This is a genomic window from Flavobacteriaceae bacterium HL-DH10, assembly GCA_031826515.1.
Taxonomy (GTDB): domain Bacteria; phylum Bacteroidota; class Bacteroidia; order Flavobacteriales; family Flavobacteriaceae; genus Thalassobellus; species Thalassobellus suaedae.
The window spans coordinates 548,357-779,042 of the sequence record CP134536.1; the positions used below are offsets into that span (position 1 = coordinate 548,357).

211 protein-coding genes and 1 riboswitch (2 of these 212 cut by a window edge) are annotated in these 230,686 nt (G+C 31.5%); of the genes, 130 read left to right on the top strand and 81 right to left on the bottom strand.

Annotated features, from left to right (window positions below):
• Positions 1-327, top strand: the final stretch of a protein-coding gene (gene ppsA / locus RHP49_02350) for a phosphoenolpyruvate synthase (protein WNH13102.1). 1,305 nt of this gene lie to the left of the window's left edge; only the last 327 of its 1,632 coding nucleotides appear in the window; the start codon falls outside the window, past its left edge; the stop codon is at positions 325-327.
• 184 nt (positions 328-511) lie between these two features.
• The gene (locus RHP49_02355; protein WNH13103.1) at positions 512-961 is read left to right on the top strand and encodes a DUF2267 domain-containing protein; all 450 of its coding nucleotides are present in this window, start codon (positions 512-514) and stop codon (positions 959-961) included.
• 1,331 nt (positions 962-2,292) lie between these two features.
• Here RHP49_02355 and RHP49_02360 read toward each other — a convergent pair.
• The 4 genes from RHP49_02360 to RHP49_02375 all read right to left on the bottom strand — a co-directional run bounded on the left by RHP49_02360 (position 2,293) and on the right by RHP49_02375 (position 8,164).
• A complete protein-coding gene (locus RHP49_02360) occupies positions 2,293-2,790 on the bottom strand; it encodes a hypothetical protein (GenBank protein ID WNH13104.1) in 498 nt (165 codons plus the stop codon).
• A 433-nt stretch (positions 2,791-3,223) separates the two neighbouring features.
• Positions 3,224-4,294 (bottom strand): response regulator, encoded by a 1,071-nt coding sequence (locus RHP49_02365; GenBank protein WNH13105.1) that lies wholly within the window; start codon positions 4,292-4,294, stop codon positions 3,224-3,226.
• 111 nt (positions 4,295-4,405) lie between these two features.
• A complete protein-coding gene (locus RHP49_02370; GenBank protein WNH13106.1) occupies positions 4,406-7,735 on the bottom strand; it encodes a PAS domain S-box protein in 3,330 nt (1,109 codons plus the stop codon).
• A 39-nt stretch (positions 7,736-7,774) separates the two neighbouring features.
• On the bottom strand, positions 7,775-8,164 hold the full coding sequence (locus RHP49_02375) for a hypothetical protein (protein ID WNH13107.1): 390 nt from the start codon (positions 8,162-8,164) through the stop codon (positions 7,775-7,777).
• 281 nt (positions 8,165-8,445) lie between these two features.
• Here RHP49_02375 and RHP49_02380 point away from each other — a divergent pair, with 281 nt between their 5' ends.
• From RHP49_02380 to RHP49_02395, 4 genes are all read left to right on the top strand, one after another.
• Entirely contained in the window at positions 8,446-9,237 is a 792-nt protein-coding gene (locus tag RHP49_02380; GenBank protein ID WNH13108.1) for a patatin-like phospholipase family protein, read from the top strand.
• Positions 9,234-9,458, top strand: coding sequence for a heavy-metal-associated domain-containing protein (locus RHP49_02385; protein ID WNH13109.1), 225 nt, complete (start codon positions 9,234-9,236; stop codon positions 9,456-9,458). Before RHP49_02380 ends, RHP49_02385 begins: the two co-directional genes overlap by 4 nt.
• A 231-nt stretch (positions 9,459-9,689) precedes the next feature.
• Positions 9,690-10,325 (top strand): dienelactone hydrolase family protein, encoded by a 636-nt coding sequence (locus tag RHP49_02390; GenBank protein WNH13110.1) that lies wholly within the window; start codon positions 9,690-9,692, stop codon positions 10,323-10,325.
• A 5-nt stretch (positions 10,326-10,330) separates the two neighbouring features.
• Positions 10,331-10,963 (top strand): phosphoribosyltransferase family protein, encoded by a 633-nt coding sequence (locus RHP49_02395; GenBank protein WNH13111.1) that lies wholly within the window; start codon positions 10,331-10,333, stop codon positions 10,961-10,963.
• A 7-nt stretch (positions 10,964-10,970) separates the two neighbouring features.
• Here the strand turns inward: RHP49_02395 and RHP49_02400 are convergent, their stop codons facing one another.
• On the bottom strand, positions 10,971-12,071 hold the full coding sequence (locus RHP49_02400; protein WNH14367.1) for an erythromycin esterase family protein: 1,101 nt from the start codon (positions 12,069-12,071) through the stop codon (positions 10,971-10,973).
• Entirely contained in the window at positions 12,017-12,913 is an 897-nt protein-coding gene (locus RHP49_02405; GenBank protein ID WNH13112.1) for a hypothetical protein, read from the bottom strand. The genes RHP49_02400 and RHP49_02405 overlap by 55 nt, the downstream gene beginning before the upstream one ends.
• 122 nt (positions 12,914-13,035) lie before the next feature.
• Here RHP49_02405 and RHP49_02410 point away from each other — a divergent pair, with 122 nt between their 5' ends.
• Both RHP49_02410 and RHP49_02415 read left to right on the top strand, forming a co-directional pair.
• Positions 13,036-14,067: a pesticidal protein Cry7Aa gene (locus RHP49_02410; GenBank protein WNH13113.1), complete on the top strand. Its 1,032-nt coding sequence runs from the start codon at positions 13,036-13,038 to the stop codon at positions 14,065-14,067.
• 4 nt (positions 14,068-14,071) lie between these two features.
• Positions 14,072-16,372, top strand: coding sequence for a glycosyltransferase (locus RHP49_02415; GenBank protein WNH13114.1), 2,301 nt, complete (start codon positions 14,072-14,074; stop codon positions 16,370-16,372).
• A 175-nt stretch (positions 16,373-16,547) separates the two neighbouring features.
• Here RHP49_02415 and RHP49_02420 read toward each other — a convergent pair whose 3' ends face one another.
• The 4 genes from RHP49_02420 to RHP49_02435 all read right to left on the bottom strand — a co-directional run bounded on the left by RHP49_02420 (position 16,548) and on the right by RHP49_02435 (position 21,308).
• Positions 16,548-19,196: a cation-transporting P-type ATPase gene (locus RHP49_02420; GenBank protein ID WNH13115.1), complete on the bottom strand. Its 2,649-nt coding sequence runs from the start codon at positions 19,194-19,196 to the stop codon at positions 16,548-16,550.
• 157 nt (positions 19,197-19,353) lie between these two features.
• Positions 19,354-19,824 (bottom strand): Hsp20/alpha crystallin family protein, encoded by a 471-nt coding sequence (locus tag RHP49_02425; protein ID WNH13116.1) that lies wholly within the window; start codon positions 19,822-19,824, stop codon positions 19,354-19,356.
• Positions 19,825-19,996: 172 nt separating this feature from the next.
• Positions 19,997-20,500: a hypothetical protein gene (locus RHP49_02430; GenBank protein ID WNH13117.1), complete on the bottom strand. Its 504-nt coding sequence runs from the start codon at positions 20,498-20,500 to the stop codon at positions 19,997-19,999.
• Positions 20,460-21,308, bottom strand: a complete 849-nt coding sequence (locus RHP49_02435) for a hypothetical protein (protein WNH13118.1) — start codon at positions 21,306-21,308, stop codon at positions 20,460-20,462. The genes RHP49_02430 and RHP49_02435 overlap by 41 nt, the downstream gene beginning before the upstream one ends.
• A 276-nt stretch (positions 21,309-21,584) precedes the next feature.
• On the opposite strand from RHP49_02435, the gene RHP49_02440 reads away from it, so the two are divergent.
• A complete protein-coding gene (locus tag RHP49_02440) occupies positions 21,585-21,944 on the top strand; it encodes a hypothetical protein (protein WNH13119.1) in 360 nt (119 codons plus the stop codon).
• 68 nt (positions 21,945-22,012) lie between these two features.
• Here RHP49_02440 and xylA read toward each other — a convergent pair whose 3' ends face one another.
• The 8 genes from xylA to RHP49_02480 all read right to left on the bottom strand — a co-directional run bounded on the left by xylA (position 22,013) and on the right by RHP49_02480 (position 28,649).
• Entirely contained in the window at positions 22,013-23,338 is a 1,326-nt protein-coding gene (gene xylA / locus RHP49_02445; GenBank protein WNH13120.1) for a xylose isomerase, read from the bottom strand.
• Positions 23,339-23,448: 110 nt separating this feature from the next.
• On the bottom strand, positions 23,449-24,933 hold the full coding sequence (locus RHP49_02450) for an FGGY family carbohydrate kinase (protein WNH13121.1): 1,485 nt from the start codon (positions 24,931-24,933) through the stop codon (positions 23,449-23,451).
• A gap of 3 nt (positions 24,934-24,936) precedes the next feature.
• Positions 24,937-25,929, bottom strand: coding sequence for a GntR family transcriptional regulator (locus tag RHP49_02455; GenBank protein WNH13122.1), 993 nt, complete (start codon positions 25,927-25,929; stop codon positions 24,937-24,939).
• Positions 25,930-26,091: 162 nt separating this feature from the next.
• Positions 26,092-26,361 carry a hypothetical protein gene (locus tag RHP49_02460; GenBank protein ID WNH13123.1) on the bottom strand — a complete coding sequence of 90 codons (270 nt, stop codon included), beginning with the start codon at positions 26,359-26,361 and terminating at the stop codon, positions 26,092-26,094.
• Positions 26,362-26,540: 179 nt separating this feature from the next.
• A complete protein-coding gene (locus tag RHP49_02465; GenBank protein WNH13124.1) occupies positions 26,541-26,936 on the bottom strand; it encodes a rhodanese-like domain-containing protein in 396 nt (131 codons plus the stop codon).
• A gap of 101 nt (positions 26,937-27,037) precedes the next feature.
• Complete coding sequence (locus tag RHP49_02470) at positions 27,038-27,355, bottom strand: rhodanese-like domain-containing protein (GenBank protein WNH13125.1); 318 nt, start codon at positions 27,353-27,355, stop codon at positions 27,038-27,040.
• A 108-nt stretch (positions 27,356-27,463) separates the two neighbouring features.
• On the bottom strand, positions 27,464-28,084 hold the full coding sequence (locus RHP49_02475) for a thioredoxin family protein (GenBank protein WNH13126.1): 621 nt from the start codon (positions 28,082-28,084) through the stop codon (positions 27,464-27,466).
• 10 nt (positions 28,085-28,094) lie between these two features.
• Positions 28,095-28,649, bottom strand: a complete 555-nt coding sequence (locus tag RHP49_02480) for a TlpA disulfide reductase family protein (GenBank protein ID WNH13127.1) — start codon at positions 28,647-28,649, stop codon at positions 28,095-28,097.
• Between the two features lie 304 nt (positions 28,650-28,953).
• On the opposite strand from RHP49_02480, the gene RHP49_02485 reads away from it, so the two are divergent.
• The 12 genes from RHP49_02485 to RHP49_02540 all read left to right on the top strand — a co-directional run bounded on the left by RHP49_02485 (position 28,954) and on the right by RHP49_02540 (position 38,948).
• The gene (locus tag RHP49_02485) at positions 28,954-30,360 is read left to right on the top strand and encodes an anthranilate synthase component I family protein (GenBank protein ID WNH13128.1); all 1,407 of its coding nucleotides are present in this window, start codon (positions 28,954-28,956) and stop codon (positions 30,358-30,360) included.
• 281 nt (positions 30,361-30,641) lie between these two features.
• The gene (locus RHP49_02490; GenBank protein ID WNH13129.1) at positions 30,642-31,208 is read left to right on the top strand and encodes an aminodeoxychorismate/anthranilate synthase component II; all 567 of its coding nucleotides are present in this window, start codon (positions 30,642-30,644) and stop codon (positions 31,206-31,208) included.
• 7 nt (positions 31,209-31,215) lie between these two features.
• Complete coding sequence (trpD, locus tag RHP49_02495; GenBank protein WNH13130.1) at positions 31,216-32,208, top strand: anthranilate phosphoribosyltransferase; 993 nt, start codon at positions 31,216-31,218, stop codon at positions 32,206-32,208.
• Positions 32,209-32,479: 271 nt separating this feature from the next.
• On the top strand, positions 32,480-33,265 hold the full coding sequence (gene trpC / locus RHP49_02500; protein ID WNH13131.1) for an indole-3-glycerol phosphate synthase TrpC: 786 nt from the start codon (positions 32,480-32,482) through the stop codon (positions 33,263-33,265).
• Positions 33,266-33,374: 109 nt separating this feature from the next.
• Positions 33,375-33,980 carry a phosphoribosylanthranilate isomerase gene (locus RHP49_02505; protein ID WNH13132.1) on the top strand — a complete coding sequence of 202 codons (606 nt, stop codon included), beginning with the start codon at positions 33,375-33,377 and terminating at the stop codon, positions 33,978-33,980.
• A 67-nt stretch (positions 33,981-34,047) separates the two neighbouring features.
• Complete coding sequence (trpB, locus tag RHP49_02510; GenBank protein ID WNH13133.1) at positions 34,048-35,229, top strand: tryptophan synthase subunit beta; 1,182 nt, start codon at positions 34,048-34,050, stop codon at positions 35,227-35,229.
• A gap of 50 nt (positions 35,230-35,279) precedes the next feature.
• Entirely contained in the window at positions 35,280-35,564 is a 285-nt protein-coding gene (locus RHP49_02515) for a GIY-YIG nuclease family protein (GenBank protein WNH13134.1), read from the top strand.
• Between the two features lie 54 nt (positions 35,565-35,618).
• Positions 35,619-36,383 carry a tryptophan synthase subunit alpha gene (gene trpA, locus RHP49_02520; protein WNH13135.1) on the top strand — a complete coding sequence of 255 codons (765 nt, stop codon included), beginning with the start codon at positions 35,619-35,621 and terminating at the stop codon, positions 36,381-36,383.
• Between the two features lie 36 nt (positions 36,384-36,419).
• A complete protein-coding gene (locus RHP49_02525; protein WNH13136.1) occupies positions 36,420-36,833 on the top strand; it encodes a DUF805 domain-containing protein in 414 nt (137 codons plus the stop codon).
• Positions 36,834-36,912: 79 nt separating this feature from the next.
• Positions 36,913-37,137: a hypothetical protein gene (locus RHP49_02530; GenBank protein ID WNH13137.1), complete on the top strand. Its 225-nt coding sequence runs from the start codon at positions 36,913-36,915 to the stop codon at positions 37,135-37,137.
• Entirely contained in the window at positions 37,127-37,579 is a 453-nt protein-coding gene (locus RHP49_02535) for a tRNA (cytidine(34)-2'-O)-methyltransferase (protein WNH13138.1), read from the top strand. The genes RHP49_02530 and RHP49_02535 overlap by 11 nt, the downstream gene beginning before the upstream one ends.
• A gap of 232 nt (positions 37,580-37,811) precedes the next feature.
• The gene (locus RHP49_02540; GenBank protein ID WNH13139.1) at positions 37,812-38,948 is read left to right on the top strand and encodes a WG repeat-containing protein; all 1,137 of its coding nucleotides are present in this window, start codon (positions 37,812-37,814) and stop codon (positions 38,946-38,948) included.
• A 63-nt stretch (positions 38,949-39,011) separates the two neighbouring features.
• Here RHP49_02540 and RHP49_02545 read toward each other — a convergent pair whose 3' ends face one another.
• Positions 39,012-40,472 carry an aminoacyl-histidine dipeptidase gene (locus RHP49_02545; protein ID WNH13140.1) on the bottom strand — a complete coding sequence of 487 codons (1,461 nt, stop codon included), beginning with the start codon at positions 40,470-40,472 and terminating at the stop codon, positions 39,012-39,014.
• Between the two features lie 72 nt (positions 40,473-40,544).
• On the opposite strand from RHP49_02545, the gene RHP49_02550 reads away from it, so the two are divergent.
• Complete coding sequence (locus RHP49_02550) at positions 40,545-41,612, top strand: DUF3810 domain-containing protein (GenBank protein WNH13141.1); 1,068 nt, start codon at positions 40,545-40,547, stop codon at positions 41,610-41,612.
• Here RHP49_02550 and RHP49_02555 read toward each other — a convergent pair.
• Complete coding sequence (locus tag RHP49_02555; protein ID WNH13142.1) at positions 41,609-44,218, bottom strand: T9SS type A sorting domain-containing protein; 2,610 nt, start codon at positions 44,216-44,218, stop codon at positions 41,609-41,611. The genes RHP49_02550 and RHP49_02555 overlap by 4 nt on opposite strands.
• Positions 44,219-44,341: 123 nt before the next feature.
• Between RHP49_02555 and RHP49_02560 the strand changes: the two genes are divergently transcribed.
• Complete coding sequence (locus RHP49_02560; protein ID WNH13143.1) at positions 44,342-45,142, top strand: RNA methyltransferase; 801 nt, start codon at positions 44,342-44,344, stop codon at positions 45,140-45,142.
• Positions 45,143-45,201: 59 nt separating this feature from the next.
• Entirely contained in the window at positions 45,202-46,434 is a 1,233-nt protein-coding gene (locus tag RHP49_02565; protein WNH13144.1) for a M48 family metallopeptidase, read from the top strand.
• 394 nt (positions 46,435-46,828) lie between these two features.
• On the opposite strand, the gene hutI is transcribed toward RHP49_02565, so the two are convergent.
• From hutI to hutH, 3 genes are read right to left on the bottom strand one after another with little or no spacing between them, the layout of a single operon-like run.
• Positions 46,829-48,067, bottom strand: coding sequence for an imidazolonepropionase (gene hutI / locus RHP49_02570; protein WNH13145.1), 1,239 nt, complete (start codon positions 48,065-48,067; stop codon positions 46,829-46,831).
• The gene (locus tag RHP49_02575; protein WNH13146.1) at positions 48,067-50,064 is read right to left on the bottom strand and encodes a urocanate hydratase; all 1,998 of its coding nucleotides are present in this window, start codon (positions 50,062-50,064) and stop codon (positions 48,067-48,069) included. The genes hutI and RHP49_02575 overlap by 1 nt, the downstream gene beginning before the upstream one ends.
• An 8-nt stretch (positions 50,065-50,072) precedes the next feature.
• On the bottom strand, positions 50,073-51,563 hold the full coding sequence (gene hutH / locus RHP49_02580) for a histidine ammonia-lyase (protein ID WNH13147.1): 1,491 nt from the start codon (positions 51,561-51,563) through the stop codon (positions 50,073-50,075).
• A gap of 97 nt (positions 51,564-51,660) precedes the next feature.
• Between hutH and RHP49_02585 the strand changes: the two genes are divergently transcribed.
• On the top strand, positions 51,661-52,539 hold the full coding sequence (locus RHP49_02585; GenBank protein ID WNH13148.1) for a LysR family transcriptional regulator: 879 nt from the start codon (positions 51,661-51,663) through the stop codon (positions 52,537-52,539).
• A 455-nt stretch (positions 52,540-52,994) separates the two neighbouring features.
• Here the strand turns inward: RHP49_02585 and RHP49_02590 are convergent, their stop codons facing one another.
• The gene (locus RHP49_02590; protein ID WNH13149.1) at positions 52,995-53,624 is read right to left on the bottom strand and encodes an NAD(P)H-dependent oxidoreductase; all 630 of its coding nucleotides are present in this window, start codon (positions 53,622-53,624) and stop codon (positions 52,995-52,997) included.
• A gap of 107 nt (positions 53,625-53,731) precedes the next feature.
• Between RHP49_02590 and RHP49_02595 the strand changes: the two genes are divergently transcribed.
• From RHP49_02595 to RHP49_02610, 4 genes are all read left to right on the top strand, one after another.
• Positions 53,732-54,082: a helix-turn-helix domain-containing protein gene (locus tag RHP49_02595; GenBank protein ID WNH13150.1), complete on the top strand. Its 351-nt coding sequence runs from the start codon at positions 53,732-53,734 to the stop codon at positions 54,080-54,082.
• Between the two features lie 527 nt (positions 54,083-54,609).
• The gene (locus RHP49_02600) at positions 54,610-56,451 is read left to right on the top strand and encodes a DEAD/DEAH box helicase (GenBank protein ID WNH13151.1); all 1,842 of its coding nucleotides are present in this window, start codon (positions 54,610-54,612) and stop codon (positions 56,449-56,451) included.
• Between the two features lie 107 nt (positions 56,452-56,558).
• Positions 56,559-57,332 (top strand): carboxypeptidase-like regulatory domain-containing protein, encoded by a 774-nt coding sequence (locus RHP49_02605; GenBank protein ID WNH13152.1) that lies wholly within the window; start codon positions 56,559-56,561, stop codon positions 57,330-57,332.
• Positions 57,333-57,569: 237 nt separating this feature from the next.
• Positions 57,570-58,328 (top strand): carboxypeptidase-like regulatory domain-containing protein, encoded by a 759-nt coding sequence (locus RHP49_02610; GenBank protein WNH13153.1) that lies wholly within the window; start codon positions 57,570-57,572, stop codon positions 58,326-58,328.
• Between the two features lie 15 nt (positions 58,329-58,343).
• On the opposite strand, the gene RHP49_02615 is transcribed toward RHP49_02610, so the two are convergent.
• Entirely contained in the window at positions 58,344-58,997 is a 654-nt protein-coding gene (locus RHP49_02615; GenBank protein WNH13154.1) for an RNA methyltransferase, read from the bottom strand.
• Positions 58,998-59,139: 142 nt separating this feature from the next.
• Between RHP49_02615 and RHP49_02620 the strand changes: the two genes are divergently transcribed.
• Positions 59,140-59,811, top strand: a complete 672-nt coding sequence (locus RHP49_02620) for an NAD-dependent deacylase (GenBank protein ID WNH13155.1) — start codon at positions 59,140-59,142, stop codon at positions 59,809-59,811.
• Positions 59,812-60,238: 427 nt separating this feature from the next.
• A complete protein-coding gene (locus RHP49_02625) occupies positions 60,239-61,390 on the top strand; it encodes a N(5)-(carboxyethyl)ornithine synthase (protein WNH13156.1) in 1,152 nt (383 codons plus the stop codon).
• Between the two features lie 302 nt (positions 61,391-61,692).
• Here RHP49_02625 and RHP49_02630 read toward each other — a convergent pair whose 3' ends face one another.
• The gene (locus RHP49_02630) at positions 61,693-63,381 is read right to left on the bottom strand and encodes a response regulator (GenBank protein ID WNH13157.1); all 1,689 of its coding nucleotides are present in this window, start codon (positions 63,379-63,381) and stop codon (positions 61,693-61,695) included.
• Between the two features lie 372 nt (positions 63,382-63,753).
• Here RHP49_02630 and RHP49_02635 point away from each other — a divergent pair, with 372 nt between their 5' ends.
• Positions 63,754-64,548, top strand: a complete 795-nt coding sequence (locus tag RHP49_02635; protein ID WNH13158.1) for a transglutaminase family protein — start codon at positions 63,754-63,756, stop codon at positions 64,546-64,548.
• 345 nt (positions 64,549-64,893) lie between these two features.
• Here the strand turns inward: RHP49_02635 and RHP49_02640 are convergent, their stop codons facing one another.
• Complete coding sequence (locus tag RHP49_02640) at positions 64,894-65,964, bottom strand: DUF3667 domain-containing protein (protein ID WNH13159.1); 1,071 nt, start codon at positions 65,962-65,964, stop codon at positions 64,894-64,896.
• Positions 65,965-66,496: 532 nt separating this feature from the next.
• Positions 66,497-68,134, bottom strand: coding sequence for an ABC-F family ATP-binding cassette domain-containing protein (locus RHP49_02645; protein ID WNH13160.1), 1,638 nt, complete (start codon positions 68,132-68,134; stop codon positions 66,497-66,499).
• A 134-nt stretch (positions 68,135-68,268) separates the two neighbouring features.
• Here RHP49_02645 and RHP49_02650 point away from each other — a divergent pair, with 134 nt between their 5' ends.
• Entirely contained in the window at positions 68,269-68,715 is a 447-nt protein-coding gene (locus RHP49_02650) for a KTSC domain-containing protein (GenBank protein WNH13161.1), read from the top strand.
• On the opposite strand, the gene RHP49_02655 is transcribed toward RHP49_02650, so the two are convergent.
• Positions 68,716-69,951 carry a glycosyltransferase family 4 protein gene (locus tag RHP49_02655; protein WNH13162.1) on the bottom strand — a complete coding sequence of 412 codons (1,236 nt, stop codon included), beginning with the start codon at positions 69,949-69,951 and terminating at the stop codon, positions 68,716-68,718.
• A 25-nt stretch (positions 69,952-69,976) separates the two neighbouring features.
• Complete coding sequence (locus RHP49_02660) at positions 69,977-70,450, bottom strand: heme-binding domain-containing protein (GenBank protein WNH13163.1); 474 nt, start codon at positions 70,448-70,450, stop codon at positions 69,977-69,979.
• A 37-nt stretch (positions 70,451-70,487) separates the two neighbouring features.
• Here RHP49_02660 and RHP49_02665 point away from each other — a divergent pair, with 37 nt between their 5' ends.
• The 3 genes from RHP49_02665 to RHP49_02675 all read left to right on the top strand — a co-directional run bounded on the left by RHP49_02665 (position 70,488) and on the right by RHP49_02675 (position 72,770).
• The gene (locus tag RHP49_02665) at positions 70,488-71,066 is read left to right on the top strand and encodes an adenylosuccinate lyase (protein WNH13164.1); all 579 of its coding nucleotides are present in this window, start codon (positions 70,488-70,490) and stop codon (positions 71,064-71,066) included.
• Between the two features lie 159 nt (positions 71,067-71,225).
• The gene (gene purB, locus RHP49_02670) at positions 71,226-72,569 is read left to right on the top strand and encodes an adenylosuccinate lyase (GenBank protein ID WNH13165.1); all 1,344 of its coding nucleotides are present in this window, start codon (positions 71,226-71,228) and stop codon (positions 72,567-72,569) included.
• A gap of 6 nt (positions 72,570-72,575) precedes the next feature.
• Positions 72,576-72,770 (top strand): hypothetical protein, encoded by a 195-nt coding sequence (locus RHP49_02675; protein WNH13166.1) that lies wholly within the window; start codon positions 72,576-72,578, stop codon positions 72,768-72,770.
• A gap of 53 nt (positions 72,771-72,823) precedes the next feature.
• Here the strand turns inward: RHP49_02675 and RHP49_02680 are convergent, their stop codons facing one another.
• The 4 genes from RHP49_02680 to RHP49_02695 are packed head-to-tail and all read right to left on the bottom strand — an operon-like array spanning position 72,824 to position 74,961.
• Entirely contained in the window at positions 72,824-73,366 is a 543-nt protein-coding gene (locus tag RHP49_02680) for a DUF4252 domain-containing protein (protein WNH13167.1), read from the bottom strand.
• 19 nt (positions 73,367-73,385) lie between these two features.
• The gene (locus RHP49_02685) at positions 73,386-73,949 is read right to left on the bottom strand and encodes a DUF4252 domain-containing protein (GenBank protein ID WNH13168.1); all 564 of its coding nucleotides are present in this window, start codon (positions 73,947-73,949) and stop codon (positions 73,386-73,388) included.
• Positions 73,950-73,976: 27 nt separating this feature from the next.
• Entirely contained in the window at positions 73,977-74,465 is a 489-nt protein-coding gene (locus RHP49_02690; GenBank protein WNH13169.1) for a hypothetical protein, read from the bottom strand.
• Complete coding sequence (locus RHP49_02695; protein WNH13170.1) at positions 74,452-74,961, bottom strand: RNA polymerase sigma factor; 510 nt, start codon at positions 74,959-74,961, stop codon at positions 74,452-74,454. Before RHP49_02695 ends, RHP49_02690 begins: the two co-directional genes overlap by 14 nt.
• A 141-nt stretch (positions 74,962-75,102) precedes the next feature.
• On the opposite strand from RHP49_02695, the gene RHP49_02700 reads away from it, so the two are divergent.
• From RHP49_02700 to RHP49_02710, 3 genes are read left to right on the top strand one after another with little or no spacing between them, the layout of a single operon-like run.
• A complete protein-coding gene (locus tag RHP49_02700; GenBank protein WNH13171.1) occupies positions 75,103-76,620 on the top strand; it encodes a S41 family peptidase in 1,518 nt (505 codons plus the stop codon).
• A complete protein-coding gene (locus tag RHP49_02705; GenBank protein WNH13172.1) occupies positions 76,621-78,096 on the top strand; it encodes a S41 family peptidase in 1,476 nt (491 codons plus the stop codon).
• Positions 78,097-78,119: 23 nt separating this feature from the next.
• Positions 78,120-78,842, top strand: coding sequence for an ATP-binding protein (locus RHP49_02710; GenBank protein ID WNH13173.1), 723 nt, complete (start codon positions 78,120-78,122; stop codon positions 78,840-78,842).
• A gap of 53 nt (positions 78,843-78,895) precedes the next feature.
• Here the strand turns inward: RHP49_02710 and RHP49_02715 are convergent, their stop codons facing one another.
• Positions 78,896-80,758 carry a TonB-dependent receptor gene (locus RHP49_02715; protein WNH13174.1) on the bottom strand — a complete coding sequence of 621 codons (1,863 nt, stop codon included), beginning with the start codon at positions 80,756-80,758 and terminating at the stop codon, positions 78,896-78,898.
• Positions 80,759-80,823: 65 nt separating this feature from the next.
• Positions 80,824-81,031, bottom strand: a riboswitch (cobalamin riboswitch).
• A gap of 398 nt (positions 81,032-81,429) precedes the next feature.
• Here RHP49_02715 and RHP49_02720 point away from each other — a divergent pair.
• The 5 genes from RHP49_02720 to cobC are packed head-to-tail and all read left to right on the top strand — an operon-like array spanning position 81,430 to position 84,299.
• On the top strand, positions 81,430-81,933 hold the full coding sequence (locus tag RHP49_02720) for a bifunctional adenosylcobinamide kinase/adenosylcobinamide-phosphate guanylyltransferase (GenBank protein ID WNH13175.1): 504 nt from the start codon (positions 81,430-81,432) through the stop codon (positions 81,931-81,933).
• Positions 81,934-81,938: 5 nt separating this feature from the next.
• Complete coding sequence (gene cobT, locus RHP49_02725) at positions 81,939-82,979, top strand: nicotinate-nucleotide--dimethylbenzimidazole phosphoribosyltransferase (protein ID WNH13176.1); 1,041 nt, start codon at positions 81,939-81,941, stop codon at positions 82,977-82,979.
• 6 nt (positions 82,980-82,985) lie between these two features.
• Positions 82,986-83,576 (top strand): adenosylcobinamide-GDP ribazoletransferase, encoded by a 591-nt coding sequence (locus RHP49_02730; GenBank protein WNH13177.1) that lies wholly within the window; start codon positions 82,986-82,988, stop codon positions 83,574-83,576.
• Positions 83,577-83,601: 25 nt separating this feature from the next.
• Positions 83,602-83,748: an adenosylcobinamide-GDP ribazoletransferase gene (locus RHP49_02735; GenBank protein ID WNH14368.1), complete on the top strand. Its 147-nt coding sequence runs from the start codon at positions 83,602-83,604 to the stop codon at positions 83,746-83,748.
• A complete protein-coding gene (cobC, locus tag RHP49_02740) occupies positions 83,733-84,299 on the top strand; it encodes an alpha-ribazole phosphatase (protein ID WNH13178.1) in 567 nt (188 codons plus the stop codon). Before RHP49_02735 ends, cobC begins: the two co-directional genes overlap by 16 nt.
• Here the strand turns inward: cobC and RHP49_02745 are convergent.
• Positions 84,289-84,939, bottom strand: coding sequence for a diphthine--ammonia ligase (locus RHP49_02745; GenBank protein WNH13179.1), 651 nt, complete (start codon positions 84,937-84,939; stop codon positions 84,289-84,291). The genes cobC and RHP49_02745 overlap by 11 nt on opposite strands.
• Before the next feature lie 119 nt (positions 84,940-85,058).
• Here RHP49_02745 and RHP49_02750 point away from each other — a divergent pair, with 119 nt between their 5' ends.
• From RHP49_02750 to RHP49_02800, 11 genes are all read left to right on the top strand, one after another.
• Positions 85,059-86,168 carry an ABC transporter substrate-binding protein gene (locus RHP49_02750; protein ID WNH13180.1) on the top strand — a complete coding sequence of 370 codons (1,110 nt, stop codon included), beginning with the start codon at positions 85,059-85,061 and terminating at the stop codon, positions 86,166-86,168.
• The gene (locus tag RHP49_02755) at positions 86,169-87,197 is read left to right on the top strand and encodes an iron ABC transporter permease (protein ID WNH13181.1); all 1,029 of its coding nucleotides are present in this window, start codon (positions 86,169-86,171) and stop codon (positions 87,195-87,197) included. It begins immediately after the preceding gene.
• Positions 87,197-87,991, top strand: a complete 795-nt coding sequence (locus tag RHP49_02760) for an ABC transporter ATP-binding protein (GenBank protein WNH13182.1) — start codon at positions 87,197-87,199, stop codon at positions 87,989-87,991. The genes RHP49_02755 and RHP49_02760 overlap by 1 nt, the downstream gene beginning before the upstream one ends.
• Before the next feature lie 76 nt (positions 87,992-88,067).
• Complete coding sequence (rmuC, locus tag RHP49_02765) at positions 88,068-89,384, top strand: DNA recombination protein RmuC (GenBank protein ID WNH13183.1); 1,317 nt, start codon at positions 88,068-88,070, stop codon at positions 89,382-89,384.
• A 183-nt stretch (positions 89,385-89,567) separates the two neighbouring features.
• On the top strand, positions 89,568-90,107 hold the full coding sequence (locus RHP49_02770) for an acyl-CoA thioesterase (protein WNH13184.1): 540 nt from the start codon (positions 89,568-89,570) through the stop codon (positions 90,105-90,107).
• 51 nt (positions 90,108-90,158) lie between these two features.
• The gene (locus RHP49_02775; protein WNH13185.1) at positions 90,159-90,539 is read left to right on the top strand and encodes a hypothetical protein; all 381 of its coding nucleotides are present in this window, start codon (positions 90,159-90,161) and stop codon (positions 90,537-90,539) included.
• Entirely contained in the window at positions 90,536-91,051 is a 516-nt protein-coding gene (locus RHP49_02780) for an ankyrin repeat domain-containing protein (GenBank protein ID WNH13186.1), read from the top strand. The genes RHP49_02775 and RHP49_02780 overlap by 4 nt, the downstream gene beginning before the upstream one ends.
• Before the next feature lie 4 nt (positions 91,052-91,055).
• Positions 91,056-91,826: a T9SS type A sorting domain-containing protein gene (locus RHP49_02785; protein WNH13187.1), complete on the top strand. Its 771-nt coding sequence runs from the start codon at positions 91,056-91,058 to the stop codon at positions 91,824-91,826.
• 46 nt (positions 91,827-91,872) lie between these two features.
• Complete coding sequence (locus RHP49_02790; protein ID WNH13188.1) at positions 91,873-92,721, top strand: DUF5777 family beta-barrel protein; 849 nt, start codon at positions 91,873-91,875, stop codon at positions 92,719-92,721.
• Positions 92,722-92,755: 34 nt separating this feature from the next.
• The gene (locus tag RHP49_02795) at positions 92,756-93,118 is read left to right on the top strand and encodes a hypothetical protein (protein ID WNH13189.1); all 363 of its coding nucleotides are present in this window, start codon (positions 92,756-92,758) and stop codon (positions 93,116-93,118) included.
• 46 nt (positions 93,119-93,164) lie between these two features.
• A complete protein-coding gene (locus tag RHP49_02800; protein WNH13190.1) occupies positions 93,165-93,710 on the top strand; it encodes a YceI family protein in 546 nt (181 codons plus the stop codon).
• A gap of 57 nt (positions 93,711-93,767) precedes the next feature.
• Here the strand turns inward: RHP49_02800 and carB are convergent, their stop codons facing one another.
• Together carB and rpmH are read right to left on the bottom strand one after the other, a co-directional pair.
• Positions 93,768-96,620 (bottom strand): carbamoyl-phosphate synthase large subunit, encoded by a 2,853-nt coding sequence (carB, locus tag RHP49_02805; GenBank protein ID WNH13191.1) that lies wholly within the window; start codon positions 96,618-96,620, stop codon positions 93,768-93,770.
• A gap of 113 nt (positions 96,621-96,733) precedes the next feature.
• Positions 96,734-96,895, bottom strand: coding sequence for a 50S ribosomal protein L34 (gene rpmH, locus RHP49_02810; GenBank protein WNH13192.1), 162 nt, complete (start codon positions 96,893-96,895; stop codon positions 96,734-96,736).
• Between the two features lie 301 nt (positions 96,896-97,196).
• Between rpmH and RHP49_02815 the strand changes: the two genes are divergently transcribed.
• Positions 97,197-97,772 (top strand): DUF2892 domain-containing protein, encoded by a 576-nt coding sequence (locus tag RHP49_02815; GenBank protein ID WNH13193.1) that lies wholly within the window; start codon positions 97,197-97,199, stop codon positions 97,770-97,772.
• Here the strand turns inward: RHP49_02815 and cls are convergent.
• From cls to RHP49_02830, 3 genes are read right to left on the bottom strand one after another with little or no spacing between them, the layout of a single operon-like run.
• Positions 97,769-99,223 (bottom strand): cardiolipin synthase, encoded by a 1,455-nt coding sequence (gene cls / locus RHP49_02820; GenBank protein WNH13194.1) that lies wholly within the window; start codon positions 99,221-99,223, stop codon positions 97,769-97,771. The genes RHP49_02815 and cls overlap by 4 nt on opposite strands.
• Positions 99,224-99,231: 8 nt before the next feature.
• Complete coding sequence (locus tag RHP49_02825; GenBank protein WNH13195.1) at positions 99,232-100,152, bottom strand: lytic transglycosylase domain-containing protein; 921 nt, start codon at positions 100,150-100,152, stop codon at positions 99,232-99,234.
• Between the two features lie 50 nt (positions 100,153-100,202).
• Entirely contained in the window at positions 100,203-100,868 is a 666-nt protein-coding gene (locus RHP49_02830) for an alpha/beta hydrolase (GenBank protein WNH13196.1), read from the bottom strand.
• Between the two features lie 117 nt (positions 100,869-100,985).
• On the opposite strand from RHP49_02830, the gene RHP49_02835 reads away from it, so the two are divergent.
• Complete coding sequence (locus tag RHP49_02835) at positions 100,986-101,282, top strand: N-acetyltransferase (protein WNH13197.1); 297 nt, start codon at positions 100,986-100,988, stop codon at positions 101,280-101,282.
• 66 nt (positions 101,283-101,348) lie between these two features.
• Here the strand turns inward: RHP49_02835 and RHP49_02840 are convergent, their stop codons facing one another.
• Both RHP49_02840 and mtaB read right to left on the bottom strand, forming a co-directional pair.
• Positions 101,349-101,735: a hypothetical protein gene (locus tag RHP49_02840; protein WNH13198.1), complete on the bottom strand. Its 387-nt coding sequence runs from the start codon at positions 101,733-101,735 to the stop codon at positions 101,349-101,351.
• Between the two features lie 119 nt (positions 101,736-101,854).
• On the bottom strand, positions 101,855-103,195 hold the full coding sequence (gene mtaB, locus RHP49_02845) for a tRNA (N(6)-L-threonylcarbamoyladenosine(37)-C(2))-methylthiotransferase MtaB (GenBank protein ID WNH13199.1): 1,341 nt from the start codon (positions 103,193-103,195) through the stop codon (positions 101,855-101,857).
• Between the two features lie 246 nt (positions 103,196-103,441).
• On the opposite strand from mtaB, the gene RHP49_02850 reads away from it, so the two are divergent.
• Entirely contained in the window at positions 103,442-105,064 is a 1,623-nt protein-coding gene (locus RHP49_02850; GenBank protein WNH13200.1) for an ABC transporter substrate-binding protein, read from the top strand.
• A 97-nt stretch (positions 105,065-105,161) separates the two neighbouring features.
• Here the strand turns inward: RHP49_02850 and RHP49_02855 are convergent, their stop codons facing one another.
• Complete coding sequence (locus tag RHP49_02855; protein WNH13201.1) at positions 105,162-106,337, bottom strand: GlmU family protein; 1,176 nt, start codon at positions 106,335-106,337, stop codon at positions 105,162-105,164.
• A 147-nt stretch (positions 106,338-106,484) separates the two neighbouring features.
• Positions 106,485-106,736, bottom strand: coding sequence for a type B 50S ribosomal protein L31 (locus RHP49_02860; GenBank protein WNH13202.1), 252 nt, complete (start codon positions 106,734-106,736; stop codon positions 106,485-106,487).
• A gap of 158 nt (positions 106,737-106,894) precedes the next feature.
• Here RHP49_02860 and RHP49_02865 point away from each other — a divergent pair, with 158 nt between their 5' ends.
• From RHP49_02865 to RHP49_02895, 7 genes are all read left to right on the top strand, one after another.
• Complete coding sequence (locus tag RHP49_02865) at positions 106,895-107,428, top strand: DUF4199 domain-containing protein (protein ID WNH13203.1); 534 nt, start codon at positions 106,895-106,897, stop codon at positions 107,426-107,428.
• A 36-nt stretch (positions 107,429-107,464) separates the two neighbouring features.
• The gene (locus RHP49_02870) at positions 107,465-108,415 is read left to right on the top strand and encodes a glycosyltransferase family 2 protein (GenBank protein ID WNH13204.1); all 951 of its coding nucleotides are present in this window, start codon (positions 107,465-107,467) and stop codon (positions 108,413-108,415) included.
• Between the two features lie 98 nt (positions 108,416-108,513).
• The gene (locus RHP49_02875; GenBank protein WNH13205.1) at positions 108,514-110,244 is read left to right on the top strand and encodes a phospho-sugar mutase; all 1,731 of its coding nucleotides are present in this window, start codon (positions 108,514-108,516) and stop codon (positions 110,242-110,244) included.
• A complete protein-coding gene (locus RHP49_02880) occupies positions 110,244-112,088 on the top strand; it encodes an ABC transporter ATP-binding protein (protein WNH13206.1) in 1,845 nt (614 codons plus the stop codon). The genes RHP49_02875 and RHP49_02880 overlap by 1 nt, the downstream gene beginning before the upstream one ends.
• 294 nt (positions 112,089-112,382) lie before the next feature.
• Positions 112,383-112,925: an RNA polymerase sigma factor gene (locus RHP49_02885; GenBank protein ID WNH13207.1), complete on the top strand. Its 543-nt coding sequence runs from the start codon at positions 112,383-112,385 to the stop codon at positions 112,923-112,925.
• A 33-nt stretch (positions 112,926-112,958) separates the two neighbouring features.
• On the top strand, positions 112,959-113,459 hold the full coding sequence (locus RHP49_02890; protein WNH13208.1) for a hypothetical protein: 501 nt from the start codon (positions 112,959-112,961) through the stop codon (positions 113,457-113,459).
• An 18-nt stretch (positions 113,460-113,477) separates the two neighbouring features.
• Positions 113,478-113,927 (top strand): hypothetical protein, encoded by a 450-nt coding sequence (locus tag RHP49_02895; protein ID WNH13209.1) that lies wholly within the window; start codon positions 113,478-113,480, stop codon positions 113,925-113,927.
• Between the two features lie 27 nt (positions 113,928-113,954).
• Here the strand turns inward: RHP49_02895 and RHP49_02900 are convergent, their stop codons facing one another.
• The gene (locus tag RHP49_02900; protein WNH13210.1) at positions 113,955-114,998 is read right to left on the bottom strand and encodes an oxidoreductase; all 1,044 of its coding nucleotides are present in this window, start codon (positions 114,996-114,998) and stop codon (positions 113,955-113,957) included.
• Between the two features lie 104 nt (positions 114,999-115,102).
• On the opposite strand from RHP49_02900, the gene RHP49_02905 reads away from it, so the two are divergent.
• Complete coding sequence (locus RHP49_02905; protein WNH13211.1) at positions 115,103-116,317, top strand: RsmB/NOP family class I SAM-dependent RNA methyltransferase; 1,215 nt, start codon at positions 115,103-115,105, stop codon at positions 116,315-116,317.
• 270 nt (positions 116,318-116,587) lie between these two features.
• Entirely contained in the window at positions 116,588-117,331 is a 744-nt protein-coding gene (locus tag RHP49_02910) for a DUF6090 family protein (protein WNH13212.1), read from the top strand.
• 243 nt (positions 117,332-117,574) lie between these two features.
• Here the strand turns inward: RHP49_02910 and RHP49_02915 are convergent, their stop codons facing one another.
• Both RHP49_02915 and RHP49_02920 read right to left on the bottom strand, forming a co-directional pair.
• A complete protein-coding gene (locus RHP49_02915) occupies positions 117,575-118,300 on the bottom strand; it encodes a hypothetical protein (GenBank protein ID WNH13213.1) in 726 nt (241 codons plus the stop codon).
• A gap of 73 nt (positions 118,301-118,373) precedes the next feature.
• Positions 118,374-118,595, bottom strand: a complete 222-nt coding sequence (locus RHP49_02920; GenBank protein WNH13214.1) for a hypothetical protein — start codon at positions 118,593-118,595, stop codon at positions 118,374-118,376.
• Positions 118,596-119,345: 750 nt separating this feature from the next.
• On the opposite strand from RHP49_02920, the gene purL reads away from it, so the two are divergent.
• Complete coding sequence (gene purL / locus RHP49_02925) at positions 119,346-123,020, top strand: phosphoribosylformylglycinamidine synthase (GenBank protein WNH13215.1); 3,675 nt, start codon at positions 119,346-119,348, stop codon at positions 123,018-123,020.
• 76 nt (positions 123,021-123,096) lie between these two features.
• Here purL and ppdK read toward each other — a convergent pair whose 3' ends face one another.
• From ppdK to pflB, 4 genes are all read right to left on the bottom strand, one after another.
• Positions 123,097-125,826 carry a pyruvate, phosphate dikinase gene (gene ppdK / locus RHP49_02930; GenBank protein WNH13216.1) on the bottom strand — a complete coding sequence of 910 codons (2,730 nt, stop codon included), beginning with the start codon at positions 125,824-125,826 and terminating at the stop codon, positions 123,097-123,099.
• A 285-nt stretch (positions 125,827-126,111) separates the two neighbouring features.
• Positions 126,112-127,614: a DUF3360 family protein gene (locus RHP49_02935; protein ID WNH13217.1), complete on the bottom strand. Its 1,503-nt coding sequence runs from the start codon at positions 127,612-127,614 to the stop codon at positions 126,112-126,114.
• 157 nt (positions 127,615-127,771) lie between these two features.
• Positions 127,772-128,521 carry a pyruvate formate-lyase-activating protein gene (gene pflA / locus RHP49_02940; GenBank protein ID WNH14369.1) on the bottom strand — a complete coding sequence of 250 codons (750 nt, stop codon included), beginning with the start codon at positions 128,519-128,521 and terminating at the stop codon, positions 127,772-127,774.
• 84 nt (positions 128,522-128,605) lie between these two features.
• The gene (gene pflB, locus RHP49_02945) at positions 128,606-130,831 is read right to left on the bottom strand and encodes a formate C-acetyltransferase (GenBank protein ID WNH13218.1); all 2,226 of its coding nucleotides are present in this window, start codon (positions 130,829-130,831) and stop codon (positions 128,606-128,608) included.
• A gap of 410 nt (positions 130,832-131,241) precedes the next feature.
• On the opposite strand from pflB, the gene RHP49_02950 reads away from it, so the two are divergent.
• The 6 genes from RHP49_02950 (at position 131,242) to RHP49_02975 (ending at position 141,058) form a co-directional block, all read left to right on the top strand.
• Positions 131,242-133,008, top strand: a complete 1,767-nt coding sequence (locus RHP49_02950; protein ID WNH13219.1) for an AMP-dependent synthetase/ligase — start codon at positions 131,242-131,244, stop codon at positions 133,006-133,008.
• 123 nt (positions 133,009-133,131) lie between these two features.
• Positions 133,132-133,575: a MarR family transcriptional regulator gene (locus RHP49_02955; protein WNH13220.1), complete on the top strand. Its 444-nt coding sequence runs from the start codon at positions 133,132-133,134 to the stop codon at positions 133,573-133,575.
• 15 nt (positions 133,576-133,590) lie between these two features.
• Positions 133,591-135,999 carry a 3-hydroxyacyl-CoA dehydrogenase/enoyl-CoA hydratase family protein gene (locus RHP49_02960; GenBank protein ID WNH13221.1) on the top strand — a complete coding sequence of 803 codons (2,409 nt, stop codon included), beginning with the start codon at positions 133,591-133,593 and terminating at the stop codon, positions 135,997-135,999.
• 5 nt (positions 136,000-136,004) lie between these two features.
• Positions 136,005-137,195, top strand: coding sequence for an acetyl-CoA C-acyltransferase (locus tag RHP49_02965; protein ID WNH13222.1), 1,191 nt, complete (start codon positions 136,005-136,007; stop codon positions 137,193-137,195).
• Positions 137,196-137,321: 126 nt separating this feature from the next.
• A complete protein-coding gene (locus tag RHP49_02970) occupies positions 137,322-139,124 on the top strand; it encodes an acyl-CoA dehydrogenase family protein (protein ID WNH13223.1) in 1,803 nt (600 codons plus the stop codon).
• Positions 139,125-139,411: 287 nt separating this feature from the next.
• Entirely contained in the window at positions 139,412-141,058 is a 1,647-nt protein-coding gene (locus RHP49_02975) for a M1 family metallopeptidase (GenBank protein ID WNH13224.1), read from the top strand.
• 43 nt (positions 141,059-141,101) lie between these two features.
• On the opposite strand, the gene RHP49_02980 is transcribed toward RHP49_02975, so the two are convergent.
• From RHP49_02980 to RHP49_03020, 9 genes are all read right to left on the bottom strand, one after another.
• Positions 141,102-141,983 carry a carbohydrate kinase gene (locus RHP49_02980; GenBank protein ID WNH13225.1) on the bottom strand — a complete coding sequence of 294 codons (882 nt, stop codon included), beginning with the start codon at positions 141,981-141,983 and terminating at the stop codon, positions 141,102-141,104.
• Between the two features lie 38 nt (positions 141,984-142,021).
• Complete coding sequence (locus RHP49_02985) at positions 142,022-143,302, bottom strand: glycosyltransferase (GenBank protein ID WNH13226.1); 1,281 nt, start codon at positions 143,300-143,302, stop codon at positions 142,022-142,024.
• Positions 143,303-143,396: 94 nt separating this feature from the next.
• A complete protein-coding gene (locus RHP49_02990; GenBank protein ID WNH13227.1) occupies positions 143,397-145,496 on the bottom strand; it encodes an HAD-IIB family hydrolase in 2,100 nt (699 codons plus the stop codon).
• Between the two features lie 288 nt (positions 145,497-145,784).
• Complete coding sequence (locus RHP49_02995; GenBank protein ID WNH13228.1) at positions 145,785-147,251, bottom strand: magnesium chelatase; 1,467 nt, start codon at positions 147,249-147,251, stop codon at positions 145,785-145,787.
• Between the two features lie 73 nt (positions 147,252-147,324).
• Complete coding sequence (locus tag RHP49_03000; GenBank protein WNH13229.1) at positions 147,325-148,461, bottom strand: VWA domain-containing protein; 1,137 nt, start codon at positions 148,459-148,461, stop codon at positions 147,325-147,327.
• Between the two features lie 88 nt (positions 148,462-148,549).
• A complete protein-coding gene (locus tag RHP49_03005) occupies positions 148,550-149,227 on the bottom strand; it encodes a Crp/Fnr family transcriptional regulator (protein WNH13230.1) in 678 nt (225 codons plus the stop codon).
• Positions 149,228-149,281: 54 nt separating this feature from the next.
• Positions 149,282-150,121: a universal stress protein gene (locus tag RHP49_03010; GenBank protein ID WNH13231.1), complete on the bottom strand. Its 840-nt coding sequence runs from the start codon at positions 150,119-150,121 to the stop codon at positions 149,282-149,284.
• A gap of 86 nt (positions 150,122-150,207) precedes the next feature.
• Positions 150,208-151,257, bottom strand: coding sequence for a response regulator (locus tag RHP49_03015; GenBank protein ID WNH13232.1), 1,050 nt, complete (start codon positions 151,255-151,257; stop codon positions 150,208-150,210).
• 93 nt (positions 151,258-151,350) lie between these two features.
• On the bottom strand, positions 151,351-152,589 hold the full coding sequence (locus RHP49_03020) for a PAS domain-containing sensor histidine kinase (protein WNH13233.1): 1,239 nt from the start codon (positions 152,587-152,589) through the stop codon (positions 151,351-151,353).
• Between the two features lie 221 nt (positions 152,590-152,810).
• On the opposite strand from RHP49_03020, the gene RHP49_03025 reads away from it, so the two are divergent.
• From RHP49_03025 to RHP49_03080, 12 genes are all read left to right on the top strand, one after another.
• A complete protein-coding gene (locus tag RHP49_03025) occupies positions 152,811-155,186 on the top strand; it encodes a heavy metal translocating P-type ATPase metal-binding domain-containing protein (protein WNH13234.1) in 2,376 nt (791 codons plus the stop codon).
• Positions 155,187-155,260: 74 nt separating this feature from the next.
• Complete coding sequence (gene ccoS / locus RHP49_03030) at positions 155,261-155,449, top strand: cbb3-type cytochrome oxidase assembly protein CcoS (protein WNH13235.1); 189 nt, start codon at positions 155,261-155,263, stop codon at positions 155,447-155,449.
• An 8-nt stretch (positions 155,450-155,457) separates the two neighbouring features.
• Positions 155,458-157,641 carry a cytochrome-c oxidase, cbb3-type subunit I gene (ccoN, locus tag RHP49_03035; protein WNH13236.1) on the top strand — a complete coding sequence of 728 codons (2,184 nt, stop codon included), beginning with the start codon at positions 155,458-155,460 and terminating at the stop codon, positions 157,639-157,641.
• Between the two features lie 22 nt (positions 157,642-157,663).
• Positions 157,664-157,849: a CcoQ/FixQ family Cbb3-type cytochrome c oxidase assembly chaperone gene (locus RHP49_03040; protein WNH13237.1), complete on the top strand. Its 186-nt coding sequence runs from the start codon at positions 157,664-157,666 to the stop codon at positions 157,847-157,849.
• Positions 157,846-158,784, top strand: coding sequence for a cbb3-type cytochrome c oxidase N-terminal domain-containing protein (locus RHP49_03045; GenBank protein WNH13238.1), 939 nt, complete (start codon positions 157,846-157,848; stop codon positions 158,782-158,784). The genes RHP49_03040 and RHP49_03045 overlap by 4 nt, the downstream gene beginning before the upstream one ends.
• 94 nt (positions 158,785-158,878) lie before the next feature.
• A complete protein-coding gene (gene ccoG, locus RHP49_03050; protein ID WNH13239.1) occupies positions 158,879-160,303 on the top strand; it encodes a cytochrome c oxidase accessory protein CcoG in 1,425 nt (474 codons plus the stop codon).
• 99 nt (positions 160,304-160,402) lie between these two features.
• Complete coding sequence (locus tag RHP49_03055) at positions 160,403-160,849, top strand: FixH family protein (protein WNH13240.1); 447 nt, start codon at positions 160,403-160,405, stop codon at positions 160,847-160,849.
• 1 nt (position 160,850) lies between these two features.
• The gene (locus tag RHP49_03060) at positions 160,851-161,552 is read left to right on the top strand and encodes a sulfite exporter TauE/SafE family protein (protein ID WNH13241.1); all 702 of its coding nucleotides are present in this window, start codon (positions 160,851-160,853) and stop codon (positions 161,550-161,552) included.
• Positions 161,553-161,689: 137 nt separating this feature from the next.
• Positions 161,690-162,361: a TetR/AcrR family transcriptional regulator gene (locus tag RHP49_03065; GenBank protein WNH13242.1), complete on the top strand. Its 672-nt coding sequence runs from the start codon at positions 161,690-161,692 to the stop codon at positions 162,359-162,361.
• A 5-nt stretch (positions 162,362-162,366) separates the two neighbouring features.
• Entirely contained in the window at positions 162,367-164,037 is a 1,671-nt protein-coding gene (locus tag RHP49_03070) for an ATP-binding cassette domain-containing protein (protein ID WNH13243.1), read from the top strand.
• Entirely contained in the window at positions 164,030-165,391 is a 1,362-nt protein-coding gene (locus RHP49_03075) for a biotin/lipoyl-binding protein (protein WNH13244.1), read from the top strand. Before RHP49_03070 ends, RHP49_03075 begins: the two co-directional genes overlap by 8 nt.
• Positions 165,388-166,782 carry a TolC family protein gene (locus tag RHP49_03080; GenBank protein ID WNH13245.1) on the top strand — a complete coding sequence of 465 codons (1,395 nt, stop codon included), beginning with the start codon at positions 165,388-165,390 and terminating at the stop codon, positions 166,780-166,782. Before RHP49_03075 ends, RHP49_03080 begins: the two co-directional genes overlap by 4 nt.
• 68 nt (positions 166,783-166,850) lie before the next feature.
• On the opposite strand, the gene RHP49_03085 is transcribed toward RHP49_03080, so the two are convergent.
• Together RHP49_03085 and hemN are read right to left on the bottom strand one after the other, a co-directional pair.
• Positions 166,851-167,684: a universal stress protein gene (locus tag RHP49_03085; GenBank protein WNH13246.1), complete on the bottom strand. Its 834-nt coding sequence runs from the start codon at positions 167,682-167,684 to the stop codon at positions 166,851-166,853.
• 86 nt (positions 167,685-167,770) lie between these two features.
• Entirely contained in the window at positions 167,771-169,135 is a 1,365-nt protein-coding gene (gene hemN / locus RHP49_03090; protein WNH13247.1) for an oxygen-independent coproporphyrinogen III oxidase, read from the bottom strand.
• Between the two features lie 121 nt (positions 169,136-169,256).
• On the opposite strand from hemN, the gene RHP49_03095 reads away from it, so the two are divergent.
• Genes RHP49_03095 through RHP49_03105 form a run of 3 tightly spaced genes read left to right on the top strand, consistent with a single transcriptional unit; the run spans position 169,257 to position 171,264 of the window.
• On the top strand, positions 169,257-169,886 hold the full coding sequence (locus tag RHP49_03095; protein ID WNH13248.1) for a YceI family protein: 630 nt from the start codon (positions 169,257-169,259) through the stop codon (positions 169,884-169,886).
• A 50-nt stretch (positions 169,887-169,936) separates the two neighbouring features.
• Positions 169,937-170,467 carry an RNA polymerase sigma factor gene (locus RHP49_03100; GenBank protein ID WNH13249.1) on the top strand — a complete coding sequence of 177 codons (531 nt, stop codon included), beginning with the start codon at positions 169,937-169,939 and terminating at the stop codon, positions 170,465-170,467.
• Between the two features lie 2 nt (positions 170,468-170,469).
• Positions 170,470-171,264, top strand: coding sequence for an anti-sigma factor (locus RHP49_03105; GenBank protein ID WNH13250.1), 795 nt, complete (start codon positions 170,470-170,472; stop codon positions 171,262-171,264).
• Positions 171,265-171,624: 360 nt separating this feature from the next.
• Here RHP49_03105 and RHP49_03110 read toward each other — a convergent pair whose 3' ends face one another.
• From RHP49_03110 to RHP49_03125, 4 genes are all read right to left on the bottom strand, one after another.
• On the bottom strand, positions 171,625-173,859 hold the full coding sequence (locus RHP49_03110) for a TonB-dependent receptor plug domain-containing protein (GenBank protein WNH13251.1): 2,235 nt from the start codon (positions 173,857-173,859) through the stop codon (positions 171,625-171,627).
• 20 nt (positions 173,860-173,879) lie between these two features.
• Positions 173,880-175,172 (bottom strand): cell surface protein, encoded by a 1,293-nt coding sequence (locus tag RHP49_03115; protein WNH13252.1) that lies wholly within the window; start codon positions 175,170-175,172, stop codon positions 173,880-173,882.
• An 85-nt stretch (positions 175,173-175,257) separates the two neighbouring features.
• Positions 175,258-175,812, bottom strand: a complete 555-nt coding sequence (locus RHP49_03120; protein ID WNH13253.1) for a DUF4331 family protein — start codon at positions 175,810-175,812, stop codon at positions 175,258-175,260.
• A gap of 27 nt (positions 175,813-175,839) precedes the next feature.
• On the bottom strand, positions 175,840-176,490 hold the full coding sequence (locus tag RHP49_03125; protein ID WNH13254.1) for a DUF4331 family protein: 651 nt from the start codon (positions 176,488-176,490) through the stop codon (positions 175,840-175,842).
• A 151-nt stretch (positions 176,491-176,641) separates the two neighbouring features.
• Between RHP49_03125 and RHP49_03130 the strand changes: the two genes are divergently transcribed.
• From RHP49_03130 to RHP49_03140, 3 genes are all read left to right on the top strand, one after another.
• Entirely contained in the window at positions 176,642-177,814 is a 1,173-nt protein-coding gene (locus tag RHP49_03130) for an LETM1-related biofilm-associated protein (GenBank protein ID WNH13255.1), read from the top strand.
• A gap of 67 nt (positions 177,815-177,881) precedes the next feature.
• On the top strand, positions 177,882-178,877 hold the full coding sequence (gene lpxD, locus RHP49_03135) for a UDP-3-O-(3-hydroxymyristoyl)glucosamine N-acyltransferase (protein ID WNH13256.1): 996 nt from the start codon (positions 177,882-177,884) through the stop codon (positions 178,875-178,877).
• A gap of 239 nt (positions 178,878-179,116) precedes the next feature.
• The gene (locus tag RHP49_03140) at positions 179,117-180,673 is read left to right on the top strand and encodes a sulfatase (protein ID WNH13257.1); all 1,557 of its coding nucleotides are present in this window, start codon (positions 179,117-179,119) and stop codon (positions 180,671-180,673) included.
• 203 nt (positions 180,674-180,876) lie between these two features.
• Here the strand turns inward: RHP49_03140 and RHP49_03145 are convergent, their stop codons facing one another.
• From RHP49_03145 to RHP49_03160, 4 genes are all read right to left on the bottom strand, one after another.
• Complete coding sequence (locus RHP49_03145; GenBank protein ID WNH13258.1) at positions 180,877-181,104, bottom strand: VF530 family protein; 228 nt, start codon at positions 181,102-181,104, stop codon at positions 180,877-180,879.
• Positions 181,085-181,309 (bottom strand): DUF6500 family protein, encoded by a 225-nt coding sequence (locus RHP49_03150; GenBank protein WNH13259.1) that lies wholly within the window; start codon positions 181,307-181,309, stop codon positions 181,085-181,087. The genes RHP49_03145 and RHP49_03150 overlap by 20 nt, the downstream gene beginning before the upstream one ends.
• Before the next feature lie 5 nt (positions 181,310-181,314).
• On the bottom strand, positions 181,315-182,598 hold the full coding sequence (locus RHP49_03155) for a DEAD/DEAH box helicase (protein WNH13260.1): 1,284 nt from the start codon (positions 182,596-182,598) through the stop codon (positions 181,315-181,317).
• 140 nt (positions 182,599-182,738) lie between these two features.
• Positions 182,739-183,320, bottom strand: a complete 582-nt coding sequence (locus RHP49_03160; GenBank protein ID WNH13261.1) for an NUDIX domain-containing protein — start codon at positions 183,318-183,320, stop codon at positions 182,739-182,741.
• Between the two features lie 131 nt (positions 183,321-183,451).
• Between RHP49_03160 and pyrE the strand changes: the two genes are divergently transcribed.
• Positions 183,452-184,096 (top strand): orotate phosphoribosyltransferase, encoded by a 645-nt coding sequence (gene pyrE, locus RHP49_03165; GenBank protein WNH13262.1) that lies wholly within the window; start codon positions 183,452-183,454, stop codon positions 184,094-184,096.
• Between the two features lie 59 nt (positions 184,097-184,155).
• On the top strand, positions 184,156-184,551 hold the full coding sequence (locus RHP49_03170; GenBank protein ID WNH13263.1) for an SRPBCC family protein: 396 nt from the start codon (positions 184,156-184,158) through the stop codon (positions 184,549-184,551).
• Here the strand turns inward: RHP49_03170 and RHP49_03175 are convergent.
• Complete coding sequence (locus RHP49_03175) at positions 184,548-185,276, bottom strand: biotin--[acetyl-CoA-carboxylase] ligase (protein ID WNH13264.1); 729 nt, start codon at positions 185,274-185,276, stop codon at positions 184,548-184,550. The two genes, RHP49_03170 and RHP49_03175, sit on opposite strands and share 4 nt — an antisense overlap.
• A 93-nt stretch (positions 185,277-185,369) precedes the next feature.
• On the opposite strand from RHP49_03175, the gene rsfS reads away from it, so the two are divergent.
• The 8 genes from rsfS (at position 185,370) to RHP49_03215 (ending at position 193,185) form a co-directional block, all read left to right on the top strand.
• Complete coding sequence (gene rsfS, locus RHP49_03180; protein ID WNH13265.1) at positions 185,370-185,741, top strand: ribosome silencing factor; 372 nt, start codon at positions 185,370-185,372, stop codon at positions 185,739-185,741.
• A 9-nt stretch (positions 185,742-185,750) separates the two neighbouring features.
• A complete protein-coding gene (gene ftsH / locus RHP49_03185) occupies positions 185,751-187,712 on the top strand; it encodes an ATP-dependent zinc metalloprotease FtsH (protein ID WNH13266.1) in 1,962 nt (653 codons plus the stop codon).
• 117 nt (positions 187,713-187,829) lie between these two features.
• A complete protein-coding gene (locus RHP49_03190; protein WNH13267.1) occupies positions 187,830-188,438 on the top strand; it encodes an LUD domain-containing protein in 609 nt (202 codons plus the stop codon).
• Position 188,439: 1 nt separating this feature from the next.
• Positions 188,440-189,261: a phosphatidate cytidylyltransferase gene (locus tag RHP49_03195; protein ID WNH13268.1), complete on the top strand. Its 822-nt coding sequence runs from the start codon at positions 188,440-188,442 to the stop codon at positions 189,259-189,261.
• Positions 189,251-189,907 carry a phosphatidylserine decarboxylase family protein gene (locus RHP49_03200; GenBank protein WNH13269.1) on the top strand — a complete coding sequence of 219 codons (657 nt, stop codon included), beginning with the start codon at positions 189,251-189,253 and terminating at the stop codon, positions 189,905-189,907. Before RHP49_03195 ends, RHP49_03200 begins: the two co-directional genes overlap by 11 nt.
• Complete coding sequence (locus RHP49_03205) at positions 189,900-190,166, top strand: acyl-CoA-binding protein (protein WNH13270.1); 267 nt, start codon at positions 189,900-189,902, stop codon at positions 190,164-190,166. The genes RHP49_03200 and RHP49_03205 overlap by 8 nt, the downstream gene beginning before the upstream one ends.
• Positions 190,167-190,393: 227 nt before the next feature.
• Positions 190,394-191,782, top strand: a complete 1,389-nt coding sequence (locus tag RHP49_03210; GenBank protein ID WNH13271.1) for a pitrilysin family protein — start codon at positions 190,394-190,396, stop codon at positions 191,780-191,782.
• An 11-nt stretch (positions 191,783-191,793) separates the two neighbouring features.
• Positions 191,794-193,185, top strand: a complete 1,392-nt coding sequence (locus tag RHP49_03215) for a pitrilysin family protein (GenBank protein WNH13272.1) — start codon at positions 191,794-191,796, stop codon at positions 193,183-193,185.
• A 213-nt stretch (positions 193,186-193,398) separates the two neighbouring features.
• On the opposite strand, the gene RHP49_03220 is transcribed toward RHP49_03215, so the two are convergent.
• Entirely contained in the window at positions 193,399-196,035 is a 2,637-nt protein-coding gene (locus tag RHP49_03220; protein WNH13273.1) for a valine--tRNA ligase, read from the bottom strand.
• 329 nt (positions 196,036-196,364) lie between these two features.
• Between RHP49_03220 and RHP49_03225 the strand changes: the two genes are divergently transcribed.
• A complete protein-coding gene (locus RHP49_03225) occupies positions 196,365-196,790 on the top strand; it encodes a DUF1573 domain-containing protein (protein WNH13274.1) in 426 nt (141 codons plus the stop codon).
• Between the two features lie 51 nt (positions 196,791-196,841).
• Here the strand turns inward: RHP49_03225 and RHP49_03230 are convergent, their stop codons facing one another.
• Positions 196,842-198,176, bottom strand: coding sequence for an aspartyl protease family protein (locus RHP49_03230; GenBank protein WNH13275.1), 1,335 nt, complete (start codon positions 198,174-198,176; stop codon positions 196,842-196,844).
• Between the two features lie 121 nt (positions 198,177-198,297).
• On the opposite strand from RHP49_03230, the gene RHP49_03235 reads away from it, so the two are divergent.
• From RHP49_03235 to RHP49_03250, 4 genes are all read left to right on the top strand, one after another.
• Positions 198,298-199,488, top strand: a complete 1,191-nt coding sequence (locus RHP49_03235; protein WNH13276.1) for a pyridoxal phosphate-dependent aminotransferase — start codon at positions 198,298-198,300, stop codon at positions 199,486-199,488.
• Positions 199,488-200,501: a UDP-N-acetylmuramate dehydrogenase gene (gene murB / locus RHP49_03240; GenBank protein ID WNH13277.1), complete on the top strand. Its 1,014-nt coding sequence runs from the start codon at positions 199,488-199,490 to the stop codon at positions 200,499-200,501. The genes RHP49_03235 and murB overlap by 1 nt, the downstream gene beginning before the upstream one ends.
• Before the next feature lie 68 nt (positions 200,502-200,569).
• Positions 200,570-201,100: an RNA polymerase sigma factor gene (locus tag RHP49_03245; protein ID WNH13278.1), complete on the top strand. Its 531-nt coding sequence runs from the start codon at positions 200,570-200,572 to the stop codon at positions 201,098-201,100.
• An 11-nt stretch (positions 201,101-201,111) separates the two neighbouring features.
• Complete coding sequence (locus RHP49_03250; protein ID WNH13279.1) at positions 201,112-201,900, top strand: anti-sigma factor; 789 nt, start codon at positions 201,112-201,114, stop codon at positions 201,898-201,900.
• Between the two features lie 76 nt (positions 201,901-201,976).
• Here the strand turns inward: RHP49_03250 and aqpZ are convergent, their stop codons facing one another.
• Positions 201,977-202,663 carry an aquaporin Z gene (gene aqpZ, locus RHP49_03255; GenBank protein ID WNH13280.1) on the bottom strand — a complete coding sequence of 229 codons (687 nt, stop codon included), beginning with the start codon at positions 202,661-202,663 and terminating at the stop codon, positions 201,977-201,979.
• Positions 202,664-202,894: 231 nt separating this feature from the next.
• Here aqpZ and RHP49_03260 point away from each other — a divergent pair, with 231 nt between their 5' ends.
• Genes RHP49_03260 through RHP49_03290 form a run of 7 tightly spaced genes read left to right on the top strand, consistent with a single transcriptional unit; the run spans position 202,895 to position 210,165 of the window.
• Positions 202,895-203,098 (top strand): membrane or secreted protein, encoded by a 204-nt coding sequence (locus RHP49_03260; GenBank protein ID WNH13281.1) that lies wholly within the window; start codon positions 202,895-202,897, stop codon positions 203,096-203,098.
• A gap of 6 nt (positions 203,099-203,104) precedes the next feature.
• Positions 203,105-204,217, top strand: a complete 1,113-nt coding sequence (locus RHP49_03265) for a glycosyltransferase (GenBank protein WNH13282.1) — start codon at positions 203,105-203,107, stop codon at positions 204,215-204,217.
• Positions 204,208-204,753: a sigma-70 family RNA polymerase sigma factor gene (locus RHP49_03270; GenBank protein ID WNH13283.1), complete on the top strand. Its 546-nt coding sequence runs from the start codon at positions 204,208-204,210 to the stop codon at positions 204,751-204,753. The genes RHP49_03265 and RHP49_03270 overlap by 10 nt, the downstream gene beginning before the upstream one ends.
• A gap of 1 nt (position 204,754) precedes the next feature.
• Positions 204,755-205,969 (top strand): Nramp family divalent metal transporter, encoded by a 1,215-nt coding sequence (locus tag RHP49_03275; GenBank protein ID WNH13284.1) that lies wholly within the window; start codon positions 204,755-204,757, stop codon positions 205,967-205,969.
• Between the two features lie 47 nt (positions 205,970-206,016).
• A complete protein-coding gene (gene lipA / locus RHP49_03280; GenBank protein ID WNH13285.1) occupies positions 206,017-206,895 on the top strand; it encodes a lipoyl synthase in 879 nt (292 codons plus the stop codon).
• Positions 206,896-206,897: 2 nt separating this feature from the next.
• Positions 206,898-207,914, top strand: a complete 1,017-nt coding sequence (gene gap, locus RHP49_03285; protein WNH13286.1) for a type I glyceraldehyde-3-phosphate dehydrogenase — start codon at positions 206,898-206,900, stop codon at positions 207,912-207,914.
• A gap of 28 nt (positions 207,915-207,942) precedes the next feature.
• Entirely contained in the window at positions 207,943-210,165 is a 2,223-nt protein-coding gene (locus RHP49_03290) for an ATP-binding protein (protein WNH13287.1), read from the top strand.
• Here the strand turns inward: RHP49_03290 and lpxK are convergent.
• Positions 210,162-211,163, bottom strand: coding sequence for a tetraacyldisaccharide 4'-kinase (lpxK, locus tag RHP49_03295; protein WNH13288.1), 1,002 nt, complete (start codon positions 211,161-211,163; stop codon positions 210,162-210,164). The two genes, RHP49_03290 and lpxK, sit on opposite strands and share 4 nt — an antisense overlap.
• 145 nt (positions 211,164-211,308) lie before the next feature.
• On the opposite strand from lpxK, the gene RHP49_03300 reads away from it, so the two are divergent.
• From RHP49_03300 to RHP49_03345, 10 genes are all read left to right on the top strand, one after another.
• The gene (locus RHP49_03300) at positions 211,309-212,403 is read left to right on the top strand and encodes a Nif3-like dinuclear metal center hexameric protein (GenBank protein ID WNH13289.1); all 1,095 of its coding nucleotides are present in this window, start codon (positions 211,309-211,311) and stop codon (positions 212,401-212,403) included.
• Between the two features lie 3 nt (positions 212,404-212,406).
• A complete protein-coding gene (locus RHP49_03305; protein ID WNH13290.1) occupies positions 212,407-213,186 on the top strand; it encodes a hypothetical protein in 780 nt (259 codons plus the stop codon).
• Positions 213,187-213,445: 259 nt separating this feature from the next.
• The gene (msrA, locus tag RHP49_03310) at positions 213,446-214,105 is read left to right on the top strand and encodes a peptide-methionine (S)-S-oxide reductase MsrA (GenBank protein WNH13291.1); all 660 of its coding nucleotides are present in this window, start codon (positions 213,446-213,448) and stop codon (positions 214,103-214,105) included.
• A 130-nt stretch (positions 214,106-214,235) separates the two neighbouring features.
• Positions 214,236-214,799: a Crp/Fnr family transcriptional regulator gene (locus RHP49_03315; protein WNH13292.1), complete on the top strand. Its 564-nt coding sequence runs from the start codon at positions 214,236-214,238 to the stop codon at positions 214,797-214,799.
• 120 nt (positions 214,800-214,919) lie between these two features.
• Entirely contained in the window at positions 214,920-215,114 is a 195-nt protein-coding gene (locus RHP49_03320; GenBank protein ID WNH13293.1) for a 4-oxalocrotonate tautomerase family protein, read from the top strand.
• A 5-nt stretch (positions 215,115-215,119) separates the two neighbouring features.
• Entirely contained in the window at positions 215,120-215,863 is a 744-nt protein-coding gene (locus tag RHP49_03325; protein ID WNH13294.1) for an SDR family oxidoreductase, read from the top strand.
• A gap of 10 nt (positions 215,864-215,873) precedes the next feature.
• Positions 215,874-216,242 (top strand): nuclear transport factor 2 family protein, encoded by a 369-nt coding sequence (locus RHP49_03330; GenBank protein ID WNH13295.1) that lies wholly within the window; start codon positions 215,874-215,876, stop codon positions 216,240-216,242.
• Between the two features lie 161 nt (positions 216,243-216,403).
• Positions 216,404-216,922 carry a hypothetical protein gene (locus RHP49_03335; GenBank protein ID WNH13296.1) on the top strand — a complete coding sequence of 173 codons (519 nt, stop codon included), beginning with the start codon at positions 216,404-216,406 and terminating at the stop codon, positions 216,920-216,922.
• 173 nt (positions 216,923-217,095) lie between these two features.
• Positions 217,096-217,845: a DUF6090 family protein gene (locus RHP49_03340; GenBank protein WNH13297.1), complete on the top strand. Its 750-nt coding sequence runs from the start codon at positions 217,096-217,098 to the stop codon at positions 217,843-217,845.
• Between the two features lie 151 nt (positions 217,846-217,996).
• Entirely contained in the window at positions 217,997-218,530 is a 534-nt protein-coding gene (locus RHP49_03345) for a peptide-methionine (S)-S-oxide reductase (protein ID WNH13298.1), read from the top strand.
• Between the two features lie 72 nt (positions 218,531-218,602).
• Here the strand turns inward: RHP49_03345 and RHP49_03350 are convergent, their stop codons facing one another.
• Both RHP49_03350 and RHP49_03355 read right to left on the bottom strand, forming a co-directional pair.
• Positions 218,603-219,508: an EamA family transporter gene (locus tag RHP49_03350; GenBank protein WNH13299.1), complete on the bottom strand. Its 906-nt coding sequence runs from the start codon at positions 219,506-219,508 to the stop codon at positions 218,603-218,605.
• A 651-nt stretch (positions 219,509-220,159) separates the two neighbouring features.
• Positions 220,160-220,960 carry a class I SAM-dependent methyltransferase gene (locus RHP49_03355; GenBank protein WNH13300.1) on the bottom strand — a complete coding sequence of 267 codons (801 nt, stop codon included), beginning with the start codon at positions 220,958-220,960 and terminating at the stop codon, positions 220,160-220,162.
• A gap of 34 nt (positions 220,961-220,994) precedes the next feature.
• Between RHP49_03355 and RHP49_03360 the strand changes: the two genes are divergently transcribed.
• The gene (locus RHP49_03360; protein WNH13301.1) at positions 220,995-221,642 is read left to right on the top strand and encodes a hypothetical protein; all 648 of its coding nucleotides are present in this window, start codon (positions 220,995-220,997) and stop codon (positions 221,640-221,642) included.
• A 193-nt stretch (positions 221,643-221,835) separates the two neighbouring features.
• Here the strand turns inward: RHP49_03360 and RHP49_03365 are convergent, their stop codons facing one another.
• Positions 221,836-222,255 (bottom strand): (4Fe-4S)-binding protein, encoded by a 420-nt coding sequence (locus tag RHP49_03365; GenBank protein WNH13302.1) that lies wholly within the window; start codon positions 222,253-222,255, stop codon positions 221,836-221,838.
• A 116-nt stretch (positions 222,256-222,371) separates the two neighbouring features.
• Here RHP49_03365 and kynU point away from each other — a divergent pair, with 116 nt between their 5' ends.
• From kynU to RHP49_03390, 5 genes are all read left to right on the top strand, one after another.
• The gene (gene kynU, locus RHP49_03370; protein WNH14370.1) at positions 222,372-223,646 is read left to right on the top strand and encodes a kynureninase; all 1,275 of its coding nucleotides are present in this window, start codon (positions 222,372-222,374) and stop codon (positions 223,644-223,646) included.
• A 45-nt stretch (positions 223,647-223,691) separates the two neighbouring features.
• On the top strand, positions 223,692-225,134 hold the full coding sequence (locus RHP49_03375) for an NAD(P)/FAD-dependent oxidoreductase (GenBank protein WNH13303.1): 1,443 nt from the start codon (positions 223,692-223,694) through the stop codon (positions 225,132-225,134).
• Positions 225,135-225,551: 417 nt separating this feature from the next.
• Positions 225,552-226,088, top strand: a complete 537-nt coding sequence (locus RHP49_03380) for a 3-hydroxyanthranilate 3,4-dioxygenase (GenBank protein WNH13304.1) — start codon at positions 225,552-225,554, stop codon at positions 226,086-226,088.
• A gap of 155 nt (positions 226,089-226,243) precedes the next feature.
• Complete coding sequence (locus RHP49_03385) at positions 226,244-227,326, top strand: amidohydrolase family protein (GenBank protein WNH13305.1); 1,083 nt, start codon at positions 226,244-226,246, stop codon at positions 227,324-227,326.
• Positions 227,326-227,967, top strand: coding sequence for an O-methyltransferase (locus RHP49_03390; GenBank protein WNH13306.1), 642 nt, complete (start codon positions 227,326-227,328; stop codon positions 227,965-227,967). The genes RHP49_03385 and RHP49_03390 overlap by 1 nt, the downstream gene beginning before the upstream one ends.
• 72 nt (positions 227,968-228,039) lie before the next feature.
• Here RHP49_03390 and RHP49_03395 read toward each other — a convergent pair whose 3' ends face one another.
• Both RHP49_03395 and RHP49_03400 read right to left on the bottom strand, forming a co-directional pair.
• Positions 228,040-228,327 carry a twin-arginine translocase TatA/TatE family subunit gene (locus tag RHP49_03395; GenBank protein ID WNH13307.1) on the bottom strand — a complete coding sequence of 96 codons (288 nt, stop codon included), beginning with the start codon at positions 228,325-228,327 and terminating at the stop codon, positions 228,040-228,042.
• A gap of 115 nt (positions 228,328-228,442) precedes the next feature.
• Positions 228,443-230,686: the 3' portion of a M1 family metallopeptidase gene (locus RHP49_03400; GenBank protein WNH13308.1), read on the bottom strand. Its footprint extends 21 nt past the window's final position; only the last 2,244 of its 2,265 coding nucleotides appear in the window; its start codon lies beyond the right edge, outside the window; it ends in the stop codon at positions 228,443-228,445.

Below are 230,686 nucleotides of genomic sequence, written 5' to 3' on the forward strand. Positions count from 1 at the left end.
ATTGGTTCAAATGACCTTACCCAACTTACATTAGGCATCGATAGAGATTCAGAATTAATGGGAAAACTATTTGATGAAAACAATGAAGCCGCAAAAAAAATGATTAAAATGGCCATACAATCTGCCAGAAAAACACAAACTAAAATAGGCTTATGTGGACAAGCACCAAGCGATTTTCCAGAATTTGCCGCCTTTTTAGTTAATGAAGGCATTGATAGCATTTCATTTAATCCAGATGCTTTATTACAAGGTATTGAGAATATTAATAAAGCAGAAAATAGTTTAAAAATTGAGAACGAAGCTAATGACTTTATTTTTTATAAGTAAAGAATAGGAGCTGACGTGTATCATTTTGAAATTGTAAAGGTTTTGGTTCCTTTAAAGGGAATTTAAATTTCGTTTTAAAAGGTATTTATTAATCATCATTAACCTATTTACTAAAAAATGATTTAAGACAATACTAATTGAAAATAACAAATTAGACTATACGAATAACCTAAAAACAGATGCTATGTCACTAAATTTTAATCAATACGCAGTAGAAGGAAACACCTTTATTAAGCAATATGCTAAAGAGTTATGTATTCCCGAAGATCCAGAAAGAGCAGGTCGAATACTTAGCTCTATTTTACATGGCTTACGCTCGATTATTTCAGTTGAAGAATCATTACAGTTTATTGCACAGCTTCCTATGTTTTTGAAAGCTGTTTATGTAAATGGATGGTCAATTAAAACAAATAAGAAAAGAGTAAAAGATATGGAAGAATTTATAGATCTCATTAGGTCGATAGATGGCAAAACATTCTTGTATGATTTTGAGTCGGACGAAATTACCGAGGATTATATATACTCTACATTCTTGATTTTAAGAAAGTATGTTTCCAGCGGAGAGATGGATGATATAAGAGGAGGATTACCTAAACGATTAAAAGGCCTTATTTTCGATCACATATTCGTTTAGAAACTATAAAAATTTCAAACAATTCTTCTAGACAAATCTGAAACCTTTGAAAAACACTCAAAAAAGCAAATAATATTAGTGCAAATTTATAAATTAATTTAAAAAAAATACTCAGACTGAGCTAGATCAGTTCCTATAGTAAAAATGGGTTGTAAATTAGCTATATATCTAATAAGATAGTTCTTTGAAAATATAAAAATGAAAATATAGGTTTTTGGTGTAGTAATACATCAATAACCTTAGGTTCTAAAATGTACTTGAACGCTTTAAGCTTATTGTTTTTACTTTGTAAAAAGTGAAAATAATATCAGATTAAGTCTGCAAAGCGCATTTTTGAGCTGGTAATCTGGGACATTAAAATGTCCCAGATTATTTTAAAGCATTGGTTATCAATTACTGCAAAGTAATTATAACCAGTATGAAATGATTAAATTTGGTTTTACCATAATTGATTTATTCTAATGTTAGAAAAAGAATATTTTAATTGGAAGTAGGATTAAAATTAGTCACTTCATTAGGAAACTGGAAGTTTCGACTTCCAGTTTCTGTTTTAAAAAACTAAATTAATATAATTGATTTGAGTCATTTCTACCCAATAGACTCTGTAAATTGGTCATACAATTAATAGTTGCAATGTTCTTTGAAAACAAAAAAATATAATAACGTATTTACAAAACATAATTATACCTATGATGTTTTAGTTTACTTAATATAATATTAAAAAAACGGTTAAGAAAATTTTGCTATTAATCAATCTTAACCATATAAAGTGATTAACATTGTTTTACCAAAAATTAAACTTGATTAGTTTTTTAGAAATAGAATACTAAACATCTAATTTAAAGGTAAAAAAAATTAATCTCTTTTTAATAAACTGGAAGTCTCGGCTTCCAGTTTTTATTAAAAAAATCATCTAAAAAATAGTGCAACTGACTTGGATCAATTTCCAAATTATAAATTATTGCAATTTAGTAGCATTATTAAATAGTTCTTTAAAAAATATAGGTTTTTGGCGCAGCAATGCAACAATAACCTTAGGTGTTAAAATGTACTTGAAAGCTTTAAGCTTATTGTTTTGACTTTGAAAAAGGTGGATACAGAATCAGATTAAGCCCGCTAAATACATTTTAGACCAGTAATCTGGGACATTTAGTTGTCCCAGGTTATTTTTTAAAATCATTTCTTTATAAAAATTTATTACTACCATTTACAAATTGGATTAATTCCAATTGTATTACAATAAAAATACTATTTCTAATTCTGTATACTCCATATCGTGAGAGGTCTGCGCTATGCAATAGGTGTTTTTAACGCTTAAATAAGATTTTTTTTTAAAAGGTTATCTCGTTGTATAAACGATCTAAGGCATTAATTTCATTATCAGCACCTCTTAAAATCAACAAATAATTACCACTATTTAACAATTTTAAATACGTTGTTGCTTGAGTTTCACTCGCCCCTATTCCTCTAAAAATACCATAAGTTCCTGATGATAGCGTAGCCAAAGGTTTCCCATTTATTTGATGAAGAAATATAGAAACTAATGCTCCTACTATAAAAACAAATCCGCTTTCTGTATTATAAAAAGTTCCGAAATTTACGGACTTTCCTAATTGGTCTTTCCAATACGCTTTTGTAATGGTGCTATCATTTGAAATTTCAATACCTTTATCGCTAGAAAATTGAGCTACTTTTCCTAGTATAGAAACCTGAAAGAAAGACTTATTTTCTTCTTTTAAATATTTTAAAGCGCTTTCTAATTTTGAAGGCTCTTTATAGGCTTTAAAATAAACTTGTTTCTGCTTTGGGATATAGTTACCTGTCGTCATTATCAAAAAAAATGGTATAATAACCAAATATATATTGAAGATAAGCCGATAAATAAACTTTATAAATGATACAGGTCAATTACATAAAAACACTTTGAAAGTTATAATCATCTTATATAAGAGAAGAACCTATCATTAATGTTAGAAGCGCCTCATGAACGTCTTCATTTACACTAAGACACCACCTTTTTCATTAGATTTCTTAGTAAAACCCATTGTGTATTTTGATTCCTTACACATTATTTGATGTCTATTCAACTGATTTTCGATAGAAAATTATATCGAGAACTTTTCTTTTGAACAAAAAATTTGATTCTCGATACTAATGTCACTCATTTACAATCGTGACATTCACTCGAATTGACAAATTTTAATCAAAAGGCACAACGGGTTATTTATAAGTTACTTGTTATCAATATTTAACAATCAAATTTCACCCAAATAGTGCTATATCTTCAAGGGCTTCTTTGTCTTCTATTATTATTTTTCTGGCATTACCAATAGTTATGAAGCCTTGGTCTTTAAATTCGGTTAGCATACGTATGGCTGTTTCTGTAGCAGTTCCAATAAGACCTGCAAAATCCTCTCTAGCTATACTTATACCATAATGTTCGTTATTACATAAAATATGCTTGTTATGTATATCTAATAATGCTTTTGCTACACGTTGTCTTACCGTTGCATAAGCCACATTTACCATCTGTTCTTGCACATCTACCAAATTATTAGAAATTAAGCTCACAAACTTATTAGCAATATCTTTATTAGAATGTATCAGGTTTATAAAATCTGATTTAGGTATTTCGTAAAGTTCTGCATCTTCAAGTATTGCCGCAGATTCTATATAGCTTCCATGATCTGATAACAACGATAACTGCCCCACAAAATGACCAGCACTACACAAGCCTGTTACAAATTCTTTTCCTTTTTCGGTAGTTTTAAAAGTCTTCACAGCACCACTTTTTATATAATACAGTGAATTAGCCTTGTTGCCTTCCCTATAGAGCACATCTCTTTTATTATATTTTTGTGGCGAATAATCTCTGGATAAATGGTCTAAATCCAAATAGTTTGAAGCTGCTTCAATAAATTGAGAAACACCTTCAATGGTTTGTGCAAATTGCTGTTTTAAAAAATCGTGTTTTTTCAGTCGGCATTCTATAGCTTCTAGTAATTCATTTTCGCTAAAAGGTTTGGTTAAATAATCATCTGCACCTAAATTCATCCCCTTTCTAACATCTGTTTTATCTGATTTTGAAGTAAGAAATATAAAAGGAATACTTGCTGTTTTACTGTTTTTGTTTAAATTTTGTAATACTTCATAACCATCAAATTCTGGCATCATAATATCACATATAATAACATCTGGAAGCCATTGTTTTGCTTTTTTAATTCCAATTTTACCATTTTCAGCAGTATTTACACTATAATTTGAAAGCTTGAGTATTTCGGCTGTATTTTCGCGAACATCTTCATTGTCCTCTATAATTAGTATTTTTTTCATCTGGTTATGTTTATTATTATCTTACTACTTAATAAAATTCGCCAATAAACTTCTGGATTTATATAAAGAAATGTTATGACTCATTTCATACATTTAAATTTTAATATATTTCTAAATATTCTTTTCATTAAAAAACTTTACTTTTTGTTTTTCGATAAAAGGGAATCTCATTATTCTATTCTCTATGGGTAATTCAATCCAAAACGTTGTACCTACATTTAGCCTACTTTTATAGCCAATGGTTCCTCCCATTAGCTCTGTATAATGCTTAGCTATATTTAAGCCCAATCCTGTGCCTTCAATATTATTAGCATTTTTCGCTCTAAAGAAGCGTTCAAATAATCGCCCTTGTTCTTCTTCGGGAATGCCAATACCTTGGTCTGTAATTTGTATTAATACTTTATCTTGATTGTGAACTATATTAAAGCCTATGGTAGTATTTCCCTCAGAATATTTTGATGCGTTAGATAAAAGATTGATAATTATATGACGTAATAATTTAATATCTAAATGCACAAAAAGAGACTTAATTGTTGTGCTAAAACAAATTTTATGACCTTTTTTTAAACCAATTTTATTTTCCTCAATTATGGTTTTAGTAAAATAAACAATATCAAAATCTTCTTTTAGGACTCTTATTTTACCTTCTTCTAGTTTGCTTAGTGAGAGAAAATCGTTCAAAATCGTTACGAGGTGATTTACATTCTTTTCAATACGTAATACATATTTTTTACGTTTCTCTTCTAATCCTAATTCATTTAACTTGCCTATTAAAATGGCAGATGTCTGTATAGCACTTAACGGTGTTCTAAATTCATGAGATGCCATGGATACAAAACGGGACTTTAATTCATTTAATTCTTTTTCTTTATTTAAGGCCTTCTGAATACTAAACTCAATTTCTTTTTGCTCTGAAATATCATTATAGACCATTAATGCATTAGTTATTTGATTGTTTTCATCAAACAAAGGCGCAGTGTTTACAGAGAAATATCTATTTTTATATTCAATTTCAAAAGAGAGATGCTTTCCAGAAAGTGTTTTAGATATGTCTTCTTTTATTATTGTTTTTCGTTCTTCAGAAAAAATTAGAATATCATCTAGAGTCATAGATTCAAAAACAAATGGTTTTAAACCTAGTTGTTCTAACGCTTCACCTTCAGCTAAAACCAATTCTAAATCATTATTTACAACAACAATAAAACCTTTAGGGAAATTTTTTGCAATTGCAGTAGTTAGTGCTTTGCTTTTTAAAGCATTTTTCTCAGCTTCTTCGGTTATTAGTATTTGGTCTTCAAGATTTAAATTAGTTTTTACCAATTTCTGAACTGTAGCCATCACTTCTTGAGTTCGCTCTTGTACTTTATCTTCTAATATTCCTGCATATTTCTCTAATTGGTTTTTACTTTGCTTTAATGCATTAATATTGTAATGTTTTTCTATGGCCACACTACACAAATATGTCATATCTAAAACTATCTCTCGTTCTTTCTCTGATGGACTTTTTTTGTTTTTACTATAGATAACAAAAACACCTAAAACTTGATTTAATGCAGATAAAATAGGAAATGACCAGCAAGACTTTATACCATTATTTAAAGCTATTGTTTTATAACCTTCCCAAAGATCATGACATGCAATATTAGAAACAATGCCTTTTTTATTTAAAAACGCAGTATTAGTTTCATATGACACTACTTTTGGATTAATAGCAACACCATCAATAAAATTACTAAATGTTTCAGGTAAATGTGGTGCCGCTAATTTATGTAAGGTTTTAGCTTCTTTATTTAGTAATAGTATAGAAACCATGCTATCCTCAATATATGCTTCAACAGTTTCTACAATACTATTAGCTATGATTTGTAAAGATTTATCATGGGTTATTAACTCTAATATATCTCTAATTTTATTTTTAAGGTGTTCTCCTTTTATTCTATCAGACACATCATTTTGAACACCAATAAAATGAGTTAATTCCTTGTTTTGGTTGTGTATAGGTGTAATGGCTACTTCATTCCAAAATAGTGTCCCATCTTTTTTATAATTTCGTAGTATGACTTTGCAAGATTCTCCATTTGCAATGGCGTTTTTCATAATGCCAATTTCGTTTTGATTACGATCATCACCCTGCAAGAAATTACAATTTTTACCATAAACTTCTTCTTTTTTATAACCCGTTATTTTCTCGAATGCGGTATTACAATAAATAATAGGCGTATTTGGTTGTATTGCATCTGAAATTAAAATACCGTTATCTGCAGATGCTAATGCTTTATTTCTAATTTTTAGCGAAGCTTCTTGACCTTTAGCTTCGGTAATATTCCTAACAATAGAAAGAATACTATGATTATTTAACGGTACAATTCGGGCTTCATAATAATTTGTTTTACGCTTTGTTTTTATTTTGTATTCTATCAATTGCATTTGCTTAGTTGCAATAGTTTTTTCTTGTGCTTTTTTTATTTTTTTGTACGTTGATGGTGGTAATACATCTGCCATGTTTTTACCTATAATACCTTCTACTGGTGTTAGCTTTTGATTTTGTGGTGCATAAAAATCAAGATAATTACCATTATAATCTTGAATAATTATCATATCTGGTATGGCTTCTAATAATGCCTTAATCTTAGCTTCACCAGCTTTTATAATGAACTCCGTTTCTTTTTGCAAAGTAACATCTAACATAAAACCCTCTATCGCTTCTAAATTTCCATTTTTATCAAATACACCTTGTCCAAGCTCTTGCAGATATTTAACCTTTCCGTTCTTGTCTCTAATACGAAAGTTTATCGTAAAGGGCTTTTTGTTTTTGATTGCCTTTTGAGTATCGTTCCAAACTTGTTTATGATCTTCTTGAAAAATGATGTGCGAGAAATGAACAGTCCCATTTAAAAACGCTTCAGCATGATAACCTGTAATCTGTTCGCAACCTTCGCTAATGTATTCCATCGTTAAATCCCTATCATTTTTACAACGAAATACAATACCTCGAAGATTATTGATTAAGGCATCAAATTTCCGGTTACTTTCTATAAGGAATTTATTTGTTTGCTGAATTTTCAGTAAATTTTCAGTAAGATTACTTGTGTCTTTTAGAAAAGCAATACTTCCTTTTTTGCCATTAACTACTGTAGAATTCAACCTAATCTCTAAACTAAAATCAGTTCCATTATTTTTAATACCAACGACATCCATGCTTATATTAAAAGCTGTCTTTTCTATATTTATTAGCTGATCTTTAAGCTGTTTTCTATATTTTTTCGCAATAAGAGTCTTAATATTTCTGCCTAATAAGGCATCAGAATCGCAATCAAACAGGTTTTTACAAGCAGGGTTTGCCATTAAAATAGTACCATTGTTATTAACTACCAAAATACCCTCCGTAGTAGATTGAAATATATTTTGGAAAAGACCTTCATTTTGCAGATTATCTATCATTTAATTGCTATAATTAGTTGTATTAAAAACGTTATTAGTTCAAAACAGGCTTTCATCGTAATTTTGGTACGATTCTAGAAATTGCTCTTCCATAAATGCTATTTGAACACCAGTAACAAAAGATACAATAGATTTTTGAGCAGCAAGAGCGGCAAGAACTCCAGTAGATATGAGTATGGCATCGCCAATGGTTTTTATTGTTGAGATAACCCTTAAAATAATAGAAATAGGCAACAGCATTATGGCTGGTATTTCAAGGTGTTTCAACCATTGTTTTTTTAAAACCGTTGGTTTTTTCGTATTGAATATTTTTATAATAAAAAAGGCAAACCACTGAACAACTAAACCGATAATGATACAGATGGTAAAGGGTATTAAAACCACAAACCATAGACCTACAATACCTAATTTTGAAAATATAATATCCATCTATCAAAATTAGTTGAGTTATGTATAATCTAAAATGATATCCATCAGTTCACTGACCTAGATCAGTTTACAGGTAAGTTCTATTACAATTCCTCAATTTAATCGAAACGATAATTAGACTTCAATACTAAATAAAATCATCGTGAGTTATAAAAATTAACATGGGTTAATCCTATTTTTTATCAAATGACGTGGATCATTTCAAGATTACTTACTAAACCATAATTTTAATAATTATTAACATTAAAACAGTTTTTTTATTCAGTATAACTATAAACAAAATGAATATAGGTTTAGTACTTTCTGGTGGTGGTATGCGTGGTGCAGCACATGTTGGTGCCATAAAAGCCCTAGAAGAGCATAACATTTTCCCAACACATATTGCAGGAGCAAGTGCTGGTGCAATAGTAGGTGGATTATATGCGCATGGATATAACTGTGATGAAATGTTACATTTTTTTAAAACCGTACAATTATTGGACTATAAAAAATATGCTCTCAACAAACCTGGCTTTATAGATACCAATAAGTATTACGACTTCTTCAAGAAAAAATTCCCAGAAGATAGTTTTAGTGTTCTTAAAAAAAAACTATTCATTACTACTACCAATATTACTGATGGCGTACTTCAAATTTTTAATGATGGTGAAATTATTAAACCCATGTTAGCCTCTTCTGCTTTTCCTGGTTTGTTTTCACCTGTAAAAATTAAGGAAAAGCTATATATAGATGGAGGTGTACTTAATAACTTTCCTATAGAACTTATAAAAAAAGATTGTGACACTTTAATTGGTGTGTATTTAAACCATTTTGAAACTGCTGTTAATAGCAATTTAAAGCACTTTTATAACGTAATTGAACGTGCTATAAACATAAGAATAGCCAAAAGTGATGAAGAAAAATTTACAGATTTTGATATCGTAATTGCTCCAAAAAACTTGACACAATATAGCTTATTCGATAAAAAAAATATTGATGCTATTTATAAAATAGGATATGATAATATGAATAGAACATTAAAAAACAACACTTTAATCATTAAAAAAGAAAACCTTTCAACATTACAACTATGAGAACAACAGTACATATACAAAATCTTGTCTGTGATTCTTGCGCAAAAATCATAGCAAACAAACTTACAGAATTACATAATATTAGTGATGTAGATGTTAATTTAAAAAATAAAACTGTAGGCTTTAACTTTTTTACAAAACATGATTTTGAACATGCTAAACATGTCTTGGAAATGTTAGGTTATCCCATACTTGGACATGATAATATATTAAGCCAATAGCATAAAATAAATAATCCTTTTAAAATGAAACGTCTTTTAAAATATCTTATGGATCCGATTGTAGTTTATGGAGTAATCTCTTGTAATAATTCCGATAAAAATTGTTGAATGTGGGTTATAACCAAAACCAATTTTCTAAACAACAGCAGTACACTATGGATACACCTGGAATTTCCATTTTATGGTTATATGCAGATGTAATTATTAAAACACTAAAAACATATTAAAATCATGAACTATAAAGACGTAAATATCCCAATAAAAAACATAACCTTAAAGGGGCGGCTACGCCTAGCAGAAAACCAAAAAGGGCTAATTGTTTTTTCCCATGGAAGTGGTAGTAGTAGAATGAGCAGTAGAAACAATTATGTTGCAGATTTGCTTTTAAACGAAGGCTTTTCTTCGTTATTGTTTGATTTATTGACGGAAGCTGAAGACACTATTCATGAAAACAGATTTAACATCGATTTACTTGCTGAACGATTGGTAGAAGTCACACAATGGATAAGTAAACAAAAGGACATGCAAAATGTACCTATTGGTTTTTTTGGCGCAAGCACTGGAGCTGCTTCAGCATTAAAAGCTACATCTTTTTTAGGAACAAGCATAAAAGCCATTGTTTCTAGAGGTGGCAGACCAGATTTGGCTCTACCCATTTTAGATAAAATAAAAAGTCCAACTCTTTTAATTGTTGGTGGTAAGGATGGTGTTGTTATTGATTTAAACAAAAAAGCCTACGATAAACTTTCAAGCATTAAAAAAATTGAAATTATAGAAGGTGCAACCCATTTATTTTCTGAACCAGGAAAGCTTGAAGCTGTAGCAAAATTAACTTCTAATTGGTTTAATAAATATTTAAAAAAATAAACATTATGGTATTTAAAGATAGAATTGAAGCTGCTCATTTATTAGCAGACAAACTGGAAACTTACAAGGAAAAGAACGCTATAATTTTGGCTATCCCAAGAGGTGCTGTTCCTATGGGATATGTAATCTCAAAACAACTACATTTACCTTTAGAGGTCGTGCTTTCAAAAAAAATTGGACATCCATTGCATAAGGAATTTGCTATTGGTGCAGTAACTCAAAAAAGCCAAGTTTTAAGTGAAGCAGCTTCCGATGTATCTAAAAGTTATATTGAGGAAGAAATTAAAAAAATTAGAACTTTACTTTCCAAACGGTATCAGGATTATTATGGAAATAAAAAACCACAAGAACTAAAAGATAAAATCTTAATCATTGTAGATGATGGCATTGCTACTGGAAACACCATCATATCTACCATAGAAATGTTACATGAAGAACAACCAAAAAAAATTGTGGTTGCTATTCCTGTGTCTTCACAAAGTGCCCTACAAAAGTTAAAAAACACCCCTTTTATAGATGAAATTGTATGTCTTTCAGCTCCTGAAAACTTTAGAGCTGTAGGTCAATTTTATAAAAACTTTGACCAAGTTGATGATACCGAAGTTAAAACCTACTTAAACAAGGTTGCCGTAAATTAATGTTCACCTATTTGTCTATTAAGCCAAAGGGATGCAAATCCGAAATTTCAGTTTTTTCTGTTTTGGTGTCAAGTGGGGTAATGGCTTTTGTTTTATTGAACCAAATATACTCATCAAATTGAGACGGTAATACGGTTTTAAAATAATGGCTCCACAATTCTGTTTTTGGTCTATAAACAACACCAATAGCACGTTCTAGCCTAGGTGTGTTTAAAAATTCTCTCAATTTTTTTTCTGAATATGCTTCACGTAAAGGCAAGGTGAAATTAGTGACGTTTGTTTTATGACACAAATGCTCATAGCTTTCTGCAACAGAATCATTAACAGACATCACTTGCATAGCTTCTCCCCAATTTTTGGCAGCTGCAACGGTGCCTGTATGTGTTCCAAACCCAATGTTATACGATTTTGAACCAAAATGTTCTTTACACAAGTGACCTATATTTATTTCACCTCTAGCATACATTTCTGTTGCCAAAGCATTCCCAATATGAGAATTATGAGCCCAAACAACGGCTTTTGACTCTTTACCGTAATACGATAGTAATGATTTTAAGGTATAAAACATGTGAAAATCGCGTAAGTTCCAAGATTCTGCGCTACCATAATACATCGCTTTGTAGTAGCGTTCTGCATCAACCACAACCGTAGCATTTTGGTAGGCATAAAAATAGGCTTGAGAATGGTTGAGTTTATTTTTATTTTTCAACAAGTCAAACAACATTTTTAGAACCTCTTTCTCACAGCTCTGCAGTTTTTCATTTTTCACTAATTTTCCATAGACAGAAGGATTCGACATATATGGCATAATACAAGAATAGCGGACTTTAGCAAGTGCAGCCAAATCTGCATCAATACCTTTTAAATAATTAATAACCAAATCGATAGAATTCTCTAACCCATACAAATCGAGCCCATAAAACCCAATGGTATTATTGTGCTTGGCATTATATTTTTTATGCCATTCCATAAAATCGAACACTTCTTTGTTTTTCCACATCCATTCTGGAAAACGTAAAAAAGGCATCCAATCTTGTGATTTATATTGGTTTCTTACATAATTATTAATTTGTTCGGCATCAGACCAATCTGCTTCTGTACAAACAATATTAAACCCTTTTTTTCTATAAGTACTTTTGTAATTTCTTGCCTTGTGGTATAAAACTCTGAAGTTCCATGCGAAGCCTCACCCAATAATACAACTTTGGCATCTCCAATACGTTCTAACAACCCATCAATTGGAAACTTTTTAATTGTTTTAAAAGGAATAGAACTAATCCCTATTTCATCTATAATTTCATTCTCAGGATAAACCTCAGTTCCTATTTTAGGAATTAGTTTTGGTTTTGGAATAAAATAATTATCACGTAATGCTTTTGTAACATATTCAGTTTCAGAAACACGCTCTATAGTTTCTAACATAACGTGAGCCCAATCTGGACCAACTGGTGCTAATAATTTAGCTCCGATTTTTAACTGTTTCTTAATGGTTTCTGGAATTTCTTTAAATTCTGAAGCACTTAAAACAGCATTAAAAGGGGCTTTATCATTCCATCCCTTTTCAAGTTGCCCTGTTTTTATGTATACATTGTTAATATCTATATTTTTTAAAACTTCTAATGCCCATTTTGAATATGTTTCAGTAGTTTCAACCGCATAAACTTCTTTATATATTTTTGAAAGTACCGCCAAAACATAAACTGAATCTGCCCCTGTAATAAGAATTTTATCGTCCTCTTTTACTTCCAATTCCTCTAACATTCTGGCAACCACAATAACCCTAGGCTCTGTTTTTTCGATAGCTTTTTCAATTCTTACATCTTCATAAAAATAGGGATGCAAGTTTTCTGACAAAAAAAAAGCTTCTGGAACATTTTGGAAGGCTTCTAAAAGCAATGTATTGCTAATGCCTTTATCTTTTAATTGTTCTTTAATACTAATATCTTTCATCGTTATGCGTAATTAAAAATAGGTATCTAAATATATTACCGATCAATTAATTATGGAATGACTTAGGTCATTTTGGTGGTTATTAAATAAAGTTAATTTCATCTAAAATTAGCTACTTTAAAATGGCATTAATTACCAAACATGGTATTATTCTCGAAAAAACAAATAACAGTTTTGAAAATCTAGGTGTTTTTAATCCTGCTATCATGCAAGAAGATGATACCGTTCATGTCTTTTATCGTGCGGTTAGAAATGGTAATTTTTCTACCATAGGCTACTGTAAATTAGAAGGCCCTTTAAAAGTCGTTGAGCGTTGTAAAGAACCTTTGCTTTTTCCGGAAACCCCAGAAGAATTCCAAGGTATCGAAGACCCTCGTATTGTTAAAATTGACCAAACATATTACCTGTCTTATTCTGCTTATGATGGGATTAATGTTTTTGGAGCCTATGCCACTTCAAAAGATTTAAAAACATTTGAACGACAAGGCATTATTACACCCAAATTCACCTTTAAAGAATATTCAGAACTTATTAAAAATAATTTTGAAAAAATAAGTATCGTTCATTCTCTTTTCTATGATTTATTTGGTCGGTACAAACTTGAACGATTAATGAAAGGAAAAATATACGTCTGGGATAAAAATATTATATTTTTTCCTAAGAAAATAAATGGAAAATTTGCAGTATTTCATAGACTCTTTCCTTCAATTCAAATTATCTATTTTAACGATCCTTCAGAGTTGACAACAGAATTTTGGAAAACTTATATTTCAAATTTAAGAAAACATATTGTATTACAACCAGAATACAAACATGAGAGCAGTCATATTGGTGGTGGTTGTCCCCCAATTGAAACTGATAGTGGATGGCTGTTTATCTACCATAGTGTAGAGAGTAAATCCAATAAATTAATATATCACGCTTCAGCTGTTTTATTGGATTTACAAAATCCTAAAAAAGTAATTGGCAGACTTAAAAAACCATTGTTTTCTCCTACTGAAAGCTATGAAAAAAAAGGTGAGGTAGATAATGTTGTATTCCCAACCGGAACGGCGCTTTTTAACGACAAGCTTTATATTTATTATGGTGCTGCTGATAGCCGGGTAGCAGTAGCATCAGTAAACATTAACTCACTATTAAACGAACTTAAATAATAATATGAAAATAAATACACCATCCAAAATACTATTTTTATCTACATTTCCGCCAACGCAATGTGGTATTGCAACTTATACTAAAGATACTATTACTGCTATAACTGATTTGTTTGGTAAAACCTTGTCTTGCGAAATTTGTGATATTTCAGATAAAACTACTGTAAATAAAAATGTGCAGTATTCGATACATCCAAAAATAAAAGCAGATTATAGTAGGGTTGCAGGAGAAATAAATTGTGACAACTCCATAAAATTGGTACATATACAACATGAATTTGGCTTATTTGGTGGTACGTTTGGAAACTATCTGTTGGATTTTCTAGATGTACTAAAAAGACCAGTAACCTTTACTTTTCATAGCGTTATCCCAAATCCTGACAAAAACCTAATGGCATTTGTTAAACTCTTAATTTCATATAGCAATTCTGTTATTGTAATGACGCAGCAATCTAAAAAGATATTAATACACGATTATAGCATCGATAAAAACATAATAGAGTGCGTACCACACGGCACACATAGTGTTAATTACGAAAAGGCAAGTTTTGCTAAACGTAAATTTAATTTAGAGCATCGCACTGTTTTATCAACCTTTGGACTTTTAAGTTCTGGTAAAAGTATAGAAACAGCTATTAAAGCATTACCTGAAATTATTAAACATACACCTAATGTTTTGTATTTAATTTTAGGAAAAACACACCCTAATACCATAACAAACAACAAAGATGAGTATAGAGATTATTTAGATAGTCTCGTTAAAGAACTTAAGCTTGAAAATCACGTTAACTTTATAAATCGTTATTTAGAAATAGATGAGCTTTTAAATTATTTGAAGGCAACCGATATTTACTTATTTACCTCAAAAGACCCAAATCAGGCTGTTAGCGGCACATTTGCTTATGCTATGAGTTGTGCTTGCCCTATTGTAGCAACATCAATTTCTCATACTAATGAAGTACTTACATCTAAAGAAGGTCTGTTAGTACCAATTGAAAACTCAAAGGAAATGGCAAAAGAAACTATAAAATTACTTTCTGATGGGAAACTTCGGGAGTCTATGGCGCTAGCTGCCTTTGAAAAAACAAGAGCATCTTCATGGGAAAATGTGACTTTGAAACAAGTTAATATCTATAAAAAAAGTATAGATAAGTTACTTGAAATACCACACAACTATCCAGCAATTAAGCTAGATCATTTAAAAAACATGACTACAGGTTTGGGCATTATACAGTTTAGTAAAATTTCAAAACCAGATATTACTTCTGGCTATACTTTAGATGATAATGCACGTGCACTAATTACTATGTGTATGCATTATAAGTGTTTTAAAAAATCTTCAGACTTATTATATATAAATACATATCTAGCGTTTATTGAGCGTTGCCAGACAGATTCTGGTGCTTTTATCAATTATGTAGACGAACACAATAATAACCATATAAAGAATGACTACGTCAACCTAGAAGACTCTAATGCGCGTGCTATTTGGGCTTTAGGAACGGTTATTTCATTTAAAGAACATCTGCCAGAAACTATAGTAAATAAAGCGGCATTATGCTTTTTAAAAAGCACTGAATGGATAAAGAATATTTTATCACCCAGAGCTATTGCTTTTACAATTAAAGGCTTGTATTTGTATTATACTGCAGAACAAGATAAAAACGCTGTTTTAATTATTGAAAATCTATCAAAAAACCTCATCACAAATTACGATGTTAATTCTATAAAAAGCTGGAACTGGTTCGAAAACTATTTAACCTATGCCAATAGTATTTTGCCAGAAGCCATGCTATATAGTTATTTGATAACAGGTAAAGATTCCCATAAAAGAATAGCTTTAGAATCTTTTGATTTTCTATTATCAAAAATGTTTGTAAATGGTCATTTTAAAGTGATTTCTAACAAAGGGTGGTATCAAAAAGATGTCATACCAAATGAATATGGAGAACAGCCCATCGATGTTTCATATACCATACAGACTTTACAACTTTTTTATAAAACTTTTAAAGATTCAATGTACAAAACAATGATGCAAAAAGCTTTTAACTGGTTTTTAGGCGAAAATCATTTGAATCAAATTATGTATGATCCTATAACTGGTGGTTGCTATGATGGCTTAGAGAAAGCAAACGTAAATTTAAACCAAGGTGCCGAATCTACTATTTGTTATTTGATGGCGTGTATAATTATGGAAGAACACAAGGCATTTTCATCTGGAAAAGTGATTCATCTATTAGAACCAAAAGTGAATACGTATTTAAATTTATCTAAAAACCAGTATTTAAATAAAGAATGTAACTGATATAAATACATTGAATAACGACACTATAATTGGTTGTTGAATTATAAGGTGTCTAAAAAAAGAATATTAAATATGTAAACGTTAAATGTTCTTTTCTTATGTTTAATTGTGACATATTGTATAAACTAAAAGTGTTTTTCCATTAAAACCAACTGTATAAGCTTTTAAAATACTACTAAAACGTAAATCCTAATCGCTTAAAAATTTGAGACAAAGCCAATGAACTAAATGCAAAAACAATTACCAAAACTATTTGTTCTAGTGATAAATTGGTTAATAAAAGTGTTTTTGCCACTGGCTTAATATAATAGGCGCTTATTGTAATTAGTAACGATATTACAATAGCATACCATATCCAAGGATTTTTTACAATTTCATTATTAAAAAATGGCACCTTGCTTTCTGCCATATTAAATACATTTAATAATTGTGCTAAAACTAAAGTATAGAATGCCATATTATTTATGATTTTAGCAGATAGTTCTAATATAAAATGAGAATATGCGGTAATACCAATAACTGCTCCAGTAACACAAAGTCCATAGATAATGGTCGAAGACCATAGTTTTGGAGTCATAATGGATTCACTAGCCTTTCGAGGTGGTCGTTTCATGATATCAACTTCACCTTTTCCCATTCCTAATGCTAGAGCAGGAAATATATCTGTAATGAGATTTAGAAATAGAATTTGTAATGGCAGTAATGGTGATGGCAAATTGAGTAAAGCTGCCAAACCAACTGAAACTACTTCTGCCAGATTACAGGATAACAAATACACTACAAACTGTCTTATATGATCAAAAATGGCTCGTCCTTGATTGATGGCCAATTCCATAGTAATGAATTTATCATTTTTGAGAATAACATCTGCTACTTCTCTTGCTGCTTGAGTACCTCTAATTCCCATTGCAATCCCAATATCTGCTTTACGTAATGCCGGAATGTCGTTTATACCATCACCAAACATACCAACAACATTATCGTTGTTTTGATAGAGTGTTATTAGTTTTAATTTCTGCTCTGGTGTCACTCTTGCAAAAACTGAAGCGTCTAGTAATTTTGTTTTAACAGTATTGTTTAACTGAGTTTCAAACTGCAACTCTTTTCCATGTATGATAGTATTTGAAGCTGCATTTTTAGGTAACAAGCCAATTTCTACAGCAATTTTTTTTGCAGTCTCAGGATGGTCTCCCGTCATCATAACCACCTTTATTCCAGCTTCTTTATAAACCTTTATGGTTTCTTTTACATCGTCTCTAGCTGGATCTAAAAATGCAATAACTCCAATAAAATTTAATTGTGACAATAAATTTTCTTTCTCTGGTTTTGTTTCGTGGTGTTTATAAGCAAAAGCTAATACTCTTAATCCTTGAGATGCCAAATCATTTACACGATTCATCCATTCTTTTTTATTCTTAAATTCTTGTAGTTTGTTATCCTTAAAAATGACATCACAATGATTAATAACACTTTCAAAAGCACCTTTTACATAAACATTATACCCATTTTTATTTGTATTTAATGTTGCCATCAACTTACTAGATGTATTAAAGGGAATCTCTAATTCTTCTGGATTAGTTTCTTTAATTTTTCTTGGGTTAAAATGCATTTTTTTAGCAAATTGAATGAGTGCCAATTCAATACTATCTCCTCTCATATCTTCAGCATTTAAAACAACATTGTTACACAAAATACTGGTCATCATCATTACATTAAAAGCTTCTAATTTCTCTACATTGTGAAAGTAAGCACTGTCTTTATTCTGTATTTGACTTAAAATTTCATCTTCTAAAACCAGTGTATGTACTTGCATTTTATCTTCAGTAAGTGTTCCTGTTTTATCTGTACATATAATATTTGTTGCACCCAAGGTTTCAACTGCTTCCATTTTTTTTATAATAACTTTTCGCTTAGATAGTTTTAGCATCCCTCTTGCCAAAGCAATAGTTGCTACAACAGGAAGTCCTTCTGGTATTGCCGCAACAGCTAATGCTACTGCTGTTTCTATAATTAAAAGCATGTCTAAACCTCTTAAATAGCCAGTAAAAACAATGAGAATTGCGAAAATTAAAGTGAGCCATATAAGCCATTTACTTAATCCATTTAGTTTTTTTTCTAATGGAGTTCGCTGTTCTTCTATAGTACCTCCCAGTTGCTGAATCTTACCAAGTTCTGTGTTTTGTCCTGTGTGAACCACAATTGCTTTTGCAGAACCTTGTTCTACAGTTGTTCCTTTAAACACCATATTTTTCCTATCTGATAATATGGTGTTTTTAGATAGCGAATTTATATGCTTATATATAGTCCTACTTTCACCTGTTAACGGCGCTTCTTTAATCGCTAAATTTTCAACAGTAATGAGGCGCGCATCTGCTGAAACGACGTCTCCTGCTTCTATTAAAATAATATCGCCAGGAACTAATACTGATGATTTTATAGTTTTAATTTTTCCGTCTCGTAAAACCCTACTCTCTGTAAATCCCATTCGGCGAAGCGCTTCAAGAGACCGTACACCTTGAAATTCCATTATAAAACCAATAATTACTGTAATTACTATAACTATAATAATAGCTATAGTCTCAAGCCAATCATCATTAAAAAGGAAAGTAAAACCTGCTGCAATGGCAAGAATAAAAATAATTGGATCATTACACTGATCAATAAGAATTTTCCATTTCGATTTAGGTTCTTTAGCAACTGTCTCATTTTTGCCATATTTCTTAATACGCTGTTTTACTTCACTTTCAGTTAAACCATAATTAGTATTACTGTTTAAGTTCTCAACAACAGAATGTATTGAAAGACAAAATGGTTCTAACATCATAGTTGGTATTTTAATTTTACCTAAGAACTGGTGATTTATTAAAATTTAAAAACCCTCTTGCCAAATCTTTTAGTTTAAGGATTTGGTAAAAGGGTAGTTTTAATTCGCTCTATGTATAGATTTGGTTAAAGAAACCTAAAACAAAATCAATCACACCTTATGCAATCTCAATTTTCTTTGGCTTGTTCTGTTTAGCCTCTTCTTTTTTAGTAAGATTGAAACGAAGGATACCGTCTTTATATTTTGCTTTAACGTCTTCCTCTTTTACAGAGTCTGGAAGTAGCAATCTTTTTTCAAAGGAATTATAACTAAATTCTTTGCGTGTATAGTTATCTTCTTTTTCTTTTTTAGAATCTGTCTTCTCTGCAGAAATATTAAGATATCCATTATCGACAGTTACTTCAAAATCATTCTTAGAAAATCCTGGAGCTGAAAGTTCGATTTCAAATTTATCATCTTCTTCTATAATATTTAAAGCAGGTTCATTTGATTTTCCATTCCAAAAATCATCTAAAAAAAGTGAACTATTCCAAAATCGATTCCCAAGGAAATCATCAGCATTAAAAAAATCTCTTGTAGTTAGAGTTTCTAATGGTCTTCTTTTGTTTCTAAATTTTACTAGTGACATAATTTTAATATTTATACGTTAAACAATTTATATGTTACTAAATTATGATGAAACTAGAACTTTAGAAATGATCTAGGTCAGACGACTAAATGTTTTTAATTCTGGAAGTTTAATTTGATTTTATCTAAATATTCATAACTTTTTTTATTTTTTAAAATCTACTTAAAAACAGTTACTCAATACATTTCAACTTATCCATAAAAAATTCATTATATGCAATATTTAAAATATCTATAGAATGCTTTGTCCCTTTTAGGCTTATTGATTTAATTGGAGATGTTTTTAATCTATTTATTTGTGAACTTGACAACCTGCCTTTAAAACTAAAGTCTCCACAATACATATCCCAAGAATGATAAAAAGTAATTATTTGATTATTTTCTAAGGTTACTTTTACACTAGACCTATTACTTGGCAAATAACTAGCACACCCTAAATCTTGCTTTAAATTAAAAAAAACACATACTTTTTGTCCATATTTATATAACTCAACAGATAGATTTTCATTAAGTAAATAAGGTACTGTTCTAATGTATATTTTTTTATAAAACTCATCGTATTCGTCTATTGCATAATGACATTTTAAACGAAATTCATTCTCTTCTAATTTTGATTTTTCTTCATTAACATTTGCATCAACTTGCTGTACTTCTATATGCTTTTTTTTTAACTTCATTAGTATTAACTAATGAATCTTGCCTTCTCTGCCCATTGAATGTAATTTCTAACTTTCTATCTTTCCCCTGTGCTTCTTGTTGTCTTTCCTCTATTGCTTTAACATGAGCTAGGGAGTCTTGTAATTTCTGTTCTCTTAAAGCAACTTCTAACTTTCTACCTTTCTCCTGTACTTTTTGTAGCCTCTGCTCTATTGTTTTAACATGAGCCAGGGAATCTTGTAATTTCTGTTCTCTTAAAGCAACTTCTAACTTTCTACCTTTCTCCTGTACTTCTTGTTGTCTTTCCTCTATTGCTTTAACATGAGCTAGGGAATCTTGTCGCTTCTGTTCTCTTAAAGCAACTTTTAACTTTCTACCTTTCTCCTGTGCTTCTTGTTGTCTTTCCTCTATTGCTTTAACATGAGCTAGGGAATCTTTTTTCTTTTGTTCTAGCTCCTGTGAATTTTCATTATTTATTGTTTCCAGTATCTTTCTCTTTCTCTCTTCCTCTTCTGCAATAACTCTTCCCCGTTCTTTATCTTGATAATCATAGAACAGATTCAACATATCCTCGTTAACTAATAAATCATCAATAGTAACTATACCTTCCCAATCTTTAAACTTTATTTTATAATTATCTCTGCCTAAATAATCAATAACTATACATTTTTGGTTTTTATTAAATTCAGTTATAGGTTGAATTAATTGATTAGTTATTATATTCAAGTTTTTATATAGAATTCCATCTTGTAAAAATTGAGTAGGTATACTTATATCTTGCGAAAACAAGCTTAAAGAAAATAAAAGAAAACAAAAATATTTAGTCATAATATATCTTTATAAAGAAATCTGAGCAACTTATTCTATTATGAAGTATCAAATTTAAAAATTCCCTTAGGGTTTTCATATTCGAATTATATCTTTTAATAATACTCTATTTTGCATAAATAATCATTTTAACCTTATGATAGATTAATAACTCCACAAACTAACTATTATATTAGTTATCATTCTAATTCTAGAATTAAATTCAGCAACGATTATTCTTTTTACTAAAATTCTCATTTCTTTTTTAATTACTTTTGATTTAACTGATTTTAAACTATGACCATTCAAGATTTAGTTGGAAAATACAATATCACAGGAAGCAATCAAGATGCTTTAGAATACACATACAAAGGTTCTCTTGATTTAACACTTGATGAAAATGACAGAATAAAAGCGAAGTGGCTAATAAATAATGAGCAAATACAGCGAGGAACTGGCTTTTTTAAAAATAATATTCTTGTTATTAATTTTAATTATAAAGACGAAAATAATAACACGTACAAAGGTGTTGTTGTGTACCAATGTATTTCTAAAGATATATTAGAAGGTTTTTGGTCTGAAAAACATGGAAACCCACTTTACCTTGGAGAAGAACGTTGCTTTCGCGTTAATAATCAAGAGCAACTACTTGATTAAAACCAATTTCAACAAAAAAACCTCAACTATTAACTAATTGAGGTTTTTTTTATTGAAATTACTAGTGTTTAAATATATTGATTGATAATATTTTCAAACAATTCTTGTTTTCCACTTTTTAGTGATAATTCGCCGTTATCTTGAGCTATTTTATATAAGTCTTCCAACCCTAATTCACCTGCTTCAAAGGCTTTTCCTTTACCAGAATCAAAAGAAGCATAACGCTCTGTTCTTAATTTTTCATAAGGAGACGATGTTATAATCTTATCTGCAATTAGTAAAGCACGAGCAAAGGTATCGGCTCCACCAATATGAGCATGGAATACATCTTCTAAATCGGTTGAATTTCTTCTAATTTTAGCATCAAAATTAACACCACCACCTTGTAAGCCACCTGCTTTTAGGAATACTAACATCGCTTCGGTTGTTTCTTGTATATTGTTTGGAAACTGATCTGTATCCCATCCGTTTTGGTAATCGCCACGGTTAGCATCTAAACTTCCTAACATACCTGCTTTTGCAGCGACTTCAATTTCGTGTTGAAAGGTGTGTTGTGCTAAAGTCGCGTGATTGACTTCTATATTTATTTTAAAATCTTTATCTAAACCATATTCTTTTAAGAAACCGATAGCTGTAGCCGAATCAAAATCATACTGATGCTTTGAAGGTTCCATAGGTTTTGGCTCGATAAAGAAATTTCCTTTAAATCCATTTGCTCTAGCATAATCTCTAGCCATGGTTAAAAATTGTGCCATATGGTCTAACTCACGACCCATATCTGTATTTAATAAAGACATGTAGCCCTCACGACCACCCCAGAACACATAGTTTTCACCATTTAATGCCATGGTAGCATCTAAAGCTAATTTTACTTGTCCGCCTGCTCTAGCAACCACATCAAACTCTGGATTTGTAGAAGCACCGTTCATATAACGCGGGTTAGAAAAACAGTTTGCAGTTCCCCATAGTAATTTCACACCTGAAGCCGCTTGCTTTTGCTTTAAATACTCTGTAATAGTTGCTAATCTGCTTTCTGATTCTCCAAACGTTGCACCTTCTCTAATTAAATCGAAATCGTGAAAACAGTAATAACCAAATCCCATTTTAGTTATAAACTCAAAAGCAGCATCTGCTTTATCTTTTGCTGCTTGAATGGCATCAGAAGATTTGTCCCACTCAAAACTCTGTGTTCCCGGACCAAATGGATCTGACCCTTGTCCGCAGAATGTATGCCAGTATGCAACCGAAAATTTAAAATGTTCACGCATGGTTTTTCCTGCGACTACTTGGTCGGGATTGTAATACTTGAATGCTAATGGATTGTCTGATTCTTTTCCTTCAAACTTAATATCTCCTATGCCTTTGTAATACTCTTTGTTTCCTATAATTGCCATTTTGTTTATGTATTAAATTATTTATCTATTTTTTGTTTGTTTTGTTTATTGCTACTACATGCGTTAAGGATTAAGTCCCGATAGCTATCGGGAGTAGTAACGCCCTAATGTTATTTATTTAAAATGAGTTCTAATTCTTTTTTCCAGTTATTATACGCTTTTAAGTATGGTTCTTTATCTTTAAACGGCATGAATGTCATAACGTGATCGTTGTCTATAATAGCCTTTCCAAAAGTTTCAAAATCGCCTTTATGTAAATGTGCCGCTCTTGCTGCACCAATAGCACCAGTGGTATTATAAATTTCTATTTCTTGCTCTATTAGAGTCGCCACCGTATTTGCAAAAATTTCGGAGCGGAATAAATTATCATTTCCTGCTCTAATAACTTTGGTTTTTATACCATCAGATTTTAAAATCTCCATACCGTATACAAATGAAAATGCAATACCTTCTAATGCTGCCCGACATACGTGACCTTTATGATGGTTATTCAAGTTAATATTTACAAGACGTGTACCTATTTCTTTATTATTCAGCATACGCTCAGCACCGTTTCCAAAAGGAATTAAGCAAACACCATCTGATCCTACAGAAATATCTGTTGCCAAATTATTCATCTCTTCATAAGAACTTACAGCTAAATTATTTAATAACCAACGGTACTGTATTCCTGCACCATTAATACAAAGTAATTTTCCTATTCGTGCAGCAGCTCCTTTTTTATAATTAACATGTGCAAAATTGTTAACGCGTGCGCTTTCTTTTACAGATAAACTATCGGTAACTGCATATACCACACCTGATGTACCTCCTGTTGCAGCGACCTCTCCTGGATTAAAAACATTTAAGGATAACGCATTATTAGGCTGATCGCCAGCTCTATAATAAATAGGGGTTCCTGCAGCAATTCCTGATGCTTCTTCTCCTTTTTCATCGACCACCGATTGTACTCCAAAAGTTTCAACAATATCTGGAACAAGTGATTTATCTATTCCATAATGTTCTAAAAGAAAATCGGCTACTTCATCTTTTTTGAAATCCCAAAAAATGCCTTCAGACAATCCTGAAATGGTTGTATTTATGGTGTTTGAAAACTTATAGGCAATGTAATCGCCAGGTAACATAAATTTATAAATATTTTCATAAACCTCTGGTTCATTATCTTTTACCCATTTTAATTTAGAAGCGGTAAAATTTGCTGGTGAGTTTAATAAGCTTTCTGAACAAGTATCTTCGCCTATCGATTGAAAGGCTTTATTACCAATCTCTACGGCACGACTATCGCACCAAATAATACTCTTACGAAGCGGATTCCCTTCCTTATCTACCAATACCAAACCGTGCATTTGATACGAAATACCGATCCCTTTTATTTGAGTTCTACTTACGTTATATTGTTTCTTTAAACTGGTTATGGCAGTACAAATATGTTGCCACCAATCGTTTGGTTTTTGTTCCGCCCAACCATTTTTTTGAGCAAACATGCTCATTTCTTCTTTTGGTTCCTGTACAACGCCTATACTTTTACCTGTAGCAATTTCTACTAAAGCAGCTTTAATAGACGAGCTTCCTATATCTAATCCTAAATAATACATAGTTTATAATGATTCTCTTAATATTAGTTTGGTTGGAATGTAACACTGCATCGTTTCATCGTTGCTAATAAACTCTGCAGTTTTATTTCCTATTTCTTTAAAATCTGTTGAAATAACAGATATACCTTTATATATAAATTTTTTCATGGGTGTTTCGTTGTAAGACAAAAAACCTACATCTGTTCCTGGTTCTAAATTTAGCTCTCGACTTTGTTCTAAAAACACACCTAATATTCTATCGCTTACACTTATATACGCTTCTCCTTTTTTAATATTAAAGTTGTTTGTTTCTGTAACAACCTTAAACTTTAAATGATGCGTTTCACAAAACTTTTTAAAATAAGCTATAGTTTCTATGGGATGATAAGTAAAGTCTGGATATACAAAAACTATCTTTTTATATTTTTTAAAGACTGTTTTAGCGTCTTCTAAACATTTGTAAAATGACATTCCAAAATCTTGAAACACAAAATTATTAGTAGGTTTAGAATGTATGTTCCAATCTATTAAGAGTAACTTACTATCATCAATCTCAGATAATACATTAAAAACTTCTTTATTATCGAAACTCATAACAACATACTTATAATACTTCCCCTTACTATTATTTATAATAGTTTTAAAATTATTAATATTATAATGATGAAATTGCACATCAACAATAACTTTCTTTGGTAAATTATTGACAAATGAATGATACAAAACTTCTTTATATGCTTTAAAAGTATCTAAAACCAAAAGCACCTTCCTAGTATCATTTGCAACATAATACCCTTTATTTGGCACAGACTCAATAATATTTTGCTCTTTTAAAATAGAATATGATTTAAAAACCGTATCTCTAGACAAGCTATAGGTATTACAAATTGCATTAACAGAAGGTAAAGCGTCACCACTTGATAATGTATTATTAGCAAGAGCATTATTTATAGCGTTTACCAATTGCTGATACTTTGGAATCTCACTATTAATATTTATATCAAAATTAATTTTCATGACAACCGTTCTGTTCTGTTCTGGTTGTCAAAAATATAAAATAATTTGCAAAATAAAACGATTATTATTTTATTAATCTGAATTTTTAATATTAAGCATAAAAAAAACCATCTAAACATATATGTTTAGATGGTTTTTAAATGTATTTAAAAAACGAAAGTATTAACTAACCTTCTGTTTATTTTTCATTTTTTCTAAAAGCATTAACTCATGATGAATTTCTTCTTTACGATCATTAAATTTCTTAACCTTCTCATCAATTATTTTTTGCTTTTCAAGTCTTTCTTGTTTTCTTAATTCTTCTTTTGCGACTAATCTTTTAGCCTCTCTTTTTTGCCTAATCTTTTCAATAGAAACTGAAAAATAAGCATATCCATACATACTTAAAAATAACAAGGCAATTATTCCTAATATTACATAACCGTTTTCCATATCTTCTTTTAAATTAAATAATTATAATTCTATTAATTAGGCTAAAACATTTGCTTAATAAAACTTATGTAAAATTAAAAAAAAGAAACTTTCAATTATAATATAAAAGGTGAATTACTTAAAAAAAAGATAAAAGTTTAAAAAACATTAAAAATAACATTAATTTATTAACAACTTATCTATTTTACAGTTCTAAGTCCTTGAGATTTCCAATTTAAAAAACCACCTTCTAAGTCATATATTTTAGTAAAACCAGCATCCAAAAACACATTCACACTTTTACCACTACGTCCTCCAGATTTACAATAAACAAATACTGGTTTCGATTTATTTAGTTTACTTATTTCTTCCTTAAACGTAGGAGAAAAAAAATCTATATTTTGAGCATTATCAATAAAACCTTCGCTAAACTCTTTAGGCGTTCTAACATCTATTAGCTGAACTGAATCAACTTCTAAAAAAACTTGCATCTCTTTAGGCGAAATAACTTTTACGAATTCTTGGTTTGAAACCTTTTTGCAGCCTGAACCTAAACTAATTATTACAATCCAAAAATAGAGAACTAAATATTTCATGTGTTTATAATTATTGTTTTTTTATCGGTCACATGTAACATTCATTTAATCATTTCCTTGGGTATAGAAAATTTAGTTATGAATATTTCATGAGATTTGTTTTAATCTAAATCGACAACATCTCCAGTCCATTCTAACATGCCACCTTCAAGGTTGTATGCGTTTTCAAAACCTAGTTCCTCCATAATATTACATGCTTGTCCGCTTCTGTTTCCTGAACGACAATACACATAATAGTTTTTACTTTTATCTAACTCTTCTATTTCATTTATAAAATCTTGACCTTTATAAATGTCTATATGAATAGCATTTGGTATAATACCATCTGCTACCTCTGCATCTGTTCTAACATCCAATACAACCGCATTATCATCGTTTGCTAGTTGTTCTGACCATTCTTCCTGTGTTAAATCTTCCATATTGTTTTTAAATAATTTTGTATTATACAAAATTAATACTTCTTAAACTATAGACGAAAAAAAAACCGAAGTATTACTCTTCAGTTTTTTTTATAAAATTTCAAATAATTAGGCCTTAATTGAGCATCCAATTGCTTTTGTTTCTTTCTCTTTCACTTCATTACCTTCAAGTAAAGCATCTACTGCTGCTTCTACATATTTAGTTGTTACTGCTGAAGCATCTTTATAGTTATCATCAATAGCTCCTATATATTTTACGACATTTCCTTTATCTGATTTTTGAAGTACAAACATATGTGGGGTTTTAGTTGCGCCATATTTAGGATAAACGGTTTGCTCTTCATCTATTAAATAAGGAAACGTAAAACCTTTACTTTCTGCTCTATCCTTCATGGCTTCTAAATTATCTCCTGGCTTTATATCTGTATTATTAGGCATTATTGCAATTACAGGATAGCCTTTACTGGCGTACTTTTTATCTAAAGCAACAATTCTATTTTCATAAGCCACCGCAAAAGGGCAAGTATTACAAGTGAAAGTTACAATAAACCCTTTAGCATCATTATAATCTGATAAAGACACCATATTTCCATCTACATTTTTAAGTGAGAAATCCGCAGCTACATCTCCTATTTTATAACCATCGTTAGGAGTTGGTTTGTTGATTGTAAAAGCACTAACACATAATAGAATTGCAAAAGCAGATAATAGTTTAATTGTTTTTTTCATCTTTTTATATTTAATTGTTTTTATCTAAAAATAATTTTAATTCGGTGTCTAATTCCTCAAATGAAAATGACTGCTCAAAGAATTTTCTTGTATCGTTTTTATAAATAATAGTGGCAGGAATAGAGCCAGACCACGAAGCATCGACCTGAGGAATCCAGGTATTCATATCAGCATCATCTAAAGCAATCACTTTAGATTTTAATTTATTATCTATAATGAAAGGTTTTAATTTCTTTTCATATAAATGCGGAAAATCTAAACTTACTAAAATTACCTTAACATTTTTATTAGCATATTTTGCATTTAATTTTTCGAATGAAGGCAACTCTTTTACACAAGGCGCACACCAAGTTGCCCAGAAATTAATCACATAAATAGTATCATCACTCTTGTTTAAAAACTTTTTAAAACCATTAAAATCATAAACTTCTAAATCAGTATTACCTACATTAGCATTATCAATTACTGACTCTACATTCGTTTTAACAGCAACATCCTGATTTGTTTTTTTGTCTATACAACTAACCATTATAAGAATGGCAACAAATAATATCTTTAGTTTCATAATCATAAAAATAACCTATAGTGTATTGCATAAAAAACACTTTAACAAACTTTTAGATAAAAAACACATCAAAGTATTGTGTAATTATATTTTCATTTCTATATTTGAACCAGTAAAAAAACAAAAAATGAATACAATTTTAAATAATACTTGGTGGTGGTGCTTTCGAAACTAATGTTCGTGAAGTAAAATCCTAGTATATTTAAAACTTAAAATATCCAAAAGGCTTGTCATTCACGACAAGCCTTTTTTTATATTAAAATAATTTTCATTTTCGCTTAAGCGAAAATATTAAAAACATTAAATGGAAAAATTCAGTCTTTATACGCATCACAAAAAAATTTTAACAGATACCATTACACCTGTTTCTGTTTATTATAAAATACGTGATAAATACCCCAATAGTATTCTTTTAGAAAGTGGAGATTACCACAGAAGTCATAAAAACTTCTCATACATCTGTTTCAATCCTATTGCTACCATAAAGATTGAAAATGAGGTTATTTCTCAAACCTTTCCAGATGGAAGTTCAACAACTTTAAACATCACAGAAGATATTAATGTTGCTAATGAAATCCATAAATTCACAAAAAAATTTGATGTCAATTCTGACGAAAATTTTAAATTCATTAACAATGGTATTTTTGGTTATACCGCTTATGATGCTGTTAGATATTTTGAAGACGTAGAAATTAGCAAAAAAGACGATTCTGTTATCATTCCAGATGTATATTACGCCGTCTACAAAAACATAATTGCTATTAATCATTTTAAAAATGAAGCCTATATTTTTGCGCACTGTTACGAAGACACCGAAAATAATATTCATGACATTGATAAACTTATAAACATTCAAAATTTCGCTTCATATAACTTTAATTCAAAAGGAGCGATTAACTCAAATTTAACCGATGATGAATTTAGAGTGCAAGTTGAATTGGCTAGAAAGCACTGCCAACGTGGAGATGTTTTTCAATTGGTATTATCAAGACGTTTTTCTCAAGAATTTACAGGAGACGATTTTAATGTATATCGTGCATTAAGAAGTGTAAATCCATCTCCTTACTTATTTTATTTTGATTATGGCGATTTTAAAATTTTTGGAAGTTCTCCAGAAGCACAACTTATCGTAGATGATGGTTTAGCCGAAATCCACCCTATTGCAGGAACATTTAAAAGAACTGGAGACGATCATAAAGATGAAATTTTAGCAGAAAAACTTAAAAATGACGATAAAGAAAATGCTGAACACGTCATGCTAGTCGATTTAGCTAGAAACGACTTAAGTCGCCATGGTAGTCAGGTAAAAGTTGTCACCTATCGCGAAGTTCAATTTTTCTCGCATGTCATCCACTTAGTAAGTAAAGTTACAGGGCAAAAACATAAAGAAACCTCAACCATGCAAGTGGTGGCAGATACATTTCCTGCAGGTACTTTAAGCGGTGCTCCTAAACACCGTGCTATGCAACTTATCGAACAATACGAAAAAACAAGCCGTGGCTATTATGGCGGTGCTATTGGTTTTATGGATTTCGATGGTAATTTTAATCACGCCATCATGATTCGTACTTTTTTAAGTAAAAATCATAAACTAAATTGGCAAGCAGGTGCTGGAATGGTTTCAAAATCTAATCAAGAAAATGAATTACAAGAAGTTTATAATAAGTTAGGAGCATTAACCAAAGCAATTAAAGTAGCCGAAGATATTTAAACTTATGAAGCTAAGATAGCAAGTCCGCAGTTGGCAGTAATCAGTTCTCTGTCAGTACTGACAGTTAAGAAAATTAAAAGAACAATTTGAGGACCAAAAATAAAATAGAAGAAAGTCAAATTCCGAAAGCAAATGTTACTCAGGAATTTCATCAGATTGATTTGATTTTTTAACTTGGTAATCCTGAGCGTAGTTAAAGGGTTTTGTGTTAAGGCAAAATGAACAGAATTATAAAAGATTAACTAAAAACAGATTCCTGCCCACGCAGGAATGACAAAAAAATGAAAAAAATATTAGTTATAGACAATTACGATAGCTTCACTTACAATCTTGTACATTACCTAGAAGATTTAAATTGTGATGTTACCGTTGTAAGAAATGATAAATTAGCTTTGGAAGACGTAGAACCTTTTGAAAAAATTGTATTATCACCAGGTCCTGGTATTCCAGATGAAGCAGGTTTATTAAAAGCAATTATTAAAAAATATGCGCCAACAAAAAGCATTTTAGGTGTATGCTTAGGACAACAAGCTATTGGTGAAGTATTTGGTGGATCGCTTGTTAACTTAGACGATGTTTATCATGGCGTAGCAACCAATGTAACCATATGTGTCGATGACGAAGCTTTATTTAATGGTTTAGGAAAAACCATTGAAGTAGGTCGTTATCATTCTTGGGTAGTAAATACTAATTTACCAGATAGTTTAGAAGCTACATCTTTTGATGCAAACGGACAAATCATGTCATTACGACATAAAGAATATGATGTAAAAGGCGTGCAATATCACCCAGAATCGGTATTAACACCAGATGGTAAGAAAATTTTAGAAAACTGGATTAACAGTTAATTTATCTATGAAAGACGTATTAAACAGATTAATAAATCACGAAACCATTTCTAGCGAAGAAGCAAAACAAGTTATTGTTAACATATCAAATGATATGTATAACCAAAGTCAAATTGCATGTTTTCTTTCAGTTTATATGATGCGAAGCATTACTATTGAAGAATTACAAGGATTTAGAGATGCGCTTTTAGAATTGTGTATTCCTATAAACCTAAGCGATTATAACACCATTGATATCGTAGGAACGGGAGGAGATGGTAAAAATACATTCAATATTTCTACACTGTCATCTTTTATTACAGCAGGTGCCGGTGTTCATGTTTCTAAACATGGAAATTACGGGGTATCATCTACATCTGGCTCATCCAATGTCATGGAATCTTTAGGTGTTAAATTCTCTAATAACGAAGATTTTTTAAAGCTGTGTTTAGATAAAGCAGGAATCTGTATTTTACATGCACCACTTTTTCATCCAGCTATGAAAAATGTTGCTCCTATTCGTAAAGAATTAGGTGTTAAAACTTTTTTTAATATGCTAGGTCCTATGGTAAATCCTTCATTCCCTAAAAATCAAATGTTGGGCGTTTATAATTTAGAGCTGTTACGTCTTTATAGCTTTATGTATCAAAATACAGATAAGAATTATAATATTGTTTACGCTTTAGATGGTTATGATGAAATTTCATTAACAGGAAAGGCTAAAATTGTATCTAATCAGTCAGAAATTATTTTTTCACCAGAAGATTTAGGGGTATCACAAATAAAACAAGAGGCTATTTTCGGAGGGAATTCGGTTAAAGAGGCAGCTAATATTTTTGTAAATATTATTAGCGGAAAAGGCACAGAAGCACAAAGCAATGTCGTATGTGCAAATGCAGGACTAGCCATAGCAACCACCAAACAAATTAGTCATAAAGAAGGTTTCGAAATGGCTAAAGAATCTTTGTTTTCAGGAAAAGCAAAAGCAAGTTTAGATAAATTAATTGAATTAAGTCAATAAAGTTGACAGTCACGGTTTTCAGTTAACAGTAACTTAGTCGTGAAAATTAAACAGAAAATAATAATTTGGGATTAACAAAAGCAATAGCAAAAATAGAAGTCCTAAATTCCGATGAAATCGGAAACATCAATCTGCAGAAATAATGAGCGGAGAAATGAAGCTTTAAGCACGAAATTTCATGAACGAATGTTCCGCAGGGATTTCATCAGATTGATTTGATTTTTTGGTTCGTTTTGTATCAAGACAAAATGAACAGAAATAAATTAAAAACATGAATATTTTAGACAAAATAACATTAGATAAAAGAAATGAAGTAGCCCTAAGAAAGCAACTCATTCCAACATCTCAATTAGAACAATCTGTTTTATTTGAAAGACAAACCGTGTCTCTTGCTAAAAACTTACGAAACAGCAAATCTGGAATTATAGCAGAGCATAAAAGACGTTCACCTTCAAAATCTGTAATTAATAACACTTTAAACGTTCAAGATGTTGCAAAAGGTTATGAAAACGCAGGTGTTTGTGGGATGTCTGTTTTAACAGATGGAAAATATTTTGGAGGTTCTTTAGACGATTTACTAACGGCAAGAGCAAGTTGTAGTTTACCATTATTACGTAAAGAGTTCATCATAGACGAGTACCAACTTTTAGAAGCCAAAGCATACGGTGCCGATGTTATTTTGCTAATAGCGGCCATTCTAACTAGAGATGAAATAAAACAATTTTCAGAATTTGCAAAAAGCTTACATCTAGATGTACTTTTAGAAGTACATAACGAAGAAGAATTACACAAATCTATCATGCCTAGTTTAGATATGTTGGGCGTAAACAACAGGAACTTAAAAACGTTTGATGTCAGTTTAGAAACTAGTAAAACATTAAGTACATTAATCCCTAATGACTTTGTGAAAGTTTCTGAAAGCGGCATTAGTAACATTGAAGCCATAAAAGAATTACAACCTTACGGATACCAAGGGTTTTTAATAGGTGAAAATTTCATGAAAACGGATAATCCTGGAGCTAGTGCAACAGAATTTATAAACAAATTAGAAGAATAAGTTTGTCTTTCCGCACTTGTTGCGGAATCCATTATAAATATAAACTAAAATTAAATAGATTCCTGCCTTCGCAGGAATGACAGAAAAGATGAAACTAAAGGTTTGCGGCATGAAATATCAAGATAACATCAAACACGTTGCAGCTTTGCAACCAGATTATCTTGGTTTTATATTTTATGAAAAATCTGCAAGGAATTTTGACACTGTAATTCCTGAATTACCAAAATCAATAAAAAAAACGGGCGTTTTCGTTAATGCAGATTTAGAGTTTGTTCTCGATAAAATAAAAAAGCACAATTTACAAGCTGTTCAATTACACGGAGAAGAATCGCCTGAATATTGTAAAGAACTACAATCCAAAAATATTGAAATCTTTAAAGTATTTTCAATAAAAGATGAATTCGATTTCAGTGTTTTAAAACCCTATGAAGGCATTGTTCATTACTTCCTTTTTGACACCAAAGGAAAACTTCCAGGAGGCAACGGATACACATTCGATTGGACTGTTTTAAATAACTACCCGTCCACTACTCCTTTCTTTTTAAGCGGCGGTATTGGACTAAATCAAATTGAAGATATTAAAAAATTTCAACAGAGCGAAGCTTCAAAGCATTGCTATGCTTTAGATGTAAATAGCAAATTTGAAATAGAACCCGGATTAAAAAACATAGAAGATTTAAAAGAATTTAAACAAAACTTGTCATTCCGCACTTGATACGGAATCGATTATAAATAAAACATAAATTAAACAGATTTCTGCCTCTGCAGAAATGATAGAAATTATGAATTACAACGTAAACGAAAAAGGATACTACGGCGAATTTGGAGGTGCATTCATACCAGAAATGCTCTATCCAAACGTAGAAGAATTACGCCAAAACTATCTAAAAGTTATGGCAGAACCTGATTTTAAAAAGGAGTTCGATCAACTTTTAAAAGATTATGTGGGACGCCCTTCTCCACTCTATTTTGCTAAACGTCTTTCAGAAAAGTATAATACCAAAATTTATTTAAAGCGCGAAGATTTAAATCATACAGGAGCTCACAAAATAAATAATACTATTGGTCAAATTCTAATGGCTAAACGTTTAGGGAAACACCGTATTATTGCTGAAACGGGAGCAGGACAACATGGTGTTGCTACTGCAACGGTTTGTGCTTTAATGGGCTTAGAGTGTATTGTTTATATGGGAGAAATTGATATTGCACGTCAAGCACCAAATGTGGCACGTATGAAAATGCTTGGAGCAACGGTTGTACCAGCATTATCAGGAAGTAGAACTTTAAAAGATGCTACTAATGAAGCCATTCGCGATTGGATTAACAACCCTGTAAACACACATTATATTATTGGTTCTGCTATTGGGCCTCATCCTTATCCTGATATGGTTACACGTTTCCAATCGGTTATTTCAGAAGAAATAAAATGGCAATTAAAGGAACAAGAAGGTAGAGAAAATCCTGATTATGTTGTAGCTTGTATTGGCGGTGGTAGTAACGCTGCAGGTACTTATTACCATTATTTACACGAAGAAGATGTTAAAATTATTGCCGTAGAAGCAGCTGGTTTAGGAGTAGATTCTGGCGAAAGTGCAGCAACTTCTGTTTTAGGAAAAGAAGGCATTATTCACGGTTGTAAAACCATGTTGATGCAAACTAACGACGGACAAATTACTGAACCCTATTCTATTTCAGCTGGCTTAGATTACCCAGGTGTTGGTCCTATGCATGCCCATTTATGCAAAACAGGTCGTGCCGAATTTATGGCCGTTACAGATGACGATGCTATGAATGCTGGTTTAGAGTTATGTAAACTAGAAGGTATTATCCCTGCTATTGAAAGCTCACATGCTTTAGCCATTTTTGAACAAAAAACCTTTAAACCTGAAGATGTTGTTGTAGTGAGTTTATCGGGGCGTGGTGATAAGGATTTGAACAACTATATAGAATATTTTAAAATTTAAGGTTTTTATTTTTTTCATTTCCGCGAAGGCGGAAATATCATAATAAAATAATGGATGTTCATTACGTTTACATATTAACAAATAAAAACCATACAGTATTATATGTTGGTCGAACAAAACAATTAAAAACTAGATTAGTTCAACATAAAAACAATAATTTAAAAACATTTACTGGAAAATACAATGTTGATAAATTGGTCTATTTTGAAACAACCAAATACGTTAATAATTCTATCAAAAGAGAACGACAAATAAAAAAGTGGAATCGAGAATGGAAGATTAATTTAATTAATGGATTAAATCCTGATTGGAAAGATCTTTCAGAATATATATAACAAAAAAGATAAAAAATTCCCTCCTTCGAGGGAATGAAAAAATATTCATTTACAATGAACAGAATAAACACCAAATTACAAGAAGACAAAAAGTTACTGTCTATATATTTTACAGCTGGTTATCCAAGTATGAATGATACCGTTTCCATCATTCAAAATTTAGAAAAAAATGGTGTCGATATGATTGAAATTGGCTTACCATTTAGCGACCCTTTAGCAGATGGCCCAACCATTCAAGCAAGTTCCACTCAAGCTTTAAAAAACGGCATGACATCTGAAGTGCTTTTTAATCAATTAAAAGATATTCGTAAGAACGTATCAATTCCTTTAATCATCATGGGATACTTTAACCCTATGTTTCAATACGGTGTTGAAGCTTTCTGTAAAAAATGTCAGGAAATTGGTATTGATGGGTTAATTATACCCGATTTACCAGTAGATGTATATCATGAAGAATATCAAGCTATTTTTGAAAAATACGGACTCATTAATGTGTTTTTAATCACACCACAAACAAGTGATGAACGCATCAGGTATATCGATTCTATTTCAAACGGATTTATATATATGGTAAGTAGCGCAAGTACAACAGGAACTCAATCTGGTTTTGGAGACGAGCAAACGCAATACTTTGAACGTATTGCAAATATGAACCTGAAAAACCCTCAAGTTATTGGTTTTGGTATTAGTAACAACGAAACATTTACCCAAGCTACAAAATATGCAAAAGGCGCTATAATTGGAAGTGCTTTTGTAAAGCATGTCACAAATGAAGGCATAAATAATATTAATAAATTTGTAAATAATATCTTAAATTAAATATATTTGATTTATAATAATCACTAATCAAAATTTATGAAATGGTATTTAAAAGTAGTAAGAGACAACTACGCTAATTTTAACGGAAGGGCAAGACGCCAAGAGTATTGGATGTTTGTATTATTTAATGCAATATTTATTATAGCAATTGCAACAATTTCTGGCGGTATTGCAAGTGCAACAGATACTCCTGCCTTATTCGGCTTATATGCTATTTATACTTTAGGTGTATTCATTCCAAGTTTAGCTGTAGGTGTTAGAAGACTTCATGATGTTGGTAAAAGTGGATGGTTTTATTTAATAGGATTAATTCCATTTATAGGTGGAATATGGCTTTTTGTATTATTTGTAACCGAAGGTGATAAAGGTCCAAATCAATATGGACCAGACCCAAAAATTGAAAACTCATTAGAAATTGACGAAATAGGAAAGCCTCAAGTTGAAGCATAATATTTCAACTAATATAAAACAAAACCTATTCTGTTTAGAATAGGTTTTTGATTTTATAACTCCTTTGTATTATATGAATATGGCACTAATAAAAAACTGGAAACTCATTGTTTTACTTTGTTTATCTTTAGGCTTAGCTCCTTTTACCCCAGAACCTCATATTGTTGGCAAACTACGCTGGATTATTGGTGGAGCAAAAGACATGCAACTAATGGATTGGTTTGACACATTACTCCATGGCTTCCCTTTTGTATTATTAATACTCATTATTTTTCTAAAAATATTCAAAAAAAATGACGCTTAATATCGTTTTAATAGAACCCGAAATACCTAACAATACTGGTAACATTGGCAGATTAGCTTTGGCTTCTGGTTCTCATTTACACCTTGTAAAACCTTTTGGTTTTGAAATTAATGACACACGTTTAAAACGTGCTGGTTTAGATTATTGGCAACATTTACCTGTTACTTATTACGATAATATTGATGACTTCTTTAATAAAAACAAAGACAAAAAAATGGCATTTCTTTCCAGTCATGGAAATAAATGCCATTGGGATATTCCTTTTGAAGATGACATGTTTTTAATTTTCGGAAAAGAATCGGTTGGCTTACCTAAATCTATTAACGAAACTTATAAGAATTCACTATTCAAAATCCCTTTATATAGCGACCATGTTAGAAGTTTAAATTTAGCAAATGCCGTAAGCATTGTAATTTATGAAGGGTTGAAACAACTTAGGTAAAGCTATTTCATTTAATTAAAATTACAACTATCTTCGTTAAACAACGAATAGATAACGATTTCATATCAGCTAATCGATAATGATTGGAAGTTATTACAGCATACATTTTTCAACAAAAACCCAGTATTAACAATACTTATAATCAAGTGTCGTGTAAATGTCGTGCATAAAACAACATTGATTTTTGGATTGCTTATTGATTGCAGATAATTTTACTTAAAATTCATTTTGAATGGAAACACTAGATTTTGGAAAACAACTAATTAAAATCAGAAAAGCTAGAGGTCTTACACAAACAGATGTTGCAGAAAAATGTAATATTACTACACGCACAATCCAGCGTATTGAGTCTGGAAATGTAAAACCAAGAAGCTCTACTATTAAAATTATTTCTAAAACTTTAGGAGTTGACTTTTTCGAAACTGAAAATCAAAATTCAAAATTGAAAAGCCATACTATTTTATGGTATGTAAAAGATCTCTTTAATTTTAAAACAAATGCAATGAAAAAAATTTCAATCTTATCTACTTCTATTTTAATATTAACGTTTATATGCATCAACATATTTAGTATTGATGCACAATCTAAAACACCTAAAAAAGAAGAGGAAACCGTATTAAAAAGTCAAGACAAAAACCCTAAAAAAGAACAGAATACTAAATTAGAAAATCAACACAGAAAAGTTAATTACACCAAGGACTTCGACGAATTTAAAATCGAAGGAAATTATGTGTTTGTTACAAAAAACAATAAGCATGGTTTGGTTACTCTTGGTGGTAAAATATTAGTTCCCTGCGAATATGATAGGTTTGAAGTTGGAGAAGGTTTTATCGTAACATTAAACGGAAATAAAAAAGGATTAATGAATCTTGATGGAGAAACAATTATTCCTTGCGAATATAATAGATTTGAAATTGAAGGAAGTTTCATTTTTGTTTCTAAATACAACAAGTATGGAATAATAAATCTAGATGGAAAAACAATCATTCCATGTATATATGATAAATTTGAAATTGAAGAAGGCTTTGTTGTTACATTAAATGGAAATAAAAAAGGATTGATGAATCTAGACGGAGAAACGATCATTCCTTGCGAATACCACAGATTTGAAATCGAAGGAAGTTTTGTCTTTGTTTCTAAATACAATGAGCATGGATTAATGAATCTGGATGGAAAAACAATAATTCCTTGCGAGTATGACAAATTTAAAGTTGAAAATAATCTTGTATTTGTCTCAAAACACAATAAACATGGATTGATGAATCTAGATGGAAAAACTATAATCCCTTGCGAGTATGATACTATGACAATTGAAGGAAGTTTTGCCATTATTACAAAAAACGGAAAAACAAAAAGTATACAAATTTAAAAACAACTGATAATCAAAGTTATCAGTTGTTTTTTATTCTTGCTTATTCTAAAAACTCTAATTCTATTTAACAGGAATCTGTTTCAAAATCTCTAAAACAAACTTCCAATATTTTTGAGCAGAAGAAATTTGAGCACGTTCATCTGGTGAGTGTGCACCTTTTATGTTTGGTCCAAAACTAATCATATCCATCTCTGGATAATTGGTTCCAAGAATACCACATTCTAAACCTGCATGACAAGCTGCAACGTGAGCCTCCTCCCCGTTCATATCTTTATAAATCTTTGATAACACTTTTAAAATAGGAGAATCCATATTGGGTGTCCACCCTGGATAATCACCAGAAGCATCGACTTCACAACCTGTAAGCTCGAACGTTGCACGAAGTGTATTTACTAAATCCCATTTAGCACTTTCAACCGAGGAACGTGTTAAGCATCCTATTTTAATATTTCCATCTTTAACAATTACTCGTGCCACATTATTAGATGTTTCTACCAAATCTGGAATATCTGCACTCATTCTGTATACACCATTACACGCAGCATAAATGGCTCTTGTTAAACCTTCTTGAACACCTAAATCCATTATTTTTTCAGGGGTCTCACATTTAGAAACAACAATTTCTAAATTTGGTTCCATGGTTTTTAACTCCGTTTTTATAATAGCTTCTTGTTGCTTCATTTCTAACAAAAAGGCAGCTTCATGAATCGCATCAATAGCCACAATTGCATGACTTTCTCGCGGAATCGCATTACGCAAACTACCACCATCAATTTCTGAAATTCGCAATCCAAAATTTTCAAAACCATCAAATAATACACGATTCATAATTTTATTAGCGTTCCCTAAACCTTCATGAATTTGCATGCCTGAGTGTCCTCCTTGTAAACCTTTAACCGTAATAGTAAATCCAATTTTAAACTCAGGTGTTTCTTCTTCTTCATAACTTCTGGTTGCAGTTACATCTATGCCTCCTGCACAACCAACACCAATTTCATTATCTTCTTCTGTATCTAAATTCAATAAAATCCCACCAGATAACAAACCACCTTTTAAGCCCATAGCACCTGTCATCCCCGTTTCTTCATCAATAGTAAATAAGGCTTCTATAGCTGGATGTTCTATATCAGTACTTTCTAAAATTGCCATAATGGTAGCCACGCCTAAACCGTTATCGGCTCCAAGTGTGGTGCCTTTTGCTTTTACCCAATCGCCATCAACATACATAGCGATACCTTGAGTATCAAAATCAAAATTAGTATCGTTATTTTTTTGATGAACCATATCTAAATGCGATTGCAATACAACAGTGGTTCTATCCTCCATACCTACCGTTGCTGGCTTTTTTATAATAACATTTCCAACTTCATCTACAATGGTTTCAAGGTTTAAACTTTTACCAAAATCTTTCATAAAAGCAATGACGCGTTCTTCTTTTTTTGAAGGTCGCGGAACAGCATTTAAATCTGCAAATTTATTCCAAAGTTCTTGCGGTTGAAGTTGTCTTATTTCTGAGCTCATGAGTTATTTTTTAGGTTCTACAAAGGTAACATATCTAATCAGGATTAATAAACATTTTATTACTTTTGAAATATGTTGAAAAAGAAAAAAACCATTATTGCTTTACTGTTAATTCCGCAATATTTAATAGTCAGGTTACTATCGAATTACCCGGAATTTATTGAGAATTATTACAGTAATGGTTTATATCCTTTTATTTCGAAAATATTTCGATATGTTTTAGGCTGGATGCCTTTTTCGTTTGGCGATTTAATTTATACGCTTGCTATTATTTATTGCGTAAGATGGTTTTTTATAAATAGAAAAAGACTGCGCAAAGACACAAAATTTTGGTTTATTGATGTGTTTTCTGCTTTATCAATTATTTATTTTGCCTTTCATTTATTTTGGGGCTTAAATTATTACCGATTACCGCTTCATAAAAATTTAAATTTAAACAAAAATTACACCACTGAAAAACTGATTGGTGCTACCGAAAAATTATTAGAATCTTCGAATAAAATTCATTTAGAAATCACAAAAAATGACACCGTTAAAGTTAAGATCCCTTTTAGTAAAAGAACGACTTTTAAACTTGCTCTAGAAGGCTATGAAAATTTAAAACAAGTATTTCCTGATTTAGAATATAAACCAAGAAGCATTAAAAAATCGCTATTTAGTTATCCGCTAACCTATATGGGGTTTAGTGGTTATTTAAATCCATTAACTAACGAAGCTCAGGTAAACGCCTTAATTCCTGATTATAAATTCCCCACCACAACAACTCATGAAATGGCGCATCAATTGGGTTATGCTGCCGAAAACGAAGCTAATTTTATTGGATGTTTAGCAGCTATAAACCATGACAATGTTTTTTTTAAATATGCGGGCTACACCTTTGCTTTACGCTTTTGTTTGAACGAAATTTACAGACGAGATTCGTGTTTATATGAGGATCTGATTGCAGATGTTAACATAGGTATTTTAAAAAACTATAAAGAATCGCGTGACTTTTGGGAAGCACATCAAAACCCTACCGAGCCATTTTTTAAACTATTTTATGGTAACTTTTTAAAAGCGAATCAACAGAATAAAGGCATGGAAAGTTATAGTTATGTAGTAGCTTTATTGACTAATTATTTTGATAATAAAACACTCTAGTTTATTATAAGTTTTTTTGTTGTTACTGAAATACCATCACTAACTTTTATAAAATAAAGTCCGCTTTTTAATTTAGAAACATCCAAAATCACAGATTTATTTTGAAGTGTTTTAGATGCTTTTAAAATCTGTTTTCCTTGAATATTATAGATCTTAACGTTTATGCTGCTTATATTCACTTTACCAAAACTCAATTCTACTGAATTATTTGCTGGGTTTGGAGAAATTGAAAATTCTGAATCACTAATCTTTTTATTGGAAAGTGTTGCCACAAATTCTGTTTTATAAGTATTAGTTATAACGGCTGGGTTGAAATCAAAATAAATTTCAGCAGTGTTAGGTATTACATCCCCAATTTTGTAACCAGCTAATGGTTTGATTTTATAATATACATAACCATGACTTGCTGGTTCATCCATATCTTCACTTGGCAGGTGAATATTATCAAACTTCCAATTTAATAGATTATTCGTTCTTCTAAACACATAGTCATGACTAGCATTTAGCATTTGAATGGTTGATTTATCTAACTTAGCATCCAATGCATTATCAATTGATACATTTATGGCGCTTGCAGTTCCTACGTTTTGAAATCTGATGGTGTAATAGAGATAATCATCGGTTGTAAAATCATCATAGAGAATTTCTGGTCCGTTAGATTCTGCAATATCGTTTGGATCGTATGAACCTATAACTACTTCTGAAAGCGTTGATTTATTATTTTCAATATTTAAATCGGAAACAGAATAAGCAACCGTATTAGTTAACACCGTCCCTAAACTTGTTGGAACAGGAACATTCATAATTACATTTACATATTCACTTTGGTTTGGTTGCAAATTGACAAAGTCAAGTCTAAATCCTGTTGATGTATTTGTTACAGAATTCCCAGAATCAATACCCAAAACATTTTTGAAAGTCACTGAGGAATCATTCGTAAATTCAACAGAACCAGAAGTTACAGTTTCTAAACCTTTATTTACAATTACTAGCCGATTGAAATAATCAAACCCAGGTCTTGGTGATGCGTAAGACGTTAAATAAAGTGCAATATCTCCACAATCTTTTACTTTATTAATTGGAAAGTTATAATTTACTGTACTACCATTTATTACACTTATATCATCATAAGATGTAGTTGTAATATTATAACAAGAATCATATTCATTATTTATATCATAACTAATATCATAAGTATTAGTGTCATCATCACTTATAATATTAAAAATGCCATTTGACGAATATAAATTATGTTGTACGCCATCATTATTTTCCTCATAAGTAAGTGTTCCGTTTAAAAAATTGATTTCGTTAGCCTCAAAACCATCATTAGTATTGGCATCATAAAAAGCATTTATTTCAATCACACCTTTTGTTGAACAATCTTGAACAACTAATTCTAATGGCAAAATAGTAAAACAATCAAAACGACCTCCCCAATCTTGAACACTAAAGTAAATGGTTTGTGGATTTGTTATATTAATATAACTATCCTGATCTGAGATAAAAATTTCATTTCTAGCATCTAAATAAATCGCAATATCGAAATAGTTATAATTAGCATCTTGGATAATTTTATTTCTAATCGAAGCCAAATCAAAAGTTGCTTTACCATCTCCATCATCGTCACAAACTTCATATGCTTCTAAAGGAGCTATAAATGAGGTTTTAGAAATATAGAAACTAAAAGATGTTATAGCATAACTTCTTTTAGTATTTTCCTCAACTCGACAAAAAATAGTTACATCTACTAAAGTTTCAAAAATATTTGACAAAACATTTGTTTTGTCTTCAGCATTAGCATTAGATAAATAATATGAAATTGTGAAGTCATTAGGATTTTGATTCCCTAAAACTGTATTATCTAAACTAGTCAAATCAAAACTATCTATACTATCGCATACATAAACATCAGAAATAGGATTAGCAACAGCAAACAAAGCTTTTACTATAAAATTTGTTGTTTCAATATTACCTTTAGTATTATGTACTGCTCTTACATAAATATATTGAGGGTTAGTAGTATTTTTAAAAGTTGAAGGATTTACAATAGGATTAGCTCCAGAATTAGCATCTGTATAAGTTAAATGATAACTAACCGAATAATTATTTTTATCATTTGAATTACAAAACACATCAACAGAAGTTAAATCAAAAATTGATAATCCATCAGAATCATTATCATAATTCGATAGAAGAGATTCTGGCGGTACTAATAATGATGTTTCAATTATATTTTCAGCAGTTAGAAATTCAAAAATCCCACTTATATTAAAAGCATTTGCTCTATAAAAAATAGTTTGTGGGTTTGATATGTTTATATAATCTTCAGGATTGGCAATCGGATTAATTTCATTATTCATATCCTCTCTACTTTCATAATATACAATAGAATGATAATCTTCTTCTACGACATCTCCTGTACTATAAGGGCAAAAAGTATTGAAAGGAAATAATTCAATTAAATTAAATGACGTAAAACCGTCATTATTATCATCACAGGCATATTTTGTAAAATATCCACAAGGTGCTGGCGGCCCTTGAGCTTGAGCAAAAGCTGTTAATAACAAATATGCAATAAATATAAACGTAATTTTTATTTTCATCAGTATATCATTATTTTTTCAATCGTTTATATGTATATCTAAATATTTTTTTTAATCCATTTTCGGCTTATGTTCTTGATATATCAGAATACCGTAAATTTGCAAAACAAAACTAGTAAATAATTGACTACAAAATTAATATCCAGCATACAAAATCCTTTTATTCGGCAATTGGTTCAATTAAAAGACAAATCGCGCGAGCGTAAAAAAAGTGGCACATTTTTAATTGAAGGCGAACGAGAAGTTTCGCTAGCATTCAAAGGAAACTATGAAATAGAAACTGTTTTATTTTATCCTGAATTGTTTTCTTTAGAACAACTTAACAACTTAATAACTCTTCAAACAAACCTCATTGAAATATCAAAAGAGGTTTACGAAAAACTCGCTTATAGAGATACAACCGAAGGAGTTTTAGCTATTGCTAAAAGTAAAGAACACATTATATCTAATTTAAAATTTAACACTAAAAACCCTTTAATTTTAGTTGCCGAAGCTCCAGAAAAACCAGGAAATATTGGTGCGCTTTTAAGAACTGCCGATGCAGCTAATGCAGATGCCGTTATTATTGCCAACCCAAAAACCGATTTATACAATCCAAATATTATTCGCTCTAGTGTAGGTTGTGTATTTACTAATCAAATTGCTACAGGAACTACTACAGAAATTATTAGCTTTTTAAAATCGAAAAATATAAATATTTATGCTGCTATTTTACAGGAATCTGTTGCATATCACACGCAAGATTACACAAAACCAACGGCTATTGTTGTTGGTACAGAAGCGACTGGTTTAAGTGAGGAGTGGCGTATAAACGCTACCCAAAATATTATTATTCCCATGCAGGGAGAAATAGACTCTATGAATGTATCGGTTGCAGCAGGAATTCTTATTTTTGAAGCGAAAAGACAACGGGATTTTAAATAAAATTTCTCGTGATTACAATGTCAGTCTGAGTGCAGTCGAAGACCTATAAAAACTATAACATGACAGCAAACACTATTTTTTACATCATAATCACCATAATCATCATCAATTTTATCGTTGATAAAGTTTTAGATGCCTTAAACGCGAAACATTACAACGATACACTCCCAAAAGAGTTACAGGATGTTTATGATGAAACCGAGTATAAAAAATCTCAAAACTATAAAGCTACAAAATATAAATTCGGAATTATAACCTCTACATTTTCACTTGTATTAACCTTAGGATTTCTATTTTTTGATGGTTTCGAATTTGTAGACAATATAGCTAGAGGTTATTCTGAGAACCCCATTCTAATCGCTTTAATTTTCTTTGGAATTATTATGATTGGCAGCGATATTCTAACCACGCCTTTCTCGTATTACAGCACCTTTGTCATTGAAGAAAAATTTGGATTTAATAAAACAACCATTAAAACGTTCTTTTTAGACAAAATAAAAGGCTGGCTCATGATGACCATTGTTGGTGGCGGAATTTTAGCACTCATTATTTGGTTTTACCAAGTTACAGGAACCAATTTTTGGCTATATGCTTGGGCTTTAGTTGCTGTTTTTACTTTGTTTATGAATATGTTTTATTCCAAACTTATTGTCCCTTTATTTAACAAACAAACACCTTTAGAAGCTGGAACCTTGCGCGATAAAATAGCCTCATATGCTAAAACTGTGGGCTTTAAATTAGATAAGATTTTTGTAATTGACGGCTCTAAACGTAGCACCAAAGCCAATGCTTATTTTTCTGGCTTTGGAAGTGAAAAACGAGTAACGCTTTATGACACTCTAATTAATGATTTAGATGAGGATGAAATTGTTGCTGTTTTAGCGCATGAAGTAGGACATTATAAAAAGAAACATATTATTTTCAATCTATTTGCTTCTATTTTATTAACGGGATTAACCTTATTTGTTTTATCATTGTTTATTTCAAATCCGTTATTATCAAATGCTTTAGGTGTTGAAATTCCTAGTTTTCATATTGGATTGATTGCTTTCGGATTACTTTACTCGCCTATTTCGGAAATTACGGGGTTGATTATGAATCTGTTTTCTAGAAAGTTCGAATACCAAGCCGATGATTATGCTAAAAACACCTTTAAATCAGAACCATTAATTACATCGCTTAAAAAATTATCAAAAAATAGTTTGAGTAATTTAACACCGCATAAAGCGTATGTATTTATGCATTATTCACATCCAACACTTTTAGAACGAATTAGGAATTTGAGGAAATAATCATATTGAATCCCTCTGTCATTTCGACACAAGGAGAAATCACATAACAATATAGCACGTAAAGATGCTAAGTTTTGAAAACCATCTAATAATTAACGAATATTTTAACACTGAGATTCACTAAGATTTCACAGAGACTCTCGGAGTTTTATTTTAATCTTTGTGTCATTTCGACATAAGGAGCAATCACATAATACTTGTCACGCAAAGACGCTAAGGCACAAAGTAAAGTGATTTTTTATTTTAATAATTCGGAAATCGTGAATGCTTCGTATTTGACAGCGGCATCCTTTTTATTGTGGGATTCCTGCCATAATTTATCTTGAGCGTAGTCGAAAGGCAGGAATGACAGAATAAAAAGATATAGCGAAAAGCGCTTTAAAACACCCAAAAACTAAATAATTTCTTTTCCTTTTATAAAGACGCTTTCTATTTGATTATTCCCAAAAGCATAGGGAATAAATCCATAAGAATTAATGGGTTTAGTTAAAATTAAATTGGCTTGTTTTCCTTTAGTTATAGAACCTAATTTATTTTCTAAGCCCATTGCATAAGCACCATTAATAGTGGCTGCGTTTATGGCTTCTTCGGGTGTCATTTTCATTTTTATACACGCCGTAGATATTACAAAATTCATATTTCCTGAAGGTGCAGAACCAGGATTATAATCGGTTGCTAATGCCAAAGGCAATCCTGCATCAATCATTTGTCTTACAGGCGTATACGGAATACTTAAAAAATACGAACAGCTTGGTAAAGCTACTGGCATGGTTGTCGTGTTTTTTAAAGCATTGATATCTTCATCTCGCATAATTTCTAAATGATCTACCGAAAGCGCATTGAATTTTACCCCAGCTTGTATGCCTCCAATAGCTGTAAACTGATTGACATGAATTTTAGGAGTAAGTCCGTACTTTTTTCCTGCTTTTAAAATACGCTCGGTATCTGCAACTGTGAAATACCCTGTTTCACAAAAAACATCGATGTATTGGGCTAAGTTTTCTTTGGCTACTTTAGGTAGCACCTTATCAATTAGTAATGACAAGTAACCTGACTTATCGTTTTTATAAGTTGCAGGAACAGCGTGAGCTCCTAAAAAAGTAGCTTTAACTTCTATGGGATAATTCTCTTGCAAACACTTGATGACACGCAACATTTTTAACTCAGACTCTAAGGTTAGTCCGTAACCTGATTTAATTTCGACTGCACCTGTACCTAGATGCATCACTTCTTCTAATCGTGCTTTACTTTGATCGTACAAATCAGGTTCCGAAGTCTCTTGAAGTTTTTTAGCCGAATTTAAAATACCGCCACCATTATTAGCAATTTCTTCATAAGAAAGCCCCTTAATACGATCTACAAATTCGCCTTCACGATTACCAGCATACACAATATGGGTATGCGAATCGCACCAAGCAGGTAAAATCATTTTTCCTGTGGCATCAATGACTTCATAAAAATCATTGCTTGGACAATTTTCCATCGTTCCGAAATCTGTAATCAATCCATCTTCAACCACTAAAAAGGCACCTTTAATAGTAGGTAGCACATTCATATCTTTTCCTGAAACAAAAGCTATCGATGCTTCATGAACCTGAATTAATTCTTTAATATTTTTAAAAAGTGTTGCCATTAAAATAAGTTATTTAAAATGTCGTCTTCAACAAGATTAGGTAAAGTTACTTTTAAATTTGGTGTACGTTCCATTTCGCGTTTAATTGCAAAAATAGCTTCATCATTTCTAGCCCAACTACGGCGGGCAATCCCATTATTCACATCGTAAAATAGCATACTTTTTAATCTAGACTCAGCTTCTTTTGTACCATCTAAGAGCATCCCAAAACCACCATTCATAACTTCACCCCAACCAACGCCACCACCGTTGTGAATAGACACCCATGTGGCGCCTCTAAAACTATCGCCAATAACATTATGAATAGCCATATCTGCTGTAAATTTACTCCCATCGTAAATATTAGAAGTTTCTCTGTATGGCGAATCGGTACCGCTAACATCATGATGATCGCGCCCTAAAACTACAGGACCAATTTCACCTTCAGCAATCGCATTATTAAATGCTTCGGCTATTTTAGAACGTCCTTCGGCATCAGCATACAAAATACGAGCTTGTGAACCTACCACCATCTTATTCTTTTTAGCATCTTTAATCCAAGTGATATTATCTTGCATTTGCAACTTGATTTCATCAGGAGCGCTTTCCATAATATCCTGTAACACAGTTGCGGCAATATCATCTGTAATATCTAAATCTTCTGATTTTCCTGAAGCACAAACCCAACGGAATGGACCAAAACCATAATCGAAACACATAGGTCCTAAAATATCTTGCACATAAGATGCGTATTTAAAATCGATATTATTCTCTGCCATAACATTGGCTCCTGCTCTTGAAGCTTCCAATAGAAAGGCATTTCCATAATCAAAGAAATACGTTCCTTTTGCGGTGTGTTTGTTAATTGCTGCTGCATGTCTTCGCAACGATTCTTGTACTTTTTCTTTGAAAATCTCTGGTTCTTCACGAATTAAACGCTTGGATTCTTCATAAGAAATACCAATAGGATAATAACCACCAGTCCAAGGAATATGCAATGATGTTTGATCTGATCCAAGGTGAATATGAATATTTTCTTCATCAAAACGTTCCCAAATTTCAACCACGTTTCCAATGTAAGCGATTGAAACTATTTCGTTAGTTGCTTGTGCATGCTTTACTCTAGTGATTAAATCATCCATCCTGTCAATTAACACATCCACCCAACCTTGCTCATATCGTTTTGTAGCTGCTTTAGCATTTACTTCGGCACAAATAGTTATACAACCAGCAATGTTTCCTGCTTTTGGCTGAGCGCCACTCATACCTCCTAAGCCTGCGGTTAAAAATATTTTTCCATTCGGATTTTCTCCTTTTGGTAATATTTTTCTAAACGCATTCATTACCGTAATGGTGGTTCCGTGTACAATTCCCTGAGGACCAATATACATAAAGGAACCCGCCGTCATTTGTCCGTATTGCGTAACCCCTAAAGCATTAAATTTCTCCCAATCGTCTGGTTTAGAATAATTAGGAATCATCATCCCGTTGGTAACAATAACACGAGGTGCATTTTTAGACGATGGAAATAACCCCATAGGATGCCCTGAATATAAATGCAGTGTTTGCTCATCAGTCATAGTTGCTAAATATTGCATCACTAAAAGATACTGCGCCCAGTTTTGAAAAACGGCACCGTTACCTCCATAAGTTATTAATTCTTCAGGATGTTGTGCCACTGCTGGATTCAAATTATTCTGAATCATGAGCATAATAGCAGCAGCTTGCATCGATTTTGCAGGATATTCTGAAATAGATCTTGCATAAATATCATAATCGGGTTTGAATCTATACATATAAATTCTACCAAATGCTTTCAACTCTTCTGAAAATTCTTGTGCTAATTCTTGATGCCAGGTTTTAGGAAAATAACGCAACGCATTTATAATAGCTAATTGTTTTTCTTCTATAGATAAAATATCTTTTCGTTTTGGAGCTCTATTAACATCTAACGGATATATATATTTAGCTGATAATTTACTTGGAATACCTTGTAAAATTTGTTCTTTAAATGTCATAACTAATTTTATTTTACAATGAATACTTGATTTTTAACCATCATAATCAATGCATTAATATCATCTTTAAGAATGCGATCTTCTTCTAACTTATCAATTTTATCTCTTATAATCTTAAAGTTATTTTCTATAATTTCAGAAAACGTATTCGGTCTTCTAAACTCCATGGCTTGCGCCGCATACATAAGTTCGATGGCTAGGATTTTTTCAATATTCCCTAAAATCTGATTGAATTTACGCCCAGAAATACTTCCCATAGACACATGGTCTTCTTGTCCTAATGAGGTAGGAACACTATCTGCCGAAGGCGGGAAACACAACGATTTATTTTCAGTTACTAAAGCTGCTGTAGTGTATTGCGGAATCATAAATCCTGAATTTAAACCGCCACTTGCTGTTAACAAGCGTGGTAAACCATACTTACCTTCTAGCAACAAATAACAACGCCTGTCGGCAATGTTTCCTAATTCTGAAGCTGCTATTGAGCAATAATCTAATGCCATAGCTAAAGGTTGTCCATGAAAATTCCCTCCAGAAATAGCCTCCGTTTCACTTAAAACAATAGGATTATCGGTTACCGAATTCATTTCAATTTCTGCTAATTCATATAAATGATAATAAGCATTTCTTGAAGCGCCATGTACTTGCGGAATGCAACGCATAGAATACGGATCTTGAACACGCGCACAGTTTTCGTGCGATTTAATATTCTTAGAATTTTTAAACAACATACGCATACGCTTGGCAACTTTTAAATTGCCTTTAAATGGGCGAATACTATGCAGTAACTCTTTAAAAGGTGATTCGCTTCCTTGGTAACCTTCCAAACTCATGGCACCGGCAACATCGGCTAAATCTAATAAATAAGCCATTTTATTTAAACCTGTTATAGCATGAGCTAATATAAACTGCGTACCATTTATTAACGCTAAGCCTTCTTTAGCTTCTAATTGTATAGGCTCTAAATCATGAGATTTTAAAACGTCTTTAGCTGAAACAATATCATTTCCTTTCCAAAACTCCCCCTCGCCTATCAATGGTAAAAACAGATGTGATAATGGTGCCAAATCGCCCGAAGCTCCTACCGATCCTTGCTCTGGAACCACAGGCAACAAATCATGTTCAATAAAATAAATGATACGCTCTACAACCTTTAATCGAATACCAGAAAACCCACGACTTAAAGCGTGCACTTTACAAATCATCATAATTTTAGATAATGCTTTAGCTATAGGATTCCCTACTCCAACAGCATGTGTAATGAGCAAGTTTCTTTGAAGTGTACTTGTTTCATCTGGAGTAATTTGCACATCACACAAAGGACCAAACCCCGTATTAATTCCGTAAACAGCTTTATTACCATTGGCTATAATTTCAACTTTTGATCTACAATCATTAATTTTTGATTTTGCGTAATCAGACAGTGATGCCTTTAATGAGCCATTAGCAATTGCCATGACTTTATTCACTGTTAATATATCAATTCCGTATGTAAACATTTTTAATTTATAATAAGTTGAGTACTATTCCGTTTTAAACAAAATTATCGATAAATTTGATGCTTAACAAGACCATTAATTAAAACTATTAATAACTATGAGTTATCAAATAGAGTTTAGACATATTAAATATTTTTTAGCTGTAGCAGACACATTACACTTTAGAAAAGCCGCAGAAACCCTTTTTATTTCTCAACCTGGATTGAGTAGACAAATAAAAGAAATGGAAGATCAATTGGGTATGAAGTTATTTGAACGCCATAACCGACAAGTAAAACTGACGCATACTGGATTATACTTAAAAGAAGAACTCTCTAAAAACTTAAAAAACTTAGAAACCATTTTAAATCATGCTAAACTACTTGAAACTGGTAAAGATGGTCAGCTAAACTTTGGTTATGTAGGATCTGCTATGCAGCAAATCATTCCTGATTTATTATTACAATTCACTAAAAACCATCCAGATGTGCTATTTAGTTTGAAAGAAATGGATAACCAAAAACAAATTGAAGGTTTGCTTTCTCAAGATATCGATATTGGTTTTGTTCGTTTAGAACGCATTCCTAGAGGTTTAAAGAGCTATCCTGTTTTAAAAGAATCGTTTTGTTTGGTATTACCTAAAGATCATCCCATTGATGCTTCTAATTTTAAAAACATGGGACAACTAAAAAATGAACATTTTATACTATTCGATCCCGAATACAGCGCTTCCTATTATGAAAAAGTGATGGGTATTTTTGACGATAGTGGATTCAGCCCATTAGTATCTCATAATACCATTCACGCCGGTTCTATTTATAAATTAGTTGAAAACAATTTCGGAATTTCTATTGTGCCTAAATCATTAAAAACCGAAAATAATTCAAACATAAAATTTATAGAACTTACTAAAATTCGCCAAAAAACGGTACTATCTGCTGTTTGGAATCCAGACAATAGGAATCCTATATTAGATAAAGTGATTAGGTTATTATAAAAAGCCTCTATGTCATTTCGACACTAGGAGAAATCTCATGATGCTTGTTGCTCAAAGGTGTTAGGTATTTCTTTATGTGATGTCTCAATCGTACCTCATTTCGACATGACAAACAGAACTACTTTTTGTTTGTATCAATAACCTTGGCAGATGATTCCGTTATTGTGCAAAAAAAATCTAATATCATAGTTTTAATAATTTGAGTCTCTGAGTGATTTCGACGCTAGGAGAAATCGCATAATACGTGTTGTACAAAGCAAAAAATGGTATTGTTTTGGTTGAATTTGACTTTGTAATAATTTTCATCTACATTCGCTTAACATCTGATATAAAACATTAAAACGATTTCATATACAGGAAACAGTTGGACGTAATGCAAAGCTGCTCGCAAACTTGGTGTAAATGATTGAAAAAGCTACCTGATTTTGTTCAAGTAGCTTATCCCTTATTTATAATTAACTAACCTTTGTCGAAAAATCTTCTATTGGTAATCTAACCTTTTTCAGATTGGCTAAATAATCATTCTCTTCATCACGATACCCTAATGCGAGGGTAACAACACTTTTGAGATTTTTTTCTTTCAAACCTAATAATTCATCAAATTTTCCTGCATCAAAACCTTCCATTGGAGTAGAATCTATTTTTAATGTTGCTGCAGCAATGAGTCCCGTCCCTAGACCTATGTATGCTTGTTTCGCTGACCAATTGAAATTATCAGCGTCAGTTTGTGCTAAAAGGTAAGTACTTATGGAATTTTTGAAATCAGCTAATTCTTCAATTCGTGTTTCTCTTACTTTAGCAACTAACTTAATATATTGATCTATATGTTCCTGCTTAATGGATGTAAATGCAGAGAACACCAAAAGATGTGAAGCTTCGGCTATTTGAGAATTAAATGAATTCTTTCCCAAATCTTTTTTCAAACTTGAATCTTCTATAACTGTAAGTCGATATGGTTGTATTCCTACTGAAGATGCAGAAAGATTGATCGCTTCAACTATTTTTTCCAAATCTTCATCTGCAACTCTTTTGGGACTGAATTTTTTTGTGGCATACCGCCAATTTAAATCATCTATTAATTTCATTACTATTTTCTTTTAAAATTATAGGTCAAAAGTAAGTATCTAAGGTTACTTTTTGTAACTTACAGCCAAAAAGTAATAGTAACATTCGAGTAACCAAGTGACTTATTATGGAAACAGAAATAAAAGCAATAAAAGAATGTAGCCAAACCATTTTAGCAATTCACGACGTAATGGATATCCTCAATGGCAAATGGAAAGTATCTATTATCGCATGCCTTTGCTATAAAAAAATGCGTTATTCTGAATTATTAAGAGAGGTAAAAGGAATATCGGGCAGAATGTTGAGTCGAGAATTAAAAGAATTGGAGATGAATCAACTCATTATAAGAAACGTATTAGACACTCAACCTGTAACTGTAGAATACGAAATAACGGAGTACGGCTCAACACTTAAAAATTTGACTAGTACTATTGCCGAATGGGGTATGGAACATAGAAGGAGGATAATTGGCAAATAGATATAACTGCTGGGAATAAACACTACCGCCAACAAAGTATAAAATTAATTGCTAGTTCGAGCTTGTTTACGAAAATCCGCGTGGATTTTCTATTTAGTTTGCATTTGCTAAATTAGGTGCTTAGACACGCAACTATTCTTATACACAAACGTTAAACAAACCTCTCCAAAAAGAAAAACACCTCTAATTACTACTATTAACTAGCGGATAAGTGCGTTAACAATTACTCATGTATTTTATTTTAATAATTCGGAAATCGTGAATACTTCGTATTTGACAGCGGCATCCTTTTTATTGTGGGATTCCTGCGAAAGCAGGAATCCCACAATAAAAAGATACAGCAGAACGCGTGTTAAAACGCCAAAAAATTGTTTATTCAAATAAAAGCTTATCTTTGCCGCTTGAAACTCAGCAAATGGGTTTAAATTCCTCAGAGTGAGGATGTGTTACTAGAAGTTTAATGTTTAAGTATGTCGATTCGCTTCTTTATGTAACACCACATAACATAATCGAATACTTATACAAGAATGAGCACATTCCAAGAACTAGGTCTAAATGATGACCTTTTACGCGCTATCACTGATTTAGGATTTATTAAACCAAGTGAAGTACAAGAAAAAGCAATCCCAATTTTATTAGAATCGGAAACCGATTTAGTAGCATTAGCACAAACAGGAACTGGTAAAACAGCAGCCTTTGGTTTTCCTATGTTAGAAAAAATTGATATTGATAGCCGAACAACTCAAGGTCTTATTTTATCGCCTACACGTGAGCTTTGTTTACAAATAACCAATGAAATTAAAGCTTACGGCAAGTACTGTAAAGGCTTAAATGTAGTTGCTATTTATGGTGGATCGAGCATTTCAGATCAAGCAAGAGACGTTAAAAGAGGCGCACAAATTATTGTAGCAACGCCTGGTCGTATGAAAGATATGATTAGCAGACGTATGGTTGATATTTCTAAAATACAATACAGTGTTTTAGATGAAGCTGATGAAATGCTAAACATGGGTTTTAAAGAAGATATTACTGATATTCTTTCTCACACACCAAAAGAAAAAAATACCTGGTTATTTTCTGCAACCATGCCAAGAGAAGTAGCAACTATTGCTAAAAAATTCATGGTTAACCCACAGGAAATTACTGTTGGAAATAAAAATGAAAGTACAAGCAACGTTTCTCATGAATACTATTTAGTTAATTCTAGAGACCGTTACCAAGCTTTAAAACGTTTATCGGATGCTAATCCTGATATATTTTCTGTTATTTTCTGTAGAACAAAACGTGATACTCAAAAAGTAGCTGAGAACTTAATTGAAGATGGTTATAGCGCTGGCGCTTTACACGGCGATTTAAGTCAGAATCAACGTGATATGGTTATGAAATCGTTTAGAAATCAACAAATACAAATGCTTGTAGCGACTGATGTTGCTGCTCGTGGTATTGATGTAGACGATATTACACACGTTATAAACTACCAATTACCAGACGAAATTGAAACTTACACACACCGTTCTGGACGTACAGGACGTGCTGGAAAAACAGGGGTTTCTATGGTAATTGTATCAAAAAGTGAAGTACGCAAAATAAAAAGTATTGAGCGTATTATAAAAAAACAATTTGACAAAAAAGAGATTCCTGATGGTGCCGATATTTGCGAAGTACAATTAATGTCGCTAGCTAATAAAATTCACAATACAGAAATTAATCATGAAATTGATAAACACTTAACTAGTATTAACGAATTGTTTGCTGATACTGATAAAGATGAATTGATTAAAAAATTCTTCTCGGTAGAATTCACACGTTTCTATAATTACTATCAAAAATCTAAAAACTTAAATGTTTCTGAAAGTCCTAGAGATAGAGAAGGCGGTCGTGAAAGCAGTAGAGATTTTGGTGGAAATTCTGATTCTACACGTTATTTTATAAACGTTGGTAGTAAAGATGGCTTCGATTGGATGAAGTTAAAAGACTTCTTAAAAGAAGTTCTTGAACTTGGTAGAGATGATGTTTTTAAAGTAGAAGTAAAAGAGAGTTTCTCTTTCTTTAATACTGAAAACGAACAAAAAGAAAAAGTACTTGCGTTCTTTACAGATTATAAACACGAAGGACGTTTTGTAAATGTTGAAGTTTCAGAAAACCGCGGTGGTGGTGGAAGACGCAACGACAGACGTGGTGGCGGCAAACGTCGTGATGATAAACGTGGTGGCGGAGAAAGACGTTCTGGATCTAAAAGTGATTCTGGAAGAAGAAGTGGCGATTTTAAATCTAGCAATTCTGGACCTAATAGATCAGAAAGACGCTCTAGTTCTGCTTCAAAATCAGGTAATTCTGGTTCAGACAGACCAAGACGTTCACGTAGATAACATAAAACTTTTATGTTAATTTTAAGTCAAAATAAAACTTATTGACGCTATTTTGTTGTTTTGTTTAGTACTTTTATAACAAAATTAGCGTTGATAAAGACAATCTTATGAAGAATAACCTGCTCCTATTTATACTCTTATTTACTTCTGCTTTTTGTATGGCGCAAGAAGCCGATAAAGTTTTAGGGGTTGTTATTAATTCTTCAAATGATACGCCTTTAGAAAATGTAAATATTGTAAACCTTAATCAGGTTGTTGGTACAACAACTAACAACAAAGGGGAGTTTCAAATTTCAGCGAAAGCAAACGATACATTACATTTTTCTTATTTAGGATTTAAATCTATAAAAGTAAGAGTTACTAATGACTGGTTAAAGTTTGGAAGCTCTAATATTGAATTAACAGAATTGGCACTTGCACTTGAAGAAGTGGTTGTAAATCAATTAAAACTTACGGGTTATTTAGAAGTAGACATTAAACAAGTACCTATTATTAATAACAATTACCGCTATAGTATTTCTGGTTTAAGCACAGGTTACGAAGCGAGTTCTCCAGGAACTGTTAGTAAAATTATAGGCTCTATTTTTAATCCTGCCGACTTTTTACACCGCATGTTTGGTAAAAAACCAAATGAGTTGCGTAAGCTTAAAAAGATGAAGGAAGATGATGAAATTAGAAACTTACTAGCCTCTCGCTTTGATAGAGAAATGCTAACCGTTTTACTTCAAGTAGATCGTGTAGATTTAGACGAAATAGTAAGCCATTGTAATTACTCTAAAGGGTTTATACAAACGGCTAACGATTTACAAATACTTGATGCTATAAGCGAATGCTATGAAGAATATAAAGTTTTAAGTAGAGGTCGAAGTCGGAAGATTTAATCGCAAGAAATTCCTCAAGGCTGTGCCTAGAGGTTTCCGATGAACTTGTCATTCCCAAAAAAACGGAAATCTAAATATACTAAAAAGAGACTTTTTAACTAAGGTCTCTTTTTTTATACCTATACATTAACAGCATCTATTAAAGTTTAGTTAAGGTACGTGTTAAACTATCTTAAATATTTAACCTGAAAAAAAATTATACATTAATTTGATAAACAAACACTTATAAGATTGTTTATGACCACCAAAATTAAACTACTACTCTTATTAATATTACCAACAACTGTTATTTCTCAAAATATTACTGGAAAAATTTACGATGAAGAATCTACCATAAAAGGAGCTAAAATTTTTAATATTTCTAATAATACAAGTACTTATACCGATGACAAAGGCGATTTTAAAATACAAGCTTCTGTTAACGATACTGTCATTCTTTCTTCACTATTTCATAAAGAAAAGAAAGTAAAACTTACAGAAAACCATTTGAAAGAAACCAATGTATTCGAACTAAAAAAAATAGTTAATGCTCTAGATGAAGTCTTACTTAGTGAAAATCGTGAAGTAGTAATATTTAATGCCAAAATATATGCCAAAATATTTAGTATACAAATGAAAAACGACATGAAAAACAGACCCTATTTATACCATCCACCACCCAGTGGAAATATAGACTTCATTAAAATTGCAGGTCTAATTGGTAAACTATTTAAAATCAAAAAAAAGAAAGACGCTCCTTTCATTACAGCTACATACAAAACCTTTGATTCCCTTTTTAAAAACGATGAATTCTTTAACAAAAATCTATTAACTAATCAGTTACAAATAAAAGAAGCTTATAAACCCTTATTCTTTGACTATTGCGATGTCAAACAAATTGACAAACAATTACTCAAAAAAGAAAACCGCGTTATTCTTCTAGATAGTTTATTTAATTGTAGTAAAGAATTCTTAGAAATTGTAGAAAAATCAAAAAAAGACAGTATTACAAATTAATTTCAAGTTATAATATTATTGATTATAAAAACGCTCAACAATATCATCATAACTCTTAATTGTTTTTTTACACCAATCCAATCGTTTTTCTAATTGTTCCGTTTCAGTAAGTTGCCAATCTATATTAGTTTGCTTTAGCTTTGTTGTTACATGTTGTAAAATAATAGCAGCACTTACAGATATATTTAAACTTTCAGTAAAACCAACCATAGGTATTTTCATAAACACATCGGCTTCATCCAACACTTCTTGCGAAAGCCCTTCGGTTTCTCTACCAAAGAAAAAACAAGCCTTTTTAGTTACATCAAATTCATGCAGCAAACAATCATTAGTATGTGGTGTGGTAGCAACAATTTGATAGCCTTTCTGTTTTAAATCTGAAATACAATCTTTTACATGAGTATACCTATTTAAATCTACCCATTTTTGAGCGCCCATAGCAATTTCTCTATCAATTTGCTTAGAATTTTGCTCTTCAATAATATTGACTTCCTGTATTCCAAACACATCGCAACTACGCATTACCGCACTGGTATTATGTAATTGATAAACATCTTCGGTAGCCACAGTAAAATGCTTGGTACGCTGTTGCAGTACTTTTAAAAATTTATCTTTTCGAGAGTCGGTTAAGTAGGTTTCTAAATGTTCTAAAAGTTCCAAATCAATCATGTTTCAAAAATAATAAATAGTTACGGTATTGCAGCAAAGGTTTCTAGTCATGTTGAAATGTCTTAAGAATTCAAATATAATCACAAATAAAAATGATGAGATTTCCGCTTTTACGGAAATAAAAAAAAGGTATCTTTATTTCATGAAACACATAGTTGTACTTACGGGCGCAGGCATGAGCGCAGAAAGTGGTATAAAAACCTTTAGAGATGCCGATGGTTTATGGGAAGGTTATGATGTTATGAAAGTAGCCACACCCGAAGGTTTTGCTGTCAATCCAGAATTAGTTTTAGATTTTTATAACCAACGCCGAAAACAATTGTTTGAAGTCAACCCAAACCAAGCACATTACGGTTTAGCGCAACTAGAAAACGATTTTAAAGTAAGTATCATAACTCAAAACATAGATGATTTGCATGAACGTGCAGGAAGCACCAATATAACTCATCTACATGGCGAATTATTAAAAGTTCGAAGCACTTTTAATGCCAACGATATTCAAGACTGGAAAACCGATTTAGTTTTAGGCGACACCGACTCTAATGGCTACCAATTACGCCCACATATTGTGTGGTTTGGAGAAGATGTTCCTATGATAGAAAAAGCGGTTACAATATGTAAAACTGCCCATATTCTTATAATAATTGGCACCTCCATGCAAGTATATCCCGCAGCTAGTTTGATGCATTATGTACCCGAAAACACTCCTACTTATTTTATCGATCCCAAACCGAATATAGAAAGCAATCAATATTTAACTGTAATTCCTGAAAAAGCCACAGAAGGCATAAAAAAGGTTATACAGATGCTTTAAGGTTAGAAAGAGTTATTTTGATGGTTCGTTTAACGACTTGATATGAAATCGTTTTAACACTGAAATAAATTCAGCATAATTGTTTCATATCTAATGCTAAACGAAGTTATGTAATTTTTCTGACAAATTAAAACACTAAAATCCTAATTAAAATCAACTTGTTTTTAAATCCCATATACTTCATTAAAATGAGCTTCAATAGCTTATCTTTGAGAATGAATACTATAAACATTCCTATTAATTACCTTTTCGCAATTCATTAGCGAATTATAAAGACTTTCCTTTCAAAAGCTCTTTTCTGATTAATAAAACTAACAATCAACCTAATGACTGATTGCTAGAAAACCAATTATTAATAACATTATAAACCTCTCGTTTAGCTAATTTCATTGATTGGCATTGGGTTTCCATTAAAAAAGAAAATAGTATGATCTTATTAAGCATGGGTGTTATTGGCACTTCAAAAAAACAAGACGAAAGACGAGTTCCTATTCACCCAGAACATTTAAACAGACTTCCAGATAACATACGCAAACAACTAATTTTTGAAAAAGGCTATGGCAAACCTTTTAATATAAGCGATGAAACCATAAAAAAACAAACTGGTGGTATAGCTTCAAGAAAAGATATCTTATCAAATATTGGGTCTGCTATTATAGCAAAACCCATTTTAAGCGATTTAGAAGAATTAAAAGAAGGTGGCACTATATGGGGATATTCGCATTGTGCACAACAAAAAGACATAACACAAATTGCTATTGATAAAAAACTGACTTTAATAGCCTTTGAAGACATGTATGTTTGGACTCCTAACGGGCAAATGGGCAGGCACACCTTTTATAAAAACAATGAAATGGCTGGATATTGCGCTGTTATTCATGCGCTGCAATTAAAGGGTATAGATGGTCATTATGGCAATCAGAGAAAAGTCATTATATTTAGTTTTGGAGCTGTTAGCAGAGGTGCTATTTACGCGCTAAAAGCCCATGGGTTTAGAGATATTACTATTTGTATTCAAAGACCAGATCATGAAGTAAGAGAAGAAGTATTAAATGTAAACTACACCCGAATTAAAAAAGGGAAAGACAATGAACCTAGGCTGATAGTTGTAGAACACGATGGAACAGAACGCCCGTTATTAGATTTAATTAATGAATCTGAAATTATAATTAATGGCACCTACCAAGATACCGATGACCCTATTGACTATGTCATTGAAAGTGAAAAATCTAGCCTTAAATCAGGTACCTTAATTATAGATGTAAGTTGCGATGAAGGTATGGGTTTCTATTTTGCAAAACCTACTACTTTTAAAAACCCAATTATAGCAGTAGATAACATTGATTACTATGCCGTAGACCATACACCAAGTTATTATTGGGAAAGTGCTTCTAGATCTATTTCGGCAGCCTTATTAGTGCATGTTCCATCTGTAATAAGTGGTCGTGATAAATGGTATGAAAATGACACCATTAAAAATGCTATTAATATAAACAAAGGCATTATTGTAAAAAACAACATTCTTAGGTTTCAAAATCGTGAAACAGGCTATCCTCATTTAGAAAAGCAACTTTTTTAAAAGTATAAAAATCAAGTATTAAAATAAAAAGAGACCTGTAATTTATAATATTTGTTTTAATGCCTAATATCACATTTAAACCCTGTATTTCCATTTAATCGTTTAGCTTTGGAATAATGCTTTAAACATAAATTTATGTGGTTACTGAATTGGCTGCGACTTACTGTTTAACATAGAAGCACCTACGCCATTTATTTTATAGATCCAAAACCAGCTATTACAAGTAAAAACAATATAACGGTCATTACTGAAACGGCTACTTTAGGAGTTAAAAAGATGATTGAGTTGTTGCGTGTTTGACATTATTTAACAACACCCCTATTAATAGCTTTGTCTATTTTATCAAGAAGGTCATCTGGTTCAAATGGTTTATATATAAAACCATCCATTCCACTAGTAATGATTTTATTTTTAACTTCCATAAAAACAGAGGCTGAAAGTGCAAGAATAGGTAAATCTGTATTAAACTTCCGTATTTCTTTTGTAGCTAAATAACCATCCATCACTGGCATTTGAATGTCCATAAGCACTAAATCATAATGATGCTCCTGTACCATATCTACTGCTATTTGTCCATTAACTGCAACATCAACTTCTATGTTAGATTTTTCCAATATCTGCTTTCCAACCATGACATTAATATGGTTATCTTCTACCAACAACACGTGTTTACCCTCAAGGTTATATTCTTTTTTTTGCTTAATTTCGTGAAGATCCTGATTTGAAGCAAGTTTCATCTCCAATTCAAAATAAAAACGACTCCCTATTCCATATTTACTTTCAATTTTCACCTTACCTCCCAATGCTTCCACAATACTTTTTACAATAGGCAGCCCTAAGCCTGTACCTCCATATAAACGCTTAGTACTACTAGAAGCTTGAGTAAACACTTCCCATATTTTTTCTTGATCTTCTTGTGCTACACCAATACCAGAATCAGTTATTTCAGTTAACAAACGTATACTTGTATTTGTTTCAGATATTTTAGAAATTTTTAAAGTTACCCCTCCTTCTTCAGTAAACTTTATGGCATTAGAAACAAGGTTATTTATAACTTGATTAAACCTTACTATATCCAACCAAACAATAGGTATATTTTTATCAATGTTCAACTGCATACTAATCCCTTTGCGCAAACAACTAGATTCGTGTATTTTTTTAATTTGTTTTATAGCTTTTTCTATATTGGTAGGTATGGGATCCAATTCAATAGTTGTGGATTCCATTTTACTAAAATCCAACACATTATTTACCAAGCTCAGTAGTATTTTCCCAGAATAATTTAAAGCTTCAATATTTTCCTTTTGATCTGGACGCGGATTACTATCTCCCAATATATGTGAAAGTCCTGTAATAGCATTAAGCGGTGTTCTTATCTCATGGCTCATAGTACTTAAAAACCGTGATTTTGCATTAGATGCTTCAATAGCCTCTTCTCTTTTACTATATATTTTCTCATAATAACCTATGTTTAAATATGAAAAATAGACTAATTGATACGTTACCAAACCTAAAGTACTTAAAATAGATATAGGGTAAATAACCCTTCCTGCCACTTCAGGGTCCATATGAGTGTTTGTGAATAAATTGAAATCTGATAAATAAAGAAGCACCCAGAAAAGAATAGGTAAGAATGAAAATATAGTTATATAATGTCTTTCCCTTCTAAAGGAAAATATTAAAAAAGGCAACCCTAAAGCAAACATTAAAATAAACTCTACACTTCCCATTCTCCCAACAAATGAAGAGGTCATAGACACACTTAAAACAAATGCTAACATATAGATAATTCGAGCAACTGTAATATATCCTCTTTTGGTAATTATAGCAGAAATAACAAAAAGAAGTACAGCCAATCCAATATAATTGGCTAATTGGTGCATGCCCAAGTTATAAATTACAAAAAACCAAATTAAAGATAATCCAGTTGTAAACAAAGAAAGTACATAAACAAGCTTGATTCTTCTCTCAGAGAATTCAGATTTGGCCATAAATAGGTTAAATTTTTACTTCCAAGTTAGGTCGTTTTTTTATAAACACCAAGTTTCATTTTTAATTACCTCAACTATTTTGCACTATTCCAACATTATTAGTTACTCTCTAGGCCATTAATCATCTAAAATTGTTTATTATTTTATCAACTTGAAAACCATCTAATTAATAATTTTAAAAAAACTAAAGCTCATTACCAAAAATACTATAATTGGGATAAAAAAGGTTTTAGAATTATGAGTAACTCAATAAATGGACATGTAATTTATAGTATTTGTTTTAATACCTAATATCACATTTAAATAATACAAACTCCCCCTGTATCTCCATTTAATCGTTTAGCTTTGGAATAATGCTTTAAACATAAATTTATGTGGTTACGAATTGGTTGCGACTTACTGTTTGATATAGAAGTGCCTACGCCATTTATTTTAATGCTACGACCAAGGAGCGGCGCAGAACAATGGCTGGCACGAGATGAGTTTAAAATTAAACCAAATATCCCAGTAGTTGAATTTACAGATAACTACGGAAATCTTTGTCAGCAACTCATAGCTCCTGCGGGATTCTTTTCTATACAAACTAAAGCCGATGTTAAAACTTCTGAATTTGTAGATGTATGTCCAGGTGCTTATTTTGTAGAAATACAAAATTTGCCACACAACATACTTAGTTATTTATTACCAAGCCGATATTGCGAATCGGACAGGTTTAGCGATTTAGCTTCCAATATCACAGCAAACCAATTACCTGGTTATGATCAAGTCGCTGCTATTGAAACATGGCTAATCAATAATATAAGTTATATTCCAGGAAGTAGCGACTACCCTATTTCGGCTATCGAAGTTAATTACAAGCAATCTGGCGTGTGTAGAGATTTAGCTCATTTAGGCATTGCTTTATGCCGAAGCCTTAGTATTCCTGCACGGATGGTAGTTGGCTATTTATATAATTTACAACCTATGGATATGCATGCATGGTTTGAAGCCTATGTTGGCGGACGTTGGTACACTTTCGATGCCACCCAGATAAGACCAAAAGGCGGTTATGTTGCTATTGGTTATGGGCATGATGCTGCCGATGTTGCTGTTTACAACCAGTTTGGACCTTCTGTTTTTCCAATACAACAATTAATCAAGGTTGAACGTATTGAAGATGGCGCATAAATGAAATAACCTTATCGCTTTTTAATGTTTATTAATACAATAATAAAAATTCTCCTCATATCTGGATATTTAGGTTAGCACCTTTACAAAGAATTGTTGTAGCTAACTAATAAACTTTATTTTCTGATAAATAAAAACTTATCAGATTCCCTTAAATAAATGAACTTAACCTTTTCAATCTGATTTATAAACAAGGAATCAAACTATAGTATTGAAACTATAACCTATTATTGCGCTTCTTGTAGATTTATAATATTTCTGTATTGTCTTATTCTATTGATGGTTGGGTTATTTGCTGCTTTTTGAATCTAATAACGAAAATAAATATTATATCTAATCTAGAATTTATTTTAAATTCAAATAGGTAAGCAAGCTAAACAATACCAAAATGACGCTAAAAACAAATAGATTAATAAAATAAACCAATGCACTTTTAATAAAAGAAAGGAAAAACTTGTCCCCATAGAAAAGACGGTGAGCAGGAAAAAAATAATAAAACATAAATAAAATGCCTAATGTTTTCAAACTAAAATGAACCCAACCCAAAACAGGAGACATACTTAATAATGGCTTTAATTTACCTATAAAGAAAATTACTAATATCATTATAAGTAGAAAAGAAAAATAGTGAAGCGTAAATATGGCGTGATCAAAATAATAATATTTTTTTTTATTATTAAAGAGCCATAAAATAAAAGCAAATATGGGCATATAAATAAACAACACCTTTGGCAAATTATGACTAAAGGACTCTGAAAATCGCTCAAATATCTCCTCCTCTGTAAGCTCTTCTTCTATTGTAAGCCACTTTTTAAGCACGTAATTTTTTACTGAGTTCACCTCGATGTTATCGGCACCATTTTTTTGCAAAGAATCTAACTCATTAATGTTTTCAAAACCCAAATTAATAATACCCTTTGAATTAATCTCTTTAGTTTCCTTTAGCAGCTTTTTAATAGTGTCATTATTTTCTTGAGAAATCATCCCCATTTTTGTTAAACCATCAATCCCCCTTTCTTCAATATGTAATGAATCGATAGAAGGAATATTTGTCTGGCTTAAAGATTTTTCTTTTGAGGAGGTTTTAATATCCTCAATTTCATTTGGAAAAACTGAAATTATAAAAAAGGTAATAAAACTGATAAAAATATAAAGTCGAATGGGGTCTAAATAATATAAACGTTTACCAGACATGAAGGCTTTAGACAACACAGCAGGCTTGAATAGTAAATTATAAATGGTTCTCCAAAATGCGTTGTCATAGTGGGTAAAGTCTTTAAAAAAATGACTGAATATATGATAAAAGCTTTTTCGTGTTTCCGTGTTTTCTTGTCCACAATTTGGGCAAAAGCGTTCCTCAACCATATAATTGCAGTTAAGGCAAGTTTTATCTTGTCTTATAAGTCCTTTTCCCATGAGCTAAAACAGTAATCAATTTCATTTTCAGTAAATGTATCAAACTTTTTCCTGTTAAAATTAATTTTTACATCAAACGATTTGATTCAAAAATATTTGTTTAGTTATAAAGACCAATTAGGATCCAACCAAAATAAGCTTCTAGCTTTTGGAATCTACATATTGCATCATGGCATTATTTAAATGACTTCTATTTAAATTAATGATTACTAAAAAGTTGTTTTTTTATTTAAATCGATCTGTTTGTTGATTATCAAAAGGCATGTAATCCGAAAGTTGTCTAAGTTTCAAAACGTGCATATAGAAAGTTGCATAAACAACACCTACTTATGTTTTGTTTTTAAATGCTTTAACTTATGAATATATTTAAGAGCATGGGCTAAAGGTTTCAAATAAACGACGCTAAAAGGAATCATAAAAAACTTAAAAAAAACAAGGTCAATAGCTTACTTGACTGGAAACGTAAAAACAAACTTACTTCCCTTCCCTATTTCACTTTCAGCCCATATTTTACCTCAGGAAAACTTTCTTATTATTTCCTTAAATCAATCTCTTTTAGGTTTTCAATACGGTTTCTTATCAAAAAGTCATCAATAGTTTCAAAATGCTCAATAACGCGTTGGTCTTTAAACTCAAATACTTTTTGAGAAAGCCCTTGTAGAAAATCACGGTCGTGAGATACTAAAATTAGGGTACCATCAAAATCTAAAAGCGCTTCTTTTAAAACGTCCTTTGATTTTAAATCCAAATGATTGGTAGGTTCATCGAGAATTAACAAATTTACTGGCTCTAAAAGTAATTTCACCATGGCAAGTCTGGTTTTTTCTCCACCAGAAAGCACGCTTACTTTTTTATCAATATCGTCGCCTTTAAACATAAAACGCCCTAAAATATTCTTTATCTGCGTTCTAATATCGCCTTGTGCAACCTCATCAACCGTTTGAAAAATAGTTAAATTCTCATCTAATAATGATGCTTGATTTTGCGCAAAGTAACCCACTTTTACATTATGACCTAAACTACATGTGCCATCAACATCTATCTCTCCCATAATGGCTTTTATCATGGTTGATTTTCCTTCACCATTTCTACCAACAAACGATACTTTTTCGCCACGTGCAATAGACATATTGGCATTTTTAAATACCACATGTTGGTCGTACGATTTAGACAACTCTTTAACGGTTACAGGATAATCTCCTGAACGTTGTGCTGGTGGAAACCTCAATTTTAAGCTAGAATTATCTATTTCGTCAATTTCTATAATTTGAAGTTTTTCCAACATGCGCTCTCTTGAACTCACTTGATTGGTTTTAGAATATGTGCCTTTAAAACGCTCTATAAAAGCCATATTATCAGCAATAAACTTTTGTTGTTCTTGATACGCTTTAATTTGATGCTCACGACGCTCTTCGCGCAATTGCAAATAATGAGAGTAGTTAGCTTTATAGTCGTAAATACGTCCCATAGTAACCTCAATAGTTCTATTGGTTATATTATCAATAAACGCTTTATCATGAGAAATGACCATAACGGCTTTGGCTTTATTCAATAAAAAATCTTCTAACCAAATAACCGATTCTATATCAATATGGTTGGTAGGCTCATCTAATAGAATTAAATCTGGTTTTTGTAATAAAATTTTAGCCAATTCAATACGCATACGGTATCCCCCGCTAAACTCACTTGTTAAACGTGTAAAATCATCGCGTTTAAAACCTAAACCTCCTAACGCCTTTTCTACTTCAGCGTCATAATTTACATCTTCTAAAGCATAGAATTTTTCACCTAAATCGGAAACCTTTTCTATAATCTTCATATAATCGTCAGATTCGTAATCGGTTCTAGTTTCCAATTCTTTATTTAAGCGTTCCATCTCGTCACGCATTTCAAAAACATGCTTAAATGCTTTTGAAGCTTCTTCAAAAACAGTACAGTTATCTTCGGTTAGTAAATGTTGTGGTAAATACGCAATAATAACATCTTTAGGATAGCGTACATGCCCTCGAGTTGCATTTTGTACACCAGCAATAATTTTCATCATGGTCGACTTTCCGGCGCCATTTTTCCCCATTAAAGCTATTTTATCGTTCTCATTTATAGTAAATGAAACATCACTAAACAAGGCTTGTCCGCTAAATTCTACTGCCAAAGCATCAACTGAAATCATAGTCTATTTTTTTAAAGCTGCAAAGCTAGAAAAAAGCACGTTAGTAAAAAGAAAAAACATATTTATAACAATCTTTTCTCTTTCAGTATTTTATAAAGACTATCTTCGCGCCTTATTTTGAAAAAAGTCGGGTAATGAAGCGTATTAATGAATACAAGAAATTGTTTAATGTTGAAAAAGACATTGAACTGAAACAACTAAAAAAAACATACAGAAATTTAGTTAAGGAATGGCATCCTGATAAGTTTCAAGCTGGTGATGATAAAGCTATTGAAGCCGAATTAAAAAGCCGACAAATTATTGATGCGTATCATTTTTTAGTAAGTATTGCTCCAGAAACTAAGGCTGCTAATTTAGAGGATTATAATACCACTATTACATCTCCTATAATGGATTGGCAACATAAAGGTATGTTATTAGAAATAACCTTTTTAGATGGTAATACTTATGAATACTTTGGCGTTAATAAAGCCTTGTACATTAAACTTTGCCAGTCTGATAAATTAACACGTTTTGCAAAACGTAACATTTTTAATAGCTTTATATATAGAAAAATTAAAAAGCGTGAGGTTGAAGCTTAATTAATTTTTATTTTTCTCCTCAATCCACTTACTCATAAACTTAGTACTTTGTATGGTATGATGTTGAAGCATTTGACCAGTAAAATTATCTAACCGATGTATTTGTAAGTTGTTTAAAATAGAATTTAATTTAAACATAAAATCTAGAATAAACAGTTGTTTATCATAACGTGCGTTCATTATGATAAATCCATTTTTTTGTTTACCATTCCAAAAAATCTTGTTCGTATATAATTCAATAGCCTTATTTGCAAATTGTTCAGCATCATCTGCTATAAACCCGTTTGGCTCAAATCCACCAAACATACCTTCGGCAGCTATGGATGTCATAACAGCAGGTGTTCCATTTAACATGGCATCAATAAGTTTCCCTTTTAAACCTGCCCCAAAACGTAAAGGTGCTAAACATACTTTAGCATTCTGCATCACTAAATTGGCATTTTCTGCAAACCCTTTAATAATAAATCCTTCTTTTGTATTATTTAATTGAAGTACTTTTTCGGAAGCATATGCACCATAAATATGCATTTCAACTTGTGGTAGTTTCTTTCTAATTAAAGGCCAAATTTCATTTTTTAAAAATAACACCGCATCATAATTTGGCGCATGTAAAAAGTTTCCAATAGTTATAAAATGCGCTCTTTCCTTTATTTTTGGTAACTTCCGTTTGGTATCCAATGAAATGATATCGGTTAAAAAAGGCAAGTAATATAAAAGATGAGTACTTACTTTAAACTGATTTTTTAATATCTCTATTTCTTCTTCTGAAATAATAAGACTTAAATCACATCTATAAATACTTGCTATTTCTCGCTTTGCGATATCATTAAACAAATACGATTTATCGAAAACAGATTTTTCTTTAAGCGCTTGTTCTCTTCCTTTTCTTAAACAGTGTAAATCTTCGGTATCTAAAATCCTTAAAGCATTGGGGCATTGTTCTGAAACGCGCCAACCAAATTGTTCTTCAACCATAAAGCGATCGAACACTACAACATCAGGGTTAAATTCTTTTACAAATCCATCAAAACTTGCATTATTTAATTCAATAGCAACTTCATCAATATCAATATCACCTAGATTAAAAGCATTATCTTTTTTAGCACAAGTACTGGCAAAAGTTATTTTATAATCAGAAGATCGAAATACATCTATTAACTGCATCATACGACTACCAGCAGCAGAACTGTTAGGCTCTGGCCATACAAAACCAATAATTAATAGTTTTTTTTGCATTGGGTTACTTGACACAAATTTAAATTTATTCTGGCTTAGGCATTAAACTATATTTCATTCTAACCTGTTTAGCCCAATTAACAACGGAAGCTATTTGCGCATCAGTAAGTTTTGCTTCTTTGTGTGTCCAAGTATACGAAGGTAAAGGCATCTCTTTGTCATCAACCATTTCAATAAGTTCTTCAAATTTATCATCTTTTCGCTTTACCGAATTCCCTATCCAATTAGAAAAATTCAACTCCTCTTTCCCTTCTTCAACATGATGATTTAGCCAATAATTAACAGGCGTTATATTATTATACCAAGGATATCTAGTAACATTGCTATGACAATCGTAACACGTTTCTTTTAAAATAAGCTTCACATCTTCTGGTGGATTAGTTTCTTCTAAAAAAGCATTAATGGAAGCTATATCGCCTTGGTTTTTTTCTGGTCCGAAAAACTGTGACATTAAAAACACGATTAACAAAACCCAAAGCGACTTTTTTATTATTTTCATTTTTGTAATTTTATAGTTTAAAAATACTAAAATTCATTTGACTACAGCAGAACTTTATGAAGAATTAAATTACGTCAATCATTCGCGTGAAAAACGTTTACATTACGCCAATTTAATGATTAAGAACCCTGACTTGATTCCTAAATTATTAGATATACTTTTTAGAGTTGATGATAAAACATCTCCACGAGCTGCTTGGGTTTTTGAATTTATGTGTAGTAACAATATTAACACGATTATTCCTCATTTAGATGATTTTACAGAACAGATGCATAAAATACATTTAGACTCTGCAGTAAGACCAGTTGCTAAAATTTGCGAATTAATTACCAAATCACATACTTCAAAACAAGACAATCAAATTAAAAAAGCATTAACAGCAACACACAAAGAACGCATCATAGAAGTGTGTTTTGATTATATGATTAATGATAAAAAAGTAGCGCCAAAAGCTTACAGCATGACAACGCTTTATATACTTGGCAAAGAGTATGATTGGATTCATCCCGAATTAGTTTTAATTTTAGAACAGGATTTTGCTTTACAAAGTGCCGCTTTTAAAGCACGTGCAAAACAAATACTTTATAAAATTAAAAAAGAAAAGATTAATGGCTAAAAAAACAGTAAAAGTAATCAAGTTAATACCTAAATGATAAAAAACGAATTAAACTGAATTTTCAAGTCTCGAATATCACTTAAAAAACTTCAAGCTTCAGTCTTCTGTCTTTTATCTAAAAAAACTATCTTTGCAACTTCTTAAAAAACCAAATAACACATGTCATTATCACCACTTAACGCCATCTCTCCTATTGATGGAAGATACAGAAGTAAAGTAAACGAATTAGCACCTTATTTTTCTGAGGAAGCATTAATAAAATATCGTGTTTTAGTTGAAATAGAATATTTTATTTCGCTTTGCGAAATTCCGCTACCTCAACTTGCAACTGTTGATCCTGCCATTTTTGAAGATTTAAGAGCTATTTACAAAGACTTTTCAACTGAAGATGCGCTTGCTATCAAAAAGATTGAAAGTGTTACAAACCACGATGTTAAAGCGGTTGAATATTTTATTAAAGAAAAATTTGATGGTTTAGGCTTATCTGAATATAAAGAATTTATCCATTTCGGATTAACCTCTCAAGATATAAACAACACAGCAATTCCTTTAAGTATTAAAGAAGCTATGAATGATGTTTATGTTCCTGAATATTCAATTATTCTTGAAAAATTAAAATCATTGACTAAAGATTGGGCGAACATCCCAATGCTTGCAAGAACTCATGGACAACCAGCTTCTCCTACCAGATTAGGTAAAGAAATTGAAGTTTTTGTTGTTCGCCTTGAAGAACAATTTAATTTATTAAATGATATACCAAGTGCTGCTAAATTTGGTGGTGCCACAGGTAATTTTAATGCGCATCATGTAGCATATCCAAATATAGATTGGAAAGCTTTTGGTGGTAGTTTTGTACAAGAAAAATTAGGATTACATCACTCATTTCCAACAACGCAAATAGAGCATTACGACCATATGGCGGCTTTATTTGATACATTAAAACGTATTAATACTATTATTATTGATTTAAACCGAGATATATGGACCTATGTATCTATGGATTATTTCAAACAAAAAATTAAAGCAGGTGAAGTTGGCAGTTCTGCGATGCCACACAAAGTAAATCCTATCGATTTTGAAAATAGCGAAGGCAACTTAGGTATTGCAAATGCTATTTTCGAACATTTATCGGCAAAGCTACCTGTTTCTAGATTACAACGTGATTTAACCGATAGTACGGTTTTACGTAATATTGGCGTGCCTTTTGGACATACATTAATTGCTTTTAAATCGACTTTAAAAGGCTTAGATAAATTACTATTAAACGAAAGTAAATTTGCTGAAGATTTAGAAAACAATTGGGCGGTAGTTGCAGAGGCGATTCAAACCATTTTACGACGCGAAGCATACCCTAATCCATATGAAGCTTTAAAAGGTTTAACACGAACTAATGCTAAAATAAACAAAGATTCTATTTCAAATTTTATTGATACTTTAGAGGTTTCAAATACAATAAAAGAAGAATTAAAACGTATTACTCCTAGTAATTATACTGGAATTTAAAATTTTATGACAATATTAAACGACAAGCAATCTTTATTTCTTTGTGGCGTCATGGCTGGAGGAATTTTTGTTAGTGGTATTTTAGAAATTTTAACCAATTTTGTTGTTTTAACTATTTTAACTCTTGTTTTTTTTACTATAATTATAAATCTTTTTTTGACAAAAGAAAACTCAAAAGAGGAGGAAAAGGATATCAAATAAAAAAAGGTTTACCAAATGGTAAACCTTTTTTTATTTGATATCTATAATTTACTTTATTTAAAGAAATTCATAATATCATTAAGTTGACTTTCATCCACGCCTGCTTTTTGTATAGCTCCTACTAAGTTTACCATCTTATCTGGACTCATATTATTTCCTAATACACGAACAACTGCAAACCCTAATTCGTTAGAACTTCCAAAAATAATTACTTCATCTGCTTCTTCATTTGTTCCAATATATTTTACTAATATTTTACGCCCTTTATCACTAAACTCTACAAGGTCGTTATACTTAGCATCACTTAAAATGGTTTTCACTATGTCTATTTCAACTTTTAAAGCTTCAGCATTATTTTCATCAGCTTTATATCCTAAAAAATTCAATTTGCTCACTGAATTATAAGCGTCTTTTTGTGCTTCGGTAAAATTAGTTTGATCTATTTTCATCATAGACAATGGAACGTCTTGTGAAATAAAATTTTTAGCCTCTTGTTTATCTACAAAATAAGTTTGTAAACTTACACCACTGCTACAGCTAACTAAAATAGCTATAGCAAATAAGGTGCAAATTAATTGATTGATGGTTCGTTGCATGATTGATGATTTTCTGTTATTAATTCTTTTTCTCTAAATGTTTACCGCCTGGTATATTCATTTTATCGGTAAGTTTAGAAATTTCATTTAAATCGATATCTCCGGTAAGCGATACTATTACAGTTTCTATTTTACGATTTTCTCCATTAATTTCAACACCTTGCCCATTCATTGCTTTATCTATACCATTAACAAAAATTAAAAGCTCTTTAACATGATCGGCATCTTTACCTTCTTTAATATAGAATTTCACTTCGGTACCATCATCTTTAACTTCCATTAATTCTTCTAATGCACTAGATCGTGATTTTACCCATTTTGAAATATCAGCAGATATTCCTTTATTATCAGTTACTATCGTTTTAAAACTGGTAATACTTTTTACCATATCCATGTAAGCCTTCGCTTCAGCATCATCTATATCAATGCCCATTTTTGCTATCATTTGAAACATTTTTGGCTTAATGGATACAAAGGTCACATCAGAATTATCACTGTATTTTTCAAAAATATCCTTTTGAGCCATTCCTGTTAAAGGCAATAACATGATTGCCATTACGAATACTATTAATTTATTTTTCATTTTATTTATTTTTAAGAATTGTGTTATTTAATTATTTGTTTTAAAAATTATACTTGTTGTGTTTTCAATTTCATTAAGATATCCTAGTGTTGATGTTCCTTTATTTACTTCATTTAAATACCCCACAGTAGAAGTTCCTTTGTTAAAATGGCTTGAAATCATTGCTAACGATTTTGTTACCTCGTTATAAGCATCTTCGGGTTCACAAAATGTACCTACTAAATCTGCTTCACAAGAATCAACAGGTCTATTAAAATAAATCCCTAACATAAGAACAGCTACGGCTGCGACAGAAATCCACTTATAGTTAAACACTTTTTTAGTTTTTAATGGAATGTCTTTAGTAAATTGTTCTTGTTTGTTTACCAAAAAATAGGTGAACATCGGTTTATACATTTCTAAATGTGGAGCTACAGTTTCTTGCGAAAAATAGTTTTTTAACTGCTGCTCTTCTTTTAGTGTTGTTTCTCCGTTCTCGTACTTTTCTAGTAATTCTTCTATATTATTTAATACCATAATTATGTGTATTAGTTAATTTTTCTCTTATTGTTTTTCTTGCTCTTGATAAGTTTACACGTACCGCCGTATTATTCATGTCTAACATTTTTGCAATCTCATCAAAATCGTAATCTTCTATATCTCTTAGTTGAATAATCATTTTTTGTTGCTCTGGTAAGTCTTCAATTATTTTAGACACCCAATTTACACTATCATTTAACTCAACTTGTTTTTGCAACGGTGTATTACCATCTTCATAATTACTATGTACTATTTTTAAATTTTGTGCTTGCTTAGATTTTAACTTATCAAAACAAAAATTTTTAGTCATTGTCATTGAAAATGCTTCTACATTTTTATATTCTTGCATCTTCGTTTTATTTTTCCATAACTTCAACAAAACCTCTTGTGTTGCATCTTCAGCTTCTTCAGTAGATACCAGTAATCGTTTTGCTAAACGAAAGACTTTATCTTTAAAAGGCATTACAATATTTAAAAACTCAGTCTGAGTCATTTTTGGTTTGGTTTAGTTTAAAACAACAATATTAAGGCTATTTGATATTACGACGATGCACGTTCTGTTTTGTTACAAAATATTTTTATTCTAAAATATTGTTTCTATTTTTACCGTTAATGATTAATAAATAAAAATACTATGAAAATAGAAAAATTGCTATTAAAACTATTATCAATAATATTCATTTCAATTTTTCTATCAAATTGTAGTAAAAAAGATGATGGTGATTTTGAAGAGCCTGAAATAATAACAGAAGAAGTTGCACCAATAACTTTAAATAATGAAATAAACGATTTTATTTGGAATGGCTTAAATGAAATATATTTATGGCAAGAAGATGTTCCTAATTTAGCCGATAACAAGTTTGCTACACAAGACGACTACTATACTTTTTTAAATAGTTATAACATACCTGAAAATTTGTTTGATGGCTTATTATATCAAATAGACGTTGTAGATAAATTTAGCTATTTAGTTGATGATTATGTTGAGTTAGAAAATTCTTTTTCTGGAACTTCAGCATCTAATGGATTAGATTTTGGATTAGTTAGATTGTCTGGATCTGATGATGTGTTTGGATACGTAAGATATATTGCAAACAACTCTGACGCTTCAACCAAAGATATTAGTAGAGGTGAGTTTTTCTTAACTGTAGATGGACAACAATTAACTCTGAATAATTATTCCAATTTATTATTTGGTAGTAATGACTCTTACACTCTTGGCTTTGCTGATATTACAAATAATACAATAGCTTTAAACGGAAAAACAATAGCTTTAACGAAAACAAATTTTACTGAAAACCCTATATTAATAAATAAAACTATTGTTGCTGGTGCTATAAAAGTTGGTTATTTAATGTATAATCAATTTATTGCAGATTTTGATGACGAACTAAATACAGCTATAGCTGAATTAAAAAGTCAAGGTATTTCAGAATTAGTTTTAGATTTAAGATATAACCCAGGAGGAAGAGTTAGCTCTGCTATTATTTTATCTAGCATGATCACAGGTCAATTTACAGACAAAGTTTTCTCAACTGAAGTTTGGAATAAAAGATATCAAGATTATCTTAAAGCAAATGATGCAGAATCTTTAATAAACCGCTTTACAAGTACTTTATTAGATGATTCTCCAATAAACACCCTTAATTTAAATAAAGTATATGTTTTAACTACTTCAGGAACGGCTTCTGCAAGTGAATTAGTAATAAACTGTCTTAGACCATATATTGATGTTGTACAAATTGGCTCCTCAACTACGGGTAAATATACTGGATCTGTTACCTTATATGATTCTTCAAATTATGGTAGAGAAAATGCAAACCCGAATCATACTTATGCTATGCAACCATTAGTTTTTAAATCGGCAAATGTAAATGGTGTTTCAGATTATTATAATGGTTTAACTCCTGATTATCTAATAACATATAATACAGCTTCTGGTAGTGGTGAAGGTGAAAACCTAACTAATTTAGGGATATTAGGAGATGTAAACGAACCTTTTTTAGAAAAAGCATTATCCTTAATTACAGGTTCCACAACTAAATTAAGTACTAAATCCAAATCTTTCCTTGGAGTTGACTTTAAAAACGTAGCTGATTCAAAAGATTTCACTCCTCTTGGAAAAGGCATGTACACAACATTAAAAAAGTAAATGAAAAATTTAAAAGCCCTAATTCTAATCTTCATAGTCACCATTAGCACTGTAAGCTGTTTTAAAGACCATGATGATAACACAAAACCTGCATCTTTTACTGATATAAATGATTTTATATGGAAAGGCATGAATTCTTGGTACAATTGGCAATCTAACGTTCCTGATTTATCTGACACAAAAGATGACAATACAAGTGAATACAATGCTTTTTTAAATCAAATTAAAAATCCAGAAGATTTTTTCAATAGCTTAAGATTTGATTATGGTGTTACTGATAGATTTTCTTGGTTTATAGACGATTACATTGTACAGTTGCAAGAATTTCAAGGTATTTCAACATCTTTCGGTTTTAAATTACAGTCCGTTCAAATAAACAATAGTGGAGATATTATTATATATGTTAGGTATGTTGCCGATAATTCTCCTGCTAGCAACGCCAATATTAAAAGAGGCGACATTATTAACGGTATAGATGGAACAACCATAAACACCTCTAATTTTGATAATGTTGTAAGCAAATTATCAAATAAAACTATAACACTCTCTTTTGTTTCAGAAAGCGGAGGCACTTTAACTCCTATTGAAGACAAAACCATCACATCAACTGTTATATCTGAAAACCCTGTCTATTTAAAAAAAATGTTTGATAACATAAACGGTAAAAAAGTTGGATATCTGATGTATAATGGATTTAGAACATCATATAATGATGAATTAAATGATGCTTTTTCTTTTTTCAAGTCTGAAAATATAGATGAATTAATTCTAGATTTAAGATTAAACGGAGGAGGTTCTGTTGGCACATCGGCATATTTATCAAGTATGATTTATGCTAATGCTGGAGAAGAAGAGTTTGCTAGTCTAGAATTTAATTCAAAACACACTAATAGTAGTGGTTCTTACTTTTTTTCAAATACATTAAATGTATATGATGCAAATGATAATAAAATAGGCACTCAAGCTATTAATAGATTAAATACAATTAATAATTTATACGTTTTAACATCTCGCAATACGGCATCAGCAAGTGAGATGGTTATAAATGGATTAAGACCTTATATGAATGCTGTAAAAACCGTTGGTTCTACCACTTATGGTAAAAACGTTGGTTCCATCATGTTATTCGATTCTCCTGGTTCAGATTATCAAGATAGAGCATCCGCTAATCCTAGTCATTTAAATGCCATGCAACCCATCGTTTTTCAAATATTTAATAAAAATGGAGAAAGCGATTATACATCAGGTTTCACACCAGATATTGAAGTGTTGGAATATGAATATTGGAATAATATTTTACCTTTTGGAGATGAAAACGAAGTAGTTCTAAAAGCGGCACTTGATGATATAAGAGGGCTTTCTTCAAAAACATCAAGCATAAAAAAACAAAGCAATACTAAAAACTTAGAGCTTACATCTCAAAAGAAATTTGAACAAGAAATGTATATAGATTCTGATTTTTTTAATAATAATTAAAAACCCAACTTGTAAAACATCCTATGTTAAAACAAAAAACCTACTTCAATTGGAGTTCTGGAAAAGATTCCGCTTTAGCACTTTATCACTTATTACAAGATAATCGTTACTCGGTTGACGAATTAATTACAACAGTAAATAGCCATTACAACAGAGTGTCTATGCACGGACTGAGAAAAGAACTATTGCTTGCTCAAACAACTGCTATTAACATAAAATCTAGTCTTATAGAATTACCAGAAATGCCCAGTATGGAGGTCTATGAGCAAAAAATGCTAAAAACGGTTTCAAGATTAAAAACTGACGGTTTTACTCATAGTGCTTTTGGCGATATTTTTCTTGAAGATTTAAGAATTTACAGAGAGAAAAAATTAGAAGAACAAGGTTTTAAAGCTGTATTCCCTATTTGGAAACGAGACACTAAAGAATTGCTTAATGAGTTTTTAGATTTAGGCTTTAAAACCATTATTGTTTGTGCAAATTCAAAATATTTTGGCGAAGATTTTGTAGGTACTGTAATTGATAAAAACTTTATAAATAATTTACCAGAAGGTGTTGATCCTTGTGGCGAAAATGGAGAGTTTCATACCTTTTGTTTTGATGGCCCCTTATTTAAAAGCCCAATTACATTTTCTATAGGTGAAAAAGTATATCGTGAGTATGACACACCAAAATCTGATGATGATTCTATTTGTAAAAGTGACTCTGAAAAATATGGTGTTTGGTATTGTGATTTAATTCCATAAAAAATGCCGCCAAATAGCAGATGGCGGCATTTAAAACTGACTTTATTCTCTCACTATAGAGTCAATTGAAATCCTAGTCTAACATTTCTACCTTTTGTTGCGTAACCTGGGACATCTTCATAATCTTCATTTAAGATGTTATCAAGTCCTGCAAAAAACTTAATTTTATTTTTCATAGCTGTATGGCTTACATATAAATTAACCAAACTAAAGCTATCTAAAAGTGGTACAAAACTATTCTCAAATCTATCATGAGTATATTGGTAAGACAAAGAAGCAAAAGTAGTTTTAGAAAAATCATACCCTAATTGTAAATTAGTTTTATGCTTCGGTATTCTTCTTGCTAAACTTTCTTTATACTCGGTAAATGTATAATTAGCTGTAACAGATAAATTCTCAATAGGTGTTGCTTTAACCTCAACTTCTACACCACGTGCATGTAACACATCTGTAGCATTAGAATAGCCTCCATTAAGCCATAATACCGTGTTTTTTTCTTCTCTATTAAAGAAAAGCCCTGTAACTCTTAAATTAGTATTTAATTTAAATTCTGCTCCAGCTTCTATAGTTCTATTTTCTTCTGGTTCTAAAGTTGGATTAGCTCCAAAATTACCAAATAATTGAGATAAAGAAGGTGTAATAAAAGATGTACTAAAAGACCCAAAAACCTTTGTGTAACTATCTGTATCAGATTTGATAGTAAATGATGGATTTAAATTATATACAAAATGAGATCCATAGTCACTATGATTATTCAAACGCGCTCCAGCATTAACATTCAATCCAAAATCTGAAACATATACAAAATTAGCGTATGGATCAACAATATTAAACCTTACATCATTAGCAAATACTGCCTTATTTTCAATCGCATTTAAACCAACTATAGTATAAAACATTTTATCAAAAACATATTTATTAAAAACATCTATCACATAATTTTTCGACTTATATGCTGATGGATAAATAGAAATAAATTCTCTATCATACTCACTATATGCTGCATTCAAATTGATACTACCATTTCTGTATTTAAATTTAGATGAAACACCTACTCGAGATTGTTCGCTATTAAACTCATCATCAGTATCAACCAAAGCAAAATTAGAATCGTATCCATCAATATCTGATTTTGTATCCGTAAAATTCCCGTATACATTTAAAGAAAAAGCATTACTAAACCTATAACCTAAATTAACATCTAGGCCATATTTATTGAAAACATCTTTCTCATTATTATCGCTAATTGCCGCAGAAAGACCATCAGAAAATTGATTACTAAATGCTGCACGATATGTAAACTTATTTAAAGTTCCGCTTAATGCAACACTATTATTAAAATCGTCAATATTATAATTTTGATCAGATTCCGTTTGATTTGTTCCAAAACTTGAAGAAAAAACAGCACTAATTTTTTTTGCATTAGCCTTTTTAGTTGTAATATTAATAACTGCAGATGCAGCTCCACTTCCATACAAAGTACTTGCTGCCCCTTTAATTATTTCAATAGACTCAATTTGATTTAAGTTTAAAAGTCTAAAATCATATTCAATATTAATTTGTGAAGGATCACTTACTTGAACACCATCAATTAAAACTAAAACTTGACGATTACGACCTCCACGAACATACACACCTAAGTTCTGTCCTGCATTGCTTCTACTACCATTAATTTCAATACCTGATTGCGCATTAATTAATTCTGAAACCGTTCGTCCTTGATTTCTTTCAATATCAACTCTTGATATTTTAATAACAGATTTTCCTGAATTTTCACGCTTTAATTCAAAACGAGAATCTGTAACAACAACCTCATCTAGTTGTTCTACTTTTGTTGAATCGACTTGCTGTTGCGCAAATCCAAACATAGATATACCAAAATATAGTACACCTAAAACATTTGTTTTTTTGTTCATTTTAATAAATAATTAATCGAGATGGTATGTGTTATCATACGCAAACTTTTACCCCGAAAGTTTAACTTATTTGTTTCGAATTAGGCAGGTCTCCTGACTTGCGTTTTAATAGATGTCTTCCCAGATAATTATCCAGTGACTTGAAGTATACTATTAAACATCCTAATTAAAGGACTGAGCTTACAGTTGCGGGAACAGTTCTGGATTTTAACCAGATTCCCTTTTAATTTGTTCAGTTTAATACAGAACAAAACCAAATTCTGTGCAAAAATAATTGTTTTAATTTAACTATTCTGATAAACTTTACTTTTTTTATTCATCTTATAAATAAGGTAAATAAGGTAAATAAAACCTATAAGAAAATGAGCTATTAATACGCCTACTACTATATAAATAGTTAAGTTAGAACCGTTTCTCATAGTTAAATATTTTTGTCAAAAGTAACGAGCAATAAAACTTCTAAAAATAACAATTATCATATCCTACTTATGAAATACAAATATCTCTTTTTTTTGTTTTAACAAATATTTTAATTCCCTTAGTATAAACACGGGGTAAGACCAAAAATTGGCAGTAAAAGCACCACGAATTTTATAATCAAAAAACTTTTTATGGCTTAATTATTAAAAAAATAATAACCTTTGTCTCCAATAATCAACAACACATAATTTATGATTTATTATATAACAGGAGGCGAACGTTCTGGCAAAAGTAGTTATGCTCAAAACTTAGCATTATCAATTTCAAGTACACCAAAATATGTTGCCACATCTCGCATTTGGGGAGATGATCACAGAAAACGTATTGATAGACATATTGCAGATAGAGACGAACGCTGGACTTCTATTGAAGAGGAAAAAGTATTAGCTTCTGTTATAGAACCCAAAGATATTGTTGTTATTGATTGTGTAACACTTTGGCTTACCAATTTTTATGTTGACACCAAAAACGATATTGAAAAATGCCTAGAATTAGCTAAAATAGAATTTAATAAACTACTAGATATTGATGCTACTATAATTATAATTTCTAATGAAATTGGAATGGGTGTACATGCACAAACAGAAGTTGGTAGAAAATTTACAGAATTACAAGGTTGGGTAAATCAACATATAGCTAAACATGCCGATAAAGCCACCTTGATGGTTTCTGGCATACCATTAACTCTTAAATAATACGCATGGAAAATATTGTCTCAATTAAAAATCAAGAATTAGAAATTACACTTCAAAAAAAAATTGATTTAAAAACAAAACCTTTAGGTTCTTTAGGCGATTTAGAACATTTAGCTTTTAAAATAGGCTGCATTCAAAATACTGAAACCCCAAAAATATCCAACCCAACCATTGTTGTTTTTGCAGGAGATCATGGCATTGCTAAAAAAGGGGAAGTCAATCCTTTTCCCCAAGAAGTAACAGCTCAAATGGTTTATAATTTTATTAACGGAGGGGCTGCTATAAATGTACTTACAAAAACTAACGGCATTAATTTAAAAGTCGTAGATGCAGGCGTTAATCATAACTTTGAAAACAACTTAAACATCATTAATTCTAAAACAGTATTTGGAACAAAAAACTACCAAGACGAACCTGCAATGACCTTACAACAATGTCAAGATGCTATGGAGAAATCTGGTAACATTATAAGCCAAATTCATTCTGAAGACTGTAATACTATAGGTTTTGGAGAAATGGGAATAAGCAACACATCATCAGCTTCATTACTTATGGCTTATTTTATGAATAAACCAATTGCCGAATGTGTTGGTTCGGGTACCGGTCTAAATTCAGAAGGCATTAATAAAAAGAGTAGCATCCTTTCTGAAGTTTTTAAAAAGCACAAACCGCAAAATTCAAAAGAAGCTTTAGCAACTTTTGGAGGCTTTGAAATAGCCATGCTTTGTGGTGCTATTTTAAAAGCAGCAGAATTAAAAATGGTTATTGTTATTGATGGCTTTATTGTTTCTTCGGCTCTTTTAGCTGCACAAGCAATAAATAAAAACGTATTAGATTACTGCATATTTGCTCATAACTCTAACGAGCAAGGTCATACTAAAATATTAGACTTCCTTAATTCTAAACCACTATTATCATTAGGGTTAAGACTAGGAGAAGGCACAGGAGCCGCTTTAGCAATACCACTATTAAAAGCTTCGGTAGATTTTTTAAATAATATGGCAAGTTTTGAAAGTGCTAGAGTTAGTGGTGAAATTGAAAAGTAATAAACAATGAAAAAAGAAATCCAAATATTCTTAACAGCTATTATGTTCTTTACTAGAATACCTTGTCCTAAATGGGTAGACCATAGACCAGAGTTTTTACAAAAAAGCGCAAAATATTTTTCGCTAGTTGGTATTATCGTTGGAAGTATTGGTGCTTTAATTTATTATGCTTTCTCTTTTATTTTTTCTACTGAAATAAGCTTACTACTTAGTATAGTTACTACCATATATGCTACAGGTACTTTCCATGAAGATGGATTTGCTGATATGTGTGATGCCTTTGGAGGCGGATGGACAAAAGAGAAAATTTTATTAATTATGAAAGATTCTCGTCTGGGAACTTATGGCGTTTCAGGACTAATTTTAATTCTTGCTGTTAAATTTTCAGCTTTAAGAGAAACACCTATTCATCTAATCCCTTTAACTATTATTGCAGGACATAGCGTTAGCCGTTTTATAGCAACCACTTTAATTTATACACACCCATATGTAAGAGACACAGACGATAGCAAAGCAAAACCTGCTGCTAAAAACATTACGTTAAGTATGGTTATTGTTAGTGCTTTATTTGGGTTAGCTCCTCTACTCTCTTTTTAAAACACCTTTTATTCTCTTAACATTAATTCCGTGTTATTTAGCAAAAGTCTTTTTAGGTGCTAAATTTAAAAAATGGATAGGCGGACAAACTGGAGATTGTGCAGGTGCTGTTCAACAATTAAGCGAAGTTGTTTTTTATTTAAGCGCAATTGCTCTATGGAAATTTATTTAATAAGACATACCACACCCGATATTGAAAAGGGGATTTGCTACGGTCAAAGTGATTTAAATTTAAAATCAAATTTCACTGAAGAGTTCGAGGCTATTTCGAATCAAATTCAAACAAAAAAAGACTTCAAGGTTATATCGAGCCCTCTAAAACGTTGTAAGTTATTAGCAAAAGAGTTTAACGATGATATCCTTTTTGACGATCGCTTAAAAGAATTAAATTTTGGAGATTGGGAACTCAAAGCTTGGAACGATATACCAGAAAAAGATAGCAATTCTTGGATGGAAGACTTTGTAAATGTTGCTGTCCCTAATGGCGAATCGTATATACAATTAGCATCAAGAGTTTATGCTTTTTTTGAAGAAATCACACATTCAGAAAGTATTCAGAACTTAATAATTATATCTCATGCTGGACCAATAAGAGCCATACTTGCTAAACTTTTAAAGCTTCCGCTGAAAGAGTCATTCAACATTAAAATTAACTACGGTGATGTATTTCTGCTAAAGAGAGAAAACGAAACTTTAAAACTCATTACAGAAATTACACTTTAAGAACTAAGTTCGCAAAATTGTAATTACTCGATTTAGCTTTTTCTTCTATGTCAACCTCGATGCGGTTTTTAAAAAATGGTGCGTTTACAACTAACGTATGAAATTCTCCATTTTCACCACAAGCATCAACTCCTAAAGCTTCAAACTCAGTAATTATAGCTTCATCAATAATGCGTCCCAAAAACCCTGGACCAAGAACTTCGTTACAAGATACAATCATAGCTTCCAATCCGGCTTCTATCATATCTATAACCAATTGTTTTCTATCGCCTTGCCAAAGCGGTAAAACAGCCTCTAAGTTTGCTGCTGTAGAGACTTTCTCTTCCCAAGATCGGTGCGATTCAATATCTATATCACCAAAAACACTATATGTAATAGGATAATCTTTAACAAGTGCTTTTAAGGTCTCAATATATTTTACTTCATAATCTGCCCATGTACTACTAAAGAAATGGATAGGTAATTCTAAAGCTGCAGCCTGAGCTTCTAAAACATTTTTAGGTATGCCGTGAGAACGCGATCTGTCTCCAAACTCATTCATAACATTTAAAAGCACCGTTGGTTTATACCCTTGCTGAATAGCTTTATAAAAAGCGTAACAACTATCTTTACCTCCACTCCAAGAGCACAAAAAATTCATTAGAAAGTATTTTAAATACTCAAAAGTAGTTTTATATTGACTTTATTACAAAAAAAATAATGACCTTTGACAGATATTTTTTTTAGATGCGTTATATACTAATTTTATTAAGTAGTTGTATGTTTTTTTCTTCATGCAAAGAGAAAACAAACACCAAGACAGTAGATTCAAAAACGACTGAGATCGTTTCTCAAAACATTAAATATGCTAAAAGTTTCTCCATAAACAACCATAGCGATTATAAAGAAATTATAGTCACTTCTGCATGGCCTAAAAGTACGGAAACCTATAAATATATTTTAATAAAAGAAGGACAAGCCATTCCTGAACATGATAACAGAACCATTGTAATTAAAATTCCAATAAAGAAAGTTGTTGTCATGTCTACAACAAATATTCCTGTATTAGAATATTTGAATATAGAAGATAGGTTAGTAGGATTTCCTAATACAGATTATATTTCATCTAAAAAAACAAGACAACTAATTGAATCAGGAAAAGTAAAAGATTTAAATAACGATTTAGAAATTAATATGGAATTACTCTTAGACATAAATCCTGAGTTGGTTATTGGATTTTCTGTAAATGGTAATGACAAATCTTTAAATAAAATAGAAAAATTTGGAATCCCTGTTGTTTTAGATGGTGCATGGACAGAGCAACATCCTTTAGGACGTTCTGAATGGATAAAATTTATAGCTGCTTTTTTTGATAAAGATGAAGAAGCAAAGGTGATCTTTGATAAAATTGAAACTGATTATTTAGAAGCTAAAGCACTTGCTAAAAAAACAGAAACTATCCCAACCGTAATATCTGGATCTTTATTTAAAGATGTATGGAATATTCCTGGAGGACATAGTTTTGTTGCAAAATATTTGGAAGATGCCAATACTAATTATCTTTGGAAAAACGACCAATCTACTGGAAGTCTTCAACTAAATTTTGAAAATGTTTTAGAAAAAGGACAAAAAGCAGACTTATGGATTGGTGCAGGATCTTTTAAAAATAAAGAAGAAATGCTTTCTAATCACAATGGTTATAGTTATTTTGAAGCTTTTAAAAACAATAAAACATATACATACACAAATAAAATTGGTTCAAAAGGAGGTCTTATGTATTATGAATTAGGGCCGATGCGTCCCGATTTAATTTTAAAAGATATTATAAAAATTGCACACCCTGAACTACTACCAACATATGAATATTTCTTTTTTAAGACAATAGAATAATTGGAAACCACTAAATCATATAAAATTGCATTCATCCTATTAGCTTTAGCTACTCTGGCGTGCTTTTTTATTAATATTAGTTTAGGGTCAATTTCTATACCTAATTCAGAGATATTTAAAAGTTTTTTTGAACCATTAGAAAACAACTCTTGGCAACATATAATTATAGACTACAGATTACCAAAAGCGTTTACATCCATTATAGTAGGCTCTGGCTTAGGTGTTTCGGGGTTAATGATGCAAACACTATTTAGAAACCCGCTTGCCGGCCCTTTTGTTTTAGGTATTACATCTGGAGCAAGTTTAGGTGTCGCTTTAACCATTATGGGAGCTTCTATTTTTGGTGGTTTTTTGGCTACGATATTAGTTTCTAATTGGAGTACCGTTATTGCAGCTAGTTTTGGTAGTTTTTTAGTATTGCTTGCCGTAGTTATTGTATCGACTCGAGTAAAAGACACCATGGGCATTCTTATAATTGGGCTCATGTTTGGAAGTATAACCTCTGCAGTTGTTAGTGTTCTATCTTACTTTAGCTCTGCCGAAGAATTACAACAATATATCTTTTGGGGATTTGGAAGTTTAGGTAATTTAACTTGGGAAGAACTTCTGGTTTTATTCATTATTTACATTGCAGGAATACTTATAAGTTTAAGTTCTATAAAATCACTAAACACGTTATTACTTGGCGAAAATTATGCAAAAAGCCTAGGTTTAGACATAAAAAAAAGTCGATTATTACTAATAATTTCAACAAGTTTACTAGCTGGTACTATTACAGCTTTTGTAGGGCCCATTGCTTTTATAGGTTTAGCGATACCACACATGACTAGACAAATATTTAACACGTCAAATCATAAAATATTACTACCAGCCGTTTTTTTATTAGGAGCCATTGTTATGCTAATTTGTGATAGCATTGCACAATTACCAACTAGTAACTACACATTACCTATAAACGCTATAACCTCTCTAATTGGAGCCCCTGTTGTTATCTGGCTATTGGTTAGGAAACGTAAAATGATGTTTTAATGGAACTAGACAATAAAAATATCGTTCTTAAAACTGTAGATCTATCTATAGGCTACTCCTCTAAAAAAGGAAAAACGCTTGTTTCTTCTAACATAAACATTGAATTACATCAAGGTGGATTAATTGGACTTATTGGAGGTAATGGTATTGGAAAATCTACTTTATTAAGAACTTTGACTAAAGTTCAAAATCCACTTGAAGGCGCAATTTTTATTAATAATAAAGATATTTCTAAATACGCATCATTAGATTTAGCTAAAGCAATGAGTTTGGTTTTAACTGAACCAATTGCATCAAAAAATTTATCGGTATTAGAATTGGTTGCCTTGGGCAGACAACCTTACACCAACTGGGTTGGTAATTTGTCTAAAAAAGATAAAACTGCCATTTACAAAGCATTACAACAAACAAATATTGAAGGTTTAAAAGATAAAAAATGTTATGAATTAAGTGATGGACAGTTACAAAAAGCTTTAATAGCAAGAGCTTTAGCGCAGGACACCGATTTAATTATTTTAGATGAGCCTACCACACATCTAGACATGTATCACAAAGCTTATATACTAAAACTACTAAAAGAACTCGCCCAAGAAACTGGTAAAACCATCTTATTTTCATCGCACGAAATAGATTTAGCTATTCAATTATGTGATACTTTAATTGTTATGAATAAAGATGAAGTTGTTATGAACGACCCATGCAGCTTAATTTCTAAAGGCACATTCAACACATTATTTCCAAATGATTTAATTGCTTTTGATGAAAAAACAGGCAGTTTTAGAGTGAAGAAGTAAAATGTATAAATCTTATACCTTCCATCTTTCGTCTTCATATCAAAACATTTATATTTGATTAAATTTCTATTTTAAAATGAACGACAACCTTATTCTTATTCTCGCAATATTAGTTTCTGGCGGCATAGGCGCTTATATTGGTATGACTATTACTAAACTAAAAAGTAAAAGCAACCAAAGCACTCTTGAGGAACGTCAAAACCAAATGAGTATTACTATTGAAGATTTAAAACAAATTTTAAATAAAACTGAAGGCGAACGTGAAGATATTCGTCGTGAAAAAGATTTATTAAATTCAGAATTAACACGGAAAAACACCGAATACGAAAACCTGCAACAACAAAACATAAAACGCGATGCCGAGATAGAGGAACGACAAGAACAATTGCGTAAAGATTTTGAATTATTAGCTACTAAAATACTTGATGAAAAGTCGGAAAAATTCACCCTTCAGAATAAAGAAAACATTAAAAATATTTTAAATCCGCTACAAGAAAAAATAAAGACTTTTGAAGAAAAAGTAGATTTAACTCAAAAGGAAAGTATCAGTATGCATTCGGCTTTAAAAGAGCAACTTTTAGGTTTAAAAGACTTAAACCAACAAATGAGTAAAGAAGCCACTAACCTAACTAGAGCCTTAAAAGGCGATAGTAAAATGCAAGGAAATTGGGGTGAATTGGTTTTAGAACGTGTGTTAGAAAAATCGGGACTAGAAAAAGACAGAGAGTATTTTGTACAACAAAGTTTTACATTAGATAATGGCTCGCGTGTATTACCCGATGTGGTTTTAAACCTTCCCGACGGTAAAAAAATGATTATTGACAGCAAAGTATCCTTAACCGACTACGAGCGTTTGGTAAATGCAGACGATGATGATAAAGGCATGTATTTAAAAGCACATGTTAACTCTATAAAAAGGCATGTTGATCAACTTTCGGAAAAAAATTATCAAGATTTATACGATATAGAATCTCCCGATTTTGTACTCATGTTTATACCTATTGAACCCGCTTTTGCAGTGGTTGTAAATGAAGACAATAGTATTTATAACAAAGCCTTCGAGAAAAATATTGTTATTGTAACGCCTTCTACCCTTCTAGCGACACTTAGAACCGTTGATTCTATGTGGAATAATGAAAAGCAACAACAGAATGCTATTGAAATTGCTAGACAAGCAGGTGCTTTATATGACAAATTTGAAGGTTTAGTAAGTGATTTAACAGGTGTTGGTAAAAAGATTGATGCCGCTAAAAGTGATTATTCCGCAGCTATGAATAAACTTGTTGAAGGCCGAGGGAACCTGATTACTAGTGTTGAAAAACTTAAGAAAATGGGAGCCAAAGCAAAAAAATCACTACCTGAAGCTATTATAAAACGAGCCGAAGAAGAATAGAATTTTAATTATATAGTGCTTTCCTAATTACTGTATTAAACAATTCTTGTACTAATAATTATTAAAATTATTATTTTTTAGTGAAAAATTTTAGAACTTACTAAAAATGATAATACACTGATTTATACAGGAAAATATATTACTACTTTAGTTGTTGTAAAATAATTAAAAGTTAAAACACCCATGTTTAAGCACCCTAAAGAATCACAAGTTACTATTACAGAATTAATGCTACCTGCGCACTCTAATTTTAGTGGTAAAATTCATGGTGGTTATATTTTAAATTTAATGGATCAGATAGCATTTGCCTGTTCCTCTAAACATTCTAGACATTATTGCGTTACAGCATCTGTAAATAGAGTAGATTTTTTAAACCCTATTGAAGTTGGAGAACTGGTTACATTAAAAGCTTCAATAAATTATACTGGTAGAACATCTATGGTTGTTGGTGTTCGTGTAGAATCAGAAAACATACAAACAGGAGAAAAGAAGCACTGTAATTCTTCTTATTTTACTATGGTTGCTAAAGATGAGCAAGGTAAAAACGTACCTGTTCCAGGTATTATATTAGATGACGAACAAGGTGTTAGACGCTTTGCTAGGAGTATTACTAGACAAGAACAAGCTAAAACAAGATCTAATAAATTTAAGTCCTCAGAATTTAAAATTGAGGAACATATTGAATCCATAAAAACACAAAATGTTAAAATAGATTTAGAATAATATAAATTATTACGTATTTTTATAAGGTTCCATTAAACACCTTTGTTAAAAATGCGTAAAATAATTATATTTATTTTTATAATTTTACTAACTATAATAGGTTACAACTACTTATATCAAGATCATCGAGATATAAATTCTGAGCAAACTGATTTTTCATTAACCGCTACTACTCTTTTAAATGAATTTTCTATAAATCCCAATGCTTCAGAAAAAAAATATTTAAACAAAACCATTGAAATAAACGGATCTATTACAGAGAAAAACTCTGACAACCTTACTATAGACGACAAGGTGTTTTGCCTACTTTTAAATAATACTCAAAATATCCTAGAAAACAATTCTCCAATTATAGTAAAAGGTAGGGTTATAGGTTATGATGATTTATTAGAGCTAGTAAAACTAGATCAATGTACAATTCTAAAAAAATGAAAAAGAATTACTTTCTAATACTATTCATTTTCTGTTCTTCATTATATGCACAAAAAGACATATATGATGTTTGCCGAAACGGAACAGTTGAAGAAATATTAAAGCTATATAATGAAAGTCCAGATATTATCAATACAACCAATAACTCAGGGTACTCTCCTTTAATTTTAGCATGCTACCATGGGAATGATAATATCGTTTCTTTTTTAGTCCACAAAGTAAAAGATATTAATGGTTCTAGTGATTATGGCACCCCTTTAATGGCAGCTGTTGTAAAAGGAAACCTAAAGATTACAAAAATTTTATTAGATAAAAAAGCAGACCCTAATATTGCCGATCCAAATGGAACAACAGCATTACACTATGCCGTTCTTTTTAAACTTACAGATATTGCTAAATTATTAGTAAAAGCAGGAGCAAAACATAGCCTTAAAGACAACAATGGAAAATCGGCTTACGATTATGCTCTTATTAATAAAAATCAAGAGTTACTAACCCTCTTAAAAAAATAAACTCATGAAAAAAATTAATTTAATTCTATTCATTTTAACAATAGGCATGATTTCCTATTCACAAACTAGTTCTACAGGAGTTATAAATTTATCGTCCACTACTGGTTTAGAGTACACAGCACAAATAGATATTACATCTTCTGAAGTAACATTAACACTAATTGGCCCTAGTGATAGATGGCTAGGTATTGGGTTTGGAGCAAGTTCAATGACATCAAATAAAGATGTTGTAATATTTACGGGTTCCGAATTGACTGATAGAACTTTTATAGGCATAGGAAGCATACCAACACTTGACAACAATCAAGATTGGACTGTAAGTTCAAATGAAATTACTTCTGGCAAGAGAACATTAGTTGCTACTCGAGCATTAAATACAGGTGAAACTAATGACTATATTTTTAGCACTTCTGATACTTCAATAAATTTAGTTTGGGCTAGAGGTAATGACACTACATTTAATCTAGAATATCATGGCAGTACTAATAGAGGTGCTACCGCTAGTGGTTTTACACTTGATATAAACGAGAATGACTTAGCTTCTAATTTTAGCTTATTCCCTAATCCTGCGTCATCAAAATTAAATATAGTATTACCAAACACTATTCAAAATGCTTCAATTAATGCCTTTGATGTTTTTGGAAAACAAATATTTAATAAATCTATTTCTAATTTAAATGCTTCAATAGATGTTTCCTCATGGAGTAAAGGCATCTATTTAATTAAAGTATCTTCTGAAGGAAAAACAAATACCAAAAAATTTATAAAAAAATAATTTAAAAAAAAAAGCTATTTTTGGACAAACCAAATTTTAGCATATAATGAAAAACCTCTTAATTATTCTCTTATTACTACCTTTATTTACCTACTCTCAAGATGATTTATTAAATGAAATTGATAGTGATTCAACAGGAACTGAATACGCAACAGCAGCTTTTAAAGGCCTAAAAATTGTAAATTTTGAATCCACAAAATTAGTAGCTAAAAAAGAATTTACATTTATAGTATCTCATCGATTTGGAAGTCTTAAAAATGGTATTGACACCTTTTTTGGACTAGATGAAGCGGTTACACGATTAAATTTTGTGTTTGGAATTACAGATAATTTCAACATTGGTGTTTCAAGAAGTTCTTTCTTAAAAATTTATGATGTATCCTTAAAATATAAACTTTTAAGACAAAAAGAAGGTGGTTTTCCTTTTACGGTTGTAGGCTACAATTCTATTTTAATTAATACTGCTTTAGAAAAAGCGAATTTACCTTTGCTTGAATTTAAACACCGTATAGGATATACTGCACAATTGCTAATATCTAGAAAAATTGACAGCAATTTTTCACTTGAATTGGCTCCTACTTTTTTTCATGATAATTATGTAGTTATGGATAATCAAGATAATTCACAATATGCAATTGGCTTTGGCGGACGTTATAAACTTAACAAACGTTGGTCTTTAAATGCTGATTATGGTTATCATTTAAACAGAGCCGACAATTCCCCTTTTAAAAACCCGTTATCTATTGGTATAGACTTAGAAACTGGAGGACACGTATTCCAAATGCACTTTACTAATGCTCAACCTATGAATACCAATGGATTTTTAGGTCAAGCATCAGGAGATTGGAGTGATGGAAATATTTATTTCGGCTTTAATTTAAGCCGAAGATTCTAAAAAAAAATTTAAATTACCCCCTAAAAATGAACTTATGAAATCTAAAAATTTACTTTACACATTTACAACAGCAATAATTCTATTTAACTGTTCTAACAGTAGCACTGAGGATCTTTCAGAACCTACTCAAGATCCAGATCCAACTGCCATAATAACTTATGATACAGATATTATGACCATTATAAACGATAATTGTATTCAATGTCATGGAACACCACCAACAGGAGGCGCTCCTACTTCATTTACAACTTACACTCAAGTTAAAAGTAGTATAAATTCAATATTAACTCGTATTAACAATTCTGGATCTGCTGTGATGCCACCAACTGGACAAATGCCATTAGCTACAAGAGAATTGATTCAACAATGGAAAGACGATGGTCTTTTGGAAAATTAATTTTGGCAGTATTTTTGATTTACATATTAAGTTAAACAAAGTAATTATGAAAAAACTATTATATGTTATAGCTTTTATTAGCTTGAATGTATTTGCCCAAGGAAAATATTTAACCAAAACGGGGCATGTAACTTTTGAAGCTTCTGTACCTTCTTTTGAAGAAGTTAAAGCTACTAATAATTCTGTAACAGCAATTATCAATACAGAAAATGGAGAATTCGCTTCCTTAATATTAGTAAAAGGATTCAGATTTAAAAATGCTTTAATGGAAGAACATTTTAATGAAAACTATGCCGAATCAGACACCTACCCAAAAGCTACTTTTAAAGGAAAAATAAGTGATTTTTCTATAACTAAATTATCGAATAATCCTACTCGTTTTAATTGCAGTGGCTTACTTACTTTTCATGGCAAAACAAAAAAGTTAGATTCTACTCCTTTCAATATCTCAATTAAAGATGGGAGCATTATTGTTTCTGGAACATTTAAAACAAATGCATCAGATTATGATATCAAAATTCCTAAAATTGTAAAAAGTAAAATTTCTGAAGATATAGATGTATCTTTTGATTTTATACTTAAAAAGAAATAATAACAATAAAAAAGCCGCTTAAAGCGGCTTTTTTATTTCATTTAATATCTGTATTTATTACTTATTCAAATACATTTTTCGTCTTGAATACAAATCGTAAAACTCATCATCTTTTAAGCTTTCTATAAACAAAATACTTTCTCCTGTACTCTTCATTTCTGGACCAAGTTTTTTATTTACATTATGGAATTTATCAAAAGAGAATACGGGTTGTTTAATAGCGTACCCTTCTAATTTAGGATTAAAATCAAAGTCTTTAACTTTCTTTTCTCCTAACATCACTTTAGTTGCATAATTTACATAAGGCTCTCCATAAGCTTTTGCTATAAAAGGAACCGTTCTAGATGCTCTAGGGTTAGCTTCAATAATATAAACCGTATCGTCTTTAATAGCGAATTGTATATTTATTAATCCAACGGTATTAAGTGCTAAAGCAATCTTTTTAGTATGATCTACAATTTGCTGCATCACTAAATCGCCAAGATTAAATGGTGGTAATAGTGAATTACTATCTCCAGAATGAATTCCACATGGCTCAATATGCTCCATGATACCAATTATGTAAACATCTTCTCCATCGCAAATAGCATCAGCTTCAGCTTCAATAGCACCATCTAAATAATGATCTAATAATAATTGATTCCCTGGCATTCTACTAAGCAAATCAACAACGTGCTTTTCAAGTTCTTCTTTATTAATAACAATTTTCATCCCTTGTCCTCCAAGAACATAAGATGGACGTACTAATATTGGAAAGTCTAACACATCTGCAATGGCAGCAGCTTCATCTGCCGTAGTGGCAATATCAAATTGTGGGTAAGGAATATTGTTTTCTTTTAATAAGTTAGAAAACAAACCTCTATCTTCAGCTAAATCTAAAGCTTCAAAACTAGTTCCTAATATTTTAATACCATATTTAGTTAATTTCTCAGCAAGCTTTAAAGCTGTTTGACCACCTAACTGTACAATAACACCTTCTGGTTTTTCATGTTTAATAATATCATAAATATGTTCCCAAAAAACAGGTTCGAAGTATAATTTATCAGCGGTGTCAAAATCAGTTGAAACTGTTTCTGGATTACAGTTAATCATGATTGTTTCGTAACCACATTCAGCCGAAGCTAAAACACCATGAACACAACAGTAATCGAACTCGATACCCTGACCAATTCTATTTGGACCAGAACCTAATACAATAACTTTTTTCTTATCTGATACTATACTTTCGTTATCGGCATAACGGTTACCATCTGCAGTTTCCATATCACTTTCAAAAGTTGAATAATAATATGGTGTTTTTGCTTCAAACTCGGCTGCACATGTATCTACTAATTTATACACACGATTAACTCCAAGTTCCTCACGCTTACTATACACTTGACTTTCTAAACAACCTAGCATATGCGCTATTTGTCTATCACCGTAACCTTTTTGTTTTGCTTCTAGTAATAAATCTTTTTCTATAGTATCAATAGTGAAGGTTGAAATTTCATTTCTTAAGAAATGTAACTCTTCATATTGCTTTAAAAACCACATATCAATTCTTGTGATTTCGTGAATTCTACTTAACGGAATTCCCATAGCAATGGCATCATAAATAATAAACACACGATCCCAAGAAGCATGAGTTAATTTTTCTATAATTTGATCGTAATTTTTATTTTCTTTTCCGTCGGCTCCTAAACCATTTCGCTTAATTTCGAGTGATTGTGTTGCTTTGTGCAATGCCTCTTGAAACGAACGTCCAATTCCCATAACCTCACCAACAGACTTCATTTGTAAACCTAAAGTTCTATCAGAACCTTCAAATTTATCAAAGTTCCAACGCGGTATTTTTACAATCACATAATCTAAGGTAGGTTCAAATAATGCCGACGTAGATTTTGTAATTTGATTATTTAATTCATCTAAATGATAACCCAAAGCTAATTTAGCTGCTATTTTTGCAATAGGATAACCAGTAGCTTTACTTGCTAATGCAGAAGAACGTGATACACGAGGATTAATTTCAATAGCGATAATATCTTCATTCTCATCGGGAGACACAGCAAATTGCACATTACAACCTCCAGCAAAATCACCAATACTACGCATCATATGGATGGCCATATCACGCATTTTTTGAAAAGTTCTATCACTTAAAGTCATTGCTGGAGCTACTGTAATAGAATCTCCTGTATGAATCCCAATCGGATCCATATTTTCTATAGAACAAATAATTACTACATTATCATTTGAATCTCTAAGTAACTCTAATTCGTATTCTTTCCAACCAATTAAGGCCTTATCAATCATAACTTCATGAATAGGAGAAATCTCCAATCCACGCGTTAATAATTCATCAAAATCTTCTTCTTTATAAACAAATGAGGCTCCTGCTCCACCTAAAGTAAAGGAGGCTCTAATAATCAAAGGAAATCCAAATTCCTGTGCAATTTCTTTCCCCTTTAAATAAGAATTAGCAGTAGCTTGAGGTGCCATAGGAATACCTATTTTAAGCATCAATTCTCTAAACTGCTCTCTATCTTCTGTAATGTTTATGGCATCAATATCAACACCAATAATTTCAACATCAAAATCTTTCCAAATACCTTTCTCATCAGCTTCAATACATAAATTCAAAGCTGTTTGACCACCCATTGTTGGTAAAACGGCATCAATTTGTGGATGTTCTTTAAGGATTTTAATAATTGACTTTGTGGTAAGAGGCAACAAATATACATGATCTGCCATAGACGGATCAGTCATAATAGTAGCTGGATTAGAATTTATAAGAATAGTTTCTATTCCATCTTCTCTTAAAGATCTTAAAGCTTGTGTACCAGAGTAATCAAATTCACAGGCTTGTCCAATAACTATTGGCCCAGACCCAATTATTAAAATAGATTTAAGTTTAGGATTTTTTGGCATTTTTACTGTTTATATATTGAATTATAATTTTTTACAAAAATAGTTGATCCGTAGATATAAAAAAAGGCGTTACACTTAAGTAACACCTTTAAATTATAAACAATTGTTAATCATTATTTTTTATGTCTAGATTCAGTTGACACAGATAATTTTTTTCTTCCTTTAGCTCTTCTACGTGCTAAAACTTTTCTACCATTAGCAGAAGCCATTCTTTCTCTGAAACCGTGTTTGTTTCTTCTCTTTCTTTTTGATGGCTGAAATGTTCTTTTACTCATTATCTTATGTCTTTAAAATCTGAAATGTATTTTTTTTGTTTTTTGGCGCTTCTCCAAAACTGAGGGCAAATATACAAAGCCTTTATTACTTTGCAAATCATTTTAGAAAAAAAATTTTAATTAATTTTCACACCCAAAAACAATCTGAAACACCTCTATTTATTTGGGATAATCCGTTATTTTTTGTTTAATAGGTATAAGTTATTTTTAATAAAAATTTAGTTTCTTTGTAATCTAAATTAAAAGTGACGTTAATTTAAACGTAAAAGTACGTCTATAACACACATCAAACTAAATAAAAATGTACAATAAAATCATAAAACTTATTATTGCAGCTGGTATTATTGCTTACGCTGTTTATCAATTTACTGAAGGTAATATAGGTAACGGTATTATGTTTATTTTACTTTCTTTAATTTTTATATTCCTTTATTTTAAAAATGAATTTATACTACTAGCATTTTTAAGATTAAGGAAGCAAGATTTTGAGGGTGCTAAAAAGTGGCTAAATAAAATTAAAAACCCTGAAACCGCTTTAGTAACCAAACAACAAGGCTATTATAATTATTTACATGGCATCATGGTTTCTCAAAGTAATATGAATGACGCCGAAAAGTATTTTAAGAAAGCCATTTCTTTAGGTTTATCTATGGATCATGATTTAGCCATGGCTAAATTGAATTTATCTGGTATTGCTTTTTCTAAACGTAGAAAACAAGAAGCTCAAAAACTTTTATCTGAAGCTCAAAAATTAGATAAGCAAGGTATGTTAACCGACCAGATTAAAATGATGAAAGAAAACATGAAGCGTTCTCAAATGCCAAATCAACATTATGGTACTGGAGGTTCTTTAAGAGCACAGAAACGCAGAGGTTAAATTAACGGCGACCAAAGTCTACAATAAGATTCTTTTACTTTATCAAATTTTGAACGCTTCAAGTAAGTATTATAATTCACTTCTTGACACGCTTTAATATCTTCTAAAAAAAGCTGTTTAAGAGTTTTACTATTTTCTTTATTATAAATTAAAGAGTTTATCTCAAAGTTTATATTAAAACTTCTATAATCTAAATTAGAGGTTCCAACACTAGAAAATATATCATCAATAACCATAGTTTTAGCATGTACAAATCCTTTTTTGTATTTATAAACCTTTACGTTAGCTTTTAACAAATCATCTAAATAAGAGTTAGAAGCATGCTGCACAATCCATGAATCTGATTTTTCAGGTATTATAAGTCTAACATCTACCCCACTTTTTGAAGCTATTTGTAATGCTGTTATCATTTCATCATTCGGCACAAAATAAGGTGTTGTTATATATACATAATCATTAGCTGTAATAATGGCAGTTAAAGTAACTTCCATAATATTAGCCCAATCTGTATCTGGACCACTTGCAACAATTTGCAGACCAATTTGATTATTTTTCTTCTCAACATCGGGAAAATAAGACTTATAAATGGTTATTTTCTTTCCTGAAACAAAATCCCAAGTTGTTAAAAAATGAATTTGAAGCGATTTAACGGCATCACCTATTATTCTTAAATGTGTATCTCTCCAATAACTTGTCCCATTTTTATTAAGATACTCATCTCCAATATTAATACCTCCAACATACCCTATTTTACCATCGATAATTGCTATTTTTCTATGGTTTCTATAATTCATTTTTCCAGTAAACCTTGAAAACAATACTGGCATAAATGAACAATGTAACACCCCTGAATGTGATAATTTAGATTTCATCTTACCTGATATTTCACTTCCTACATCATCATAACTAAGTCTTACTTCAATACCTTCTTTTGCTTTTTCGCAAATTAAATCAAGTAACTCACCTCCTATATTATCATCTCTAATAATATAATATTCTAAATGAATATGATTTTTAGCCGATTTAATATCATTTAATAAGCGTTCAAATTTAATATCTCCATCTTTAAGTATCTCAATTTCATTATTTAAAGTTAATGGTTCATTTTCATTACTATGAAGTAATTTAATTAGTTTAACTTTTTCGTCTAGATATTGATTTACTTTTTCTAACTCTTTTTTATTAAACTCTAATTCTTTATTAATAGATTGAATAATTTCTTTGTTAAGAATATGCTTTCTGTTAAATATTTTATTTTTTCGGTATTCTTGACCAAACAAATAATAAACAACAATACCTAAAAACGGAAAAAACACTAAAACTATAATATAGGTTAGTGTTTTTGTAGGGTTAATATTTTTAAGTAGAATTGTAACTACGGCAGACACCGCAACCACATAGTTAAAAATAATAAGTATAATCCAATAATTATTCTTTACAAATTCTAGCATATCAATTACTATTGATAATACCCTTCTTTAGGAATATCAATAGTATATAATTTTCTGGATTTATTATTTAAATGTGGCTCCCGTAACCAAGGGTTATGAAGTTTTAATATTTTATAATTAATACCAAAGTTTTCAGCAAACTTTGAAAAATCGGTTACAGCAGTATCTACCTCAACCTTATAAGTTGGCACATTATTATACAAATCTTTGTCTCTAAAATTAAAACCATACTTTGATGGATGAGACAATATTTCTTTTAAAGCTACAATTCGAAATAAATAACGCCCCGTTTCTTCTCCCAATAACAAATCATAATAACTAGTAACACCTTGTTCTTCCAAACGTCTAGAAACACCTGAATTACCTGCATTATATGCAGCAGCGGCAAGTGTCCAAGACCCTAGCTCTTCTTTAGATTTTAATAAGTATTTACAAGCAACTTCGGTAGCCTTTTCTAAATTATACCGTTCATCAACATTATCGTTTATCTCTAAACCATTTTCTCTTCCTGTTGCTGGCATTATTTGCCAAACCCCTCTTGCTCCTGCTGGAGACACAGCGTTTGTTAAGCCACTTTCTATAACTGCTAAATATTTAAAATCATCTGGAACACCATGCTTTTTTAAAATAGGTTCCATTATCGGGAAATATTTTTTAGCGCGTTTAAACATTAACAAACCGTTAGACTGCCAATAAGTATTTACCAATAATTCTCGATCCATACGCTCTAAAATATCCGGATTTTTAAGCGGTATAGATTCTCCAGAAAAGTCTAAATTCTCAGGAACTTGAAGGGCATAAACATTATAATCGTTTATAAGTTTGGTTTCAAAATTTTCATCGGTTGGAGCATCTTGTAGGGCATAAATAAATAAGGCACATAAACTTAATAATCCCACAAACGCCAAGGCTTTTTGTACTATCTTCATCTTTAATAAGTTTTGTTTAAAGTTAAAAAAAATAATTGAATTGACTCCCCCTAGTCGTTTAAAATAATGCGAGGTAAATTTTCGTTAAACCACTTGTATTTATTGATAATCATAATATGTGTTCCGTTCTTAATTGAAATACAATTAGATATATTCTTAATAGGAAATACCGCATCATTATCGCCATGAATATGCACTATTTCAGGATTAGGCTTTTCTTGATTCCAACACACCATATTTTTAATAGCCCAACTTAAATATTTACTATCGTTAACAGATAAATATTTTTTATATAATTCTAATCGCTTTGAAACAACATTACCAAATGCATATTTAGCAAACACATCAATATTACTTGCCAATTGTGTTGGCACTAATTTATATGCTTTTGTCGCTTTTGCTAATAGCATATGTTTGGGTATTTCATGTACAGACTTTACACTAGAAACAATTATTAACCTATTCACCTTTAAGTACTTACTTATTTCCTGAACCAATACACCACCAAATGACACTCCTAACAAAACAATATTGTCATGTTTAATATTTTGAGAGACTCTTAATGCGTAATCTGATAACAACTCATCATCTAAAGGTACAATCCACTCTAAGTAATGCATTTTAAATTGACTTTCTGGTAATTTAATATATTCGAAAATTTTCGGACTAGCAGCCATTCCTGGCATTAAGTAAACATGTATTATCTCTTGACCCATAAGGCATTAACCTAATTTTTACTTTACTTTACTGATTTTTTTTTGTATTTTTGCAATACAAAGCTACTAAATTAGTATTCGCTAATTAGATTCCATTGAAATAAAACTTTTACAATTATGATTGATGCTGCTGAATTAATAGACAATGACTTTTTACGTCAGTTTGAAATAAAAATTGACAATCAATTAGCAAAAATTGAATATTCTCTTCAGGAACGAAAGATTTTTTTAACTAAACTTATTATTCCCGAAGGTATTAAAAATGAAGATTTTAGCAAAGAATTTTTAGCTGTTGTTTTTGAACAAATTGAAGCTAGAAATTTAAGTGTGGTTCCTACCAGTCCTGAAATTGCGAAATTTGTAAGAGGTAACAGAAAGTACAAACGCATGTTACCCGTAGGCGTTAGAATTTAATTTAAAAAAAGACAATAAAAAAAGCCAAAACTAATAGTTTTGGCTTTTTTTTATTCACATTCTATATTAATAATATTTTGAATAATCATCTGATACTTTTTCTAAGCGTAAATCTTGAGAACTACTTAAAATAAGTTGTCCTTCTGAATTTAGAATAAACGTTTTTTGAGAAATCCCGTCTTCAACAAGTGTTATTACTTCATCATTTGCTTGCCATTTAAAAGCTGTTGCACTTGATGTAGTCTCGCTAGTACTATATACATTTGATTGAATACTCAATCCTGTATTATTATCGCCAAATACTAATGTTTGTGTTTTTGTAGAATCTGCACTTAAATCACTTGATTCCCAAACACCAAGTATATTAGAATCTTGATTAATTTCTTCTGTAGAACAAGATGCAAAAAAGGAAATAACAATTAAAGTCGTTAATAACTGTAGGTGTTTTTTCATAACTAATAGATTTGGGTTTTTAGTTTCAAAAAATTTAGGTTACCCAAACCTACAGTAGTATATCAAGGACATCAAAAAAAATCGTTTAAACTCAATTAAATCAACTTAAAAGGAGTTTTCTACGACTTTACTAAGACATCGTTTTTCAAAAAATCAAAACGAACTAAGCCGTCATCATCAATATTATTGAGTGTTACATGATGTAAGGTATTTACTAATTCAGGATTCCATGGCGCTTTAACTTTTACATAATTTTCAGTAAAACCATGAATGTAACCTCCTTTATTTTCACTTTCAAACAAAACAATTCTATGGCTTCCAATCTGACTTTCATAAAAAGCACGTCGTTTTTTAACCGATAAACCTCGTAACATTTTACTACGTTTACTTCTTACATTATTTGCTACAACACCATCCATTTCTGCTGCTTCCGTATTATCACGCTCAGAATACGTAAAAACATGTAAATAAGAAATATCTAACTCATTTAAAAAATTATATGTTTCTAAAAAATGGTCATCTGTTTCTCCTGGAAAGCCAACTATAACATCTACACCAATACATGCATGTGGCATGACTTCTTTAATTTTTGAAACTCTATCTACATACAGTTCTCGCATATAACGGCGTTTCATTTTTTTAAGAATTTCATTATTCCCCGATTGTAAAGGAATATGAAAATGAGGTACAAAAGCTCTAGATTTCGAAACCAAATCAATAGTTTCATTTTTTAATAGATTGGGTTCTATTGAAGAAATTCGTAAACGTTCAATACCTTCAACTTTATCTAACTCGGTAACTAAATCTAAAAACGTATGTTCATGTTTTTTATTTCCAAACTCTCCTTTACCATAATCCCCAATATTTACTCCTGTTAAAACAATTTCTTTGATGTTTTGTTCCGAAATTTCTTTAGCATTTTTCAAAACATTACTCATCGTATCGCTTCTTGAAATACCACGTGCTAACGGTATGGTGCAATAAGTACATTTATAATCGCAGCCATCTTGTACTTTTAAAAATGCACGAGTTCTATCGCCAATTGAATAAGACCCAACATAAAAATCGGCTTCTTCAATTTCGCAAGAATGGACTTCTCCTAAATCGTTTTTAGAAAGATCATTAAGATAATCGGTTATCTTAAATTTTTCAGTAGCACCAAGCACTAAATCCACACCATTTACATCTGCTAATTCCTGAGGTTTTAATTGTGCATAGCAACCAATTGCAATCACAAAAGCTTCTGCATTTGCTTTTTGAGCTTGTTTTACTATCGTTTTAAAACGTTTATCGGCATTTTCAGTTACCGAACAGGTATTTATAACATAAATATCGGCATTTTCAGAAAAATCTACACGATCAAAACCTTCCTCACTAAAATTTCTAGCAATGGTAGATGTTTCTGAAAAATTGAGTTTACAACCCAATGTATAAAATGCGACTTTTTTCTTAGAATTCATTCCTTGTATAAAAACGGTGCAAATTTAATAAAAAAAAGAGCGTTTCAAGTTGAAACGCTCTTTATAAAACCAAAATATTACAATTAAACAAAGTATGAGAGAAATCATTTTGTTGATAATAGCAATATCACCCAACTTTAAGACACAGCAATTTTTAAAAAGTCACATTTAATTTTTTAACTTTTAAAAATAATTAGAAATAGACAATAAAACCTTTATTTTTGAAACACCTAAACACACATTAATGTGACAGAAAATCATAATATTCATTTAAAAGCATTAAAAATCCTTAGTGTTTTTATTATTTTCTTAAATGTTTCTTGTACTGATAAAGAGTCAAAAGAAATAGATACACTTGTTTTTCGTTATAACGAATACGCCAATATAAACACATTAGACCCTGCCTTTTCTAGAACACTACAAGACAATTCAGTTTGCAATCAAATATTTAATGGCTTAGTACAGTTAGATAGTGCTTTAAATATTTTACCCTGCATCTCTAAAAACTGGACGATTTCCGATGATGGAAAAACCTATCAGTTTTCATTGAGAAACGATGTTTATTTTCATAAACACCCTTTATTTGGAAAAGATTCTACAAGAACCGTTGTGGCAGACGATTTTGAATTCAGTTTGAATCGTTTAAGACATGAAAAGTTGGCAGCTCCAGGTAGTTGGGTCTTAAATAAAGTAGAAGATTTTAAAGCAATAAACGACACCCTTTTTCAAATAACTCTAAAACAACCTTTTCCTGCTTTTATAGGGTTACTTACCATGAAATATTGCTCGGTGGTTCCAAAAGAAATTGTTGCACATTATGGGACTGAATTTAGATCGCAACCCATTGGCACGGGCCCTTTTAAATTTAAACGTTGGGAAGAAAACATAAAACTTGTTTTCAGAAGAAATGAACACTATTTTGAAAACGATAAAAACGGAAAACAATTACCCTATTTAGAAGCTGTTGCCATTACATTTTTACCAGATAAGCAAAGTGAATTTTTACAATTTATACAAGGTAATCTTGATTTTTTAAACAGCCTAGACGCCTCATATAAAGATGAATTATTAACAGCAGATGGAAGACTTCGCGATTCATACTCTAAAACTGTTAATATGATTCGGGGACCTTATTTAAATACTGAATATTTAGGTTTTTATCTAGATTCTGAAACACCCGAAATACAATCTGAACTCATAAGAAAAGCCATTAACTATGGTTTTGATAGAAAAAAAATGATGATTTATTTACGAAATGGTATTGGCAATCCCGCCAATGGTGGTTTTATACCTATTGGTCTTGCAGGTTATGATAAATCTATTGGATATACTTACCAACCTGAAAAAGCAAAACAACTCGTTAATCAATTTAAAAAAGAAAGCGGAATTAACAATCCAGAAATCAATTTAACAACAACAAGCAACTACTTAAGTTTTTGTGAATTTATACAACGAGAACTTGAAAAAACCGGACTTACTATTCATGTTGATGTGATGCCAGAAGCCACTTTAAGAAGTGCTCGATCTAACGGAAAAGTAGATATGTTTAGAAGTTCTTGGATTGCTGATTATTTAGATGCCGAAAATTATCTATCGATATTTTATAGTAAAAATTTCGCCCCAAATGGATCTAATTATTTCCACTATAAAAGTGATGAAGTCGACAGTTTATACAATAAAGCATTTACCATTACTAATATTGAAAAACGAAAAATTTTATACACAAAAATAGATTCTTTAGCCATGGACAAAGCAATCATGGTGCCTTTATATTATGATGAAGTGGTTCGTTTTACTAGAAAAAATGTAAAAGGCTTAGGAATAAACCCGATTAATATGTTGGATTTGAAACGGGTTAAAAAAAATTAATTCAATTTAAAAAAATAAACGTCATCGCAACCTTTCTCTTATTTACGCTTTAACGAAAAAGAAAATACACACCTAATCACCAACACATTAAACCAAACTATTCACGTCTATATTTCTTTGTTTCTTCAAAAACGTGTTCTAAAATATCTTTATCTTGTTGGGTAAATTCAACCTGACGTCTAGACATAACGACTTCTGCTACTTCAAAAGATTTTTTAGTTAAATAGGTTGTAAAACCGCTATTTCCGCCCCAACTAAAACTTGGTACAAAATTTCTTGGAAAACCACTTCCAAAAATATTAGCACTAACCCCCACAACAGTCCCCGTATTAAACATGGTATTTATTCCACATTTACTGTGATCGCCCATCATGAGTCCACAAAACTGTAATCCTGTTTTTGCAAAGCCTTCAGTTTGATAATCCCAAAGCCTAACCTCGGCATAATTATTTTTCAAGTTAGAATTATTGGTATCTGCACCTAAATTACACCATTCACCTAAAACGGAATTTCCCAAGAAACCATCATGACCTTTATTTGAATTGGCGAAAATAACGGTATTATTAATCTCTCCACCAACTTTACTGTGAGGGCCAATTGTAGTAGGTCCATAAATTTTAGCCCCTAATTTCACAACAGCACCTTCACACAAAGCTAAAGGTCCTCGAATAAGAGCACCTTCCATTATTAATGTGTTTTTCCCTATATATATAGGACCATTAGACGCGTTAAGTGTTGTAAATTCTAACGAAGCCCCTTCTTCTATAAAAATATTTTCTGGGGCAATTATGTTGTTGCTTTCTGGGATTGGTTGAGAAATCTCATCCTCAGTAATTAAATCAAAATCTTCTTGAATTGCCTTTCCATTTTTAGAAAAAATATCCCAAGTATTTTCAATCTTAATAATATCACTGGAAAACTCTATAGCATCAAATGTATCAAAATCAATATCCTCTTGTGATTCTTTTGCGAAGAAAGCTATAATATCTTCTCCTTTAAAAACAACTTGATTTTCTTTTAAATCTTTTACAATACTAACTAATTCAGAATTTGGTAAATATGATGCATTGATCATAACATTCTCTTCCATTTCTACCATAGGATATTTGTCAGACAAATAATCTTCGGTAACCGTCGTGGTGGTAGCACCTAAAAAAGTTTCCCACTTTTCCCTAATAGTTAATATCCCCACTCTAATATCTGCAACAGGTCTAGTATATGTAAAAGGCAATAAGTTATTGCGAAATGGTCCGTCAAAAAGGATATAATTCATACAAAAATTAAAAGTTAAAAGTTAAAAGTTAAAAGTTTTCCAAACCTTAACTAATTAACTTTAGTTTAATCAAAAATAGTTTAATTGTATAAAACAAAAAAGCCTTTCATTACTGAAAGGCTTTTAAAATATTTTATAGCGCAAAACTTATTTTTTGAACTTCGCGTATTTATTTTTGAATTTATCAATACGACCAGCAGTATCTATTAATTTAGATTTACCAGTATAAAAAGGATGAGATGTTCTTGAAATCTCCATTTTTATTAATGGATACTCAACACCATCAACCTCTAGAGTTTCATTTGTATTCGCAGTAGACTTTGTTAAAAACACATCTTCATTAGACATATCTTTGAATGCTACTATTCTATAATTTTCTGGGTGTATACCTTTTCTCATCGCTAAATGCTTTAATTCTTTTCAATTTTGGAAGTGCAAATTTAACTAATTTTTATAAATCTACAACACTTTTTAATATTTTTTATTTTCATTACAAATGTAACGTTTTATTATCTTTGGTTACTAACTAGTCAACTAACAATATTATCAAAAACATTATGGAAAAATCTTTAAAAACTATCGCAATTAATTATGGCTTATATTTAGGCATTGGTTTGTCTTTATATACACTTATTGGATATGCTATAAATCTAGGATTATTAGTGAATTATTGGGCTATGCTTTTAATATTGCCATTAGCTATTGTAATTTTTGGAATTGTTGCTACCGCAAAAATCAAAGCCCAATTTAATGGTTTTCTTTCTTTTAAAGAAGCCTTTTCTTCATTTTTCATAACTGTTTCTATTGGAATAATTATTAGCACATTTGTTTCAATTATCCTTTTTAATTTTATTGACCCTGATGCTGCAATAGAAATAAAAAACATTTTAATTAACAATACTGAAGATTTAATGAGAAGTATGAATGCTCCTGTAGAAGCTATTGCTGAAAGTGTTAATAAAATTGAAAGTCAAGACACCTTTGCTTTAGGTACTCAGCTCAAATCTTTAGCTCAAAGTATCATCTTTTTTGCGATTATAGGATTGTTAGTTGCCGCAGCTATGAAAAAAAGTAACCCAAACGCAGAATAAATTCAGTATTTTTGAATATTATTTGAAAATATATAGATGAATATATCTGTAGTTATACCACTACTTAACGAACAAGACTCTTTAACCGAATTACACGATTGGATTGTTAAAGTCATGCAATCCAATCATTTTTCTTATGAAATCATTTTTATTGATGATGGCAGTACTGATGATTCTTGGAATATTATAAAACAATTATCAGTAAAAAACGAAAACACTAAAGGTATTCGGTTTTTAAAAAACTTCGGAAAATCACAAGCCTTACATGCGGGTTTTGAAAAAGCTAAAGGAGATGTCGTTATTACTATGGATGCCGACTTACAGGACAATCCAGATGAAATTCCAGAACTATATTATATGATTGTAAATGATGGTTTCGATTTGGTTTCTGGCTGGAAAAAGAAACGTTACGATTCTGTTATTTCAAAAAACCTACCTTCAAAATTATTCAATTGGGCTGCTAGAAAAACGTCTGGTGTTAAATTAAATGATTTTAATTGTGGACTAAAAGCTTATAAAATTGATGTTGTTAAACAGATTGATGTTAATGGCGAAATGCACCGATACATCCCCGTACTCTCTAAAAATGCTGGTTTTACAAAAATTGGAGAGAAAGTAGTTCAACACCAAGCAAGAAAATATGGCGAAACCAAATTTGGAATGGATCGTTTTATTCACGGTTTTTTAGACCTCATTACCATATGGTTTCTATCGCGTTTTGGTAAACGTCCCATGCACTTATTTGGAGCTTTAGGTTTTATTATGTTTGCAATAGGATTTGGTTTTGCAACCTATCTAGGTGTCGATAAATTATTTTTAAATCCTTCTGGACGACTTATAACACAACGCCCTCAATTCTATATATCACTAGTTACCATGATTATTGGTACACAATTTTTCGTAGCTGGATTTTTAGGCGAAATTATATTACGTACCAAACAAGACAAAAAACGATATTTGGTTAAAGATGAATTAAATTTAAATTAACAGCTAAAAAAACAGCTTGATATTCGTTAATACGAAAACTATTTTTTAAATTATTCTCTGACAATTGCTTACTTTTGAAGCATATTTTTTAAGACATTATGATACACATTGAACCAAAAATTTTAGACAGAATTAACAGCTGGTTAACGCCAACATTTGATGAAGACACGCAAGCTTTTATAAAAAGTAGTATTGCTAATGACCCTGAAGATATTCAAGAAAGTTTTTATAAAGACTTAGAATTCGGAACTGGTGGTATGCGTGGCATTATGGGTGTAGGCACCAACCGTATCAATAAATATACCCTTGGAAAAAGTACGCAAGGCTTAAGTGATTATTTACACAAACAATTTCCTAACGAAACTCCCAAAGCTGTTATTGCTTACGATTGTAGACATAATAGTAAAACATTAGCAAAAGTGGTTGCCGATGTGTTTTCAGCAAATGGGATTGAAGTGTATTTGTTTGAAGATTTACGTGCAACTCCAGAATTATCATTCGCAGTAAAACATTTAAACTGCCACTGTGGTATTGTTTTAACAGCATCTCATAATCCACCAGAATATAATGGTTACAAAGTTTATTGGCAAGATGGTGGACAACTAGTCCCTCCGCATGATAGTGCTGTTATTAATATGATTAATGCTTTAGATTATGCCGATATTAAATTTGAAGCCAATAATAGTCTAATAAAATATATAGGAGAAGATGTTGATAATATTTTTATTGATGCCTCTGTTAAAAACGGATGTGTAGGAGCTACTGATGCTGCAAAAGACGATTTAACAATTGTGTTTACATCGCTTCACGGTACATCTATTACAGCAGTTCCTGAAACCTTAAAACGTGCAGGCTATAAAAATGTGCATATTGTAAAAGAACAAGAAGTTCCAAACGGAGATTTTCCAACAGTTAAATCGCCAAACCCAGAAGAACCTGCAGCTTTAAAAATGGCTTTAGAATTAGCTGAAAAAGTGAATGCTGATATTGTTATTGGAACCGATCCTGATTGTGATAGATTAGGTGTAGCGGTTCGTAATGCAGATAATGAATTACAGCTCTTAAACGGAAATCAAACCATGCTCATGATGACTGATTTCTTATTAAAACAATGGAAAGCAGAAAACAAAATTAAAGGCAAAGAGTTTATTGCTTCAACGATAGTATCTACACCAATGCTTAGCAAATTAGCTGAGGCTTACAACGTAGAAAGTAAAATAGTTTTAACAGGGTTTAAATGGATTGCTAAACTAATTCATGATTTCCCAGAGCTGGACTTTGTTGGTGGTGGTGAAGAAAGTTTTGGTTTCATGGTAGGCGATTTTGTGCGCGATAAAGATGCCGTGACCTCTACCCTTTTAGCTTGCGAAATTGCTGCGATAACAAAATCTCAAGGCAGTTCATTTTTCAACGAACTTTTAAACTTATATACTGAACACGGTTTTTACAAAGAAAAATTAATTTCCTTAACTAAAAAAGGTATTGAAGGCGCAGAAGAAATTAAACAAATGATGGTTGATGCCAGAGAAACGCCTTTAAAAGAGATTAATGGCTCTAAAGTGGTTAAGTTTGAAGATTACGACTTATCAATCTCTAAAAATATGTTAACTGGTGAAGAAAGCACTATTGATATTCCAAAATCTAACGTATTAATTTATTATACTGAAGATGGAAGTCAAATTGCTTTAAGACCAAGTGGAACAGAACCAAAAATAAAATTCTACGTAAGCGTCAATACAAAATTAGATGCTGTTGAAAATTTCAAGCAAACAGAAACTCTACTAGACACTAAAGCAGAGGATATTTTAAAAGACATGAAACTCATTTAATGAATCATTTTTATAACATACTTAAGTATGCGAAACCATACAAAAGGTTTGCAATAGGACACATTATTTCTAATGTGTTTTTTGCTTTATTTGGCACCTTATCTTTTGTGGCTTTAAAACCCATGCTGGATGTTATTTTTAAGAAAGAAAAAATTGCACCATCAATTAAACCCGTATTTTCATCGAATATAGAATTTTCAAAACTCGGGGATTTTGCTGAAGATTATTTAGCATATCAAATGAATCAGTTTACTGGTGGCGATAATTCTAAAGCACTTATACTCGTTGTCGGACTTATTATTGTGATGTTCTTATTAAAAAACATTTCAGGTTATTTAGCTAATTATTTTTTAGTGTTTTTAAGAAATGGTGTTATTAGAGACCTTAGAAACAAAGTATATAAACAAACTGTAGAACTTCCGCTTTCTTATTTTTCTGAAAAACGAAAAGGAGATATTTTATCGCGTGTTACTAGTGATGTTTTAGATTTACAATATTCATTTTTATCTGTTTTAGAACTTATTGTTAGAGAACCACTAACTATTATTTTTACTATAACGGCAATGCTTATAATAAGTGTAAAACTAACCTTATTTGTATTTGTTTTTATTCCTATAATGGGTTTTATTATATCAAAAATTGGTAAAAGTTTAAAACGAAAATCCGATCGTGTTCAAAAAGAACAAGGGACTTTTTTGTCTACTTTAGAGGAAACCCTAACGGGCTTAAGAATTATAAAAGGATTTAATGCTGAAGAGAATTTTAATGGTAAATTCCAAGAATCTACCATGCGTTTTTATCATTTTTCTAACAAACTATTAAATCGACAGAACTTAGCATCACCAACCAGCGAATTTCTAGGTATTTGTATGATTGCTGTAATATTATGGTATGGTGGTAATCTGGTACTAACTGCAGACCCTAATCTAGCTCTAGACAGTAGTAGTTTTATAATATACATGGGATTGGCTTATAACATTTTAACACCTGCTAAAGCGATTTCTCGTGGTCTTTACAACATTAAAAAAGGAGGTGCAGCTGCAGAACGGATTCAAGAAATTATCGATACACCAAATCCTTTAAAGGACATAGACAATGCCATTGTAAAAAATAGTTTTGATTCTGAAATTGAATTCAAAAACATTTCTTTTAAATATCAAGATGAGTATGTTTTAAAAGATTTCTCTTTAAAAATTCCAAAAGGAAAAACTGTTGCTCTGGTAGGACAATCTGGAAGTGGAAAATCTACCATCGCTAATCTTATAACACGTTTTTACGATGTAAACAAAGGCAATATTTTAATTGATGGTATTGATATTCGAGATTTAACAACAAGCTCTTTAAGAAGTCAACTTGGTATTGTAACCCAAGATGCTATCCTTTTTAATGATAGCATCAAAAACAACCTGAAATTAGGAAAAGAGAATGCTACCGATGAAGACGTTATTGACGCTCTAAAAATTGCTAATGCCTGGGAATTTGTAAAAGATTTACCAAAAGGTATTGAAACAAATATTGGAGACTCTGGAAACAAACTTTCTGGCGGACAAAAACAACGCCTTAGTATTGCGCGTGCTGTTCTTAAAAGCCCTCCTATTATGGTTTTAGATGAAGCAACCTCTGCTTTAGATACTGAAAGCGAACGCTTAGTACAAGTAGCATTAGAAAATATGATGAAGAACAGAACTTCTATTGTTATAGCACATAGACTTTCTACCATTCAAAATGCCGATGAAATTGTAGTCCTAAATAAAGGAGAAATTGTAGAACAAGGAAAGCATAATGAGCTAATTGATAAAAAAGGTGTTTATCAAAAATTAGTAGATATGCAAAGCTTCGAATAAACAATTACAAAAGGTATAAAATATAAAAAAGGATAGAGATTTGGGTTTCTATCCTTTTTTTTGTTCTTGTTAGACTTGGGGACGACTAACAACATAAGTAGGTTTCTGATACAAATATATATTAAATAAACATTTCTGACAAGAAAAAATGCGTTTAATCGAATTTTAAATACACTTAATCGATCTTTTATATTTCAAGTAACTGAATAACAACTACTTAGGTTTTTATATGTTTTAAAAATAATTAAGGTTAAACTTTTAGTATATTTAGTAGTCTAAAACGAAACTACTTTTGTGACTGACGAAGTACAATTAATAGAACAACTTAAATCAGAAAGCCAAAGAGAACAAGCCTTTCGTGTATTAATAACACTTTACAAAGAACGCTTGTATTGGCACATCCGTAATATTGTAAAGTCGCATGACGATACAGATGATGTGCTTCAAAATACATTTATAAAAATTTATAAAAATATTCATAACTTTAAAGGAGATAGCAAACTCTTTTCATGGATGTATCGCATTGCAACTAACGAGTCTATAACATTCATAAATAAAAACGCAAAACGATTACAAACAACTAATGAAGAAGTACAACAATTAGCCATAAACAATTTAACTTCCGATGTATATTTTGAAGGCAGTGAAATTCAATTAAAATTGCAAAAAGCGATAGCAACACTACCGGAAAAACAACAATTGGTTTTTAATATGAAATATTTTGAAGATATAAAATATAAAGATATGGCAGATATTTTAGAAACAAGCGAAGGTGCTCTAAAAGCATCCTACCATATCGCCGTAAAAAAAATAGAAATCTATTTAACTAAAGATTAAACCTTTAACAAAAAAAATAGTCTTATTAATAAGATGCAAAAAAAGAACATAAATAATATTAACGAAACTGGATTTAAAGTACCTAAAGATTACTTTAATACTCTTGAAGATTCTATTTTAAGTGAAATAAAACTTAAAGAACTATCTAGTGTTTCTGGTTTTAAAACACCCAAAGATTATTTTGAAACTTTGGAAGACCGTATTATTGAAAAAACCTCAAATAAAAAAACACCAAAAGTAATATCGATATTTAATAAAAGAAACCTCGTTTACATATCCAGTGTTGCTGCAGCTGTGTTATTACTTTTTAATTTATCAATTTTTAAAAACACCACTACTTGGGCGTCATTAGATACTGAAACGGTTGAAGATTACATGATGAGCGAAGATGTTTTAGACTCTTACGAAATAGCATCATTACTAACAACCGAGGAGCTCAATAATGCTGATTTTATAGAAATTGATTTTAATGAAAACAATATTGAAACCTACTTAATAAATCATCTAGACGTTGAAGATTTATATTTTGAATAAAACAAAAATTATAAACAAATGAAAAAATTTATACTCCCATTATTTGTGCTGTTACTATCATTAAGCACATTTGCCCAAAAAGGCAGAGATAAAATAAAAGCACTTAAAGTGTCTTTTATTACAGAAAGACTAGAATTAACTGAACAGGAAGCACAACAATTTTGGCCTATTTATAATGCTTATGATGATGTAACAATAAAAATCAAATTTTCTGATATTAGAAAAATTAGGCATGAAATAAAACAGGATATCGCTACCATGTCTAATGAAAGAGCTACTGAACTTTTAAATCAATTATCTGATTTAGAAAAAAAATTACACGATGAAGATACTAAGCTTATTAGCAAGCTCAAAAAAATAATATCTCCTAAAAAAATAATATTGCTAAAAATATCTGAAGAAGATTTTAAAAAGAAACTGTTTGAACATTTTAAACAAATGCGACAAAACCGTAAAAAACCAGAATAATAAAAGAGGAGCTATTTAGCTCCTCTTTTATTCTCTAAAAGTAAGTTTTGAAATCCTTTCTGCTCCAGAAGCATACGCCACAGAATCGTTTAAAAATCGAATACTATAAAAACGTTCATCGCTAATGTGCTTCCATAACTCACCAGAATCCATACTAAAATCGATACCGTTAAAACCAACAGCAACCAACTCATTCCCTTTTCTATTCGGAATATATTGCACACAACTTTTATAATTTGGAATTTGATTTTCAGCCACTAAAATCCAAGTTTTTCCACCATCTGTTGTTTTTATTTTATTAGTAGCATTTACATCTGGATTTGTATAATCGCCTCCAATAGCAAAACCGTTTTGTTCATCATAAAAATCAATGGAATAAATACCTTCGGTGGCTTTGTCTTGCACTATAGGTGTGTTTACAACGTCCCAAGACACCCCTTTATCTTCAGAAAAATACACATTGCCACTTGTAGTAGCTATCCATGTTTTATTTCCTAGTACTTTAATATTGGTATTACTTGCAGCAAAAGCACCTTCATCTGTCTCGGCTTTTGGCAAGTTCTCACATGGTAGTTTTTGCCATGTTTGCCCACTATCTCTTGTTATAATAATTGATAAACAGCCATTCGTACTATCGCCTACCGCAATACCTTCGTTATCATTCCAAAAAGTTATAGCATCATAAAAAACACCTGCCCCAGCTTCTTTATAAACCAGTTCCATTTTTCCTGTATCTCCAGTTTTGAATAATAAAGCGGGATTTTCAATACTTAGCATAAAAAAATCAGTACTTGTATGCGCAATCGCCCTAAAATGTAAGTTTAACGTATCATACTTTTGAACTGAGGTCTGCCACAATTTTGTCTTCGGATTATACAAGCCGAAAGCACCATTATTAGCTGCAAAAGCCAAACTCTTATCATTCAATATATCAATAGCTCGAATACTTAATAAGGAATCTTGTAAAATGGTTTCTACCGTAACAGACTTAATATTTCTAGAAATAAATTGATTTTCCTTTTTACAAGAAAAGAAAACTGTAATTAATAACAATAGCATAATGCGCTTCATAAATTTCAAATTTTTATAAAAATAGATAAGTCAAATGAATAAACAGATAAACGATTTAACAAATCAACATTTTAAACGTAACTTTGCAGCCTTATTTACACACGATGCGATTACACAGAAATTTATGCTTTGCAGTTATTGATGGTTTAACATTAATATTTAACGAAGGAAAGTATGCCGATAAAGTTATTCAACAACTCCTAAAACGTGATAAACGTTGGGGCGCTCGCGACCGCGGTTTTGTTGCCGAAACTACGTATGATATGGTACGTTGGAAACGTTTATATGCTGAAATTGCTGAAGTAAAAGAACCGTTTGACAGAGATAACCTGTGGCGTATGTTTGCTGTTTGGGCTACGCTGAAAGGTATTAAATTACCAGATTGGAAATATTTTGAAGGTACACCGTTACGTAAAATAAAAGGGCGTTTTGATGAACTTTCAAAAACCAGAAGATTTAAAGAATCTATTCCAGATTGGATGGATGAACTGGGTAGAAAAGAATTAGGCGATGCTATTTGGAGTAAAGAAATTGCAGCACTAAACGAACAAGCTGATGTTATTTTAAGAGTAAATACCCTTAAAACCACTAAAGAAAAACTACAAACAGAATTATTCGATTTAGATATTGAAACCGATTTTATAGATAACTACCCAAATGCGTTAAAATTAAGAGAACGTGCTAATGTATTTTCTACTGAAGCTTTTAAAAATGGCCATTTTGAAGTACAAGATGCTTCATCACAATTAGTAGCCGAATTTTTAAATGTAAAACCAGGTATGCGCGTGGTTGATGCTTGTGCAGGTGCTGGCGGAAAAACATTGCATATAGCATCCTTAATGGAAAACAAAGGTCAAATTATTGCTATGGATATTTATGGCAATAAATTGAACGAATTAAAACGTCGTGCGAAACGCAACGGGGCTCATAATATAGAACCACGTGTTATCGAATCGACTAAAGTGATTAAAAAACTTTACGATAAAGCCGATCGTGTTTTAATTGATGCACCATGTTCTGGATTGGGTGTGTTACGTAGAAATCCGGATGCTAAATGGAAACTACAACCAGACTTTATTGAAAAAATAAAAAAAACACAACAAGAGATTTTGCAACAGTATTCTAAAATGGTTAAAGCTGGCGGACAGCTGGTGTATGCGACCTGTTCGGTGTTACCTTCTGAAAACCAAGACCAAGTTGAAACCTTTTTAAAATCGGAAGCAGGTGAAAATTTCACACTTGTAAAAGATAAAAAAGTACTGTCACATAAATCTGGTTTTGATGGATTTTATATGGCGTTGTTAGAGCGTAAAGCTTAACACTAGTTTTAACACAATACCTTTACATATTGAAAAACCGAAGTCTATGGGCTTCGGTTTTTTTAGTTTTATTAATTCATGAACAAGAGTATTAAAACAAACTTCCATATATAATCGTCAGTTTTATTACATAAATTCGTAAGAAAATTTAATTATATTTACAGGATAGCAGTAGCAAAACACTTACTATATCCTGACTTATTTACGAAATATAAGCAATAAAAGTAATTATATAACGAGTTGTGCTTCATTATAACCAACAGCTAACCAATGATAAAATTCTTTAGAAAAATAAGACAGAAAATGTTGACTGAAAACAAATTCAGTAAATATCTTCTTTATGCCATTGGTGAAATAGTCCTTGTTGTTATTGGAATATTAATTGCACTTCAAATTAATAACTGGAATGAAAAGCAAAAATTAGCCGAAAAGACACAAGAATATTATGGACAATTATTAGACGACTTGAAAAGTGATATTAAATTTTCTAAACACTACCTTGAAGAGTCTAGCATTTATCTAAATGAATATAATATATATACAAAAGCATATAACAAAGAGGTATTAAACCCAATTCAATTTTATGAACAGATTTCCAAACTCGATCTGGAAACCCCACCTTTGACATTTAATACAAATACTATAGAATCACTTCAGAGCACTGGTGATATTGGATTAATTCCTTCTAATATAAGAAATAGATTAATCGACCTAAAACGTTTACAAACCCTCAGTATAAAACGTTTTGAAGATACAGATGACGGAAAGAGTGAAATCACTCAAAATTTAAGTCGTTTGTTAGGATCAACAACGTTACCAAAAAGACTAGAAAATCAACCAAAAATGAAGGAATTCTTAAATATAGATGAAAATTTAAGAATGTTGATTTTAGTTTATGAAGGAATACACCGCTGGAAATATTTATCACTTAAAGAAACCAAAGGGAGATTAGAAGAAATGCAAAAGGAAATAAATTCAATTATAGAATTAATTAATAAGAAATTAAAGAAATAACGAAAGCACAACAATAGCCATAAGTAATTGCTTGTTCTCGCCTACTTCTGAAAATCCTTACGGATTTTCAGTTTGGTGTGTACTTACAAGGTTAAGTGCTAACACACGCAACTATTTTTTTACGAGACCGTTGTGCATAATTTGAAAAAACTCACAATAATTATAATAAATAATCAGAATTATTTATTATATAAAAAAGGCATTACAACAGTAATGCCCTTTATATTTATTAGATAATATGAATTAATTATTTTTTTTAAGCAAAACTTTTGACAGCTGTTCTTTCTTTTCTTTCATTTTTTCTTTAGCCCCTTGAATTGCTTCCTCTAAATTATTTATTCTCTTTTCGGCTTTTTTGATACGTTCTTCCCTTTCTTTGATCTCTTCTTCAGTAATTGACTTATCTTCTTTAGCCTTTTTGATACGCTCTTTTGCTTGCAGAATCTTGGTTTTACCTTTTCTTACAACCTCATCGTTTCTTTCTAGTCTTTCTTCATATATCTTAACTTTTGCTTTCGCTTCTGCAGCACGAGCTAGACCAAAATCCCTACCCTTTAGCTCACCTTTACTTTTACCGTAAGCATTACCTTTGCTATTATTCTTTTTTGCATTTTCTTCCTGTTTGAGTATAGATTTTGCTTCTTTCTCTAATTCTTCATCATGAAGATCTTCCTTCAATACATTAATGTCTTCTTTAACATCACCTCTTAATTCCTTCATCTTTTCTCGAACAGCCTCGCGTTCATCATCAGTTGAAGCTTTTTTCAAGCGATCACGCAAAGTTTTCATTTCTTCTCTTTTATCCTCTCTTACATTCTTGATATCCTCCTTTATCTCTTTCTCTATAGACTGCTTCTTTTGTTCGACTTTTTCTTTAGCTACTTTAGATTCTCCTTGTGCGTGTATTTCTTGTTGTCCAACTAAAATAATAAAAACTGTAGCTAAAATGATATATTTTAAATGTTTCATTTGTTTAAATTTTGTATTAATAATTATGATAATAATATACCTGTAATTCAGTATAATTAATATGCTTTATCTATTAATTATCTATCTCCTTAAGATCATCTCCAAGTTCTTTCAAAGCCTCCTCTAAGTCCTTCACACTCTTTTCAATATCTACAGCAATCACTTCCAACTCCTTTTCAATAGTTTCGATTTCTTCAATTGCCGCAAGAGTTTCCTCCTCCTCCTTGTTTGTGTCTTTACAAGCTACAAATCCCATAAGGAATATAATAGCTAATAATTTTGATACAGTTTTCATTCGTTTTTAAGTTTAAGTTAGTATTATCTCTTAACTAACATACGTATATTATACCAAAACAGATCATCTTTTTTTTATTGTTGGACGAATACGATGTCTTAACGCACTAAATATTATGTTTTAAATGAAGATTTCTTGCAATTGATTAAAGCAATTTATTAATATAGACTGGAATGCTAAAAACCATAAAAGCAATTTCATATAATAACGATGCACAACACTGGTAACCGTTGCACAAGTCACTAAATTATAAAAAACAGACTTCTATAACTGCCTTTTAAGGACGTTTCTTTTTTCAGATCACTTTATAATTAACTATTTTAAGGGTCATTAAAAACAACTTTTCGAACTTGTACACACTGTTTTTTACTAAAAAAATAAAGCAAGCATTCCTGCTCCACTTTTCACTCTTTTTTGGGTGAATTTTAAATACCTTTTCAGGTTATAAGCTATAGCTGATAAATGCATAGATTTCCCATCGTTCTTGGAAATGCGAAGCATTCATGAATCCCTTAATTTAAAATAGAAAAACAATGAACTAAAAGATGTTCACGGCCTTTTTTAATATTTCAAGTTCAAGTTCCTTTTCTTTAAGAGCTTTGCGCCCCCTTTTTCGGGGTAACGCCCAGAACAAAAAACACCTGTTTAAAACCCCTTAATAACTCTCTGCTTAGGATAAATATTTTTGCGTGAAATTCAACTAAAAAGAAGTAAATTTGCACTTTCTTTAAACAAACAAATCAAGATATAATGATTCATTTCTTTGGAAACGTAACCAGTAAGGTATTTGCTGTTCAAACAACAAAAGAATTATCAACTGAGAGCATCTCAAAATTAGTTTGGTTATTTGGTGACCAACCTAAAATAGAACAAGCATCACTAGATGCTTTTTTTGTTGGACCGCGTGCGGCTATGATAACGCCTTGGAGTACCAATGCGGTTGAGATTACCCAGAATATGGGAATTTCTGATATTATTAGAATTGAAGAATTTCAAGCTATTCCTGAAGATTTTCAAGATTTTGACCCGATGATTTCTGAGAAATTCAAAGGACTGAATCAAGACTCTTTTACCATCGATATTAAACCAGAACCTATTCTTAATATTGAAGACATTGCAGCTTACAATGCACAGGAAGGCTTATCGTTAAGCGATGAAGAGGTAGCATATTTAGAAGGTGTTGCAAAAAAAATTGATAGACCGTTAACCGATTCTGAAGTATTTGGGTTTTCGCAAGTAAACTCAGAACACTGTCGTCATAAGATTTTCAACGGAACGTTTGTTATTGATGGGGTTGAAAAACCAACGTCGCTTTTTAAATTAATTAGAAAAACATCTGAAACACACCCTAACACCATTGTTTCGGCGTACAAAGATAATGTGGCTTTTGTTGAAGGCCCTAAAGTGGAACAATTTGCACCTAAGCGTGCCGATATTCCTGATTATTATACTACACAAGATTTTAATTCGGTTATTTCGCTTAAAGCGGAAACACATAATTTCCCAACTACAGTTGAGCCTTTTAATGGTGCTGCAACAGGTTCGGGTGGTGAAATTAGAGATAGATTAGCTGGTGGAAAAGGCTCACTACCACTAGCGGGAACAGCGGTTTACATGACCTCGTATTCACGTTTAGAAGAAAACAGACCTTGGGAACAAAAATTTGAAGCTAGAGATTGGCTATACCAAACGCCAATGGATATTTTAATTAAAGCATCAAATGGCGCATCCGATTTTGGAAATAAATTTGGACAACCTTTAATTACTGGTTCGGTACTTACTTTTGAACATGCTGAGAATGATTCGGCAAGCACTTCAAAATCAAGAAAACTTGGTTTCGATAAAGTAATTATGCAAGCTGGAGGTATTGGTTATGGTAAAAAAGAACAGGCTTTAAAAGACACACCAAAAGAAGGCGATAAAATAGTCATTCTTGGTGGTGAAAATTATAGAATTGGTATGGGTGGTGCTGCGGTATCTAGTGCCGATACTGGCGAATTTGCATCAGGTATCGAATTAAACGCTGTACAACGTTCTAACCCGGAAATGCAAAAACGTGCTGCCAATGCCGTTCGTGGTATGGTAGAGAGTGAAGAAAACTTTATTGTGTCTATTCACGATCATGGTGCTGGCGGACATTTAAATTGCTTATCAGAACTAGTTGAAGATACGGGTGGAAAGATAGATTTAGATGCTTTACCTGTTGGAGATCCAACACTTTCTGATAAAGAAATTATTGGTAACGAATCTCAAGAACGTATGGGACTTGTGATTGCCGAGAAGCATATTGATACCTTACAACGTATTGCAGAACGCGAACGCTCGCCAATGTACACGGTTGGTGATGTTACAGGAGACAATAGATTTACTTTTGAATCTAAAACCAACGGACATAAACCTATGGATTTAGCCATGGAAGATATGTTTGGTAGTTCGCCAAAAACTATTTTAACAGACAAAACGGTTTTAAGAAATTACAAAAACCCGAGATATAAAACCAAGAATTTACAAATCTATTTAGAGCAAGTGTTACAATTAGAAGCTGTTGCTTGTAAAGATTGGTTAACAAATAAAGTAGACCGTTGTGTTGGTGGTAAAGTTGCCAAACAACAATGTGTAGGACCTTTACAAATTCCTTTAAATAACGTAGGTGTTATGGCACTAGATTATAAAGGAAAAGAAGGTATTGCGACTTCTATTGGTCATGCACCTATTTCGGCATTAATTAATCCGGAAGCAGGAAGTAGAAATGCCATTACAGAATCGCTTACCAATATTATTTGGGCACCATTAAAAGATAATTTAACGTCTGTTTCTTTATCTGCTAACTGGATGTGGCCTTGTAAAAATGAAGGTGAAGATGCGCGTTTGTATAAAGCTGTAGAAGCTGTTTCAGAATTTGCTATAGATTTAGGAATCAATGTGCCGACAGGGAAAGATTCCTTATCAATGAAACAAAAATATCCTAATGAAGATGTTATTGCGCCTGGAACCGTTATTATTTCGGCTGCAGGAAACTGTAATGAAATCAGTAAAGTTGTAGAACCTGTTTTACAGGTAAACGGACAAAATATTTATTATATAAATGTTTCTCAAGACGATTTTAAACTAGGCGGAAGTTCTTTCAATCAGGTTTTAAACACCATTGGAAACGATGCTCCCGATGTAAAGAACACTGCTTTTGTTAAAAACGTGTTTAATACCATTCAAAATCTAATCAAAGCAGATAAAATTTCTGCTGGACATGATGTGGCTTCTGGAGGATTAATTACAACCTTATTAGAAATGTGTTTTGCTGATGTGAATTTAGGAGCAGATTACAATATTTCTTCTTTACTAGAAGACGATTCAATTAAAGTATTATTCTCTGAAAATTCGGGTATTGTTTTTCAGGCTGATGCATCTATTGAAAACATTTTAGCTGAAAACAATATTGAATTTTTCAATATAGGAACCGCTAACAATTCTGGAAAAATCACCATTAAAAATAATGATGATACGTTTGCTTTTGATGTTACCGAAATAAGAGATGTGTGGTATAAAACCTCGTTCTTATTAGATCAAAAACAAACAGCAAATGGTTTAGCACAAGACCGTTTTGATAATTATAAAAATCAGCCACTTCAATATACATTCCCAAAACAGTTTACTGGAAAACTGCCAGAAATAAACGGAAAAAGACCAAAAGCAGCTATTCTTCGTGAAAAAGGAAGTAATTCTGAACGCGAAATGGCAAACGCTATGTATTTAGCAGGTTTTGATGTAAAAGATGTACACATGACCGATTTAATTTCGGGTCGTGAAACTCTAGAAGATATTCAATTTTTAGGTGCTGTTGGAGGTTTTAGCAACTCCGATGTTTTAGGGTCTGCCAAAGGTTGGGCCGGCGCTATTAAGTACAACGAAAAAGCAAATAAGGCGATTCAGAATTTCTTTGAAAGAGAAGATACGTTATCTGTTGGAATCTGTAATGGTTGTCAATTGTTTATGGAATTAGAAGAAATTAACCCTGATCATGAAATTCATGGTAAGATGCTTCATAACGATTCGCATAAACACGAAAGTTCTTTTACATCAGTTAAAATTCAAGAGAATAATTCGGTAATGCTTTCAACGCTTGCTGGAAGTACTTTAGGCGTTTGGATTTCTCATGGTGAAGGAAAATTTAATTTACCTTACGGTGAAGATAAATACCAAATTGTTGCTAAATATGGTTATGAAGGATACCCTCACAACCCAAATGGTTCTGATTTTAACACCGCTATGATGTGTGATAAAACAGGTCGTCATTTAGTAACCATGCCACATATTGAGCGTTCTACCTTCCAATGGAACTGGGCAAACTACCCTGAAGGACGTAAGGATGAAGTAACACCTTGGTTAGAAGGATTTTTAAATGCTAGACTTTGGATTGAAAACAAATAGTTTCAAACCTATATAAATCAAAAAATCCCTGATGCGTATTAAAACACATCAGGGATTTTAATTTAAGAATTAGTCACTATACCTTTTCTTTTATTACTGCTTGAGCAGAAACTAATCTTGCAATTGGTACTCTATAAGGCGAACAACTCACATAATTCATACCTACATTATAACAAAATTCTACCGAACTAGGTTCGCCACCATGTTCGCCACAAATTCCAACTTTTAAATTAGGTTTTATACTTCTACCGCGTTCTGTTCCTATCTTAACCAACTGCCCTACGCCTTCTTGATCTAAAACTTCAAACGGATCGACTTTTAAAACACCTTTTTCAAGATAAACAGGCAAGAATTTACTAGCATCGTCACGCGAATACCCAAAAGTCATTTGAGTTAAATCATTTGTTCCAAATGAAAAGAAATCTGCCCGTTTGGCAATCTTATCGGCTAATAAAGCTGCTCTAGGAATTTCAATCATGGTTCCTACCAAATAATCTATACTATCATTTCTTTCTTTAAAAACGGTATGCGCTGTATTTCTAATAATGTCTTCTTGTACTTCAAATTCTTTAACTGTTCCTACTAAAGGCACCATGATTTCGGGAATAGCAATTTTACCTTTTGCTTTTACATTTAAAGCGGCTTCAATAATTGCTCGGGTTTGCATTGCAGTAATTTCAGGATAAGTAATACCTAAACGGCAACCTCTATGTCCTAGCATAGGATTAAACTCTTCTAATTCGGCCACTTTTATTTTTACGGCTTCTAATGAAATATGCATATCTTCAGCTAAACTTCTTTGAGTTTCTAACTGATGTGGTACAAATTCATGTAAAGGTGGATCTAACAACCTAATGGTTACTGGTAAACCTGCCATAGCTTCAAAAATACCTTCAAAATCTTCTCGCTGCATGGGTAATAATTCGTCTAAAGCTAGCTTTCTTCCTTTTACAGTATCTGCCAAAATCATTTCTCGCATGGCTTTAATCCGGTCAACTTCAAAAAACATATGTTCCGTTCTGGTTAAACCTATACCTTGTGCACCAAAACTCCGTGCAACTCGAGCATCTTTTGGGGTATCGGCATTGGTTCTTACTTTCATAACACTATACTTATCGGACAGTTTCATGATTTCTGCAAACTCACCTGTTAATTTAGGCTCTATGGTATTAACTTTCCCTTCAATTATATTACCTGTAGAACCGTTTAAAGAAATCCAATCACCTTCATGATATTCATGACCGTCTACTGTAAGTGTTCTCTTTTTATAATTAATTTTTAAAGCTCCTGCTCCAGAAATGCAGCATTTCCCCATACCTCTTGCAACAACAGCGGCATGCGAGGTCATACCACCACGAGCAGTTAAAATACCCTTAGCAATATTCATACCCTCTAAATCTTCAGGAGATGTTTCAATTCTGACTAAAATACTAGTCTTGAATTTATTGGCTTCATCTGCAAAAAAAACAATTTTTCCAGTCGCAGCACCAGGAGAAGCAGGTAAGCCTTGTGCAATTATAAGAGCCGTTTTTAAAGCATCAGGATCAAAAATGGGATGTAACAATTCATCTAGTTTATTAGGCTCTATTCGTAATAACGCTTCTGCTTCATCAATCTTATTTTCTTTTAAAAGATCTATAGCTATTTTTACCATAGCAGCACCAGTTCGTTTACCAGTTCTGGTTTGTAAAATCCAAAGTTTGCCATCTTGAATAGTAAACTCCATATCTTGCATATCGCGATAATGCCCTTCTAATTTTTGCTGATATGCATCCAATTCTTTATAAATAGAAGGCATTAATTCTTCTAATGATGGATAATTTTCGAATCTATCTTGCTCTTCAATTTTTGCTAATGTTGCCCAACGTTTCGATCCTAATCTAGTAATTTGCTGTGGTGTTCTTACGCCTGCAACTACATCTTCTCCTTGAGCATTTATTAAATATTCACCATTAAAAACATTTTCTCCAGTTCCAGCATCACGTGTAAAACAAACACCTGTACCCGAATTGTCGCCCATATTTCCATATACCATAGCTTGTACATTCACAGCCGTTCCCCAATCTTCTGGATACCCATGCATATTTCTGTAGTAAATAGCTCTATTACCATTCCAACTATTAAAAACTGCTATAATGGCTCCCCAAAGTTGATCCCAAGGATTTATCGGAAAATCATGTCCTGTTTGTTTTTTAACAGCATCTTTAAAATCATAAACTAAATCTTTTAAATCTTGAATAGAAAATTCTGTATCTAAATAAATACCTCTTTTCTCTTTAAGGTTTTCCATGATTTCTTCAAACGGATCAATATCTTCTTTTGAAGCAGGCTTCATTCCTAAAACCACTCCGCCATACATTTGAATAAAACGTCGGTAAGAATCCCAAGCAAAATGTTCGTTTTTAGTTTTTATTGCTAATCCTAAAACAACCTCATCGTTTATACCAAGATTTAAAACAGTATCCATCATCCCAGGCATAGAAACCCTTGCGCCAGAACGCACAGACACCAGTAACGGATTATTTTTGTCGCCAAATTTAGTTCCCATTAACCTTTCAATATTTACAATAGACGCTTCCACCTCTTCTTTTATCATGCTTAAAACAGCCTCTTCTCCAAGTAAATTATAATCTGTACAAACTTCTGTAGTAATCGTAAATCCTGGTGGAACAGGAATACCTATGGCACTCATTTCTGCTAAATTTGCCCCTTTACCACCTAGTAAATTTTTCATTTCACTATTTCCGTCAGCCGATTTATTTCCAAATCTGTAAACTCTTGTTTTTGCTTCTTCTAGTAGTTCCATAATATTTATAGTTAATAGATTTTGCCTTCATTTAAAACTCTAATAAAAATTTATGAATTTCAATTTTAGACTATCTATAAAACTATATTACAATCACATGATTTTCAATGATATAAATCATATAATATATTATTTTTATTTTTTATATAAAAACAAAAACCCCAATTTCAAATAAATGAAATTGGGGTTTTTAGGATTTATAGTTAACCAATTTATGAAGCTTCAGATCTGTTTATCATAATAGCATTCAATTTTTTATACAAACTCTAAATACTGTATTTTTTATTACAAGAAAGATTCAATACCATAACTTCCTCTAAGCATTCCTACTACAAGAACTGCTGCAACGCAAATAATGAGTATAGTCAATGGAATAACTAACCTATCTATAACAGATAACTTCTTAGCTCTATCTTTATCGCCTATTAAACCATTATTATCTAAAAACATAGCTAAAGCCCAAGCCAATACTGGATTTGTTACCATAGCCATAAAAACACAAACTCCGGCAGCTTGTGCACATGAACTTTTTTTAATCATTTGAATACCAGCTTCAATCATAGGTAAAAACACACCAACAAGTAACGCAATACATCTTACTGGCGGCCATACAGCTACATCCATCGGGCTTCCTAAAATAGCAACTGCCATAACCATTAAACCTAGAAGAATAGCTCCTGCTGGAATAGGTCTTTTTGCTATTGCAGCCGGAATTAAATAAGTACCCCAAGATGATGTAATATTACCACCACCAACAGCTGTTCCAACCATTTGTCTGATTGAACACATGGTCATAGTATCATCAACATCCATTAAGACTTTCTCTGATTTCTTTGGGTAATTCATTTCTTGAAAAATACGATGTCCTAAGAAATCTGGCGACCACATTGCTACCGCTAAAATGGCGAAAGGTAAAGACGCAATAAAGTGCTCCATTTTAGGTAAACCTAGCATCCAACCTTCATCTGTACTTCCCCACCAATATGCTGGATTAAGATTTGGCAATCCAATTTCTGTTGTAATTTGAAGATCAAAACCAGCGCCTCCAATTAAAGCAATAGCTAAAGCTAAAATTGCACAAGCAGGAATAGCTAACCAACGCTTATCTATTCGAGCAAGAAAACTGTATAAAATTACTGTAAAACTTAAAATAATTAAGGCTAAATAACCCATAGATCCTGCTTCAACAGCTGTTGATTCAAGTCCCATGCCCCAATTTTGAATGGTTTTAATTTGACTTATTGCTCCCATAAAACCTAAAAAGGTTAATAATCCACCAGCAACGCCTTTACTTGTTAAATTTACTAAGCGAGATCCACCTTTAAAATAACTAAGTAAGAGTCCAAATACACCAATTAAGATTGCTAAAGCTAAAGGGTGCGCTCCTGCTAAAGCAATTGTTGCAATAAGCGGAATCATAGGTCCATGATTACCTGCTAAATTTGCTCTAGGATTAAAAAACCCAGAAGCCAAAATAACAAACAAAAAGGCAGGAATTATCATCTCCACTCTAGATACCTCAATAGCAAATTCCTTCCCTAGTGTAATGTGATCCCAAGCTTCGGTTAAACCGTTAGCCCAAGCCATCATTACTGACGAATACATAGCTATAATACCAAGAGTTCCTGCAAGTGCTGGCACTAAATCTTCCCATTCAAACCTAAAATCTCTTCCTGGAAGATTTAATTTGAATCTTTTAGGTTTCATTATTTGCAATTCATGATCTAGGTAATCTGATCGACTCTCAAAATCTGAAGCCGGTTTATGCTGTTCTTTATAAGTTTTCATGTATTATTTTTTCGGACGAGAAATTAGTTTGTTACTATTTTTAATTGAAGATACATGGCACTTCTTTATTAAAGAAGCGATAATAAACCCCATGTAAAACCAATAAGGTATTTGTTGTTTTAATTTTTTTTGAATTTATAATGCTAAAAACAGCGTATTAGTTGTGTTTTACTTCTTTAAAGTATTGACTTAAAATTTTTGAAGCAGTAGCAATTTCTTCTTCTGTATTTTCGCGAACATCTTCAAGCTCATATTTCCAACCTAAGGCTTCCCATTTATGAATTCCTAATTTATGGTATGGCTGAATTTCAATTTTTTCTATGGTTTTAAAATCTTTAAAATGATTTCCTAAAACATGTAATAATTCTGGTTTATCTGTGATTCCTGGAATTAACACATATCGTAACCACATTTTTTTACCAGAATCTTCTCTATATTTAGCAAATTTGAGACCTGTATCTTTATTAGGATTACCAGTTATATATTGATAACCTTCTTCAGTCATATGCTTAATATCTAGCATGATTAAATCGGCATAATCATCTAACAACTCCTGTGAAAAATGATTTAATATGCGTCCATTAGTATCAATATTAGTGTGGATTCCTTCTTCTTTTAACCTTTTAAAAAAAGGGATTAAAGCTTTTGCCTGTAATAATGGTTCGCCTCCAGAAACGGTTACGCCTCCTTTTTTCCCAAAATAAGGTTTTGTTTTAAGGACCATTTCAACTAATTCTTCTATAGGATAATCGCTCCCACCATGGGTATCAATAGAATCTGGGTTATGGCAATACAAGCATTTTAACTTACATCCTTGCAAGAATATAACCATTCTAATACCTGGACCATCATGTGTTCCAAAGCTTTCAATAGAATGTACTCTTAAAAAATTTGCTTGAGTTTCGATAAGGCAGTGTTTTAAAAATTAACATCTGATAGAAAAGCTAAAAAACTTCATCTATCAGATGCTTAAAATTATTTAAATAATTAATTACATTGATTTGTGGAACGAACGGTTTATAACATCTAACTGTTGCTCTCTAGTTAATCGAACAAAGTTTACCGCATATCCCGATACTCTAATAGTTAATTGAGGATACTCTTCTGGACGCTCCATAGCATCTAATAAGGTTTCTTTATTTAATACATTCACATTTAAGTGTTGTGCATTTTTAGAAAAATAACCATCTAGAATGGTTCCTAAATTTTCTATACGTTCTTCTTGGTTAGCACCTAAAGATTTTGGTACCATTGAGAAGGTATTTGAAATACCATCTTGAGAATCGGTATATTTAATTTTAGAAACCGAGTTTAAAGAAGCAATCGCTCCTTGTGTATCACGACCGTGCATTGGATTTGCTCCTGGTGCAAAAGGAACACCTTTAGCTCTACCGTCTGGAGTCGCTCCAGTTTTCTTACCGTATGCAACATTAGATGTAATAGTTAATACAGACATTGTTGGTTCTGCGTTTTTATAAACAGGTAGTTTCTTTAATTCATTATTAAAATCTGCTACTGCATTTACAGCCAATTCATCTACACCGTCAACATCATTTCCGTATTTAGGAAACTCGCCGTCAATTACGAAATCTACTGCTAATCCTTCTTCGTTTCTAACTGGTTTTACTTTAGCGTATTTAATAGCTGAAAGCGAATCGGCAACAATTGATAATCCGGCAATACCATAAGCAATATTTATACTTGGATTTGTATCAATTAAAGCCATTTGAGCTTTTTCGTAGTAATATTTGTCATGCATGTAATGAATAATATTCATAGAATCATTATAAACACGAGCCACTTCTTTCATAGCCACTTTAAAGTTAGCCATTACTTTATCGAAGTCTAAATATTCATCTGTATATTCTGGAATACCTTCAACCATTAAAGTTCCTGTATTTTCGCATCGTCCAGCATTAATAGCTAATAATAAGGTTTTAGCTAAGTTGGTTCTTGCTCCAAAAAACTGAATAGATTTTCCTAATTCTTGGTAAGAAACACAACAAGCAATTCCGTAATCATCAGATCCACGATTCGTTCTCATTAATTCATCATTTTCAAACTGAATTGAAGACGTATCAATAGAAACTTTTGCACAATAATCTTTAAAATTTTGTGGTAATGCTTCAGACCAAAGAATCGTAATATTTGGTTCTGGTGATGGTCCTAGATTATATAAGGTATTTAAGAATCTAAATGATGTTTTAGTTACTTTAGTTCTACCATCTGAAAACATACCTCCAATAGCTTCTGTTACCCATGTTGGATCTCCAGCAAAAATCTCATTATATGCTTCCATTCTTAAATGACGAACCATACGCAATTTCATAACAAACTGGTCGATATATTCTTGAGCTTCTACCTCTGTAATGATGCCTTCTTCTAAGTCATTCTGAATATATATATCTAAAAATGTTGATACATTTCCTAAAGACATAGCTGCACCATCTTGTTCTTTAACCGCAGCTAAATACCCCATATAGGTCCATTGTACAGCTTCTTGAGCATTTTCAGCAGGTCGACCTAGATCTAAATTATATTTAGCACCTAACTCAATAATTTCTTTTAATGATCTAATTTGCTCTGCAACTTCTTCACGTAAACGAATAACAGCCTCAGTCATTGGTCCTCCCAAGTTTTCTAAATCTGCTTTCTTTGCTTCAATTAAGAAATTGATTCCGTAAAGAGCAATACGACGGTAATCTCCAATAATTCTACCTCTTGCATAGTTATCTGGCAACCCAGTTAAAAATCCTAATGATCGGAATTTTTTTATTTCTGTAGTATAGGCATCAAAAACACCATCATTATGAGTTTTAACAAACTTGGTAAACAAATCTGTTAATGCATCATTTGGCTTCACACCATGTTCTGACAATGCTTTTTGAACCACTTTAAAACCTCCAAAAGGTTTCATCGTTCTCTTTAATAATTCATCTGTTTGAAGACCAACAATTACTTCATTTTCTCTATCAATATAACCCGCACTAAAGGCATTAATAGTAGAAATTGTTTCAGTATCAACAGATAGTACACCATTATTTTTTTGTTCTTTTTGTGTTGCGCTTTTACATATATCCCATAATTTTTCTGTTTTCACACTTGGACCAACTAAAAATTGGTCATCTCCACTATATGGGGTAATATTATTTATAACAAAATCTCTAACATCGACTTGTTTTGTCCAAAGTCCACTTTTAAATTTTTTAACTTCCATTTTTACCTTAATTATCAATTACGAATATTAATTTATTCTTACTGCATCAAAAGTAGAATTAACCTTTAATCTTAAAGCTGATATATATCAGCTTTAATCTCCCTAAACACCTTCTACTAAAGGATTACTTTACGAAAACGTTTGAAATATGATAATTGAAAAATTAAAAATATTTACTTTTTTTATATTATTTTAAATAGGGTTAATATTGTATAGTTTTTAGCTAATACAGAATATATAAAAATTACTTTTTTCATTTTTTTTCATATAAAAAAGACCTCTAAATTATATTTTTTTCACATAATTTAATATCTTCCAACCATAACACTAAAAAAAGCGCTATCAATTTAGTGATTTGAAAATCCTATTTAATTTCATACTTTGCATAACTAGAAACTCATCAAATAATAATGGCAGACATTACTAGGATTTTTGATTTTCCATATCATCAGCTAGAAAACCATAGCTTAGAAAAAGCGTTTTCAACTAAATATAATGGTGAATGGAAATCGACATCTACACAAGAATATGTTGATAAAGCTAATATGATAAGTCGGGCTTTACTAAAACTAGGAATTAATAAGCATGATAAAATTGCTGTTATATCCTCTACTAATAGAACAGAATGGAATATTGTAGACATTGGAGTACTTCAGGTAGGTGCTCAAAACATTCCTATTTACCCGACTATTTGTGCCGAAGATTATGAGTATATAATTAATCATAGTGAATCTATTTATTGTTTTGTTTCAGATGAGGAAGTTTTAGAAAAAGTAAACAAGATAAAATCTAAAACAAAACTTAAAGACGTTTATTCTTTTGATAAAATAAAAGGCTGCAAACACTATTCTGAATTATTAGAACTTGGTACATCTGATGAAAATCAAAAAGAAGTTGAAGCAAGAAAAAATGCTGTTAAACCAAATGAATTAGCGACTATTATTTATACATCAGGAACAACAGGAAAACCAAAAGGGGTTATGTTATCTCATAATAATATTGTTTCTAATGTGTTATCTGCTCAAAAAAGATTCCCGTTATCTCATGGTGAACGTGCACTTAGTTTTTTACCAATATGTCATATTTTCGAACGTGTATTTACCTATCTATATCAATATGGCAGCATAGAAACTTATTATGCCGAAGCTATAGACAAAATAGGTGATAATGCTAAAGAAATAAAACCAGCAACTATGACTGTGGTTCCTAGACTCATAGAAAAGGTTTATGAGAAAATAATGGAAAAAGGAACGAATCTAACCGGTATTAAAAAGAAATTATTCTATTGGGCTGTAGCATTAGGTTCCGATTTTAAACCATATAAAAAAAATGGTTGGTTTTATGAGCTACAACTAAAACTTGCCAGAAAACTCATTTTTAGCAAATGGCAAGCAGCATTGGGTGGCAACATCGTATTTATGGCTTCTGGAAGTGCTGCGCTTCAACCAAGATTAGGAAGGATTTTTGGTGCAGCCAAAATGCCTATTATGGAGTGTTACGGCCTTACAGAAACTTCTCCTGGTGTTTCAGCCAGTGATGTGCGAAATAATAATTGGAAAATTGGTTATGTAGGCAAAGTCATTGACGGTGTAGAAGTTAAAATTGCAGAAGACGGTGAAATTTTAGTGAAAGGTCCAAACATTATGATGGGTTATTATAAAGACATAGAAAAAACAGCAAGCGTTATGACTGGCGATTATTTTCATACTGGGGATATAGGAGAAATAGATGCAGAAGGTTTTTTAAAAATAACAGACCGAAAAAAGGAAATGTTTAAAACCTCTGGCGGAAAATATGTAGCACCTGCTTTACTTGAAAACAAATTTAAACAATCGCGGTTTATAGATCAAATCATGGTTATAGGAGAAGGTGAAAAAATGCCTGCTGCTTTAATTCAAATAAATTATGAATTTGTTAAAGAATGGGCAAGACGCCATAATATAGATTATATATCAGACGCCAATATTATTACCAACCCTAAATTAATAGAACGTATTCAAGAAGAAATTGATGCGGCAAACAAAAGTTTTGGAAAATGGGAGCAAATAAAAAAGTTTGAAATAACACCCGATGTTTGGTCTATTGATGCAGGGCATTTAACGCCTACAATGAAAATGAAGCGTAAAGTTATAAAATCTATATACCACGATCTTATTGAAAAAATATACAGATCTTAATCTTAAAGAATCTTTATTTTTTTCAAAGCATTTATTCTTCTAATAATAAGTATTAAATTTTACTTCATTTATTATGCATGCATAATAAATTTTCTTATATTTGAGGACACCAACCCTCTCAATATGAAAGATAAAACAATTGATTATGTTCTTAGAACGACATGGCTTACCGTTCAAAAAATGTATAATGAAGAAGCGTCAAAAATTGATAGCACCATGGCTACAGGGTTTACATTATTAAGCATAGACCCAGAAAAAGGAACACCTTCAACAGCATTAGGTCCTAAAATGGGTATGGAGGCAACAAGCTTAACTCGCATACTCAAGACCATGGAAAAAAAGAAGTTAATAGAACGACACCCAAACCCAGAAGATGGCAGAGGTGTTATTATACGCTTAACAGAATTTGGTCGTGAAAAAAGGGACTTTTCAAGAGATAAAGTTTTAATATTTAACGATACTATTAGAAATAATGTATCGGAAGAACAATTAAACCATTTCTATGAAGTAGCTGAAATTATAAACGATATGGTTACAAATAAGAAAATATACAATCAAAAAGATTAGTTAGTTTTAAAAAAGATGAGCAAACGAATAATTAAAAAAGTAGCCATTATTGGTTCTGGAATTATGGGAAGCGGTATCGCTTGTCATTTTGCTAATATTGGAGTTGATGTACTATTACTAGATATTGTTCCAAGAGAACTTAATGATAAAGAAAAAGCTAAAGGCTTAACTTTAGAAGACAAGATGGTTAGAAATCGTTTAGTAAACGATGCATTAGCAGCGTCTTTAAAATCAAAGCCCTCCCCTATTTATCATCAAAAATTCGCTAATAGAATTACTACTGGAAACCTTGAAGACGACATTTCTAAAGTAGCTCATGTAGATTGGATAATGGAAGTCGTTGTAGAACGACTTGACATAAAAAAACAAGTTTTTGAAAATCTTGAAAAATATAGAACTCCAGGTACTTTAATAACCTCAAATACTTCCGGAATTCCTATTCATTTTATGAGCGAAGGACGATCAGAAGATTTTCAAAAACATTTCTGTGGCACACACTTTTTTAACCCAGCACGGTATTTAAAATTATTCGAAATTATACCAGGTCCCAAAACAGATGCTTCGGTACTAGATTTTTTAAATGGTTATGGCGAACAATTTTTAGGAAAAACATCAGTTATAGCAAAAGACACGCCCGCTTTTATAGGTAACCGTATTGGGATTTTTAGTATCATGAGTTTATTTCATGCTATTAAAGATATGGGCTTAACTATTGAAGAAGTCGATAAATTAACAGGACCAGTTATTGGCAGACCAAAATCGGCCACCTTTCGTACTGTTGATGTTGTTGGTTTAGACACTTTAGTGCATGTAGCCAATGGTATAGCTGAAAACTGTAAAGCAGACGAACAATTAGAATTGTTTAAACTGCCTGAATTCATCAATACCATGATGAAAAATAAATGGCTAGGAAGTAAAACTGGACAAGGTTTTTATAAAAAGCAGGTTACTGCTGATGGCAAAAAAGAAATTCTTTCATTAGATTTAAATACTTTAGAATACCGATCGGCACAAAAAGCAAAATTTGCAACTTTAGAATTAACCAAACAAGTAGATAAGGTTGTTGACCGTTTTAAAATTCTAGTAAATGGAAAAGATAAAGCAGGTGATTTTTACAGAAAGAGCTTTGCTGCTTTGTTTGCTTACGTTTCAAACAGAATCCCAGAAATAACAGACGAATTATATAAAATTGATGATGCCATGAAAGCTGGCTTTGGATGGGAACATGGGCCTTTCCAAATTTGGGATGCTATTGGTATTGAAAAAGGTATTGAAATAATGAAAACCGAAGGTTTAGAACCTGCTGCTTGGGTAAACGATATGCTAGCTTCTGGAAGCCATTCCTTTTATACCATAAAAGATGGAGCAACGTATACCTATGATATTCCGAAGAAAACACAAGAAAAAATTCCAGGTCAGGATGCCTTCATTATATTAAATAATATTAGAAAATCGAATGAAGTCTTTAAAAATTCAGGTGTTGTAATTGAGGATTTAGGAGATGGTATTTTAAACTGTGAATTCCAATCTAAAATGAATACTATTGGCGGTGATGTGCTAGCAGGATTAAATAAAGCGATAGATTTAGCTGAAAAAAATTATCATGGATTAGTTATTGGTAATCAAGCTGCAAACTTCTCGGTTGGTGCTAATATTGGTATGATTTTCATGATGGCAGTCGAGCAAGAATATGACGAATTAAATGCTGCTATTAAATACTTTCAAGATACCATGATGCGTATGCGTTATTCAGCAATTCCAACCATTTCTGCACCTCATGGCATGACGCTAGGTGGTGGATGTGAATTGTCAATGCATGCCGATAAAGTAGTGGTAGCTGCCGAAACTTATATTGGTTTAGTAGAGTTTGGAGTTGGTGTGATTCCTGGTGGTGGAGGCTCAAAAGAAATGGCTTTGCGCGCCTCAGATTCCTTTAAAAAAGGCGATGTTGAACTAAACACACTCCAAGAATACTTTTTAACTATTGGTATGGCAAAAGTAGCCACTTCTGCTTATGAAGCTTTTGATATGGGTGTTTTACAAAAAGGGAAAGATGTTGTGGTTGTTAACAAAGACAGACAAATAGCAACAGCTAAAGCGTATGCCAAAATAATAGCAGAAACTGGCTATACACAACCTATAAAACGTAAGGATGTAAAAGTACTTGGAAAACAAGCTTTAGGCATGTTTTTAGTAGGAACCGATGCTATGGAAGCTTCTAGATTTATTAGCGAACACGATCATAAAATCGCCAATAAACTAGCTTATGTAATGGCTGGTGGTGATTTATCAGAACCCACATTAGTAAGCGAACAATACTTATTGGATTTAGAACGAGAAGCATTCTTAAGTTTATGTACAGAACGTAAAACGCTAGAAAGAATACAACATATGCTAAAAACAGGAAAACCATTAAGAAACTAAAGAAAATGAAACAAGCATATATAGTAAAAGCATACAGAACAGCCGTTGGAAAAGCACCAAGAGGAGTATTCCGCTTTAAACGTGCAGACGAATTAGGTGCAGAAACCATCCAGCACATGATGAAAGAATTACCTAATCTTGACGTCTCTAGAATTGACGATGTTATTGTTGGTAATGCGATGCCTGAAGGTGCACAAGGTTTAAACATGGCTCGATTTATTTCGCTAATTGGATTAAACTCTGTTGATATCCCTGGAGTAACCGTAAACCGTTTTTGTTCATCTGGTATTGAAACCATTGGTATTGCTACTGCTAAAATACAAGCAGGAATGGCAGATTGTATTATTGCTGGCGGATCTGAAAGCATGAGTTCTGTCCCTATGACAGGTTTTAAACCCGAACTAAATTATGATACAGTAAAAGCTGGTCATGAAGATTATTATTGGGGTATGGGAAATACAGCTGAAGCCGTAGCAAATCAATTTAAAGTCTCTCGTGAAGACCAAGACACATTTGCTTATAATTCACACATGAAAGCTTTAAAGGCACAAGCCGAAAACAGGTTTCAAGATCAAATAGTTCCTATACATGTTGAACAAACTTACATTGATGAAAACGGTAAAAAAACAACGAAATCCTACATTGTTACGAAAGATGAAGGTCCTCGTGCAGGTACAAGCTTAGAAGCTCTAGCAAAACTGCGTCCTGTTTTCGCTCAAGGCGGAAGTGTGACTGCTGGAAATTCATCACAAATGAGTGATGGCGCTGCCTTTGTTATGGTAATGAGTGAAGACATGATTAAAGAATTAAATTTAGAACCCATTGCACGATTGGTTAATTATGCAGCAGCAGGTGTAGAACCCCGTATCATGGGCATTGGCCCTGTAAAAGCCGTTCCAAAAGCATTAAAACAAGCAGGTTTAAAACAAAATGATTTAGATCTTATTGAACTTAATGAAGCCTTTGCTTCTCAATCTTTAGCAGTCATTAGAGAGTTAAATTTAAACCCAGATATCGTTAATGTAAATGGCGGTGCTATTGCATTAGGGCATCCCCTTGGCTGTACGGGAGCTAAATTATCCGTCCAACTTTTTGATGAAATGAGAAAACGGAATATGCAAGGAAAATACGGTGCAGTTACCATGTGTGTCGGTACAGGTCAAGGTGCATGTGGGATTTTTGAATTTTTAAACTAATGCCCACCTAACCTCATCAAAAAGAAGGAAATAATTACAGAAAAACAGAAAATTTAAAACAAAGTTTAACTAAAAACACACCCCATAACAGTTCTTCCCCTTTGGGGGAGTTAGAGGGGGCTCATTATGGCAAAAGATTTATTACGAGGCGGTCAATTCTTAGTTAAAGAAACAAACTGCGAAGACATTTTTACACCGGAAGATTTTAATGAGGAACAACTCATGATGAAAGAAGCTGTCACAGAATTTGTAGACAGAGAGCTTTGGCCAAATAAAGCGCGCTTTGAAGCAAAAGATTATGCTTTAACTGAATCTTGTATGCAAAAAGCAGGAGAAATGGGATTCTTGAGTGTTTCTGTACCTGTTGAATATGGCGGCATGGGTATGGGTTTTGTAGACACCATGCTTGTTTGCGACTATATTTCTGGAGCCACAGGTTCATTTAGCACAGCCTTTGGCGCACATACAGGGATTGGAACCATGCCTATTACTTTATATGGCACCGAAGAACAAAAACAAAAATATGTACCAAAATTGGCGACTGGCGAATGGTTTGGCTCATATTGTTTAACCGAACCTAGTGCTGGTAGTGATGCCAATTCTGGAAAAACAAAAGCTGTTTTATCTGCTGATGGAAAATCGTATAGCATTACGGGGCAGAAAATGTGGATTTCAAATGCTGGATTTTGTAGCTTAATGATTGTTTTTGCGCGTATTGAAGATGATAAAAATATTACTGGTTTTATTGTTGAATATGACTCCAATACCCCAAATGGGATAACTATGGGAGAGGAAGAACATAAATTAGGAATTCGTGCCTCTTCTACACGTCAAGTATTTTTTAATGACACTATAGTACCTGTTGAAAATATGCTTTCTACAAGAGGAAACGGATTTAAAATTGCTATGAACGCCTTAAACGTAGGTCGAATAAAATTAGCAGCAGCCTGTTTAGATGCACAACGTCGTACCATTAGTGAATCTGTAAAATATGCGAATGAACGCATTCAATTTAAAACACCTATTTCTAGTTTTGGAGCTATTCGTCAAAAAATAGCAGAAATGGCAACCAATTGTTGGGTAGGTGAAGCCGCAAGTTATCGTGCAGCTAAAAACATAGAAGACCGTATAGAATTACGACAAAATAATGGAAAAGACACACACCAGGAAGCCGAACTAAAAGGTGTTGAAGAATATGCCATAGAATGTTCTGTTTTAAAAGTTGCTGTTTCTGAATTCACACAACATTGTACTGATGAAGGCATTCAGATTTTTGGAGGCATGGGCTTTTCTGAAGATACCCCAATAGAATCGGCATGGAGAGATGCTCGTATTTCAAGAATTTACGAAGGTACCAACGAAATAAACCGTATGCTAAGTATTGGAATGCTTATTAAAAAAGCCATGAAGGGTCATGTCGATTTACTAGGACCAGCTACTGAAGTTGCCAATGAGCTTACAGGTATCCCTTCTTTTGAAACACCAGATTATTCAGAATTATTTTCAGAAGAAAAAAGTATTATTAAAAATCTTAAAAAATTATTTTTAATGGTATCTGGAGCTGCTTTACAAAAATATGGAGAGAAAATTGAACAACATCAACAACTTATGCTAGCGGCCTCCGATATTTTAATTCAAATATACTTAGCAGAATCGGCTATTTTACGTGCTGAAAAAATGGCTAAAAAAGAAGGTGAAGAAAATGCAGTAGAACAAATAGCAATGGCTAAATTAAACCTATTTCATGCCATTGATGTTATTGAAACAGCTGGAAAACACTCCATTATTTCGTTCTCTACAGGAGATGAACAACGCATGATGCTTATGGGCTTAAAACGTTATATAAAATATGTAAATATGCCTAATATTATAGAGCTAAGAAATATTATTGCAAACAAAGTAATTAAAGAAAACAAATACTGTTTTTAATAAAAGGAAAGTGACTAATTCAATTTTAAAAGCGTTTCAGGATTTGCTTCTGAAACGCTTTTTTTTTTAAGTTTTGAATTTTAGTAAAACCTCTAATAATGATTTAAAAGAATGGGAATCAAGAAGAGTAAACCATAGATTTTCTATTTAAAAAATAACAAAACATAAATATTATTATTGAAGGCATGATTTTTGAAATTTAATGATATTAAAATAATAAATTTTAACAAACATTTAATAACTTTTAAAATGTTTTACAATTAATTTATTGACAAATAAAAAATGAAATGAAATACCGCTTTTTATCACTTATAATTTTATTGATATTTTCTTATACATCTGTAAAAGCACAAGAATTACTCTCCGAAAAAAACAATTTCACACATCAAGACACATTAAGAGGAACCATAACCCCAGAACGATCTTGGTGGGATTTAACGTATTATCATTTAGATATTAAAGTAAACCCAGATGAGAAATATATTTCAGGAAAAAACACCATTCAATATAAAGTTTTAGAAAACAATTCTGTCATGCAAATTGATTTGCAATCGCCTTTAAAAATCACGAAGGTGACACAAAATCGAGACACATTGCAAGTTATTGATGATGGTAATGCACATTTTATCAAACTAAAAAGCAAACAAGCTATAGGAAGCATTCAATCTCTAGATGTTTATTACGAAGGCAACCCAAAGGAAGCTATTAAGGCTCCATGGGATGGTGGGTTTTCATGGAAAAAAGACACAAACGGTAATCATTTTGTCGCCACCTCATGTCAAGGATTGGGTGCTAGTGTTTGGTGGCCTTGTAAAGACCATATGTATGATGAAGTAGATAGCATGCTTATAAGTGTTAATGTGCCTTCAAAATTAATGAACGTATCTAATGGGCGTTTAAGAAAAGTGGAACAAATTGGTGACACGAAAACATACTCTTGGTTTGTAGATAACCCTATTAATAATTACGGTGTGAATGTTAATATTGGAGATTACACCCATTTCTCTGAAGTTTTTGATGGTCAAGGCGGACATTTGGATATGAATTATTATGTTTTAAAAAGTAATCTTGAAAAAGCAAAAAAACAATTTAAAGATGCCCCTAGAATGATGAAAGCTTTTGAGCATTGGTTTGGTCAATACCCATTTTATAAGGATGGTTTCAAACTTGTAGAAGTGCCTTATTTAGGAATGGAGCATCAGAGTTCGGTTACCTACGGAAACCAATACAAACAAGGCTATTTAGGAAGAGATTTATCGGGGACTGGCTGGGGTTTAAAGTTCGATTTTATTATTATTCACGAATCTGGACATGAGTGGTTTGCCAACAACATAACCTATATTGACATTGCAGATATGTGGATTCATGAAAGTTTCACAAATTATTCTGAAAATTTATTCGTAGAATATTATTACGGTAAACAAGCTGGTGCAGAATATGTTATTGGTACGCGTAAAGACATAAAAAATGACCGTCCAATTATTGGGCATTACAATGTAAACAAAGAAGGTTCTGGAGATATGTATCCTAAAGGCGGAAACATGTTACACACCCTAAGACAACTTGTTAAAGATGATGAAAAATGGCGTCAAATTTTACGTGGCTTAAACACAACATTTTATCATCAAACCGTAAGTACCCTACAAATTGAAAATTATTTAAGTGAAGAAACAGGGATTGATTTAACCGAGTTTTTTAATCAGTATTTAAGAGACATTAGAATACCTACTTTAGAATATTCAATTAATAAAAAAGAATTAAAATACAGATGGACTAATATTGTTGAAGGATTTGATATGCCTGTCCAAGTAGTAATTGATGATAAAGAACAATGGTTATTTCCTGAAAATGATTGGAAAACATTAAAATTAGAAAACAATATAGTGACCTTTACAGTAGATAAGAATTTCTATATAGAAACTAAGAAACTCTAATTTCTTTGGTTAAATGATGAGACAATAGACAAAAAAAAACAATTTAAGGATTTATAAAAGCATCTATTTTAGCAGAACTGATGTTGGGATTAGCGCCATCCTCTTGCGCAACAAGTGCCCCTACTGCACAAGCAAAGGTTATAGCCTCTTGTGGATTTATATTATTTAATAGTTTACTTATTAGCGAACCTAAAAAAGAATCTCCAGCACCAACCGTATTGGCAACTTTTATTTGATAACCACTATTATAATAAAGCTTACCATCATAAAGCAAAACCGCTCCGTGCGCTCCTTTAGTAACACAAACATGTTTGGTATTTGTTTTATCTGCTATGTAATTTAAATTTTGCTCTAAGGAATTATATTGGGACCCCATACTTTTACTTACTTCATAAAGTTCATCATCATTAAACTTAATAAAGTCTGCTTTATTCATAAGATACAAAAGAACTTCTTTTGAATAATAAGGAGGTCGTAAATTAAGATCAAACACTTTATATTTAGCTAATTCTATAAGTCTATAAAGTGTATCTCTAGAAACCTCATCTCTGGTAATTAAGCTCCCAAAAACAAAAGCGTCAGACATTTTTACAGCAGCTATAGAAGCTTTTGTTAGAGTTATTTTATCCCAAGCTCGTGGGTATTTAATTTCATACGATGCAGAACCTTTATCATTTAAAATGACTTTAACCTCGCCTGTTTCAAATGTATCAATAACCTGAATACAACTTATATTTAAATTATTCTCTAAAAGGAAATCTATAAGTTTATTACCTAAATCATCATTTCCAACAGCACTAATCATTGTCACATCATTATTGAAAGATGCTGACCGAAGTGCCACATTTAATGGAGCGCCTCCTATTTTCTTATATGTTGGAAAAATATCCCATAAAACTTCGCCAAAACAAACGATGTTAGCCATAAATTTGATTTTAATAATTATAATTCATCTTTCTTTTTTTAGTAAAAAAGATTAGACTCCATGGTTTGCTGATTAATTGAACTTTTAAAAACTTCTATCATACGTTTGGCAATACCTGTCCAACCAAAATTACGACGTGCAAAACGAGCCCCTTCAACAGATAGTTCATTTCGCATTTTAGGGTATAAAAGCGGCATAGCCATCATAGCTCCAAACTCAACAGGTCTGTGAGGGTCTGCAAACAAGGCTTGATTACCAAAATCAATCAAATCGTACAATCCACCATGAACAGTAATAACACTTGGTGTACCGCATGCCATAGCTTCAATAGCAACCATTCCAAAAGGTTCATATCGAGATGGCATAGCAAAAATATTGGCAGATCTGTATACGTTTGCTAAATCTTCATCGGCAATATAATTTTTCCATTTTATTTTATCCATAACACCAAGCTCTGTTGCCAATTTCTTAAGGGTTGCTACACCTTCATCATCTTGATCAGATTGATCACTACCAATAGCGGCAACTAATCTAGCTTCAGGACAAAGGTCAAAAACAGTCGGCAACGCTTTTATTAAAAGATCATACCCTTTATTATGTGCCATTCTCCCTAATGTTAAGATATCTGTAGGATGAATATCGTACTTGACCCGAATTTTATCATTTTCTTTTGAAGGTACTGGAAAAAAACGATTTTCGTCAATTCCAGGAGGAATCATAGTACAGTTTTTTGGTAATACATCATATTGCTTAGTCAACAAATCTACTTGTGGCAGCGTTGTCGCAATAACATGATTACACATTTGATACACAAAGTATTCTTTTCGAATACGCTCTTTAAAACGATACGTTTTCTCCATCACCTTTTCATCCATATCACTTCCCATAGTATGTTGTTTCCACCAACCCACTGAATGTGGTGTATGCACATGAGATACGCCTAACTCTTCAGCTATCTTTTGTCCTGCCCAACCGGCATCCCAATAATGTGAATACACAACATCGTATTTTTTACCTTCTTTTTTTATGGCTGCCAAACAATTAGTAACAAACTTTTTTAAGTGGTCGTGCATATCTTCTTTTCGGATAAACTTTTTTCCTCCAAAAGGAATACGCCATACACTATAATTTTCATCTACATGATCGTACTCAGGTTGATTTTCAAATTGACGTGTGACTAAATCTACTTTTTTTCCAAGTCTACTAAAACGTTCAGCAAGTTCTAAAACATAAACAACTTGTCCTCCTGTATCTGGTTTTCCTAATTCTGCATTGGCTCCTACATATCCATGTAAAGAGATCATTAATATTGATTTCATATGTTTAAATTTATTGTTTTATTTTAGGTTATCTGTGATTTGTCATGAAACTTATTGATTCATATCATTACGTATTAAAGCTCATTTCATAGTTCTATATTTTAGTCAGTTTATTTATTATATGTAAGTCATTACAAGCAGAAATATATTGAGCAGCAGACCAAGCCTGATATGCTTTACCCATAGCTTTACCAGTGGTACCATGTGCCCACTCGGTAAATTCCCATTCTTCTGTTAATCCTTCTTTATTTATTAGCGCTAATTTGTATAATTCTGAAATTGCAACATCTCTAAGACCTAGTTTGTTAATAAACTTAACCCAGAACCCTCCAACAAAAGGCCAAATCCCACCATTGTGATAATGATTTGGTAAATTCAGTAAATTAACCGTATAGTATGGTTTCCAATCCGGATCTCCTGGAGTTACAACAGGATACACATTAGAAACAGGATACGGATCGTTAACACCAACACCTAGCATAAACTTAAAGGTTTGATGTGCCTTTTCAGCATCAACAGCGCCATGTAAAAAGGCTAATACATTACCAAACACATCACAACGCCAACTAAAGTCGAATGGTGTTGTTTGTGCAATTAAATAAGGGGTATCTCCGAGTGTAAACTGGCGTTCGGCAAAAGACACCGATTGAAACAATTTTTGCTGTGTTGAAGGCCAGAAGTTTTGCAATATTTCTTTTTTAATAACTTGCGACCATCTTATATGTTCACCAGCTTCTTCATAATCACCTAACATTTCTAACATTCGCCCGAAACATACATTAGCACGATACCAAAGAATTTCATCATAAAGAATATTATAACTTCCTCCAAACAAATCGGTCCAATCTCCAGCTTCAGGAATTTCTAAAAGCGCATCATTATTACTATCATGCGCCCCTAACCAACGCATGGTTTCTTTGATTTCTGAAATATATTTTCGAAGAAATTTTATATCCTTTGTTACATTAACATATTCGTAAAAAGCAATAACTACCCAAATACCACTATCAATAGAACAGATACCTCCTACCCCAGAATAATCTGGCACATTATCTTTTATACGTACATTTGATGGTATCTGTCCATTACGAGAAACATGCTCAAATAATGTAATTAACGTTTGACGTTGACATTGATGAATTTCTTCATCATTTATAAGAGATAAAGACCCTATTACTGTTATAGCTCCATCTCGAGCCCAAACGCTATGATAATTTTCATCGGTTCCGTTAGGCACATTATCTTTTATCGAACAAGCCGAAAAACCTAAGGGTGTTATATTCTTTCTTAATGCTTCAACCGCTTTATCATAACCCTCTCTTATTAATTCTAATTTTTCATTATCATCTTCATCGGCTATATTATTTAATTCCTGTTGAATAATATAATCATCGGTATGATTGTCTTCACTTGTTATTATGGCATCTTCAGGTAATATCCCATAATATATAAGTCCTTCAATAACGCCATCGCCATGATCTCCTTCGGCATGATACATCTCTCTATGCTTAGTAAACCTATAAAGTTCTTCATGTGCATTGGCTACTACAATACCTCTAATACCATCCATATTAAACATAGCCGAATCATTTCCGCTATCTCCAGCAACGACAACATTATCAGCCTTTAAATCTAATTTTTTAAGCAACCACTGTAATGCATTGCCTTTATTTGCCCATTTAGGAAGTATATCTAAAAATTTCTCTCCAGAATACACAACATTAATATGCATGTTTGCGTCTGCAAAATTTTGCTCTATACTTGATATTAATTCTTGAGTAGCATCATGAAAAAAGTAACTTCTTTTATATGAATGCTGAAACTTAGTTGGTTGCTCGCTAATTGGATGCTCTATACTTTGTATAACTTCCTCAACCCTTGTTAAATCCCACCCATCATCTAGCACATCGTTAAACTCTTTAACAATACATTTATTATTAAAATCATAAATAAGAGTACCAACTCCAGCAACTATATAATCTGGTTTGGGTAAAACACCTTTTTTTATAAGATTAAGAACATCGTCTATTAATCGCCCAGTATTATAAGTAAGTAAAACATCTGTTTTTGTTTTGTATTTATTCCAGGTTTTATGAAAGTTACTTTTATGCGTATGAAAATCAATTAATGTGTTATCAATATCAAAAGAAAGAAGCTTTATATTTGATTGATTTCTATCTTTAATTTTATTCATATTTTTTTATTTTTTTTTGTTGAAGCAAAGTATTGATTTTTCATAATTTAAAGTTTTCATAGCTAACATCCAAAAAAAACAACCTATTCTAATTGTTATTTTTAATGTGATAAACTGAAAGAGGTAGAATAAGAAATTATAAAATATCACCTCCCTTTTTTAAACATTTAGCATTTGAAAAATGTTATTATCGCATAATTTAAGGAATGGTTTTCTAATCGTTTTACACAAAAAAACCATCTTTATTAAATAAAAAAAGGAAGCTAATTGGCTTCCTTTTTTATAATTCTAAATACCGCTTATAAAGCTTCCATAAGGATCTTTAAATTGTACACCCTCTGCAAAACGATGCTTACTTAATTGCTTAAATTCCACTAAAGCCCATAGCACAAATTCTTTTACAAAATAACTATCCTCTATTGTTAAATTAGGTTGATATTTTCCCAATAAATCATCTAAAGGTGAAATAGCATCTAACACGTTTTTATATTCTTCATCTCGTAAATCATCTAGCAATTCAAAACCTTCTTTTTGATTAAAAAACCAAGATATAATATCATCATAAGGACTTTCATCATCTTGTTTTTTAAGTTTTTCAATCTTAGGGAAAAACTCAGGAAATAAACTTTTAACTGCCTCTGCTATTAAATTATAAGCTACAACTGCCGCTCCTTCCTGTTCTCCTTCATAAACCAGTTCTACTTTACCTGTAATAGAAGGAATGATACCAACAAAATCGCTTAAACGTAGTATTGTTATTTCATCTCCAGAAATTAATGCACGTCTTTCTGCTGTACTTAATAAGTTTTCTAAAGCGGTAATGCTTAATCTCGCGCTAACGCCACTTTTAGCATCTACAAATTCATTATCACGAGCTTCAAAAACAATTTGTTCCAATAAATCTCTTGCCAAATCTGGGACTATAACAGTTTGTTTTTGACTTTCTACTAATCGAGCTTCTTGCTCTGTAATAAGTCTAGCTGTTTCTATGTCTACTGGATAGTGTGTTAATATTTGCGATCCAATCCTGTCTTTCAAAGGTGTTACAATACTGCCTCTATTGGTGTAATCTTCTGGATTTGCTGTAAACAAAAATTGAATATCTAATGGTAGTCTCAATTTAAATCCTCTGATTTGAATATCGCCTTCTTGTAAAATATTGAATAAAGCTACCTGAATTCTTGCTTGTAAATCAGGCAACTCATTAATAACAAAAATACAACGATTAGCTCTTGGTATCATGCCATAATGAATGACACGATCATCGGCATAACTTAGCTTTAAATTAGCCGCTTTAATAGGATCTACATCGCCTATAATATCAGCAACTGTTACATCAGGCGTTGCTAATTTCTCGGCAAAACGTTCGCTTCTATGTAACCAAAAAATGGGCGTTTCATCACCTTTTTCTTTAATTAACTCTGTAGCATACCGTGAAATTGGTTTTAAAGGATCATCGTTAATTTCTGAACCTTCTACAACAGGAATATAATCGTCTAATAAATTTAACATTAACCGTGCAAGTCTTGTTTTTGCTTGACCACGCAAACCTAAAAGATTAATATTATGACGTGATAAAATGGCCCGTTCTAATTCAGGAATCACGGTGTTTTCATAACCATGAACGCCTTCAAAAGTGGTTTCTTTATTTTTTATTTTTTGAATTAAATTATCTCTTAATTCATCTTTTATAGATTTTGATTGATAACCTGCATTTTTTAATGCTCCGAGTGTATTTATATTTTCTATTTTCATCTTTTATATTTTAAGATATCTTGACTGCGCTCTATATGACACACTATTTTATCTTTATTTGAGTGACCAACTTTTAACTTATTTTATCCTTTAATTCTTTTTTTCTATTTGTTTCGTAATCTTCAAAAATCATTTCACCCAAACCTTTAAGTCCTGTATAAAATGCTTTTCCTTGATTAGCATAAGTAAACGTTCTAACAAATTGCATTAAGTAACTATCTTGTGCAATCATAAATGTGGTAATAGGTATATGCAAACGACGTGCTTGTTGTGCCATAGCATAACACTTATTAACGATATGTGCATCTAAACCATTACTGTTTTTATAATACTCGCCATTAGGTAAACGCAAACAACTTGGTTTACCATCGGTAATCATAAAAATTTGTTTGTTGGTATTACGCTTACGTCTTAATAAATCCATTGCTAATTGTAATCCAGCTACTGTATTGGTATGATAGGGTCCTACTTTTAAATAGGGCAAATCTTTAATTTCTATTTGCCAAGCATCATTACCAAATACTAAAATATCTAAGGTATCTTTTGGGTAGCGCGTTGTAATGAGTTCTGCAAGTGCCATGGCTACTTTTTTTGCGGGTGTAATACGATCTTCTCCATAAAGAATCATACTATGGCTAATATCAATCATTAACACCGTACTCATTTGAGATTTATGCATGGTATCTTCTACAACCAAATCTTCTTCAGAAAGACTAAAATCACCAATACCATTACTTATCTGAGCATTTTTCAAACTTTCTGTCATCGATACTTTATCTAAAGCATCTCCAAATTGATAGGCTCTAAAATCGCCTGTATGCTCATCTCCTAATCCTGAACTTTTACTTTTATGATTGCCTTGTCCACTACGTTTTATTTTTCCGAAGATATTATCTAAAGCTTGTTGACGAATAGCGCGTTCAGTTTTTGCAGTAATAACTATATCTCCATTACCATCTGGATTTATTTCTTCTTTTATGTAGCCTTTCTTTTTTAGGTCTTCAATAAAATCGTCAATTGTATATTCGGCTGTGGTAAGCTTATATTCTTTATCTAACTCGCGTAACCAATCTATGGCTTCATCAAAATCGCCTGAAGTATGTGTTATTAACTCTTTAAAAATTTCAAAAAGTTTATCAAATGGCGATTGATAAGGTGCTTCATAAGTTTTAAACACGAAGCCTTTTCTATAAGTTTTATTGTTTTTCATAGCTGTATAAAAATACAATATTCTTATACAAGATATAAATTAATGTAATTGGATTTATTTATAGTATAAAAAGTAAATTATATAAAAGCTACTCTACACGCTTTAAACCTTCTAAGTTTTCAATTTTTATTTGTTTTCCAATGGTAGAAATATAGCCTTCTTTTTTAAATTGAGACAACACACGAATAGCAGACTCGGTTGCTGTTCCTACAATGTTAGCAAAATCTTCACGTGATAATAAAATACTTAATGTTTTATCAGGATTAGCACCAAAACTATCATGAATATAAACTAATGTTTCAGCTAAACGTTGACGCACCGTTTTTTGAGCCATATTAACTATAATATTATCGGCTTCTTTTAAATCGTGTGCCATATCTTTTAACACATCAAATGAAAATTTAGAGTTACTTTGTAAATCACTAATTATTTCATTTTTAGGTATAAAACAAACTTCCATATCATTTAAAGCCATGGCTTGCAAATTTGAAGGTTCTTCAGTTATAAGCGACCGCTGACCTAGTAATTGTCCTTTTACAACCATTTTAACAATCTGATCTTTTCCGTTTTCGCTTAATTTTGATAGTTTGCAAATACCTTTTCTAATACAATAAACACCATTTATAATTTCACCTTCTTCAAAAATAATTTCACCTTTTTTAATAACCTTCGATATTTTACATCCAGAAATCCGTATTAACTCTTCTTTATTCAAAGACTTAAGCGAATTAAACTGTTTAATTATGCATTGTTCACACTTTCCCATAACCAATTTGATGTTTTATAAAACTAACTAAAATGCACTGTTAAAAATATTCATTTAATGTAAAACTAAAAAAGGAATATCGGTGTAATAACTTATTTTTGGCACTTTAGGATGAAATAATATTTTTTGAAAATAGTTTAAATTTTTGGCTAACATTGCTATTAGATTTACGTCTCTACTTTTAACAAATTCCTGTATAGCACCTTCTATATGACTTTGAGTTAAAAAGTGAAAACTATGTTCGTTATTATTAAAATAATCATCTAAAAACGCTTTGTTTTTTTGTTGATCTTCATTTAACTCAACCCCATTTCTCTTAATATTTAAAACTCTTACTGCTGCATAACAAGATTCTACAATATCTGTCATGGGTTGTAATGTTTCAGCAGGATAGAAAAACGAAAAATCAGTTGGAAACGCGATCTCTTTCATGGTTACATATTTGGCGTTTTCTGGAACAACTAATGTTGTACATTTTACTTTCGTAATAACGTTCCCTGTGTTACTACCAATTGGAAGTTTATTAATACCTGATGCGCCTCGGGTTCCCATTACAATATAATCTATCTTCTTTTCTGCAACCTGTTTTCTAATAGAATTAATGATAAAATTATTATCCAAAATAGTATAAAACCTATGCTTTGGGTTTAACTGAGGTCTTTTATTTATGCGTTTAATAGTTTGTTGTAAATGCTTTTTTGAAGAATTTTTTAAAACACTTGAAACCGTATTATCATCAAAAACAGGAGTGTCTTCATGACATGTTAAAACATCTGAAGTGTTAACATGTAATAAATAAAAATTACATGTTGATTTACTAAAAAAACGGAGTGCATACTCAATCGCATTCCATGCGTTTTCAGAAAAATCAGTGGGTATTAATATATTCTTCATGCTTATCTACTTGTAGAAAACAAAAATAAATGCATGAGGCTTAACGAAATATGACCAATATCATAAATCGCCCTATTTTTAACAAATTAGGTAACTTGTTGTAGTTTATTTAAATCTAAAATTTTAATATTTCTACCTTCAATCTCAATGATGCCATTATCTTTAAACCCTGAAAGTGTTCTAATTAAACTTTCTGTTGCAATTCCTGCTACACTTGCTAAGTCATTTCGAGAAATTCTAATAACTTCTTCAGGTTTTCTGTTAAGTTTTTCTGCAAATTTTAATATGGTATTTGCTGTTCTTTTTTTAACAGAACTATACGCCATTTGTAATAAATGGTCTTTTACATCGGTAAGATCTTCTGTTAATAATTGAATAAGTTCTAAGGTTACGTTATGATTGCTATTAAGCACTTCTTTTAGTTCACTTTTAGAAACACTTATTAACGTAGTTTCTTTTATGGCAGTTGTTGTTTCTTGATATACAGTATTTTGAGTAAATGAGGTGAAACCAAATAAATCGTCTTCTTTATATAATGCCGTTGTTAGGTCCTTTCCTTGCTCATCAAACTTATGAGATTTTACTAAACCTTTAGATATTAAAAAAATATAATTTGAATTTTGACCTTCCTCATATATAACATCTCCTTTTACATAGTCTACTGCATCCCCATTATCATCAAAAAAATTCTTAAGATCATTAAGTGTTCTAATATCATTTTCATCAGAAACAACCTCTTCTTTTTCTTCACTAATATCTTTCAGGATAGCAGCCTTTGCCAACCTACTTTCTATAGCACTTATAAGTTCTTCTTCTTCAAAGGGCTTCGTTATATAATCATCGGCACCTAAATCCATCCCTTTTCTTACATCTTTGCGTTCTGTTTTTGCAGATAAAAATATAAAAGGAATATGTTTAGTACTTTCGTTATTTGCTAAGGTTTTTAAAACACCATACCCATCAAGTTCTGGCATCATAATATCACAAATAATAATATTAGGCAAATATTTTATTGCTGTTTCTGAACCAACTTTTCCATTGGGTGCGGTTATAACTTCATAATTAGATAGTTCTAATAATTCTGCTGTATTCTCTCTTAAAACAACATCATCTTCTATCAGTAATATTTTCTTCATCTATTTATTTTTATTCGCTTTTTAATGGTCAGATGTAACTTCCATATAATCATCATTTAGGTTAATTATATTTTAGTCATGAATATTTCATTATTAGGCTTTATTTTTTAATATAATTGTAAATGTACTTCCTTTATTTTCTTCACTTACAAAACTTATAGTACCTCCTAAGTTTTCTAAATGACTTTTAACAATATTAAGTCCAATACCTGTTCCTTGAGCAAGTAAGGCGTTTTCTGCTCTAAAATACCGATTGAATATACTTTTTTGATCTTTGATAGGAATACCTATACCATTATCTTTTATTTTAAACGTTGTATGTGTTTCATCTTGTTTTATATTAATATCTACAACCGTATTTTCAGACGAATACTTTATGGCGTTATTTACCAAATTTGATAATGCCAATTCTACAATTTTCTCATCTTGATATAAAGAGATGTCATCTATATTCTCTGGGTAATTTATTTTCTGACCTTCTTTTAAAAGCATATTCGTATTATACACAACTTCATTAACTACTTTGCTTAATTTAAAAGTAGTTAACTTATAATTCATTTTTCCTGTTTCTAATTTTTCAATAGATAAAAAATCATTTAATATATTATTAAGGTAGTGTACTTTATCTGAAATTGTTTTTATATGCTTATCTCTTTTTTCTTGTTGTTCTGTTAATTTATATTTACTTAACAACATAGAAGATGTTAAAATACCACTTAAAGGTGTTTTAAATTCGTGAGAAACTAACGATAAGAATTTTGTTTTTAATTCATTAAGTTCTTTTTCTCTTTTAAGTGCACTACTAATTTTATCTTGAGCTTCAATACGTTTCTTAATTTCGGCATCGCGGTCAATATTTACTATTTTTAATTTTTCAACAGTATTGCTTAACTCATTAGTACGCTCCTGTACTTTTTTCTCTAACTTCGTATTTAACTCTAATAATTCTAATTCTTGTTGCTTACGTATTGATATGTCTATAACCAAAGTCATTATATAAACATCCCCATCAATTTCTAAAGGGTTTAAACCTGCTTCTACAGGAAATATAGAACCATCTTTACGAGCACCATACAAGTCTCTACCACGTCCCATTTTCCGACTCTCTTTATTCTTCATAAAACCATCAAAATGGGCACCATGATTTGCATGATACGTTTTAGGAATTAAAACATTAAGATGTTGATTGATTAACTCTTCTTTAGTGTAGCCAAACATAGTTTCAGAAGACTTATTTGTTGCCACAATTTTCTGGTCTTTATCTACTACAATAACTCCTTCTGAAACAGCCTCAAAAAGCACATTAAAAACATTATCATCATTTTGAAACATTAGCCAATAAATTTGTAAGATTTAAAAAAAAGTATTAATGTTATAAATATTACTCCTTTATTTAAAGGAATTTTTAAATTAAAATACCGATTTACAGATGGGTTACAATGTTTCATATTAAATATTCTTGTTTTGTAAAATTAAGTAAAACATGATAAATATCATATTTATAAAGCACATCTTTTTTCACTTTTGGACTAGGTATAAATGAGCAAATAATAATGAGTAAAAACACGTGTTTTCACTGTGGTTTGGATGCAGCTTCTGCTAAAATCACTTTTGATGATAAAGCATTCTGTTGTAATGGTTGCCAAACCGTGTACCAAATTTTTTCTGAAAACGACTTAAGCTGTTATTACGATTTACAAGATTCTCCTGGCGCAACACCTAAAGATATTGAAGGTAAATACAATTTTTTAGAAAACACTAAAATAGTAGAACAACTATTAGAATTCAACAATGCAACCACGCAAATAGTTACCTTATATATCCCGCATATACATTGTAGTTCCTGTATTTGGATTTTAGAGAATTTAAATAAATTACACCCTAATATAAGTTCATCCATAGTTAATTTTGGAAAGAAAACAGTTCGAATAAATTTTAACATAGAGTTATTATCATTAAAAGAACTCGTAATTCTTTTAAGCAGTATTGGCTACGAACCTTTTATAAGCTTAGATGATTATAGCGTTGGCAAAAAACACATAAACAGAACCTTAATTTACAAATTAGGAGTCGCTGGTTTTGCCTTTGGTAATGTGATGTTTTTGTCTTTTCCTGAATATTTTCAAGTTAATGAATTTTGGCTAGAACAGTTTAAACCGCTATTTAGATGGCTTATGTTTGCGTTTTCAGTACCCGTTGTTTTTTATTCGGCTCAAGATTATTTTATTTCGGCATACAAAGGCTTACGAACAAACATTCTAAACATTGATGTACCAATTGTTGTAGGTGTTACCGTACTTTTTATAAGAAGTACAGCCGATATTATTATAAATACAGGTTCTGGCTTTTTTGATAGCCTAACAGGACTCATTTTCTTTTTATTACTTGGAAAATTTTTTCAACAAAAAACATATTCTTTTTTATCTTTTGAACGCGATTATAAATCCTATTTTCCCATCGGGATTACTAAAATAACGAATGACAACGAAGAAGAATCTATTCAAGTTTATGACATTAAGAAAGGCGACCGACTTTTAATTAGAAATGAAGAGTTAATTCCTGTTGATTGCATACTAATTAAAGGAAGTGCGCGTATAGATTATAGTTTTGTTACAGGAGAATCTAAAACGGTTTCAAAACAATCTGGCGACAAATTATTTGCTGGCGGCAAGCAATTGTATGGAAGCATTGAAGTTGATGTTTTAAAATCGGTAGAACAAAGTTACTTAACCCAACTTTGGAGCAATGATGTTTTTAAAAATGATAAAGAACTGTCGTTTACAAATATTACTAACAAAATTAGCAAACGCTTTACTATTACTATTTTATCCATAGCATTTTTAGCAACTTCTTTCTGGTTGATGTTCGATTCTAGTAAAGCCTTAAATGTATTCACGTCTGTATTAATTATTGCTTGCCCATGTGCCATTGCATTAGCAGCACCATTTACTTTAGGAAATATTTTACGTATTCTAGGAAAGAAAAAGTTCTACCTTAAAAATGCTAGCGTCATTGAACAACTATCAAAAATAAATACCATTATTTTTGATAAAACTGGAACCATTACCGCTAATAAAGAAACGACAATAAACTACGAAGGGTTAGAATTATCTAAAAATGAGGAATCCTTACTAAAAAGCACACTAAGAGGTTCAAACCACCCATTAAGCAGATCGCTGTATCAACTTTTAAACCAGAACGACATTGTAACATTAGACGCTTATGAAGAGCATTTAGGCAAAGGTATTACTGCATCCTATAAAAATGAAAACATCAAAGTGGGATCAGCCTCTTTTATTGGACATTCTGCACATACAGCGACCTTAAATACTTCAGTTCATGTAAGCACCAACAATACATACAAAGGTAAATTCACATTTTATAACACCTATAGAAAAGGATTATCTCAATTATTCAACACCCTTAAAAAAGAGTTTGATTTAGTAATTCTTTCTGGGGATAATTCTGGTGAAAAAGAAAATTTAACTAAATTACTACCTACAAAAACAAAACTGCTTTTTGACCAAAAACCAGAAGACAAACTAGAATATATAAAATATCACCAAAGTGAAGGCGCTAATGTTTTAATGATTGGAGATGGCTTAAATGATGCAGGCGCACTTGCTCAAAGCAATGTTGGTATTGCCATTTCAGAAAACGTCAATGTTTTCTCCCCTGCTTGCGATGCCATTTTAGACGCTTCAAAATTTAATCAATTATACCATTACATTAACATTTCAAAGTCAGCTATAAAAATAATTAAATGGAGTTTTTTACTTTCATTCATTTATAACTGTATCGGACTCTATTTTGCTATTACAGGACAATTAGCCCCTGTTGTTGCAGCCATACTAATGCCTTTAAGCTCTATTAGCATTGTTGCTTTTACAACAATTGCTACTAATATCTTGGGCAGAAAATTTGAATAAAAAATCAAATATGACTATCGTCATATTTTAAAAAATGATATGAAAGTAATTTTGAACCATAACTTCAAGTAGGTATGAGTGTTATTTATGTATTACTAACAATAAGTATTATTGTTGCTGTTGGCTTTTTTATAGCATTTATTATGGCTGTAAAAAAGGGACAGTATGACGATAGCTATACACCATCTGTTCGCATGCTATTTGAAGACGAACTTGTTAAAGAGACTTCCGAAAAAACAATACTAACCAAAAAAGATCAATAACTATAACTATGGAAATGCAACAGTTTCATTACGATAATAAAATCGTTAAAAATTTCTTATACGCCACGATGCTTTGGGGCGTTGTGGGTATGCTTGTAGGTTTACTACTAGCTTTCATGTTTTTATTCCCCAACTTAACCGATGGTATTTCTTGGCTAAGCTTTGGTAGATTACGTCCGTTACACACCAACGCCGTTATTTTTGCCTTTGTGGGAAATGCTATTTTTGCGGGTATCTATTATTCTACACAGCGCTTATTAAAAGCAAGAATGTTTAATGACACCCTAAGTAAAATTAATTTCTGGGGCTGGCAACTTATTATTGTTGGTGCAGCTATAACGTTACCATTAGGGTTTACAACATCTAAAGAATATGCCGAATTAGAATGGCCTTTCGACATTGCAATAGCAGTTATTTGGGTGGTATTTGGATGGAACTTAATTGGTACCATTTTAAAAAGAAGACAACGCCATTTATATGTTGCCATTTGGTTTTATATTGCCACATTTGTTACTGTTGCGGTACTTCATATCTTTAATAGTTTAGAGTTACCTGTAAGCGCCATGAAAAGTTACTCAGTATATGCGGGCGTACAAGATGCCTTAGTACAATGGTGGTATGGACACAATGCAGTAGCATTCTTTTTAACGACACCTTTCCTAGGATTAATGTATTACTTTGTACCTAAAGCAGCTAACAGACCTGTATACTCATATCGACTATCTATTGTTCACTTTTGGTCGTTAATCTTTATATATATTTGGGCAGGACCGCATCACTTATTATATACAGCTTTACCTGAATGGGCTCAAAATTTAGGAGTCGCATTTTCTGTTATGCTTTTAATGCCATCTTGGGGTGGTATGATAAACGGATTATTAACACTTCGTGGCGCCTGGGATAAAGTTAGAACAGATCCTGTTTTAAAATTTATGGTTGTAGCCATTACAGGATATGGTATGGCAACTTTTGAAGGCCCTACACTATCTCTTAAAAACGTTAATGCTATTGCTCACTTTACGGACTGGATTATTGCACACGTTCATGTTGGTGCCTTAGCATGGAATGGTTTTATGACCTTTGGTATGATTTATTATTTAGTACCAAAACTATTTAAAACAAAACTATACTCTTTAGCTTTAGCAAATCTTCATTTCTGGATTGGCACCTTAGGTATTATTATGTATGCGTTACCAATGTATGTTGCTGGATTTACACAAGCAAGTATGTGGAAACAATTTAATCCTGATGGTACATTAACTTATGGTAACTTTTTAGAAACTGTTACCGAAATTATACCCATGTATTGGATGCGTGCTATTGGTGGCACATTATTCCTTACAGGTATGTTAATTTTAGTTTACAATATTATAGCGACTATTAAACAAGGTAGCAAAGTTGAAAACGAATTAGCCGAAGCACCAGCCTTAGAACGTGTTACTAAAAAACGTACTTCTGGCGAAGGTTGGCACACTTGGATAGAACGCAGACCAATTCAATTAACAATTTTAGCAACAGTAGCTATATTAATTGGAGGTGTTGTACAAATTATACCAACCATTATGGTAAAATCTAATATTCCAACTATAGCAAGCGTAAAACCATACACGCCTTTAGAATTAGAAGGTCGCGATATTTACATACGAGAAGGCTGTGTTGGTTGTCATTCACAAATGATTCGCCCTTTTAGAAGTGAGGTTGAACGTTATGGCGAATACTCTAAAGCAGGCGAATATGTTTACGACCATCCATTCTTATGGGGAAGTAAACGTACAGGGCCAGACTTACACAGAATTGGTGATAAATATTCAGACAACTGGCACTTTAATCACATGTACGATCCGCAAAGCACCTCATCGGGTTCTATTATGCCACGTTACCCTTGGCTAATTATAAATGAATTAGACAAGTCGCAAATTGAAGCAAAAATGAAAACGATGGTAACTTTAGGGGTTCCTTATTCTGAAGAAGACATCGCAAATGCTCAAGCAGATATGTTAGCACAAGGTACTCGAATAGAAGAAAATCTTTATTCCGATCCTGACTTTGTAAAAAGCTATCAAGCAGATAAAAATTATGCTGAAGAAAATGGAGACTCTTTTGTAGAGATGAAAAACAGAGAAATCGTAGCTATTATAGCTTACTTGCAGCGTTTAGGAACCGATATTAAAGTAGAATCAGCACAAAACTAAAACGAACCATAAAATTATAACTATGTTAAAATTTGCAAAAAACTATATGGAGAGTATTACGGGTATTGAAATTTACCCCATAATTTCTCTACTCATCTTTTTTACATTCTTTGTAGTGCTCTTTTTATGGGTGTTTACTGCTAAAAAAGACTATATAAAAACCGTAAGTAATATTCCTTTAGACAACCAAAACGACGATATATTATGAGAAATTTAATTCCATCTTGGATTCGTGTTCCTATAACATTCTTTGTTATTTTTGGAGCTGTAGAATTCTTTATAGATTCTGGAGAAAAACCTGCCTTTATTGAATACCCTGTTGTATTACTATTTTTATTTTTAGTACTTATTATATTAATTGCTATTGAAGCCATTATTGGTGCATTAGAAAATATCATGCTTCACAAATTAGATGAAGAAGCTAAAGCACGATTTTTAGCAGAAAAAGAAAAGTCGTTTAAATTCACATGGTTTTCAAATACATACAAAAAACTTGCAGGTGTTGATAAACCAATAGAAGAAGAGCATGAAATTATTTTAGACCATAACTACGATGGTATTAAAGAGTTAGACAATAACTTACCGCCTTGGTGGGTTTATTCCTTTTACATTTCAATTGTTTTTGCAGCTGTTTACTTATTAAGATTCCATGTGTTTGAAGGAGAAAATCAGTATGATGAATTAGAAACAGAATTAGCCGATGCTCGAACTGCCATTGAAGCTTACAAAAAAACAGCTAAAAATCTAGTAGATGTTAATACCGTTACATTATTAACTGAAGCTTCAGACCTAAGTGCTGGAAAAACAATTTTTGAAACTAACTGTGTTGCTTGTCATATGGCAGACGGAGGTGGTGGCATTGGTCCAAATTTAACCGATAAACACTGGATATTAGGTGGCGATATTAAAAGTATATTTAAAACTGTTAGTGAAGGAGGTCGTTCTGGAAAAGGAATGATTGCATGGAAACAACAATTAAAACCATTAGAAATTGCTCAAGTATCGAGTTATGTTTTAACATTTCAAGGTACTACTCCTGCAAATCCTAAAGACCCACAAGGAGATCTTTGGGTTAATGAAAATACAGAAACAGCTCCTGATGCAAACACCACAGAATCTGATTCGTTAACTGTTACCAAATAAAAAACACTAATATTAGTGCATAGAATCAAGGATTAACACGATTAATAGCTAAAACTTCCGTTAATTCTTGGTTCTTATTTTAAAACCCAAATAAATGGAAACGCCAGAAAACGAAACATTTAGAGACTCTATTGGCACCATTACCAAAGATGGCAAACGCGCTTGGGTTTTTCCTAAAAAACCTAGTGGAAAATTCTATAAATATAGAAAATGGGTTAGCTATGGTTTATTGGCATTTCTAGTTTTATCGCCATTTATAAAAGTTAATGGCAATCAGTTTTTAATGTTCAATGTTTTAGAACGTCGTTTTAACATTTTTGGTTTTCCGTTTTGGCCACAAGATTTTCATTTGTTTGTTATTTCAATGATTATTGGCGTCATTTTTATAACACTGTTTACAGTTGCTTTTGGTAGAATATTTTGCGGTTGGATTTGTCCACAAACCATTTTTATGGAAATGGTTTTCAGACGTATTGAATATTGGATAGAAGGAGACCGAGGGAAACAAATTAGACTTTCTAAACAACCTTGGAATGCAGAAAAAATTAGAAAAAAAGGATTAAAGCTAATTATATTTCTAATCATCTCTTTCATTATTGCTAATGTGTTTTTAGCTTATTTAATAGGAAGTGACAGACTCATTCAATACATTACAGATGGTCCTTTAAGTCATTTAAACAACCTCATTTCTCTGCTTATTTTTACGGCTATATTTTATTTTGTATTTGCCTGGTTTAGAGAACAAGTTTGTGTTATTGCTTGTCCTTATGGACGCTTACAAGGTGTATTATTAGATAATAAATCAATTATTGTAGCTTACGATTACAAACGTGGTGAAGGCGAAAAAGGCAGAAAAAAATTCAGAAAAAATGAAGACAGACAAGCTTTAGGCCATGGTGATTGTATTGACTGTTCTCAATGTGTACATGTATGTCCAACAGGTATTGATATTAGAAATGGTACGCAATTAGAGTGTGTAAACTGTACTGCTTGTATTGACGAGTGTGACAGTATTATGGAAAGCATCAATTTACCTAAAGGCTTAATTAGATATGCTAGTGAAGACAATATTGAGAAAAAAGCTCCTTTTAAATTAACAGCTAGATTAAAAGGCTATATTGCTGTACTTGCTATTTTAATAGGTTTATTAACAGGCATGTTGTTTTTACGAAATGATGTTGAGGCTAATGTTTTAAGATTACCAGGACAATTATATGAACACAAAGAAAACAACATTATTAGTAATGTATTTACTTATAAATTAGTTAACAAAACAACTAAAGATATAGATAATGTAAGTTTAAAATTATTATCACATAAAGGCACTTTAAAATTGGTATCTACTAGTGATAGTTTTGTTGTTCCAGGTCAAGGTATTGCCAAAGGCACTTTATTTATTGAAATTAATAATTCGGCTTTATCTGGTGATCGAAATAAAATTAAAATAGGTATTTATCAAAATGATAAACTTATTGAAACTACAACTGCAAATTTTTTAGGCCCTAGGAGTTATAGATAATTAGCAGCATCCTGCAAGGTTTCAAAAACCTTATAGATTTAAATAAAAATAACTAAAAAAAATTTCCTCTAACAAGGCAATTAAAAAAATATAAAAATCATGAAAATTAATTGGGGAACAGGAATTGTACTTGCATTCATCGGATTTATAAGCTTTATCATGTATTTTATTATCACCATGAATGTAAATAATAAATACAGTCATGATTTAGTAACTGAAGATTATTATGCTGAAGAATTAGACTATCAAAACGATATTAATAAGTTAACAAATGCTAATAATTTAAACCAAAACATCAGTTACAAAAAATCAGAAGAAGGATTAATTATTAATTTCCCTGATGATATTGATTACACAAAAATTAAAGGAAAAGTGTTCCTATATAGACCATCTAACAAACAGTTAGATTTTGATACTGCTATTTCATTATCTAAACCTTATTTGCTCATACCTGACAATCGTTTGGTAGATGGTCGATGGAACATTAAAATAGACTGGCAATTAAACAACCAATCTTATTTATACAAAGAAACAATAAATTATTAATATGCTAATTTCAGCATTTGTTTTAGGACTATTAGGAAGTTTTCACTGCATAGGCATGTGTGGCCCTATTGCCTTTATGTTACCTGTTAACAGAACAAATGCTTACAAAAAAATATCACAAATTACTATTTACCATATTGGTAGACTTTTAGCATATAGCATCATTGGTTTTGTTTTTGGTCTTATTGGAAAAAGTCTCTACATTTTTGGGTTTCAACAACAACTTTCTATTGCTATTGGCGTATTAATGATATTGGTAGTCTTAATTCCACAACAAACCTTTAACAAATTTAATTTCTCTAAACCTATTTATAAACTTATTAGCAAAGTTAAATCGGCATTAGGTCAGGCTTTAAAAAGAAAAACAGCAGATACGTTTCTAACTATTGGGTTTCTTAATGGCTTCTTACCCTGCGGATTAGTTTACATGGCTGTATTTGCTGCCATTGCAGAAGGCAACGCTTTAAGTGGAAGTTTATATATGGCTGTATTTGGCTTAGGCACCATACCTTTAATGACTACCGCTATCTATTTTAGTCAGTTTTTAAAGGGTAAAACTAGACAACGCATACAAAAAGCCATTCCTGTTTTTGTAATAATTATAGGAGTTTTATTTATACTTCGTGGTTTAGGTTTAGGAATACCTTATATATCTCCTACCCTTACTAATGACACGGTTACTAGCGGCATAAACTGCCACTAAACATAAACTTCCACCTTTCAACAGAACATATTCATTCTGATTTCTAAAAAATAAAATGCTAATTATTTCACAAAAACATGCTTTTATTTTCATTTTTAATAGTATTACTATTATATTAGCGCAAATATATATCAGAAATGAACACATTACTATCTAATTTAAGAATTACAGTACCTGAAAAAATTTACATTAAAGACCCAGGATCTTCGGCATTAGGTAAGCGCATTATAGAACAGAGCATTGTATTAATTGACGATATTGGTTTTGATGCTTTCACCTTTAAAAAGCTAGGTATTTTAATTAATTCAAACGAAAGTTCTATTTATCGCTATTTTGAAAGCAAGCATAAATTACTTATGTATTTAACATCATGGTATTGGAGTTGGACAGAGTATCAACTTGTTTTTGAAACGCATAATATTTCTGATACTACAGAAAAACTTAAACGCGCCATAGAAATTGTATCTAGAACCATTAAAGAAGATAGTAACTATTCATATATAAATGAAACCATATTAAACCGTATTATCATCAATGAAAATTCTAAATCATTTTTAACTAAAGAAGTCGACAAAGAGAATAAAGAAGGTTACTTTTTAGCATATAAGCGAATTGTTTATCGTTTACGAGATATGATTACAGAAGTAAATCCGAAATATAAATATACTTCAAGTTTAGCAAGTACAATATTAGAAGGCAGTTTACACCAACACTTTTTAAAAGATCATTTTATATCAATTACAGATTGTAAAAATCCAATAACACCAACTGATTTTTATATTCATTTAACACTAAATGCCCTAAAATAGAACCTATGAAAAAACAAATCATGACTCCTTGGCAACGTCTAATTGGTTTATTACAACTAGAAAAAAAAGACATACTTCAAGTTTTTTATTATGCTATATTCTCAGGAATAGTTGCATTATCACTACCTCTAGGAATACAAGCTATTATAAATTTAATTCAAGGAGCTCAAATATCAACATCATGGATTGTATTAGTTACTTTAGTAACCTTAGGAGTTGCCTTTTCTGGAGCATTACAACTCATGCAATTACGCATCATTGAAACCATACAACAACGTATTTTCATGCGTTCATCATTTGAGTTGAGTTATCGATTTCCTAAAATTAAAATGTCGGAATTACGTAGTTACTATCCACCAGAATTAGCAAATCGCTTTTTTGATACTTTAACCATTCAAAAAGGATTATCAAAAATATTAATTGACGTACCAACAGCCATTTTGCAAATATTATTTGCTCTTATTTTGCTATCCTTTTATCATCCATTTTTTATTCTTTTTGGTATTCTATTATTAGTATTAATTTTTATAGTATTTAAGTTTACTGCAAAAAAAGGGCTTGAAACCAGTTTAAACGAATCTAAAAACAAGTATAAAGTAGCACATTGGATTCAAGAAATTGCAAGAACTGTTATTAGTTTTAAACTTTCTGGAAGCACCAATTTAGGTATAAACAAAAACGACATTTTAGTAAATGACTACTTAAAAGCTAGAGAAAATCATTTTAAAATATTAATCATTCAGTTTATTCAAATGATTAGTTTTAAAGTTATTGTAACAGCCAGCTTACTACTAATTGGTGGTGCTTTAGTACTAAATCAGGAAATGAATATTGGTCAGTTTGTTGCAGCCGAAATCATTATTTTATTGGTAATTGCCTCTGTAGAAAAATTAATTCTAGGACTAGAATCTTTTTATGATGTATTAACATCCATTGAAAAAATAGGACAAGTAGTTGATAAAGAATTAGAAATACAAGATGGAGAAACCCCTATTTTTAATGAGAATGTAAATATAGAATTAAATCAGGTTTCTTATTCTGTACCTAATAGAGATTTAAAAATAGTTAATAACGTTTCTTTTAATATTTCTTCAGAAAGTAGAATTTTAATTCTTGGAGAAAGTGGCTCAGGAAAATCATCATTATTAAGACTCATAGCTGGTATTAATGAACCTACAGCTGGTAACATATACATTAACAACTTACCCATTGGAAGCCTAACTTTAAACAATTATAGGTCACAAATGGGATTATCTTTAACAGAAGAAACACCTTTTGAAGGTTCTATTAAAGAAAACTTAACCTTTGGAAACCAAACCATAACAGATGATGAAATTTTTAATGTAATGGACAAAGTGGGGTTAATGGAATTTATAAAAGAACAACCCAAAGGTCTACATACTATTTTATATCCAGATGGTAAACAAATGTCACATACGGTATCTAAAAAAATCATACTAGCTAGAGCCATTCTCAAAAAACCAAGTGTTTTAATTTTAGAAGATGCTTTGGACCGCTTTAATCCTAAAGAAACTAATGCTATCACCAATTACCTAACTCATAAAGACAGACCATGGGCATTAATAGTTGTTAGTGGCAGTAGTCGGTGGAAAACTAAATGCAATCAAATTATTGAATTAGATAAAGGTGCCATTAAAAAGATAAACCATGCTTAATATATCTTACAATACATTAAATAAAAAAGTAGATTTACAAAGCTTTAAATCTGCTAAAAACATATTTAACAAGAACTACTACAAACGTTTTAATCAGTTTTTATTAGTCATAGCTGCTATTGGGTTTATTGTGCTTTTTCTACCATGGACACAAAATATTACTGGACAAGGCTTAGTAACAACTTTAAAACCAAATCAGCGACCACAAACACTACAATCTCAAATACCAGGTCGTATTGAAACTTGGTATGTTCAAGAAGGCGATTACGTAAATAAAGGAGATACTATTCTTAGAATTTCAGAAATAAAAAGTGATTATTTTGATGATAAATTAGTTGAAAGAACGAACACTCAAATAGTAGCAAAATCTTCATCGGTCGGTGCTTACGAAAGCAAGGTTCAAGCCTTAAACCGACAAGTTTCTGCTTTACAAAATGAACAAAAATTAAAAATGCAGCAAACACAAAACAAATTATTGCAATCGCATTTAAAAGTAAAAAGTGATAGTATCGATTTAGAAGCTGCAAAAACCAATATTAGTATTGCCGAACGCCAATTTAACCGTACTCAAATACTACAAGACGAAGGCTTAAAAGCGGTTAAAGATGTAGAAGAAAAACGTTTAAAACTTCAAGCAACTCAAGCTAAACTAATTTCACAAGAGAACAAATATTTAGCTAGTAAAAACGAGGTTATCAATGCACAAATAGAACTATCTAGAATTACAGCACAATATGCCGATAAAATTTCTAAAGCACAAAGCGATATGTATACGGCTCAATCTAGTGGCTTTGACGCCCAAGCTCAAGTTACTAAATTAGAAAACGCCTATACAAACTATAAAATGCGTAACGATTTACTTTTTGTAACTGCTCCACAAAACGGATATATAAATAAAGTACTAACAGGTGGTATTGGTGTCACTTTTAAAGAAGGAGAAGCCCTTGTAGGTATTATGCCTGCTCAATATGATTTAGCTGTTGAAACGTTTGTAAAACCAATAGATTTACCTCTTTTACATAAAGGTGAGTATGTGCGTGTTCAATTTGATGGCTGGCCTGCAATAGTATTTAGCGGGTGGCCCAATGTATCTTACGGTACTTACGGCGCAAAAGTAGTAGCTATCGAACGGTTTATTAGTGATAATGGAAAATATAGAGTTCTACTGGCTCCAGATGAGACAGACCAACCATGGCCAGAAGCCATACGTATTGGCTCTGGAGCAAAAACTATTGCACTGTTAGAAGATGTTCCTATTTGGTTTGAATTATGGAGGCAAATTAACAGCTTCCCTCCTAATTATTACCAACCAAAAAACAACAGTAAAACAGCTTCAAAAAAAGACAAAAAATGAGAATCTATATAGCTAGTATATTTTTATTTATAAGTAGCTTCCTTTCTGCTCAAGACAGCTTATCGGTTATTAGTCTATCTGAATATTTAGGCTATGTAAAAACTTTTCATCCCGTTGTAAAACAAGCTAATTTAATTATTAACGAAAGCGAAGCAAAACGCATGAAAGCCCGAGGTGCTTTCGACCCAAAACTAGAGGTTGATTATGGCAGAAAAAAGTTTAAAAATACCGAATACTACAATAAATTAAATGCTTCGTTTAAAATACCAACTTGGTACGGCGTAGAATTAAAAGGGAATTTTGAAGAAAACTCAGGTTATTATTTAAATCCAGAAGCTACACTTCCGGAAGATGGATTATACAGTGTTGGGGTTTCCGTGTCAGTTGCACAAGGCATGCTAATAAACAAACGTATGGCTATGCTTAAACAAGCAAAAATGTTTATCAATCAAGCTAAAGCAGATAGACAACTACTAGTAAACACTATTTTATACAATGCTACTATTACCTATTTTAATTGGCTAAAAACTTATAATGAGAATCGCGTATATGAAGATTTTTTAGCTAATGCAGATATGCGTTTTAATGGTATAAAAAGAAGTTATGAAATCGGAGACAAACCTGCTATTGATACTTTAGAAGCTAGGATTGCACTTAATAATAGAAAATTAAATTTAGAGAAATCAAACATTAAATTTATAAAATCTTCATTAGAGCTATCTAATTATTTGTGGCTAAATGAAAATACACCCATTGAAATTAAAGAAGGTATAACTCCAGATTTAAATACATTTGAAACTATTGATACGGTTTTAAATACTTCTATTTTTGATATTGAAAACACAGACTTAAATAATCATCCAAAATTAAAATCATTAGACTATAAATTTCAAAGTTTGAATATCGAAAAGCGTTTAAAACTAAATAACTTATTACCCAAAATAGATTTACAGTATAATTTTTTATCACAAACACCAGAAGTTTCAAGATCATTTAGTACTTCGGCTTATAAAAGTGGTGTAAATATTAGCTTCCCGCTATTTTTAAGAAAAGAACGTGCCGATTTGAAATTAGCTAAATTAAAATTGCAGGACACCAAATTTGAAATTCAATCTACAAAAGTGATACTTAAAAATAAAATAAATGCCATCAAGCAAGAACTAGCATCTTTTGTTTTGCAAAACGATTACACAACAATTATTGTTGATGATTATAAAAAAATGCTAACAGCAGAAGAACGTAAATTTTTCTTAGGAGAAAGTTCATTGTTTTTAGTAAACTCAAGAGAATCAAAACTGATTGATGCTAAACTTAAAGCTATTTCACTTGAAAATGATTTCTTTAAAACAAAAGCTAATTTGTTTAATGTACTAGCCATATCTATACTATAAAAAAGAAGCTTCTTTTATTAAAAAGCTTCTTTTTTTCAGAAAAATTAGTCACCAAAATATTAAACTTACTAAATCTTAAATGTTATAACTGGTAGTGTTGCATGATTTGCAACATCCTCTCCTATACTGCCTTCAAAAAAATGTGCTAACCCTTTTTTACCATGTGTTGGTATTGCAATAATATCTGCTCCAATTTTATTTGAAAAGCTTAAAATACCATCTTCAATATTATAATCAGATACATAATGTACATCTTTCATTCGTTCTAAATTACCATCTGCTTTGGTAAAGAAATTAACAACACGTCTTTCAATTTCTATAGAACTTTTAAATCTATCATTAGGTAAATTCACATATATAAAGTACATTTTAGAACCTATTTTACCAAACATGTTAATTGCATTAATATAAGGCTTAATACATTCTTCTGAAAAATCACAGGCAAACGTAACCACTTCAAAATTAATTTGATTCACTTTATTTTTAACAACTAAAACAGGAATATCGGCATTTCTAACAACACGTTCTGTGTTAGAACCTACAAGAAAATCTTTAACACCACTAGTACCATGAGACCCCATTATAATTAGGTCTGCATCATGTTTTTCCGCAACCTCATTAACCTCACCAAAAACTTTAAAATGCTTTATTATTGGCATTACTTTTACACCTTTTAAATAATCCTTTTCAAGGAATTTCTCAAATTTTTGCTCAGATAACTTTATAAAGAAAGCCGCTTTTTCGTTTTGAAGTCCATCTGAGGCGGTATACATTAAATCGGACATTTCTAACATGTGAAGCGCTAAAATCTCTGCATCATACGTTTTAGCCAATTTAGCCGCTGTTTCTAAAGCATATTCTGAATATTCAGAAAAATCGATGGGTACAATAATTTTTTGCATAATATTTATTTTTAGTTTCACACATTCATGAGAATGCCATTTTAACGGAAATATCAATTTTCGAAAATTGATATATCTACGTTCAATTAAACCGTCATTGAAAACAACTGTGTGTTTGGTTGTTTACGCTGTAACAATAAATCGAAAGCCATACATATATTTCTAACAAAAGGTTGTCCTTTTGTTGTAACTTCAATAGTATTAGAATTAATAATAAGTAATCCGTCTTTTTCCATTTCTTTTAATCGCATAATAACTTCTGGAAGCTCTTTAAAATAAAGAGAATTATTAGACCAACTCGTTTTAAATTGGCACATTAAGTTAAGGATATGCTTTCTTAAAATTAAATCTTCTTCATTTAAAATATGTCCTCTGTAAACAGGTAATATATTTTTATTTAACAACTCATAATAATCTTCTATATTCTTTTCATTTTGAGCAAACCCATACCAACTATCACTAATTGCAGACACCCCTAAACCAATCATAGCTTGTGTTTTAGAAGCGGTATATCCCATAAAATTTCTATGTAAACGACCTTGTATCATAGATTGATACAAACTATCTGTTTTTAATGCAAAATGATCCATTCCAACTTCAATATACCCTACTTCAGCGAGCAATTTTTTACCTATTTCATATTGCTCCCTTTTAAGCTCTGGTGCTGGCAAATCATCATCACTAAATCCACGTTGTCCATTACCTTTAATCCATGGTACATGGGCATAACTATAAAACGCCAATCGATCTGGTAGTAATGCTTTTGTTTTTAAAATAGTTTCCTTAACATGTTCTAAAGTTTGAAATGGCAATCCAAAAATAATATCATGACCAACCGATGTATAGCCAATGTCTCTAGCTAATTCTGTTGCTCGTTTTACATTTTCAAAAGGCTGAATTCTGTGAATGGCTTTTTGAACCGTTTCATTATAATCTTGCACACCATAACTTACACGTCTAAAACCAACATTATAAAGCGCTTCTAAATGTGCTCGTGTTGTATTGTTAGGATGTCCTTCAAAACTAAATTCATAATTATTAGCTAATTCAGAATCTTTTAAAATCCCATTAATTAACTTTTCTAAATTTTCCGGACTAAAAAAAGTAGGTGTCCCACCACCAAGGTGCAATTCTTTAATAAGTGGTTTTTCATCAATCAATTCTAAATATAATTGCCATTCTTTTAAAACGGCATTTATATAAGGACTTTCTACATTATGCTGCTTTGTTATACGCTTATTACAACCACAAAACGTACATAAACTTTCACAATATGGTAAATGGATGTATAAACTAATCCCTTCTTTTGCATTACTCTCTTTAATAGATTTTAATAAAGATTGCCTCCAATTATTTAAAGAAAAAGTCTCTTGATTCCAATACGGAACCGTTGGATAACTCGTATAACGAGGTCCTGCTATATTATATTTACTAACTAACGAACTTAACATACCTAACATTTAAAATCAAAAATATAAGATTGTTAAAGTTAAAAATATGATATATATCATATTGAAAATTTGCTTTCCGTTGATTATTACATAACTTTACAGTAAATAAAAACAAAAATAAATGAAAAGAATACCTATTCTAGCAATGGCGTTAATATTAAGTATTACCGCTTGTAAAAACGAAAAAAAAACACCTAAAACTGATGCCGTAATTGAAACATCATCTTCAGAAAAATTCATTGCAAAACCTGAAGCTACATCTGTTAAATGGATTGCCTATAAAACCACAGAAAAAAAACCTGTTGGTGGTGAATTTAAAATTTTAAAATTTGAAAATAAATCAGGTACAACTCCTCAAGAAGCTTTAAATAATTTAAATTTTTCTATTCCTATTAGCAGTGTGTTTACAAATGATGCCACTAATACAAGAGATGGTAAAATAAAAACCTCCTTTTTTGGTGCTATGATAGACACAGATATTATAACAGGAACTATTAAAGTTAACAACAACAATTATTTAGCAAGTATTACAATGAATGGTGTTACCCACGATTTACCTTTAGAAGTTACAATAACAGAAGGAAGACGTGTTAGCATGACAGGAACCATGAACCTTAAAGACTGGAATGCCTTAGGAGCTTTAGAGTCATTAAACAAAGTGTGTTTTGATTTACATAAAGGAGCAGATGGTGTGAGTAAAACATGGGAAGATGTTGCTATTGAAATAAATACGTATCTCCGTAAAAACTAATCATATTAAGTGTTAAAGTTTATTTTAACTACTAATATTAAAAATACTTTATGGACATCGATATCCTTGTAGAAAAGTTTAAACAAAAAGACGAAAAAGCTTTTGAAAGTTTATACAATATGTATAGTAACAGTATGCAAGGCGTTGTATATAATATAGTTAGAGACCATGATATTGCTGAAGAAGTCATGCAGGATGTTTTTATAAAGGTATGGCATAAAGCAGACTCCTATTCAAGCAGTAAAGGTCGCTTTTTTACTTGGATTTTAAATATATCGAGGAATGCAGCCATAGACAAAACACGTTCTAAAAGTTTTAAAAAATCCAAACAAAACCTCAACTCAGATTTTTTCGTAGATAGTATTGAAACACATGAAAGCTTAGATAATTCAACTGATGCTATTGGTATTAAAAAGTTTGTTGGTAAACTAGCTGATAAATGTAAAGAAGTTATTGAACTTTTATATTTTAAAGGCTACACCCAATCTGAAGCATCAGAAACTCTTAATATGCCTATAGGCTCTATTAAAACGAGAAATAGAAATTGTATTAAAGAATTAAGAAACATGGTTTTAAATTAATTATGGATATTAAAACATACATAGAATCTGGAATACTAGAACTTTACGTTGCTGGGGCACTTTCTGAAAAAGAGAATGAAGAAGTATATGCCTTAATGCTACAACACCCTGAAATACTTCAGGAAGTTTTAGAAATTGAAGCTGCTATTATTAAGTTAACATCAGCTACTTCTCGTGGAAATAACAACCATATTCTACAAAATATTAAACAAGTTTTAAACTTTAATAACAAAGACACTAAGGTTATTTCTATAGCCAAACCTAAATATAACTGGGTAACTTATACTGGTTGGGCAGCATCTATTATACTTGCTGCAGGTGTATTTTGGACTGTTAACCAAAACAACAAATTACAATCTGAAATACAAGTAGCTGAAACAAAACAATTGTTGCTCGAAACACAAATAGCAAACTCAAAAAATAGTTTAGAAGAAGCCAATACTTTAATTACTGTATTGCGCGATGATAATATTACTAGAATCCCATTAGCTGGTCAAGGTTCTTTTGCAAACACCTATGCTAAAGTTTACTGGGACAAAACAGCGCAACGAATATTTATAGATGGAGCAGGTTTACCTGAGCCACCAGAAGGTAAAGTATACCAAGTATGGTCGTTAACACTAAACCCACTTACACCAACAAGCTTAGGAACTATTGATGATTTTAAAACAGATGCTAATAAAATATTTGAAATTAAAAATGTAAACCAAAGTGAAGCCTTTGGTATAACTTTAGAACCTGCTGGAGGAAGTGAAACTCCAACCATGGAGCAATTATACACATTAGGTGTTGTTTAAAAACAAATATGCATTTCACTTTTTTGTTTTAAACTTGTAACACATTTTAATTTAGGAGTTATAAGCTATACAACGTTTAGCTTATAACTCTTTTTATATGTAAACACTATTTCAAAAAACACAAGAGAATTGTTAATTGTTTAATTATTATTTACAACACCTGAAATCTCTAATATTTCAAGAATATCTTATCATAAAATAGTTATAAATATTTAGCGGCTCTAAAAACATTAATTCATACTAAAAAAGCACCTAATTACATTTCTGTAACCAAGTGCTTTCACCTAACAAAAAACCCACTTTAATTAATGCATTCATTATCCATCAACCCCTCATTTCAATGAATATCAATTTAATGTATTAAAATTTATATGTTATAGATCCTTTTATAAAAAAAGGTGAGCCAGGTGTAAAATGAATTTCTTCAACTGGCTGTGACTCATTTTGTAATCTAGATGTTGTTGCAAATTGTGTTTCGTTCCATTCAATATCAAAAAGGTTTTCAATAACTAAACCTAAAGTGATCTTATTAAAACTATAATTAGCGTTTAAATCGGTAATAAAATACCCATCTGCAACTATACTATTTTCTTCATTTGCTGGTCTATCATCTATATATCTATATTTTACTCCTCCTGAAAACCCGTTGTTATCTTTAATAGACAAACCTCCTGACACTGTAAAATCGGGAGCTAAAGGGATAAAATTTTCGCCACTTGCGCCTTCTAAACTCCTTGCTTTCGTGTAAGTAGCATCTGTATCAAAATACAACCAATCGTTAAATTGATAACGCATACCCAAATCGAAACCGAAACGTTGAGTTTTTCCGCTCGGTTCAACAATACCAGCATCTCCTACATAAACAAACTCTTGCTCTAAAAACAAATACCAAATAGCTGAATTTAATATCAGTTTCGATGATGGTTTCCAAATATTACCAAAATCTAAACCATAGGCTCTTGGTAATATGTTTTCTTCTTGATTAGTTACAACAACTCTTGTGTCGTTTGAATGAAATCCTATTCCAGACTTTAAAAACCATTGTAAATTTATGTTGGCATTGTAAAAGAAATTCAATTTAGGACTTACAATAGTTTTCGCATCAGACCTTGCTTTTCCATCGTTTTGCAACTTATCATGATATAAAAACTTAAAATAATCCAATCGTAATCCTGGTGCTATAATTAGCTTTCCAAACTCAAACTCTGTATTAATAAAAGCATCTATATTCGTTTGATTAATATCACCTAATTGAACACGCTCATTAATAGTCCTCTTATTTATGGTTTTAGACAACTCATTATCCTTAGAAATATCATGCCGTAAACCTAAACCATAATTAATATTTACAGGAGTATCACCGAAAAACGTTTCAGTTTTAAAAACGGTGTTTACTCCAAATATGTTCCTGTCTTCTTTTTGTTTTATTTGATCTCCGTTTATTGGATCTTCTAAAAAGAATGTAAAATTAGAATACAATTCAAAATCGTAATGTGTTAAAAATGTATTCGTTTTAAATGTTGTTACGTCTGAAACTTGTTTAACAAACTCTACATTAAAGTTGGTTCGCGATGTAGAACCACCCTCAGTATCATCAATTGCTCCAAAACGTGAAATACTTCCGTTATCTACTGCACGCTGTGGTATTTGCCCTGACGCATCCCAACGACTAGTAAAATGTGAAGTTGATAAAGTAAGTTTATCATTATTTGGTGTAAACATTACATATTTTCCAAATAAATTAAGTCTATTAAAATTTTGTGGTGAATCAAATGGACCATCTCCAGCTAAGTATTCAATAGCCAGGTATGCATTTTGACTTATAACTTTATCTAATAAATTGAACATCCCAAAGGTTCTTAATGTATTAAATTGCCCTACACTAAATACTACAGAACTTTCCTTGACATAATCCTTTGTTGAAAAATTCACATAACCTGCGGTGTTAAAATCTCCTTCTTTTGCGTAATAAGGTCCTTTACCAAAATCAATTTTATTTACCGTTTCTGGAATAACAAAATGTAAATCACTATATCCTTGTCCATGTGCATGAGACACCATATTAACTGGCATACCATCTACAGAAATTGATATATCTGTACCATGATCTATATCAAATCCTCTTAAAAAAAGTTGCTCTGCTTTTCCACCTCCTGCATGTTGTCCAATTATAAGTCCTGGTACTTTTCGTAATACTTCTTGTGATGAGTTTACAGGACTTGTGTTCAAATCTAATCGTGCTATTGTACTTATAGCATTTAACTCTTCTGTAATAACTAACTCGTCTAATTGAAATGATTTTTCAGATAAAACAACATGTATTTTAGCATTAGAACTTAAACTATCTGTAACAAAAATTTTATTATTATAGCCTAATAAACCTATTTTTATAGAATCACCAGCTTTAGTTTCATTCAAAATAAACATACCATTTTCTAAAGAATGCGTATGACTTTTTGAATTCAAATTATAAACATATGCAGCTTCTAAAGGCTGGTTAAACTCGTTAGAAAGCATTCCTTTTATTTGCTGGCCATAGTTTAAATTAACCAAAAGGGAAGCTATTAAAAATGTAAATATTTTTAAGATTTTCATTTGGGCGTACTTTCTGGTTATTATATATTTTTAATCTTTAAAGCCACTAATGGCCCTAGCTCAAAAGCACTTTCCAATAATTCTTTTTTTAGGTTTTTAGCTTCGTCTTTTTTACCATTAGCTTTATACACTTGTGCTAGATGAAACAACACTTCTGGCTCATAGGTTTTGCCTACTACGTATTTTTCCATGATATCTAAAGCTTCGGTAGCATCTCCATATTTATAATAAGTCCATGCTAATAAATCATAAGATTGAGGGGTTGGACGATTTTTAATTTCCGTTTGTGCTATTTTTAAAGCTTTTTCTGTTTCAATGTTTTCTTCGGCATATAAAAGCACATTATATTTATTATACATATCACCATAAAATTCATTTTGTACAGCAGATTTATATAATTTTATTTGTTCTTCTTGTAAATTTGAATCACCTTGAAATTCAGCTATTTCAGCTTTTAACAAATAATAATCTGGAGCATTGTACGATGTTGTAATACTATTTAATATACGGAGTGCTTCATTAGCATTTTTCTCATAAGAATACAAAATCCAAGCAATACCTTTTTTCGCATAAGCATCATTATTATCTATGCTTAGTGCTTTTAAATAATGATTATAAGAATCTTTAATTCTCCCTGCATGTCCGTAATAGTCTGCGATGTTTGTATAAACCCATTGTTTTGTAGCTGGCAAATTAGAAGATTCTGCTATTTCTTTAGCTTGTTCCATATATTTAATGGCTGCTTCTAAATTTCCACGATGATCTGACCATTTAGACAAACGAATTAAATAATCGAAATCGCTATTATCGTTACTAAATTTATCTAAATAGCTTTTAGCTAACTCGAAATTACCCAATTCTAAATGCACATCGAATAACATTTTTTGGGTAACCTCTAAGTTGTCTCCTATTGCTTCTGCTTTTTTAAGTAATTTTAAAGATTCATTGAACCTGTGTTGCGATATATAATTATGAGCTAAAGATCTTAGATAGGCCGATTTACTATAATTTGTTGCTTTATTCGCTTTAATTAATTTGTTTTCAGCCTCAATAAGTAACTCAATTCGCCCTGTCTTACTAAATAAATGAGATTGAGATGCTGCAGCTTTAATTAAATATGGAAACTGACTTGGTTCTTTTTCTAGCTTTTTTTCCCAAAATTTGTAATCTTCAATTGTTAATTGCAACATCTCATCGTCATCAGCATTCAAATACACATTATAATCCGTACTACTTGTGATTTTTTTTGGTGTATCATTACAACTTACAATAAGCAGCAATAATAGTATTGTTATAATATTGTTAGGTTTCATAATTATATATTATTAATTGTTTGTTAGGTTTTGCAGGTTAAAAATATCAGAGTATATCAAATAGACATACTCTGATATAAGGCTTCTACCAAGGGGAAGCTAAGTAAGGAAATGAGGTTAAAAAGGTTTTATCATTTGCATCTACATTATCATCTGTTAAATTGGGCTTTTCAGAACCATCAGGTCCACCAAAAATCAATAATAATTCTACAGATATAACATCATCATTTAATGCTCTACCTGTTAAAACATTCACACCATCAAAAAAAGTTGTTTTTCCATCAAGTGATACCGTTAAAACATCTGTTGCTAATGCTCCTGTAAATGTAGAAGCATCAAAAGTTAAAGCATTTGTTGTATAATCTGGATTTAATGCTAGTAATTGAGCTTCAAATTTATTCTGAAATGCTGCATTTTGTGCAGAAGGCACAGTAACATTAAACATATCTTTATCTCCTGAAGAAACAAATACTGTGTTAATTGCTGGCCTACCCATTTGATCTTCCTGTGTATATGTTCCAGAAAAATCTAAAGGTTTCCCATACATATCATCATTAGCTTCGTTCTTAGAGCAATTAAATACAGTTAGCGAAACAGCTAAAGCAATTACTAATACTTTTATATTTTTTATAGTTTTCATAATTATATTCTTTAAAATGGTTTTCTATTATTTTCTTTTTGATTCTACCCATGTTTTTATAGTCCCTGATCCACCAATCATAGATTTTGGTACTTCAACTATAACAGACATTACGTTAGTACCTGCAAACGTATCTGCACCAGGCATGTTAAAACCTGTAGCATTTCCTGCTATAATTTCAGAATATTGAGCAAAGTCCATAAAGAAAGGATCATCACGAGGTCCAGCAAAAAAGCTCATACCTGCTTTTGTTGATGTAATTGCATTTGTACCATAAGGTGTAATATCTACTACACCTCCAACTGCAGGTGTTGTTTCAATCATACTACTTAAACCCGTTTGCGATGGTGCTGTGGGACCAAAGAAATACATTTTACCATTTCTTGGTATAGCTTGAATTACCAAATCTTCAACATTGTCACCTGTAGTATCAATATTAAATTCAATCAAAACATTTTCATCAAACATTGCTCCATCAGAAGCTGCTGGACTTAAAAGCCCCTGCACATTTGCTACAAATACTAAATTATCTGTGTTATTACCTTGAAAGGCATAAAAATCGGTAATATCACTATTACCACCTTGTACAGCAGGCGCATCAATATGATCTGCTGCTACAATAAAGAAACTAGCCGCAGCTAAAATTCCCATTCCTAAAATTGTTTTTAAATTTTTCATGTTTTTGAGATTTTTGTATTAGTTAAATTTTCACTCTCAACCATACCTACGAAGAAATTGAAATAGCGGTTTTGTTAAAGTTTTGTTAACGAAATTATTTGCATTTTAAATACCTAAAACATTACATTTACAATAACAAATTATAAAAGCTATGAATCCATCAGCTTCAGGTTGGATAAACAAATTACTTAAAGAAGTCAGTAAGGATGATTTATTATTTAATTATAATGAGGAATCGTTTTATGATGCTTTAAGAGCATGTGGATTTATTTACGGAAGTAACTTAGAAATAATTGGAAATATAATAGACAAAAAAGATTTTACAGAAGAAGAACTTTGTAAAACCAATTTATGCATTTCATTTCTACATACACATCATAAATCTAACAGCAAAACTAATTTTACAGATAGTGTTATAGGGTTTTACACCGATATTAATGAGCTTAAACTTTCATTTTTACAAGGATTAATAGGCGGTAAAAAATCGGGAGTACAACTTGAAAAAATATTACATAAACGCATACAAATTGATGATAATTTTTTAACTAAGAACTTCAACTACTTTATTATAAATGCCTTATTATATGTAGATATTTTGGCGTATAATGAATATTTAAAAAGAGGAACCATTTCAAGTGATTATATAAAAAATCTAGAAGCTTCAATTTCTTCTATTTCTCTAGAGGTTTTAAACTCAAAAAAAACTAAAAATCAATATGATAATAGTTTAATTAAACTTTTTGAAGCGTCTTTAAGATATCAAAACAATACTAACACCGATTATAAAAAAGCCATATCATTTGTTAAAAACTCGCAGGAAGCACATTATGTTTTAGACATTGCTTGCATGGCATCTTGGAGTGATAGAATTATAGACGAAAGCGAACAGCGTTTTTTACTAAAACTAGGTTCAGATTTAAAATTAAACACCAATCAAATAAACATATCAATTAAAACGGTTAATGAGTTTTATACTGTAAACAAAAACAATATTGCACTATTAAGTTCTAAAAACATCGTACAGAGTTTTTATAATAATTCCAGTAAGATGGTCATTAAATTAATTACCAGAAACAGCAAACGCTTGTATCAAGAACTAAAAGACAGTAAAGAACTTATGGTACTTATATCGCAATCTACTATTAGAGATTTAAATGCTGAAGAACAAAAAAAAGTACAAGAACAACTTTTAGACATTTTTAAATCCATTCCTAGTCTTGCTATCTTCTTGTTACCAGGCGGAGCCTTATTACTACCTTTAGTCGTTAAATTTATCCCTAAATTATTACCATCAGCTTTTGATGAAAACAGAATAGAAGATTAAAACACATGTTTTCTATTTTTTTTCTGTTAGTTTTACAGATATACAAATAAACAACCTAAAATAACACATGACATCATACACCATTAGTGAAATTAACGACATATTAAAAGGAGAATTAATAGGAAACACTAATCAGCAAATTGAAGGTCCAGAACAATTACTAAACGCAAAAAGCAATCATATTACTTTTATAGGTAGCACTAAATATGTAAAATATTGGGCAGATTCTAAAGCCTGTGCCGCTGTTGTAAATGATAATTTAAAAATTGAACCCGATGAAAATCGTGCGCTAATTAAGGTGAAAAATGCCGATTTAGCCATGGCTAAAATTTTAGAGTTGTTCAATCCTCCTGCTCCAGCATTTGATGTAGATATTCATCCAACAGCTGTTATTCATGATACTGCTATAATTGGTAATGGTTGTAAAATTGGCGCTAATTGCTATATTGGTAAAGATGTAGAATTAGGAAACGGTGTCGTTTTATACCCTAATGTTTGTGTGTTTGATGAAACTAGTATTGGAGACTATACGGTTGTTTGGTCTGGTACTGTAATTAGAGAACGCTGTATTATTGGTAGTCATTGTATTTTTCACACAAATGTAAGTATTGGAGCCGATGGCTTTGGATACAGACCAAGTGATGACGGACGCGGACTTGTAAAAATACCACAAATAGGAAATGTAATTATTGGACATTATGTAGAAATTGGTGCAAACTCTTGTGTAGATAGAGCCAAATTCAGTTCAACCATTATTGGCGATGGTTGTAAAATTGATAATCTTGTGCAAATAGCACACAATAGTATTATGGGACGCTCTTGTATTATGGCAGGACACAGTGGTCTTGCAGGCTCTGTAACTCTTGGAGATGGCGTTATTATCGGCGGAAGCGCTTCTATTAAAGACCACACTACCATACATTCTGGAGCAACAGTTGGAGCCGGATCTGGTGTTGTTGGCGATGTTGCTGCTGGCAAAACAGTTTTAGGTTACCCTGCTCAAGATGCCCGAGATATGCTAAAACAATGGGTCGCTATTAGACGTTTTATGAAAAACCAATAAATCGCATAGTATTCAGACAAATTACTAAAAATACTAGTATACAGCACCCCTGTTAGAGGCTTAAATTCAGAAAAGTAATTCGTTTTATTATTTAAGAAGCGTTGAAAAAACTAAGACAAATCAACTTAATTTTGTCAGAAAAAAATAGCTAAATTCGTTTAACATTAGATATTAAAACGATTTCTTACTAAGTCATTATGCCCAATTTGAGAAATGATTCTTTTTAAAATACTTTTTTTATGAAAAAAATGAACTTATTCTACAAAATACCAAAAGCTTTATTCAGCATGTGCTTCGCTTTTGCTTATATAGTTATTCTGTCTTTATTTTCAGGTTGTCAATCCAAAATTGAAAAAAAACCAAATATCTTGTTTTGCATTGCTGACGATCAATCTTTTTTACACACTTCTTTTCAAGGTACCAAAATAATAAGAACCCCTAATATTGATAGAGTTGCCTATAATGGGATAGTGTTTCAAAACGCTTATTGTAATGTATCTTCCTGTTCTCCATCTAGGGCATCTATTTTAACCGGGAAAAACATTTGGGAACTTGAGGAGGGAGGGCTGCTTTTCGGAGCCTTACCTAAAAAATTTAATACATTCCCACAGTTATTAAAGCAAAATGGTTATGAGACTGGTTTCACAGGGAAAGGATATGGCCCTGCCAAACTTGAGGAGCCTTTCCAAACTAAACCTATTGCCCAAAGTTATAACAGTATCACCATGGACGCACCCGAAGGTATTTCTAACATAGATTATTCAGGTAATTTTAAAGACTTTCTTTCAAAAAGAGATGAGCAAAAACCTTTCTTTTTTTGGTATGGCGGCCATGAACCTCACCGGGGATACAAACAAGGTATCGGCGCAGAATCAGGTATGGATATTTCAAAGATAGAGGTTCCTGGATTTTTACCAAACAACGAGGTTGTACGTAGCGATATTGCTGATTATTACTATGAAATCGAATGGTTCGACTCCCACCTAGGCCGAATGATCAAAATACTTGAAGAAGCAGGAGAACTCGATAATACAATTATTATCACAACTGCTGATAACGGGATGCCTTTCCCTCGTGCCAAATCAAGCAGCTATGAATATGGTACGCATTTGCCTTTGGCTATTTATTGGGGAAATAAAATTAAAGCCGGTTTAGAAATTGAAGATTTTATTAGTTTTATTGATTTTGCTCCAACTTTGCTTGAAGTAGCTGGAATAGATATACCAGAAGCAATTACCGGAAACAGCTTTCTGGACGTTATGCTTGCCAATAAAAGCGGACAAATTGATTCAACAAGAAATAGAGTATTTACAGCATTTGAACGTCACACCTACTGTCGCCCCGATGGAATGCCATACCCCATCAGAACTATTCAGAAAGGTGATTGGCTCTACATGGTAAATTTTGAACCGAATAGATGGCCTGCTGGTGACCCTGATTTTTTGTCTCCTCATCAAGGTTTCTATGGAGATATCGATGCTGGACCTACCCGCGATTATCTGATTTCAAACAACGATGAACCATCAGTCAAATATTATTTTGATTTATCAATGGCAAAACGTCCGGAAACAGAATTGTATAATATAAAAGATGATCCTTATCAACTAAATAACTTAGCATCAAAACCTGAGTATTCCGATTTAGGTAAAAAAATGCAAATTGAGTTATTTGACTATCTAAAAAAGACTAACGACCCTAGAATGGAAGGATTATCACCTTGGGATAATTATCCTTATTTCTTTACAGGATATGATAAAAGGTACCTAAAACCTATTGGAGAAAGAGATATTGAGTAGTAGTAAAGAAAAAACTGATCATAACATTTTGTATAAGTAATGGCACGGTGTTGCAAATATCAAGGTTTGTTGCCCTGGCAAACTACGTAGCGGTTTACTCGCTTCGCTTCTAGAGGCTTCTTATGGTAGTTAGACAGAAAATTACTGCAAATCCTACCGCTACTCATACAATTTACCGTTAAACGCACCCGTTTTAAAACTAACTACTTCTTATTATTCTCCAGCATCCTTAAATACATAGCTTCCACTTTGGTTCTAGCCCATGGAGTACGTCTTAAAAATTTCAAACTAGATTTTACTGAAGGATTATCTGTAAAACATTTAATCTTTATGTTGTAACCCATATATTCCCAACCGTAATGCACTACCAAATCGTTAATAATTTGCTCTAGTTTTATACCGTGTAACGGATTATTTGGTTGAGATTCCATTCACAAGATTTTTAATTTTTACTGCCTTTTCAAAATGGTCTAGCTTATGAGTTTTAATCCACCAAGTAGCAGCTTCCATAAGTAATTCTGGATTATCATTTTTATTTGCAAAAAAAGCATAAAAAGATAAGCCTACTTGCTCACCTTTTTGTGCTATTTTTTTATCGCAAACTTCAATAATTTTATCTTTTAAAACCTTTTGCATGCTTTTTAATGACGTCTATCGGTATTACGTTTTGGTCGTCTAGAATTAGTCTTCTTGTCTGAACTACTAGTATTAGAACCACGAGAACTATTAGAATTTCTTGTATTTCTATTTTGACGCCCTTGTCCTTGTTTTACAGGTTCTGTTGAAGCATTAGGATCGGGTTCAAACCCTTCCTCTATTTCAACAGGTAGTTTCATTTCAATTAACTTTTCAATATCTCTTAAAAAAGTAGTTTCATCTGCACTTACTAACGATAAAGCTTCACCACTGGCTCCTGCTCGACCTGTTCGACCGATTCTATGCACATAATCCTCAGATATATTCGGCAATTCAAAATTTATAACATGTGGTAATAAAGGAATATCCAATCCACGAGCAGCAATATCGGTTGCTACTAACACTCGAACACTACCATTTTTAAAACCTGCTAATGCTTTTGTTCTTGCTCCCTGACTTTTATTTCCGTGTATAGCCGCTGCTGTAATACCCGATTTACTCATTTTTTCACAAAGCTTATTAGCGCCATGTTTTGTTCGAGTAAATACTAAAACCTGTTTCCAATTACCTTCAGAAATTAATTTAATAATTAATCCTGTTTTTAAACCTTTTGCTACTCTGTATACTTTTTGACTAATAGCATCAACTGTTGTATTTTCTGGAGTTGCTTCAACCTGTACAGGATGATTTAAAATACCATGTGCTAACTTCTTAATATCTTTAGAAAACGTCGCCGAAAACATTAAATTTTGTCGCTTTTCTGGCATCGATTTTATAACACGTTCTATATCGCGTAAAAAACCCATATCTAGCATTCTATCTGCTTCATCTAACACAAAAATCTCAACACGCTTAAGTGATAATAATCCTTGATTTTGTAAATCTAACAAACGCCCTGGAGTAGCTACTAAAACATCAATACCTTGTCGAATAGTTGCTGCTTGTGGCTTTTGGTTAACACCACCAAAAATGACCGCACTTCGTAAATTTAAAAATTCGCTGTATTCTTTAACATTAGCATATACCTGTGCTGCTAATTCGCGTGTTGGCGTTAAAATTAAAGCACGAATGGGTCTGTATTTTTCTTTCGGTGTTTCAGAAAGTATATGTAAAAGTGGCAATGTAAAACCTGCCGTTTTTCCCGTTCCTGTTTGAGCCGATGCTAGAACATCTTTTCCTTCTAAAACAGGAGGAATCGCTTTTTCTTGAATTGGAGATGGTGTTGTGTATCCTTTTTTGCTAATAGCTTTTAGCAAGGCCTCAGATAAGCCTAATGATTTAAATGACATATAAATTGTTTGGTAAAGCCTTTTTAAGGCGAAGGAGATGACAATTTATTAAGTAAACAAACCACCTCTATTTTTATTAAGCTGCAAAGGTACGTTTAATTTTCTCGATGCGTTTTTTATTTTGTTTCAATTAAAGAATATTAAACTAAAAGTTTAATATTAGCATAAGAATTTTCAAGAGCTTCTTTTGCTTGCGCGTCATTAAGCCATTCTACTTTAGTAATCCCTTCTTCTTCTTGAGCATATAAATTGCCCTTAAAGCTGGTTTTCATTTCAAACCAATAAGTTACTTTAATTTTATGTTTCCCGTTACGTTTAAAAATATGATAAGTCGTATTTAATGGTTTTACTATTTCTAACCCAGAAACCCCAGTTTCCTCAGTAACTTCTCGAATTGCCGTTTTTTCAATAGTTTCATTACCTTCGGCTTTTCCTTTAGGTAAATCCCACTTGTCATTTCGGTAAATAAATAAAATTTCATTATTATCATTAAACGCCTTTCCGCCACCAGCAATAACGTTTGGTAATTTCTTTAAAAACTTTTTTAATAGCTTATCTTCATTTTTATGAATAAGTCGAACTTCATCTAACGACGAGTTATTTAGTTCTTTTATAACTTTCCCAATATTAACTGTATCAAGTAAATAATTCTTAAAATTAGTTTCTTGTTCAACTACGGTTGTTAGTACGATAGGCTTATCTCCAACAAAAACTTTATACATAATTTGTATTTAACAATTTCGTTTTGGTAAAAATATCATTTTTAGTGACAAACTAATAAATGTTGAAAAAAATATTTTTTATTAATAATCAACTGTTACATAAAACTAATTTATTGTGTAATTTTGTGACTATGATTTTTAACAAAGAAACTGCCAAAAAAACTGCTGAAGTTTTATTGCAAGTAAATGCTATAAAACTAAGCCCGAAAGAACCATTTACATGGGCTTCTGGATGGAAATCTCCAATTTACTGCGATAACCGCATTATATTATCTTACCCTACAATTCGTAATTACGTTCGCGAAACAATGGCTAAACATATTGAAAAACAATATGGAAAACCAGATGTTATTGCTGGCGTAGCTACTGGAGCCATAGGTATTGGTATGTTGGTAGCAGAATATTTAGGATTACCGTTTATTTATGTTAGACCAGACGCAAAAGGACACGGACGCAAAAATCAAATTGAAGGTTTTATTGAAAGTGGTCAAAATGTTGTGGTTGTAGAGGATCTTATTAGTACTGGAAAAAGTAGTTTAAATGCGGTAAAAGCTCTCAAAGAAGCCAAAATAAATGTAAAAGGTATGGTTGCTATTTTTACCTATGGATTTGATGTAGCTGCCGAAAACTTTAAAAAAGAAGGCGTTACTTTAAACACTTTAAGTAACTATGAAAACTTATTAGAGCAAGCCTTAGATACTAAATATATTTCTGAAAAAGAATTAGTGACTTTATCTGAATGGAATTCTAACCCAAGTGAATGGAACACTATTTGATATAAACATGTGAAGTTGTTTAGACTAAAAAAACTAAACACTAAACAAATTGATAAAAAATGAATTTAGAATCCCCAAAAATAAACGTTAGCAAATCACCTCAAGAAATATTTAATTTTTTAGCTGATATTAAAAATTTCAAATCTTTAATGCCTGAAAACATTAGCAAATTTGAAGTTTTAGATGATAATAAATTTTTATTTGCATTAAAAGGAATGCCAGAAATTATTCTTGAAAAGAAAGACGTTTTACCTCCTAATAAAATTGTTTTTGGAGCTGCTGGCGGAAAAATAGATTTCTCTCTAGTTGGAAACATCATTGAGATTAATGAAACATCTAGCGAAGTTCAATTAGAATTTACTGGAGACTTTAACCCAATGATGTCAATGATGATTAAAGGTCCGATTACTAAATTTATTGAAACACTTGTCTCTAGTATTCCTAAAGCTATTTAATAAAGCAATGTAATTTCTTTAAGATCGAATTTTTTTACAATTTCATCTTCTAATATTACTTGTAGTTTCCCATATTTTGTAACACCTTTTATAAAACCTGAAAATAAAGCACCTTCAGCATCCTTAAATGTTGAGGGTTTATTTTTTCTAAACAAATTAGTTTCATATTCATTTTTCACTAATTCATATTTCCCTTGCTGTAAAAGTGATGAATATTCTTTTGTATAATTAATAACAAGCTGTAAAATTTCATCTAAATTATAATGAACTCCTGTAATCTTTTTTAAGGATGAAGCTTTTGGAAGATTCTTAAAATCAGTTTGGTTTACATTAATTCCAACACCAATAATTGTAGAGTTTAGTTTATTTTTTATGACATTTTCAATTAAAATACCACAAATCTTTTTGTCTGCTGACAAAATGTCGTTAGGCCATTTAATATGCAAATCTGGAATATTTAACGTTTTAAACGTTTTAAGAATAGCTAAAGAAAAAGCCATACTAATATAGAAAGGAAATTCTACATCATACTTATTTAAATCCTTAAACACACTAAACATAAGGTTTTTACCATTTTCAGAACTCCAAACCGTACCCATTTGACCTCTACCCTGCGTTTGCTCATTAGTCATTACAACTGTATAATCGGCAACATCTGCTTCATTAATTAGCTTCCGCAAATAGTTATTAGTAGAATCGATGGCATTAAGTTTGATTATAGGCATAGAGAGGTTATTTAGATACTATAAAATCTTATGATTATTTTAAAGTATAAAGAACTAAAAAAATAATAACTTTGCACAAATTAAATAAAATTAATGGCGAAACAAGAAATAAACGCAGATCAACTTATATCAGTTATAATTAGCGGGATAGAAGATGTTAAAGGTAAAGAAATAAATATTTTAGATTTAAGGGACATTGAAAACACGGTTTGTGATTATTTTATTGTTTGCGAGGGAACTTCAAATACGCAGGTAAACGCCATAGTTAATTCAATACAAAAAAAAGTCAGTAAAGAACTTAAAGACAATCCTTGGCACACAGAAGGATTAGAAAATTCTGAATGGGTATTGATAGACTATGTTAATGTTGTAGTGCACGTTTTTCAAAAACATATTAGAGAATATTATGACATTGAAAGCCTTTGGGGGGATGCAAAAACCACAGTTATAGAAACGAGTTACTAAAAAAGAAACATGGCAAAAGATAAAAAAAATATAAATGACAAAAAACCAAAATTCAGTCCATACTGGATTTATGGTATTTTAATAGCGCTTTTCTTAGGGTTTCAATTATTTAGTAATAATGGCTACGAAGAAGGGAATAAAATTACATCTTCAGACTTTTTTAAATATCTAGAAGAAGGTGATGTAGAAAAAGTTGAAATAATTAACGAAAAAGTTGCCAAAGTTTACTTAACTGATGATGCTGAGGCTAAAGAAACACACAAAAAATCCATACCCAAAACATATTTTCCGTCTGTAAATAAATTACCAAACTATAGTTTTGAATTTGGAGATCTTGCCATTTTTCAAAATAAAATAGACGAAATTAAAAAAACTCAAACTACTGAAACTCAAATAATATTTGGTACAGATAGTGACCCATGGGGCAACCTATTAATGGGCATTTTGCCATTTATTTTACTTATAGGTGTTTGGATTTTTATTATGCGTCGTATGTCTGGTGGTGCTGGCGGAGGTGCTGGCGGACAGATTTTTAACATTGGAAAATCTAAAGCAAAACTTTTTGATCAAAACACAGAGGTTAAAACAACATTTAAAGATGTTGCTGGTTTAGAAGGAGCAAAAGAAGAAGTACAAGAAATAGTAGATTTCTTAAAATTTCCTGAAAAATACACAACCCTTGGTGGAAAAATACCTAAAGGAGCACTACTTGTTGGCCCTCCAGGAACAGGTAAAACCTTATTAGCCAGAGCTGTTGCAGGTGAAGCCAAAGTACCTTTCTTTTCATTATCAGGATCTGATTTTGTTGAAATGTTTGTTGGTGTTGGAGCATCTCGTGTTAGAGATTTATTTAAACAAGCTAAAGAAAAATCACCTTCTATTATTTTTATAGATGAAATTGATGCTATTGGTCGTGCTAGAGGAAAAAATGCGATGTCTGGAAGTAATGATGAGCGTGAAAACACACTAAATCAATTACTAACTGAAATGGATGGTTTTGGTACCAATGCAAACGTTATTGTAATTGCTGCTACAAACAGAGCCGATATTTTAGATAAAGCATTAATGCGTGCAGGTCGTTTTGATAGACAAATTTTTGTTGACTTGCCAGATATTCGTGAGCGTAAAGAAATTTTTGAGGTACATTTAAGACCATTAAAAAAGGCAAAAGACTTAGATACCGATTTTCTTTCAAAACAAACTCCAGGTTTCTCTGGAGCCGATATTGCTAATGTTTGTAACGAAGCCGCTTTAATTGCTGCAAGAAATGGTAAAAAAGCAGTTGACAAACAAGATTTCTTAGATGCTGTTGATAGAATTATTGGAGGATTAGAAAAGAAAAATAAAATTATTACACCAAGCGAGAAAAAAGCGGTGGCTTATCATGAAGCTGGACATGCTACTGTAAGTTGGATGCTAGAACATGCTGCGCCATTAGTAAAAGTAACTATTGTACCACGCGGACGTTCATTAGGTGCTGCATGGTATTTACCAGAAGAACGCTTAATTGTTAGACCAGAGCAAATGCTAGACGAAATGTGTGCTGCCTTAGGTGGTCGTGCTGCAGAGAAAGTTATATTTAATAAAATTTCTACTGGTGCTTTAAGCGATTTAGAAAAAGTTACTAAACAAGCTAGAGCAATGGTTACCATTTACGGTCTTAGCGATAAAATTGGTAATATAACATATTATGATTCTGGACAAAATGAATATGGTTTCACAAAACCTTATAGCGAACAAACAGCAGAATTAATTGATAGTGAAATTTCTACTATTATAGAAGAGCAATACCAAAGAGCAATTAAACTTCTTGAAGAAAATAAAGATAAATTAACGCAACTTGCAGAAGTTCTTCTTGAAAAAGAAGTCATTTTTAAAGATAACCTTGAAAAAATATTTGGAGAGCGATTATTCAAAAAAGAATTAGCATACAATAAAGTAGCAGAAAAAAACGCTGAAGAAGAAGAATAAAATATTTAGATATTTTATTAAGCTTTAAGTAAAAATCTTAAATTAACGGCATCGTTAATTTAAGATTTTTTATATTTGATAAATTCCTAGAGAATTCCGTTAATAGCAGGTAACTAAATGAGTCTTTTTAGAAAAATATTTGGTTCCAAATCTGATCGATTTGAAAAAGAACTAAAATCAGATAATAGAGGCAAATATATGCCCGAAATAAAACTACCAATAGATGAAAGGTTTACCATAAACTTTAAATCTAATGGTGGTAAGTTCTTGTATTGCGAAAATTTAAACGAAATATTTCAAAATTTAGAAAACATCATTGAAGAAAATAATTGGGAAGATAAAAAAGCATTGTTATTAGATAATAATCTTGAAAATAAATTTAAAAAAACCAGTTTAAAAGCAACTAAAAAAATAAGCGATGCTACTTTTTTCTTAACTACCTGCGAAAATTTAATTGCTAATGATGGGTCATTACTTATCTCTTCTAAACAAATATTTGAAAAAAAACTCCAAGAACTTCCAGTAAATTTTATTGTATTTGCAACAACTAGCCAAATTACCGAAACTATTGGTGAAGGTCTGCGAAGTATAAAATCTAATAACCGAGAAAAAATACCAACAAATATCACTACCATTAAACACTTTAAATCTGGTGATGATAAAGATTTCTTAAGTTATGGTAGCAGCGCTAAAAACTTATACCTATTACTTTTAGAAGACTTATAAGATGAAAGAAATTCTTATACGATCCCTTTCTGGTTTGCTTTATGTTACATTATTAATTCTAGGCTTACAAAACAAGTACGCATTAGTTGTAATCTTTTTTGTTTTCGGACTAATAAGCATCAACGAATTTCAAAAATTAATTCATCTAAAAAGTTTTATCCCAAACATTATTTTTATAGTCCTTTTTGCTGTTTTTGGGTATTGGCAATTAATTTTAAAAACAAATAAGGGTTTAGATGAAATTACTCAAATACTTATGGTATTTAGCATATTTGTAGAATTATTTTTAATTAAAGACTTGTTTTCAGAAAAAAGAACACCTCTTTTTAGTTCTAAACGTTTTGTGCTTACAACCTTCTATTTATCAACAGCATTTGTGTTTTTAATTCTGATAGGAAACTATTATGAATCCTACAATCCTAACATCTTATTAGGTGCATTTATCCTAGTTTGGGTTAACGATTCCTTTGCATATTTAGTTGGTAAAAATTTTGGCAAGCAAAAACTTTTTGAAAAAATATCACCAAAAAAAACTGTGGAAGGATTTCTTGGAGGCTTACTTTTTTCTTGTATTGCAAGCTATTTTATTGCTACCTTCACGCAGACTTTAAATTTCACAAATTGGCTTATACTTAGCATTATTATTAGTGTGTTTGGAACCTTAGGAGATTTAATAGAATCAAAATTTAAAAGACAAGCTCAAGTTAAAGACAGTGGCGTTATAATGCCAGGTCATGGTGGTTTGTTAGACCGATTAGATAGTATTATTTTTGCAGCACCATTTATATATTTATTTTTAAGAATTTTACCCTATGTTTCATAAAGAAGGACATAAAATTATATTTGCAACATTTGTATTCGTAGTTGCTTCGTTTTTACTAGTAGATAATTTTATCTCCACTGAATGGTTGCAAACGCTTATAATGATTACTTTATTAGTATTCTTAATACTTATACTCCAATTTTTTAGAAACCCTAAACGGCATACTGTTTTAAACGACAAACAGGTAGTTTCTCCAGTAGATGGTAAAGTTGTAGTTATTGAAGAAGTATTTGAAAAGGAATATTTTAAAGAAAAACGCTTGCAAGTTAGCGTGTTTATGTCTCCAATAAATGTTCATGTTACACGTTACCCAATTGGCGGACATGTTATATTTAGCAAATACCATCCAGGAAAATATTTAGTAGCATGGCATCCTAAAGCTAGTGAAGAAAACGAACGTACCACAGTGGTTGTAGAAAACGAAACTTACGGTAAAGTCCTTTACAGACAAATAGCAGGTGCTTTAGCAAAACGTATTGTAAATTATGCAAAACAAAACGATAAAGCCATACAAGGAACCGATTCTGGTTTTATTAAATTTGGATCTAGAGTGGATTTGTTTTTACCTTTAGACACCAAAATTAAAGTAACACTTAACCAAAAAGTTAGAGGTGGAGAAAGTATTATTGCAGAAGTTCATGAGTAGAGAAGAACTAGATATAGAATTCAAAGAGGCGGTAAAGCGCGTTAATGCGCATACCGAACCATTTCCTGCTGACACCTTATTAAAGCTTTATGCTTACTACAAAAAAGCTACTAACGATTATGGAAGACCTAAAAGCAAAGAACCCATAATTAATGCTTTTAAAACAAATGCCTTATTTCAAGCTAAAAACGTTAGCGAAGATGAAGCTAAACAAAACTATATAGATATAGTAAACAATTACTTTTTGTATAGAGAATAATAAGAACTCAAACTCGGTTCAAAAAATTGTTGTTACTAAATAGCAATAATAGAATCTATCATTTTTCTACTTCTTCTTAATACACTTTTAGTCATTTACCCATTTGACTTTGTCAGAAATTTTAGCTAACTTCGTTTAACATTAGATATTAAACGATTTCATATCAAGTCGTTGTGCTTCATTATGACCGAAAGAATAATTTTTATATCACTAAAGCTTACATTATTATGAAAATCAAAATTCAGGTATTTCTATTGGGATTACTGTTTCTACTCAGTTGTTCAAAGATAGCTAAGGAAAATGAATCTGGTTCTTTTAAAGTTCCAGTGGACTATTATACGCTTGAGAATGGCCTTAAGGTAATTCTATCACAAGATAAAACGGCCCCCACCATTGTGATTGCAGTATATTATAACATAGGGTTTAGGATAGAGCCGAAAGACAGAACGGGTTTCGCTCATTTATTCGAACATATGATGTTTCAGGGGTCCCGGAATCTCGGAAAAATGGAGTTTGTAAAACTCATCCAACAAAATGGAGGTGTCCTCAACGGCTCAACCAGATTTGATTTCACGAATTACTTTGAAATTGTACCCTCTCATAAACTTGAAACGATACTATGGGCTGAAGCGGATCGAATGAAGGGGTTAGCTATTACACAGGACAACCTTGCCAATCAGCAAGGAGTCGTGAAGAACGAAGTAAAAGTAAATGTTCTTAATAAACCTTACGGTGGTTTCCCCTGGTTGGACATGCCTCAGTATGCCAACGAAAACTGGTATAATGCCCACAATTTTTATGGTGATTTAGAAGATTTGGATTCTGCTAATTTGGAAGATGTTCAAAGTTTCTTTTCTACTTACTATTCTCCCAACAACGCGGCATTATCAATTGTCGGTGATTTTGAAACTGAAGAGGCAAAAGAATGGATCAATAAATATTTTGGAGGGATACCTAGTGTAGATCTTCCCAAACGACCCGATATATCCGAACCTCGTCAAGAGATTGAGAAGAAGTTTACTAAAGATGACTCTCTTGCTACAAAACCAGCAACGGCTGTAGCCTACAAGATGCCAGAGAGAAATACGCCTGAGTATTATGCAATGGGGTTATTGGATCAGATACTAGTACAAGGAAATAACAGCCTTTTGACCCAAAAGCTAGTTAAAGAGAACGGTTACACCTCTAATGTTAACGGAGGGATTAACTATCTGGGTAACATGTTTAATTATAATGGACCAATGGTATGGATGTTTAATTGTACTTACGACGCTACAACTTCGGAGGACTCTCTAATATACTCAATTGATCAGGTACTTGCTGAAGTTGAAAAAGGAGTCAATCAGGAAATGATAGATAATGCAATCGTTAAAATTAGATCTGAACTATATGATGATTTAGGTAATTACTTTGGTATGGGACGAGCGGATTTACTTTGTAGTTTTGCTCTTTTTGATAACGACCCAGCACGGATTAACCAAATCGAAAAAGAGTTCAAACAAATAACTCCAAAAATAATGAATAAAACGGTAAAAGAATTTTTGAGAAAATCAAATCGAACTATCCTAACAGTAAATCCTTTAGGTAGCTCACAAGTTTCTTCAACCAAACTATAAAAATAATACTCATGAAAAATACTATAGTAATATTTGTAATTTGTCTGGCAATAATCAGTATTAGCTTTGGTCAAGAAAAGGAGACACCCCCATCAGGTTCTGAACCAAAAAATTTCTTATTACCACAAAGAGAAGAGCTCCAACTTGAAAATGGAGTGAAATTAGTAATGATACCGTATGGTGGTATTCCAAAGGCATCCGTTCGAATTACAGTTAGTACAGGTAATATTCACGAAGAAATAGATAAGATTTGGATGTCAAATTTAGTAAGTAATTTGATGCAAGAGGGAAGTATATCTATGAGCGCCAAAGATATTGCAGACAAAATGGCAAATATGGGTGGCGACCTAAATATATTTGTAACCCCTCATAATACGAATATACAATCCTCTGTTTTGTACGAATTCGTGCCGGATGCAATCGCTTTAATGGTTGATGTGCTTATCAATCCTGCGTTTCCAGAATCTGAAATGGTTAGATTGAAAAATGACATGAAACGTAATTTAAGTGTTGAATTGACAAAACCCGGTTCATTGGCGACTCAGGAATTTTTCAAGCAATTATATCCAAATCATCCGTATGGAAGATATTTTCCCACTGAAGAAATGATAGACAGCTATACCTTAGATGATGTTAAAGAATTCTACGGCAAAAATTTTGGTGGAAAATGTACAACTATTTATATCGCAGGAAAATTTGATATTGAAAAGGCAAAGAAAGCGGCTGTAGGTGCGCTTACTAATTGGAAAGAGGGGCTGGAATCCGAGTATAGTATTGGAGAACCCGTAACGCAAGGTGAAATAACTTTAATAGATAGACCTGGAGCCCCACAATCGACTCTGCTCGTCGGGCTTCCTGTGGCAGATCCGTCCAATCCTGATTACATCGCAGTTGACGTGATGAATTCTCTTTTGGGAGGCTCATTTGGTTCTAGAATAACTAGTAATATTCGTGAAGATAAAGGTTATACTTATTCACCGAGAAGTCGAGTTTCTGCAAAATATAAATCGTCCATTTGGTATGAACAAGCCGATGTAACCACAGAATTTACCGGTCCATCTTTGCAGGAGATTTCAAAGGAGATAGAACGTCTTCGAAATGAGGCTCCTTCCGAAAAAGAACTTGATGGTATCAAAAATTATGAAGCTGGATTATTTGTATTACGTAACTCAATACCGAATGGTATTATTGAACAGTTAGTATTTTTAGATGTTCATGACCTTGAAGATGATTATTTGGTGAACAGAGTAAAAGAAATTTACTCGCTTACTCCCAAGGATATTCAAAACATGGCAAAAAAATACCTGCGATCCAAGGATATGACACTTGTCATTGTTGGAGATAAAGTAAAAATTCAAAATCAAATTGATGAATACGAAAAATTGCTCGATACTTTAAAATAGTACATTATAACAGAGAACGAAAGCACAACAAATGTATAAAGCAAATAGGGCATTCAGTGGAATTCGATAGTGTAGTGGTCATCTGAAAAAGCGCCAAGCTAAAATTTTGATATTTAGATAAAAATAAAGATAAAAATCTTAGCTTGGCTAATTGCAAGACGAAAATACAGAGGTATTGGCGCCCTACTTGCTTTATACCTACGTTAAACGAAACTACCCTAAACTAGCTAAACTAGTTTTCAAAGTTTCAATCTTGGCTAAAGCATCTGCTTCTTTTTTCTTTTCAGAAGCAACTACTTGCTCAGGAGCTCCAGCCACGAAACGTTCGTTAGATAATTTTTTTTGTACCGATTTTAAAAAACCTTCAGTATAGTTTAACTCTTCCGTTAATTTTATAATTTCAGCCTCCACATCAATAGCGCCAACCATAGGAATAAAATACTCGTTAGATTTTACTCTAAAAGTTAAAGCGCCTTCAATAGCTTCCGAAGTATCTTCTATACTTTCAAGGTTTCCTAATTTAGCAATAACACCATTGAAAGTGGTATTCGTTTTTTCATTGTTTATTAACGAAAAACCAATAGCATCTTTAAACGCAATATTCTTTTGTTTACGAATGTTTCTAATGCCTGAAATAACTTCCGAAGCAAATTCAAATTCAGTAATCAAGGTTTCATTTATAGCTTTAGCTTCTGGCCATTTGGCAACAATTAATGCTTCATCTGGTGTTCTTTCAGAAATATATTGCCAGATATCTTCAGATAAAAAGGGCATAAACGGATGTAACACTTTAAGATTATTCTCGAAAGCTTCAATTACCGATTTATACGTTATAGTATCAATTGGTTTTTGATATGCTGGCTTAATAATTTCTAATAACCATGATGAAAAATCGTCCATGATTAACTTGTAAATAGCCATTAAAGCATCACTCAATCTATATTTACTAAAATGATCTTCAATGTCTACTAAGGCTTTTTGGAACTTAGCTTCATACCATTCTAAACCTACTTTTGAAGTTTCTGGTTGTGGGATAGTGTCATCAATTTCCCATCCTTGAATCAATCTAAAAGCATTCCAGATTTTATTTCCAAAACCTTTTCCTTGTTGGCAAAGCGCCTCATCAAACATTAAATCGTTTCCAGCAGCAGAACTTAATAATAAACCAACACGAACGCCATCGGCACTATATTCTTCAATAAGTTTTAATGCATCAGGAGAGTTTCCTAAACTTTTACTCATTTTGCGACGTTGCTTATCGCGAACCAAACCTGTTAAATACACGTTATTAAACGGTTTTTCATCTTTATATTCGTAACCTGCAATAATCATACGGGCTACCCAAAAGAAAAGAATATCTGGTCCTGTAACCAAATCGTTTGTTGGATAGTAATATTTTATGTCTTCGTTTTCCGGATTACGAATACCATCAAACACACTCATTGGCCATAACCATGATGAAAACCAAGTATCTAGAGCATCAGTATCCTGACGTAAGCTATTGGCTGTTAACTCTTGGTTGTTAGCCGCCACTCTTGCTTTTATTACAGCATCTTCAATATTTTCTGCAACAACAAAATCTTCTTTTCCATCGCCATAGAAGTATGCAGGAATTTGTTGTCCCCAAAGGAGTTGACGCGAAATATTCCAATCACGAATATTTTCCATCCAATGGCGATAGGTATTTTCAAACTTCTTTGGAAATAATTTAATTTCGGCATCTTCGCCTAAAACCGCTTTAATAGCAGGCTTAACTAACTCTTCCATTTTTAAAAACCACTGATCGCTTAAACGTGGCTCAATAACAGCTTTAGTTCTTTCAGAAGTTCCAACTTTATTAATATGTGTTTCAGTTTTAACTAAAACACCTGTTTCTTCTAATTCTTTAGCGACTTCTTTTCTTGCCACAAAACGATCTTGACCTTCGTAATGCATTCCGAAGCTATTTAAACTAGCATCTTCATTAAAAATATCAACAACTTCTAAACCGTGCTTATCACCTAAACTCTTATCATTTTCATCATGTGCAGGCGTAACTTTTAAACAACCTGTACCAAACTCAACATCAACATATTCATCTTCAATAATAGGAATCACGCGATTACAAATTGGCACAATGGCTTTTTTTCCACGTAAGTGTTCAAAACGCTCATCGTTAGGATTGATACAAATAGCAGTATCACCAAAAATGGTTTCAGGACGCGTAGTTGCAATCGTTAGAGTATCATCACTACCTTCAATCTTATAATTTAAATAATATAGTAAACCTTGCTTTTCTTCGTAAATCACTTCTTCATCAGACAAGGTTGTTTTAGCCTCTGGATCCCAGTTTACCATACGGTAACCACGATAAATCAACCCCTTGTTATGTAAATCTACAAATACCTTAATAACAGCTTCAGACATATCGTCGTCCATAGTAAATTTGGTTCTATCCCAATCACATGAACATCCTAGCTTTTTTAATTGCTCTAAAATTACACCACCATAATCGTGTGTCCAGTCCCAAGCGTGTTTCAAAAACTCATCGCGCGTTAAATCGTTTTTATCAATACCCTGCTCTTTTAACTTAGCAACAACTTTAGCTTCTGTAGCAATAGATGCATGATCTGTACCTGGTACCCAACACGCATTTTTTCCTTGCAAACGCGCACGACGAATTAATACATCTTGAATCGTATTATTAAGCATATGCCCCATATGCAACACTCCTGTTACATTTGGTGGTGGTATAACAATAGTATATGGCTCTCTTTCATCTGGTGTGGAATGAAAATAATTATGTTTCATCCAGTAGTTATACCATTTACTTTCTACCTGATTTGCATCATACTTTGATGGAATTTGCATGCTTTGGAATAGTTTTTGAATATTGATGTGCAAAAGTACTTATATTTCTTTTGTTGTGAAATGAGCATTACTAAAAATTTTGTTTTTAATAAACATTATAATTTGAAATTTTAACAATTAAATGAAGAAGATAAACAAAAATTACGCATACTTTTAACCGACTTGAATATGCTAAGAAACATGCATTACGTCTAAAATTTTTGCGTGTTGTAGAAAAAGTAAGTATGTTTGATATGAATTAGCATATAAAAAACTTAATATTTAATAGCTAAAAACATTAAATATTATACATTGAAAAATTAGAAAACGAAACAATAAATTATAAAAATATGAAACATTTAATTACAATTTTATTTATTGGCTTAATAAGCTTTTCTCTTAATGCGCAGGAGAAAGTCGCCAAAATTGAATTTAAATCTGATACTATTGATTACGGAACTATAGAAAAAGGCTCTGATGGCAAACGTGTTTTTGAATTTACGAACACAGGTAAAGCACCTTTAATTATATCTAAAGTTACATCTAGCTGTGGTTGCACGATTCCTAAGTGGTCTAAAGAACCCATATTACCAGGCAAAACTGGAGAAATTCAAGTTAAATATGACACTAATAGAGTAAACCCTATAAGAAAGACTATTACAGTAATAAGCAATGCAGATACCCCTACGGTAGCATTAAAAATTAAAGGTTTAGTCGTTGATTCTACTAGTACAAGTATTATAGAAAAGAAGAATAAAAGTATTGTTCAACAATAAAACATTTACTAAATAATTATAAAAAGGTCTAAACATGAGTTTAGACCTTTTTTAGTTAAACACATCTTCTAATTGAAATTTAAAAGTTAAAAAAACGCCATTTCTATCTACTTTTAACTTTATGGTTTTACCTGCTTCTGCATAAAAAAAATGCATTAATTGTTGTAATGAATAATTAAAAGCTTGTTTCTCGTTAACACTTAATATAATATCACCAATTTTCAAACCTGCTTTTTGTGCTGGCGAATTATTTCTTAACTCTACAATAGTATAGGCTGGTTTTAAAGAAATTTTATATTGAGTATCAATAACAATTTTTGTGCTATTTGAAGGTTCAGCACTATTTGTCATACTCGAATTTATTTTATTATCTATTTCTTTTACTAACCTTACGCCATCATGAGCTAACTCTATACCGCTTTTATTATAACTAAACTTATTTTTGAAATTGCTGTTTTTTTTAAATGTTATAGTAGATTTTTTATAATCAATTATTAGATTAAATCGTTTTAATATATCGCCAGACAAACTTCCATTACGACTTTTTACTTTTCTTGCATGCAAAGTATAACTTGAATCTGGATAAGCTACATTTACATTTTTCAATTCGAAACTTTTCAAATAAAAAGATTCTATTTTTGAGCGCTTGCCATAAACACTCCCACTTAAACCATGTCCTAAAAAATCATGAAAATATTTATCACGAGATTTAATTCCTAAAGAATTATCTTCAAACAACCATAACGCGTCACTACCACCAGAATCTATTAATAATTTAATGGGAATTTTATTATTATCAACTTTAATTCTCGCATTTATATAAGGCTTATTTCTATAAAATTCTAAATTAAGTTTCTCACACTTTTTACACGTCTTGTACTTATATTTTTCAGGATTTACAATCCTTATAAAACTTTTAGAATAATTTATTTCTACCACAAAATCTTTAAATAAATCGTAACCAATAATACCGTGTATTGGAATACCTAATCTAGGAGCAAAACTCAAATTTGAATCATTTATAGCATATAAATCCTGATTTAATTTTATGGCATCTCCTATTTTGAAAACATTATCCTTAGATTTTAATGCTTCTACAGTATCTCCTTCTCCCAAACCTCTTATAAATATTTTCTCTGTATTGTATAATCTTAAAGTATCTGACACATTCAAAAAATTAAAAATCAGAGGCTTTGTAACACCCGTATCTAACAAAAAAGACAAAGAAACCCCATTAATTTCTACGGGAACAACGATTAAATTATTAATTAGTTTGAAACTAATTTTATCGGATTGTTTTTTATTTTGAATTATAAATTTACCTTGTGAAAAACTCAGATTATTCAAACAAAAAACCAAACACATGAAAGTGAAAAAATTTTTCATTTTTTAATATTCAATTTATATACTATCAATTTACGAATCTTTAGAGTAGTCTTCTCATTTATAAGTGTTTTTTAAAAAAACTTTAAGATAATTTTTTAATATTTGCATTTAAATTAAACGCATGCCAACTATATCAAAAAAAGGGCACTTAATGCCTGAATCTCCTATACGAAAACTAGTACCTTATGCAGAACAAGCTGTAAAAGAGGGCAAGTCTATTTATCATTTAAATATTGGACAACCCGATATTAAAACCCCTGAAATTGCTTTAGAAGCCGTAAAAAATAATGATGTAGAAATACTTTCATATTCAAGATCTCAAGGGTCTGAAACCTACAGAATAAAGCTTACTGCTTACTACAAAAAACACAACATTAATGTTTCTCATGAAGATATCATTGTTACTGTAGGTGCTAGTGAAGCCCTTTTGTTTTTATTTAGTAGCATTATAGATCCAGGTGACGAAGTTATTATCTCTGAACCTTTTTATGCTAATTATATAGCATTTTCAACAGCTACAGGAGTTAATGTAGTTCCTGCAATATGTAATATTGATGATAATTTTGCATTACCATCTATTGAAACATTTGAAAAATTGATTACACCAAAAACCAGAGCTATACTAATTTGTAACCCTGGAAACCCAACAGGGTATTTATATTCTGAAGAAGAGATTAAGCAACTAGGTGCTATTGCGAAAAAGCATGACTTATTTTTAATTGCAGATGAAGTATACCGTGAATTCGTTTATGATGGTAACAAACATTTTTCTGTAATGGAATTAGAAGATTTAGAAGAACATACCATTATAATAGATTCTGTTTCTAAACGTTACAGCATGTGTGGTGCAAGAATTGGATGTCTTGTATCAAAAAACAAAATTGTTATGCAAACCGTTTTAAAGTATGCTCAAGCACGTTTAAGTCCGCCTACATATGCTCAAATTGCTAGTGAAGCTGCATTAGACACCCCTCAAAGTTATTTTGATGATGTAATAATTGAATATGTTGAAAGACGTGACACTTTAATTACAGAATTACAAAAAATTGAAGGTATAAAAATTGCTAAACCAAAAGGTGCATTTTATTGCATGGTAGAATTACCAATAAAAAATTCTGATAATTTTGCACAATGGCTTTTAGAGGACTTTGATGTTGATGGTGAAACTGTTATGGTTGCTCCTGCTGGTGGATTTTATTCAACACCTGGCATTGGTTTAAACCAAATACGCATTGCTTACGTACTTAACAAAGAAAGCTTAATTAAAGCCGTAAACATTTTAAAAGAAGCCCTTAAAGTTTATAAAGACTAGTGCACATAAAACAAAACATATCATTAAAACCATATAACACCTTTGGTATTGATGCTACAGCAGATTATTTTGTTTCAGTTTCTAGTATAGATCATTTAAAAAAAGTTTTAACCCTTAAAGACTATCCTAACAAACTTATTTTAGGTGGAGGTAGCAATATGCTACTAACCAAAAATCAAGAAGCTTTGGTTATTCACCTAAATATAAAAGGCATTTCTATTGTTTCTGAAAATGAAGATTTCGTCATAATTAAAGCCAATGCAGGCGAAAATTGGCATGATTTTATTTTATGGTGTTTAAAGTATGATTTTGGTGGACTTGAAAATATGTCTTTAATTCCTGGAAACGTAGGAACAGCTCCAATTCAAAATATTGGTGCTTATGGCGTAGAGTTAAAAGACCATTTTGTTTCATGTGAAGCCTTATCATTAAAAACTGGCAAAATAGAATCTTTTAATAACGCTGATTGTAATTTTGGCTATAGAAATTCAATCTTTAAACAAGAAGCCAAAGGGCAATATATTATAACTAGTGTCACCTTTAAGCTTACAAAACGCCATCACAAATTAAATATTAATTATGGAGCTATTGCTTCTCAACTTGAAGTTACAGGAATAAAAACACCTACAATTCAAGATGTTTCAAAAGCAGTAATAGCCATACGAGAAAGTAAACTACCCAACCCTAAAGACATTGGCAATAGTGGAAGTTTCTTTAAAAATCCAGTAATTTCAAAATCACAATTTAATATTTTAGCTAAAAATTTTAAAGACATACCTAGTTACCCAATTTCTGATAACGAAGTAAAAGTTCCTGCAGGTTGGCTTATTGAAAAAGCAGGATTTAAAGGCAAGCGTTTTGGAGACTATGGCGTGCATAATAAACAAGCTTTAGTCCTTGTAAACTATGGGCATGCCAAAGGTGAAGATATTTTAAATCTTTCAAAATTAATACAAAAAACTGTTAAACGTCTATTTAATATATCTATTGAAGCCGAAGTAAATATCTTATAATCAAAAAGAAATTTCTAACTTTGATATAACTAGTGTCACAATTAAACATATACTAAACCAATATTACCTTGATTTCAGCTATAGAAAAAGAAATAGTTTATTTATTAGAACGTGGTGATAAAAAAGCCATAACACTATTGTATGAAAACTACGCCGACTCATTATTTGGTGTTATAAAAAAAATAATAACGGACGATGAGATTGCACAAGATGTTCTTCAAGAAAGTTTTGTAAAAATATGGCGCTATGCTAAAAAATATGATGCTAGTAAAGCAAAACTATTTACCTGGCTTTATAGGATTGCATACAATACTGCAATAGACAAAACAAGGTCTTTAAAAAACAAAAGCGGTAAAGAAATCCAAATAGAAACTTCAAACGTATATAAAATAACATCGAACGCTTTAAACGAAGATGTTTTAGACATAAAAAAACATTTAGGTAGCCTAGATGAAAAATATCAAATAGTAATTAATGCACTCTTTTTTGAGGGTATGACACAACAGGAAGCCAGTGATGAATTAGATATTCCATTGGGAACCATAAAATCGAGATTAAAAATTGGATTACGTGAATTAAAAAAAATTTATAATCCTTAACAAATAACGTCATGAATGAGAAAATATATAATTTTTTAAATTCTGGCCTATTAGAAAAATATCTACTAGGTGAAACTACTTCTGCCGAAACAGAAATGGTTGAGTCTTATATTTCAAAATACCCAGAAGTACAGAATTCATACAACACATTACAATACAACTTAGAAATAGTTGCAAAGAGTAATGCTGTTGAAGCTCCTAAAAGCATTTTAAATAATATTTTAGATGAACTTGATGAGTCGCCAGTTTTAAATTTAAACACATCATATAAATATAAAAAATGGTATAAATTTGCTGTAGCTGCAAGTGTAGCTGCCTTAATTTTTGCTGGCACTGCTTACTCATTTTATACACAAAATCAAAAACTATCTACTGAAAACCAAGTGGTTGTAGATGAAATTTTTGATTTAAGAAGTGACATTGAAATGAATAACAAAAAGTTAGACAACATTATGCAACAATTTAAAGAGCTTAATGACCCTAACACGTACAAGTATATTATGCAAGGTAATAATCGTGCAAAAAACTTAAAAACGGTTGCCTATATAAATCCTAAAGAAAAAACATCTATGATTGATGTGGTTTCTTTACCGCAACTACCCGAAGAACAATGTTACCAAATTTGGGCAGAGTTACAAGGTAAAATGGTTAGTTTAGGTATTTTAAGTGAAACAGATAGACAGCTAAAAGCAATCCCTTATACCGAAAACGCATTAGCTTTAAATATTACAATAGAACCTAAAGGAGGAAATTCTACTGCCTCACTAGACCATACTGTAGCTGAAATAGATTTACAATAGAAAAACAAAAGATACAAACTCAAAAAAGCCTCATTTTAGTAAAATGAGGCTTTTTTATGTTATAATTACACTTGTTTTATTCTTTATCAAATAAAGTTTTATGAATAAACCCTGCTACAATAGCACCAGCTATAGGCGCCAACCAAAATAACCAAAGCTGTGAAATAAATTCTACACCTGCAAACAAAGCTTGACTTGTAGAACGTGCTGGATTAACAGAGGTATTAGTTATAGGAATACTAATTAAATGAATCAAAGTTAAACCTAAACCAATAGCTATAGGAGCAAATCCTTTAGGAGCTCTTGCATTTGTACTACCTAATATAATTAATAGGAAAAACATGGTTAATAAAAATTCAGCAATTAGTGCTGCTGTTACAGAATAGCCATCTGGTGACAATTCACCATAACCATTAGCCGCAAAACCACCAATAGTGGTAAAATCAGCTTTATTAGACACTATTAAATACAAAGCTCCAGCAGCTGTTACAGCTCCTATTAACTGAGCAACAATATAACCCAATAAATCTTTAGCTTCAAACTTACCTCCTGCCCAAAGTCCTAAAGATACTGCTGGATTAAAATGACCTCCAGAAATATGACCCACAGCAAAAGCCATAGTTAAAACAGTTAGACCAAAAGCCAAAGCCACCCCAACAAATCCAATACCTAACTCAGGATAACCTGCTGCAAAAACAGCACTACCACAGCCTCCAAAAACAAGCCAAAAGGTTCCGAAAAATTCTGCAAATAATTTTTTCATAAAATAAATAATTTAATTAGTTAGAACATTAATTTACAAATAATTACCAAAAAGATACATAAAAAAAACAATAGGCCACGTAAATTTCTACCATCTATACTAATTTGCCTTTTAACTAAAAGCATTATCTTTGTTTAAAATTTAAACATCCAAGACTAAAAACTTAGTCACACAGAAGAATGACAATATGGATGTTACTTGTGACACTTAAAAAGCACTAATTATAAACATATGAAACTTCTTTTAATTACAATCGTTTTATTAGCTATAGGAATTGCAGGTATTGCTATCAAAATTTGGGCAAAAAAAGACGGCAAATTTGCAGGTACTTGCGCTAGCCAAAACCCTATGCTAAACAAAGATGGAGAAGCTTGTGGTTTTTGCGGAAAAACACCAGATCAATTTAGTGATTGTAATGAACCTCAACACTCATAATTTTTCATGAGTATACTTGATTTTATTTTCTACAGCTTCATTGTTGTAGTTTTTATTCAAGCCTTATTTTATTTTATTTTCTTCGGGAGATTTGCATTTCTTAAACAAAACAAAAGCACTTTACAAAACATACCTGTTTCAGTTATTATTTGTGCTAAAAACGAAGCTGAAAATCTAAAAAACTTTTTACCCTCTATAATTTCTCAAGATTATTCAAATTTTGAAATTGTTTTAATCAATGATGCCTCAAGTGACCATACACTTGAAATTATGAAACACTTCGCTGAACAAAACACCAACATTAAAATTGTTGATGTTAAAAATATTGAAGCGTTTTGGGGAAATAAAAAATATGCTTTAACACTAGGTATAAAGGCTTCTAAAAACGAATTTCTTTTATTTACTGATGCCGATTGCAAGCCTGTTTCTAAAGATTGGATTAAAGAAATGAGTTCGCATTTTAATAATGACAAAACTATTGTTTTAGGATACGGAGCTTATTCAAAAATTAAAAATTCATTCTTAAATAAACTCATTCGGTTTGAAACCTTAGTAACTGCTGTTCAATATTTTTCTTTTGCAAAAACGGGTATACCTTATATGGGCGTTGGACGAAATTTAGCGTACACAAAAAAAACTTTTTTCAATGCTAACGGCTTTATAAACCATATAAAAGTTCGCTCGGGTGATGATGATTTATTTATAAACCAAGTCGCTAATAAAAAGAATACAGCTATTACTTTTTCAAAAGCAAGCTTTACAGAATCTATACCTAAGACCTCTTTTAAAAAATGGATTAAACAAAAAAGGCGTCATGTTTCTACAGCAAAACATTACAAATTTAAACACAAAATAATATTAACTTTATTTTATAGTTCTAATTTTTTATTTTGGATTCTATCTATACTTCTTTTTACATTAACTTATAACTGGCAATATGTTTTAGGGTTGTTTTTATGCAGACTTATATTTCAATATGTAATTATTGGCTTTTCTTCAAAAAAGCTAAATGAAACCGATCTTTTAATTTGGCTTCCGTTTTTAGAAATTTTTCTAATTATAATGCAATTAACTATCTTTATAAACAATCTAATATCAAAACCTAATTTTTGGAAATAGAAGAAGCTATTAAACGCGCTAAAGCGAACGACCAAAAAGCATTTAATTTCTTATTAGATACTTATTGGGATGCCGTTTACGGATTTCAATTAAAGCGCATTCAAAATGAAAATGATGCGGAAGATATAACCATTCAAACCTTTTCTAGAGCATTTGATAGAATTGAAACTTTTGATGATAAATACAAGTTTAAAACATGGTTAATCACGATTTCAAAAAACATTCATATCGATTTAATGAGAAAAGAAAAACATTCTATTTCTCAAATTATTTCTAATGATGACAAATCGGTTTATCAAATTTTGGATGAATCTCCATCTCCTGAAGATGAATTAATAACCGAACAGCATTTAGCAAAATTGCTCCGTGATATTAAAAAGTTAAAACCGCACTATCAGGAAGTTATAAACCTTCGTTATTTTCAAGAATTAAGTTATAAAGAAATTTCTTTTCAACTTAAAGAACCCATGAATAATGTAAAAGTAAAACTGTTACGTGCAAAAAAATTGTTAGCAGAAATTATTCAGAAAAACTAAAATGATTTCCAAACTTAAAAACTTAGGTCCTGGCTTATTGTTTGCAGGTGCAGCCATTGGTGTATCACATTTAGTTCAATCTACTAGAGCAGGAGCCGATTTTGGCATGGGACTACTTTGGGCACTAATTTTAGTAAATATATTTAAATATCCTTTTTTTCAGTTTGGAGCAAGATATGCTGCAGCCACAGGTGAAAGCTTACTAGATGGCTATAATAAATTAGGTAAAGGTGTTTTAGCCATTTATTACATTCTTAATTTTGCTACCATGTTTACTATTCAAACAGCTGTAACAATTGTAACTGCAGGCATCGCTTTTACGCTTTTTGGAGACTATGTCAGTTTAGAAAGCTGGACTATTATTATTTTAGTAATATGTATTTCAATCTTAACACTTGGGAAGTACAAATTATTAGATAAATTAATGAAAGTAATTGTTATAACACTCACTATAAGCACTATTATAGCTGTGTTTATTGCATTAAAACAGAATGCTACTCCAATTTCTTTTCAGCAAATATTACCCAGTAACGGTTTAGAAATTACCTTTTTAATTGCTTTTATGGGTTGGATGCCTGCACCTTTAGATGTTTCTATATGGCAATCTTTATGGACCATAGAAAAAAACAAAAACACAAAACAACATAATAAGAAATCTATATTATTTGATTTCAATGTGGGGTATTTAAGCACTATCATTCTAGGTATTGGCTTTTTAATGTTAGGTGCTTTGGTTATGTTTAATAGTGGAGAAACATTTAGCAGTTCTGCTGGTGTTTTTTCTAGTCAACTAATAAATATATATACGACTAGCTTAGGTAATTGGGCATATATTATTATTGGTATTGCTGCCTTTACAACTATGTTTAGTACAACACTAACAACGCTAGATGCCTCTCCAAGAGCTATGGCAAAAACCTCTCAATTATTATTTAAAAAGTCTTCAAAGTATAATTATAATTTCTGGATTGCTTTATTATCAATTGGAACCGTTTTTATTTTTTTGTTTTTAGCTTCAGAAATGGGATTATTAATTAAAGTGGCTACTATTTTATCGTTTATCACAGCTCCTTTTTTTGCTATAATTAATTACATATTAATTTCAAGTAAACACACTCCCAAAGAATGGCAACCGTCAAAAAAACTTCATATTTTAAGTTGGTTAGGTATTGCTTTTTTAATTGTTTTTAGTATTTGGTATCTTACCACTTTATAAAAAAATTAAAAGAATACTTCGTATCTTTGCTGCATTATTTTAACAGCATGAATAAAGACACAATATCTAATATATTACCAGAGCGTCAAGCTAAACCAAAATGGTTAAGAGTTAAACTTCCTACTGGAAAAAAATACACAGAATTAAGAGGTTTAGTAGATAAATACAAACTAAATACTATTTGCACTTCTGGCAGTTGCCCTAATATGGGAGAGTGCTGGGGAGAAGGCACTGCAACCTTTATGATTTTAGGAAATATTTGCACACGTTCTTGTGGATTTTGTGGCGTAAAAACAGGACGACCAGAAACCGTTGATTGGGATGAACCCGAAAAAGTAGGGCGATCTATTAAATTAATGAAGATTAAACATGCTGTATTAACAAGTGTTGATAGAGATGATTTAAAAGATATGGGAAGTATTATGTGGGCTGAAACTGTAAAAGCTGTTCGCAGAATGAATCCAGAAACAACACTTGAAACTTTAATTCCAGATTTTCAAGGTATTGAAAAACATATAGACAGAATTATTGATGTAGCTCCAGAAGTTGTATCTCATAATATTGAAACCGTAAGACGTTTAACTCGAGAGGTTAGAATACAGGCGCAATACGACAGAAGCATGGGGGTTTTAAAATATTTAAAACAACAAGGGCAACGACGCACAAAATCGGGGATTATGCTTGGATTAGGAGAGACAAGAGAAGAAGTTATTGAAACACTTCACGATTTAAAAGCAAGCCATGTAGATATTGTCACTATTGGTCAATACTTACAACCAAGCAAAAAACATTTACCAGTAAAACATTTTATAAGTCCTGACCAATTTAAAGAATACGAAAATATTGGTTTAGAATTAGGTTTTCGTCATGTAGAAAGTAGCGCACTTGTGCGTTCGTCTTACCATGCTCAAAAACATATCAACTAAAGATGATTCGCATAGCAATTAATGGTTTTGGTAGAATAGGCAGACGCGTTTTTAGACTAGCGCAAGACCATCCTAATATTGAAGTTGTTGCAACAAATGATTTAGCAGACGCAAGAACTCTAAGTCATTTACTAAAATACGATAGTGTTCATGGCATTTTTAACGGTACGGTTACGAGTCATGGCAATGATATTATTATAAACGACAAAAAAATTCCATTATTAAATGAAAAGCATCCAAAAACAATTAATTGGACGCCTTTTAATGTTGATTTTGTAATTGAAGCTACAGGAAAATTCAAAACAACTTCAGACTTAATAAATCATATTACAAACGGTGCAAAACAGGTTATATTAAGTGTTCCTCCTTTAGAGGATGATATAAAAACTATTGTTTTAGGAGTAAACGACCAAATTATAGACGGTACTGAAAGTATTATTTCTAATGCATCTTGTACGACTAACAATGCTGCACCAATGATTGATATCATTAATAAACTTTGCGGTATTAATCAGGCATACATAACTACGGTACACTCCTATACTACCGACCAAAGTTTACACGACCAACCTCATCCAGATTTACGTCGCTCAAGAGCAGCTAGTCAATCTATTGTTCCTACAACAACAGGAGCTGCAAAAGCGCTTACAAAAATATTCCCAGAGTTATCTGATGTAATTGGTGGATGTGGTATAAGAGTACCTGTAATTAATGGTTCTTTAACTGATATTACATTTAATGTAAAAAAGACTGTTTCTATTGAAGACATAAATAATGCGTTTAAAGAAGCTTCTAAAAAACATTATAAAGGGATTTTAGAATATACTGAAGACCCTATTGTTTCCATTGACATTGTAGGAAATCCACATTCTTGTGTTTTTGATTCTGGCATGACATCTGTTATAGGAAACATGGTAAAAATTATAGGTTGGTACGATAACGAAACAGGCTATTCTTCAAGAATAATTGATTTAATATGCAATTTAACGGAAAAAAAGTGTGTTTTGTCGATAAAATAATTATATTTGTCGGTAAGATTTAATGACAATGACCCAAATCAGAAACTACATATACATAGCGATACTGTTATTTAGCTTCAGTATTTCTGCCCAAAAATCGATAGATAATGATCCTGAAATACTTCAAGGTAAGATTAACTTTCGTATTGAAGAAGCTCATTCTGCTCTCGAAAATTATAATTATTTAGAAGCACAAAACAACTTAAATGAAGCCTTAAAATTAGCCGAACAACTAAATAACAAAGAAAGTTTAGGGATTATTTACACCTTCAAAGCCAGACTACAACTTACTAATAATGAAAGTGATAATGCTATAACATCACTTAACACGTCAATTGAAATTCAAAGAACCATAAAAGACGATGCCAATTTAGCAGATTCTTACAAAACTTTAGGCGAAGTATATGTTAACAAAGAAGATTACACTCAAGCTGCAGATTATTTTAAATCGGCTAGAAATCTTTTTCAACAAGAAGGCTTAGAAAAAAAATTAGCTGAAACACTTCTTGAAGAAGGAAAAACCTATATGTTTTTAAAAAATTACAGAAAAGCAAGGTCTGTAATTGATCAATCTTTGGCATTAGCAAAAAAAACAGGTGATTTAAAAACCCAAAGTAAAGCACTTGTAAAACAAGGTATTATTTATAGCAAACTAAATGATAGTAATAGAGCAATAAGCTATGCTAATGAAGGATTACAAATCGCTAAAGAAAACAATTTTGCAGGCGTACTCAATGAAGGCTATTTAGTACTAAGTAACATCAACGAAAATATAGAGAATTATGAGCAATCTACTATTTACTTAAAGCTACATTTAAAACTATCAGATTCACTAAGAAATTTAAAAATAGCTTATTCATCAACAAACAGTGACATACAAAACAAGCTGAACGCTGAAATTGAAAAAAACAAAAAGGCTAAAGAAGAATCACAAGAAGATAAAAACCTGAACACCTTAACATCTATTTTAAGTGTTGCCTTAATTACTATTTTATCGCTTTTAACCTTGTCACTTTACAAGAATAACAACATCAGATTAAAAACCAATAATATGCTTCATAAAAAAAATGGAGAACTTATTATTGCCAAAGAAAAAGCAGAATTAGCATCAAAAACTAAAGCTAATTTCTTGTCTACTGTTACACACGAGTTACGAACACCTCTTTACGCTGTAACAGGTTTAAGTAATATGTTATTAGAAGAAAACCCAAAGCCTGACCAAGTTCAACACTTAAAATCATTAAAATTTTCAGGTGACTACCTTTTAACTTTTATTAATGACATCCTTCAAATTAACAAAATTGAAGCAAACAAAGTAGATGTAGATCCCGAATCGTTCAACCTAAAAAAGAAAATAAACAATATTATTCTTGCTTTAAATAATTCAGCAAACGATAATAATGTTAAACTTCATTTTGAATATGATAAAGATTTACCTGAAAACTTTATCGCCGATCAATTAAAAATTTCTCAAATCCTTATTAACCTTATTGGTAACTCCATTAAGTTTACTAAAGATGGAGATATCTGGATTAGAATTTATAAAATAGAGCAAAAAGATAACACGTATACACTTCGATTTGAAATTGAAGATAATGGTATTGGTATTAGCCAAGAGAAACAAGACAATATGTTTGAAAGCTTTTCTCAAGGCTCTATTCAAATTAACAGAAAATATGGAGGTACTGGTTTAGGTCTTTCTATTGTAAAAGGATTAATTGATATTTTAAAAGGAAAAATCTACGTTAAAAGTGAATTAGAAAAAGGGACTACCTTTTATTTTGAAATACCTTTAGAATACACATCTGTTGAAGAGGCTAAAGAAAACAAAGTAACCTATTTTAGTGGAAATGCCGAAGACTTAGATTTAACAAATGTTAAAATTTTAGTTGTAGAAGACAATAAAATAAACCAAATGATTACCAAAAAGATTCTTACTAAAATGAATCTTAAATGTGATATTATTGACAATGGTGAAGACGCTGTAGAGATGATAAAAGCGAACAACTACAATATTGTACTAATGGATATTCATATGCCAGGAATAAGCGGTATGGAAGCCACTAAACGTGTTAGAGCTTTTGATAAAGAATTAACAATTTTTGCTTTAACAGCCGTAACAATTGAAGATAAAATGCATGAATTTGACGAAGCTGGGTTTACAGACATTATTCCAAAACCATTTAAGCAAGAAGAATTTGAGAAAAAACTTTACAACGCCCTTGCTAATAATTCTAACAAGTTTGCTTAAGAATTTGCAAACGTTTTAATTAATGTGTTAAATTCCATGTTATTATCAATAACCGTAGTTATTGGCAAATAAAACAACTTAGCCTTTAAAGACTCATATTGTTTTAATCTCATAAAATCTTTCTCGGTAGTTACAATACATGCTTTTTTATTTAAAACGGCAATATCTTCCTGAGAAAACTCATGATGATCTTTAAAATTTAAATGCTCAAAATTTAAGTTTTTATCATTTAAAAAATGAACTAACGGACTCGCATTTGCAATACCAGTAACCAAAGTAAAATTGGACAAATCATCTATTTTAATCTTAGTTTCTAAAGAAACAACCTCATTAGCATAGCCAATAGAACTAAAAAAAACATGCTGATGCGCCATCGGACTTATAAGTTCAATAATTTTATTTTTTTCATTCTCAGCCAATTCCTTTGGGCATTTAGTAACAACAATAATATTGGCACGTTTTGCTCCAGCCCTAGGTTCTCTTAAATTTCCAGATGGTAAAACAACATCTTTAAAATACGGATTCGCATAAGTTGTTAGCAAAATATTAAAACCTGCCTTTACTTTTCTATGCTGAAAAGCATCATCAAGCAAAATAACTTCAGGATTATTTTGTTTTTGCAACATTTCAATACCATTACGTCTATCAGAATCAACAGCAACCAAAACAGCTTGTTTAAATTTATTATAGAACTGAAAAGGTTCATCCCCTATAGATTCCGCAGTAGAAAACTCATTAGCCAGTTGAAATCCTTTTGTTTTTCTTTTATAACCTCTACTTAATGTAGCTACTTTATAATCAGCTTTAAGTAACGTAATTAAATACTCAATCATAGGCGTTTTTCCTGTACCACCAACACTTAAGTTTCCAACACAAATAACAGGCATGTTATAAGATGTAGATTTTTTTAAACCTAAATCGTATAATTTATTTCGCAAACTTGATATAGCATAATAAATAGGCATAACAGGAAAAGATATTTTTCTAATTAACTTCACAATAACGAAATCGGGAATGGTTATAAATACTAAGGTTCGAATATAATCAATATTTAAATCATTTGAGATTACACAAGACAGCTAAAAAATAAAAATTTACTTGTGAAAGTATAATCTTTTATCTTTGATACAAACAAAAAAGCACATGATTGTCCAAGATATAATTAATTATTTAGAAGAACTAGCTCCTTTATCATACGCCGAAAGTTTTGATAATGTTGGACTTTTAGTCGGTAATAAAAACGCAAAAATAACAGGCGTTCTTGTTACTTTAGACACCCTTGAAACGGTTGTAGACGAAGCCATTAAAGAAAACTGTAATCTTATTATTAGCTTCCACCCTATTATTTTTAAAGGCTTAAAAAAACTTACAGGCAAAAATTATGTAGAGCGCGTCGTTATAAAAGCCATTAAACACGATATTGCTATTTACAGTATGCATACGGCATTAGACAATGCTTTACAAGGTGTAAACGATATGATTTGCAATCAGCTAGAGTTAAAAAATAAACATATTTTAATTCCGCAAAGCGAAACCATAAAAAAACTAACAACATACGTTCCTAAGGATGAGGCAGAACAATTACGCACTGCTTTATTCAACACAGGAGCAGGCGGCATTGGCAATTATAACAATTGCAGTTTTAATGTAGAAGGTTACGGCACCTATAATGGCAACGAAAATTCTAATCCAACAAAAGGGGTAAAAGGAACAACACATGTTGAAGCTGAAACAAAAATATCAATAACGTTTCCAAAGCATATAGAAAATCAAGTTATTCAAACCTTATTTAAGTCGCATTCTTATGAAGAAGTGGCTTATGAAATTACCACCATAGAAAACAAAAATCAGAATATAGGTATTGGAATGATTGGTGAATTAGCGACACCTATGGACGAATTATCATTTCTAAAGCATTTAAAAACTAAAATGAACACGCCGTTCATAAGGCATTCTTCATTTCTAAACAAAAAGATAAGTAAAGTTGCCGTTCTAGGAGGCTCTGGAAGTTTTGCCATTGAAGCCGCTAAAGCATCTGGTGCTGATGTATTTATAACTGCCGATTTGAAATATCACGATTTTTTTATGGCCGAAAACAGGATTCTTTTAGCCGATATAGGACATTATGAAAGTGAGCAGTTCACAAAAAACCTTTTAGTAGCGTATCTTACAAAAAAAATTACTAATTTTGCCATCATTTTATCAAAGACAAATACAAATCCTGTTAAGTATTTTTAAAGTATGGCTAAAAAGAAAGAAGCAACTGTAGAAGAGCGATTAAGAGCGCTTTACGATTTACAACTCATCGACTCTCGTATAGATGAAATTAGAAATGTGCGTGGAGAACTTCCATTAGAAGTTCGCGATTTAGAAGATGAAGTTGCTGGATTAAATATACGATTAGAAAAACTTGTTGCAAGTTTAGAGGTTACAGACAACGATATTATTGGTAAAAAGAACCAAATTGAAGAATCTAAATCTTTAATCAAGAAATATAGCGAGCAACAAAAAAATGTTAGAAATAACAGAGAATTTAATTCTTTAACTAAAGAGGTTGAATTTCAAGAATTAGAAATTGAATTAGCAGAAAAGCATATTAAAGAATTCAAAGCGCAAATAGAACAGAAAAAAGAAGTTATTTCTGGAACTAAAGAGCGTTTAAAAGAGCGTGAAACACATTTAAAACACAAGAAAAGTGAATTAGATGCTATTTTAGCTGAAACAGAAAAAGAAGAGCATGCTTTAATTGAAAAATCTGAGGTTTACAAAACACAACTTGAAGAACGCTTAGTTGCTGCTTACAACCGTATTCGTAAAAACGTTAAAAATGGTTTAGCAGTTGTAGCTATTGAAAGAGGTGCTTCTGGAGGATCTTTCTTTACAATTCCACCTCAAGTACAAGTAGAAATTGCTTCTCGCAAGAAAGTAATTACAGATGAGCATAGTGGTAGAATTTTAGTAGATGCTGCTTTAGCTGAAGAACAAAAAGCAAAAATGGAAAAAATGTTTTCTAAACTATAGTCCATTTTAAAACATAAAATTAAGAGCCTTCATTTTTTGAAGGCTTTTTTTATGCCTAATAATTTGGACTTAGCAGTTAGCAAAGCAAAGCTTTAAGAGCGTAATTCCGCGTCGAATGGTACTTTAGTAATTTCCTAAGATTGATTTGATTTTTAGGCTTAGTTTATCCTGAGCGAAGTTGAAGAGGATTTTCATCATGGCAAAATAACCAAACTATTTTAAGGTTTCGTACATTTATTCGTCTAAGAAAAGAAAAAACATGAAACGAATCATCCCATTATTAGCATTAGTCCTATTTTTCAGTTGCCAAAATTCGGCACAAACAAATAAAAAACAAGAAGCCATAATTAATGCCGAACCTGTGCAAGTACCTATTACAAACGGAAAAGCAAAAGCTTATTTTGCTAGTGGGTGCTTTTGGTGTGTAGAAGCCATTTACGAAAGTGTAAAAGGTGTTGAAGAATCTATCTCTGGATATTCTGGCGGACATACAAAAAACCCAACTTACGAGGCTAGTAACACAGGAAGAACAGGACATGCCGAAGCTGTTGAAGTTATTTACGACCCAAAAGTAGTAAGTTTTGAAACCTTAGTAGATGTCTACTTTGCATCACAAAATGTAACACAAGTTAATGGACAAGGTAATGATATAGGTTCGCAATACCGCTCTATTATTTTCTACCAAAACGAGGCACAAAAACAAATCATTTTAAAAAAGAAAGAAGCCTTAGCTAAAAAACTGAATGCTAAAATAGCAGCTGAAGTTTATCCGTTTCAAAAATTCTGGAAAGCCGAAGACTATCATCAAAACTATGAAAGGCTACACCCAAACAATAGCTATATCAGAAATGTTTCTATCCCAAGATTAAATAGGTTTAAAGCAAAGTTCCCTAAAGAATTATTAAAAAAAGGGCATTAGAATTTCAATTTTCAAAAAGCCTCCAACAAATACTTGAACTTGACTTTGTAAAAAATTTCAGCTACCTTCGTTTGACATTAAATTTAAAACATTAAAACGCTTTCATATCCTTAAGTCAGCAACAATTAAAATGACACATCCTCTAAGACAACATATAGAAGAAGTAATTAGCCTTACAGATGAGGAATTTGATTTTGTTTTGAGTCATTTTAAGCAAATCAATAAACGTAAACATCAATATATTATTCAAGAAGGAGAAATTGCAAATAAAGAATACTGGATAATAAAAGGTTGCTTAAAAAGCTACTTTGTTGACAACACGGGAAAAGAACATATTCTCCAATTTGGAATGGAAAATTGGTGGATTACGGATTATGAATCTTTTGTAAAACAAACCAAATCTAAAACTTTTATCGACTGTGTAGAAGATAGTGAATTACTATATATCTCATTCGAAAACAGAGACAAACTAACCGCTCAAATGCACAAAATGGAACGCTTTTGGGCTAAAAAAAGTAAAATCGGTCGTATTGCACTTCAAAATAGGATTCTGTCATTGTTACAAAATTCAACTAAGGAAAGGTACGACTTACTTCTTGAACAATATCCAGAACTTTTCCAACGTGTTCCTAAAAAAATGATTGCCGCCTATTTAGGTGTCTCTAGAGAAACACTTAGTAGATTAGACTCATAACTCTATTCCTTTCTATTATCACTCAATGTGACCTACATCACTTCAAAGAAGTGACAAACCTCCTTTCTAAAATTTTAGATTCACATCACCTTTGTATGACAATTAATTTAACAAAAAGTTATGCCATACATTAACATTAGAGTTACTAATGAACAAGTAACACAAGAACAAAAACGTCAATTAATAGAAGGTGCTACACAACTAGTAGTTGACATACTCAACAAAAATCCACAAACAACCCATGTAATTATTGATGAAGTACCTATAGCAAATTGGGGAGTAAATGGGAAACAATATTTAGGAACTAAAAAATAAAGAAAATGAAAAACAAAACCGTAATCATTACAGGAGCATCCTCAGGAATTGGTAAAGAAATTGCAAAATATTTTATAGAACGAGAGAGTAATGTTGTAATGAACTCTTCAAATGAAGAAAATTTAAGAAGGGCTTACAAAGAATTTGGTTCTCCCTCTAATGCTATTTACTTAGCCGGAGATATTAGCAAGCAAGATACTGGTCAAAAACTTGTTGCTCTGGCATTAGAAAAATTTAATTCTATAGATGTTTTAATCAATAATGCGGGAGTATTTGCTCCAAAACCCTTTTTAGAGGTTGAAGAAAAAGATTTAGACCTTTATTGGAGTGTAAACCTAAAGGGAACATATTTTACCTCTCAAGCAGTTATCCCTCAAATGATAAAACAACAAAATGGTTCTATAATAAACATAGGAACTGTATTGGTAGAACACGCCATAGATGGATTTCCAGCAACAGCGCCATTAACAAGTAAAGGTGCTATCCATTCTTTAACAAGACAATTAGCAGCTGAATTTGGTAAAAGCAATATTAAGATTAATACAATCGCTCCAGGAATTATCAGAAGTCCATTGCAAGGAAAAATAGGAATTGAGAATGCTGACAGTTTAGCTGGGTTACACTTGCTAAACAGAATTGGTGAAGCAACTGATATTGCAGAAGCAGCTTACTATTTGGCTACTTCAAATTTCACAACAGGAGAAACAATAAACATAGCAGGAGGTCATACAGTAGGTCACGCTATTTAAAAAACAGATTATGTATAAAGAAAGTATAAAAGAAATAGAAAGTATAATCACTAATTATTTCGAAGGGATTTTTCACGGAGATGTAACTAAACTTAAAGCTTGTTTTCATGAAAATGTAGCTATCTATGGAGATATTAAAGGTGTTGAGTGTTTAAAAAGTATAAACGAATACCTTGAAGGAGTTAAAAACAGACAAAGCCCGAAAGATTTAAATGAGACTTTCAAAATGAAAATCATAGGTATAGATATACTGGGTAAAATCGCAATTGCCAAATTACATGTTCCCATGTTAGGGTATAATTATTATGACTACTTATCATTAGCTAAAGTTAATGATAAGTGGAAAATTGTAAATAAACTATTCACACATGAAGAATAAATAAACAGTTGCTAACAATGTATAAAAGCAATAGCGGTTCGGATGGAAACTCGAACCGTTTTTGTGTTAAATTCAGTATCTTGTTATCCGAAAGGCAGATGCATTTTAATCCGCTACTGCCCTTATACTAACCGTCAGCATCAATTAACTCAAATAATATCATGAAATATAAATTAAAAAATATCGCTCTAGTGGCCGAAATATTTGGAGGTGTTGCAATCTTTATTTCCTTAATATTTGTAGGTTTTCAGTTCAAAGAAAATACTAAAGCCACAAGGTCATCTACCGCAACTGCAACAATTTCTGCAATGGCTTCTTGGTATGCTGACATTGGCAATAATCAGCAATCAAGTGAATTATTCTATAAATTTTTGGCAACCCCAGATTCTATACCTAAAAAACAAAGAATTCAAGCAATTTATAATTTACATTCTATGTTTTTGATTTTTCAAAACAGCTACTTTCTTGTAAAAGAAGGAACTCTTGATGCTAGTATTCAAGAGTCGCTAACCGTTGTTATTACAGGAGTTAAAAATCAACCAGGAATGCTATATTATTGGCAAACAAGAAAATCAATATTTTTTGAAGAATTTCGATCCTATGTTGATGAAATACTCCAATCATCTGATCACGTTTCCGAAGGCATCTATGAAGCGATTGAAGAGAAGAAAACTGAATAAAAAGAATGAAACTTGATGCTTACACCGTATAAAAAAAAGTGCTAGTTTTAGCTAAACCAAAGTTAGTTGCTCGTTTGTTAGCTTCTGATTTTCCTTCGGAAAATCCTCGCACACAAACACGCAACTTTCATTATACATAAACGCTGTGCTACATTATGACCAACCCATAACCGATGATAAAATTCTTTAGAAAAATTAGACAAGACTTACTTTCAAAAGGAAAAACTGGAAAGTATTTGAAATACGCCATTGGAGAAATTATACTTGTGGTCATTGGGATTTTAATTGCTCTACAGATTAATACTTGGAATGAAAACAAAAAACTAGATGTAATAAGGCATCAATATTATGGACAACTACTAGACGAATTTAAAGAAGATACTAATTATTGCAATAGCATCATTTCAATATACAACGCCAATATTTTAAAATACAACAATTATAGAAAAAGCTACAAAACGCCTAACTTAACAGTTGAAGAAGTTGCGCAAAATCTATTAAAATTAGATTTTAGTTATAAAAATATTCTTTTTCACACAAGCACTATTCAATCTCTTGAAAGTACTGGAGATATTAAATTAATTCCTCCAGTGATTCGAAACAAAATATTAAATTTAAAACGAGATAAAGACAGACGCGTTGAAGTTAACAAAGAACTCATTACAGAATATAAAGAAAGATATAGATTGGCTTCTTTACTTATGGGTGAAGATTTATTCTTTTTATTAAAAAATCAAGATGAATTAAAAAAGCAGATTTTTAGTGACAATATTAATTCTTCAAAAGAAATAATTAAATCCTTAGCAGCAGCTCAATTCACAAAAAACCATAATGAAAAATTAATTGTAATGGCATTTAAAGAATTAATAAGTGAAATGAAAAATATTGAAAATCTTATTAATGATGAACTCGATAATAAATAATAAAACGAATTGCCAAAATAGTATATAAAAATTGCTAGTTTTAACTAAACCAATGTGAGTTGCTCGTTTGCTAGCTTCTGATTTTCCTTCGGAAAATCCTCGCACACAAACAAGCAACTTTCCTTATACATAAACGTTAGCAGTAATTAAAATGACAAAAAAAGAACAAATATTATCAATCGAAACGATATATATTGCAGGTGGCTGCCTTTGGGGCGTACAAGAGTTCTTAAAACACCTACCTGGGGTCCTTGAGACCCAAGCCGGCAGAGCTAATGGCTTTACAAAATCCACTAAAACAGCCTATGATGGCTATGCAGAATGTGTCAAAACAGCTTTTGACTCTAAGATTGTTTCAATTGAAGATTTAATTCATTACTTTTTAGAAATCATTGACCCTTATAGTATCAACCAACAAGGAAACGATATAGGAGAGAAATATCGAACAGGCATCTACAGCGATAACCAAAATCATCTGTTAAAGGCAAAAAATTGCATTAAGAAAGTAGAACAGACACTAAACCATAAAAATAAAACAATAAAAAAAATAGCTATTGAAGTACTTCCTTTAACAAATTTCATACCTAGTGATGCAGAACATCAAGATAGATTAACCTTACACCCCAATGACTACTCTAATTGCCATATTCCTTTAGACTTATTGCATAAGTATAAAAAAAAATAATAACTAATATTTAGCTAGATGGCTAGAATTTTGTCAAGACTGTAATTTAAACTAAGAATAGAAAAACCAATCTTAATTAGCCTTTACATTTCTAATTAACAAAGACTTAGATATTCCTTTATTTCTTTTACTTATGTATTCATTAAGCGCAAGGGAAGCGAAAATAAGACTACCACCAATTAAAATCTTCTTAATATCTGCCTCTTTATTCCATATAAGAAGGTTGACAATTAATCCTACTGGAATTAATGCATTGTTCATAATCGCTAACGAGCCTGTATTTACCTTAACAACACCTTGGTTCCAAAAAAAATAACCAGCACCTGAAGCCACAGCTCCCAAGTATAATAGTATTCCCCACTGTACTGGTGTGGTTGGCATCTTTTCTGTTGAGCCAAAAATGAAAAAAGCAATTAGCGACACTATAAACGCACCAATAAAAAACAATCCAAAAATAGTGTGCTTTGGTGTACTTTCTAATTCAGGTATAGATTTTAATAAATACTTGTAAGCAACTTGACCAACAGCAAAGCAAAAGTTGGCACTTTGCGTGATCAAAAAACCTAAAAATACATTTTCACTAATGCTTGAGTATTGAATATAAACAGCTCCTAGAACAGCGATTAAAGCAGTAAGTAAGTGTCCTTTATGAAATTGCTTACTTAAAATATCATTTAATAAAGTAATGTAAATTGGTGTAAATACACTAAAAAGTAACACTTCAGGCACAGTAAGAAACCTAAACGATTGAAAGTAAAAACAATACATCAAACCCAATTGAACCGCACCAATTGAGGTAAGTCTGTAAATTGTTTCTGCTTTAATTTTATTAAGCCTTAAAAAAGGCAAAAAAATCAATGTAGCGATACCTATACGCATCAATACCGAAAACCATGCATCAACATACCCAGAAAGATATACACCAATTAAGCTAAACGAAAAAGCCCAGATAATAGTAACGCCAAACAAATACTTCATAAATAAATCCTTAATCTAAAAATGAGGTCAAATTGTACACAAACCTCTTATCCATTTAACTAAAATATAAGAATTCTTATTCAATATTCCCGTTATGTTCATTCTCAACAATGTCCATAACGCAGCCAAGACTATATATATTATTATTCATCAGCCATGATTACTAAAAACCAATAAATTAATAACACAACACTAAAAACAAAAAATATTTACTTAAAAACTAATATAAAAATTTATCTAAATTAAAGACAATGAATTTTAATTAATACTTTATTTAGTTACAATTAACAAAGTTCTCAAACAAGAGTCTCTGTTGAATGAGATAATGGAACAAAGGAAAACAAAAAAATTATAAATAAAGATATCACCTTTCAAAGGTCTAATAAGTATCTTTCTAATGTTATTTATTCACATTTTTACTGGATATTTTGACCAAATAACTAATGGTAGTAATAAAACTTGGAAAACCTATTTTACTGAAAATATAATGCCGAATTATATAGATAAAAACTACTGCCAATAACTCATAAAATTTATGCTTAAATTTGAACTCGTACAAACGACAAACATTCAACAAACTATTTGCAACCTTCTAAAAATCTTCGATTTTCCTAACGTACAAACCTTATAAAGGCCCGTTAAGCGAACCCTCTAAAACTTAGTCGCTTTTATCTCAAAAATCAAAGGATACAATTTATCTTTTGTAACAAACATGCCATTTTCAGTTTCAATCAAATCTGGCAAAACATTATACGGGCTTACATCATATTCATTTAAAAACTCAATATATAAACCAGCTTCGGTTAAAGCAGACACGACTTCACCCAAGCCATGATTCCAACCATATTCCCTACTCACCATTTTAGAGTCTTGATTAGCATATGTACCTTCATATTCCTCATAAATAACATCGTCTTGCATATAGCCATATTTCATAATTGGCTTCCCATCTAAATAATCAAACATCCAAACTATAGGATGAAATTCTGCCATGTAAAACGTGCCTCCTTTTTTCAATCGCTCTGAAATCATTTTACCCCAAGGTTTTAAATCGGGCAACCAACCAATAACACCGTAACTTGTAAAAACAATATCGAAAGTATCCTTTATAAACTCTGAAGTATCTAAAACATTACAACACACAAATTTAGCATCTAGTTGTAATTCATCATTTAAATTTTGTGCCAATTTAATACCTTCATCACTCAAATCTACCCCAACACACTTTGCTCCCATCCTGCTCCAACTCAACGTATCTTGCCCAAAATGACACTGTAGATGCAATAACGATTTTCCATCTACATCTCTTAAAGCATCTAATTCATAAGGCATTAAAGATATTTTCCCGCTCTTAAAAGCTTCTAAATCATACATATCGCTTTTTGCATGTTCTTTCACCTTATTATTCCAAGTGGCTTTATTGGTTTCAAAATATTTTTTGTTCGTATCCATCTTCAAGTTATATCTTTACTAAAAATTCTAAATTATGCAAAAATTATTATTCATTATCTGTTTTACAACTCTTTGTCTTTCATGCAAACAAAAAAAAGAGCAAACAATCGTTGAACCAGAAATTTCGGTAGCTCAAAAAATAGCAAATGCGCATGGTTTTGAAAACTGGAAGCATGTTTCTGAAATTCAATTTACATTTTTTGAGAAAAGAAACTGGACATGGAAACCCAAAACAAACGACATTACCTTAATTACAGAAACTGACACCATAAATTACAATAAAAAAACACTAGATAGTATTTCTCAAAATGCCGACAAAGCTTTTACAAACGATAAATTCTGGTTGTTAATTCCGTTTCAATTAGTTTGGGATACTGCTGCAACAATTTCAGAGCCCATTAAAACCGAAGCACCTATAAGTAAAGTCCAAATGAATAAAATCACTTTGACATATCCTAATGAAGGTGGCTACACTCCTGGTGATGCGTACGATATATTTTATGGCGATGATTATATTATTAAAGAATGGGCTTATAGAAAAGGCAACCAAGCAGAAGCTGGACTTGTAAATACGTTTGAAAACTATCAAAATTTTAATGGTTTAAAAATAGCTTTAGACCATAAAAAAGAAACAAGTGATTGGAATCTTAAATTCTCAAATGTAAAAGTGATTTTAGAGTAAACTTTGGCACGAAGATTGAAATATTATAAATGAAAAATTTATTTATTTCTAATGTAATTAAAACATACAACGTACGACTAAAACTCTATCTATATAAAGTTGTATTAAAATTTTCCGCATTTGCGCCTATATATATTAAAAGCGCTTCAATCAATGGTTGAAGCGCTTTTGCTTTTTATAAGTTTATCTAAAATCAGCCTTTAAAATTATGTTTAACATGTGCCCCATCACAAAAAGGCTTATTACTAGATAATCCGCATCTACAAAAAGCAGTGGTTTTATTTTTAGTTTCTGAAGATCCATCTTTATGAGTAATACTCAATGTACCATAAACTAATAAAGGACCATTTTCTAATACTTCAACCTTAGTTTCTAAAATTTCAGCAGTTTTATCATTTCTATTATTCATATAAAAACTTAATGCACCAGAAGGGCAAGATTTTACTTGATTTACTATAGCCTCTGTTGAGGCTGCATCCATTCTAACCCAAGGTCTAACTTTTGGTCTAAAAACCATAGGAAGACCTTTTACACATATTGCTGAATGTATACACTTTTCAGCTTCCCATACTACAGTTACTTCGCCATTTGAATACTCTTTAATCTTAGCCATTTTTTTAAGTTTTTACTAAATATACAAAAAAAGGATATTTTGATTTAGTAGAATTTACCAATTCATTTCTAAGTTTATAATTCTTATTTTTGTTAGAAACAGAAAAACCACACACCTTGTCCGACTATAAATTAGGTCTAGAGTACGCTTTGCAACAAGACCAAAACGATGACTTAAAATCGTATAGAAATCAATTTTATATTCCTAAAGATAAAAAAGGAAATGATTTGATATACATGACAGGGAACTCACTCGGTCTTCAGCCAAAATCAACAAAATATTACGTAAACCAAGAACTTGAAGATTGGGCAAATTTAGGTGTTGAAGGGCATCTAGAAGCTAAAAATCCATGGCTGTCTTATCATGAGTTTTTAACAGAAAGCATGGCAAAAGTTGTTGGAGCTAAACCCATTGAAGTTGTTGTAATGAATACACTTACAGCAAATTTACATTTTATGATGGTATCATTTTACCAACCAACCAAAGCACGCTATAAAATATTGATTGAAAGTGATGCGTTTCCATCTGACAAGTATGCTGTTGAATCTCAATTACGCCATCATGGGTTTGATGATAAAGCAGGATTAATTTTATGGAAACCTAGAAAGGACGAAGAATTATTAAATTACGCCGATTTAGAAGCTATTTTAGAAGCACAAGGCGACGAAATAGCGCTAATTATGATTGGTGGTGTAAACTATTACACAGGACAATATTTCGATTTAAAACGCATTACCAAACTTGGGCATAAACATGGCTGTAATGTTGGGTTTGATTGTGCACATGGCGCTGGTAATGTGGCACTAGATTTACACGATTCTGGAGCTGACTTTGCCGTTTGGTGCACATACAAATACCTAAATTCGGGTCCAGGAAGTTTAGCAGGTTGTTTTGTACATGAACGACACGCTTACAATAAAAAACTCAACCGATTTACAGGTTGGTGGAGCCACAACAAACAAACCCGTTTTAACATGCGTGATGAATTTGATCAATTGCCTGGTGCCGAAGGCTGGCAATTGAGTAATCCACCCATATTATCAATGGCTGCTATTAAAGCTTCTTTAGATATGTTTAACGATGTTGGTTTTGAAAACCTTATTGAAAAATCTAAAAAGCTAACTGGCTATTTCGAATTTCTTTTAAAACAATTAGGAAAAGATACTATTAGAATTATCACACCTAGTAACCCTGAAGAACGCGGTTGCCAGCTATCTATTCAAGTAAAAAATGCAGATAAAACATTGCATGATAAATTAACAGAAGTTGGTGTTATTAGCGACTGGAGAGAACCCGATGTGATACGCTGTGCGCCAACACCATTTTATAATTCGTTTGAGGATGTGTATCGATTGGTTGAAAAATTAAAAAATATATTAAGCCCATCCTAACCTTCTCAAAGGGAAGAAACTAAGATAGATTCACTTGCAAAAAATATGGAAAAACAAACTAAAAAAGTCCTTTCCTTTGGAAAGGATTTAGGAAAGGCTCACCAAAACATACTCATTATAGGGGCAGGACTTTGTGGAAGCCTACTCGCTTTACGTTTAGGGCAACGTGGATACAATGTATCTGTTTACGAAATGCGCCCCGATTTGCGTAAAGTAGATATTAGCGCAGGACGTTCTATAAATTTAGCATTTTCTAATCGTGGCAATAAAGCCATGAAACTGGTTGGCATTGAAGATAAAGTAAAAGCACTCTGTATTCCCATGAACGGTCGTATGATTCATGATAAAAAAGGCAATACGTCCTTATCAAATTATAGCGGACAAGATTATGAATACATTAATTCTATTGCTCGTGGTGATCTTAACGCATTGTTATTAGATGAAGCTGAAAAACATGAAAACGTCAATATCTATTTCAATAAAAAATGCAAATCGGTTGATTTTGAAAAAACAACAGCTCTATTTCAAGATTACCAAACCAAACATGAATTTATTGAAGATGCCGATGTTATTATTGCTACGGATGGAGCAGGCTCTGCTATGCGGAAGAGCTACTATTTAGGCAAGAAATTCTTATTCAGCTTTTCGCAAGACTATTTAACACACGGTTATAAAGAACTCAGTATTTTACCAAAAGCAAATGGTGATTATAAAGCTTATAAAAACGCGCTTCATATTTGGCCTCGTGGATCTTTTATGCTTATCGCTTTACCAAATTTAGATGGAAGCTTTACGGTGACACTCTTTTTGAGTTATGATGAAGGCGAATACAATTTTAACAACCTAACTACAGAAGTTCTTGTTCTAGAATTTTTTCAAAAAGAATTTCCAGATGCTTTAGCAATAATGCCAAACTTAATTGACGATTTCTTTAAAAATCCCACCGCTCCATTAGGAACTATAAAATGTTCGCCTTGGCATTATAAAGGAAATACGCTTTTAATGGGAGACGCCGCTCATGCTATTGTACCTTTTTACGGACAAGGCATGAATGCTTCGTTTGAAGATGTTGTTGAGTTTGACAACGTATTAGACCAAAACCTTGAAAGCTGGGAAGCAACTTTTACAGCATATGAAAGAGCTCGAAAAAAAGATACCGATGCTATTGCCGATTTAGCTATTGACAATTTTCATGAAATGAAAGACCACGTAGTACATCCTGTTTTTCAAGAAAAACGCAAGTTAGAAATGGCTTTAGAAAAAGAATTTCCTAAGGAATATGCCTCAAAATATTCGCTAGTAACTTTTAATGAAGATATAGGCTACCAAGAAGCCATGCTAAAAGGTCGGGCACAAGACAAGGCTATTTTAAATCTATTATCAGATAAATTAATAACAGTAGATGGTGATTTAAAAACAACATTAGAAAAAATAAAACAAGAAACAAATGCTATTTTAGAAGATGATAGAATTGCTGGATTGAAATAAAAAATTTATTAAAGTCAACTATCTACAAGACAAAACTATAGTAGTATTTAGTTGGTTTCATTTAGAACTAAAAATCAAAATTTTGCATTTAGATTTCCGTTTTCACGGGAATGACAATATCAAAGGAAATTCCTAAGCAAAGGTCTAGTGGATTTTTTTTCGATTAAACCGCTACTAAAAATAAAAGTTTGATGATTTTTTAACAATAAAACACCCGTTTTTATTGTAATTTTATTAGATTGAACAATGCGCGTTAAGGATTGCAGTGGCATCCTTTATGTGAAGCTATATAATTGAAATGCCCTTTAGAAACTAAAAGTTGTATATAATGAGATCCCGAAACAAGTTCGAGACTGCTTCGCAGAAAGATATAACGAAAAGCCTGACCCGATAGGGAAACGCCAAAAACATATAACTATGAGTAAATTAGTGTCTCCTTTAAATTTTAAAGCTTGGATTGAAGAAAACAGACATCTTTTAAAACCGCCTGTTGGTAATAAAGTGGTTTGGAAAGATGCCGATTTTATTGTGATGGTTGTTGGCGGCCCAAACAACAGAAAAGATTATCATTATAATGAAACTCCTGAATTTTTCTATCAGGTTGAAGGCGATATAATTTTAAAAATCATTGATAAAGGCACACCTAAAGATGTTCATATTAAAGAAGGTGATATTTATTTATTACCACCTAAAGTACCGCATTCTCCACAACGTGGGGCAAACACAATTGGTTTAGTCATTGAATACAAACGCCCTAAAGGCATACGAGATGCATTACTTTGGTTTTGCGAAAATTGTGCTACAAAACTTTATGAAGAAGATTTTACGTTAGAAAACATTGAAACCGATATGCCTAAAATTTTCGATAATTATTACAGTGATAAAAACAAACGCAGTTGCCCAAACTGTGGTTTGGTGATGCAGCCACCAAAGAAGGTGAAGATTGAGCAATAAATTTCTGCGAAAGCAGGAATCTCATAATCGATAAAGAAAAATTTAATTTAATAGCTACAACATAACAGTTTAGATAACTATATAATTTTAACCTTTTAGATTCGTAAAATAAACGAACTCTATTTAATAAAATTCCTGCTTTTTCAGGAAATAAGATGAAACGTAAACTTCGTATTAACGGCCATTCTCACTTACTACCATATCCTGAAGAGATACCTGATTTCATGCAAGAAAAAGGCATATTTTGGGTCGATAAAGACCGAAAATTTATGCTTCAAAAAGATTGGAGCAGACCCGTTACCGATTCTAGCTTCTTTCTACATGAAAAGTTAGAATGGATGGATCGTTACAACATTGACCATGCTGTGGTTTTAAACTTATCGCAACTATACGGCAATGGGCTACGTGTTGAAGAAATGAAACAAGCCTTACGCTTTCAAAACGATTTTAATGCACGTATGCAACATGAAAACCCTAGTAAATTTACATGTGGTTTTGTAGTGCACCCCGGTTTTGTACGTAGTGCTTGTTGGGAAATTGAACGCTGTGTTGAAACTCATGGTATGCAGCTTTTATGCTTACCAACACATTACATGGATACCATTGGTACTTGGCGTTGTATTTTTGATGAAGAAAACGAACCTATTTTTGAATTGGCCAATAAATATAATTTAGCTGTTGAAATTCATCCATATGATGGTGAAAAATTTATAAAACTAGAAAACACATCGTGGCGTTTTCATTTAATTTGGATGCTAGCACAATGTGCGGATGCTTATCATTTTTTAACTTTAAATGGATATCAAGAAAAATATCCGAATATGCGAACGTGTTTTGCCCATGGTGGACAATTAGCTCAAATAAATTTAGGACGACGTATTCAAGGTTTTGATGGCAGACCCGATTTATTTGAAGGTAAACACCACCCAAGAAAGGCTGTTGGACACAAAAATATTTTCTTTGACACCTTAGTACATGATACGGGTGGCTTAGAATTACTTATAAAAAACCAAGGCTCTAAGCAAGTCATTATGGGGCTTGATGATCCTTATCCGCTTGGTGAAATGGAAAGCAGTAAACAATCTTCTTACCCAGGAAAAATATTAGACTTAGCTATGAAGCGTAAAATTATAAACCAAACTGAATACAATGCTATTTGGGAGGATAATGTACTACAATGGCTTTGTGGCGATGATGAAACAGCAAAACAAAAACTAATTAATAGAATTTTATCTTAATGTACTTTTTACCAGAAGACTTAGACGATTATGTAGTAGCTCATTCTGAAGCTGAACCTGAATTGTTACAACAATTGACACGTGAAACCTATCAAAAAATATTGCAACCCATTATGCTTAGCGGTCCATATCAAGGTCGTGTATTAAGTATGATTTCTAAATTAAAAAACCCTAAAACTATTTTAGAACTAGGGACTTTTACGGGTTACGCTACCCTTTGTTTAGCAGAAGGCATGCAAAAAGATGGTGAAATACACACGATTGATGTGAATGAGGAATTGGTTGATTTTCAGCGTAAATATTTTGATAAATCTGAATATGGTCATCAAATTCATCAGCATTTAGGCAGTGCTTTAGATGTTATTCCTAAACTTGACAAAACGTTTGATTTAGTTTTTATTGATGCGGACAAACCTAATTATGTCAATTATTTTCATGCTATTATTGACAAACTAAATACTGGTGGTATTATTATATCTGACAATGTGTTGTGGCACGGGAAGGTTATTGAAGTTTTAGATCCCAAAGACAAATCGACTAAAGCAGTTTTAGACTACAATACACTTTTAAAAGAAGACCCTAGAATTGAAACGGTATTACTCCCAATAAGAGATGGTTTAACCGTTAGCAGAAAACGATAACTTTATAAAAAAACCTTACTCACTTTTTACATGAGAACTCACAAAAGTGATTTTATTAACTTATAGTACAGTTTAGAATTTTCGCTTTACTGATCCTGTAAATTCCTCAATATCGTCTTTTACCTTATCAAGTCCTTTTTTAACATCGGAAGTAATACTGGTATCTATACCATTATTTTCGGCTGTTTTAGTGATTTCGTGTTTAATATCATTAGTAGCGTCTTTAAGTGTGCGCATGCCTTTACCCAAACCACGAGCTATCTCGGGCAACTTATCAGCGCCAAAAACCATAATAACAATAAAAAGTATAAATGCTATTTCGGCACCACTAATAAACAAAAATGTAGCTTGTTGTATCACAGTACAAATATAGTGAGTTGTTTTAAGAGAATAAAGAAATATTATTTTTCTTTAACAGTATAAAATCCAAAAGCCAACTTTTTAAGTTGGCTTTTGGATTAATAAAAAAGGACTATTATACTTTTATTTTTTCTTTAAATTTATCAAAACTACTTTCCTCTACTTTTCTTGGCCATAAATTATTAGAAGTATCAACATCTGCAGTTTCTAAATCTGGATCTATTGTAAAATTAGCAATAGCCTTTTGTGTTTTAAAAACTTTAGTAACTTCATTATCATTGTAGCGCCAAATTTGAGCTGGATACATTTTTCTTTCTTTAGTACCATCTTCATAAGTTAGCTGTAAAATTATAGGCATAACCAAACCTCCTGGTTTTTCGAAAGTAACTTCGTAAAAATAATTTGGAGCGTCTTTTAATTCTGCTTTTTGCTTTTCTGTTAAGCTAGACATGTAATTATCTAAAACTTCAAAATCTGAAACATTCTTAGCATCTGCTGGTAAAACCCCCGATTTTTCTTCGGCATAGTAAATAAGTTTACCTTTATAATCATCAAGACTTATATTATAGCTTTTAGCGACATCTTTAGCTTGTTGAGTAGGTTTGTCTGTTAGGTAAAATGTCTTAACTCCTTTTATTCCTATATCACTCACATCTGTTGTATAAAACCAACCTCTCCAAAACCAATCTAAATCCATAGCAGAAGCATCTTCCATCGTTCTAAAGAAATCTGCAGGTGTTGGGTGTTTAAACATCCAACGTTTTGAATAGGTTCTAAAAGCATAATCGAACAACTCTGGCCCCATAATAGTATGTCTTAACATATATAATGCTGCAGCTGGTTTTGTATAAGCATTAGGAGTAAACTGATATACATAATCGCCTTGTGACATAATAGGAGAAATGTGACTTTGATCACCACTCATATATGGTACAATATCTTTTGGCAAATTACCTGTTATGAAATTAGGATCGTAATCTAACTCTGCAAGAGTTTCAACAAATGAGTTTAAACCTTCATCCATCCATGTCCATTGTCGTTCATCACTATTAACAATCATTGGAAAGAAATTATGACCTACTTCATGTGTAATTACACCAATCATACCTCTTTTTAAACGACTGGAATACGAACCATCTGGCTTTGGACGCCCATAATTAAAACAAATCATAGGGTATTCCATACCTTGCCATTCTGAATGAACAGACACTGCTTTACTATATGGATAATCAAATGTAAGTTTAGAATACTCCTCTAAAGTATTGGCAACAACTCTTGTAGAGTGTTCTTCCCAAAGCGGGTTTCCTTCTTTAGGATATAAAGATATTGCCATTACAGTACGACCATTAATATTAACTGCCATAGCATCCCAAATATATTTTCGTGATGTTGCAAAAGCAAAATCTCTAACTCTTTTTGCTTTAAAATGCCAAGTTTTTGTTTTTGTGCTTCTTAGCTTTTCTGCAATTTCAGCCTCTTCTTGAGTGACTACAAATACAGGGTCTTTAAATGATTTTTTAGCTTCATCCAAACGCTTTTGTTGTTGTTTTGTTAAAACCTCTTTAGCATTTTGAAGCTCACCTGTTGCTTCTAAAATATGATCGTCTGGAACGGTTATTTTTACATCAAAATCGCCAAACTCTAAAGCAAACTCACTAGTACCCCAAAATTGCATATTCTGCCAACCTTCAACATTATCATACACACAAAGCCTTGGGTAAAATTGAGCTATTGTGTAATTATTATTACCATCTGGAAAAATTTCCAATCCAGATCTACCACGATCATCTACATTTATATCATTAATATTATAATGCCATGTAACATTGAATTTAAATATTTCACCAGGAGCTAGTGGCTCTGTTAAATTTATACGCATCATGGTTTGATTTATGGTATATGATAAATCTGAACCATCCCCGTTTTTCACACCTTCTATATTAAAACCGCCATCAAACTTTTCTTTTAAATTATTTTTAGTAAAACTCACTGGACCTTCAAATGGTGCATTAAAACTTTCTGACATAACATCGGGTGTTTTAGAATCTCTTGCACGCATATTTTGATCTAACTGCACCCATAAATATTCTAAATAATCTTTAGAATTATTATGATACGTTATTTCCTCATGACCAAAAATTTTATTTTCATCTTCATCCAAACGAATATCCATTACATAGTCTACCTTTTGTTGTGTATAAGCATAACCAGGAGCGCCAGAAGCTGTTCTAGTCTCATTAGGAGTTGCTAAAACATCTTTCATTTGTCTAAATTTGTTCTGATCTGTATGTCCTTGAGACTTTACTTTTTCTTGATTTTGTGCAAATATGCTTGTAGAAATAAAAACCACCGTAAGAAA

Bases quoted from the DNA above. Each gene is read 5' to 3' on its own strand.
- RHP49_02710 (WNH13173.1), top strand. From the start codon at position 78,120: ATGTTAAAACAAAAAACCTACTTCAATTGGAGTTCTGGAAAAGATTCC.
- RHP49_02585 (WNH13148.1), top strand. From the start codon at position 51,661: ATGAGTTATCAAATAGAGTTTAGACATATTAAATATTTTTTAGCTGTA.
- RHP49_03190 (WNH13267.1), top strand. From the start codon at position 187,830: ATGAGTCTTTTTAGAAAAATATTTGGTTCCAAATCTGATCGATTTGAA.
- RHP49_03325 (WNH13294.1), top strand. From the start codon at position 215,120: ATGAAAAACAAAACCGTAATCATTACAGGAGCATCCTCAGGAATTGGT.
- RHP49_03120 (WNH13253.1), bottom strand. From the start codon at position 175,812: ATGAAAACTATAAAAAATATAAAAGTATTAGTAATTGCTTTAGCTGTT.
- RHP49_02550 (WNH13141.1), top strand. From the start codon at position 40,545: ATGTTGAAAAAGAAAAAAACCATTATTGCTTTACTGTTAATTCCGCAA.
- RHP49_03145 (WNH13258.1), bottom strand. From the start codon at position 181,104: ATGGAATCTCAACCAAATAATCCGTTACACGGTATAAAACTAGAGCAA.
- RHP49_03205 (WNH13270.1), top strand. From the start codon at position 189,900: ATGAGTAGAGAAGAACTAGATATAGAATTCAAAGAGGCGGTAAAGCGC.
- RHP49_02505 (WNH13132.1), top strand. From the start codon at position 33,375: ATGAAATATCAAGATAACATCAAACACGTTGCAGCTTTGCAACCAGAT.
- RHP49_03125 (WNH13254.1), bottom strand. From the start codon at position 176,490: ATGAAAAATTTAAAAACAATTTTAGGAATGGGAATTTTAGCTGCGGCT.
- RHP49_02745 (WNH13179.1), bottom strand. From the start codon at position 84,939: ATGAATTTTTTGTGCTCTTGGAGTGGAGGTAAAGATAGTTGTTACGCT.
- hutI (WNH13145.1), bottom strand. From the start codon at position 48,067: ATGGCAACACTTTTTAAAAATATTAAAGAATTAATTCAGGTTCATGAA.
- RHP49_03360 (WNH13301.1), top strand. From the start codon at position 220,995: ATGCAAAAATTATTATTCATTATCTGTTTTACAACTCTTTGTCTTTCA.
- RHP49_02835 (WNH13197.1), top strand. From the start codon at position 100,986: ATGATTGATGCTGCTGAATTAATAGACAATGACTTTTTACGTCAGTTT.
- RHP49_02690 (WNH13169.1), bottom strand. From the start codon at position 74,465: ATGGTATTAAATAATATAGAAGAATTACTAGAAAAGTACGAGAACGGA.
- RHP49_02405 (WNH13112.1), bottom strand. From the start codon at position 12,913: ATGAAAGATATTAGTATTAAAGAACAATTAAAAGATAAAGGCATTAGC.
- RHP49_02635 (WNH13158.1), top strand. From the start codon at position 63,754: ATGTGGTTACGAATTGGTTGCGACTTACTGTTTGATATAGAAGTGCCT.
- RHP49_02935 (WNH13217.1), bottom strand. From the start codon at position 127,614: ATGAAAACTTATAAAGAACAGCATAAACCGGCTTCAGATTTTGAGAGT.
- msrA (WNH13291.1), top strand. From the start codon at position 213,446: ATGAAACGAATCATCCCATTATTAGCATTAGTCCTATTTTTCAGTTGC.
- RHP49_02760 (WNH13182.1), top strand. From the start codon at position 87,197: ATGGAACTAGACAATAAAAATATCGTTCTTAAAACTGTAGATCTATCT.
- RHP49_03275 (WNH13284.1), top strand. From the start codon at position 204,755: ATGATTTCCAAACTTAAAAACTTAGGTCCTGGCTTATTGTTTGCAGGT.
- RHP49_03210 (WNH13271.1), top strand. From the start codon at position 190,394: ATGAAAATCAAAATTCAGGTATTTCTATTGGGATTACTGTTTCTACTC.
- RHP49_03060 (WNH13241.1), top strand. From the start codon at position 160,851: ATGCTAATTTCAGCATTTGTTTTAGGACTATTAGGAAGTTTTCACTGC.
- RHP49_03265 (WNH13282.1), top strand. From the start codon at position 203,105: ATGAGTATACTTGATTTTATTTTCTACAGCTTCATTGTTGTAGTTTTT.
- RHP49_02795 (WNH13189.1), top strand. From the start codon at position 92,756: ATGAAATCTAAAAATTTACTTTACACATTTACAACAGCAATAATTCTA.
- RHP49_02825 (WNH13195.1), bottom strand. From the start codon at position 100,152: ATGAAGATAGTACAAAAAGCCTTGGCGTTTGTGGGATTATTAAGTTTA.
- cls (WNH13194.1), bottom strand. From the start codon at position 99,223: ATGCTAGAATTTGTAAAGAATAATTATTGGATTATACTTATTATTTTT.
- RHP49_02630 (WNH13157.1), bottom strand. From the start codon at position 63,381: ATGGCCAAATCTGAATTCTCTGAGAGAAGAATCAAGCTTGTTTATGTA.
- RHP49_03040 (WNH13237.1), top strand. From the start codon at position 157,664: ATGTTAAAATTTGCAAAAAACTATATGGAGAGTATTACGGGTATTGAA.
- RHP49_02355 (WNH13103.1), top strand. From the start codon at position 512: ATGTCACTAAATTTTAATCAATACGCAGTAGAAGGAAACACCTTTATT.
- RHP49_02880 (WNH13206.1), top strand. From the start codon at position 110,244: ATGAATCATTTTTATAACATACTTAAGTATGCGAAACCATACAAAAGG.
- RHP49_03175 (WNH13264.1), bottom strand. From the start codon at position 185,276: ATGCCTATAATCAAACTTAATGCCATCGATTCTACTAATAACTATTTG.
- RHP49_02395 (WNH13111.1), top strand. From the start codon at position 10,331: ATGGTATTTAAAGATAGAATTGAAGCTGCTCATTTATTAGCAGACAAA.
- RHP49_03005 (WNH13230.1), bottom strand. From the start codon at position 149,227: ATGGGAAAGTGTGAACAATGCATAATTAAACAGTTTAATTCGCTTAAG.
- RHP49_03300 (WNH13289.1), top strand. From the start codon at position 211,309: ATGATTGTCCAAGATATAATTAATTATTTAGAAGAACTAGCTCCTTTA.
- cobC (WNH13178.1), top strand. From the start codon at position 83,733: ATGGAAATTTATTTAATAAGACATACCACACCCGATATTGAAAAGGGG.
- RHP49_02565 (WNH13144.1), top strand. From the start codon at position 45,202: ATGACAGCAAACACTATTTTTTACATCATAATCACCATAATCATCATC.
- RHP49_02640 (WNH13159.1), bottom strand. From the start codon at position 65,964: ATGGGAAAAGGACTTATAAGACAAGATAAAACTTGCCTTAACTGCAAT.
- xylA (WNH13120.1), bottom strand. From the start codon at position 23,338: ATGGCAATTATAGGAAACAAAGAGTATTACAAAGGCATAGGAGATATT.
- RHP49_03105 (WNH13250.1), top strand. From the start codon at position 170,470: ATGGATATTAAAACATACATAGAATCTGGAATACTAGAACTTTACGTT.
- RHP49_02490 (WNH13129.1), top strand. From the start codon at position 30,642: ATGAAAAAAATATTAGTTATAGACAATTACGATAGCTTCACTTACAAT.
- RHP49_02555 (WNH13142.1), bottom strand. From the start codon at position 44,218: ATGAAAATAAAAATTACGTTTATATTTATTGCATATTTGTTATTAACA.
- mtaB (WNH13199.1), bottom strand. From the start codon at position 103,195: ATGAATTCTAAGAAAAAAGTCGCATTTTATACATTGGGTTGTAAACTC.
- RHP49_02780 (WNH13186.1), top strand. From the start codon at position 90,536: ATGAAAAAGAATTACTTTCTAATACTATTCATTTTCTGTTCTTCATTA.
- RHP49_02980 (WNH13225.1), bottom strand. From the start codon at position 141,983: ATGGCTAACATCGTTTGTTTTGGCGAAGTTTTATGGGATATTTTTCCA.
- RHP49_02425 (WNH13116.1), bottom strand. From the start codon at position 19,824: ATGTCACTAGTAAAATTTAGAAACAAAAGAAGACCATTAGAAACTCTA.
- RHP49_02920 (WNH13214.1), bottom strand. From the start codon at position 118,595: ATGAAAACTGTATCAAAATTATTAGCTATTATATTCCTTATGGGATTT.
- RHP49_02750 (WNH13180.1), top strand. From the start codon at position 85,059: ATGTTTTTTTCTTCATGCAAAGAGAAAACAAACACCAAGACAGTAGAT.
- RHP49_02375 (WNH13107.1), bottom strand. From the start codon at position 8,164: ATGGATATTATATTTTCAAAATTAGGTATTGTAGGTCTATGGTTTGTG.
- RHP49_02650 (WNH13161.1), top strand. From the start codon at position 68,269: ATGAAGCGTATTAATGAATACAAGAAATTGTTTAATGTTGAAAAAGAC.
- RHP49_03065 (WNH13242.1), top strand. From the start codon at position 161,690: ATGAACACATTACTATCTAATTTAAGAATTACAGTACCTGAAAAAATT.
- RHP49_02515 (WNH13134.1), top strand. From the start codon at position 35,280: ATGGATGTTCATTACGTTTACATATTAACAAATAAAAACCATACAGTA.
- RHP49_02450 (WNH13121.1), bottom strand. From the start codon at position 24,933: ATGTATTATTTAGGATTAGATATAGGAAGCTCGTCTATTAAAGCTGCT.
- hutH (WNH13147.1), bottom strand. From the start codon at position 51,563: ATGTTTACATACGGAATTGATATATTAACAGTGAATAAAGTCATGGCA.
- RHP49_02905 (WNH13211.1), top strand. From the start codon at position 115,103: ATGCGATTACACAGAAATTTATGCTTTGCAGTTATTGATGGTTTAACA.
- RHP49_03355 (WNH13300.1), bottom strand. From the start codon at position 220,960: ATGGATACGAACAAAAAATATTTTGAAACCAATAAAGCCACTTGGAAT.
- RHP49_03230 (WNH13275.1), bottom strand. From the start codon at position 198,176: ATGAAAAATTTTTTCACTTTCATGTGTTTGGTTTTTTGTTTGAATAAT.
- RHP49_03075 (WNH13244.1), top strand. From the start codon at position 164,030: ATGCTTAATATATCTTACAATACATTAAATAAAAAAGTAGATTTACAA.
- RHP49_02365 (WNH13105.1), bottom strand. From the start codon at position 4,294: ATGAAAAAAATACTAATTATAGAGGACAATGAAGATGTTCGCGAAAAT.
- RHP49_02955 (WNH13220.1), top strand. From the start codon at position 133,132: ATGAAAGATAAAACAATTGATTATGTTCTTAGAACGACATGGCTTACC.
- RHP49_03345 (WNH13298.1), top strand. From the start codon at position 217,997: ATGACAAAAAAAGAACAAATATTATCAATCGAAACGATATATATTGCA.
- RHP49_03290 (WNH13287.1), top strand. From the start codon at position 207,943: ATGACCCAAATCAGAAACTACATATACATAGCGATACTGTTATTTAGC.
- ppdK (WNH13216.1), bottom strand. From the start codon at position 125,826: ATGGAACTACTAGAAGAAGCAAAAACAAGAGTTTACAGATTTGGAAAT.
- RHP49_03380 (WNH13304.1), top strand. From the start codon at position 225,552: ATGAGTAAATTAGTGTCTCCTTTAAATTTTAAAGCTTGGATTGAAGAA.
- RHP49_03320 (WNH13293.1), top strand. From the start codon at position 214,920: ATGCCATACATTAACATTAGAGTTACTAATGAACAAGTAACACAAGAA.
- RHP49_02715 (WNH13174.1), bottom strand. From the start codon at position 80,758: ATGAACAAAAAAACAAATGTTTTAGGTGTACTATATTTTGGTATATCT.
- rsfS (WNH13265.1), top strand. From the start codon at position 185,370: ATGGCGAAACAAGAAATAAACGCAGATCAACTTATATCAGTTATAATT.
- RHP49_02485 (WNH13128.1), top strand. From the start codon at position 28,954: ATGGAAAAATTCAGTCTTTATACGCATCACAAAAAAATTTTAACAGAT.
- RHP49_03095 (WNH13248.1), top strand. From the start codon at position 169,257: ATGAAAAGAATACCTATTCTAGCAATGGCGTTAATATTAAGTATTACC.
- RHP49_03200 (WNH13269.1), top strand. From the start codon at position 189,251: ATGTTTCATAAAGAAGGACATAAAATTATATTTGCAACATTTGTATTC.
- RHP49_02575 (WNH13146.1), bottom strand. From the start codon at position 50,064: ATGACATTTAAAGAACAAATTTTACAAGGTATTCCAAGTAAATTATCA.
- RHP49_02830 (WNH13196.1), bottom strand. From the start codon at position 100,868: ATGGGTCAAGAGATAATACATGTTTACTTAATGCCAGGAATGGCTGCT.
- RHP49_02600 (WNH13151.1), top strand. From the start codon at position 54,610: ATGAGCACATTCCAAGAACTAGGTCTAAATGATGACCTTTTACGCGCT.
- RHP49_02545 (WNH13140.1), bottom strand. From the start codon at position 40,472: ATGAGCTCAGAAATAAGACAACTTCAACCGCAAGAACTTTGGAATAAA.
- RHP49_02610 (WNH13153.1), top strand. From the start codon at position 57,570: ATGACCACCAAAATTAAACTACTACTCTTATTAATATTACCAACAACT.
- trpA (WNH13135.1), top strand. From the start codon at position 35,619: ATGAACAGAATAAACACCAAATTACAAGAAGACAAAAAGTTACTGTCT.
- RHP49_03110 (WNH13251.1), bottom strand. From the start codon at position 173,859: ATGAAAATCTTAAAAATATTTACATTTTTAATAGCTTCCCTTTTGGTT.
- RHP49_02625 (WNH13156.1), top strand. From the start codon at position 60,239: ATGATCTTATTAAGCATGGGTGTTATTGGCACTTCAAAAAAACAAGAC.
- RHP49_03225 (WNH13274.1), top strand. From the start codon at position 196,365: ATGAAACATTTAATTACAATTTTATTTATTGGCTTAATAAGCTTTTCT.
- RHP49_02420 (WNH13115.1), bottom strand. From the start codon at position 19,196: ATGATGTTAGAACCATTTTGTCTTTCAATACATTCTGTTGTTGAGAAC.
- RHP49_03070 (WNH13243.1), top strand. From the start codon at position 162,367: ATGAAAAAACAAATCATGACTCCTTGGCAACGTCTAATTGGTTTATTA.
- aqpZ (WNH13280.1), bottom strand. From the start codon at position 202,663: ATGAAAAAATTATTTGCAGAATTTTTCGGAACCTTTTGGCTTGTTTTT.
- RHP49_02700 (WNH13171.1), top strand. From the start codon at position 75,103: ATGAAAATAGAAAAATTGCTATTAAAACTATTATCAATAATATTCATT.
- RHP49_02910 (WNH13212.1), top strand. From the start codon at position 116,588: ATGATAAAATTCTTTAGAAAAATAAGACAGAAAATGTTGACTGAAAAC.
- ccoG (WNH13239.1), top strand. From the start codon at position 158,879: ATGGAAACGCCAGAAAACGAAACATTTAGAGACTCTATTGGCACCATT.
- RHP49_03305 (WNH13290.1), top strand. From the start codon at position 212,407: ATGGCTAAAAAGAAAGAAGCAACTGTAGAAGAGCGATTAAGAGCGCTT.
- ftsH (WNH13266.1), top strand. From the start codon at position 185,751: ATGGCAAAAGATAAAAAAAATATAAATGACAAAAAACCAAAATTCAGT.
- RHP49_03385 (WNH13305.1), top strand. From the start codon at position 226,244: ATGAAACGTAAACTTCGTATTAACGGCCATTCTCACTTACTACCATAT.
- RHP49_02415 (WNH13114.1), top strand. From the start codon at position 14,072: ATGAAAATAAATACACCATCCAAAATACTATTTTTATCTACATTTCCG.
- RHP49_03000 (WNH13229.1), bottom strand. From the start codon at position 148,461: ATGAAAAACAATAAAACTTATAGAAAAGGCTTCGTGTTTAAAACTTAT.
- RHP49_03250 (WNH13279.1), top strand. From the start codon at position 201,112: ATGAATGAGAAAATATATAATTTTTTAAATTCTGGCCTATTAGAAAAA.
- RHP49_02770 (WNH13184.1), top strand. From the start codon at position 89,568: ATGTTTAAGCACCCTAAAGAATCACAAGTTACTATTACAGAATTAATG.
- RHP49_02865 (WNH13203.1), top strand. From the start codon at position 106,895: ATGGAAAAATCTTTAAAAACTATCGCAATTAATTATGGCTTATATTTA.
- RHP49_02950 (WNH13219.1), top strand. From the start codon at position 131,242: ATGGCAGACATTACTAGGATTTTTGATTTTCCATATCATCAGCTAGAA.
- RHP49_02995 (WNH13228.1), bottom strand. From the start codon at position 147,251: ATGAAAATAGAAAATATAAATACACTCGGAGCATTAAAAAATGCAGGT.
- RHP49_03080 (WNH13245.1), top strand. From the start codon at position 165,388: ATGAGAATCTATATAGCTAGTATATTTTTATTTATAAGTAGCTTCCTT.
- RHP49_03100 (WNH13249.1), top strand. From the start codon at position 169,937: ATGGACATCGATATCCTTGTAGAAAAGTTTAAACAAAAAGACGAAAAA.
- RHP49_02595 (WNH13150.1), top strand. From the start codon at position 53,732: ATGGAAACAGAAATAAAAGCAATAAAAGAATGTAGCCAAACCATTTTA.
- RHP49_02430 (WNH13117.1), bottom strand. From the start codon at position 20,500: ATGAAGTTAAAAAAAAAGCATATAGAAGTACAGCAAGTTGATGCAAAT.
- RHP49_02970 (WNH13223.1), top strand. From the start codon at position 137,322: ATGGCAAAAGATTTATTACGAGGCGGTCAATTCTTAGTTAAAGAAACA.
- purL (WNH13215.1), top strand. From the start codon at position 119,346: ATGATTCATTTCTTTGGAAACGTAACCAGTAAGGTATTTGCTGTTCAA.
- rpmH (WNH13192.1), bottom strand. From the start codon at position 96,895: ATGAGTAAAAGAACATTTCAGCCATCAAAAAGAAAGAGAAGAAACAAA.
- RHP49_03130 (WNH13255.1), top strand. From the start codon at position 176,642: ATGAATCCATCAGCTTCAGGTTGGATAAACAAATTACTTAAAGAAGTC.
- hemN (WNH13247.1), bottom strand. From the start codon at position 169,135: ATGTTAAGTTCGTTAGTTAGTAAATATAATATAGCAGGACCTCGTTAT.
- purB (WNH13165.1), top strand. From the start codon at position 71,226: ATGTCATTATCACCACTTAACGCCATCTCTCCTATTGATGGAAGATAC.
- RHP49_02720 (WNH13175.1), top strand. From the start codon at position 81,430: ATGATTTATTATATAACAGGAGGCGAACGTTCTGGCAAAAGTAGTTAT.
- RHP49_03155 (WNH13260.1), bottom strand. From the start codon at position 182,598: ATGTCATTTAAATCATTAGGCTTATCTGAGGCCTTGCTAAAAGCTATT.
- RHP49_02965 (WNH13222.1), top strand. From the start codon at position 136,005: ATGAAACAAGCATATATAGTAAAAGCATACAGAACAGCCGTTGGAAAA.
- RHP49_03335 (WNH13296.1), top strand. From the start codon at position 216,404: ATGAAATATAAATTAAAAAATATCGCTCTAGTGGCCGAAATATTTGGA.
- RHP49_02535 (WNH13138.1), top strand. From the start codon at position 37,127: ATGACGCTTAATATCGTTTTAATAGAACCCGAAATACCTAACAATACT.
- RHP49_03170 (WNH13263.1), top strand. From the start codon at position 184,156: ATGAATTTAGAATCCCCAAAAATAAACGTTAGCAAATCACCTCAAGAA.
- RHP49_02455 (WNH13122.1), bottom strand. From the start codon at position 25,929: ATGAAAATTAATTTTGATATAAATATTAATAGTGAGATTCCAAAGTAT.
- RHP49_02645 (WNH13160.1), bottom strand. From the start codon at position 68,134: ATGATTTCAGTTGATGCTTTGGCAGTAGAATTTAGCGGACAAGCCTTG.
- pyrE (WNH13262.1), top strand. From the start codon at position 183,452: ATGATTTTTAACAAAGAAACTGCCAAAAAAACTGCTGAAGTTTTATTG.
- RHP49_02465 (WNH13124.1), bottom strand. From the start codon at position 26,936: ATGAAATATTTAGTTCTCTATTTTTGGATTGTAATAATTAGTTTAGGT.
- RHP49_02680 (WNH13167.1), bottom strand. From the start codon at position 73,366: ATGCAACGAACCATCAATCAATTAATTTGCACCTTATTTGCTATAGCT.
- RHP49_02460 (WNH13123.1), bottom strand. From the start codon at position 26,361: ATGGAAAACGGTTATGTAATATTAGGAATAATTGCCTTGTTATTTTTA.
- RHP49_02590 (WNH13149.1), bottom strand. From the start codon at position 53,624: ATGAAATTAATAGATGATTTAAATTGGCGGTATGCCACAAAAAAATTC.
- RHP49_03025 (WNH13234.1), top strand. From the start codon at position 152,811: ATGAGTAAAAACACGTGTTTTCACTGTGGTTTGGATGCAGCTTCTGCT.
- RHP49_02470 (WNH13125.1), bottom strand. From the start codon at position 27,355: ATGGAAGATTTAACACAGGAAGAATGGTCAGAACAACTAGCAAACGAT.
- RHP49_02410 (WNH13113.1), top strand. From the start codon at position 13,036: ATGGCATTAATTACCAAACATGGTATTATTCTCGAAAAAACAAATAAC.
- pflB (WNH13218.1), bottom strand. From the start codon at position 130,831: ATGGAAGTTAAAAAATTTAAAAGTGGACTTTGGACAAAACAAGTCGAT.
- RHP49_02360 (WNH13104.1), bottom strand. From the start codon at position 2,790: ATGACGACAGGTAACTATATCCCAAAGCAGAAACAAGTTTATTTTAAA.
- ccoN (WNH13236.1), top strand. From the start codon at position 155,458: ATGGAAATGCAACAGTTTCATTACGATAATAAAATCGTTAAAAATTTC.
- ccoS (WNH13235.1), top strand. From the start codon at position 155,261: ATGAGTGTTATTTATGTATTACTAACAATAAGTATTATTGTTGCTGTT.
- cobT (WNH13176.1), top strand. From the start codon at position 81,939: ATGGAAAATATTGTCTCAATTAAAAATCAAGAATTAGAAATTACACTT.
- RHP49_03330 (WNH13295.1), top strand. From the start codon at position 215,874: ATGTATAAAGAAAGTATAAAAGAAATAGAAAGTATAATCACTAATTAT.
- rmuC (WNH13183.1), top strand. From the start codon at position 88,068: ATGAACGACAACCTTATTCTTATTCTCGCAATATTAGTTTCTGGCGGC.
- RHP49_03140 (WNH13257.1), top strand. From the start codon at position 179,117: ATGAAAAAAATGAACTTATTCTACAAAATACCAAAAGCTTTATTCAGC.
- gap (WNH13286.1), top strand. From the start codon at position 206,898: ATGATTCGCATAGCAATTAATGGTTTTGGTAGAATAGGCAGACGCGTT.
- RHP49_03350 (WNH13299.1), bottom strand. From the start codon at position 219,508: ATGAAGTATTTGTTTGGCGTTACTATTATCTGGGCTTTTTCGTTTAGC.
- RHP49_02440 (WNH13119.1), top strand. From the start codon at position 21,585: ATGACCATTCAAGATTTAGTTGGAAAATACAATATCACAGGAAGCAAT.
- RHP49_02840 (WNH13198.1), bottom strand. From the start codon at position 101,735: ATGAAAAAACACCTACAGTTATTAACGACTTTAATTGTTATTTCCTTT.
- RHP49_02695 (WNH13170.1), bottom strand. From the start codon at position 74,961: ATGACTCAGACTGAGTTTTTAAATATTGTAATGCCTTTTAAAGATAAA.
- RHP49_03150 (WNH13259.1), bottom strand. From the start codon at position 181,309: ATGCAAAAGGTTTTAAAAGATAAAATTATTGAAGTTTGCGATAAAAAA.
- RHP49_02380 (WNH13108.1), top strand. From the start codon at position 8,446: ATGAATATAGGTTTAGTACTTTCTGGTGGTGGTATGCGTGGTGCAGCA.
- RHP49_02985 (WNH13226.1), bottom strand. From the start codon at position 143,302: ATGAAATCAATATTAATGATCTCTTTACATGGATATGTAGGAGCCAAT.
- RHP49_03055 (WNH13240.1), top strand. From the start codon at position 160,403: ATGAAAATTAATTGGGGAACAGGAATTGTACTTGCATTCATCGGATTT.
- RHP49_02480 (WNH13127.1), bottom strand. From the start codon at position 28,649: ATGAAACTAAAGATATTATTTGTTGCCATTCTTATAATGGTTAGTTGT.
- RHP49_03375 (WNH13303.1), top strand. From the start codon at position 223,692: ATGGAAAAACAAACTAAAAAAGTCCTTTCCTTTGGAAAGGATTTAGGA.
- RHP49_03020 (WNH13233.1), bottom strand. From the start codon at position 152,589: ATGTTTCAAAATGATGATAATGTTTTTAATGTGCTTTTTGAGGCTGTT.
- lipA (WNH13285.1), top strand. From the start codon at position 206,017: ATGAATAAAGACACAATATCTAATATATTACCAGAGCGTCAAGCTAAA.
- trpD (WNH13130.1), top strand. From the start codon at position 31,216: ATGAAAGACGTATTAAACAGATTAATAAATCACGAAACCATTTCTAGC.
- RHP49_02870 (WNH13204.1), top strand. From the start codon at position 107,465: ATGAATATATCTGTAGTTATACCACTACTTAACGAACAAGACTCTTTA.
- RHP49_02775 (WNH13185.1), top strand. From the start codon at position 90,159: ATGCGTAAAATAATTATATTTATTTTTATAATTTTACTAACTATAATA.
- RHP49_03045 (WNH13238.1), top strand. From the start codon at position 157,846: ATGAGAAATTTAATTCCATCTTGGATTCGTGTTCCTATAACATTCTTT.
- RHP49_02675 (WNH13166.1), top strand. From the start codon at position 72,576: ATGACAATATTAAACGACAAGCAATCTTTATTTCTTTGTGGCGTCATG.
- carB (WNH13191.1), bottom strand. From the start codon at position 96,620: ATGCCAAAAAATCCTAAACTTAAATCTATTTTAATAATTGGGTCTGGG.
- RHP49_03085 (WNH13246.1), bottom strand. From the start codon at position 167,684: ATGCAAAAAATTATTGTACCCATCGATTTTTCTGAATATTCAGAATAT.
- RHP49_02890 (WNH13208.1), top strand. From the start codon at position 112,959: ATGCAAAAAAAGAACATAAATAATATTAACGAAACTGGATTTAAAGTA.
- RHP49_03365 (WNH13302.1), bottom strand. From the start codon at position 222,255: ATGGCTAAGATTAAAGAGTATTCAAATGGCGAAGTAACTGTAGTATGG.
- RHP49_02975 (WNH13224.1), top strand. From the start codon at position 139,412: ATGAAATACCGCTTTTTATCACTTATAATTTTATTGATATTTTCTTAT.
- RHP49_02705 (WNH13172.1), top strand. From the start codon at position 76,621: ATGAAAAATTTAAAAGCCCTAATTCTAATCTTCATAGTCACCATTAGC.
- RHP49_02915 (WNH13213.1), bottom strand. From the start codon at position 118,300: ATGAAACATTTAAAATATATCATTTTAGCTACAGTTTTTATTATTTTA.
- RHP49_03390 (WNH13306.1), top strand. From the start codon at position 227,326: ATGTACTTTTTACCAGAAGACTTAGACGATTATGTAGTAGCTCATTCT.
- RHP49_02960 (WNH13221.1), top strand. From the start codon at position 133,591: ATGAGCAAACGAATAATTAAAAAAGTAGCCATTATTGGTTCTGGAATT.
- RHP49_02860 (WNH13202.1), bottom strand. From the start codon at position 106,736: ATGAGAAAAGGTATACACCCAGAAAATTATAGAATAGTAGCATTCAAA.
- RHP49_03340 (WNH13297.1), top strand. From the start codon at position 217,096: ATGATAAAATTCTTTAGAAAAATTAGACAAGACTTACTTTCAAAAGGA.
- RHP49_03220 (WNH13273.1), bottom strand. From the start codon at position 196,035: ATGCAAATTCCATCAAAGTATGATGCAAATCAGGTAGAAAGTAAATGG.
- RHP49_02660 (WNH13163.1), bottom strand. From the start codon at position 70,450: ATGAAAATAATAAAAAAGTCGCTTTGGGTTTTGTTAATCGTGTTTTTA.
- RHP49_02615 (WNH13154.1), bottom strand. From the start codon at position 58,997: ATGATTGATTTGGAACTTTTAGAACATTTAGAAACCTACTTAACCGAC.
- trpC (WNH13131.1), top strand. From the start codon at position 32,480: ATGAATATTTTAGACAAAATAACATTAGATAAAAGAAATGAAGTAGCC.
- trpB (WNH13133.1), top strand. From the start codon at position 34,048: ATGAATTACAACGTAAACGAAAAAGGATACTACGGCGAATTTGGAGGT.
- RHP49_02855 (WNH13201.1), bottom strand. From the start codon at position 106,337: ATGAATTATATCCTTTTTGACGGACCATTTCGCAATAACTTATTGCCT.
- RHP49_02990 (WNH13227.1), bottom strand. From the start codon at position 145,496: ATGAATAAAATTAAAGATAGAAATCAATCAAATATAAAGCTTCTTTCT.
- RHP49_03195 (WNH13268.1), top strand. From the start codon at position 188,440: ATGAAAGAAATTCTTATACGATCCCTTTCTGGTTTGCTTTATGTTACA.
- lpxD (WNH13256.1), top strand. From the start codon at position 177,882: ATGACATCATACACCATTAGTGAAATTAACGACATATTAAAAGGAGAA.
- RHP49_02385 (WNH13109.1), top strand. From the start codon at position 9,234: ATGAGAACAACAGTACATATACAAAATCTTGTCTGTGATTCTTGCGCA.
- RHP49_02435 (WNH13118.1), bottom strand. From the start codon at position 21,308: ATGACTAAATATTTTTGTTTTCTTTTATTTTCTTTAAGCTTGTTTTCG.
- RHP49_03315 (WNH13292.1), top strand. From the start codon at position 214,236: ATGACACATCCTCTAAGACAACATATAGAAGAAGTAATTAGCCTTACA.
- RHP49_03160 (WNH13261.1), bottom strand. From the start codon at position 183,320: ATGTATAAAGTTTTTGTTGGAGATAAGCCTATCGTACTAACAACCGTA.
- RHP49_03010 (WNH13231.1), bottom strand. From the start codon at position 150,121: ATGAAGAATATATTAATACCCACTGATTTTTCTGAAAACGCATGGAAT.
- RHP49_02790 (WNH13188.1), top strand. From the start codon at position 91,873: ATGAAAAACCTCTTAATTATTCTCTTATTACTACCTTTATTTACCTAC.
- RHP49_02620 (WNH13155.1), top strand. From the start codon at position 59,140: ATGAAACACATAGTTGTACTTACGGGCGCAGGCATGAGCGCAGAAAGT.
- RHP49_03235 (WNH13276.1), top strand. From the start codon at position 198,298: ATGCCAACTATATCAAAAAAAGGGCACTTAATGCCTGAATCTCCTATA.
- RHP49_02815 (WNH13193.1), top strand. From the start codon at position 97,197: ATGTACAATAAAATCATAAAACTTATTATTGCAGCTGGTATTATTGCT.
- RHP49_02875 (WNH13205.1), top strand. From the start codon at position 108,514: ATGATACACATTGAACCAAAAATTTTAGACAGAATTAACAGCTGGTTA.
- RHP49_02605 (WNH13152.1), top strand. From the start codon at position 56,559: ATGAAGAATAACCTGCTCCTATTTATACTCTTATTTACTTCTGCTTTT.
- RHP49_03015 (WNH13232.1), bottom strand. From the start codon at position 151,257: ATGAAGAAAATATTACTGATAGAAGATGATGTTGTTTTAAGAGAGAAT.
- RHP49_02900 (WNH13210.1), bottom strand. From the start codon at position 114,998: ATGAAGCGCATTATGCTATTGTTATTAATTACAGTTTTCTTTTCTTGT.
- RHP49_02390 (WNH13110.1), top strand. From the start codon at position 9,690: ATGAACTATAAAGACGTAAATATCCCAATAAAAAACATAACCTTAAAG.
- RHP49_03215 (WNH13272.1), top strand. From the start codon at position 191,794: ATGAAAAATACTATAGTAATATTTGTAATTTGTCTGGCAATAATCAGT.
- RHP49_03260 (WNH13281.1), top strand. From the start codon at position 202,895: ATGAAACTTCTTTTAATTACAATCGTTTTATTAGCTATAGGAATTGCA.
- RHP49_02785 (WNH13187.1), top strand. From the start codon at position 91,056: ATGAAAAAAATTAATTTAATTCTATTCATTTTAACAATAGGCATGATT.
- RHP49_02370 (WNH13106.1), bottom strand. From the start codon at position 7,735: ATGATAGATAATCTGCAAAATGAAGGTCTTTTCCAAAATATATTTCAA.
- RHP49_02895 (WNH13209.1), top strand. From the start codon at position 113,478: ATGAAAAAATTTATACTCCCATTATTTGTGCTGTTACTATCATTAAGC.
- RHP49_02540 (WNH13139.1), top strand. From the start codon at position 37,812: ATGGAAACACTAGATTTTGGAAAACAACTAATTAAAATCAGAAAAGCT.
- RHP49_03115 (WNH13252.1), bottom strand. From the start codon at position 175,172: ATGAAACCTAACAATATTATAACAATACTATTATTGCTGCTTATTGTA.
- RHP49_02685 (WNH13168.1), bottom strand. From the start codon at position 73,949: ATGAAAAATAAATTAATAGTATTCGTAATGGCAATCATGTTATTGCCT.
- RHP49_02525 (WNH13136.1), top strand. From the start codon at position 36,420: ATGAAATGGTATTTAAAAGTAGTAAGAGACAACTACGCTAATTTTAAC.
- RHP49_02475 (WNH13126.1), bottom strand. From the start codon at position 28,084: ATGAAAAAAACAATTAAACTATTATCTGCTTTTGCAATTCTATTATGT.
- RHP49_02730 (WNH13177.1), top strand. From the start codon at position 82,986: ATGAAAAAAGAAATCCAAATATTCTTAACAGCTATTATGTTCTTTACT.
- RHP49_02530 (WNH13137.1), top strand. From the start codon at position 36,913: ATGGCACTAATAAAAAACTGGAAACTCATTGTTTTACTTTGTTTATCT.
- RHP49_02800 (WNH13190.1), top strand. From the start codon at position 93,165: ATGAAAAAACTATTATATGTTATAGCTTTTATTAGCTTGAATGTATTT.
- RHP49_02655 (WNH13162.1), bottom strand. From the start codon at position 69,951: ATGCAAAAAAAACTATTAATTATTGGTTTTGTATGGCCAGAGCCTAAC.